The organism is Streptomyces sp. NPDC002588 (genome assembly GCF_040295925.1).
Taxonomy (GTDB): Bacteria; Actinomycetota; Actinomycetes; order Streptomycetales; family Streptomycetaceae; genus Streptomyces.
This window is the reverse complement of record NZ_JBEOWF010000001.1, coordinates 226,888-454,692: the sequence shown is the minus strand read 5'-3', so window position 1 is coordinate 454,692 and position 227,805 is coordinate 226,888. Positions and strand designations below refer to the sequence as shown.

At 72.4% G+C, this 227,805-nt stretch carries 202 protein-coding genes and 7 pseudogenes (1 of these 209 only partly in view); 124 read left to right on the top strand and 85 right to left on the bottom strand.

Annotation, left to right across the window (positions count from 1 at the left end):
- Positions 1 to 890, bottom strand: the beginning of a protein-coding gene (locus tag ABT057_RS02090; RefSeq protein ID WP_352340456.1) for a helix-turn-helix transcriptional regulator. Its footprint begins 2,068 nt before the window's first position; the window shows 890 of its 2,958 coding nt (coding positions 1-890); its start codon is at positions 888 to 890; the stop codon falls past the left edge of the window.
- A 231-nt stretch (positions 891 to 1,121) separates the two neighbouring features.
- Between ABT057_RS02090 and ABT057_RS02085 the strand changes: the two genes are divergently transcribed.
- The 3 genes from ABT057_RS02085 to ABT057_RS02075 all read left to right on the top strand — a co-directional run bounded on the left by ABT057_RS02085 (position 1,122) and on the right by ABT057_RS02075 (position 6,154).
- Positions 1,122 to 4,079, top strand: coding sequence for an AAA family ATPase (locus tag ABT057_RS02085; protein ID WP_352340455.1), 2,958 nt, complete (start codon positions 1,122 to 1,124; stop codon positions 4,077 to 4,079).
- 280 nt (positions 4,080 to 4,359) lie between these two features.
- Positions 4,360 to 4,563 (top strand): cold-shock protein, encoded by a 204-nt coding sequence (locus tag ABT057_RS02080; RefSeq protein WP_020125862.1) that lies wholly within the window; start codon positions 4,360 to 4,362, stop codon positions 4,561 to 4,563.
- A gap of 133 nt (positions 4,564 to 4,696) precedes the next feature.
- Positions 4,697 to 6,154 (top strand): DEAD/DEAH box helicase, encoded by a 1,458-nt coding sequence (locus ABT057_RS02075; RefSeq protein WP_502973750.1) that lies wholly within the window; start codon positions 4,697 to 4,699, stop codon positions 6,152 to 6,154.
- Positions 6,155 to 6,275: 121 nt separating this feature from the next.
- Here the strand turns inward: ABT057_RS02075 and ABT057_RS02070 are convergent, their stop codons facing one another.
- Positions 6,276 to 7,814 (bottom strand): glycoside hydrolase family 3 protein, encoded by a 1,539-nt coding sequence (locus tag ABT057_RS02070; RefSeq protein WP_352340591.1) that lies wholly within the window; start codon positions 7,812 to 7,814, stop codon positions 6,276 to 6,278.
- Positions 7,815 to 8,163: 349 nt separating this feature from the next.
- Here ABT057_RS02070 and ABT057_RS02065 point away from each other — a divergent pair, with 349 nt between their 5' ends.
- The 5 genes from ABT057_RS02065 to ABT057_RS02045 are packed head-to-tail and all read left to right on the top strand — an operon-like array spanning position 8,164 to position 13,411.
- Positions 8,164 to 9,240: a phytanoyl-CoA dioxygenase family protein gene (locus ABT057_RS02065; RefSeq protein WP_352340453.1), complete on the top strand. Its 1,077-nt coding sequence runs from the start codon at positions 8,164 to 8,166 to the stop codon at positions 9,238 to 9,240.
- On the top strand, positions 9,222 to 10,544 hold the full coding sequence (locus tag ABT057_RS02060; protein WP_352340452.1) for a DUF6271 family protein: 1,323 nt from the start codon (positions 9,222 to 9,224) through the stop codon (positions 10,542 to 10,544). Before ABT057_RS02065 ends, ABT057_RS02060 begins: the two co-directional genes overlap by 19 nt.
- Positions 10,541 to 11,737 carry a type III PLP-dependent enzyme gene (locus tag ABT057_RS02055; RefSeq protein ID WP_352340451.1) on the top strand — a complete coding sequence of 399 codons (1,197 nt, stop codon included), beginning with the start codon at positions 10,541 to 10,543 and terminating at the stop codon, positions 11,735 to 11,737. The genes ABT057_RS02060 and ABT057_RS02055 overlap by 4 nt, the downstream gene beginning before the upstream one ends.
- The gene (locus ABT057_RS02050; RefSeq protein ID WP_352340450.1) at positions 11,734 to 12,264 is read left to right on the top strand and encodes a GNAT family N-acetyltransferase; all 531 of its coding nucleotides are present in this window, start codon (positions 11,734 to 11,736) and stop codon (positions 12,262 to 12,264) included. The genes ABT057_RS02055 and ABT057_RS02050 overlap by 4 nt, the downstream gene beginning before the upstream one ends.
- The gene (locus ABT057_RS02045; protein ID WP_352340449.1) at positions 12,248 to 13,411 is read left to right on the top strand and encodes an MFS transporter; all 1,164 of its coding nucleotides are present in this window, start codon (positions 12,248 to 12,250) and stop codon (positions 13,409 to 13,411) included. The genes ABT057_RS02050 and ABT057_RS02045 overlap by 17 nt, the downstream gene beginning before the upstream one ends.
- A 65-nt stretch (positions 13,412 to 13,476) precedes the next feature.
- Here ABT057_RS02045 and ABT057_RS02040 read toward each other — a convergent pair whose 3' ends face one another.
- Positions 13,477 to 14,844 (bottom strand): 6-phospho-beta-glucosidase, encoded by a 1,368-nt coding sequence (locus tag ABT057_RS02040; RefSeq protein WP_352340448.1) that lies wholly within the window; start codon positions 14,842 to 14,844, stop codon positions 13,477 to 13,479.
- Positions 14,841 to 15,593, bottom strand: a complete 753-nt coding sequence (locus ABT057_RS02035) for a DeoR/GlpR family DNA-binding transcription regulator (RefSeq protein WP_352340447.1) — start codon at positions 15,591 to 15,593, stop codon at positions 14,841 to 14,843. The genes ABT057_RS02040 and ABT057_RS02035 overlap by 4 nt, the downstream gene beginning before the upstream one ends.
- Positions 15,594 to 15,954: 361 nt before the next feature.
- Here ABT057_RS02035 and ABT057_RS02030 point away from each other — a divergent pair, with 361 nt between their 5' ends.
- From ABT057_RS02030 to ABT057_RS02020, 3 genes are read left to right on the top strand one after another with little or no spacing between them, the layout of a single operon-like run.
- Entirely contained in the window at positions 15,955 to 17,232 is a 1,278-nt protein-coding gene (locus tag ABT057_RS02030) for an extracellular solute-binding protein (protein ID WP_352340446.1), read from the top strand.
- A gap of 1 nt (position 17,233) precedes the next feature.
- Positions 17,234 to 18,289 (top strand): carbohydrate ABC transporter permease, encoded by a 1,056-nt coding sequence (locus tag ABT057_RS02025; RefSeq protein ID WP_352340445.1) that lies wholly within the window; start codon positions 17,234 to 17,236, stop codon positions 18,287 to 18,289.
- Between the two features lie 50 nt (positions 18,290 to 18,339).
- Positions 18,340 to 19,119 (top strand): carbohydrate ABC transporter permease, encoded by a 780-nt coding sequence (locus ABT057_RS02020; RefSeq protein ID WP_352340590.1) that lies wholly within the window; start codon positions 18,340 to 18,342, stop codon positions 19,117 to 19,119.
- 18 nt (positions 19,120 to 19,137) lie between these two features.
- Here ABT057_RS02020 and ABT057_RS02015 read toward each other — a convergent pair whose 3' ends face one another.
- A complete protein-coding gene (locus ABT057_RS02015) occupies positions 19,138 to 20,040 on the bottom strand; it encodes an amidohydrolase family protein (RefSeq protein ID WP_352340444.1) in 903 nt (300 codons plus the stop codon).
- 374 nt (positions 20,041 to 20,414) lie between these two features.
- On the opposite strand from ABT057_RS02015, the gene ABT057_RS02010 reads away from it, so the two are divergent.
- Entirely contained in the window at positions 20,415 to 21,839 is a 1,425-nt protein-coding gene (locus ABT057_RS02010; protein WP_352340443.1) for a cytochrome P450, read from the top strand.
- Positions 21,840 to 21,903: 64 nt separating this feature from the next.
- Here ABT057_RS02010 and ABT057_RS02005 read toward each other — a convergent pair whose 3' ends face one another.
- From ABT057_RS02005 to ABT057_RS01980, 6 genes are all read right to left on the bottom strand, one after another.
- Entirely contained in the window at positions 21,904 to 23,508 is a 1,605-nt protein-coding gene (locus ABT057_RS02005) for an MFS transporter (protein ID WP_352340442.1), read from the bottom strand.
- Positions 23,509 to 23,730: 222 nt separating this feature from the next.
- Positions 23,731 to 24,573, bottom strand: a complete 843-nt coding sequence (locus ABT057_RS02000) for a PaaX family transcriptional regulator (protein ID WP_352340441.1) — start codon at positions 24,571 to 24,573, stop codon at positions 23,731 to 23,733.
- Positions 24,574 to 24,596: 23 nt separating this feature from the next.
- Positions 24,597 to 25,196 (bottom strand): hypothetical protein, encoded by a 600-nt coding sequence (locus ABT057_RS01995; RefSeq protein WP_352340440.1) that lies wholly within the window; start codon positions 25,194 to 25,196, stop codon positions 24,597 to 24,599.
- A gap of 212 nt (positions 25,197 to 25,408) precedes the next feature.
- The gene (locus ABT057_RS01990; protein ID WP_352340439.1) at positions 25,409 to 26,656 is read right to left on the bottom strand and encodes a vWA domain-containing protein; all 1,248 of its coding nucleotides are present in this window, start codon (positions 26,654 to 26,656) and stop codon (positions 25,409 to 25,411) included.
- The gene (locus tag ABT057_RS01985) at positions 26,653 to 27,891 is read right to left on the bottom strand and encodes an AAA family ATPase (RefSeq protein WP_352340438.1); all 1,239 of its coding nucleotides are present in this window, start codon (positions 27,889 to 27,891) and stop codon (positions 26,653 to 26,655) included. The genes ABT057_RS01990 and ABT057_RS01985 overlap by 4 nt, the downstream gene beginning before the upstream one ends.
- Before the next feature lie 67 nt (positions 27,892 to 27,958).
- A complete protein-coding gene (locus ABT057_RS01980) occupies positions 27,959 to 29,329 on the bottom strand; it encodes a hypothetical protein (protein WP_352340437.1) in 1,371 nt (456 codons plus the stop codon).
- Positions 29,330 to 29,639: 310 nt separating this feature from the next.
- Here ABT057_RS01980 and ABT057_RS01975 point away from each other — a divergent pair, with 310 nt between their 5' ends.
- The gene (locus ABT057_RS01975; protein WP_352340436.1) at positions 29,640 to 31,121 is read left to right on the top strand and encodes an alpha-amylase family protein; all 1,482 of its coding nucleotides are present in this window, start codon (positions 29,640 to 29,642) and stop codon (positions 31,119 to 31,121) included.
- Here the strand turns inward: ABT057_RS01975 and ABT057_RS01970 are convergent.
- From ABT057_RS01970 to ABT057_RS01930, 9 genes and pseudogenes are all read right to left on the bottom strand, one after another.
- Positions 31,081 to 31,620 (bottom strand): DinB family protein, encoded by a 540-nt coding sequence (locus ABT057_RS01970; protein WP_352340435.1) that lies wholly within the window; start codon positions 31,618 to 31,620, stop codon positions 31,081 to 31,083. The two genes, ABT057_RS01975 and ABT057_RS01970, sit on opposite strands and share 41 nt — an antisense overlap.
- Before the next feature lie 84 nt (positions 31,621 to 31,704).
- Positions 31,705 to 33,498, bottom strand: coding sequence for a hypothetical protein (locus tag ABT057_RS01965; RefSeq protein ID WP_352340434.1), 1,794 nt, complete (start codon positions 33,496 to 33,498; stop codon positions 31,705 to 31,707).
- Entirely contained in the window at positions 33,495 to 37,079 is a 3,585-nt protein-coding gene (locus tag ABT057_RS01960; RefSeq protein WP_352340433.1) for a vWA domain-containing protein, read from the bottom strand. The genes ABT057_RS01965 and ABT057_RS01960 overlap by 4 nt, the downstream gene beginning before the upstream one ends.
- 5 nt (positions 37,080 to 37,084) lie before the next feature.
- Positions 37,085 to 38,254, bottom strand: coding sequence for an ATP-binding protein (locus ABT057_RS01955; RefSeq protein WP_352340589.1), 1,170 nt, complete (start codon positions 38,252 to 38,254; stop codon positions 37,085 to 37,087).
- A gap of 35 nt (positions 38,255 to 38,289) precedes the next feature.
- The gene (locus ABT057_RS01950) at positions 38,290 to 43,311 is read right to left on the bottom strand and encodes a hypothetical protein (protein ID WP_352340432.1); all 5,022 of its coding nucleotides are present in this window, start codon (positions 43,309 to 43,311) and stop codon (positions 38,290 to 38,292) included.
- Complete coding sequence (locus ABT057_RS01945) at positions 43,308 to 44,162, bottom strand: DUF4132 domain-containing protein (protein WP_352340431.1); 855 nt, start codon at positions 44,160 to 44,162, stop codon at positions 43,308 to 43,310. The genes ABT057_RS01950 and ABT057_RS01945 overlap by 4 nt, the downstream gene beginning before the upstream one ends.
- A gap of 112 nt (positions 44,163 to 44,274) precedes the next feature.
- Complete coding sequence (locus tag ABT057_RS01940) at positions 44,275 to 44,664, bottom strand: cold-shock protein (RefSeq protein ID WP_352340430.1); 390 nt, start codon at positions 44,662 to 44,664, stop codon at positions 44,275 to 44,277.
- A gap of 95 nt (positions 44,665 to 44,759) precedes the next feature.
- Positions 44,760 to 44,946 (bottom strand): annotated as a pseudogene (locus tag ABT057_RS01935) (LysR family transcriptional regulator); the annotation flags it as partial.
- Between the two features lie 208 nt (positions 44,947 to 45,154).
- Positions 45,155 to 45,550 carry a DUF5997 family protein gene (locus ABT057_RS01930; RefSeq protein ID WP_352340429.1) on the bottom strand — a complete coding sequence of 132 codons (396 nt, stop codon included), beginning with the start codon at positions 45,548 to 45,550 and terminating at the stop codon, positions 45,155 to 45,157.
- A gap of 58 nt (positions 45,551 to 45,608) precedes the next feature.
- On the opposite strand from ABT057_RS01930, the gene ABT057_RS01925 reads away from it, so the two are divergent.
- Positions 45,609 to 46,352 (top strand): LysR family substrate-binding domain-containing protein, encoded by a 744-nt coding sequence (locus tag ABT057_RS01925; protein WP_352340428.1) that lies wholly within the window; start codon positions 45,609 to 45,611, stop codon positions 46,350 to 46,352.
- Between the two features lie 10 nt (positions 46,353 to 46,362).
- Here ABT057_RS01925 and ABT057_RS01920 read toward each other — a convergent pair whose 3' ends face one another.
- Positions 46,363 to 49,149, bottom strand: coding sequence for a beta-L-arabinofuranosidase domain-containing protein (locus tag ABT057_RS01920; RefSeq protein WP_352340427.1), 2,787 nt, complete (start codon positions 49,147 to 49,149; stop codon positions 46,363 to 46,365).
- Positions 49,150 to 49,279: 130 nt separating this feature from the next.
- Positions 49,280 to 49,756 (bottom strand): Lrp/AsnC family transcriptional regulator, encoded by a 477-nt coding sequence (locus ABT057_RS01915; protein WP_352340426.1) that lies wholly within the window; start codon positions 49,754 to 49,756, stop codon positions 49,280 to 49,282.
- A 193-nt stretch (positions 49,757 to 49,949) separates the two neighbouring features.
- Here ABT057_RS01915 and qcrB point away from each other — a divergent pair, with 193 nt between their 5' ends.
- Entirely contained in the window at positions 49,950 to 51,473 is a 1,524-nt protein-coding gene (gene qcrB, locus ABT057_RS01910; RefSeq protein ID WP_352340425.1) for a cytochrome bc1 complex cytochrome b subunit, read from the top strand.
- Here qcrB and ABT057_RS01905 read toward each other — a convergent pair.
- Together ABT057_RS01905 and ctaD are read right to left on the bottom strand one after the other, a co-directional pair.
- Positions 51,391 to 51,795: a cytochrome c oxidase subunit 4 gene (locus ABT057_RS01905; RefSeq protein WP_352340424.1), complete on the bottom strand. Its 405-nt coding sequence runs from the start codon at positions 51,793 to 51,795 to the stop codon at positions 51,391 to 51,393. The genes qcrB and ABT057_RS01905 overlap by 83 nt on opposite strands.
- Entirely contained in the window at positions 51,785 to 53,467 is a 1,683-nt protein-coding gene (gene ctaD / locus ABT057_RS01900) for an aa3-type cytochrome oxidase subunit I (RefSeq protein WP_352340423.1), read from the bottom strand. Before ctaD ends, ABT057_RS01905 begins: the two co-directional genes overlap by 11 nt.
- Before the next feature lie 163 nt (positions 53,468 to 53,630).
- Between ctaD and ABT057_RS01895 the strand changes: the two genes are divergently transcribed.
- The 4 genes from ABT057_RS01895 (at position 53,631) to ABT057_RS01880 (ending at position 57,279) form a co-directional block, all read left to right on the top strand.
- On the top strand, positions 53,631 to 53,969 hold the full coding sequence (locus ABT057_RS01895) for a DUF6479 family protein (protein WP_352340422.1): 339 nt from the start codon (positions 53,631 to 53,633) through the stop codon (positions 53,967 to 53,969).
- Between the two features lie 28 nt (positions 53,970 to 53,997).
- Positions 53,998 to 54,666: a phosphoribosyltransferase gene (locus tag ABT057_RS01890; RefSeq protein WP_352340421.1), complete on the top strand. Its 669-nt coding sequence runs from the start codon at positions 53,998 to 54,000 to the stop codon at positions 54,664 to 54,666.
- Between the two features lie 168 nt (positions 54,667 to 54,834).
- Positions 54,835 to 56,148, top strand: coding sequence for an FUSC family protein (locus ABT057_RS01885; RefSeq protein ID WP_352340420.1), 1,314 nt, complete (start codon positions 54,835 to 54,837; stop codon positions 56,146 to 56,148).
- A 90-nt stretch (positions 56,149 to 56,238) separates the two neighbouring features.
- Positions 56,239 to 57,279 (top strand): lactonase family protein, encoded by a 1,041-nt coding sequence (locus ABT057_RS01880; RefSeq protein ID WP_352340419.1) that lies wholly within the window; start codon positions 56,239 to 56,241, stop codon positions 57,277 to 57,279.
- A 132-nt stretch (positions 57,280 to 57,411) separates the two neighbouring features.
- Here ABT057_RS01880 and ABT057_RS01875 read toward each other — a convergent pair whose 3' ends face one another.
- Positions 57,412 to 58,335 (bottom strand): sirohydrochlorin chelatase, encoded by a 924-nt coding sequence (locus tag ABT057_RS01875; protein ID WP_352340418.1) that lies wholly within the window; start codon positions 58,333 to 58,335, stop codon positions 57,412 to 57,414.
- 188 nt (positions 58,336 to 58,523) lie between these two features.
- Complete coding sequence (locus ABT057_RS01870; RefSeq protein WP_352340417.1) at positions 58,524 to 59,513, bottom strand: N-acetylglucosamine kinase; 990 nt, start codon at positions 59,511 to 59,513, stop codon at positions 58,524 to 58,526.
- Positions 59,514 to 59,798: 285 nt separating this feature from the next.
- On the opposite strand from ABT057_RS01870, the gene ABT057_RS01865 reads away from it, so the two are divergent.
- Positions 59,799 to 60,476 (top strand): uracil-DNA glycosylase, encoded by a 678-nt coding sequence (locus tag ABT057_RS01865; protein ID WP_352340416.1) that lies wholly within the window; start codon positions 59,799 to 59,801, stop codon positions 60,474 to 60,476.
- 155 nt (positions 60,477 to 60,631) lie between these two features.
- Here the strand turns inward: ABT057_RS01865 and ABT057_RS01860 are convergent, their stop codons facing one another.
- Positions 60,632 to 61,783, bottom strand: a complete 1,152-nt coding sequence (locus tag ABT057_RS01860; protein ID WP_352340415.1) for a WD40/YVTN/BNR-like repeat-containing protein — start codon at positions 61,781 to 61,783, stop codon at positions 60,632 to 60,634.
- A gap of 214 nt (positions 61,784 to 61,997) precedes the next feature.
- On the opposite strand from ABT057_RS01860, the gene ABT057_RS01855 reads away from it, so the two are divergent.
- The gene (locus tag ABT057_RS01855) at positions 61,998 to 62,582 is read left to right on the top strand and encodes an Rv1733c family protein (RefSeq protein WP_352340414.1); all 585 of its coding nucleotides are present in this window, start codon (positions 61,998 to 62,000) and stop codon (positions 62,580 to 62,582) included.
- A 219-nt stretch (positions 62,583 to 62,801) separates the two neighbouring features.
- Here the strand turns inward: ABT057_RS01855 and ABT057_RS01850 are convergent, their stop codons facing one another.
- Positions 62,802 to 64,469, bottom strand: coding sequence for an acyl-CoA dehydrogenase family protein (locus ABT057_RS01850; protein ID WP_352340413.1), 1,668 nt, complete (start codon positions 64,467 to 64,469; stop codon positions 62,802 to 62,804).
- A 71-nt stretch (positions 64,470 to 64,540) separates the two neighbouring features.
- On the opposite strand from ABT057_RS01850, the gene ABT057_RS01845 reads away from it, so the two are divergent.
- Positions 64,541 to 65,287 carry a PaaX family transcriptional regulator C-terminal domain-containing protein gene (locus ABT057_RS01845; protein ID WP_352340412.1) on the top strand — a complete coding sequence of 249 codons (747 nt, stop codon included), beginning with the start codon at positions 64,541 to 64,543 and terminating at the stop codon, positions 65,285 to 65,287.
- Positions 65,288 to 65,422: 135 nt separating this feature from the next.
- On the opposite strand, the gene ABT057_RS01840 is transcribed toward ABT057_RS01845, so the two are convergent.
- Positions 65,423 to 66,223: a pectate lyase gene (locus ABT057_RS01840; protein WP_352340411.1), complete on the bottom strand. Its 801-nt coding sequence runs from the start codon at positions 66,221 to 66,223 to the stop codon at positions 65,423 to 65,425.
- 398 nt (positions 66,224 to 66,621) lie between these two features.
- Between ABT057_RS01840 and ABT057_RS01835 the strand changes: the two genes are divergently transcribed.
- On the top strand, positions 66,622 to 66,765 hold the full coding sequence (locus ABT057_RS01835; protein WP_352340410.1) for a hypothetical protein: 144 nt from the start codon (positions 66,622 to 66,624) through the stop codon (positions 66,763 to 66,765).
- A 58-nt stretch (positions 66,766 to 66,823) separates the two neighbouring features.
- Positions 66,824 to 68,125 carry an extracellular catalytic domain type 1 short-chain-length polyhydroxyalkanoate depolymerase gene (locus ABT057_RS01830; RefSeq protein WP_352340409.1) on the top strand — a complete coding sequence of 434 codons (1,302 nt, stop codon included), beginning with the start codon at positions 66,824 to 66,826 and terminating at the stop codon, positions 68,123 to 68,125.
- A 6-nt stretch (positions 68,126 to 68,131) separates the two neighbouring features.
- Here ABT057_RS01830 and ABT057_RS01825 read toward each other — a convergent pair.
- Positions 68,132 to 68,434, bottom strand: a pseudogene (locus ABT057_RS01825) (solute carrier family 23 protein); the annotation flags it as partial.
- Positions 68,435 to 68,460: 26 nt separating this feature from the next.
- On the bottom strand, positions 68,461 to 69,852 hold the full coding sequence (locus tag ABT057_RS01820) for an FAD-dependent oxidoreductase (RefSeq protein WP_352340408.1): 1,392 nt from the start codon (positions 69,850 to 69,852) through the stop codon (positions 68,461 to 68,463).
- Positions 69,853 to 69,967: 115 nt separating this feature from the next.
- Here ABT057_RS01820 and ABT057_RS01815 point away from each other — a divergent pair, with 115 nt between their 5' ends.
- Positions 69,968 to 70,423: a DUF6214 family protein gene (locus ABT057_RS01815; protein WP_352340407.1), complete on the top strand. Its 456-nt coding sequence runs from the start codon at positions 69,968 to 69,970 to the stop codon at positions 70,421 to 70,423.
- Here ABT057_RS01815 and ABT057_RS01810 read toward each other — a convergent pair.
- Positions 70,326 to 70,964 carry a DUF305 domain-containing protein gene (locus ABT057_RS01810; RefSeq protein WP_352340406.1) on the bottom strand — a complete coding sequence of 213 codons (639 nt, stop codon included), beginning with the start codon at positions 70,962 to 70,964 and terminating at the stop codon, positions 70,326 to 70,328. The genes ABT057_RS01815 and ABT057_RS01810 overlap by 98 nt on opposite strands.
- Before the next feature lie 156 nt (positions 70,965 to 71,120).
- Between ABT057_RS01810 and ABT057_RS01805 the strand changes: the two genes are divergently transcribed.
- Positions 71,121 to 72,623 carry an LVIVD repeat-containing protein gene (locus ABT057_RS01805; RefSeq protein WP_352340405.1) on the top strand — a complete coding sequence of 501 codons (1,503 nt, stop codon included), beginning with the start codon at positions 71,121 to 71,123 and terminating at the stop codon, positions 72,621 to 72,623.
- Here the strand turns inward: ABT057_RS01805 and ABT057_RS01800 are convergent.
- The 6 genes from ABT057_RS01800 to ABT057_RS01775 form a co-directional block, all read right to left on the bottom strand.
- Entirely contained in the window at positions 72,611 to 73,285 is a 675-nt protein-coding gene (locus ABT057_RS01800; protein ID WP_352340404.1) for a TetR/AcrR family transcriptional regulator, read from the bottom strand. The two genes, ABT057_RS01805 and ABT057_RS01800, sit on opposite strands and share 13 nt — an antisense overlap.
- A gap of 151 nt (positions 73,286 to 73,436) precedes the next feature.
- A complete protein-coding gene (locus tag ABT057_RS01795) occupies positions 73,437 to 74,150 on the bottom strand; it encodes an HAD family hydrolase (RefSeq protein WP_352340403.1) in 714 nt (237 codons plus the stop codon).
- Between the two features lie 245 nt (positions 74,151 to 74,395).
- Positions 74,396 to 74,614 (bottom strand): hypothetical protein, encoded by a 219-nt coding sequence (locus ABT057_RS01790; RefSeq protein ID WP_352340402.1) that lies wholly within the window; start codon positions 74,612 to 74,614, stop codon positions 74,396 to 74,398.
- A gap of 60 nt (positions 74,615 to 74,674) precedes the next feature.
- A complete protein-coding gene (locus ABT057_RS01785; RefSeq protein WP_352340401.1) occupies positions 74,675 to 75,352 on the bottom strand; it encodes a phosphatase PAP2 family protein in 678 nt (225 codons plus the stop codon).
- Positions 75,353 to 75,475: 123 nt separating this feature from the next.
- Positions 75,476 to 76,411 (bottom strand): M56 family metallopeptidase, encoded by a 936-nt coding sequence (locus ABT057_RS01780; protein ID WP_352340399.1) that lies wholly within the window; start codon positions 76,409 to 76,411, stop codon positions 75,476 to 75,478.
- Between the two features lie 81 nt (positions 76,412 to 76,492).
- The gene (locus ABT057_RS01775; protein WP_352340397.1) at positions 76,493 to 77,056 is read right to left on the bottom strand and encodes a DUF5134 domain-containing protein; all 564 of its coding nucleotides are present in this window, start codon (positions 77,054 to 77,056) and stop codon (positions 76,493 to 76,495) included.
- Positions 77,057 to 77,205: 149 nt separating this feature from the next.
- On the opposite strand from ABT057_RS01775, the gene ABT057_RS01770 reads away from it, so the two are divergent.
- Together ABT057_RS01770 and ABT057_RS01765 are read left to right on the top strand one after the other, a co-directional pair.
- Entirely contained in the window at positions 77,206 to 78,870 is a 1,665-nt protein-coding gene (locus ABT057_RS01770; RefSeq protein ID WP_352340395.1) for an FUSC family protein, read from the top strand.
- A gap of 230 nt (positions 78,871 to 79,100) precedes the next feature.
- Complete coding sequence (locus tag ABT057_RS01765) at positions 79,101 to 79,580, top strand: MarR family winged helix-turn-helix transcriptional regulator (protein ID WP_352340588.1); 480 nt, start codon at positions 79,101 to 79,103, stop codon at positions 79,578 to 79,580.
- Positions 79,581 to 79,824: 244 nt separating this feature from the next.
- Here ABT057_RS01765 and ABT057_RS01760 read toward each other — a convergent pair whose 3' ends face one another.
- On the bottom strand, positions 79,825 to 80,589 hold the full coding sequence (locus tag ABT057_RS01760) for a VOC family protein (protein ID WP_352340393.1): 765 nt from the start codon (positions 80,587 to 80,589) through the stop codon (positions 79,825 to 79,827).
- Between the two features lie 118 nt (positions 80,590 to 80,707).
- A complete protein-coding gene (locus ABT057_RS01755; protein WP_352340391.1) occupies positions 80,708 to 81,100 on the bottom strand; it encodes a VOC family protein in 393 nt (130 codons plus the stop codon).
- Positions 81,101 to 81,205: 105 nt separating this feature from the next.
- On the opposite strand from ABT057_RS01755, the gene ABT057_RS01750 reads away from it, so the two are divergent.
- Positions 81,206 to 81,754: a GNAT family N-acetyltransferase gene (locus ABT057_RS01750; protein WP_352340390.1), complete on the top strand. Its 549-nt coding sequence runs from the start codon at positions 81,206 to 81,208 to the stop codon at positions 81,752 to 81,754.
- Positions 81,755 to 81,764: 10 nt separating this feature from the next.
- Here ABT057_RS01750 and ABT057_RS01745 read toward each other — a convergent pair whose 3' ends face one another.
- Complete coding sequence (locus ABT057_RS01745; protein WP_352340388.1) at positions 81,765 to 82,448, bottom strand: glycerophosphodiester phosphodiesterase; 684 nt, start codon at positions 82,446 to 82,448, stop codon at positions 81,765 to 81,767.
- 255 nt (positions 82,449 to 82,703) lie between these two features.
- On the opposite strand from ABT057_RS01745, the gene ABT057_RS01740 reads away from it, so the two are divergent.
- The 4 genes from ABT057_RS01740 (at position 82,704) to ABT057_RS01725 (ending at position 86,670) form a co-directional block, all read left to right on the top strand.
- Positions 82,704 to 84,101, top strand: coding sequence for a DUF6421 family protein (locus tag ABT057_RS01740; protein WP_352340386.1), 1,398 nt, complete (start codon positions 82,704 to 82,706; stop codon positions 84,099 to 84,101).
- A gap of 71 nt (positions 84,102 to 84,172) precedes the next feature.
- Positions 84,173 to 84,919 (top strand): SDR family NAD(P)-dependent oxidoreductase, encoded by a 747-nt coding sequence (locus ABT057_RS01735; protein WP_352340384.1) that lies wholly within the window; start codon positions 84,173 to 84,175, stop codon positions 84,917 to 84,919.
- Positions 84,916 to 85,986: a threonine aldolase family protein gene (locus tag ABT057_RS01730; RefSeq protein WP_352340382.1), complete on the top strand. Its 1,071-nt coding sequence runs from the start codon at positions 84,916 to 84,918 to the stop codon at positions 85,984 to 85,986. Before ABT057_RS01735 ends, ABT057_RS01730 begins: the two co-directional genes overlap by 4 nt.
- A gap of 87 nt (positions 85,987 to 86,073) precedes the next feature.
- Positions 86,074 to 86,670, top strand: coding sequence for a transglutaminase-like domain-containing protein (locus ABT057_RS01725; RefSeq protein WP_352340380.1), 597 nt, complete (start codon positions 86,074 to 86,076; stop codon positions 86,668 to 86,670).
- Positions 86,671 to 86,691: 21 nt separating this feature from the next.
- On the opposite strand, the gene ABT057_RS01720 is transcribed toward ABT057_RS01725, so the two are convergent.
- On the bottom strand, positions 86,692 to 87,420 hold the full coding sequence (locus ABT057_RS01720) for a lysophospholipid acyltransferase family protein (RefSeq protein ID WP_352340378.1): 729 nt from the start codon (positions 87,418 to 87,420) through the stop codon (positions 86,692 to 86,694).
- Between the two features lie 186 nt (positions 87,421 to 87,606).
- Positions 87,607 to 88,023, bottom strand: a complete 417-nt coding sequence (locus tag ABT057_RS01715) for a DUF4395 domain-containing protein (RefSeq protein ID WP_352340376.1) — start codon at positions 88,021 to 88,023, stop codon at positions 87,607 to 87,609.
- Between the two features lie 75 nt (positions 88,024 to 88,098).
- Between ABT057_RS01715 and ABT057_RS01710 the strand changes: the two genes are divergently transcribed.
- The 4 genes from ABT057_RS01710 to ABT057_RS01695 all read left to right on the top strand — a co-directional run bounded on the left by ABT057_RS01710 (position 88,099) and on the right by ABT057_RS01695 (position 91,267).
- Positions 88,099 to 88,512 (top strand): TlpA family protein disulfide reductase, encoded by a 414-nt coding sequence (locus ABT057_RS01710; RefSeq protein WP_352340374.1) that lies wholly within the window; start codon positions 88,099 to 88,101, stop codon positions 88,510 to 88,512.
- A gap of 223 nt (positions 88,513 to 88,735) precedes the next feature.
- Complete coding sequence (locus ABT057_RS01705) at positions 88,736 to 89,245, top strand: flavin reductase family protein (protein ID WP_352340372.1); 510 nt, start codon at positions 88,736 to 88,738, stop codon at positions 89,243 to 89,245.
- Positions 89,246 to 89,464: 219 nt separating this feature from the next.
- Positions 89,465 to 90,253 carry an electron transfer flavoprotein subunit beta/FixA family protein gene (locus tag ABT057_RS01700; RefSeq protein WP_352340370.1) on the top strand — a complete coding sequence of 263 codons (789 nt, stop codon included), beginning with the start codon at positions 89,465 to 89,467 and terminating at the stop codon, positions 90,251 to 90,253.
- A 51-nt stretch (positions 90,254 to 90,304) separates the two neighbouring features.
- On the top strand, positions 90,305 to 91,267 hold the full coding sequence (locus tag ABT057_RS01695) for an electron transfer flavoprotein subunit alpha/FixB family protein (RefSeq protein ID WP_352340366.1): 963 nt from the start codon (positions 90,305 to 90,307) through the stop codon (positions 91,265 to 91,267).
- A 61-nt stretch (positions 91,268 to 91,328) separates the two neighbouring features.
- Here ABT057_RS01695 and ABT057_RS01690 read toward each other — a convergent pair whose 3' ends face one another.
- A complete protein-coding gene (locus ABT057_RS01690) occupies positions 91,329 to 92,258 on the bottom strand; it encodes an endonuclease/exonuclease/phosphatase family protein (protein ID WP_352340364.1) in 930 nt (309 codons plus the stop codon).
- A gap of 183 nt (positions 92,259 to 92,441) precedes the next feature.
- Between ABT057_RS01690 and ABT057_RS01685 the strand changes: the two genes are divergently transcribed.
- Positions 92,442 to 93,749, top strand: a complete 1,308-nt coding sequence (locus tag ABT057_RS01685; RefSeq protein WP_352340362.1) for a DUF6986 family protein — start codon at positions 92,442 to 92,444, stop codon at positions 93,747 to 93,749.
- A gap of 15 nt (positions 93,750 to 93,764) precedes the next feature.
- Here the strand turns inward: ABT057_RS01685 and ABT057_RS01680 are convergent, their stop codons facing one another.
- Positions 93,765 to 94,499: a hypothetical protein gene (locus tag ABT057_RS01680; RefSeq protein WP_352340360.1), complete on the bottom strand. Its 735-nt coding sequence runs from the start codon at positions 94,497 to 94,499 to the stop codon at positions 93,765 to 93,767.
- Between the two features lie 17 nt (positions 94,500 to 94,516).
- A complete protein-coding gene (locus ABT057_RS01675) occupies positions 94,517 to 95,554 on the bottom strand; it encodes a LacI family DNA-binding transcriptional regulator (protein WP_352340358.1) in 1,038 nt (345 codons plus the stop codon).
- A 245-nt stretch (positions 95,555 to 95,799) separates the two neighbouring features.
- Here ABT057_RS01675 and ABT057_RS01670 point away from each other — a divergent pair, with 245 nt between their 5' ends.
- From ABT057_RS01670 to ABT057_RS01660, 3 genes are all read left to right on the top strand, one after another.
- Positions 95,800 to 96,744 carry an ROK family protein gene (locus ABT057_RS01670; RefSeq protein WP_352340356.1) on the top strand — a complete coding sequence of 315 codons (945 nt, stop codon included), beginning with the start codon at positions 95,800 to 95,802 and terminating at the stop codon, positions 96,742 to 96,744.
- Positions 96,745 to 96,916: 172 nt separating this feature from the next.
- Positions 96,917 to 97,111: a hypothetical protein gene (locus tag ABT057_RS01665; protein WP_352340354.1), complete on the top strand. Its 195-nt coding sequence runs from the start codon at positions 96,917 to 96,919 to the stop codon at positions 97,109 to 97,111.
- A 146-nt stretch (positions 97,112 to 97,257) separates the two neighbouring features.
- Entirely contained in the window at positions 97,258 to 98,301 is a 1,044-nt protein-coding gene (locus ABT057_RS01660; protein ID WP_352340352.1) for an NUDIX hydrolase, read from the top strand.
- Positions 98,302 to 98,472: 171 nt separating this feature from the next.
- On the opposite strand, the gene ABT057_RS01655 is transcribed toward ABT057_RS01660, so the two are convergent.
- Together ABT057_RS01655 and ABT057_RS01650 are read right to left on the bottom strand one after the other, a co-directional pair.
- The gene (locus ABT057_RS01655; protein ID WP_352340350.1) at positions 98,473 to 99,189 is read right to left on the bottom strand and encodes an MBL fold metallo-hydrolase; all 717 of its coding nucleotides are present in this window, start codon (positions 99,187 to 99,189) and stop codon (positions 98,473 to 98,475) included.
- 60 nt (positions 99,190 to 99,249) lie between these two features.
- Positions 99,250 to 100,605 carry a dipeptidase gene (locus tag ABT057_RS01650; protein WP_352340348.1) on the bottom strand — a complete coding sequence of 452 codons (1,356 nt, stop codon included), beginning with the start codon at positions 100,603 to 100,605 and terminating at the stop codon, positions 99,250 to 99,252.
- 203 nt (positions 100,606 to 100,808) lie between these two features.
- Between ABT057_RS01650 and ABT057_RS01645 the strand changes: the two genes are divergently transcribed.
- The 3 genes from ABT057_RS01645 (at position 100,809) to ABT057_RS01635 (ending at position 104,461) form a co-directional block, all read left to right on the top strand.
- Entirely contained in the window at positions 100,809 to 102,047 is a 1,239-nt protein-coding gene (locus ABT057_RS01645) for a geranylgeranyl reductase family protein (protein ID WP_352340346.1), read from the top strand.
- 462 nt (positions 102,048 to 102,509) lie between these two features.
- On the top strand, positions 102,510 to 103,799 hold the full coding sequence (locus tag ABT057_RS01640) for a sensor histidine kinase (RefSeq protein WP_352340344.1): 1,290 nt from the start codon (positions 102,510 to 102,512) through the stop codon (positions 103,797 to 103,799).
- A complete protein-coding gene (locus tag ABT057_RS01635) occupies positions 103,796 to 104,461 on the top strand; it encodes a response regulator transcription factor (protein WP_352340342.1) in 666 nt (221 codons plus the stop codon). The genes ABT057_RS01640 and ABT057_RS01635 overlap by 4 nt, the downstream gene beginning before the upstream one ends.
- Here ABT057_RS01635 and ABT057_RS01630 read toward each other — a convergent pair.
- Together ABT057_RS01630 and ABT057_RS01625 are read right to left on the bottom strand one after the other, a co-directional pair.
- On the bottom strand, positions 104,422 to 104,706 hold the full coding sequence (locus ABT057_RS01630; protein WP_352340340.1) for a DUF6332 family protein: 285 nt from the start codon (positions 104,704 to 104,706) through the stop codon (positions 104,422 to 104,424). The two genes, ABT057_RS01635 and ABT057_RS01630, sit on opposite strands and share 40 nt — an antisense overlap.
- Positions 104,707 to 104,803: 97 nt before the next feature.
- On the bottom strand, positions 104,804 to 106,297 hold the full coding sequence (locus ABT057_RS01625) for an MFS transporter (protein WP_352340338.1): 1,494 nt from the start codon (positions 106,295 to 106,297) through the stop codon (positions 104,804 to 104,806).
- 86 nt (positions 106,298 to 106,383) lie between these two features.
- Between ABT057_RS01625 and ABT057_RS01620 the strand changes: the two genes are divergently transcribed.
- On the top strand, positions 106,384 to 106,806 hold the full coding sequence (locus ABT057_RS01620; protein ID WP_352340336.1) for a MarR family winged helix-turn-helix transcriptional regulator: 423 nt from the start codon (positions 106,384 to 106,386) through the stop codon (positions 106,804 to 106,806).
- On the opposite strand, the gene ABT057_RS01615 is transcribed toward ABT057_RS01620, so the two are convergent.
- From ABT057_RS01615 to ABT057_RS01585, 7 genes are all read right to left on the bottom strand, one after another.
- Positions 106,796 to 107,551: a maleylpyruvate isomerase family mycothiol-dependent enzyme gene (locus tag ABT057_RS01615; RefSeq protein ID WP_352340334.1), complete on the bottom strand. Its 756-nt coding sequence runs from the start codon at positions 107,549 to 107,551 to the stop codon at positions 106,796 to 106,798. The two genes, ABT057_RS01620 and ABT057_RS01615, sit on opposite strands and share 11 nt — an antisense overlap.
- Positions 107,552 to 107,627: 76 nt before the next feature.
- Positions 107,628 to 108,824, bottom strand: a complete 1,197-nt coding sequence (locus tag ABT057_RS01610; RefSeq protein WP_352340332.1) for an MFS transporter — start codon at positions 108,822 to 108,824, stop codon at positions 107,628 to 107,630.
- Positions 108,825 to 108,868: 44 nt separating this feature from the next.
- A complete protein-coding gene (locus ABT057_RS01605; protein WP_352340330.1) occupies positions 108,869 to 110,113 on the bottom strand; it encodes an ABC transporter substrate-binding protein in 1,245 nt (414 codons plus the stop codon).
- An 80-nt stretch (positions 110,114 to 110,193) separates the two neighbouring features.
- Positions 110,194 to 112,728 carry an ATP-binding cassette domain-containing protein gene (locus ABT057_RS01600; RefSeq protein ID WP_352340328.1) on the bottom strand — a complete coding sequence of 845 codons (2,535 nt, stop codon included), beginning with the start codon at positions 112,726 to 112,728 and terminating at the stop codon, positions 110,194 to 110,196.
- A gap of 12 nt (positions 112,729 to 112,740) precedes the next feature.
- Positions 112,741 to 113,610, bottom strand: a complete 870-nt coding sequence (locus ABT057_RS01595) for a branched-chain amino acid ABC transporter permease (RefSeq protein WP_352340326.1) — start codon at positions 113,608 to 113,610, stop codon at positions 112,741 to 112,743.
- Between the two features lie 209 nt (positions 113,611 to 113,819).
- The gene (locus tag ABT057_RS01590; RefSeq protein WP_352340324.1) at positions 113,820 to 115,175 is read right to left on the bottom strand and encodes an FAD-dependent oxidoreductase; all 1,356 of its coding nucleotides are present in this window, start codon (positions 115,173 to 115,175) and stop codon (positions 113,820 to 113,822) included.
- 124 nt (positions 115,176 to 115,299) lie between these two features.
- Entirely contained in the window at positions 115,300 to 116,367 is a 1,068-nt protein-coding gene (locus ABT057_RS01585; protein ID WP_352340322.1) for an NAD(P)-dependent alcohol dehydrogenase, read from the bottom strand.
- A 99-nt stretch (positions 116,368 to 116,466) separates the two neighbouring features.
- Between ABT057_RS01585 and ABT057_RS01580 the strand changes: the two genes are divergently transcribed.
- From ABT057_RS01580 to ABT057_RS01500, 17 genes are all read left to right on the top strand, one after another.
- Entirely contained in the window at positions 116,467 to 117,273 is an 807-nt protein-coding gene (locus tag ABT057_RS01580; RefSeq protein WP_352340320.1) for an SDR family NAD(P)-dependent oxidoreductase, read from the top strand.
- 11 nt (positions 117,274 to 117,284) lie between these two features.
- Positions 117,285 to 118,409, top strand: a complete 1,125-nt coding sequence (locus ABT057_RS01575; RefSeq protein WP_352340318.1) for an acyl-CoA dehydrogenase family protein — start codon at positions 117,285 to 117,287, stop codon at positions 118,407 to 118,409.
- Between the two features lie 106 nt (positions 118,410 to 118,515).
- Positions 118,516 to 119,304 carry an enoyl-CoA hydratase/isomerase family protein gene (locus ABT057_RS01570; RefSeq protein ID WP_352340316.1) on the top strand — a complete coding sequence of 263 codons (789 nt, stop codon included), beginning with the start codon at positions 118,516 to 118,518 and terminating at the stop codon, positions 119,302 to 119,304.
- Positions 119,289 to 119,660: a Zn-ribbon domain-containing OB-fold protein gene (locus tag ABT057_RS01565; protein ID WP_352340314.1), complete on the top strand. Its 372-nt coding sequence runs from the start codon at positions 119,289 to 119,291 to the stop codon at positions 119,658 to 119,660. Before ABT057_RS01570 ends, ABT057_RS01565 begins: the two co-directional genes overlap by 16 nt.
- The gene (locus tag ABT057_RS01560) at positions 119,657 to 120,805 is read left to right on the top strand and encodes a thiolase family protein (RefSeq protein WP_352340312.1); all 1,149 of its coding nucleotides are present in this window, start codon (positions 119,657 to 119,659) and stop codon (positions 120,803 to 120,805) included. The genes ABT057_RS01565 and ABT057_RS01560 overlap by 4 nt, the downstream gene beginning before the upstream one ends.
- 27 nt (positions 120,806 to 120,832) lie before the next feature.
- Positions 120,833 to 122,044, top strand: coding sequence for an acyl-CoA dehydrogenase family protein (locus ABT057_RS01555; protein WP_352340310.1), 1,212 nt, complete (start codon positions 120,833 to 120,835; stop codon positions 122,042 to 122,044).
- On the top strand, positions 122,041 to 123,009 hold the full coding sequence (locus ABT057_RS01550; protein WP_352340308.1) for a phosphotransferase family protein: 969 nt from the start codon (positions 122,041 to 122,043) through the stop codon (positions 123,007 to 123,009). The genes ABT057_RS01555 and ABT057_RS01550 overlap by 4 nt, the downstream gene beginning before the upstream one ends.
- A 21-nt stretch (positions 123,010 to 123,030) precedes the next feature.
- Positions 123,031 to 124,245, top strand: coding sequence for an acyl-CoA dehydrogenase family protein (locus ABT057_RS01545; RefSeq protein WP_352340306.1), 1,215 nt, complete (start codon positions 123,031 to 123,033; stop codon positions 124,243 to 124,245).
- The gene (locus ABT057_RS01540) at positions 124,242 to 125,018 is read left to right on the top strand and encodes an SDR family oxidoreductase (RefSeq protein WP_352340304.1); all 777 of its coding nucleotides are present in this window, start codon (positions 124,242 to 124,244) and stop codon (positions 125,016 to 125,018) included. The genes ABT057_RS01545 and ABT057_RS01540 overlap by 4 nt, the downstream gene beginning before the upstream one ends.
- Positions 125,015 to 125,785 carry an SDR family NAD(P)-dependent oxidoreductase gene (locus ABT057_RS01535; protein WP_352340302.1) on the top strand — a complete coding sequence of 257 codons (771 nt, stop codon included), beginning with the start codon at positions 125,015 to 125,017 and terminating at the stop codon, positions 125,783 to 125,785. The genes ABT057_RS01540 and ABT057_RS01535 overlap by 4 nt, the downstream gene beginning before the upstream one ends.
- The gene (locus ABT057_RS01530; protein WP_352340300.1) at positions 125,782 to 126,618 is read left to right on the top strand and encodes an enoyl-CoA hydratase/isomerase family protein; all 837 of its coding nucleotides are present in this window, start codon (positions 125,782 to 125,784) and stop codon (positions 126,616 to 126,618) included. Before ABT057_RS01535 ends, ABT057_RS01530 begins: the two co-directional genes overlap by 4 nt.
- A 110-nt stretch (positions 126,619 to 126,728) precedes the next feature.
- Entirely contained in the window at positions 126,729 to 127,355 is a 627-nt protein-coding gene (locus ABT057_RS01525) for a TetR/AcrR family transcriptional regulator (RefSeq protein WP_352340298.1), read from the top strand.
- Positions 127,356 to 127,472: 117 nt separating this feature from the next.
- Complete coding sequence (locus ABT057_RS01520; RefSeq protein ID WP_352340296.1) at positions 127,473 to 127,823, top strand: nuclear transport factor 2 family protein; 351 nt, start codon at positions 127,473 to 127,475, stop codon at positions 127,821 to 127,823.
- Positions 127,820 to 128,203, top strand: a complete 384-nt coding sequence (locus tag ABT057_RS01515) for a hypothetical protein (protein ID WP_352340294.1) — start codon at positions 127,820 to 127,822, stop codon at positions 128,201 to 128,203. The genes ABT057_RS01520 and ABT057_RS01515 overlap by 4 nt, the downstream gene beginning before the upstream one ends.
- A gap of 35 nt (positions 128,204 to 128,238) precedes the next feature.
- The gene (locus ABT057_RS01510; RefSeq protein ID WP_352340292.1) at positions 128,239 to 128,559 is read left to right on the top strand and encodes an EthD family reductase; all 321 of its coding nucleotides are present in this window, start codon (positions 128,239 to 128,241) and stop codon (positions 128,557 to 128,559) included.
- A 57-nt stretch (positions 128,560 to 128,616) separates the two neighbouring features.
- Complete coding sequence (locus ABT057_RS01505; protein WP_352340290.1) at positions 128,617 to 130,155, top strand: class I adenylate-forming enzyme family protein; 1,539 nt, start codon at positions 128,617 to 128,619, stop codon at positions 130,153 to 130,155.
- The gene (locus tag ABT057_RS01500; RefSeq protein ID WP_352340288.1) at positions 130,152 to 131,216 is read left to right on the top strand and encodes an MBL fold metallo-hydrolase; all 1,065 of its coding nucleotides are present in this window, start codon (positions 130,152 to 130,154) and stop codon (positions 131,214 to 131,216) included. Before ABT057_RS01505 ends, ABT057_RS01500 begins: the two co-directional genes overlap by 4 nt.
- Here ABT057_RS01500 and ABT057_RS01495 read toward each other — a convergent pair.
- The 3 genes from ABT057_RS01495 to ABT057_RS01485 form a co-directional block, all read right to left on the bottom strand.
- Entirely contained in the window at positions 131,213 to 131,962 is a 750-nt protein-coding gene (locus tag ABT057_RS01495; RefSeq protein WP_352340286.1) for an SDR family NAD(P)-dependent oxidoreductase, read from the bottom strand. The genes ABT057_RS01500 and ABT057_RS01495 overlap by 4 nt on opposite strands.
- Positions 131,963 to 131,978: 16 nt before the next feature.
- On the bottom strand, positions 131,979 to 132,782 hold the full coding sequence (locus ABT057_RS01490) for an SDR family NAD(P)-dependent oxidoreductase (RefSeq protein ID WP_352340284.1): 804 nt from the start codon (positions 132,780 to 132,782) through the stop codon (positions 131,979 to 131,981).
- Positions 132,783 to 132,896: 114 nt separating this feature from the next.
- The gene (locus ABT057_RS01485) at positions 132,897 to 134,075 is read right to left on the bottom strand and encodes a CdaR family transcriptional regulator (RefSeq protein WP_352340282.1); all 1,179 of its coding nucleotides are present in this window, start codon (positions 134,073 to 134,075) and stop codon (positions 132,897 to 132,899) included.
- Positions 134,076 to 134,318: 243 nt separating this feature from the next.
- Here ABT057_RS01485 and ABT057_RS01480 point away from each other — a divergent pair, with 243 nt between their 5' ends.
- Genes ABT057_RS01480 through ABT057_RS01465 form a run of 4 tightly spaced genes read left to right on the top strand, consistent with a single transcriptional unit; the run spans position 134,319 to position 138,041 of the window.
- Positions 134,319 to 135,221 (top strand): substrate-binding periplasmic protein, encoded by a 903-nt coding sequence (locus ABT057_RS01480; RefSeq protein WP_352340280.1) that lies wholly within the window; start codon positions 134,319 to 134,321, stop codon positions 135,219 to 135,221.
- 11 nt (positions 135,222 to 135,232) lie between these two features.
- Complete coding sequence (locus ABT057_RS01475; protein WP_352340278.1) at positions 135,233 to 135,988, top strand: amino acid ABC transporter permease; 756 nt, start codon at positions 135,233 to 135,235, stop codon at positions 135,986 to 135,988.
- On the top strand, positions 135,985 to 136,779 hold the full coding sequence (locus tag ABT057_RS01470) for an amino acid ABC transporter ATP-binding protein (protein WP_352340276.1): 795 nt from the start codon (positions 135,985 to 135,987) through the stop codon (positions 136,777 to 136,779). Before ABT057_RS01475 ends, ABT057_RS01470 begins: the two co-directional genes overlap by 4 nt.
- Positions 136,776 to 138,041 (top strand): NAD(P)/FAD-dependent oxidoreductase, encoded by a 1,266-nt coding sequence (locus ABT057_RS01465; RefSeq protein WP_352340274.1) that lies wholly within the window; start codon positions 136,776 to 136,778, stop codon positions 138,039 to 138,041. Before ABT057_RS01470 ends, ABT057_RS01465 begins: the two co-directional genes overlap by 4 nt.
- Positions 138,042 to 138,143: 102 nt before the next feature.
- Here the strand turns inward: ABT057_RS01465 and ABT057_RS01460 are convergent, their stop codons facing one another.
- Positions 138,144 to 139,469 (bottom strand): hydroxymethylglutaryl-CoA lyase-like TIM-barrel protein, encoded by a 1,326-nt coding sequence (locus ABT057_RS01460; protein WP_352340272.1) that lies wholly within the window; start codon positions 139,467 to 139,469, stop codon positions 138,144 to 138,146.
- Positions 139,470 to 139,596: 127 nt separating this feature from the next.
- Between ABT057_RS01460 and ABT057_RS01455 the strand changes: the two genes are divergently transcribed.
- The 11 genes from ABT057_RS01455 to ABT057_RS01405 all read left to right on the top strand — a co-directional run bounded on the left by ABT057_RS01455 (position 139,597) and on the right by ABT057_RS01405 (position 151,685).
- The gene (locus ABT057_RS01455) at positions 139,597 to 140,433 is read left to right on the top strand and encodes an SDR family NAD(P)-dependent oxidoreductase (RefSeq protein ID WP_352340270.1); all 837 of its coding nucleotides are present in this window, start codon (positions 139,597 to 139,599) and stop codon (positions 140,431 to 140,433) included.
- The gene (locus tag ABT057_RS01450) at positions 140,426 to 141,361 is read left to right on the top strand and encodes an amidohydrolase family protein (protein ID WP_352340268.1); all 936 of its coding nucleotides are present in this window, start codon (positions 140,426 to 140,428) and stop codon (positions 141,359 to 141,361) included. Before ABT057_RS01455 ends, ABT057_RS01450 begins: the two co-directional genes overlap by 8 nt.
- A 100-nt stretch (positions 141,362 to 141,461) precedes the next feature.
- A complete protein-coding gene (locus tag ABT057_RS01445; RefSeq protein ID WP_352340266.1) occupies positions 141,462 to 142,829 on the top strand; it encodes an FAD-binding oxidoreductase in 1,368 nt (455 codons plus the stop codon).
- A 26-nt stretch (positions 142,830 to 142,855) separates the two neighbouring features.
- Entirely contained in the window at positions 142,856 to 143,863 is a 1,008-nt protein-coding gene (locus ABT057_RS01440; protein WP_352340264.1) for an ABC transporter substrate-binding protein, read from the top strand.
- Between the two features lie 2 nt (positions 143,864 to 143,865).
- Complete coding sequence (locus tag ABT057_RS01435) at positions 143,866 to 144,633, top strand: ABC transporter permease (protein ID WP_352340262.1); 768 nt, start codon at positions 143,866 to 143,868, stop codon at positions 144,631 to 144,633.
- A 5-nt stretch (positions 144,634 to 144,638) separates the two neighbouring features.
- A complete protein-coding gene (locus tag ABT057_RS01430) occupies positions 144,639 to 145,451 on the top strand; it encodes an ABC transporter permease (protein WP_352340260.1) in 813 nt (270 codons plus the stop codon).
- Complete coding sequence (locus ABT057_RS01425) at positions 145,448 to 146,245, top strand: ABC transporter ATP-binding protein (RefSeq protein WP_352340258.1); 798 nt, start codon at positions 145,448 to 145,450, stop codon at positions 146,243 to 146,245. The genes ABT057_RS01430 and ABT057_RS01425 overlap by 4 nt, the downstream gene beginning before the upstream one ends.
- 85 nt (positions 146,246 to 146,330) lie before the next feature.
- Positions 146,331 to 148,307 (top strand): autotransporter outer membrane beta-barrel domain-containing protein, encoded by a 1,977-nt coding sequence (locus tag ABT057_RS01420; RefSeq protein WP_352340256.1) that lies wholly within the window; start codon positions 146,331 to 146,333, stop codon positions 148,305 to 148,307.
- 195 nt (positions 148,308 to 148,502) lie between these two features.
- Positions 148,503 to 149,723, top strand: a complete 1,221-nt coding sequence (locus ABT057_RS01415; protein WP_352340254.1) for an amidohydrolase family protein — start codon at positions 148,503 to 148,505, stop codon at positions 149,721 to 149,723.
- Positions 149,720 to 151,183 (top strand): carboxylesterase/lipase family protein, encoded by a 1,464-nt coding sequence (locus ABT057_RS01410; RefSeq protein WP_352340252.1) that lies wholly within the window; start codon positions 149,720 to 149,722, stop codon positions 151,181 to 151,183. The genes ABT057_RS01415 and ABT057_RS01410 overlap by 4 nt, the downstream gene beginning before the upstream one ends.
- A 10-nt stretch (positions 151,184 to 151,193) precedes the next feature.
- Positions 151,194 to 151,685: a carboxymuconolactone decarboxylase family protein gene (locus tag ABT057_RS01405; RefSeq protein WP_352340250.1), complete on the top strand. Its 492-nt coding sequence runs from the start codon at positions 151,194 to 151,196 to the stop codon at positions 151,683 to 151,685.
- Here the strand turns inward: ABT057_RS01405 and ABT057_RS01400 are convergent.
- Entirely contained in the window at positions 151,682 to 152,623 is a 942-nt protein-coding gene (locus tag ABT057_RS01400) for an alpha/beta fold hydrolase (RefSeq protein ID WP_352340249.1), read from the bottom strand. The two genes, ABT057_RS01405 and ABT057_RS01400, sit on opposite strands and share 4 nt — an antisense overlap.
- A gap of 173 nt (positions 152,624 to 152,796) precedes the next feature.
- Here ABT057_RS01400 and ABT057_RS01395 point away from each other — a divergent pair, with 173 nt between their 5' ends.
- Positions 152,797 to 153,540, top strand: coding sequence for a GntR family transcriptional regulator (locus tag ABT057_RS01395; RefSeq protein ID WP_352340247.1), 744 nt, complete (start codon positions 152,797 to 152,799; stop codon positions 153,538 to 153,540).
- 17 nt (positions 153,541 to 153,557) lie between these two features.
- Here the strand turns inward: ABT057_RS01395 and ABT057_RS01390 are convergent, their stop codons facing one another.
- The 3 genes from ABT057_RS01390 to ABT057_RS01380 form a co-directional block, all read right to left on the bottom strand.
- Positions 153,558 to 154,331: an SDR family NAD(P)-dependent oxidoreductase gene (locus tag ABT057_RS01390; RefSeq protein WP_352340245.1), complete on the bottom strand. Its 774-nt coding sequence runs from the start codon at positions 154,329 to 154,331 to the stop codon at positions 153,558 to 153,560.
- Between the two features lie 134 nt (positions 154,332 to 154,465).
- A complete protein-coding gene (locus tag ABT057_RS01385) occupies positions 154,466 to 155,098 on the bottom strand; it encodes a response regulator (protein WP_352340243.1) in 633 nt (210 codons plus the stop codon).
- Complete coding sequence (locus ABT057_RS01380) at positions 155,095 to 156,306, bottom strand: sensor histidine kinase (protein WP_352340241.1); 1,212 nt, start codon at positions 156,304 to 156,306, stop codon at positions 155,095 to 155,097. Before ABT057_RS01380 ends, ABT057_RS01385 begins: the two co-directional genes overlap by 4 nt.
- Positions 156,307 to 156,475: 169 nt before the next feature.
- Between ABT057_RS01380 and ABT057_RS01375 the strand changes: the two genes are divergently transcribed.
- From ABT057_RS01375 to ABT057_RS01355, 5 genes are all read left to right on the top strand, one after another.
- On the top strand, positions 156,476 to 157,267 hold the full coding sequence (locus tag ABT057_RS01375; protein ID WP_352340239.1) for a class I SAM-dependent methyltransferase: 792 nt from the start codon (positions 156,476 to 156,478) through the stop codon (positions 157,265 to 157,267).
- Positions 157,268 to 157,367: 100 nt separating this feature from the next.
- The gene (gene htpG, locus ABT057_RS01370; protein ID WP_352340237.1) at positions 157,368 to 159,275 is read left to right on the top strand and encodes a molecular chaperone HtpG; all 1,908 of its coding nucleotides are present in this window, start codon (positions 157,368 to 157,370) and stop codon (positions 159,273 to 159,275) included.
- 167 nt (positions 159,276 to 159,442) lie between these two features.
- A complete protein-coding gene (locus tag ABT057_RS01365) occupies positions 159,443 to 161,770 on the top strand; it encodes an MFS transporter (RefSeq protein ID WP_352340235.1) in 2,328 nt (775 codons plus the stop codon).
- A gap of 272 nt (positions 161,771 to 162,042) precedes the next feature.
- Positions 162,043 to 162,918 (top strand): SIS domain-containing protein, encoded by an 876-nt coding sequence (locus tag ABT057_RS01360; RefSeq protein WP_352340233.1) that lies wholly within the window; start codon positions 162,043 to 162,045, stop codon positions 162,916 to 162,918.
- Positions 162,919 to 162,938: 20 nt separating this feature from the next.
- Positions 162,939 to 163,775: a class II fructose-bisphosphate aldolase gene (locus tag ABT057_RS01355; RefSeq protein WP_352340231.1), complete on the top strand. Its 837-nt coding sequence runs from the start codon at positions 162,939 to 162,941 to the stop codon at positions 163,773 to 163,775.
- Here ABT057_RS01355 and ABT057_RS01350 read toward each other — a convergent pair.
- Positions 163,762 to 164,898, bottom strand: coding sequence for a methyltransferase (locus ABT057_RS01350; RefSeq protein ID WP_352340587.1), 1,137 nt, complete (start codon positions 164,896 to 164,898; stop codon positions 163,762 to 163,764). The two genes, ABT057_RS01355 and ABT057_RS01350, sit on opposite strands and share 14 nt — an antisense overlap.
- Before the next feature lie 66 nt (positions 164,899 to 164,964).
- Between ABT057_RS01350 and ABT057_RS01345 the strand changes: the two genes are divergently transcribed.
- From ABT057_RS01345 to ABT057_RS01330, 4 genes and pseudogenes are all read left to right on the top strand, one after another.
- Complete coding sequence (locus tag ABT057_RS01345; RefSeq protein ID WP_352340229.1) at positions 164,965 to 165,618, top strand: alpha-ketoglutarate-dependent dioxygenase AlkB family protein; 654 nt, start codon at positions 164,965 to 164,967, stop codon at positions 165,616 to 165,618.
- Positions 165,619 to 165,645: 27 nt separating this feature from the next.
- Positions 165,646 to 166,890, top strand: coding sequence for an ROK family protein (locus tag ABT057_RS01340; protein ID WP_352340227.1), 1,245 nt, complete (start codon positions 165,646 to 165,648; stop codon positions 166,888 to 166,890).
- A 408-nt stretch (positions 166,891 to 167,298) separates the two neighbouring features.
- On the top strand, positions 167,299 to 168,192 hold the full coding sequence (locus tag ABT057_RS01335; protein ID WP_352340225.1) for an NAD(P)-dependent oxidoreductase: 894 nt from the start codon (positions 167,299 to 167,301) through the stop codon (positions 168,190 to 168,192).
- A gap of 77 nt (positions 168,193 to 168,269) precedes the next feature.
- Positions 168,270 to 168,353 (top strand): annotated as a pseudogene (locus ABT057_RS01330) (PPOX class F420-dependent oxidoreductase); the annotation flags it as partial.
- A gap of 186 nt (positions 168,354 to 168,539) precedes the next feature.
- Here the strand turns inward: ABT057_RS01330 and ABT057_RS01325 are convergent.
- The gene (locus ABT057_RS01325; RefSeq protein WP_352340223.1) at positions 168,540 to 169,106 is read right to left on the bottom strand and encodes a TetR/AcrR family transcriptional regulator; all 567 of its coding nucleotides are present in this window, start codon (positions 169,104 to 169,106) and stop codon (positions 168,540 to 168,542) included.
- 150 nt (positions 169,107 to 169,256) lie between these two features.
- On the opposite strand from ABT057_RS01325, the gene ABT057_RS01320 reads away from it, so the two are divergent.
- Genes ABT057_RS01320 through ABT057_RS01310 form a run of 3 tightly spaced genes read left to right on the top strand, consistent with a single transcriptional unit; the run spans position 169,257 to position 172,851 of the window.
- Positions 169,257 to 169,547, top strand: a complete 291-nt coding sequence (locus tag ABT057_RS01320; protein ID WP_352340221.1) for an SHOCT domain-containing protein — start codon at positions 169,257 to 169,259, stop codon at positions 169,545 to 169,547.
- Positions 169,544 to 170,293: an ABC transporter ATP-binding protein gene (locus ABT057_RS01315; protein WP_352340219.1), complete on the top strand. Its 750-nt coding sequence runs from the start codon at positions 169,544 to 169,546 to the stop codon at positions 170,291 to 170,293. Before ABT057_RS01320 ends, ABT057_RS01315 begins: the two co-directional genes overlap by 4 nt.
- Positions 170,290 to 172,851 carry an ABC transporter permease gene (locus tag ABT057_RS01310; protein WP_352340217.1) on the top strand — a complete coding sequence of 854 codons (2,562 nt, stop codon included), beginning with the start codon at positions 170,290 to 170,292 and terminating at the stop codon, positions 172,849 to 172,851. The genes ABT057_RS01315 and ABT057_RS01310 overlap by 4 nt, the downstream gene beginning before the upstream one ends.
- Before the next feature lie 31 nt (positions 172,852 to 172,882).
- Here the strand turns inward: ABT057_RS01310 and ABT057_RS01305 are convergent, their stop codons facing one another.
- Together ABT057_RS01305 and ABT057_RS01300 are read right to left on the bottom strand one after the other, a co-directional pair.
- The gene (locus tag ABT057_RS01305; protein WP_352340215.1) at positions 172,883 to 173,437 is read right to left on the bottom strand and encodes an ATP-binding protein; all 555 of its coding nucleotides are present in this window, start codon (positions 173,435 to 173,437) and stop codon (positions 172,883 to 172,885) included.
- A gap of 195 nt (positions 173,438 to 173,632) precedes the next feature.
- Positions 173,633 to 173,956 (bottom strand): hypothetical protein, encoded by a 324-nt coding sequence (locus ABT057_RS01300; RefSeq protein ID WP_352340213.1) that lies wholly within the window; start codon positions 173,954 to 173,956, stop codon positions 173,633 to 173,635.
- Between the two features lie 601 nt (positions 173,957 to 174,557).
- Here ABT057_RS01300 and ABT057_RS01295 point away from each other — a divergent pair.
- Positions 174,558 to 175,697 carry a PLP-dependent cysteine synthase family protein gene (locus ABT057_RS01295; protein WP_352340211.1) on the top strand — a complete coding sequence of 380 codons (1,140 nt, stop codon included), beginning with the start codon at positions 174,558 to 174,560 and terminating at the stop codon, positions 175,695 to 175,697.
- A gap of 31 nt (positions 175,698 to 175,728) precedes the next feature.
- On the opposite strand, the gene ABT057_RS01290 is transcribed toward ABT057_RS01295, so the two are convergent.
- Positions 175,729 to 176,202: an SRPBCC family protein gene (locus ABT057_RS01290; RefSeq protein WP_352340209.1), complete on the bottom strand. Its 474-nt coding sequence runs from the start codon at positions 176,200 to 176,202 to the stop codon at positions 175,729 to 175,731.
- A gap of 111 nt (positions 176,203 to 176,313) precedes the next feature.
- Entirely contained in the window at positions 176,314 to 177,144 is an 831-nt protein-coding gene (locus ABT057_RS01285) for a DeoR/GlpR family DNA-binding transcription regulator (protein ID WP_352340207.1), read from the bottom strand.
- Positions 177,145 to 177,433: 289 nt separating this feature from the next.
- Here ABT057_RS01285 and ABT057_RS01280 point away from each other — a divergent pair, with 289 nt between their 5' ends.
- The gene (locus ABT057_RS01280) at positions 177,434 to 179,770 is read left to right on the top strand and encodes a hypothetical protein (protein ID WP_352340206.1); all 2,337 of its coding nucleotides are present in this window, start codon (positions 177,434 to 177,436) and stop codon (positions 179,768 to 179,770) included.
- 131 nt (positions 179,771 to 179,901) lie between these two features.
- Here ABT057_RS01280 and ABT057_RS01275 read toward each other — a convergent pair whose 3' ends face one another.
- The 3 genes from ABT057_RS01275 to ABT057_RS01265 form a co-directional block, all read right to left on the bottom strand.
- On the bottom strand, positions 179,902 to 182,340 hold the full coding sequence (locus tag ABT057_RS01275; RefSeq protein ID WP_352340204.1) for a right-handed parallel beta-helix repeat-containing protein: 2,439 nt from the start codon (positions 182,338 to 182,340) through the stop codon (positions 179,902 to 179,904).
- 113 nt (positions 182,341 to 182,453) lie between these two features.
- Entirely contained in the window at positions 182,454 to 183,059 is a 606-nt protein-coding gene (locus tag ABT057_RS01270; protein ID WP_352340202.1) for an Rv1733c family protein, read from the bottom strand.
- Positions 183,060 to 183,608: 549 nt separating this feature from the next.
- The gene (locus ABT057_RS01265; RefSeq protein ID WP_352340200.1) at positions 183,609 to 184,040 is read right to left on the bottom strand and encodes a DUF6643 family protein; all 432 of its coding nucleotides are present in this window, start codon (positions 184,038 to 184,040) and stop codon (positions 183,609 to 183,611) included.
- 273 nt (positions 184,041 to 184,313) lie between these two features.
- Between ABT057_RS01265 and ABT057_RS01260 the strand changes: the two genes are divergently transcribed.
- Positions 184,314 to 185,654, top strand: a complete 1,341-nt coding sequence (locus ABT057_RS01260; RefSeq protein WP_352340586.1) for a TerD family protein — start codon at positions 184,314 to 184,316, stop codon at positions 185,652 to 185,654.
- Between the two features lies 1 nt (position 185,655).
- Here the strand turns inward: ABT057_RS01260 and ABT057_RS01255 are convergent, their stop codons facing one another.
- A complete protein-coding gene (locus ABT057_RS01255; protein ID WP_352340585.1) occupies positions 185,656 to 186,849 on the bottom strand; it encodes a glycosyltransferase in 1,194 nt (397 codons plus the stop codon).
- 39 nt (positions 186,850 to 186,888) lie between these two features.
- On the opposite strand from ABT057_RS01255, the gene ABT057_RS01250 reads away from it, so the two are divergent.
- Both ABT057_RS01250 and ABT057_RS01245 read left to right on the top strand, forming a co-directional pair.
- On the top strand, positions 186,889 to 187,674 hold the full coding sequence (locus ABT057_RS01250; protein ID WP_352340198.1) for a glutamate racemase: 786 nt from the start codon (positions 186,889 to 186,891) through the stop codon (positions 187,672 to 187,674).
- A gap of 85 nt (positions 187,675 to 187,759) precedes the next feature.
- Entirely contained in the window at positions 187,760 to 188,305 is a 546-nt protein-coding gene (locus tag ABT057_RS01245) for a hypothetical protein (RefSeq protein WP_352340196.1), read from the top strand.
- A gap of 34 nt (positions 188,306 to 188,339) precedes the next feature.
- Here ABT057_RS01245 and ABT057_RS01240 read toward each other — a convergent pair whose 3' ends face one another.
- Positions 188,340 to 189,422, bottom strand: coding sequence for an O-antigen ligase family protein (locus ABT057_RS01240; RefSeq protein ID WP_352340194.1), 1,083 nt, complete (start codon positions 189,420 to 189,422; stop codon positions 188,340 to 188,342).
- A gap of 217 nt (positions 189,423 to 189,639) precedes the next feature.
- On the opposite strand from ABT057_RS01240, the gene lnt reads away from it, so the two are divergent.
- The 21 genes from lnt (at position 189,640) to ABT057_RS01140 (ending at position 211,041) form a co-directional block, all read left to right on the top strand.
- Complete coding sequence (gene lnt, locus ABT057_RS01235) at positions 189,640 to 191,244, top strand: apolipoprotein N-acyltransferase (RefSeq protein WP_352340192.1); 1,605 nt, start codon at positions 189,640 to 189,642, stop codon at positions 191,242 to 191,244.
- Positions 191,245 to 191,461: 217 nt separating this feature from the next.
- Positions 191,462 to 191,944 carry an NUDIX hydrolase gene (locus ABT057_RS01230; protein WP_352340190.1) on the top strand — a complete coding sequence of 161 codons (483 nt, stop codon included), beginning with the start codon at positions 191,462 to 191,464 and terminating at the stop codon, positions 191,942 to 191,944.
- Positions 191,945 to 192,076: 132 nt separating this feature from the next.
- Positions 192,077 to 193,183: an NAD(P)/FAD-dependent oxidoreductase gene (locus ABT057_RS01225; RefSeq protein WP_352340188.1), complete on the top strand. Its 1,107-nt coding sequence runs from the start codon at positions 192,077 to 192,079 to the stop codon at positions 193,181 to 193,183.
- A gap of 74 nt (positions 193,184 to 193,257) precedes the next feature.
- Positions 193,258 to 193,539 (top strand): DUF6400 family protein, encoded by a 282-nt coding sequence (locus ABT057_RS01220; RefSeq protein WP_352340186.1) that lies wholly within the window; start codon positions 193,258 to 193,260, stop codon positions 193,537 to 193,539.
- Positions 193,526 to 193,783, top strand: coding sequence for a hypothetical protein (locus ABT057_RS01215; protein WP_352340184.1), 258 nt, complete (start codon positions 193,526 to 193,528; stop codon positions 193,781 to 193,783). Before ABT057_RS01220 ends, ABT057_RS01215 begins: the two co-directional genes overlap by 14 nt.
- Before the next feature lie 139 nt (positions 193,784 to 193,922).
- Positions 193,923 to 195,644: an enoyl-CoA hydratase-related protein gene (locus ABT057_RS01210; RefSeq protein ID WP_352340182.1), complete on the top strand. Its 1,722-nt coding sequence runs from the start codon at positions 193,923 to 193,925 to the stop codon at positions 195,642 to 195,644.
- A gap of 63 nt (positions 195,645 to 195,707) precedes the next feature.
- Positions 195,708 to 196,796, top strand: coding sequence for an NADH-quinone oxidoreductase subunit B family protein (locus ABT057_RS01205; RefSeq protein ID WP_352340180.1), 1,089 nt, complete (start codon positions 195,708 to 195,710; stop codon positions 196,794 to 196,796).
- Between the two features lie 56 nt (positions 196,797 to 196,852).
- A complete protein-coding gene (locus ABT057_RS01200) occupies positions 196,853 to 198,634 on the top strand; it encodes a nickel-dependent hydrogenase large subunit (RefSeq protein ID WP_352340178.1) in 1,782 nt (593 codons plus the stop codon).
- Positions 198,631 to 199,125, top strand: coding sequence for a NifU-related iron-sulfur-binding protein (locus tag ABT057_RS01195; RefSeq protein ID WP_352340176.1), 495 nt, complete (start codon positions 198,631 to 198,633; stop codon positions 199,123 to 199,125). Before ABT057_RS01200 ends, ABT057_RS01195 begins: the two co-directional genes overlap by 4 nt.
- Positions 199,122 to 199,757, top strand: a complete 636-nt coding sequence (locus tag ABT057_RS01190; RefSeq protein WP_352340174.1) for a DUF5947 family protein — start codon at positions 199,122 to 199,124, stop codon at positions 199,755 to 199,757. The genes ABT057_RS01195 and ABT057_RS01190 overlap by 4 nt, the downstream gene beginning before the upstream one ends.
- Entirely contained in the window at positions 199,754 to 200,449 is a 696-nt protein-coding gene (locus tag ABT057_RS01185; RefSeq protein WP_352340172.1) for a DUF6084 family protein, read from the top strand. The genes ABT057_RS01190 and ABT057_RS01185 overlap by 4 nt, the downstream gene beginning before the upstream one ends.
- Positions 200,446 to 201,858 carry a hypothetical protein gene (locus ABT057_RS01180; protein ID WP_352340170.1) on the top strand — a complete coding sequence of 471 codons (1,413 nt, stop codon included), beginning with the start codon at positions 200,446 to 200,448 and terminating at the stop codon, positions 201,856 to 201,858. Before ABT057_RS01185 ends, ABT057_RS01180 begins: the two co-directional genes overlap by 4 nt.
- A complete protein-coding gene (locus tag ABT057_RS01175) occupies positions 201,855 to 202,400 on the top strand; it encodes a hydrogenase maturation protease (protein WP_352340168.1) in 546 nt (181 codons plus the stop codon). The genes ABT057_RS01180 and ABT057_RS01175 overlap by 4 nt, the downstream gene beginning before the upstream one ends.
- Positions 202,397 to 202,501, top strand: coding sequence for a DUF6893 family small protein (locus ABT057_RS49145; RefSeq protein ID WP_502973744.1), 105 nt, complete (start codon positions 202,397 to 202,399; stop codon positions 202,499 to 202,501). Before ABT057_RS01175 ends, ABT057_RS49145 begins: the two co-directional genes overlap by 4 nt.
- A gap of 135 nt (positions 202,502 to 202,636) precedes the next feature.
- Complete coding sequence (locus ABT057_RS01170; RefSeq protein ID WP_352340166.1) at positions 202,637 to 203,035, top strand: hydrogenase maturation nickel metallochaperone HypA/HybF; 399 nt, start codon at positions 202,637 to 202,639, stop codon at positions 203,033 to 203,035.
- A gap of 3 nt (positions 203,036 to 203,038) precedes the next feature.
- The gene (gene hypB, locus ABT057_RS01165; protein WP_352340164.1) at positions 203,039 to 203,788 is read left to right on the top strand and encodes a hydrogenase nickel incorporation protein HypB; all 750 of its coding nucleotides are present in this window, start codon (positions 203,039 to 203,041) and stop codon (positions 203,786 to 203,788) included.
- Positions 203,785 to 206,103 carry a carbamoyltransferase HypF gene (hypF, locus tag ABT057_RS01160; RefSeq protein WP_352340162.1) on the top strand — a complete coding sequence of 773 codons (2,319 nt, stop codon included), beginning with the start codon at positions 203,785 to 203,787 and terminating at the stop codon, positions 206,101 to 206,103. The genes hypB and hypF overlap by 4 nt, the downstream gene beginning before the upstream one ends.
- A 26-nt stretch (positions 206,104 to 206,129) precedes the next feature.
- Positions 206,130 to 206,435 (top strand): HypC/HybG/HupF family hydrogenase formation chaperone, encoded by a 306-nt coding sequence (locus ABT057_RS01155; protein WP_352340160.1) that lies wholly within the window; start codon positions 206,130 to 206,132, stop codon positions 206,433 to 206,435.
- Positions 206,432 to 207,559 carry a hydrogenase formation protein HypD gene (hypD, locus tag ABT057_RS01150; RefSeq protein WP_352340158.1) on the top strand — a complete coding sequence of 376 codons (1,128 nt, stop codon included), beginning with the start codon at positions 206,432 to 206,434 and terminating at the stop codon, positions 207,557 to 207,559. Before ABT057_RS01155 ends, hypD begins: the two co-directional genes overlap by 4 nt.
- Positions 207,552 to 208,631: a hydrogenase expression/formation protein HypE gene (gene hypE / locus ABT057_RS01145; RefSeq protein ID WP_352340156.1), complete on the top strand. Its 1,080-nt coding sequence runs from the start codon at positions 207,552 to 207,554 to the stop codon at positions 208,629 to 208,631. The genes hypD and hypE overlap by 8 nt, the downstream gene beginning before the upstream one ends.
- Before the next feature lie 1,297 nt (positions 208,632 to 209,928).
- Complete coding sequence (locus tag ABT057_RS01140) at positions 209,929 to 211,041, top strand: glycosyltransferase (protein ID WP_352340154.1); 1,113 nt, start codon at positions 209,929 to 209,931, stop codon at positions 211,039 to 211,041.
- A gap of 16 nt (positions 211,042 to 211,057) precedes the next feature.
- Here the strand turns inward: ABT057_RS01140 and ABT057_RS01135 are convergent, their stop codons facing one another.
- The gene (locus ABT057_RS01135) at positions 211,058 to 212,332 is read right to left on the bottom strand and encodes a glycosyltransferase (RefSeq protein ID WP_352340152.1); all 1,275 of its coding nucleotides are present in this window, start codon (positions 212,330 to 212,332) and stop codon (positions 211,058 to 211,060) included.
- A gap of 171 nt (positions 212,333 to 212,503) precedes the next feature.
- Positions 212,504 to 214,321, bottom strand: a complete 1,818-nt coding sequence (locus tag ABT057_RS01130) for a protein kinase domain-containing protein (protein WP_352340150.1) — start codon at positions 214,319 to 214,321, stop codon at positions 212,504 to 212,506.
- 216 nt (positions 214,322 to 214,537) lie between these two features.
- Here ABT057_RS01130 and ABT057_RS01125 point away from each other — a divergent pair, with 216 nt between their 5' ends.
- Positions 214,538 to 215,101 (top strand): hemerythrin domain-containing protein, encoded by a 564-nt coding sequence (locus ABT057_RS01125; protein WP_352340148.1) that lies wholly within the window; start codon positions 214,538 to 214,540, stop codon positions 215,099 to 215,101.
- Between the two features lie 120 nt (positions 215,102 to 215,221).
- On the opposite strand, the gene ABT057_RS01120 is transcribed toward ABT057_RS01125, so the two are convergent.
- Complete coding sequence (locus ABT057_RS01120; protein WP_352340146.1) at positions 215,222 to 215,737, bottom strand: hypothetical protein; 516 nt, start codon at positions 215,735 to 215,737, stop codon at positions 215,222 to 215,224.
- Between the two features lie 180 nt (positions 215,738 to 215,917).
- On the opposite strand from ABT057_RS01120, the gene ABT057_RS01115 reads away from it, so the two are divergent.
- From ABT057_RS01115 to gnd, 4 genes are all read left to right on the top strand, one after another.
- Positions 215,918 to 217,600 (top strand): cellulase family glycosylhydrolase, encoded by a 1,683-nt coding sequence (locus ABT057_RS01115; protein WP_352340144.1) that lies wholly within the window; start codon positions 215,918 to 215,920, stop codon positions 217,598 to 217,600.
- A 288-nt stretch (positions 217,601 to 217,888) separates the two neighbouring features.
- On the top strand, positions 217,889 to 218,740 hold the full coding sequence (locus ABT057_RS01110) for an LLM class flavin-dependent oxidoreductase (RefSeq protein WP_352340142.1): 852 nt from the start codon (positions 217,889 to 217,891) through the stop codon (positions 218,738 to 218,740).
- Between the two features lie 191 nt (positions 218,741 to 218,931).
- Positions 218,932 to 219,438 (top strand): MarR family winged helix-turn-helix transcriptional regulator, encoded by a 507-nt coding sequence (locus ABT057_RS01105; protein WP_352340140.1) that lies wholly within the window; start codon positions 218,932 to 218,934, stop codon positions 219,436 to 219,438.
- A 185-nt stretch (positions 219,439 to 219,623) separates the two neighbouring features.
- A complete protein-coding gene (gene gnd, locus ABT057_RS01100) occupies positions 219,624 to 221,063 on the top strand; it encodes an NADP-dependent phosphogluconate dehydrogenase (RefSeq protein ID WP_352340138.1) in 1,440 nt (479 codons plus the stop codon).
- Between the two features lie 222 nt (positions 221,064 to 221,285).
- Here gnd and ABT057_RS01095 read toward each other — a convergent pair.
- From ABT057_RS01095 to ABT057_RS01075, 5 genes and pseudogenes are all read right to left on the bottom strand, one after another.
- A pseudogene (locus ABT057_RS01095) lies at positions 221,286 to 221,363 on the bottom strand (transposase); the annotation flags it as partial.
- 412 nt (positions 221,364 to 221,775) lie between these two features.
- Positions 221,776 to 223,164 carry a hypothetical protein gene (locus ABT057_RS01090; RefSeq protein WP_352340136.1) on the bottom strand — a complete coding sequence of 463 codons (1,389 nt, stop codon included), beginning with the start codon at positions 223,162 to 223,164 and terminating at the stop codon, positions 221,776 to 221,778.
- A gap of 6 nt (positions 223,165 to 223,170) precedes the next feature.
- A complete protein-coding gene (locus ABT057_RS01085) occupies positions 223,171 to 223,914 on the bottom strand; it encodes a hypothetical protein (RefSeq protein WP_352340134.1) in 744 nt (247 codons plus the stop codon).
- A gap of 43 nt (positions 223,915 to 223,957) precedes the next feature.
- Positions 223,958 to 224,230, bottom strand: a complete 273-nt coding sequence (locus ABT057_RS01080; protein ID WP_352340132.1) for an ABC transporter permease — start codon at positions 224,228 to 224,230, stop codon at positions 223,958 to 223,960.
- Between the two features lie 274 nt (positions 224,231 to 224,504).
- Positions 224,505 to 225,014 (bottom strand): annotated as a pseudogene (locus ABT057_RS01075) (phosphatase PAP2 family protein); the annotation flags it as partial.
- Positions 225,015 to 225,561: 547 nt separating this feature from the next.
- On the opposite strand from ABT057_RS01075, the gene ABT057_RS01070 reads away from it, so the two are divergent.
- The gene (locus ABT057_RS01070) at positions 225,562 to 226,239 is read left to right on the top strand and encodes a DUF4232 domain-containing protein (protein ID WP_352340130.1); all 678 of its coding nucleotides are present in this window, start codon (positions 225,562 to 225,564) and stop codon (positions 226,237 to 226,239) included.
- A gap of 188 nt (positions 226,240 to 226,427) precedes the next feature.
- On the opposite strand, the pseudogene ABT057_RS01065 reads toward ABT057_RS01070, so the two are convergent.
- Positions 226,428 to 226,725 (bottom strand): annotated as a pseudogene (locus tag ABT057_RS01065) (hypothetical protein).
- Between the two features lie 394 nt (positions 226,726 to 227,119).
- On the opposite strand from ABT057_RS01065, the gene ABT057_RS01060 reads away from it, so the two are divergent.
- Together ABT057_RS01060 and ABT057_RS01055 are read left to right on the top strand one after the other, a co-directional pair.
- Entirely contained in the window at positions 227,120 to 227,350 is a 231-nt protein-coding gene (locus tag ABT057_RS01060; protein ID WP_352340128.1) for a hypothetical protein, read from the top strand.
- A gap of 37 nt (positions 227,351 to 227,387) precedes the next feature.
- A pseudogene (locus tag ABT057_RS01055) lies at positions 227,388 to 227,801 on the top strand (IS110 family transposase); the annotation flags it as partial.
- Between the last annotated feature and the right edge of the window lie 4 nt (positions 227,802 to 227,805).

Below are 227,805 nucleotides of genomic sequence, written 5' to 3'. Positions count from 1 at the left end.
TCGAGGTTGCGGGCCACCGCGGCCGCCGCGTCCAGGGCGACGGCGTCCGGTGGCGCGCCCGGCCAGCAGAGCCGGCCCAGTTGCGCCACGTCGGTGCCGAGCCGCAGTGTGTGCTCCGGTTCGGTCAGGCACACATGACCGTCGAGTTCCAGTAGGTCGCCGCGCTCCTCCATCGAGTCGAGCACCGACAGCACGGCCTCGGGGATGCCGGCCATGGGGCCCAGCGCCCGCAGCACCGCCGTCACCAGCGCCGGTTCGACCGGGCGGCCCAGCCGCCGTACGACAAGGGTCTCCACCTCGGCGGGCCGCAGCGGCGGCAGTTCGAGCAGCCGGTCGGCCGCCGCGGTCAGCTGCGGGACGCCGTCGTCTCCCGGGTGCGCCGGCCGTCCGGCCATCACCATCGGTACGCCGGTCGGGCGGAAGACGCGTAACAGCAGGGCGAGGGCGGATGCCGTCGGCGACGGCAGCCGCTCGACGTCGTCGACCACCACCGCGAAGGGGAGACGGCGGGCCGCGTCCGCGAGGATCTCGCTGAGGACGGACAGCAGCGTCAGCTCGCCGGCGCGGCCGGTTGCCTGCAGCCGGATCCGGCGGACGGCACTGGTGCGGACCGCACTCCGGCGGTCGTGGATCCGGGTGAGCACATGGTGGACGCCGTCGGCCAGGGCGGCGGCACCGGTGGCGCTCCCACCGTCGTGACAGCGCAGCCGCAGAACCTCGGCACCTTCCTCGACCGCCGCTCGCCGGGCCTGTTCCAGTACGGCGGTCTTGCCCGAACCGGCTCCGCCGACGATCAGCAGGGTGCGCGCCGAATCACCGGTGGACACCAGCGTCCGAGCCACTTCCAGGATCTCGCCGTCCCTGCCGACGACGGTTCCGTCCTCCCGCACGCCCACCCCTCCCGGTCCGGTACTCCGCGTGTGAACGGCGGTCGGGAGAAGGAACGTCCGCGGCGCGGTGCTTCCGGAGCCCGCTGCCCGACGGAAATGACCATAGGGAAATGACGATAATGGCTGGCGCCGACGGAGGGGTTCGGACGCGGGCCGCCGGCGACCCCCTCGGCGGATCCGGGTCCGGCACCGCCCGTCCGCCCCATGTCAGCGAAGAGAGCACGGTGGCCAGTGACTGCTCCGTCCGAAGGTCCGCGGCCGGTCCCGGGCGGTACGACCGCGCGCCCGGAACCCCCGGCCGACCGCCTGATCGGCCGCGAGCGGGGGCTGGACGCGGTCCACGGCGGCCTGCGGGATCCGGGCGGGCCGCGCCTGCTCCTGGTCCGGGGCGAACGAGGAGCCGGGCGCACCGCGTTCGTGCACGCCGTCGCCGAACGCCTGCGTGCGGAGGGGACGACCGTGCTCGAGGTGGGGTGCGTTCCGGGTGACGGTGCACGGCCGCTCCTGCTCGCGCTGCGGCTGGTCATGGCGCTGCAGGGACACCGGCCCGCCGCGGCCCGCCAGCGGTCGGCGAAGCCGGTCGCGCAGGCGCTGCGGGCGGCCGAGCGGCACGACGGGACGGCGCTGGCCGGACTGCTGCGTGCCGCTCTCGCGCGGTCCGCGCCCATGGTCGTAGTCATGGACGACGTCCAGTACGCCGACACCGGTTCGCTGGCCGTGCTCGGCGCGACCGATTTCGCGCGGGTGCCTTCCGGTGTCCGGCTGATCGCCTCGGCGGTGGGGCGCGGTGAACGGTGCGAGAGCGCGGCCGACGGGGGATCCTCCCGTGGCCCGGCCGATGCGGACGAGGTCCGGACGCCAGGGGCGCACGGCCTCGACGGCACCGTGGAACGGCTGGCGGGCGCCCGGTGGACGCGCACGGTACTTCTGCCCCGTCTCGGCCCGGAGGAGACGACCGAGGCGGTGGCACGACGATTACAGGCGACACCTGACGCGGGCCTGGCCCGGCGGGTGCGGGAGCTGACGGGCGGGGTTCCCGGGGCGGTCGACGCCCTGCTCGCCGGGTGGACGCGGCAGGGGGCGATCAAGGTCGCCGACGGGTACGCCTTCGTCGGCGCGAGGACGCCGACGCCGGTGCTGTCGGACCGCGACCGGTTCATGCGGGCGGTGGACGCGCTGAGCGGGCCCGCTCGCGGGGTGGCCGGGGCCCTGAGCGTCCTGTGGCCGCTCGGCGGGCGGGCCGCGGAACTCGCCGCGACCTCGACCGGACTGTCCGCCGACGCCGTCGCCGCCGGGATCCGTGAGCTGATCGCCGCGGAGATCGTCGAAGCCGTGTCCGGGCCGGGCGGCGACACGGCACGCGGCTGGACGTTCGCCGTTCCGCTGACGGCACACGCCCTGCGGGAGCGACTGGGGCCGCTGGAACGCAGCCGCCTGTCCGCGACCGCGGTCAAGGCGTTGTGGGCGGACGGAGACGCGGGTGGGCCGCCGGCGCCGGCCCTGCTCGCCGGTGCGGACGCGGTGGCCTACCTGGCGGACCGGATCGCGGATGCCGGGACCCTGGTCGACCGCGACCGTGCGGTCGGGGACCTGACGGCCGCCGCCGACAGCCTGCGTCGCGACTGCGAGGGCAGGGGAGTGCTCCGGTGGTGCCGGGCGGCCGGCAACCTCATCGAGCGGCCCGCCGACCGGGTACCGGCCCTGCAGCGGTACGCCAAGGCCGCCTACCACGCGGGCGACTTCCGGGTCGCGCGCATCATCGCCGAGTCGATCCTGCGCAACCCGGCGGACGTCGTCGGCCCGCCGGTGCTGCAGGACACCGCCACCCTCCTCACGGCGGCGACGGCCGACGACGTGGACCGGCGGGCGCTGTCCCGGCTGGCCACGACGCAGTGGTGGGACGAACTGGGGCTGCCCGCCCCGGTCGCCGTGACCGGCCGGGCGCTGGCCCTGTGCCGGCTGGAGCGGTGGCAGGAGGCGCTGGACCTGCTCGCGCGCACCGAACCGGTGTGGAACACCGATGTCCGCACCCGGGTGAAGCCCGCCTACTACCGCGCCGTGGCGGAACTGGCGCTGGGCCGGCCGCGGCGGTTCAGACGCTCGCTGGCCCTTCCGGAGGCGTCGCACCTCGGCGTGGGCCAGGCACAGGCGCTGGCCACCGCCATGTTCGACGAACTGCTCAGTGGCGGAGACCTGCACGCCGCGGAAGCACTGCTGGCCGCCCAGGGCCTGACGGCCGACGCGCTGCCCCCGCGCAGTGTGTTCCTCTGGCGTCATCTCCAGGGCCGGTGGGACGAGGCGCTGGAACCCGCCCGGTGGATGCTGGCGAACGACCGTGTCGGCGCGACCGCCGCGGACAGCTGCCTGGTTCCGGCGCGGACCGCGGCCGTCCTCCTCGCGCGGGGCCGCACCAACGGCGCCCGACGCATCCTCGACGGCGCGCGCGGCCGGGGCCCGCTGGAGTACTCGTTGGACGCCTGCGAAGCGGAGGTGCTGCGGACCCTCGGTGACCTGTCCGGTGCGGAGAGGACACTGCGGCGGGGTCTGGACGCGGCGGCGGTCCACGGGCAGGTGGCCGGGACGGACGAGCTGTGGGCGTCCCTCGCCGAGGTCCTCGCGGAGACCGGACGCACCGGTGAGGCACTGACCTGCCTGGAGCGCCTGGAACGGATCTCCGGCCGGGCGGACGGCGGAAGGACCCGGCTCGGACATCTGCTCGCGTCCGCCCGCGTCCTGCGGCGGCACAGTCCCGGTATCGCCCGGGAGCACCTGAGGGAGGCGGTGGAGCTGGCACGCTCGCGCAGTCAGCCGTTCGAGACGGCGGTGACCCTCGTCGCCGCCGCGGGCGCGGGCGCGGGCCCGCCCGAGCTGCTGTCCGAGGCGTACGAACTCTTCGGGCGGACCGGCGCCGCTCTGTGGCGCTTCCGCACCCGGACGGCCATGCGGGAGGCCGGGATCACCGTCCCCGGGCGCAAGCGGGCCACCGCCGAGAACGAGCAGCTGCTCGCGACCCTGATCGCCGAAGGGCTGACCAACCGCCGGATCGCCGTGCTGCTGCGGCTCAGCGAGGACGCGGTGGCCAACCGTCTGTCGCGGATGTTCGCGCGCTCCGGGCTGCGGTCCCGCACCGAAGTGGTGACGGCCGTGCTCACCGGCCACCGCGTCCGCACGCTCACAGGGGAGCCGTAGGCGTGCACGCGCAGGCGTGGAACCGTGGACGCCGGTCGGCGCGTGGCAGGGACATTGCCGAAACATTTCGGGCCGCTTGGTCGCACCTTGTGCAATCCATGTACCGTGCTAGGCTTCATGCCAGTTGCAGTTGTGGTTCCCGAAACTTCAAGTGCCTCGGCGACAATATGTCGTCGGGCATTTTTTGTATCTCCGGTGCTTATCCGGGCGGGGTTCATTAGTGGCAACGCGAGGGTTCACGCGGTGTGAGCCCTTGGTGTGACCCCGAAGGAGATGTGACATGGCTACTGGCACCGTCAAGTGGTTCAACTCGGAAAAGGGCTTCGGCTTCATCGAGCAGGACGGCGGCGGCCCCGACGTCTTCGCCCACTACTCGAACATCGCCACCCAGGGCTTCCGTGAGCTCCAGGAGGGCCAGAAGGTGAACTTCGACGTCACGCAGGGCCAGAAGGGCCCGCAGGCGGAGAACATCACCCCCGCCTGACCTGAGGCGTACAAGCCGGCTGGTACCCGCATCTGTGCGGGTACCAGCCGGCTGCTTTGTCGTAGTGCGACAAGTTTTTTGTTTTCCCGTCCGACTCCTGGCTCGTTCCTGCAATTCATCCGGCGTTTCATCCATGTCGGGAATTCCTCGATGCGTGCCCCGTCGAGGAAGGTTCTCCTTGAGCCGTTCAGCTCGCACGCGTGACCGTTCCGAGTTCGCCCTGCCGGTCACCGTCACCCCCGCCCTGCCCGCGGTATCGACCTTCGGCGAACTGGATCTGCCCGTCGAGTTGTCGAAGACGCTCACCGGCCTCGGCCTGCGCGAGCCGTTCCCGATCCAGGCCGCCACCCTGCCGAACTCGCTCGCGGGGCGTGACGTCCTGGGACGCGGGCGCACCGGATCGGGCAAGACGCTCGCCTTCGGCCTGGCGCTCCTCGCGCGCACGGCGGGGCAGCGTGCCGAGCCGCGGAAGCCGCTGGCCCTGGTCCTCGTCCCCACCCGGGAGCTGGCCCAGCAGGTCACCGACGCGCTCACCCCGTACGCGCGGTCGGTGAAGCTGCGGCTGGCCACCGTGGTGGGCGGCATGTCGATCGGCCGGCAGGCCGGCGCGCTGCGCGCCGGGGCCGAGGTGGTCGTCGCGACGCCCGGCCGTCTGGCGGATCTCGTCGAACGCAAGGACTGCCGCCTGGACCGGGTGAACATCACCGTCCTCGACGAGGCCGACCAGATGGCCGACATGGGGTTCATGCCCCAGGTCACCGCACTGCTGGACCAGGTGCGCCCCGATGGTCAGCGCATGCTGTTCTCGGCCACGCTCGACCGCAACATCGACCTGCTGGTCCGCCGTTACCTCCACGACCCCGTGGTCCACTCCGTCGACCCGTCCGCGGGCACGGTCACCACGATGGACCATCACGTGCTGCACGTGCACGGCGCCGACAAGTACGCCGCGGCCACCGAGATCGCCGCCCGTGACGGGCGCGTGCTGATGTTCCTCGACACCAAGCACGCCGTCGACCAGTTCACCAGGCATCTGCTGGGCAGCGGTGTCAGGGCCGCGGCGCTGCACGGCGGCAAGTCGCAGCCCCAGCGCACCCGCACCCTGGCCCGGTTCAAGGACGGTGACGTCACGGTCCTGGTGGCCACCAACGTCGCGGCCCGCGGCATCCACGTCGACGACCTCGATCTGGTCGTCAACGTCGACCCGCCCGCCGACCACAAGGACTACCTGCACCGCGGCGGCCGTACCGCGCGCGCCGGCGAGTCCGGCACCGTCGTCACGCTGGTGCTGCCCGGCCAGCGCCGGGACGTGGCCCGGCTCATGTCCGACGCCGGTATCCGGCCGCAGGTCACGCAGGTGCGGTCAGGGGAGGCCGAGCTGAGCCGCATCACCGGCGCCCAGGCTCCGTCCGGAGTGCCCGTCGGCGGCAGCGGGCCGGTCGCGGAGCGCACGAAGCGCGGTGGCGCCCCCTTCCGCGGAATGGGCGCCCGTCCGGGGCGGGCCGGTCGCGGCGGCGAGTCCCGCCGGTCCGCCGAGGCCCGTCAGACGGCCGAGGCCCGCCAAGCGGCCCGGATCCGCCGCGGGGCGTAGAACCCGCGGGCCGCCCCGGGCCGGGTGCGACCGGCACCTCCCCCTGGGGACCGGCTCGTTCCCCCGGCCCGTGCCGCCACTCCACCCCGGGTCAGGGCTCTCCTGCTGGATCCCCGCGGCGTCACGGAGATCCAGCAGCAGGGCCCTGACCGGCGCCCGTCAGGACCTCTGCCGCGGCCACCCCGGAGGCGGCCGTCGCGCCATGGGTGAAGATCTGGGCCACTCCGGGGACCGGGGTGCCCGGCAGACCCATCTCCACGACGATCGCGTCGGGGCGGGCCGTGACGAGGTCGGTGAGGGCGCGGGCCATCCACGCGTGCCGGGAGGCGTCCCGGACGACGACGACCAGGGGGCGTCCCGAGGCGGGCGCCAGGGCGTGCGTCTCCAGGGCACCGGTCCGCGGACGCAGCAGCTCCTGGTGGTGCACCCGTACGGAGGTGGTCCCGGGCAGCCGCTCGCCCAGCGGGACGGCGACCCCCCAGGGGGTCTCCTTGCCGATGGCCAGGTTGGTGGTGGGCACCAGCTCCACCACGTGCGGCGCCGCGGACAGCGGCAGGGCCCGGTGCGCGGCACCGGTCAGCCGGATGGCCCGGCGGGCGGCCGCGAAACCGATGTCCCCGGCGCCGGGACCGACGGGACCGGCCGGGTCCAGGCCCCTCGACCAGGCCGCGAACTCCCGGACACGGCCCGCCGCCTCGTCGAGCCGCTCCTCCGTGAGCTCCCCGGACCGGACGGCGTCGACCAGGGCGCCGGTGAGCTGGGCGACAGTGGCCTCCTCGGCGTTCTCGCCGCCGACGCAGACGGCGTCGGCCCCGGCGGCGACCGCTCCGACCGTGGCCCCGCCGATGCCGTAGCGGTCGGTCACGGCCCCCATCTCGATGGCGTCGGTGACGATCAGGCCGTCGAATCCGAGCTCTCCGCGGAGCAGGTCGCCCAGGATGCGCCGGCTCAGCGTGGCGGGCAGGTCGGGATCGTGGGCGGGCACCAGGAGGTGGCCGGTCATCACCGCGCGGACGCCCGCGTCCACGGCGGCGCGGAACGGCGGCAGGGCCTGGGCGGCGATCTGTTCGCGGTCGGCGGCGTAGACGGGCAGCCCGTGGTGGGAGTCGACGGCGACGTCGCCGTGGCCGGGGAAATGCTTGGCGCAGGCGGCGACCCCGGCGGACTGCAGGCCCCGGACCCACGCGGCGGTGTGCCGGGACACTCGTTCCGGGTCGGTGCCGAACGACCTGACCCCGATGATCGGGTTGTCGGGGTTGGAGTTGACGTCCGCGCTGGGCGCGTAGTCGAGGCTCACCCCCGCGGCGTGCAGCTGGCGGCCCAGATCGGCTGCGACGGCCTCGGTCAGTTCGGTGTCGTCGACCGTGCCGAGCGCGAAGTTGCCCGGCCGGGTGGCACCGGTCGACGACTCGATCCGGGTGACGTCGCCGGCCTCCTCGTCGATCGCGATGATCAACTCCGGGTTCTCCGCGCGAAGTCGGCCGGTGAGGTGGGCAACCTGTGCCGGCGAGACGATGTTGCGGGAGAAGAGCACCACGGAGGCCAGCCCCTCGCCGATCGCGCGCAGCACCCACTCCGGCGCCTCGGTACCCACGAACCCCGGCTGCAGGACGGAGAGCGCCGACCGGCGCAACTCCCCGCTGTGCCTGCTGGAAAGCATCGGGTGCATCGAGTGCCCCTTTCGTCAGAGGGCTCGCGCGGCCGTGCCGACGACGACTCGCATCGACGCCACTCGACCGACTTGGTACAGACCAATGAATCTCCGCCAGGTCGACCCGCCGTGTCAAGTGGTACCGGATCGAGCCGACTTGGCGACGAAACGCGCCCAACGCCCATGATTGACAGGCCGAGTTGGTCTAGTCCAAGTTAGTGAGACGCGAGTTCGAAGAGGGGCTGGTGCGGCACGTGGTGCAGTGACCCGCGGGAACGGCCACCACCCCTCACACGCGCACTGGGTGACGCCCGGCCGGGTGTCACCGGAACGAGATCAAGGCCTGGAGCACACCGCAATGCCGAAGCCTGACCGTCATCTCCATCGAGCTCCCTCGGACGTCCCCTACTTCAGCGCGGACGGCGAGACCTATCTCGCCGAGACGCCCTTACGCGACCTGAAGAAGACCCGCCCCCTGAGAGTCCTCTCCGAGGACGACTTCGCCTTCTGGCAGAGCTACGGATACGTGGTGGTGAAGCAGGCGATCCCCGCCGCGTCGGCCCGCCGCCTGCTGGACTTCGCCCACGACTTCCAGGGGCTCGACCCCGACCGCCCGGACACGTGGTACGAGGAGCGCGAGTACCGCTCCGACCTGGACCGGGAACTGCACATCTACGGCTTCGTCGAGGCCTACCACCACCAGCTCATCTGGGACAGCCGCCAGACACGGCGGGTCTACGACGCCTTCGTCGACGTGTGGGACTGCGAAGAGCTGTGGGTGACCCTCGACCGGCTCAACCTGAACCCGCCCAACGTGAAGAACCGTGACCGCGCCCTGATCCCGCGCGCGGAGGAGGGGTTCGACATCGAACTCCACTGGGATGTCGACACCACCCTCGGTGTGCTGCCGCAGCGCGTACAGGGGATCATCGCCCTCACCGACCACGCCCCGGAGCTCGGCGGATTCCAGTGCTGTCCCGAGCTGTTCCGGCGATTCGACCGGTGGAAGGCGCTCCAGCCCGACGACCGCGACCCGATCCGGCCCGCCGTCGACCGCGCGGAGTTCCCCGTGGTGCGGCCCGAGCTCGAGGCCGGCGACCTGCTGATCTTCAACGGTCTGCTGGCGCACGGCGTGGCGCCCAACACCTCCGACAACGGCGTACGCGCCGTCCAGTACCTGTCGATGATGCCGGCGCTGGAGTCCCACGAAACGCTGCGGCGCTCCCGCGTCGAGTCCTGGCGCACCCTCAGTACACCGGACTGGAACGCCACCCTGCTCGGCGACGCCGAGCGGCACGAATCCCTGAGGTACGGCAGGGCCACCCTCGGCGAACTCGGCGCCAGGCTGCTGGGCCTCGCGTCCTGGAGCGGACCGTCCTTGGACGAGCCGGGTGACGAGCCGGTGGGAGAAGCGGCATGCGCAGAATTTGTCTGACCCTCCCCACCAACAGACCGTGCGCCGCGACGATCGCGGCCATCGGTGAGGAGGCGGCCTACGCCGTCCGGCAGTTCGACGTCGAGGTCCACCTCCTGATCCTCGACTCCTGCGCCGCAGCCGTGTTCGCGGAACACGCCGAGGCCGTGCGCAGGCTTCCCGACGACCCGCGGATCGTCGTACACCACCTGGACGAGGAGCGGCAGCGGGACTTCCTCCAGCGGGTGATCGTCAGATCCGGGGCCGTGAAGCCCGAACTGCTGCTGGATCTGATGCTTCCGGCGGCCCTCTCCTACGGCGCCTGCACCAACCGGGCCTTCCTGATCGGCATCGCCCTCGGCTGCGAGTCCGTCCACCGCAGGGACTCCGACAGCCGCTACCAGACCGTGAACGGCGAGCCGGTCTTCCCCGTCCGGCACGAGCTGGCCTCGCTCGGCAGGCGCGCCGCGGACGTCGCGCACGACGTCACCGAGAACGCGTTGGAACAGCGGTACGCGCACCGGCGCGTCGCCATGGTCGGCGCCTCCTTCGTGGGCGAACTCTCCGTCGACATCGGCGAGATCCTCCGCCTCGACCCCGACGTCTACCACGACCTGGTCAGCCTGTGGGCGCCCCTCGACCGGTCCGCCGAGGAGAAGCGGCAGCTCGTCGAGGAGTCCTTCCGGGGGGCGGGCTCCGAGGCGTTCGACCGGGACCGCTCGACCCTCGCCCTGGTCGACCCCATGCGGGTGGACATGTGCAACATCAGCTTCCACGGGGTGCACGAACGCGTCCCGCTGCCACCCGCGACCGACACGATCGGCAGCGACTACTTCCTGATCCACCTGGTCCACGACACCGCGCTGCCCGGGGTGCTGCACAACCGGAACATCGTCAACTACTACACCGGCGAACGCCGGACCGACTCCGGATTCACGGCGTACCAGCTGCGCTACGTCAAGTTCCTGCTGTCGATGCTCTACTTCAACTTCCTCTACGACGCGATGGCCCGCGCCGGTGCTTCGCTCCTCGACGACCACGGCCGGGTACGCGCGCCCGCCGTCGCCCGGCTGGCGAGGGAGAGCAGCCGGCTCGACCGCGGAGAGAACGTCCGGCGGCTCGACGTCCTCGACGGCGCGTACCGGAAACTCGGCGGCCGGTACGCCGTGTTCGCCGACCTCCTGGCACGGCGCCGAGAACGTCTCCTCGACGAAGCCCGCGGCGACATCGAGGACTTCGCCCTGCTGGTGGAGGCATGGCAGCCGCTCGTGGGGGCTGCCCGGCTCACCCCTGTACGGCACCCGGCGTCAGGACGGTCGGCATGAGCACGGCCATCACGACGGCATCCGAGCCGACCCCCCTGTTCGCCGCGCTGGCCGCCGCCACCGACGACCGGATCGTCTTCGACCTGACCGGGATCGAGGACCGCTACGCGACACTGCGGCGTGAACTGCCCGGAGTGGACATCCGGTTCGCCCTCAAAGCCTGCCCCGTCGACGAGGTGCTGACATGTCTGGCGGGGAAGGGCGCCGGGGTGGACGGGGCGAGCCCCCGCGAACTGGAACAGGCGCTGCGGGTCGGCGTGCCCGCCGCCAGGATGCACTACGGCAACACCGTCAAGTCCGACCGGGACATCGCCGAGGCCCACCGTCTCGGCGTGCGGGACTTCGCGACCGACAGCCTCCAGGACGTGGCGGCGATCGCCGTCCACGCCCCCGGCGCCCGGGTGTTCTGCCGGCTGGCGACCAGCGGGGAAGGGGCGCTCTGGGGCCTCAGCGACAAGTTCGGCTGCTCGCCCGCCGACGCGGTGCGAGTACTGGAATCGGCGCGGGACAAGGGGCTGGTCCCCTCGGGTCTGTCCGTGCACGTCGGCTCCCAGCAGATGACCGCGGACGCCTGGCACAGCGCCGTCGAGTCGCTCGCAGACGTCCTGACCGCACTGGGCCGGCGCGGCACGACCCTGGACCACGTCAACCTCGGCGGCGGCCTTCCTGCCCTCGGGTACCTCGACCGGTACGGAACGCCCCTGGACCCCCCGATGGACAAGATCTTCGCCGTGATCCGGGAGGGCATGCGGTACCTCAGGGAAGTCCACGGCGACCACCTCGCGTTCGTCATGGAGCCGGGGCGCCACCTCGTCGCCGACCACGGAGCCGTCCGGGCCCATGTGGCGCGGCTGTCCGAGCGGCGCGGACCGGACGGCGAGCACCGGTACTGGCTCTATCTGAGCTGCGGCAAGTTCAACGGCCTCTACGAGATGGACGCGCTGCAGTACCCGCTCGTGTTCCCCACCCACCCCGGCGCCGAGTGCCTCCCCGCCGTGGTCGCGGGGCCCACCTGCGACAGCGACGACGCCTACCCCCACGAGCACGGACTCGTCCAGGTGCCCAAGGACCTGGCGTCGGGCGACCCGGTCTGGGTGCTGTCGAGCGGCGCCTACGCGATCAGTTACCTGACCCAGGGCTTCAACGGCTTCGACCCGCTGCCCTGCACCGTGACGGGAGGGCGGCTGCCGTGAACGACGACCTGCGCATACGGCACATCACCGATGCCGACTGGGACGTCATCGTGGCGATGGAGTCCCGCGCCTACGCCGGGCTCGGCCTGTCCGAGGGGCGCGCGGCACTGCGGTCCAGGGCGGACGCCTCGCCGGGCACGTGTTTCGTCCTGGACTTCGGCTCCCGGCCGGCCGGATACCTTCTGGCGCTCCCGTACCAGGCCGGCCGGTATCCGGAACTGGAGCGGACGGAGGACACGGCCGCACCGCCGCCGTCCCCGGGCAATCTGCACCTCCACGACATCGTCGTCACCGAGCGGCTGCGCGGCCGGGGGCTGGCGCAGCACCTCCTGAACCACCTCACCCTGACGGCTCGCACGCGGGGGGACGAACGGATCTCACTGGTCGCCGTCGGCCGCAGCGAGCCGTTCTGGTCCGCGCGCGGGTTCACCGCACACCCGGGCGTACGCCCCGGCGGTTACGGCGCGCACGCCGTCTACATGTCCAAGGCGACGAAGCGAGCTGATCTCCTTGTTCCCTGTCCGTGACCCCTTCCACCGCGCGCAGTCGGCGATCGCCGCGCTGTTCTGCTCCCTCGGCTTCCAGTACGCCACCTGGGCCTCGCGGATCCCCGCCGTCAAGGCGGACCTCGGACTGACGGCGGCCGAGGTGGGGGTGCTGCTGATGGCGGCGGGGATCGGCGCGGTGGCGTCGTTCCCCCTGGTGCCGGTGCTGATGAAGCGGCTGGGCTCCGCGCGTCTCGCCCTGCTGTCGACCCTCTGTCTGACGCTGCTGCTCCTGGCGCTGGCCGCCGCGCCGAACTATCCGGTCGCCCTGCTGGTCCTCCTCGCCGACGGTGTGTTCGTGGGGTGCCTGAACGTCGCCATGAACGCGCAGGGAGCGGCGCTGGAGGCCCGGCACGGGCGCAACGCCATGGCCAGACTGCACGCGACCTTCAGCGCGGGTTCCCTGCTGGCGGCCCTTCTCGCCTCCGGCATGAACGCGGTCACCTCGTCGGTCGCCGGGCACTTCGGTGTGGCGGCGGCCGTCCTCGTCCTGCTGGCCGCCGGCGCCCGACCCGGTCTGCTCGCCGAGGACGCGCCTGCTGAGGAGAAGCGGAAGGAGGACGGCGGCCGCGGCCGGTGGACCCTGCCGTCCCGGGTCACCCTGTGGATGTGCTGCGCCATGGTGTTCGGCACTGTGACCGAGGGCGCCATGAACGACTGGTCCGCCCTCTACATGAGGGAGGTCGCCAAGGCCTCCGCCGAACTGGCGCCCATGGGCATCGCCGTCGTGTCGGGGATGATGGTGGTGGCCCGGCTCTTCGCCGACGGGTGGCGCAGCCGCTGGGGCGACGGGCGGGTCGTGTTCCTCGGCAGCGCGCTGGCCGCCGCCGGGCTCGCCTTCGCACTCGTGGGCGGGGGAGTGGCGACGGCCCTGATCGGTTTCGCCCTCGTCGGACTGGGCTGTGCGGCCGTGACCCCGTGCGTCTATGTGGCCGCGGCGAGACAGGGCTCGGACGCCCTGGCCCTGGTGGCCGCCATGGGAACGACGGGCCTGCTGGCCGGACCGCCGCTCATCGGCTTCGTGGCCAACGCGAGCGGACTGGTGTGGGGCCTGGCCCTGGTCGCGGCAGCGGCGGCCGTGGTCTCCCTGTGCAGCACACGGATCCGATGGACCCCGGCAACCACATGAACAGGCCGCCGCCGGCCCGCCACGGGAGGACGGTGACCGGACTGCCGTAGCCGGTCCGGTTTCCGTCAGTGGCTCGCGGCCAGGTATCCGAGTTCCGGGAAGTGGCGTTGGTAGGCGTCCAGGAGGCGCTTCGCGACGGTGTAGGAGTCGATCAGCGGGTGGATCGTCAGCGCCCTGACCGCGTGGCTGCGGTCGGCGGTCGTCGCGGCCTGGATCACCGCCCGCTCGACGGCCTTGACGGCACACACCAGGCCCTGGCCGTGTTCCGGAAGGGGGGCTCCGGCGATGGGGCGGGCGCCGTTGGCGTCCACATGGCAGGGCACCTCGATGACGGCGTCGTCGTCCAGGACGGGGATGCGCCCGCGGCCCCGGACGTTGAGGACGAGGGTCGTGCGCTCGTCCAGGGCGATGGCCCGCATGAGGGCGAGGGCCACCTGCTCGTACCCGCCCGACTCCAGATCGCAGGAGTCCCGCTCGCCCATGCCGACGGCGTCGCGGTTCTCCGCCATGTAGGTGGTCTCGCGTTCGAGGCGGGTGGCGTCCCAGGCGTTCCAGGCTGCGCGGGGGGCCGGCGGTTCCACGGCCACGGCGCCCATCGCGTCGTAGAAGCGCTGCTGCTGCGAGTGGAGGAAGGCACCGCGGGTCTGTGCGGCGGCGCGCGCCGAACCGAGGGACTCGCGGTGGAAGTAGTAGTAGTGCAGATACTCGTTGGGCAGCGCGCCGAGCGTGCGCAGCAGGTCCGCGCCGAAGAGTTTGCCCTCCTCGAAGGAGGTCAGGGCGGCTTCGTCCGCGAACAGTGACGGCAGCAGGTCCCGGCCGTCGGCGTACAGCCCGCACAGCCAGCCCAGGTGGTTCAGGCCCACGTAGTCCAGGCGGGTGCGGGCCGGGTCGACGCCGAGCGCGCCTGCCACTCGCCGGCCGAGGCCGACCGGTGAGTCGCAGATCCCGATCACCCGGTCGCCCAGCAGAGCGGTCATCGCCTCGGTGACCATGCCGGCCGGGTTGGTGAAGTTGATGACCCAGGCGTCCGGCGCGAGCGCCGCGATGCGGCGGGCGATCCCGAGCGCCACCGGGATGGTGCGCAGTCCGTAGGAGATGCCGCCGGCGCCGACGGTCTCCTGGCCCAGCACCCCCTCCTCCAGGGCGATCCGTTCGTCCGCCGCCCGGCCGGCCAGCCCGCCGACGCGGATGGCGGAGAAGACGAAGTCGGCCCCGGTGACGGCCTCGTCGAGGTCGGTGGTGACCTTGACGGCGGGCGGGTCGGGATGCCCGGCGGCCTGGTCGGCGAGGACCTGGCGGATGGTCGTGAGCCGGGAGGCGTCCAGGTCGTAGAGCGTCACCTCGGTGACACGTCCCTCGCCGCGGTCGCCCAGCAGGGCCCGGTAGACGAGCGGGACCCGGAAGCCGCCACCGCCCAGGATCGTCAGTCTCATACTTCGACCACCTCAACTCCCGCCTCGCGCAGCCGATTACAGGTCTTCTCGTCCCCGGGGGCGTTGGTCACCACGATGTCGAGCTCCTCGGGACCGCACACGCGGGCCATGCCGGTCCCGGGGAACTTGCCCGCGTCCGCCAGCAGGACGACCTGGGCGCTCGCGGCGATCATCGCCCGTTTGACGGGAACCTCCACGGCGGTGGTGTCCAGCACCTGCCCGTCGGGGCGGACCCCGCTGGTGCCGAGGAACAGCCGGTCGGCGTGGACCTGCCGCAGGTTGTCCTCGGTGAGGAAGCCGACGAGTGAGCGGTAGTCGCGCCGGACCACACCGCCCAGCAGGATCAGCTGCACGTCCTTGTCGTCCTGCAACTCCTCGTAGACGGCGAGATTGCTGGTGATCACGGTCAGGGACCGGCCGTGCAGATGCCGGGCCACCCGGTGGGCCGTGGTGCCGATGTCGAGCAGCACCGTCTCGCCGTCCCTGACGAGGTTTGCGCACCAGGCGGCCAGGGCGTCCTTCGCCTCCACGCGCACCCCGGCCACGTCGGCGAAGGGATCGTCCTCGCCCACGACCGGGGCTGCACCGCCGTAGACCCGTTTGAGCAGACCCTCGTCCTCCAGCTGCGCCAGATCCCGGCGGATCGTCGCCTGGCTCGCCCCGACCTTCTCGGCCAGGGCGGCCACCGTGGTGGGCCCGTCCGCACGCAGCGCGCGCAGGATCAGCTGATGTCTTCGGTCAGGGAGCATGCGGCAGACCATACTCGCCAACCCGCCAAACTCAAGCAAAGTCGCGCATGAATGTCTCGATACCTGCTTGACCCTTGTCAAACCCGCGCACCGGGTGCACTCTCTTGCGTAATTCGGAGCCAGGTCCGGACCCCACTCCGGTCGGCCGAAGCGGATGAACGGTGCATAGCGCCGTCGCGGACGCGTCGGCACCGTCTGAGAGGACCAGGTCACACACCCCGGGTGGCTGAAGGGTCAACACCCACGCCGATGCCCTTCAGCCATCCGGCCTCCCGCCGCGCCCCCTCCGCGCGGCCCCCGACTCACAGGCCCTGTCGGACCTGCCGGACGCGCCGAACCCGCCCAGAACTAGGAGAAGATCGTGGACCTTTCCCGCAGACGATTCCTGCAGGCCGCCGTACTCACGGCCGCCGCGGCCGGCGCCACCGCGGCGTGCGGTGGCGGCTCGGGTTCGAGCGGCAGCAAGGACAGCAAGAACCTGACCCTCTGGTACTGGTCCGGTGGCCTGAGTGACAAGGTCGTCGCGGACGCCAAGAAGCACTTCTCCGACATCACCCTCAAGACCTCCGTGGTCGGCGGCGACTTCAAGACCAAGCTGCTCACCGGTCTGCGCTCGGCGCAGGCCGCGCCGGACATCACCGGCATCAAGGGCGAGGACATCGCCTCCTTCCTGCCGAACGCCAGCCGGTTCATCGATCTGAACAGCGTCGGCGCGGACAAGCTGGCGCCGCAGTACTTGTCCTGGAAGCTGAAGCAGGCCACCACCCAGGACGGCAAGCTCATCGGCTTCCCGATCGACATCGGCCCGTGCGCCACCTTCTACCGCGAGGACCTGTTCGAGAAGGCGGGCCTGCCCACCGACCCGGCCAAGGTCTCCGCCGAGCTGTCCACCTGGGACGACTACTTCAAGGCCGGCGTGGAACTGCACAAGGCCATACCGAAGACCTACCTGATCAACAACATCGGCTCGGTGTTCTCGATGATGATCGGGCAGGGCACCCAGCGGTTCATCGACGAGAACAACAAGTTCATCGGCGACCAGGACCACATCCGCACCGCCTGGACCACCGCCGTGAAGCCCTACACCCTCGGCATCGACGCCAAGATCAACGACAACACCTGGAACGCCGCGATCGGCAACGGCTCCCTGGGCACCGAGATCGGCGCCGCCTGGCACGCGCTGGACATCAGCAACGCCGCGCCCGGCACCAAGGGCAAGTGGCGGGTGGCGAGCCTGCCCGGCGGGCCGTCCAACCTCGGCGGGTCCTTCCTGGCCATCCCCGCGACCAGCGGCAACCCCGAGGAAGCCTTCAAGATCATCAGCTGGATCCTGGACCCCGCGAACCAGGCCCGCGGCTTCACCGACGCGGCCCTGTTCCCGACCGCCCCGGCCGCCTACAAGCTGCCGGCGCTGACCGGCGGCGACGCCTTCTTCGGCGGCCAGAAGACCATCGAGATCTTCGGCCCGGCGGCCGAGAAGATCCCCGCGGCCTACGAGGCCCCGGCCGACGCCGCGGTCGCAGCGCCCTACTACAGCGAGCTGACCAGCATCGAGGCCAAGGGCAAGGACCCCGACCAGGCCTGGAAGGACGCGGTCGGCCAGGCCAAGCAGATCGCCCAGCGGCAGGGAGTGAAGTGACATGTCGTCCAGCCCGGTAGCCGGCCCGGCCCCCACCGGACCGACCTCCGGACCCGACACCGGACCCACCGGGCAGCCCGCCCCGGACCGTTCCCGCGGTCCGGGGCGGCACAGCCGCCGGATCCGGCCGGTGTCGGCCGGGGGCAGGCAGGGGCCGCGCCGGCGGGTCGCGAGGTACTGGCCGCAGTACCTGGCCGTCTCGCCGTACTACCTGATCTTCTCGGTCTTCATGTTCTTCCCGGTGATCTACACCGTGTATCTGGCGTTCCAGCGCTGGGACGGCATCGGGGACATGCACTATGTCGGGTTCCAGCAGTTCCGCTTCCTGTGGGACGACCCGGTGTTCTGGCTGTCCATCCGCAACACCCTCGTCATCTGGGTGCTGTCGACCGTGCCGATGCTCTGCCTGGCGCTCGTGCTGGCGGTGCTGGTCAACTCCACCAAACGCCTCACCGCCTTCTACCGGGTCGCCCTCTTCATCCCCAGCATCACCTCGCTGGTGGCGATCGCGATCTTCTTCGGTGCGATCTTCAGCAACAACTTCGGCCTGATCAACGCCGTCCTGAGGGCGGTGCACATGTCGGCCGTGCCCTGGATGAGCAACGAGTGGACGATCAAGGTGGTGATCGCGGCGCTGATGACCTGGCAGTGGACCGGCTACAACGCCATCATCTATCTGGCCGGTCTCCAGGCGGTCCCCTCGGAGCTCTACGAGGCCGCACGGATGGACGGGGCGGGCCCGGTCCGGATCTTCTTCTCCATCACGATCCCGCTGCTGCGGCCCATCATCCTGTTCACCGTGGTGGTCTCCACCGTCACCGGTCTGCAGAGCTTCACCGAACCCCAGGTGCTGTTCAACAGCGACGCCTCCACCAACCCCAACTCCGGCGGTCCGGGCCAGGCGGGCATGACCACACTGCTGTACTTCTACCACCAGGCCTTCGACAACAACGACTTCGGCTACGCGGCCGCGATCGTCTGGGCCTTCTTCCTGCTGATCCTGCTGATCGTCGTCATCAACTGGCGCCTGGTGCAGCGTAAGGAGCGACGGTCGTGAACAGCCAGAGCCGTAAGCGCCTGCGGGGATTCGGTGTCCACGCCGTCCTGATGACCGGCGTCGTCATCTCGGTGTTCCCGTTCTACTGGATCGTCGTCATGGCGACGAACACCTCGCAGGACATCTACCGCTACCCGCCGAAGCTCTGGTTCGGCGACAACCTGCTGACGAACGTCCAGCACCTGTTCGACAAGATGGATTTCTTCGGCTCCCTGTTCAACACGGTGATCGTGGCGGTCTGTACGACCTTCCTGGTGCTGTTCTTCGACTCGCTGGCCGCCTTCGCCTTCGCCAAGTACGACTTCCCCGCGAAGAAGTTCCTGTTCGGCGTCCTGCTGTCGATGTATCTCCTGCCGACCCAGCTGGCGATCATCCCGCAGTACGAGATCATGGTGCAGCTGGGCTGGCTCGGCACCCTGAAGGCGCTCATCGTGCCCGCCGCCGCCAACGCCTTCGGCATCTTCTGGATGCGCCAGTACACCACCAGCAGCGTCCCCGACGAACTGCTGGACGCCGCCCGGATCGAGGGCGCCGGGTTCTTCCGCCAGTACTGGCACGTGGTGCTGCCGTGCGTCCGCCCGGCCCTGGCGTTCCTCGGCATCTACACCTTCATCGCCGCCTGGAACGACTACGTCCTGCCGTTGGTGATGCTGGTCAACCCCGACCGGCTCACCCTCCAGGTGGCGCTGGCCCAGCTGTACGCCGGACATTCCACCGACTACAGCATGGTCATGTCCGGGGTGCTGCTGTCGGTCATCCCGCTGGTGCTGGTGTTCACCTTCTTCGCCCGCGGGTTCATCGCCGACGCGACCAAGGGGGCCTTGCGCTGAATCGGCATCCGGGGCCGGTCACTCCCGTCCCGTGAGCAGGCGTCGTGGATTGGCGACACGGAAGGCGTACGCCGCCGCTCCGCCCAGGCCGAAGCCGGGGTGGCGCGGCGGCTCGGCGTAGGGCCGGTCCGAACCCTGGACCACGGCATCCACCCCCAGGGCATGGACGAGCGAGGTGACGGCGGCCGGACCGTAGGAGGACGTCTCGACGAACACATCCGGGTCGGCCTCCCCTTCAGGACCGCCCCGCGCGGCGAAGCGCTCCCCGTGCAGCGGGGCCAGCCCGGCCAGCAGCGCGAAGCACACCCGCAGCCGTGGATGACGTGGCCGGCCGAAGGCCCGGAAAGCGAACCAGGCGGCGTGCATCTGCTGGACGTAGGGGACCATCGCGGGCCACCACCCGGGCCCGTCGCAGGAGTCGGCCGCCGCCGGCCCGGGGTGGACGAACAACGGCAGGCCCCGCTCCTCGAGCAGCGCGAGCAGTGGGGCGCAGCGCGCGTAGCCGGCCGCATCCGCGAGGGCGTCCGCCGGCAGTTGCAGTCCTACGAAACCCCGGTCGAGCTCCTTGGCCGTCGCGTCCGCGTCGACGTCCCGGACGCAGGCGGCGGCCCAGGCGCCGAACGGCTCGGGCAGCGCGGCCGCGCCGTCGTGGTAGGCGTCGAGCAGCGGCCGGGCCTCGACCGCCGGCAGCCACTCCACGCCGATCGGCGCGGACAGCGAGACCAGCGCCCGGCCGAGGCCGTCGGCGGCCGCGAGCTCCGCACGCAGGGCGACGTCGTGGTCGGCCGGGGATATCTCGTAGGGCGGCTCGCCGTCCAGGTACAGAGTCCAGCCGTCCAGACGCGGCGGCTCGCGGCGGGACCGCAGGGCCTCCACCAGTGAGGGGGTCCACAGATGCTGGTGTACGTCCACGGTGCTCATGAGGCTCCTTCCGCCCAGGCACACCGGGTGCCGCGGACGTCGTCGCTGTCCAGGATGACGCGGTCCACCCGCTCCACGTCCGTCCGCAGGACCGGTGGTCGTCCAGCCCCGGCATGATCTCGCGGATCGCGCGGTGCAGTAAACCAGGCCCCGGCCCGCGGTGGCCGGTACCGCCGGGTCCATCACCGGCGCGGACGCCACGGACCCGACGGCGAGCGTCGTGCGGCCCTCTCATTCGTTGCGGAACGCCCACAGTGGTACAGGACTCCCATCGGTCATGCCCGCCCCCCTTGTTCACCACCCGCATCCCTGGGATAGGTTTTCGGCTACCGGCTGAAGGGGCGTCGGTACGGGGCGTGTCGGAGGGGCGGCGAGTGAAGGAATCCCAGGTGGGCGAGGGTGGGCCGGTGGACGTGGACGGCGCGCGGTTGGAGGCGCTGAGTCCCGAGCCGCTGCTGACCCGTGACTACGAGACGCGCCCCTCGCTCGTGTACGAGAAGCTCAGGCAGCGTCACGGCCCGGTCGCGCCGGTGGATCTCCTCGGCGTCCCCGCCTGGCTGGTTCTCGGCTATCGGGAGGCCCTCGAGGTGCTCCAGGACGACGACGGCTGGCCGAAGGGTCTGGAGAACTGGCGGGCCCGCTCGGAGGGCCGGGTGCCGGCCGACTGGCCGCTCGGCCCGTCCCTGGAGGTCAACCATGTGCTGATCCAGGGCGGCCCCGGCTACCCGCAGCTGCGGATGGCGTGGGACGCGGCCCTCAAGCCGTTCCAGGACCCGCGCCAGGCGCAGGCGAAGCGGCTGAAGGCGGCCGTCACCGCTTACGCCGACGACCTGATCACCCTGGTCGGGCAGGCCGGCGGCACCGGTCTCGCGGACCTGTCCGCCCAGTTCTCCCGGCCGCTGCCGCTGATGGTGGCCAGCCATCTGCTCGGCTTCCCCGGTTCCCAGGGCGACGACGCCCTGATGGACATGTGGCGGGTGCTGGACGCGGGCCCGGACGCCGAGCCCGCCCTCGAACGGCTGCTGGCGGCACTCGCGGAACTCGCGGCCGTGAAACTGAGAACACCCGGCGACGACTTCCCGTCCCATCTGCTGGCCGCCCACCCGGACCTCTCCCTCGACCAGCTGGCCCGGGAACTGTTCATGCTGCTCGGCATGACCTCCGACCACGTCGGCATCCTCATCTCCAACACCGTGGTCGAGGTGCTCTCGGGCGAGGGCGGCGTACGGGCCAGCCTGTCCGCCGGGATGGTCCGGGAGACCATGAACCGGGTGGTGATGCGCAAGCCGCCGCTGGTGAACTTCGTACCGCGCTTCGCGGCCAGGGACACCCGGCTCGGCGACTACACGATCAGGGCGGGCGACCCGGTGTGGGTGTCCTCCGCGGCCGCGCACGCCGATCCGCTCTTCGCCGACCAGCTGACCTCGGGCACCACGGTCAGTTCCCGGGCGCACCTGGCCTGGGGCGCGGGCCGCCGCCAGTGCCCCGCGCGCGAACTCGCCTCGACGGTCGCGATGGTCGGCGTCGGCCGGCTCTTCGAGCGGTTCTCCCACCTGGAACTCGCCCTCCCCGCCGACCAGTTGCCGTGGCGTTCCTCGCCGTTCATGCGGGGCCTGCGTTCCCTGCCCGTACGGTACGAACTCGCCGCGCCCACCGAGGGGCGGCAGCCGCGACGGGACCCGGCCGAGGATCCGGCCCCGGAGTCCGCGTCCGGCGAGGTGACACTGCCCGATCCGTCCGTCCGGCAGCGATCCTCGCTGTGGCGCTATCTGACGGGCCTGATCCGCACCGGCCGCTGACCCTGCGGCGTGGTGCCCGCCCCCGGGAGGGTGCGGGCACCACGCGCACGGGACGGTCGTCGGTTCAGACGGCCGCGGGCTCCTCCTCCTTGGCGAGGCCCACCGTCTCGGTGTCCTCCGCCTTCCCGCGCAGCGCGATCACGCTGAGGAGGCAGCAGGCCAGCGCCGCGACGCCGCAGACCACGTAACCGATCGCGTAACCGTTCCCGAGGGCCTCCAGGGCGATGGGAACCGCGCCTCCCGGCGGGGAGGACGGCGGGACCGAGTTGGAGGCGAGGGGGCCGCCCTCGGCGGCGACCTGCGCCGCCGCGGCCTTGGCCTCGGCGGAGAGGCCGGAGGCGGCGAGGTTGCGGGTGAACTCGTCCGCCGCGCGGCTGAGCGCGATCGCGCCGATGACCGCCGGGCCGAGGGTGAAGCCGAAGTCGCGCAGCAGGCTCGTCGACGCGCTGGCCATACCGGCGTAGTGGACCGGCACCGTGTTGACGGCGGTGGCGGTGATGGAGGAGACCGTCAGTGCGAAGCCCACACCGACCAGCCCGATGGGGAGGATCAGCGAGGTCAGGGCACGGTCCTCCACCGGCAGCGCCGCCGCCAGGAAGTCACCGGACGCCATCAGCGCCAGGCCGAGGCCGAGCACCCAGCGGGCGCTGACCCGCTCCAGCAGCCGGGAGATCACCGGCATCAGCAGCAGTGTCCAGCAGTTGAGCAGGATGAACGCGAACGAGCCGCGCAGCGGGCTCTGGTGCTGGATCGGCCCGAGCCGGATGCTGGTCGCGTAGGCGGTGCCGAGGTAGCTGAACATGCCGACCACCGCGACGAAGGACGCCACCGCGAACGACCGGTTGCGGAACAGGTCGAGGCGCAGCAGAGGGGACGCGGCGCGGCGCTCCGCCACGACGAACAGGCCGATGAACACCGCCGCGACGACGTAGGCGACGACCACCGGGGTAGCCGTCCAGCCGTCCGTCGGACCCTGGATCACCGCGTACAGCAGGGCGAACATGCCGACACCGATGGTGATCTGCCCGGCCAGGTCGAGTGAACGGCCTTCGGGAGCGCTGGAGTTCTGGGCCATCAACTGGCTGAGCAGCGTGCTGATCACGGCCAGGCCGGTGACGACGATGAAGGCCCAGCGCCAGGACCCGTAGTTGCCGGTGATACCGCCGAGGACCGGGGCGATGAAACCGCCGCTGGACAGCGCGGCGGCCCAGATGGTGATGGTGCGGGCCCGGTCCCGGGCCGAGTGGGTGCCCGCGGCGATCATCGCGAGCGAGGTCGGGAACAGCGCGGCCGCGCCCAGACCGGCGATGGCCTGGCCCACCCAGAGCGTGTGGATGCCGGTGCTGGCGGCGGCCAGCGCCTCGCCCACGATGAGCAGCCCGCCGCCGCCGACCAGCAGCCGCTTGCGTCCGAAGAGGTCGCCGAGGACGCCGAAGGTGAGCTCCAGGACGGAGACGGGCAGCAGGAACGCGTCCGAGATCCAGGTCAGCTGCGATCCGACGGGGTGCAGGTCCTCCTGGAAGAGACCGTTCAGGGTGGCCGGCATGGCGAGGGCGATCTGCGCCAGGCAGACCGCGAAACAGCCGGCGACGAGGGTGCCGACTGGCAGACCGCCGGACCGTTGCGAGCCGGTGGTGGAGTCGGGCTGGGTGCGCGTTTCGGTGGACACGAGTGCTCCCCTTTGAGCGGCTTCCGTGCGGAAGGGTCCTGATGGCGAGACATGCCATGGAGGGGGATGGCGGCGCCTTTGGGGATGGGGCGCCGAGAACGCGATGAATGTAGGGCAGATTTTCGTCGACGGTCAATAGATTGCCCTGTAATGATGGACGGACCTCTCCGTCGGCGGTGTCACAGACGGTGAAGTGGCTGCCGACCTGGCCGTTCGTGCAGGTCAGGCGCTGGATCCGGCCACCGGGATCACATCCAGCGCGCTCGCGGCCTCGCGGCGGGCCGGCTCCTCGAAGCGGCGCGCCAACGCGTGGAAGCGTTCCTCGGCGTCGGCCGCCGGCCAGTCCTCGGGCAGGTGTTCGGCCGGCAGATGGGGGTCCTGGCGGACCTGCTCCAGCCAGTCGGTGTGCAGCAGCAGCTGGCGTACGAGCGCGTTCGCCGGGTCCGTCTCCTCTTCGTCCGCGCTCCAGCGGGCCAGGAACGTCTCGTAGCCCTTGGCGATCGACTCGACGGCGAACGCCGTACGCAGCACGGTGCGGGCGTCGGTCGGGCCGGCCGCCGCGGCGCCCTGGAAGACCCGCAGGTGGGCGTCGAGGCCGAGCCCCGCCACCACCTCGGGCACGTCCACCGCGCCGGCGGCCACCCACAGGCCGCTCTGCAGCGGACCGAAGCCGTTCCACACGAGCCGCGAGCGCAGATCGTGCCGCTCCCTTCGCCACGCCTCCGGCAGCGAGAAGCCGACGAGGGTCCAGGTGCCGTCCCAGTCGCGGTTGACCGCCCCGGTGTGCCAGATGCGGTCATGGCCGTCCCGCAGGACGCGAGTGGCCCGCTCGGTGGGCCCGAAGTACGTCTTGCGGCCGCGACGATGCCGTTCGAGCAGGCCCCGTTTCACCATGCGGGTGAGGGTGGAGCGTACGGCGTCCTCGGTGATCCCGGCCTGCCCGAGCACCTCGATCAGGCTCCCGCCCGAGAGGGCGACGTCCCGGCCTAGGGTGTGGACACCGAAGAAGGTCAGCATCAGCGACTGCGGTCGCGGCGCGCTGCCTGCCTGATCGAAGCTGGTCACGGGCCCAGAGTAGGGCCGAGTGGCTACAGCCAGTCGTCCAGTGCGTCGATCAGGCGGTCGAGCGGCGGCTGGTCGGTGGAGCGGTCCGTCACGACCGTACGGCCGGCGAACCGCAGCGTGTACTGGAACAGGTCCGCCGCTCCCCGGTTCACCGAGTACGCGGGTACGCCGTCCAGCGCCGGATCTCCGAGCAGCGTGCGCAGCCTCGTGAACTGGGCCGTCGTCGTGCGGTGCACCTCGGACCGGCCCCGGTCGGTGGTCCGCACGGTTCCGTCACCCCGCAGCACCACCTGCTGGTCGACGCCCGCGAAGCCACCGGTGATGTGCATGGCGGCCAACTGCTGCTCCGGGCCGGTCGCGGGCACGGGAGACGGGCTCGCGGACGCCGCCGCGGAGGGGGGAGTGGCCGGGGAGGCGCTCACGGCAGGGGTGGCCTCAGCCGAAGCCGAGGCCGAGGCCGAAGTGGGTGCCGAGGCCGTGGTGGGTGCCGAAGCCGAGGTGCCGGTGGCCGTTGCTGTCGCCGTCGCGGTGTCCCCGCCCCCGACGGAACAGCCCACCAGAGCCAGCACCCCCGCCACGCACACCTTCGCCGCCGCCGCGGCGGCATTCCTGGCGAGCACCATGTCCCCCCATGTACAGATGGCTGAAGAGCGGTCACATCAGGGTGTCATGTCGGGAGCCGCGGCTCACCTCGGACCGGGGGCTCTCGCCGGGAGTTCACACTTCGCGCGGAGCGAAGAGTTCCAGATGGCCGCACGCGCGGCAGCGGTGGGCGCCGATCCGGGGACGGGGAATGCCCCCGTCGATTCCCTGAACGTGCACGGACCTGCCCGGCTCACCCGATGTCGACCACCCGCGCCCAGGCCGGCGGAGTGTCCGGAGTGTAGTCGGGATCCTGTTCGCGCAACGCGGGCACGCCCTGCCGGGGGAAGAGCCCCACGACCGTACGGCACGCGGGACGGGCGGCGGGCCAGGGGGTCTGACCGTCGGTCAGGACCACGATCACGTCGGGCCGGGGCCGTGTCCGCAGGGCCTTGGCGAAGCCGGTCCGCAGGTCCGTGCCGCCGCCGCCCAGCAGCGGAATGCCCTCGCCCCGGCACAGTGGGTGCACGATCCGGGCCGCCGCGTCGCAGGGCAGCACGGTGACCAGGTCACGGCGGCCGCCCACGGCCCGCGAGATCGCGGCGACCTCGAGGAGCGCACTGCCGAGCTCGGCGTCGCTGACCGAGGCGGACGTGTCGATGACGACGGACACCCGCGGCGGCCGGCGCCGCAGACTCGGCAGCACGACCCCGGGCACACCGGTGGAGCGGCGCGACGGCCGGCCGTACGAGTAGTCCTCGCCCGCACCCGCGCCGGAGGCGGCCGAGCGGACCGCCGCCCCCAGCAACTCCCGCCAGGGCTGCGGCGGATGCAGCGCCTCCTCGGCCCACCGCCGCCAGCGCTCGGGCGTGTGGCCCGGCCGGCCCTTGATGCCCTGCGCCACCCGGAAGCGGACCGCGTCCCGCTCCTGCTCACTCAGACCGTGCGCGCCGTCCGGCCCCAGATCCCAGGCGCGGTCCAGACCGTCGGCACCGCTGCCGCAGTCCAGCCAGGCCAGTTCCTGCGTCTGCAGCGACAGGCTGAAGCCGCCCAGGTACTCCTCCATCAGCCTGCCCTCGGGCAGGCCCAGGGACTGCGGGCCGACGGCGCCCGCGGGCCGCACCAGCCCGTCGCCGTACGCGTCGTCGTTGATCTCGCAGTCCGCCGCGATGTTCATCCGCAGCCGTTCCCCGGGTCCGGTCAGACCGCGCTCGCGGGCCACCCGGTCACCGCGCCCGTGATGGTCACGCAGCAGGTGCGACACCTCGTGCACCCACACCGCCGCCAGCTCCTCCACGGGCATCCGGTCCACGAACGACGGCGAGACGTAGGCCCGCCAGTACCGGTCGACCGCCATCGTGGGCACCTGCCGCGACTCCACGACATGCAGCGCGAACAGCGCAGTCGCGAGGTAGGGCCGGGCCCGCGCGGCGTGCAGCCGGGCGGCGAAGAGCTTCTCGAGGCCCAGTGGCGCCGGTACGGCTGTCGCCCCGGCGCTCATCGGCCGGCCTTCACGGTGTTCGCCGCCCGCTTCGCCGCGTCGTCCGCGCGCCGGGACAGGGAGACCACCCCGGCGAGCCGCTCGATCGACTCCGGTACCTCCCAGTCGGCGCGGCGCAGCGAGGCGAGGGTGGTCGCGGGGACCACCACCAGATCCGGCGCCCCCGTCTCCACCGCACGCACCAGCAGCGCCCATGCCGCGTCCCAGCGGGACTTCTCGGGGCGGGCCCGGACCGCCGCGACCACCCCGTCCAGCACGGCCTGGCGCAGATCCCCGCGGTCGGGCAGCTCGGCGCCCGCGGGGTCGGCGAGCAGTGTCTCCGGGTCGGGGAGGTCCAACCGGTCCAGACTCGCCAGGAGTTCCAGCCCCGGACCGTCCCCGACCGTGCCCCTGACCAGCAGGGAGAGCACGTCTCTCGAGGAACCGGCCGCCGTCGCGAACGCGGTCAGCCGCAGGGTCATCTCCCAGCTCCGGGGCGACGGCCAGGCGCCGCCCCGCCGGGTCTCGCTGCCGGGCAGCTGGTGGACGAGCTTGGGTCGCGCGGTGAGGAACGTGCACACGGCCCGCCGGGCGTACTCCACGGCCTGCGGCAGCTTCCGTGCGTCCAGCCGGGGCAGGGTGGCCCGCGGCCACGTCCCGCCGAGCCCTCGTACGACGACCTCGTGATCGTGGGCCCAGTGGAGGTGGACGAACCGGTTGGCGAGCGGCGGGCTCAGTTCCCAGCCGTCGGCCGCGGAGGACCGGGGGTTGGCGGCGGCCACGATCCGCACCGCCGGCGGCAGCTTCAGAGTGCCGATCCGCCGCTCCAGCACCAGGCGCAGCAGCGCGGCCTGTACGGCGGGAGGAGCGGTGGACAGCTCGTCGAGGAACAGCAGCCCCCGCCCCGCCCGAACCAGACGTACCGCCCAGTCCGGCGGGGCCATCGGGACGCCCTGCTCGGCGGGGTCGTCCCCGACCACGGGCAGCCCCGAGAAGTCGGACGGCTCGTGCACGCTGGCGATCACCGTGGTCAGCGGCAGGCCGAGGGCCGTGGACAGCTGGGTCAGCGCCGCGGTCTTGCCGATCCCCGGCTCTCCCCACAGCAGCACGGGCAGATCGGCCGCCACGGCCAGGGTCAGGGCCTCCAGCTGGACGTCGGGGCGTGGTTCGGTGTCCGCCTCGCGAAGCAGCGCCAACAGGTCTTCGGCGACGTCGAGTCGGGAGGCGGGCGGGGTGAGCGGAGTGCAAGTGGGCATGGTTGATCACCTTTTGGTCGGGGTGAGCCGAGTGAGTGGATGTGAGGGAAGGCGGGAGGAACGATCGTCAGCGTGGCGAGGTGTGGCGGGGGTGCGAGCGGAGAAGGCCGGGACGGCGGTCCTTCGGGCGGACCCGGGTGGGTCCGGGGCCGACCAGCCCCGCCCGGAACAGCCCGTAGGTGATCCGCCGCCGCGCGGCCGCGTCCAGCGCGTCCCGCAGGGCGCCGTCGCGCAGCACCGCCTCGGGACCCAACAGGCCCTCGACGACCGCCAGCGCGCCGGTGATGTCACCGTGGTTCAGGCGTTCACGGACGCCGTCGAGGCATTCGGGACGGCGGTGCGCCCGGTCGATCTCCTGCAGACAAGGCAGCGGCGTGCCGCTCAGTGCGGTCAGCAGCTCCTCCCGCCGGATCTCGTCCGGGTCGTGGTCCAGCGCGGCCAGGACACCGTCGACCAGGGCGATCCGGTGCCGGGCGCCGCGGCACTCGACCAGGCGCGGCTGTCCCGCCGGGTCCGCACCGCGCGCCGGGGCGGCCGGAGGCGGGCCCGGTACCAGCGCGGCGGCGACCAGCGGGTGCAGCCGGTCCGCCTCGAGTGCGCCGGTGCGCAGCAGTTCCAGGTCGGGCAGCACCCAGGTCGCCGCTTCGGGCAGCACCGGCAGCCCGGACACACCGCCGCCCGTGGGCGCCCGCGTGATCCGCATCGCGGGCGGCCCCGCGCCGCCCCCGTCGCCGTCCAGCTCCAGGGCCAGCCGCCGCCGGCCCCCGAGCCGCACCAGGACGGTGCCGGTGGGCCGGGGGCGCCCGGCGGCGTCGAGCACGAGCGCCGCCTCGGCCGCCCATCTGCCCACGGCGCAGCCGGGCTCCGGCGGCACCACCACGGACGCCTCGGGATGCGGTGCTCCCGCCGCCCCCGAACGGACCCGCAGCTCATCCGCCCGGCCCGCGTCCCAGAGATGACGGTGCAGGTCGAGCCGGAACCGCCGGTCGGGACGGGGATGCGGATGATGCCGGGACTCGCCGTCGGAGCGGGACCACACGGCGAGGCTGAGCCGCTGACCCGCGTCCGCCCAGGCCGGCGCGGTACGGACCACGAGATGTACCGGGTGCCGCGCCCCGTCGTACCGGGCCAGGGCAAGGGTCAGCCCCGGTCGCAGCAGCCCGTCGGGAGCGATCCTCGGCATGTGCCAGCGCAGCAGGTCGGGCGCGAGCAGCCGAAGGTCGGCCCGGACTCGCGCCGCCAGCTCCCGGCCATGGGCGCGGGCCACCGCACGCGGAGTGAAATCGAGGTCGAAGCCCGCGGCGGCACACGCCCCCGCCCAGTCCCCGGCAAGCCGACGGGCGGTCGCGGTCTCGATCATGGAGGGCGGTACGGCGAACTCGCGCACGCGCCGCCAGAAGGAAAGCCGGGAGTCCCCGTTCGCGGTGTGAATGAGCATCAGCACTCACCTTGCGCGGACGGGACCCCCAATCTGCTTGCAGACTGAGTGATCATCACGCCGATCGTAGCGAGCCCGATCCGGGGCCGCCACGGATTTTCGAGCGGGTGCCCGCCGTTCGGCGGACCCGGTCGTCGCGACCCCGGCCCGCACATGGTCCATCACGATGTGAGATCCATTGTCGGGAATGGGTCGAATGTTAGGGTGATCGTATGTCCACGGAACGTGTGCAGGAGGGCCTTCCGGTGGACCGGCTGGACCGGCTCGTCGCCGCCCCCGAAGCGATGGGCGACCGCGAGGAGCCCCGGTCATGACCGTGCTCTACGAGATCAACACCGTCGTCTGGCTGGGCGAGTTGAGCCGCCGGTTCGGGCGCCCCGTGACCCTGGGCGAGGTGCCCGCCGAGGTCTGGGACGAGGTCGCCCGGCCGGGTGTCGATACGGTCTGGCTGATGGGCGTCTGGCAGCGCAGCCCGGCGGGCCTGCGGATCGCGCTGGGCGACGAGAACCTGCTGCGGTCGTTCCGGGAGGCACTGCCCGACGTCACGGAGGCGGACATCTCAGGATCTCCCTACTGCGTACGGGACTACGTGGTCGACGACTCGCTGGGCGGACCCGAGGGACTGGCCGTCGCCCGCGTCCAACTGGCCTCCCGGGGGCTGCGGTTGGTCGTGGACTTCGTCCCGAACCACATCGCCCCCGACCATCCCTGGCTCACCGCCCACCCCGGCCACCTGATCCAGGGCACGCCCGACGACCTGGACCGCGCACCGGACGCGTACCTCCGCACCGGCGACCGGATCTACGCCCGCGGCCGCGACCCGTATTTCCCGCCCTGGCCGGACGTGGTCCAACTGAACGCCTTCAGCCCGGCGTTGCGCGAGGCGACCGTCGACACCCTGGTCGCCGTCGGCGACCAGGCGGACGGCGTGCGCTGCGACATGGCGATGCTGCCGATGAACGACGTCTTCGCCAGTACCTGGGGCGACAGGGCCGGACCGGCGCCCGCCGAGGACTTCTGGACCTACGTCGTCCCGCGCGTCCGCGCCCGCCACCCCGACCTCCTGTTCGTCGCGGAGGCCTACTGGGACCTCGAACAGGCCCTCCAGCAGCAGGGCTTCGACCACTGCTACGACAAGCGGCTGTACGACCGCCTGCTCCACGAGGACGCCGCGGCGATCCGCGCCCACCTGGCCGCCGACCCCGCCCACCAGCGGGGACTGGTCCGTTTCCTGGAGAACCACGACGAACCGCGTGCCGCCGCCACCCTGCCGGGGGCACGCGGGCGGGCGGCGGCCGTGGCCGTCGCGACCCTGCCGGGCGCGACCCTCTGGCACGAGGGCCAGTTCGAGGGGCGCCGGGTACGCCCGCCCGTGTTCCTCACGCGCAGACCGGTGGAGCCCGTCGACGAGCCCCTGCGCGCGTTCTACGACCGTCTGCTGCCGGCCGCGGCACGTGTCCGCCGGGGCGAGTGGCGGCAGCTCACCCCGACGGGCCGGCCCGGCAACGACACCCACGGCAATCTGCTGGCCTGGACCTGGACGGCCCCGGACGCCCGACACCTGATCGTCGTCAACGACTCCGACCGGTCGTCCCAGGCGAGGATCCCCCTGCCCTGGGACGACCTGCGCGGGCACCGCTGCCGCCTGGCCGAACTCCTCACCTCGCAGTCGTACGACCGCGACGGCGACGAACTGACCGACCCCGGACTCCACGTGGCCCTGGAACCCTGGCAGGTCCACGTCCTGGAACTCACCCCATCGACTTGGCCCCGTCGAGGGCCTCGCGGATGATGTCGGCGTGACCGGCGTGCTGGGCGGTCTCGGCGACGATGTGCAGCAGCGCCCGGCGGGCCGACCACCGCGCGCCCGGCTCGAACCACGGCGCCGACGGCAGCGGGTGGTCCGCGTCCAGGCTGGGCAGGGTGGCGACCAGTTCGTCCGTCCGGCGGGCCGCCTCGGCGTACGCCTCCAGCACACCGGCCAGGGTCTCGCCGGGCAGCATCCGGAAGTCGTCGGCCCGCCGGGCGAAGTCCTCCTCGGTCATGGAGTCGAAGTCGCCCAGCGCCGACGGGCCCTCGACGATGAAGGACGCCCAGGCCCGCTCCGTGGACGTGACGTGCTTGATCAGGCCGCCGAGACACAGCTCGCTCACCGTCGTGCGCCGCCCGACCTGCTCGTCGGTGAGCTCGCGGGTGGTGAACCGCAGGAAGTGACGGGCGCCAGCCAGCTCCGCCAGCAGGTCGGCGCGCTCGCCGGTGACGGTCTGGGCGAGGGGGGTGGAGTCGCTCATGGTGGGTCTCTTCTTCCGTGAGTTCTGCGCGTTCTGTTCCGCGGTCGAGAACCACGTTAGAAGCCATAGAGGTCAGATCCTGGCCTAAAGGGCCGGGGACACCGCCTTTCCGACGGCACCCCACGCCGCCGAGCACAGCGCCCGCTCGACCTCGCCGGTGTAGACGGCCGAGGCCAGCCAGGCGCGGGCGAAGCGGGCGGTGTCGGCGGGGAGCAGCCGGCCGAAGGCGTCGCGGGTCCGGTCCGCGGCGGAGGCGTGGAGGTCGTCCAGGAGATCGGCCGCCGTGACGAGTCCGACCCTGCGCAGACGCGCGCCGTCCCCCGCCCCGCCGCCCGGGAAGCCGAGCACCCGGCGGCCCCCGGACACGGCCTGGTGCACCCGGCGGCGCAGCAGGTGGAGCGGAGCCTCGTCCACCGCGGCGACGGCGGCGGGCGGGGCGGTCGCCGCGGGCAGGTCCGCGTGCTGGAGGCGGTCCAGACCCAGATCCACCCGGGCGTCGGGGTCGGCGGGGTGCTCGGCGGCGAGCAGCAGGGCACGCGGCAGCGGTCCCGGCACGAGCCGGGCGACGACCCGCAGCCGGCTGCCCCGGGCGGCGGCGAGCAGCCGGAGGTTGTCGCGGTGGGGGAGGGCCGGGTCGTCGTGGGCCGGTGCGAGCCGGAGGGCGAGGCCGTCACAGTCCGCCAGCAGACGGTCCCCGGCCGCCTCGCGGACCGTGCCCATGAGGGTGACGTCGAGGAAGAGCAGGCCGTGGCCGCCGTCCAGGGCGCGGGCCACCTGCTCGGCGACGGGGGGCGCCCACAGCCGGTCCAGTGGCTCGGCGCGCCACGCGACGCCGGACGCGCGGACCGCCCGCACCCCCGCCCCCGCGCCGAGCCGTCCGGTCGGGGAGACGGTGGCACCGGACACGGCGAGCCCCGCACGCGACAGCTCGCGGTGGGTCAGTGCCGTGTCCCCGAGGCGTACGGTCCGGTCGGCGGCGCCCGCCGCGCGGCCGGCGCCGCCCGGGGCCACGTCGGAGACCGTGTAGAGGCGGCCGTCGGCGTCGGCGGTCCAGGTGACCGCGCCCGCGTATCCCGTCGCTGTCAGGACCGGCTCGGAGAACAGTCCGTACAGCCGCAGCGAGCCGTCCGGCGTGTACGGCTGCCGTACCGTGCCGCGCAGACCGGCCAGCTCGGCGCCGGAGGCGTGCGGGACGCGGTGGGCGACACCCAGGGCCGTGCGGAGGGCGTCGGCGAGGTCCGGGAGACGATAGGCGGGGTCGGCGGAGCGGGCCGCGCGCACCCCGGTGACGACGGAGACCGCCGCGGCGGCGGCCCGGGGGAGCGCGGCGAGCCGGGCGGTGTGCGCGGCCCGCAGCAACTCCGCCTGGAGCACGGCACCGGATCCGTCGGTACCGGCCTCGAGCACGGCGGCCGCAGCGTCGAACAGGGCACGGGCGGCGGCGAGCTGACCGGGGGAGGGGGACTCGGCCGCCGGCTCCGGCTCCGGCTGCGGTTCCTTCCCGGGCCGCGTTTCCGGTGCGGCTGTCGGGATGTCCTCGGGGGTGACCTCCGGGGTGTCCTCGGGGGTGTTCTCCGCCACCGGCGCCGCCGAGGCCGCGGCCGCGCGGTGCAGGCAGTCCGGGGCGAGAAGGCAACCGCAGCGGATCGCCGCCGCACTGGTCACCGCGCCACCGGGGGCGTGCAGTTCGAGGTCGGTGTCGTCGTCCACGGCGATGCGCACGGTGTCGCCGTCGCGGACGGTGGGACGCGCCGCCAGCTTGGCGACCCCCGCGTCCAGCCGCTTGCGCAGCCGGGGCGACAGCGCCTCGACGAGTTCCGCGGTCACGGAGGGAGCGACCGGTGGCAGGCCGTGGCTCGCACTCATGCTCGTACTCATGCGATCTTCTCCCCTACCCAGCGGGCGAGTTCGAGCGGACTGAGGGCGGCCACGGGCATGCCCGCGGCGACGAGCTGACCCGCGACCCCCGTGGAGTAGCGCGGCCGGCCGGTGTCGTCGAGGCTCGCGCATCCCAGGACATGGCATCCCGAGCCGACCAGCGCTCGGACCTCGGCGAGCAGCCCGCCGAGCGGATAGCCCTCCTCGAAGTCGCTGACGACCACCACGAGGGTGCGCGACGGCACGGTGACGAGCTCGCGCGCGTGCCGCAGCCCCGCCGCGATGTGCGTGCCGCCGCCGACGCTCACCTCGAGCAGCAGCGACAGCGGGTCCTCGACATGCCCGCTGAGGTCGATGACCTCGGTGGAGAAGGCCAGGAAGTGCGTGGACAGGGTCGGCACCCCGGCCAGCACCGAGGCCGTCAGCGCGGCCCACACCGTGGACGCCTCCATGGACCCCGACACGTCCGTCACCAGGATCAGCCGCCAGTCCGCCGCCCGCCGGGCCCGCGTACGGAACACCGGCCGCTCCGGGATGACCCGGACCGTGCCGTCCGGGCCGCGTCGCGCGGTCGCCAGGTTGGCCCGCAGGGTACGGGGCAGGTCCAGGCCGCCGCCCGGCCGCCGGCTGGGGCGGGGCAGGACCGTGCCGTGCAGGGCCGGCCGCAGCCTCGTCGCCAGCTCCCGGGTCAGCGCCTCCACCAGCCGGCGGACCAGCGGACGCAGCGCGGCCAGCCGGGCCTCGGGCAGTCCGCCCGCGTGCCGCAGCACGGTCCGCAGCAGATCGACCGACGGGCGCACACGATCCGCGTCCAGCTCCGCGAGCACGTCCTTGCGACCCGCCGCCGCGGCCGCCGCGAGCACTTCCTCCCGGATGCCCGGCCCGAACAGCACGGCCAGCTCCTCCGACCACTCCCGCACCCCGGGGTACGGAGCCTCCCGGCCGCCGCCGGCCCCCGCACCGGTGAGATCGCCCCGGCTGCCCTCCCCGCGCCCACTGCCGTACAACTCGTCCAGCGCGGTCGCGAGCGGGGCCGCGGACGGCGGCAGCCGATCGGTACGGCGGCCCAGTACGAGCCGCCAGCGATCAGCCGGACCGAGCAGCCTGCCCTCGGCCGGAGCCACGCCGGTCGTGGCGGCCGTGATGGCGGTGGCGGTGACGCCGGTGGCGTCGGCAGAGTCCGGGTCCGTGGCCTCCGGGCCTGCGGTCTCGGCCGGTGCGGGCAGCAGGCCGAGGGACCGCAGGGCGGTGCGCGCGGTGAGATCCGCCTCGGTCCAGGTGGCCAGCGCGGCCGGGTCGACGCCGCCCGTGTCCGCCACCCGTGTCACGTCGAGGCGCTCCTCCACGGCCGACAGCAGTCGGTCGCGGGCGGCGGGGCTCAGCGTGTCGAAGCCGCCCCGCAGCGCGGGGAGCCGGTCAAGGAACTCCCGGTCGGGCAGCTCCGCCACCCGGTCCAGCAGCGGTTCCAGGGCGGGCGCCGCCGCCTCGAGCAACGGGCCCGCGGCCGTCAGCAGCCCGCTCAGCCGGGCCGCCAGCGCGGACCTCGCGTCGGCGTCCACGGCGCCGTCGACCCACGAGGCGACCCGGTCGCCGAACACCCGGGCATCCTCCTGTCCGAGCAGCACCCGTACCGCCCCGGCGGCCCCGCGCATCAGCGGCGAACCGTCGGCGGCCAGCCGCGCCAGCGCGTCGGTGAGCCGGATGCCGCCCAACAGGTCGGCACGATGGGCGAGTTCGAGCAGGGCATGCGCGTCCGCGGGGTCCTCCGACCCGGTCAGACCGTCCACCTGCCGCACCGCCGCCGCGGTGAGCAGCCCGGCCACCGCGGCCGCCCGCGCCGTACGCTCCCCGTCGGCGCCGAGACCGGCGACATGACCGGACCGTACCCGGTCCAACAGGGCCAGCCCGGCGAGGAGTTCGGGCAGCGTCCCGGCCTGGGGCAGCACCTCCGCCACATCGTCCAGCCGCTCGTCCGCGAGCGCGGGCAGCCCGCACTCCGCCGCCCGCGTGAGCCCTTCCAGCACCTGGGCGCCCGTCGGCCCGCCCTCGTCGCGCTCCGCGCGCCGCCGCTCCCGCAGCACGCCCTCGGCGGCCTGGGCGGCGGTCACCCCGCGCACCCCGGCCGCGGTCAGCATGGCCGCCGTGGCCGGGGTCCAGCGCACCTCCCAACGGGAGGTCAGCGCCTCGGCACCGCCCGCGCCCACGACCTCCCTGGCCTCCCCGTACGGCACCCCGCACACCGCCAGCCGGCGCAGCAGCAGCTCCCGGCGCCGGTCCAGGTCGGACCGCAGCGGGTCGAGCCGCAGGTCCTTCGCCGCGCCGGTGCCGCCACCGGAACCGCCCTCCGGCCCGGGCAGGCCCAGCGCCGTCACCTCCGCCTCCACGGCCGGGACGAGTCCGCTGCGCGGCGCGCCCGGCGCGGGCCGCCCGGTACGCGTGCCGACCAGCACCCGCTCCATGGCCCGCGCCACGGCCCGGCCCCGCCCGTACGGTTCCCCCTGCGCGAGCACCGTCTGCACCGCCTCGACCAGCTCACCCCGGCCGGCCGCGGGCAGTCCCCGCAGCCGGGCCAGGTCGGAGGCCAGCCGGCTGATCTCCCGCGCGTCGGCGGGCCCGGAAGGATGCCCGAGCCCCCGCAACTGTGCGCACACCCGCACCGCGGCCCGGGTCAGCGCCTCCTCCAGCGCCGCCGGATCGCCCGCCGCCCGCATCACCATGTCCTGCCACTCCGGGTCCCGGATCCCGGCCGGATAGCCGGAGCGCTCGTCGAGCAGGGCGTAGGTGTAGGGGATCAACGAGGTCGTCCAAGCGGAGCCGCCCTCGTCGGCGGCCCCGGTGTCCTCCCCTTCGCCCGGTCCGGTCAGCGCCGGGGCGTGGAACGCGCCCACGACCGCCGCCGCCCGCCGGCCCCCCGCGGTCGCCTCGGCGAGCCGCGCCCGCATCCACCGCTCCCGCCGCAGGTCCAGCGCGGGCACCCCGCCGGACGCCGCCGCCTCCTCCCGCAGCACCCAGCCCGTCAGCAGGGCCGCCCGCCGCAGGGCCTCGGGCGGGGAACCCGGGGCGGTGGCCTCGACGAGCCGGTCCCACAGGTCCTCCCCGGCACGACCCGTCAGCCGGGACCGCAGCGCGGTGGTGAGCCCGAGGGACTCGTGCTGCGCCACACTCCCGCGCCCCTCGCCCCACGCCCGGTGCGCGAGCGGCAGATCGCAGGCGACCACCGGCACGCCGTGCCGGGCCGCCCAGCGCACCGCGGCCAGTTCCGGCGAGAAGTCGGCGAACGGATAGAACGCCGGCCCTCCGTGGCCCGGCCCCTCGCCGCCCCGCCCGTCACCGGGTGCGGCGGCGAGTGCGACCGGGGCCCTCGTCTCCTCGTGGCCGAGCCACGGCAGCCACTCCTGCATCTCGGCCGGCAACTCGACGAGCAGCACGTCGGGCTTCGCCGCCGCCAGCAGCGCGGGCACCGCCGCGGCCAGCGAGGGCGCGTGGTGCCGTACCCCGACCAGATACGGTGCGGCCGGGTCGGTAAGGGCGGCGAGGGCCTGTTCCGGAGCGGACACGGCGGTGGATACGGGAAGTGCCACGGGGCTCAGCCCTCCAGGACCGTACGCAGGTCCCACAGGGTCCGCCAGGTGGCGGAGCCCTGTTCGGCGCGGCGCCGGACGGGGCCGTCCCAGTAGCCGCGCAGCCGGGCCGCGTCGGCCGGGTCGTCCTTGCGGACCACGCCGAGCAGATGCCCCGGCAGCAGCCCGAGCACGTCACGGTCCCCCGGGAAGTACGCCGCGGCCAGCCCCAGCGCGCCCGCGACGGACACCGCCTCCGCGGTGCTCATCACGGTGGACGGCCGTTCCACCTCCCAGCCCTCCGCCGACCGCCCCTCCCGCAGGTCCCGGAAGGCGGTGACGAGGGCCTCCAGCACCGCGTCGTCGACCTGGAAGGGCGCCCCGGCCCGCTCCACGGAGGCCCGCGCCTGGCTGCGCACCAGCGCGGTCTCCGCCTCGAGGTCCGGGATCGGGCCGACCGTCTCGAAGTTGAAGCGGCGTTTGAGGGCCGCGGACATCTCGGAGACGCCCTTGTCCCGCAGGTTGGCGGTGGCGATCAGGTTGAAGCCGGGCGCCGAGTGCGCCAACGCGTCTTCGGTGCCCGCCAGTTCGGGCACCGCGATGCGCCGCTCGGACAGCAGCGACACCAGCGAGTCCTGCACCTCGGGCAGACAGCGGGTGACCTCCTCCACCCGGGCGATCCCGCCCCGCCGCATCGCGGTCAGCACCGGCGAGGGCACCAGCGCCTGCCGGCTGGGCCCCTGCGCCAGCAGCAGGGCGTAGTTCCAGCCGTACTTGAGCTGATCCTCGGTCGTGCCCGCCGTGCCCTGCACGACCAGCCCGCTGGTGCCGCACACGGCCGCCGACAGCAGCTCGGACAGCATCGACTTGGCGGTACCGGGCTCACCGACGAGCAGCAGACCGCGCTCCCCGGCGAGCGTGACGACACACCGTTCGACCAGCGCCCGGTCGCCGACGAACTTTTCCTCCACCACCAGCCGGCGCGGCACCCCGTCGGGTACCTCGGCGCCGTCGGGCAGCTTCAGGGCCCGGCCGTCGCTGCCCATGACGAAGGTGACGACCGCGCGCGGGGTCAGCAGCCAGGCGGGCGGCCGCGGACCGTCGTCGTACGCGGCCAGGAAGGCCAGTTCGGCGGCGAACCGGTCCTCGGGCGGCACGATCTGGCGGGTGGGTTCGGGAGAGAGGGTGGTGGTCATCGAGGTGTGCTCTTCCAGGTGCGACGGGACGGCGGTCATCGGCGGCGGCCCTTGCGGGTGGCGCGGGTGGTGAGCTCCTCGTAGGCCGGGGCGTCACCGGCGCGGACGCGGTCCCACGCGCGCGTGAACAGTTCGGGCACCGGCACCAGCGGTACCGGGCGGGAGTAGCCGCGGACCGGGTAGAGGCCCTGCTTCCAGAGCTCCACCGGCAGCGCGGGCGACTTCAGGTCCAGCCAGCCGCACGGCAGGAAGAGGGTGCGACCGGCGCGCGGCCGCCTGGCCTCCACGACCAGGTCGCTCGCCGCGAGCTCGGCGCGGGCCTTCTTCGTCCTGGCGGGCTTCCACCCGGTCCAGCGGGCGCAGTTGCGGTCCGTCGGGTCGGGCAGGGCGAGCAGCATCAGATACAGCGCCGCGGCGTCCTCCCCCAGCCCGTGCTTCCCGGCGACCTCGGTGACCAGCTCGGGCACGGTGAACGTCGGATCCTGCGCGTACCCCGCGGGCCCCTCGCCGCCGGCCGCGGCAGCGCGGGTGAGCTCCGCGTCCAGGAGGGTCCGCAGGGCCCACATGCTCTCGCCCCGTCCCATGCCGACGAGCCCCTCGAGCAGCCCGAACACCGGGTCGTCGGGGCCGGTTATCGCGCCCGTCCGCACCAGGACGGTCTCCTGGTCGCCGTACCAGGGGCGCAGCACCAGCGCCTCGCCCGCGTGGATCAGACCGCTCTCGTCGGCCCCGCCGGCGGCGGGCATGCCGTACGCCTTGCGCAGCTCGACCGCGGTCGAACCGGCCTTCGCCGTCCACGCCACGTCCAGGTCGAGCAGCAGCTCCGGGTCGGCGACCCGGCGGCGCAGCGCGGCGAGGCTCTCCGGCAGCGCGGCCCGCAGCGGATGACCGTACGGCAGGGAGTAGGCGAGCCCGGCGACGGCGGCCACGGCGCGCGTCAGGTCGTACCGCTCGGGCAGGGCCTGCGGGTCCTCCGGGACCAGGTCGCCGTCCTTGTCGGGGCGCTGGACGGTGGTACGGCTGATCCACGGGGTGCGCCGGGGGTTGAGGACGTCCTCGACCGAGCCGGTGGCGAGGCCCGCGAGGGAGAGCTCCCCTGCGAGGTCCTCGGGCAGCCGGCGGACCCCCTCGAACCGCTCCGCCCACACCCGGCCCGCGGCCTGTGTGTCCGGCCCGGCCGTCCACAGGTCGCCGGGGTTTCGGGGCAGCAGCGCGCCGACGAGCGCCGCCAGGGAGTCGTCCCCCACGGAGGCCAGCAGTTCGTCGCCGAGGGCCTTCTGCCGCGGCTTCAGACCGGTCGCGGCGATCACCTCGTCCGTGAGCTGCGCCGGCCGGCCGGCGAGCAGCAGGGCCGACTGCATGAGCCCCAGCCCGTCGCAGGTCGCGGCGGCGAGGGCGGCGGCCGCGTCCGGCTGCCAGGGAGCGGCACCCTTGGCCCGGACCAGCTCGGTGACCGCGCGGAGAGCGTCGGCGGGGAACACCGCCGGGTGAGCGGTCTCCCGCTCCAGGGCGAAGTGCGCGACCGCCCCGAAGGCCCCGGTCGGATCGTGGTCCAGGGCCAGCCACTGCACCACGTCGCGCTGCCGGTCGATGCTCTGGCAGCCGATGACGACGACGGTGCGGCCCTCCCGGCGCAGCACCTGACCGACCCGCTCCCACTTGTGGCCGGGCTCGCTCAGCACCACCTCGCGCAGCGCGCCCCCGGGAGCGGCCAGCGGCCCCTCAGCGACCGCCTCGAACAGCAGCAGCAGCGCCTCCCGGTGCGCCCCGGTCACCGTCGCCGAGGCGGCCCGGTAGGCCAGCGGGCGCAGCACGTCCAGCATGGACGTCCACACCGCGCCGCCCCAGGACACGGTGAACTCGTCGCTGCGCCACCCGTCCGCCGCGCCCGCCTGCCGGGAGGCCTCCACCAGGAGCTTGCCGTCGGCGGGCTTCCCGGACAGCACATGGTTCACGGCGCGGATCTGCCGCAGCGCGCTCCAGTGCACATCGCCGCCCCACCAGCCGTGCAGCCCCGCGAAACCGCTGACGGCCTCCCGCAGCGTCGCGTTGTCGCCGTGCTCGGGGCTGTAGTCCGCGAACATGCCCGCGGCGCGCCGGGGATCCTGCTCGGGCCGCTCGACCGGCGGCGCCACATAGGCGGCCGTCAGCTCGGCGAGCCGCAGCATCGCGCGCACCAGCTCGCCCACTCCGGTGACGAGCCGCGGGTCGCCCAGCGCGGGCAGGGCCGCGGCCACGACCTGACGCAGCACCTCATCGGCGGCCGGTACGACGGCCTGCGCGGCCGGGGTGCCGTCGACCGCCTTGGCCGCCGCCAGCTTCTCCCGCCGCTCCGTCAGCGCCCGCTCCCCGGCGCGCAGCAGCTCGGCCGCCTGCTCGTCGGTCAGCGCGCGCAGCACCGCCGACGCCCCCTCGTCCCGCGGACGCAGCGCGTGCCAGTACTCCACCGGCGGCACGAACCGGGTGCCGCGGGCGAACTCACCGCCCCGCTCCATGGGCGTGACCTGCCCCAGCTCCCCGGCGGAGGACGGGTCGTCCCCCGCGTGCAGCGTGATCTGGCGGCCGCTGCGGACCACGACCGGCTCGGCGCCCCCGGGCAGCCGCAGCGCGCCGAGCGGTACGCGCGAGGCGCGGCCCCGCTCCGCCGGCAGGGCGACGGTACGGCCGTCCGGCGTACCGGTGACCTTGCGCTCCCCGTCGCCCGCGCCCTCGGTGCGCACCCAGCGGCCGAGGACCGTGCCGTCCGTGCCGAACGGGCTGTGCTCCAGACCGGGCTGCAGCGGCAGCACCTCGCAGTGCTGCTGGAGCAGGGTGGCGTCCTCCCGGATGCCGGACCGGAGGAACGCGGGCAGCGAGGCACGCCCGTGCGTACCGGTCGCCGGGTCGTACTCCAGCCACACCGACTGCCGGCCCTGCCTGCCCTCGCGCCAGTGCGAGGTGCCGTCGCCGAGGATGCGCCGGCGGGGCGGCAGCACGGTGTCGCCGGGGTGCAGGGTGCGCCCGCCGGTGGCGCGGCCGCCGCCGGGCAGCGGGAGAGAAGGATCGCCCGCCTCGTTGCCGCCGTACCAGTACTGGGGGATCTGCTCGCCGCCGAGCTGGAACACGTCGGCAGGGCGGGCGGACCAGTAGCCGAACTGCTTGCCGTCCTGACGCCACATCACCAGCAGTTCGCCGTCGGTGTAGCGGAAGGACGGACGGTGCCAGCGGTCGAGCTCGACGGGCAGCCGCAGCTCGTGCTCCAGCAGGAGCTCCGCGGGGCCGACGACGAACACCTTGTGGCCGCGGGAGAGGATCAGCGCGGGCCACGCCTCGTCGACGGTCATCTTGTCGTCGTGGTCGTGCCGGGGCTTGGTCTCGGCCTCGATCCGGCGCACCGCCTCCTCCAGCGCGGGCCAGCCCAGCTCGTCCAGGATGCCCGCGCGCAGGGTGTGTCCGAGCAGCGGCGCCGCCCGGTGCGCGGCGACCTGGGCGACGGCGGCCGGGGCGATGACGGCGGCCACGGTACGGAACGGCCGCAGCCGCTCCAGCGCGGCCCGCGCGGCCGGCAGACCGACCGCGGCGGTCAGCTCCCCGGCGGCGTCCTCGAGCCACTCGCGCAGCACCTCACCCACCACGGGGTGGGCCGTCATACGCTTCAGTACCTCGGCGTCCGGACGCCGACCGCTCTGGGTGCTCTGTGTGCCGATCTCCGTGTACAGCAGGCGCCGCAGGCGCGGGTCGGCCGCCGTCGCCGTCAGATCGCGCGCGCCGGGCCGGTCCTCGGACAGCCAGCGGTGCAGTCCGAGGTACACCACCTGGTCCTCGGCCGGCGGCGTCAGCGGCACGCCCTCCGCCGCGCACAGGTCGAGCAGATCCAGGTCGGCCCCCGCGTGCCAGCGGCCGGTGAACAGGTCGACGGGCCGGGCCTGCGCGCGGAGCCTGGCGGCCATCCTCGCCACGAGCGCGAGGGTGGCCGGGGAACGCTCGCAGATGTTGCCGCCGTGCTTGCGGTGCAGCGCCCAGCGGCTGAGCCAGTCCGCCGTGTCGGCCTCGCCCGCCGCCGCCCCGGCCTCGCCGGTGAGCAGCAGATCCGCCCCGGTCTCCGCGAGCAGCCCCAGCCAGAACTCGTCGTCCTCGACGCCGCGGCCGAGACCGGCCGGCATGATCTCGAGCAGCCGTCCACGCACTTCCGGCCGCCGCTCGGCGAGCACGACCAGCGTGGCCCGGTAGGTGTTCCAGAAGGAGGCCGGGGCGCGGACCGCCGCGGGGGAGTCGAGCAGATCGGCGACCAGCCCGCACTCCTCGGTGACCCGGTCCAGCCCCGCCGCCTTGATCAGCCCGCGGGCGTCCTGCGGCAGCGACGCGTACGGTGGCATGCCCGCCGCGCAGCGCTCCACCGTCAGCTGCCGGAACTGCGCCCAGGCCTCGGCCGGGCTGAGCCGCGCGGCCAGCGCCTTGACATGCTCCTTCAGCGCCTTGACGGTGAGCGCGCCCGCGAAGGCGAACTCCAGGAACACGGCACGCTGCCGCTCCTCGTCCACCGCCAGCGCGTGCACTCGCTCGGCCTCGCGGGCCTTGCCGAAGAACGCGGCGGCGTACGTCGTGTTCTCCTGCTGGAGGAAGGCCCGCGCGGCCTGCTCGTAGAACGTCGGCAGGAAGTGCGGCACCGCGCGGCCGAGCCGCGTACCGAGCTCCTCGAAGCCCTCCTTGGCCGCGCCGGGACGGGACTTGGCCTGCCGTGCCAGCCGCTCGACGTCCTTGACCAGCGCCAGCGCGTGATGGCCGTTCGCCGGGTCGTTGACCAGCGCCCAGGCGGGGAAACCGAGCGTCTCCTTGCGCACCTGCCCGGCCTCGGCCACCTCCGTCTCCCGGGCCAGACCGAGGAAGTCGAGGGCGAGGTCCTCGGCCTCGCCGAGGGTGCCCGGCACCAGCCGGACGATCCGCCGGTCGTCCAGCGCGGGGTGGGTGTACGTGCGGACGGTGAGGGTGTCGGCGTCCTCGCGGGCCGTGCTCCCCGGGGGCAGGACCGCGCCCGCGTCGAGCAGGACGCCGGCGGTGGTCTCGTCGTAGGTCGTCATGCCGCCCGCTCCTCGTCCTCGATGTCGCGGCCCGCGTACAGTGCGGCCGCCATGCGCATGCCCTCCGACCAGGCCACCGGCCCGACCTGACCGAGCTTCAGCGCCCGGCCCGCCGGATCCGTGAACACCAGGGGACCGGTCTCCGCCTCCTCGTAGCCCTCGTAGTCGCCGACCCACACGCGGGCCTCGACCGTGCGGCCGTCCTCCAGGACGGAGAGGACGGCGTTGCCGCCGCGTACGCGGTAGCCGAGCTGGGTCACCCTGCCGTGCAGGAACCGCTGTTCCTTGAACGACCCGCCCGCGTACTCCTCCACCGAGGCGCCCTCGCCGTCCAGCGTGGCGGGCCGGTGCCACACCTCCCGGAAGAGCTGCTGGGCGCGCTGCTCCACCCCGAGTTCGACGGCGAACTCCCGCAGGTCCTCCAGCTCGTCCAGGAGCACCGGGTGCGGCAGCCGGACCAGGTCGGGGGTGATGCGCACGGTGTCGCCGTCGAGGTCGACCAGGCCGAGACCCCGCTCGGGGTCCGCGTCCCGCAGGAATCCGGCCACCTCGCCGTCGGCCCCGGTGACGACCAGGTCGCGCAGCGCGGCCTGCCACGCCGGGTCGGGCCACACCCGGGCCACCACCGCGAACGGCACCGGCAACGAGCGCACCAACCACCGCTCGACATCGGCCAGGCACTGCCGCTCGTGCCGTTCCAGCCACTCGGTGAGCTGACGCAGCCCCACCACCGCCGGATCGTCGGCGATCTTCGGTGGTACGGACTTCAACCGCCGCCCCGCCGCATTGCGGCACACCACCTTGCCTTCGTCGAGGGCGACCTCGTAGTCGCCGGCCGACACCCACCCCATTCGAGCCTCCCGCACCCGCAGCGATCAAGTGCTGGGAACTCTAGAACCAGCCACTGACAACGGGGCCCCGGCCGGAAAAATCGGCCGGGGCCCCGTGGGCGGGCAGGGTTGCTCAGCCCTCGACCCAGCCGTGGTTCTTCGCGAACTGCAAGAGCCCCGCGCGCACCAGGACGATCTGCTCCCCGGTGAGCGAGGGCGCCGCCGTCAGCAGGGACTCGGTGACGTCCCGGACGAACTCGTCGGTGCTGAGCACATCGCACAGCACGTCGTCGTCGGCCGCGAGCGGCTTGCCGTCCGCACCTCGCGCGAGCCGCACCCCGGACGCCTTGGGGCCGCGCTCGCCGTCCTCGATCTCGAACTCCACGACGATGCCCCGCCGCACCTGCGACTCCGGCATCAGCATGTCGTTGACGTGCAGGAAGACATCCTCCCCGCCGTCGTCGGGCGCGATGAATCCGTAGCCCCGCTGACTGTCGAAGCGCACCACACGACCAGCAACCATCCCAACCCCCAGCAACCTCGAAACACCCACTTCGGTGAACCTGCCCAGATCGTAGTCAAAGCCACCACCCGCAGGCGACTCCCGGGGTCCCGCTCCGCCCGGTACAACCCCGTGAGCAGCTCGATCACGGCCCGGGCGGTGGGGGGCGGGGCGTCGCGCCACCACAGGAGACGGACCGCGACGGGCTCCGCGTCGCGCACCGGCCGGTGGACGACATCCGGCCGCGGGTATTGGTGGGCCGCCCGACTCGGCGGTCACCCCGACACCGCGTCCGGCGGCCACAGCCCGGTCGTCCCGGCGCTGCTGTCGCTGCCGGTCGGAGCGGTGCTCGTGCCGCGTCACCCGCCGACCGTCCAGGCGGTCGGCCACGCCGTCGTCGCCGGGATCGCGTCCTGCGCCGTGCCCTGCCTCGCCGACCCGCTCACGCTGCGGCACGTGCCCCCGGCCGCGTTCGCCTGTTCATGAGCAGGCGCCGCGCGGCCGACCGGGATCAGTCCTCGGCGGCGGCCGCGCGCTCGGCGTCGCGCTTCTTGAGGCGGGCGCTCTCCTTGCGCACCTCGGCCTGCGTGGCCCGCTCCTTCTCCAGCCACTCCGGCTTCGCGTCCTTCAGCGCCTCGATCTGCTCGGTGGTCAGGGCCTCCGTCACCCCGCCCCGGGCCAGGCCCGCGATGGACACGCCCAGCTTCGCCGCGACCACCGGACGGGGGTGGGGGCCGTTCTCGCGCAGCGTCCGCAGCCACTCGGGCGGGTTCGCCTGGAGTTCGGTCAGCTCGGCGCGTGAGACGACGCCCTCCTGGAACTCGGCGGGCGTGGCGGGGAGGTACACACCCAGCTTCTTCGCCGCGGTGGCGGGCTTCATCGTCTGGGTGGTGGCTTGCGACTTCATATCGTCCAGACTATCCGCCGCCGACAGGACGTCCGACCACAGCCGGTAACCTGGCGGAATGACCGACCAGGCGGATTCCCCCTCGTTCCGGCTCGCGTACGTTCCCGGGGTGACGCCCGCCAAGTGGGTGCGGATCTGGGAGGAGCGCCTGCCCGACGTCCCCCTCACCCTCCTCCAGGTGCCCCCGGCCGAGGCCTCCGGCGTCCTGCGCGAAGGCGCCGCCGACGCGGCCCTCGTCCGCCTGCCCGTCGACCGTGCGGTGTTCAGCGCGATCCCCCTCTACACCGAGACGAGCGTCGTCGTGGTCCCCAAGGACCATGTGATCACGGCGGCCGAGGAGATCACCCTGGACGACCTCGCCGACGAGGTGGTCCTCCACCCCCTCGACGACGTCCTCGGCTGGGAGCGGCCGCCCGGCGAGCCCGCCTTCGAACGCCCGGCGACCACCGCCGACGCGATCGAACTGGTCGCCGCGAACATCGGCGTCCTGGTCGTCCCCCAGTCCCTGGCCCGCCTCCACCACCGCCGCGACCTCACCTACCGCACGGTCGTGGACGCCCCCCGGTCCGGCGTGGCCCTGTCCTGGCCCGAGGAGGCGACCACCGACCTGGTCGAGGACTTCATCGGCATCGTCCGCGGCCGCACGGTCAACAGCACCCGGGGCCGCGCCCAGCAGCCCGCCCCGGCGAAGGAGCGGCAGCCGCGCAAGGACACCGCCCGCGCCGGCGGGAACGCCGGGAAGAAGAACAGCGGCGGCGGCCGGCGCGCGTCCGGCGGCGGCAGGCCCCGCCGCCGGTCGTGACCGCCCGCGTCTACGGCACGAAGGCCGCCCCGCGTGCCGTGCTCACCACGGTGTCCCCGTCGGCGCGAGCGAGCAGCCCCTGCGCCACCCACCCGTCCACCACGGACCGCACGCGCGCGACCAGCGTCCCCTTGGACGCGAAGGGCGCCGCCGCCCACACTTCGTCGAGCAGGGTGGTCCCGTCCGCCCTCGCCGGGTTGGCCACACCCGAGTCGCTGTTGCCGAACACCACCCGGGGCTCGGCTCGGCGCACGTACGCGTGCGTCGGATCCTCGGTCCCCTCGAAGAACGGGGCGAACTCGGTTCCGTCCAGCGTGAAGTGCAGCGGCTCGCCGTCCACCGGGGTGAGGGAGGGCAGCAGGTCCCCGGAGAGGGCCGTGTTGCGGTACAGCCCGAACTCCAGGTACTCCGTGGCGGGATCGCGGGCGACGAGGTTCACCGGGCCGAGGAACAACGCCTGCAGGGACGGATCGTCGAGCGTCTTCTCCACCCGCAGCCGGAACGGCATCGCCACCCGGACGACGTCCCCGTCCCGCCAGGTCCGGGAGACGGTGAAGTAACTCCCGGGCGTCGGTGTCCCGTCGGCCTTCCGCCCGTTGACCGTCACCCGGAACCCGGCGGTCGCCCAGGCCGGCACCCGCAGCCGCAGCGCGAAGGCGGCGGTGCGCCCCCGGACGGTCAGCGTGCTGCCCTGCTCGTACGGGAACCGGGTGCTCTGCGCGACCGTGACGCCCTTCTCGGACCAGGTCAGCGTGGACGGGCTGTACAGGTTGACGTACAGCGAACTCCCGTCCGAGGCCTGGAAGTACACCGAGTCCTGGTACTTGGTGGCGCTCTCCATGCCGGTGCCCTCGCAGCAGGTCGTGCCCTGCTTGGGCGTGTAGTCGCGCACATGGCCCGGAGTGAGCCCGATGAAGTACGTCACCATCGGCTTCTCCGCGTCGGCGGTGTCCCGCCTGGAGCCGAGGACCTGGTTGTAGAGGGCCCGCTCGTAGTAGTCCATGTAGGCCGGGTCCTGCTCGTGGAAGAACAGGTTCCGGCTCAGCTTCAGCATGTTGTACGCGCAGCAGGTCTCGGCGGTCGTCGCGCCGATCGTGCCCGCGACGACGTCGCGCGCCTTCCAGAACTCGCCCGTGCTGGTGCCGCCGATGCCGTACATGCGGTGCGGTACGACCATGTCCCAGAAGTTGCGCGCGGCGTCGAGGTAGCGCTCCTCGCCCGTGGCGTCGTACAGCCGCAGACAGCCGGTGAAGACCGGGATGTGCTGGTTGGCGTGCAGGCCGTCGAGGACGTCGGTGTTCGCGGCGCACGCGTCGATGAGCCGGTCCAGGTCGAACAGCCGGGCCAGTGCGAGGTGTTCGGACCTGCCGCCGATCGCGTGCAGATCGCAGACCGCCTCCACGATCCCGCCGAACTCGCCGCTCGAGAAGATCCCCCACATCCGCTGGAGCGTGGCCGCGGGCAGCTTCGACAGCCGGGAGTACATCCAGTCACCCATCCCCGACGCCAGGTCCAGGGCACGGGGGTCGTCGGTGGCGAGGTGGGCGTCCAGCAGGCCGCGGAGGATCTTGTGGGCGGTGTAGTAGGGCGCCCACACCTTGGCGTAGTCGCTGCCGGTCATCGACTCCAGCTGGATGAACTGCGTCTCCGGGTAGGCGGCCAGGAACCCCGGATGGCTCGGCCCGCCCCAGGTACGGCGCAGGGTCGCGGTCAGACCGCGCCCGGAGCCGTCCGCGATCGTGGAGCCCGACGTCTCGTCGAAGGCGTACGACGCGAGGTCACCGCTCGCCGGCGCGTCCCGCAGCCCGGCGATCTCCTCGGCGGTCAGGGCGCGCGAGAACACGTCGAACCCGCCGAAGGCGCCCGCGAAGACGGGATCGGAGGCGTAGTGGGACCTGCCGAGCCAGTGGTCGGTCAGCGTGCCGAGGGCCGCCGGCGTGAGGGACATGGCCGTGTTGCGGGCCACGGCCGTGCCGTCGACGTACAGCGTGCCCGTGCCGTCCCCGATGGTCACCGCCAGGTGACTCCACTCGTCCAGGGGCAGCGCGGCGGTGCCGTCCAGTCCCTGTTCCCCGCCCGCGCCGCCGGTGGTGATCGCGAACCGGGGCACCCCGCGCGCGTTCCGCGCCGCCAGGTACAGGTACCGGGTGGTGTCGCTGCCGAAGTCGAGGACACGCGCCCAGGCGCCGTCGTGGGTGGGCCTCACCCAGGCGGCCAGGGTGACCGCCGACGCGCCGCCGAGGACGCCGGCGGGCAGGTCGACGTACTGGTAGGAGCCACGTACGTTGTCCACGGCTGTACCGAATCTCCCGGGCACGCTCAGCACGGCCGGACCGGCCCGCAGCGCCTCGCGCACCTCGGTCAGCGCGCCCACCATGGTCCGGATCCGCTCCGCGAACACCTGCTCGCCGGTGCTCGCGTACGCCTGGGACAGCATCGTCAGGAAGTGGCCGGTGTAGTGCCCGCGCAGATTGCCGTTCGCCTCGCCGTCGAGGCCCTCCCAGCCGCCCGGGGCGACCGCGCCGAGCGTGGCGAGGCCGGCGTTCGCGCGGAAGACCTGGAGCAGCCGGTTCACGTCGTAGCCGCGGGCGTGGTCGAGCATCAGGCGCCGCTTGGCGGCGAAGATCCCGGGGCCGAGGGCGACGTCCTCGAGCGGGAAGGGCCGCAGCGCCCAGATGGCCGGCGGTGGCAGCGTGGCGGCCGAGGCCCCGGGGGCCGCCGCCGCGCCGGCCCCGGGCGCGGCGGCGGCGAGGATCGCGCTCTGCAGAAGGGTGCGTCTGGTGAGGGGCGGTGCCATGGGTGCTGCTCCTCCGGTCTACGGTTCGGAATGTCGAACAATGTGCGAGTGATCGACCGACCAGACGCTAGGAGGGGCACGGAGGGGCGTCAACGGTCCTGACAGGACGGAAAGTTGCGAACGCGGGCCGCTACCTCGCGGCCGCCCGTCCGATCGACTCGACCAGCGGCAGCAGGCGGTGCGGGACGCGTTCCCGCAGAGCCACCTCGGTCCGGGTGCGGACCACGGCGGGGAGGCTGATCAACTTCTGGATCACGTCCTCGAGGTGGGCGTTGTCGCGTGCCACCACCCGGGCCAGGAGATCGCCGCCGCCGGTGATCGAGAAGGCCTCGACGATCTCCGGTACGGCGGCCAGCGCGTCGCCCACCTCGTCCAGGTGGCCCTGGGTGACCTCGATGTGCACGAACGCCAGGACCGGATGGCCGAGCGCGGCGGGCGACAGGGACGGGCCGGTGCCGGTGATCACACCGTCCCGCTCCAGCCGGTCCAGCCGGGCCTGGAGGGTGCCGCGGGCGACGCCGAGGACGCGTGCGTACTCCCGCACGCTGGTGCGCGGCTGTTCGAGCAGCAGCCGCAGGATGCGGGTGTCGAGCTCGTCGACGGCCATGGTGCCCGGCCTCCCTGTACGTACCTCTGGTACCTGGCGGATCGCGGCCGACTGTACCCGCACTCCGACCGCGCTCGGCCGATCAGGTGCCGCGGCCGTGCCGTGCGGGTGTATCGCGCGGCGCGCGCTCTCGCCCCGCGGCCCGCTGGCTAGGGATCCCCTGAACGCAGGTCCGAGAGGGAGGCGGCGGTCCGTGGACGACGAACGCGGCGGATCGGTCCGAGCGGCCGTCGAAGCGGCCGATGCCGCCGACGCACGGCTGCCCGTGTACGACGGCGGGGGGCTGCTCCGCAAGGCGTTCCCGCACCACTGGTCGTTCTTCCTCGGCGAGATCGCGCTCTACAGCCTGATCGTCCTGGTGCTCACCGGGGTCTGGCTGACCTTCTTCTTCCAGCCCGAGATGCGCGAGGTCATCTATGACGGCTCGTACGTGCCCCTGCGCGGCATCCCCATGTCAGCCGCCTTCGACTCCACCCTGCGGATCAGCTTCGACGTGCGCGGCGGTCTGCTGATCCGGCAGGTGCACCACTGGGCGGCGCTGGTCTTCGTCGCCGCGATCGGCGTCCACCTGATGCGGATCTTCTTCACGGGCGCCTTCCGCAGACCGCGTGAGATGAACTGGGTCATCGGCGTCACCCTGCTGGTGCTCGCCCTGGCGGAGGGGTTCGCGGGGTACTCGCTCCCCGACGACCTCCTCTCCGGCACGGGACTGCGCATCGCTCAGGGCATCATGCTGTCCCTGCCCGTGGTCGGCACCTACGTGAGCATGTTCGCGTTCGGGGCCGAGTTCCCCGGACAGGACATCGTGCCCAGGCTGTACAGCCTGCACATCCTGCTGCTGCCGGGCGCGCTGATCGCCCTGGTCACCGTCCACCTCGTCCTCGTGTTCCACCTGAAGCACACCCACTGGAGGGGCCCGGGCAGGACCGGCGCGAACGCCGTCGGCAAACCCGCCTTCCCCCAGTTCACGGCGTCCTCGGGCGGCTTGTTCCTCATGGTCTTCGGTGTGCTGACCGTGCTCGCCGGGCTGGTGCAGATCAACCCGGTGTGGGTGTACGGGCCCTACCGCCCGGACGTCGTGTCGACCGGCGCCCAGCCCGACTTCTACGTCGGCTTCCTGGAGGGCGCGCTCCGACTCGTGCCGCCCTGGGAGACGAACCTCGCCGGCCACACCCTGATGTGGAACGTCCTGCTGCCCGCCGTCGTCCTCCCCGGGGTCCTCTTCCTGGCCCTGTACGTGTATCCGTTCGTCGAACAGCGCCTCACGGGGGAGGAGTGGCACGAGAACCACCTGTGCGACCGCCCGCGCGAACGGCCCGTCCGCACCGGCCTCGGCGCCGCCGGCATCGTGTTCTACGCCGTCCTGCTGCTGGCCGGCGGCAACGACGTCCTCGCGCTGTCCTTCCGAGTCTCCGTGAACGCCCTCACCTGGATCTTCCGTGTCGCCCTAGTCGTCGCCCCGGTGCTGGCGTTCATGGTCACCCGGCGGCTGTGCCACGCCCTGCTGGAGAGGGAGCGGGAACTGCTCACCGAGGGCGTGGCGACCGGAGAGGTCCGCCAGTCCGTCGCCGGGGGCTACGAGAGCGACCACCGGCCGGTGGAGACGTTCCGCCCCGGCATGCCGAGGACACCGCTCAGCCCGCCCGGCCGGAGTCCCGGTCGGCGTACTGGAAGACCATTCCGAACACCCCGGCTCCCAGCACGCCGACGCCGATGAGGAACAGCCACAGCCCGTAGACCACCCCCGTCGCCGTGACCGCGAACCCGGCGGCGGTGACGACCGGCCAGCGGCTGTCCGGCGGGAAGAACTCCAGCGGCCCGGCGCCCTCGGCCACCTCGGCGTCGGGGCGGTCCTGGGGGCGCAGCCCCTTGCGCCGGTGGTTCATCGCGCAGAAGAACGAGATCACCGAGGCCATGAGGAAGGCGACGATCAGTGCCGCCGTACCGGCCGGATCCCAGTGCGCCCAGAAGCCGTAGAACACCGCGGTGCCCGCGAAGAAGGCGGCGACACCGCCGAACAGCAACGACTCAGTCCTCATGGGGCAACCGCTCCCGCTTCCGCTCGGCGATGTCCGGATGGTGCAGGTCGAAGGCCGGCGACTCCGAACGCACCCGGGGCAGCGCCACGAAGTTGTGCCGTGGCGGCGGGCACGAGGTCGCCCACTCGAGGCCCCGGCCGTACCCCCACGGATCGTCCTCGGTCACCCGCCGCCCGTGCCGCGCGGTGTGCCACACGTTGTAGAGGAAGGGCAGAGTGGAGATCCCGAGCAGGAACGCGCCCACCGACGACAGCGTGTTCAGCAGCGTGAAGTTGTCCTCAGGGAGGTAGTCGGCGTACCGGCGGGGCATGCCCTCCTCGCCCAGCCAGTGCTGCACCAGGAAGGTCAGCTGGAAGGCCGGGAACAGCAGCCAGAAGTGCACCTTGCCCAGCCGTTCGTCCAGCATCCGGCCGGTGAACTTGGGCCACCAGAAGTAGAACCCGGCGAACATCGCGAAGACCACCGTGCCGAACAGCACGTAGTGCAGGTGCGCCACGATGAAGTACGAGTCGGTGAGATGGAAGTCCAGCGGCGGCGACGCGATGAGCACCCCGCTCAGCCCGCCGAGCAGGAACGACACCAGGAACCCCGTCGCCCACAGCATCGGCGTCTCGAACGACAGCGACCCCTTGTGCATGGTGCCGATCCACGCGAAGAACTTGATGCCCGTCGGCACCGCGATCAGGAACGACATCAGCGAGAAGAACGGCAGCAGCACCGCACCCGTGGCGAACATGTGGTGCGCCCACACCACCGCCGACAGCATGGTGATCGCGATCGTCGCCCCGATCAGCGACAGATAGCCGAACAGCGGCTTGCGCGCGAACACCGGGATGATCTCCGAGACGATCCCGAAGAACGGCAGCGCCACGATGTACACCTCGGGATGCCCGAAGAACCAGAACAGGTGCTGCCACAGGATCGCGCCGCCGTTCGCCGCGTCGAAGATGTGGCTGCCGAACTTCCGGTCAGACTCCAGCGCGAGCAGCGCCGCCGCCAGCACCGGGAACGCCGGCAGCACCAGGATCGAGGTGAACAGCACGTTCCAGGTGAAGATCGGCATCCGGAACATCGTCAGGCCCGGCGCGCGCAGGCACATGATCGTGGCCACGAAGTTGACCGCGCCCAGCGTGGTCGACACACCGGTCACCACCAGCCCCATCACCCACAGGTCACCGCCCGCGCCGGGGGAGTAGTACTCGCTGTTCAGCGGCGCGTACGCGAACCAGCCGAACGCCGCCGCTCCGCCGGGCACCACGAACCCCGACACGACCATCAGCCCGCCGAACAGGTACATCCAGTACGACAGCGCGTTCAGCCGCGGGAACGCCACGTCCGGCGCCCCGATCTGCAACGGCATCACCGCGTTGGCGAACCCGGCGAACATCGGCGTCGCGAACAGCAGCATCATCACCGTGCCATGGATGGTGAAGAGCTGGTCGTAGCCCTGCTCACTGGTGAACTGCAGCCCCGGACGGGCGAGTTCGGCGCGCATCGCCAGCGCGAGGAGCCCGGCGAAGAGGAAGAAGCAGAACGCCGTGACCATGTACAGGCGCCCGATCACCTTGTGGTCGGTCGTGGTCGCCCAGCGCAGCAGCGTACGGCCGAACGGGCGCGAGGAGGCCGCAGCGGGGCCGGGAGTCTCGTCGACGCGCTCCGACAGCTCGGTCATCGTCCTCCTCCAAGGTTGCCCGGAAGCCGTGCCACCGGGCGCGGACCTGCGCCGACGCTACTGCCGTGGCCGGCCGGAGGAAGCCACGCCACGCCTCCTGTCCGCCGTCAGAGGGGCGGACGGATGAGGGGATGCACCCCGTGGGCCGGGGTACTCGACGCAGATGCAGACCTACACAGCGGTGGTTCACGAAGCGGCGGCGGGGCGGTCCGTGTTCGGAGTGCTGGCCGTGCTCGTCGGAGGCCTCGTGATCACCGGCGCGCTGATCTGGGCCGTACGCCTCGGCATCAAGGTGAGAGGGAGGGAATCGCGGCCTCCAAGGCCCGGAGAGCAGCCCACCCGGCCGCAGTCCGGCTCCACCCACGAGTCCTGGGAGCGGCGGGAAGCGGACGAGGTGCCGCGCGCCGCCGACCGGAGCGAGCGCCTCACACCCCATGAACTCAGGCCATCCGGCACCAAACGCAGCGAGGACCAGACCCGGCCGCGCTGGGACTCACGCTGACCGGTGCAGAGCAGAGGCGGCGATCACCGTGCTCTTCCTCGATCGCGCGCAGGCCGGACGCGAGCTCGCGCGAGCCCTGCGTACCCGGCAGGAGGAGGGCGCCCTGCCCGACCCCGTGGTCCTCGCCCTGCCGAGGGGCGGGGCCGCCGTCGCCGCCGAGGTGGCCCGGGCGCTCGGCGCCCCGCTCGACGTGCTCGTCGTACGGAAGATCGGTGCCCCCTTCCAGGAGGAGATCGGCGTCGGCGCGATCGTCGGCGACGCCCCTCCCCTCCTCGACGAGGACACCCTCGCCCGGCTCGGCCTCGACGCGGGTGACCTCGGCCGGGTGGTGGAGCGCGAACGCGCCGAACTGCACCGCCGCGAACGGCTCTACCGCCACGGCCGTCCCGCCCCCGACCTGCGGCGACGCACCGTGATCGTCGTCGACGACGGGCTGGCGACCGGTGCCACGGCCCGGGCGGCGCTGCGCGCCGTACGGCTCGGGGCGCCCCACAGGGTCGTCCTCGCCGTCCCGGTCGGCGCACCGCAGGCGGTGGACCTGCTGCGCTCCGAGGCCGACGACGTGATCTGCCTCCACCGGCCGCGCGGCTTCATGGCCGTCGGCCTCTGGTACGAGAACTTCGAACAGCTCACGGACGACGACGTGCTGCACGTCCTGCGGGTGGCCGGCGGGGCGAGTGGCCCGTTGGCCCCCTGACGGCGGACGCAGACGGGTCATTCCTGTGCCATTGGCACAGTGTTCTGTACGGCAGTTGAACCATGTGCCCGCGGATGCTGAGATGGACCGGTCGATGGCGCTGCGGAACCCCGCGGCGCCTTTTTCATGCCGGGACGTCGGCCACGAGCCGTCAGGGGGCGGGAAACAGTGCTGAAGAAGGTGTTCACGGCTCCGGACCCGGGGCGGACGCGGCTGCGCTTCGCCGCCCGGGCCGTCCTCGGCATCGGCCTGGCCGCCATGGTGTGCGGCCTGGTCGGCCACTCCCTCGCCGGTGCCGTCACGGGCGGCCTCGCCGCGCTGCTCGCCCTGTTCACCGTCACCGACGCCACCGTGCGCGGCCAGGCCGTCACCACCGCGCTGCTGCCCGCGGCCGGGCTGCCCGTGCTCACCGCGGCCACCGTCCTGCACGCCCACCCCGTGGCCCGCGACCTCGCCTTCCTCGCCGTCATCGGCGCGGGCGTGTACGCCCGCCGCTGGGGGCCGCGCGGGCACAGCCTGGGCGTGTTCGCGTTCATGATGTTCTTCGTCGCCCAGTTCCTGCACACGGGGCCCGGCAGGCTCCCCGAGCTGTACGCGTCCGTCGCGCTGTCCCTGGCGACCGCGGCGGCGGTGCGCTTCGGCGCATGGTGCTACGAGCGCGGGCTGCCCCCGGCACCCGTGCCCGCCCCGCCCGGCGGCCACGGGCTCGCCCGCGTCACCACACGGCAGGCCGTCCAGGCCACGGCCGGCGCGGGCTTCGCCCTGGCCGTGGGCCAGCTGATGTCCGGACAGCGCTGGTACTGGGCCGTCGGCGCCACCTGGTGGATCTTCGTCAACACCGCCTCCCGCGGCGAGACCCTGATCCGCGGCTTCCGCCGTGTCCTCGGCACGGTGATCGGCATCGGACTCGGCCTGCTGGTCGCGCTCCCCGTGCACGGCGCGCCGGTCCCCACGGCCGCCCTGGTCGCCGTCTCCGTCTTCGGCATCTTCTACACGGCGGCGGTCTCCTACACCTGGATGATGCTCTGGGTGACCCTGCTCGCGGCGCTCCTCTACGGCCTCCTCGGCGTCCTCACTCCCGGACTGCTCGCGCTGCGGCTCGCGGAGACCGGCCTGGGCGCACTCGGCGCCGCGCTGGCGGTGCTGTTCGTCCTGCCGGTCACCACCCACACCGTCACCGACGCCTTGATCGAGCGCGCCTGGCACTGCGCGCACGCCTGCACCGCCGAGGCTGCCGCGCACCTCGCGGGCGACCCGGCGGCCGACCCCGCGGCCAGGGTCGCGGAACTGGAGCAGCTGCTCGGCCGGGTCCGGCTCGCCCTCGCCCCGCTCCTGCACCCCCTGAACCCGATGCCCGGCCGCAGGCGGCGCGCCCGCGAGGTGCTGGTCCTGCTCGACGTCTGCGCCCGCGACTGCCGTGACCGGGTCGCCGCCGCGACCTCCCGGCGCGCGTCGGCATCACTCAGCCCGTCGGGTGTCTGAGGGCGAGGCACACCCCCTCCTGGTCTAGACCGGTGCTGATCAACTGCTACCGTCACCCCGGACAGGCGCAGTGACCGAGAGGGGACAGCGGTGGCAGACCTCGGCGTAAGGCCCCGGCGGGCGTTCATCGGCTCGTTCACGGCGGCGGGAGGGCCCGGCATCGTGACGGCCGCCATGGACCCGGGCAGCGGGGCGCTCACCGTACTGAGCAGCCAGAACGGCCTCCCCGATCCCTCCTACCTGGCCCTGTCGCCGGCCGGCGACATGCTCTACGCGGTCAGCGAGACGGCCGAGGGCGCGGTGGCCGCGTACCGCGTCACCGGGGACGTGCCGGAACCGGCCGGGGCGCCGGTGCCGGTCGACGGCAGCGGTCCCACCCACCTCGCCGTCTTCGACGGTCATGTCCTGACCGCCAACTACGGCTCCGGCAGTGTGACCGCCGTCCCCGTCCGCGCGGACGGCAGCCTCGCCCGGACTGCCTCCGGGGTGCTCCGGCACACCGGCTCCGGGCCGCACACCCCGCGCCAGCAGGGCCCGCACGCCCACCAGGTCCAGCCCGACCCCAGCGGCCGCTGGGCGGTCAGCGTCGACCTCGGCACGGACTCGGTGCGGGTGTGCGCTCTGCACGAAGGCCTTCCGGTCCTGCACCACGAGCACGCGCTGCGCCCCGGCTCCGGGCCACGCCACCTCGCCTTCCATCCCGGCGGCTCGTACGCCTACGTCGTCAGCGAACTCACCCCGACCGTCACCGTGTGCCGCTGGGACGCCCTGGACGGCTCCCTGAAGCCCCTGGCGGAGGTCGCGGTGCTCCACGACGCCCCCGCCGGGGACGCCTACCCCTCGGGGATCGCCGTGGCGCCCGACGGCCGGTTCGTGTGGACCGCGACCCGCGGTGAGGACGTGCTGTCCGTGTTCGCCGTGTCGGACGAGGGGGACGCGCTGCGGCTGACGGGCACCGTGCCGTGCGGCGGCCACTGGCCGCGGGCCCTCACCGCCACCGACGGCTTCCTGTACGTCGCGAACGAACGCTCCGGTGACGTCACCTGGTTCATCGTGGACCAGGCCACGGGCCTTCCGCGGCTCGCCGGCTCGATCCCCGTCCCCGCGGCGTCCTGCGTGGTCGTCGGCTGACCCGCCCACCCCCGCCGCACCCGAATCCGCCACGCCGGATCCCGCCTGCCGGATCCCACGCCGAAGGGCCCGCTCCGCACCCGGAGCGGGCCCTTCGTGTCGTACGGCGTCCAGGACCGACCGTCCCGCCGGTCAGCGCACGGGCGCGCCCTGCGGCTGCTGCGGGGCGATGCCCAGGGAGGTCGTGTACTTGGCCAGCGCGAGCTTGCCGATCGCCGGGTACGGGCCGAGCGCCTCGGCTGCGGCGCAGCCCGCCTCCCTGGCCGCCTCCTCGATCAGCGCGGCGTCGATCTCCGGGCCGATCAGGTACGGCGCCAGCGCCAGCTGCTGCGAGCCCGAGGACCGCAGCTGCTCGGCGACGGACGCGATGGAACCCTCCTGGTCCAGCGCGGCGGCCATCACCGGCACGGCGAGCCGCGCGGCGAGCAGCATGCCGGTGATCCCGGCGGCCTGCACGGCCTCCTCGCCGCCCACAGAGGCGAGGATGATGCCGTCCGCGGCCGTCGCCACGGTGAACAGGCGGGCGCGGTCCGCGCGCGCCAGACCCGCCTCGGACAGCCGCACGTGCAGCGCCTCGGCGAGCAACGGGTGCGGGCCCAGCACATCGGTCAGCTCGGCGGCGACCCGGCTCTCCATGACGGCCTGGCGGACCTGGCGCAGCAGCGCGCTGTCCGGACCGGCCAGCAGCGGCACCACGACCGCGACCGGGCCGTCGGGCTCCTTGACGTCCAGACCGGCGGCACGGGCCTGCTCGTAGCGGGCGGTGCGCTCCTCGGCGGCGTGCGCCAGAACGGCCTGCAGGGTGGTGTGCTCGGTGTCGTCCCCGTCCAGGTACCCGATGCGCGCGTCGAGGCCGGGGAGCTCGGAGCGGGCGATGCTCACGATCTCCTCGGCGAGGCCGCGGCCGGCGGCGCTCGACGCGCCCGGGACCGCGAGGACGAGCGCGGGCGCGCCCTCGGGAGCAGCCAACGGCTCGGGTCGGCGGTGCCGCCCGGGCTGGCGAGGTCGCGGCATTCGTACTGGCAGGCCGGACGCGGGCCCAGTGGGGGAGCTCATGGCGACGCATGTTACTGGCTAATTGGGTTCCCCTGTTCGGGGAGGGTGCACGTGAGCGGTATCCGTCCGGTTTTGTCTGATGAGTTACGTACGGATCAGAAGTGATCAGCGTGTTTTCCGGGCGACTTGCCCTCGACAGGAGCAATCCCTCTTTTGGGGGACGGTGTACGAGTTGTTCCGTACGCTCCCTACGCTCCGCGGACCACCGACAGCAGTGCCTCGTCGGCCGGCAGGGGGAGGCGGCCGACGGCCAGTCCGGCGGCGATCCGTACCGCGCCGTGCAGCGGATCCCCTTCGGCGGTCACCCGCCGCGCGTGCGGCATCCTCGTCGCCAACTCCTCCGCCAGCGGTACGAGGAGAGGGTCGCCCAGCCGCGCCAGGCCCCCGGTGAGGGCGAACGGGGGTGTGCCGTCGGGCGGGCAGACGGCGGCCGCCGACTCCGCGATGTGCCGGGCCGCAGCCCGCAGGATGCCCGAGGCCGACGGGTCGTCCGGCGCGCAGCGGGCGACCTCGGGCGCGAAGGAGGCGAGGACGGCCGCCCGGTCCGGCCGCGGATAGAGCAGCCCCGGCAGCCCGGGCACAGGCCCGAACCTCTCCTCGGCGCACCCCAGCAGCCGGGCCGACCCGCCGGGCCGGCCGTCGTACGCGCGCAGCGCGGCCTCGAGGCCTGCCCGCCCGATCCAGGCCCCGCCGCCGCAGTCGCCCAGCAGATGGCCCCAGCCGTCCGCCCGGTGCCACGCCGTCAGATCCGTACCGATCGCGATGAGACCGGTGCCGGCGGCCACCACGGCACCCGGTCTCGGTCCCAGGGCGCCGGTGTACGCGGTGACGGCGTCGGCGGCCAGCGCGGTCGTGCGGACCCCGAACTCCCGTGCCAGGGCGGTCGGCAGCTCGGCCCGAAGGGCCTCGCCGAGGCTGCTCAGTCCCGCCGCGCCCACAACGGCCGTGTCCGGCCGCCCGACTCCCGTCTCGGCTGCCAACGCCCGCACCATCGGCACCAGTTGTTCCAAGAGGTGGCCGGGATCGATCCCCCGCTCACCGGTCCGCACCGGAACCCCGGAGGACCGCTCGGCGAGCGCACCCCGCCCCACGGTCCCGACGGCCACCCGCAGACCGGAGCCGCCGGAGTCCACGGCCAGGATGCCGAGGGCGCCCTCCGGGCCCGCCGGGACGGTCACGGCAGGTGCCGGTGCACCGGGTGCGCGGCGGTCCTGCGTGCGGTCGGGGTGGGCGGTTCCGAGCAGCCGGGAAGGAGGGCCGGCCAGACATGACGATCATGGCGGAGTGGTTCGGTCACTGGATGCGACAAGCTCGTATCTCCTTCCCGGTGGCCGTCGGAGCGGTCCGCTCGACCGGTTCGCGGACCTCGGCGAGGAGGAAGACTAGCGTCCGCGGAACGGTCCCTGTCCGGAGACTTTCCTGCGTATGCGGGGCGTCTGTGTGTGCCAGTAGAGTGACGCGCCGTGGCACCACGACCTTTGCATGAACTTGTTGAAGCGGGCTGGGCGAAGGCTCTCGAGCCTGTGGCCGAACGCATTGCCGCCATGGGGGACTTCCTCCGGGCCGAGATAGCGGCCGGCCGGACCTACCTTCCGGCGGGGGCGAATGTCCTGCGCGCCTTCCAGCAGCCCTTCGACGACGTCCGCGTCCTGATCGTCGGCCAGGATCCCTACCCGACGCCGGGGATGGCGATCGGGTTGAGTTTCGCGGTCTCGCCGGAGGTGCGCCAGCTGCCCGGCAGCCTGGAGAACATCTTCCGGGAGCTCCACACGGACTTGGGGCTGCCCCGGCCGTCGAACGGTGATCTGACGCCGTGGACCGAGCAGGGGGTGCTCTTGCTCAACAGGGCGTTGACGACCGCCCCGCGCAAGCCGGCGGCGCACCGCGGCAAGGGCTGGGAGGAGGTCACCGAGCAGGCGATCCGGGCCCTGGCGGCGCGAGGGAAACCGCTGGTGTCGGTCCTGTGGGGGCGTGACGCGCGTAATCTGAGGCCGCTGCTGGGCGAACTTCCGGCGATCGAGTCGGCTCACCCCTCGCCGATGTCGGCGGACCGTGGCTTCTTCGGTTCGCGGCCGTTCAGCAGGGCCAACGACCTGCTCGTGCGGCAGGGGGGCCGGCCGGTGGACTGGCAACTGCCGTAGCCCGCACTCCCCACCGGGACGCATGCCCCGTTCCCTGGGTGAACGGGGCGTGCACGGTCGGCAGACGAGCGCTTTCCCGCCGGCCGGCGTGCGGTCCGCACCGGGACAGTGGTGATCAACCGATGCCAAGGCCCCGGTGGCCCCTCCTGCCGGACTCAGGCGGTCACCGCGGCCCGCACACACAGCACGTCCGGCAGGTGCGAGGCCAACTGCTGCCAGCTGTCGCCGTCGTCGGCGGAGGCGAAGACCTCGCCGTTGCGGTTGCCGAAGTACACGCCCGCCGGGTCCGCGTCGTCCGTGCACAGCGCGTCGCGCAGCACCGTGCCGTAGTGGTCCTCCTTCGGCAGCCCCGCCGTCAGCGGCTCCCAGCTCCTGCCCGCGTCCGCCGTGCGGAACACCCGGCAGCGGTGGTCGGCCGGCACCCGGTCGGCGTCGGCGTTGATCGGGAAGACGTACGCCGTGTCCCCGCGCCTGGGGTGCGCGGCGACCGCGAAGCCGAACGTGGAGGGCAGGCCCTCGCCGATGTCCGTCCAGCGCCCGCCCGCGTCGTCGCTGCGGTACACGCCCCAGTGGTTCTGCAGATAGAGACGGTCCGCGTTGGCCCCGTCCCGCGCGACCTTGTGCACGCACTGGCCGAACTCCGGGTGCGGATCCGGCAGGAACACCGCGGAGACACCGGAGTTGGACGGCTGCCAGCTCTCGCCGCCGTCCGTCGTACGGAACACGCCCGCCGTCGACACGGCCACCGTCACGGCCCGGGGGTCGCGCCGGTCGGTGAGCACCGTGTGCAGGCCCTCCCCGCCGCCGCCCGGCACCCACCGCGAGCGTGTGGGGTGCTCCCACAGCGGGCGGACCAGCTCGAAACTCTCCCCTCGGTCCTCCGAGCGGTAAAGCGCCGCCGGTTCCGTCCCCGCGTAGACCACGTCCGGCTCGGCGGCCGCCGGGTGCAGCTGCCACACCCGCTCCAACGAGGCCTCCGTGTCCTGCGGGAACTTGACCGCGGGCCTGGCCGGTTCCGTCCAGGTGCGGCCGAGGTCGTCCGAGTGGAACACCGACGGACCCCAGTGCGCGCTGTCACCGCCGGCCAGCAGGCGCGGGCTCTCGCCGCGGGTGTCGATGGCGACCGAATAGATCGCCTGTGCGTTGAAGTAGGGGGATTCGTCGAACTCCCATGTGCCGCCGCGCCGACGCCCGATGAACAGGCCTTTGCGGGTGCCCACGGCGAGCAGTACCTCGGTCATGCCGATCACCTCCGCTGTGTCCCGGACCTCCTTGTCCCAGACACCGGCCAGTCTGCACCCCGCCACTGACAGTCACCTCCGGGCGCGCCGTCATCGCAGGTCACAGAGGTGGTGGCGGGTTCGATCGCATGACGTCGGCCACATTCCGAGGGATGCCTGCGCGGGCGGCGGGTCCGTGCGACCGTCGTGACGGGGGTCTCACCCTGAGCATCAGGACCGCCCGCCGCGTATGGGAGGGCGGTCCGACGATGTTCGTGCGCTCGTGAGGAGGATGCCTTCGATGGCGTTCCGTGGTCCGAAGGTGTGGCTGTGGCGCTGGCGGCGCAACCCGCTGAAGCGTCGCGCCGACGCGGTGGAGGCCTGGGTGGTGCTCGGTGCCTGGGCGCTGACCGTCCTTGCCGGGGTCCTGGCGGGATGGGCGGCCGCAGGGTCCGTCGAGCACGGGCTGGCCCGGGAACGCGTCGAGTGGCGTCCCCTCGAGGCCCGACTGACCGAACCGGCACCCGGCGAGGCCGCCCGGCAGAACGGCTCCGCCGGCACCGACCAGGTCTGGGCGAAGGTCGCCTGGACCGGCCCCGACGGCTCGGCCCACACCGGCCAGGTCCGGGTCGCCGCGGGCAGCCCCGCCGGCACCACGGTCACCGTCTGGACGGACCGCCAGGGCCGCCTGGTCACCAAGCCGGCCACCCCTGCCCAGGCCCGGCTGCGTGCTTCCCTGGTCGGCAGCCTGGCCGGGGTGGGCATGGCCGCCTTCCCCTTCGTCGGCGGCCGCCTCCTGTGCGGCCGTCTGGAACGCCGTCGTGTCGAACAGTGGGACGCCGACTGGGCCCGGTTCGACGCGCTGTGGGGGAGGCCCACGGGCTGATCCCCGGCCGGCGGCGGGGCGGCGGGCCGGTGGGTTCCGCTGCGGGGCCGAGGTCGGACGGGCGCGGCGGTCTCCACGCGCGTGTGCGGGCGCTCGGCCGCGCCGGGGCGTGCGGCATCCCTCCACGCGCGTGTGCGGGCCCCGGGCGCAGCATCGTGGCCACCGCATACCCGGCCGGGCCCTCTCAGGGCCCCAGCCCCGGCATGCGGCTTCCGGCGCTCACTCCCCGCCAGGAAGGTTCCGTTCCAGGATCGCGTCGAGATCGGCCGTGTCGGGGAGGGTGCCGAAGGCGTGGCCCCAGTCGCCGCCGAGCCGGGTCGCGCAGAAGGCGTCCGCGACCGCGGCCGGGGCGTGCCGGACCAGGAGTGAGGCCTGGAGGACGAGGGCCATCCGCTCCACCAGCCGCCGGGCACCGGACGGTGTCGTCCCGCCCAGTTCGGACCTCATCCGTGCGACGGCCGCGTCCAACCGGGGGTCCGCACCTCGCGCCAGGTCGAGTTCGCCGAACAACGCCTGCGCCGTCGCCGGTTCGCGGGTCAGAGCCCGCAGCACGTCGAGGGCGTTGACGTTGCCCGAGCCCTCCCAGATCGACAGCAGCGGGGCCTCGCGGTAGTGCCGGGGCATACCGGAGTCCTCCACGTAACCGTTGCCCCCCAGGCATTCCAGCGCCTCCGCGGCGAAGGCCGGACCCCGCTTGGTCACCCAGTACTTGCCGACGGCGGTGGCGATCCGCCGGAAGGCCCGCTCGCCGGCGTCCCCGCGCACCGCCCGGTCGGCCGCCCCGGCCAGCCGCAGCGTCAGCGTGGTCGCGGCCTCCGACTCCAGCGCAAGGTCGGCCAGGACGTTGCGCATCAGCGGCTGGTCCAGCAGCCGCGCACCGAACGCGCTCCGGTGCCGTACGTGATGACCCGCCTCCACGAGCGTCTTCCGCATCAGCGACGCCGACATCATCACGCAGTCCAGCCGCGTGCAGTTGACCATCTCGATGATCGTCTTCACGCCCTGCCCCTCGGGGCCGACCAGCCAGGACACGGTCCCGTCGAACTCGGGCTCGGAGGACGCGTTGGAGCGGTTGCCCAGCTTGTCCTTCAGCCGCTGGATGCGAAAGGTGTTGCGGCTGCCGTCCGGCAGGACGCGCGGCACGAGGAAACAGGACAGCCCGCCGGGAGCCTGCGCCAGGACCAGGAACACGTCGCACATCGGCGCCGACGTGAACCACTTGTGGCCGCGCAGGGTGTACACCCCGGGCTCCGCCGTGGGCGTGGCCGTGGTGGTGTTCGTACGGACGTCCGAGCCGCCCTGCTTCTCCGTCATCCCCATACCGGCGAGCAGCCCGCTCTTCTGCGTGGGCACCCGCAGCTCCGGGTCGTACTCCCGGGCGGTGAGCAGCGGCTCGTAGATCTTCGCGAGCTCCGGCTCGCGGCGCAGCGCGGGCACGGCCGCGTACGTCATCGAGGTGGGGCAGCCGTGCCCGGCCTCCGTGTGACCCCACACCAGCCCGCCCGCCGTGCGGGCGACATGGGCGCCGGGCCGGTCGTCGGCCCAGGGCGCGCCGGCCAGGCCCTCGGCGACCGCGACCCGCATCAGGTCGTGCCAGCTCGGATGGAAGTCGACCTCGTCGACACGGTGGCCGTACCGGTCGTGCGTACGCAGTACGGGCTCGTGCCGATTGGCCGACTCGCCCCATTCCTGCGCCTGAACGCCTCCCGCCCGCACCCCCAGCCGGCGTACGTCCGGCTCCGCCCACCCGGCGCCCTCCCGGCGCAGCCCCTCCAGCAGGGCGGTGTCCTCGGAGGCGTCGTACGGGGCGAGGAGCGGGGGCTGGTTGGCGACCTCATGCGTGGCGTGGGGCGGCTCTGTCTGCGACTGCGCGAGTGTGAAGACCATACCGTCATGTTGCACTTCAGCTGCGACTGTAGCAATAGTGCAATACCCAGGGCGCCGTACAGTACGTCCTCATGCGGATGAACGTCTCTGCGCAGCCCGGCGGGGTCGACCTGCGACCGCTGTCCGCGCGGTCGGTGGTCCTGAGCCTGCTGCTCGGCACGCACCCGCCCGAGCTGCCCGCGAAGGACCTGGTGCGCGGGGTGGAGCCGTTCGGCGTCGGCGGCTCGACCGTGCGGGCCGCGCTCAGCCGGATGGTGGCCGCCGGTGACCTGCGCCGGACGGACACCGTCTACGGGCTCAGCGACCGGTTGCTGGCCCGCCAGCGCCGCCAGGACGACGCCGTGCACCCGGACACTCGCGCGTGGGACGGCGACTGGGAGATGGCCGCGATCACCGCGACCGGCCGCGGCCCCGCCGAACGCGCCGAGCTGCGCACCCGGCTGACGGCCCTGCGTCTGGCCGAGCTGCGCGAGGGCGTCTGGCTGCGGCCGGCGAATCTGGGCCGCTCCTGGCCCCGGGACCTCGGCGCGGTGCTCCAGCATTTCACCGCCCGCCCCGAGGCCCCCGCCCGCGACCTGGCCGCGAGCCTGTGGCCGCTCGCCCCCTGGGCGGACACGGCCAGGGCCCTGCTGGCCCACGTCGAGCGCTCGCCCCGGCCCGCCGACCGTTTCACGGCGCTCGCCGCGGTCGTACGGCATCTGCTCGCCGACCCCGTGCTGCCCGCCGTGCTCCTGCCCGCCGACTGGCCGGGCCCCGCCCTGCGCACCGCCTACCGGGAACACCAGCGGGAGCTGGTGGCGGTGGCCCTGGGCGCATAGCCGCGACGGCCGTGGCACGCGACGGCCGTGGCGCCTTAAGCCCTGGCGCATGGCGGCGGCGGCCGTGCGAAGCACCGTGCGGGGGGCGCTTCGTACGGCCGCCTTCTCCGTGGGGGGCTGGTGGTGGGGGAGGGGTTACTTGTAGGTGATGTCCGAGGCCGCGTACTTGCAGTAGGTGCCGTCGGCACCCGAGCCGTTCGTGGGCGGCTCCGCGCCGGTGTTGTTGCCGATGTACTTCTGGCACGGGACGATCTTCTTGCTGCTGTCCCCGACGATCGTGATGCCCTTCAGGGTCGCGCTGTCGCCGTAGTTGGTGTTGATGCCGACGAGTTTGTTTCCCGAGTAGGTCGCCTCGATGGTGTTGAGGTTGATCGTCCGCTTGTACTGGGTCGAGCAGTTGCCGCAGGAGCGGACGAAGGTGCCGAAGTTCTGCACGGCGAAGTTGGAGATGTTGAGGGTGCCGGCGCCGTTGAACTGGAACACCTTGTCGCTGGCCGACCGCGCTCCACCGCCCGAGACGGTGTAGACGGTGGACGAAGAGCTGCCGCGGAAGGTCGCCGCGTCCTCGCCGACGTCCTCCCACCAGACGTTCTGCAGGGTGCAGGCGCCCTTGCAGTGGATGCCGTCGGCGGCGGGAGCACCGATGATGACGTTCTTCAGGACGGCTCCGGCGGCCAGCTCCAGGATCGGCCCCTGGTCCTCGTCCTGGCTGCCGCTGCCCAGGTCACCGGTGCCGTAGAGACGGATCATCCCGTAGTCCTTGGTGCCGGAGACCGAGATGGTCGAGGAGACCGCCTGGCTGCCGGTCGCGGTGGGCCAGGTGGCGGCGCTCGCCGGAGTCGGTCCGATAGTCATGATCATGCCAACCGAGACCCCGAGGGCGGCCAATGTCCCGGTCAGGGTGCGCCGTCGGCGCGGAAATGCTGGTGAAGTCATGTCCCGATGCCTTCTTCCAGAGGGGTGTAGGCGGTTTCGGAGCTTCCCGGTGCCCGCGCCGGAGGTGACCGAGGCGACGGCGGACGAGTCGGACCTTTGCGTCCGTGTACATGGGGGGCCTGTACGCATGCGGAGCGTCCCTTCGGGAGGGCGAGATGATCGCATACATGAATTGCATTCGAGATGTTGAACAGATAAATGGTTGCAATGCGGCCATTTAGGGATCTCGCGAGCGGCTCGGTCACACTGCTGAACGGAACGTAGAGGGTAAGCGCTTTCTGGTCAACGCTTTGCGCAGAACAAGACCGCGCTGTGGGAGCGCTTCCATGGTGGCCGTGTGCATGCCACTATGCGATGCGGACGCTCCCCCGCATGCCCCGTGAGAGAGGGGCGAGTCGATGCCGACTCCGCGCACGTATACGTTCACCGCCGGGCCGGTCCTGCTCCTGATCGCCCTCACCGCACCGGACCTGTCACCGGGACCCGCGGCCGCACTTCCCTGGCGACCGGCCCCGTTGACGGAGACGAACACCGTCCGCTGAACGATCCGCCCCCACCACGTACGACGTCCCCCGAGCCGCTACAGAAAGGGACAAGCGCGTGTCCGACTTCCCCCGCGGAGCCCTGCGTTCGTTACTGGGCGCACTGACCCTCCTCCTCGCCGCCGCACTCCTCACGGCACCCGCCGCCTCGGCCCGGCCGCAGGCCGCCGCGCCCGTTCCCGCCGCCACCCTCACCGAGGTCACCGGCTTCGGCACCAACCCCAGCAACCTCCAGATGTACGTGTACGCACCGGCCACCGTCACCGCCCACCCGGCCGTCCTCGTAGCCGTCCACTGGTGCGGAGGCTCGGGCCCGGCGATGTACTCGGGCACCGAGTACGCCCAGCTCGCCGACCAGTACGGGTTCGTGATCGTCTACCCGTCCGTCACTCGCAGCAGCAAGTGCTTCGACGTCTCCTCGCCGCAGGCACTGAAGCGCGGCGGCGGCAGCGACCCGGTCGGCATCAGGTCGATGATCGACTGGGTGAGCGCCGCCTACTCCGCCGACCCCGGCCGCGTCTACGCCACCGGCATCTCCTCCGGCGCCATGATGACCAACGTCCTGCTCGGCGACTACCCCGACGTGTTCGCCGCCGGCTCGGCCTTCTCCGGAGTGCCGTTCGCCTGCTTCGCGACCACCGACGGCTCCGAGTGGAACAGCGCCTGCTCCGGCGGCACCGTGATCCACACCCCGCAGGAGTGGGGCGACCTGGTCCGCGGCGCCCACCCCGGGTACACCGGCACCCGGCCGCGGATGCAACTGTGGCACGGCACCGAGGACGACGTGCTGCGCTACCCCAACTTCGGCGAGGAGATCAAGCAGTGGACCAATGTGCGCGGCCTGGACCAGACTCCCGCCGCCACCGACTCGCCCGCCGCCGGCTGGACCCGCACCCGCTACGGCGCCACCGGTGACCAGGCCCCCGTCGAGGCCATCAGCCTCCAGGGCGTCGGCCACAACCTCTACGCCTGGGGCATGGCCGCCCGAGTGATCACTTTCTTCGGCCTGGACGGCTCCGGGTCCGCCCCGCAGCCCGAGCCCGGCGGTTGCCGGGTGGCGGCGACGACCAACCCGTGGAACACCGGCCTCACCGCCTCCGTGACCCTCACCAACACCGGTACCTCGACCGTCAACGGGTGGCGGCTCGGCTTCACACTGCCCTCAGGGCAGACCATCACCAACGGATGGGGCGCCACGTACGCCCCGGCCACCGGCGTGGTGACGGCGACGAACGCCTCGTACAACGGCACGCTCGCGCCGAACGCGAGCGTCACCATCGGCTACCAGGCGAACCACACGGGCAACAGCGCGGCACCGGGCGCCTTCACTCTCAACGGGACTGTCTGCACAGTGAGCTGACTGTCCCGATTCCGCCGCGAACGTACAGCCCCGCATGATCGGCAAGTGCACGTCGAACCGCCGGAAACCGACGCACCGGATCAGCGTGGCCACCCCGCACACCGGCAGATCGGCGGTGATCGGATACGCAAGGTGGGCGGGCGACAGCTTCATCGCGCCGCCCACGATGAGCGGGACGGCGACCGCGCCCGCGTACATCGCGAGCACATGCTGCGGACCGAAGACGGCGAGTTGACGTACGGGGGGCACCTCGTCGACGCGATGAACGGGTGCGGTCGTGATCCTGGGCACTCCGGAGCGGGGCGACATCCGAACAGCACAAGACGGTACGGCGTTCAAACAGAATGTCGACTGCTCCTGTGGGGCGGCCGCGTGTACCGGTCGGCGGTCCGCTCACGGCCCGCCGCCGCCCACAGCGCGTCCCAGTCCGGCAGCTTCACCGCACCCCGCCCGAGCGAGGCCCCGAGTTCCGCCTCCGCCCGCTCGATCGCCAGCCACCCGTCCCACCCGACCGGCTCGGCCCCGGCGGCCCGCAGCGGCGGCAGCGGATCCTCCGGCACCGGCCTGCGCAGGAGTGCGGGCGCGTCCTCGAGAAGCGACGTCACCGTCTCCTTCGCGCAGCTCCGGTTGGTGCCGATCACCCCGGTCGGGCCCCGCTTGATCCAGCCCGCCACGTACTCGCCCGGTGCGACGGCCCCCGAGCGCAGCACCCGCCCGGCGAGATGCGGCACCGTGCCCCGCTCGGCGTCGAACGGCAGCCCCTCCAGCGGCACCCCGCGATACCCCACGGACCGCAGCACCAGCTGTGCCTCGACCTCCTCGTACCGGCCGGTGCCCGTGACCCCGCCGGACCCGTCGGGCGCGGTCCGCTCGAAGCGCACCGCGCCCACCCGCCCGGCGTCCGCGATCAGTTCGACGGGCCGCAGGAAGAACCGCAGCCGGATCCGGCGCCGTACGCCCAGGGCCGGCGACGCGGCCCAGCCGCGGAGCACCTCCACGTTCCGCCGCTGCGCCGCCGGCAGTCCCGACGGATCGCCGTACGCCGGATCGGGCGCCAGCTCCGCCTCGTCCACCAGCACGTCGGTGTCCGGCAGGGATCCCAGCTCGCGCAGTTCCTTGGTGGTGAACCGGGCCTGGGAGGGGCCGCGCCGGCCCACCATCCCGATGTCGGTGACCCCGCTCGCGGCCAGTGCGGTGAGCGCCGTCTGCGGCATGTCCGTGGGGCTGAGCTCGGCCCGGCCGCGTGCCAGGATCCGGGTGACGTCCACCGCGACGTTCCCCACGCCGATCACCACCGCCGAGCGCACACCCGCCAGGAAGGAGCCCGTCACGGCGTCCGGGTGGGCGCTGTACCAGGACACGAACTCCGTCGCCGACCAGCTGCCGGGCAGTTCCTCGCCGGGGATGCCGAGCCGGCGGTCGGCCGCCGCGCCCACGCAGTACACGACGGCGTGGTACGACTCGGCCAGTCGGGTGACGGGCACTCCGCCCGCGCCGACCTCGATCCCGCCGAGGAAGCGGACCCGCTCGTGCTCCAGGACCGTCCGGAGACTGCCCTGCAGCGACTTGATCTTCTCGTGGTCCGGGGCGACGCCGTAGCGCACCAGGCCGTACGGGCACGGCAGCCGGTCCAGGACGTCGACGCGCACGTCCGGGTCCTGCTGCACAAGGCTCTGGGCGGTGTAGACCCCACTCGGCCCGGAGCCGACGACGGCGACACGCAGCACGGGCGGAACTCCTTACCCCGGCAGCCGGAGGAGATCGCTGGTGTCTCCAGCATCGCACCGCCGGTGCTCCGCTGACAGGGCGCCGTTCGGCCGGACCGTGCGTGTGGTCGTTCGCATGGAAAGTGATCATACGGTTACGTTGCGTGTGTGCTGGAAGCGTCGGTCCTTGATCTTTGTGATCGTTCCGCTGAGGAAGGGACCCTGGGCCGTGTGGCCCGCACGGGGGGTGCGGGAGGGTGACGACGGTGCTGCGACCTGGTTCGACGTCCGCCCGGCCTTCACCGACGGCGCCTGCGTGGAGCTGTTGGCGGTGGTGTCCGGGGGGTCTGTCTCCATCGAGGGCCTCGGCGGGCCCGCCCTGCCTGGCCGCGCGGGGCCGAGGGCTGTAGTCCGGTCGCGCAAGCGCGGAACGCCGGATGTCCGACGCCTCGTCACGTCAGGCGTTGAGAAAGCGCGTCACCGCCGTGGCCGGATCACCGCATGTCCTGCATCCGCGCGATCTCGCTCGTCTGCTGGGCCACCACGTCGTCCGCCATCTCCTCGATGCGCAGGTTGTTGCCCTGCGCCTTGACCTCCGTGGCCATCGTGATCGCACCCTCGTGATGGGTGATCATCAGGGTGAGGAACAGTGTGTCGAACGCCTTGCCGTGCGCCGCGCGCAGTTCCTTCAGCTGTGCCCCGGTCGCCATGCCGGGCATGGTGGCGTGATCGTGCTCTTCGGCGGTCTCCGCCTTGCCGTGCTCCTCGAGCCAGCCCTTCATCGCCTCGATCTCCGGTCCCTGGGCGGCCGAGATGCGCAGGGCGAGACGCTTGACGTCGGCCGACTCGGCCTGCTTCGGGGCCAGTCCGGTCATCTCCAGGGCCTGGGCGTGGTGCACGATCATCATCCGGGCGTACGCCACGTCCGCCGCGTTGGGTGTGTCGTCCTCGGCGCGCTGCCCGGCCGCGTCCTGGGCGGAGAGCGTCCGGTTCGCCTCGCCCGGTCGGCCCGGCACGATCACCGAAGGACCGGTCGCCGTGGCCGACTCGGCCCGCGTGCCGGAGTCACAGCCCGCGAGGGCGAGCGCGAGCAGTGTGGCCGCGATAGCGACGGATGCGCGGCGGTTGGGCACAACTACCTCCTGGGGCACGGGGGTTCGAATGTTCGCACTACCCGGCGGGAAGATTCATTACGTCTGCGTTGCCAGTCTTTGATATGTGCATGATGAAGACGATACTTCAGGGGACTGTGAACCGTTCCACCGCGAACGGCGACGAGGGAGGATGCAGTGACCCTGTTGAACGATCCCCGAACCCGGCGCAGACGGACGGGAGTCGTGGCCGCCTGCACCGGGCTGCTGGCCGCGCTCCTGACCGCGGTCCCGGCGGCCGCCACCCCCGACCCGGGGGACGGGCCCGCCGTGGAGCGCGAGGTCTCCTCGGGCTTACAGGCCGAGGCGGCCGCGGCGATCGCCGACGGCGAGATACCGGGGCAGGACGAGATCGTCCACTCCGGCAACGTCGAGCACCTCACCAACATCCCCAAGGACACGCTGCCAGGCACCAATTCGGACCTGGCCTTCCAGGGCAAGTACGCGTTCGCCGGCAACTACGACGGCTTCCGCATCTTCGACATCAGCAACCCGAAGGCCCCGAAGACCGTCGCGCAGGTACTCTGCCCCGGTTCGCAGAACGACATCTCGGTCTCCGGCGACCTGCTCTTCCTCTCCACCGACTCCTCGCGCAGCGACAACAGTTGCAACAGCACCACGCAGCCCGCGACCGAGAAGTCCTCCTGGGAGGGCATGAAGGTCTTCGACATCAGCGACAAGCAGAACCCGAAGTACGTCGCCGCCGTCGAGACCGCCTGCGGCTCACACACCCACACCCTGGTGCCCGAGCGCAAGAACGTCTACATCTACGTCTCCTCGTACTCGCCCAGCGCCACCTACCCCGACTGCCAGCCCCCGCACGACGGCATCTCCGTCATCAAGGTGCCGCGCAAGGCGCCCGAGCGGGCGGCGGTCGTGAACTTCCCCGTCCTCTTCCCGGGCGAGGGCCCGGACGGCGGCGGCAACCCGGGCTCACCGACCAACCCGGGCGTGTCCAAGACCACCGGCTGCCACGACATCACGGTGCTGCCGGAGAAGGACCTCGCGGCCGGCGCCTGCATGGGCGACGGCATCCTGTTCTCCATCAAGGACCCGGAGAACCCGAAGGTCATCGACCAGGTCGAGGACAACGTGAACTTCGCGTTCTGGCACTCGGCGACCTTCAACCAGAAGGCCGACAAGGTCGTCTTCACCGACGAGCTGGGCGGCGGCGGCGCGGCCACCTGCAATGCGGCGATCGGTCCGAACCGCGGAGCCGACGGCATCTACGACATCGTGGGCAAGGGCGACAAGCGCAAGCTGGTCTTCCGCAGCTACTACAAGATCCCCCGGTACCAGGCGGACACCGAGAACTGCGTCGCCCACAACGGCTCGCTGATCCCGGTCAAGGGCAAGGACATCATGGTCCAGGCCTGGTACCAGGGCGGCGTCTCCGTCTGGGACTTCACCGACTCCTCGAAGCCCAAGGAGATCGCCTACTTCGAGCGCGGCCCGCTCAGCACCACGGCACTGTCGGTCGGCGGGGCCTGGTCGGCGTACTACTACAACGGCTACATCTACTCGAACGACATCACCAAGGGCTTCGACGTGCTGAAGCTCAGCGACCGGCGCACGGATCCGGCGAAGCGGGTCCACCTGCGCGAGCTCAACGTCCAGACCCAGCCGGACTACTTCGACTGATGTCCGGCGGGCGGGTCCGTGGCGAAGAAGCGCGACAGATCCGTCTCACCACTCCCGCCGGACGCCTCGGCGTCCGGCGGGTCCCCCATCGCCCAGTCGAGCCGGTAGCGTGCGAACAGTTCGGCACGCAGGGTCGCGAACGGCAGGGGCACATTGGGCAGCACCAGCGCGTAGACGGCGCCCATGAGCTGTGAGCGCAGCATCGGGTAGTCGTGGTCGACGTCCTGCGAACCGTGCCGCCGCGCGGTGTCCCGCAGCAGTTCGGCCAGCCGCTGCTGCTCGGGGCACTGCACGAACCCCTCGGCCTGCAGCAGCCCGGCCATGTGCTGGCGCATCAGCACCGTACGGTCGCGGGCCAGCCCCAGGATCGCGTCGATGGCCCGCGCCATCCGCTCCCGGCCCTCCTCGGTGCGCGGCTCGCGCTCCAGCGCCTCCTGCAGCGTGCGGTGCATCAGCCGGTGCACCGCCGACTGCACCAGCTGCCGCTTGCCCGGGAAGTAGTACGACACCAGCCCGCGCGCCGATCCGGCCCGGTCCGCGATGTCACCCAGGGTGGTCGCCTCGTACCCGCGCTCGCCGACCAGCTCCAGGGCGGCCTGGAGAAGCCGTTCCCGCGAACGCCGCCGCAATTCTTCATTGACCGAGGCGCTGCGCGGGGACATTCTGTAACTCCTGCGTTGACTGGCTATCAGCCAACTATACTCAGGGCATCCCGGACACTCCCTACGGAGACGGGCCGGGCTGCCGCCTGCTCTGGGCGACGCGGGGGATCGTCCAGAGTGGGCGCGCTTTCTCCCCGATAGTGGCCTCGGGCTACCGATCCGCGGTGTCGGTGCGCCGGCCCACCAGCTCCAGGACCGGCCGCAGCGCGGCCGGCCGCTCGGCCGCCGGCAGATGGTCCACGAAGTGCACCGCGCAGCCCAGCGCCGCCGCCCCGCCGTCCGCCCGCCGGTCGTCCCCGACCATCAGCGTCTCGCGCGGATCGGCCCCCAGTGCCTCGCAGGCCACCGTGAACAGCCGCGGGTCCGGTTTCTGCACCCCGTGTTCGTACGACAGCACGTACACGTCGACGAACCGGTCCAGGCCGTGCTGCCGGAACACCGGCCGCAGATCCCAGCCGATGTTGCTGACCACGCCCACCGCGACACCGCGCTCGCGCAGTCCGCTCAGCACCTCGAGGGTGTCGGGGTACGGCGCCCAGGCCGCCGGTGTCATGTGCCGGTCGTACAGAGCGTCGTAGAGGACCGGATCGGGCAGCGGTACCTGGCGGGCCAGTCCGGTGTACGCCGCCCGGTGCGACGAGGAGCTCGCGTCCCGCACCCCCCACACCTGCGCCATCTCGTCCGGCACCCGCACCGGATTCGCCCCGCCCGGCAGCGCGCCGGCCGTCTCCAGCTCCCGCGCGGTCTCGGTCAGCTCCGCCTCGGGCAGCGTCAGCCCGGCCTCGCCCAGCACGGCGCGCAACCACGACTCGGTGGACTCGATGCGGAAGAGGGTCCCGGAGAAGTCGAACAGAACGGCTGTCATGCGACGATCCTAGAAGCTGGCGGATCTTGCGGGGCACGTTCCACCGGAGGGGAAGATCGCCCTCGCGGAACGCACAGACGAACACCCCCTCACGCACCACGCCGATCTCCCGGCACCGCTCGCAGCGCCGGAACACCAAGGCGTACGTGAACCCGTCGGGCCGTCGGACTCCCGCCCGGTCCAGGGCGGTGACCGCCGGCCCGGCAGTCCGGGTCGGGGCAGTGTCCGGTCGACTGATTGCTGACCTAGTGAACCTCCCAGCCGTCCGGCGTCCGGCGGAACCCGATCTCGCCTGCCCCGAGCACTTCCTGGCCGCCCGCGCAGGCCACATGCTCGCTGCGGCGGTGCGCCGGCCGCAGGAACCCGTCGAGCCCCACGGCACAGGTGTACGGCTCGCCGTCCCGCGGTCCGTACGCGGCCAGGTCGGCGGGGTCGCGGATCACCCGCCCCTCGGTGCCGGGCACGACGGCCCGCCGGACGTCCTCCGGGCCGGCGCAACCGTCGACCGCATGGTCACCGCGCGCTCACGGCCGTCGGCGCAGCTGGACCGCGATCGCCAGGGCCACCAGCAGCGCGCCCAGGAGCCAGCCGCCGAGGACGTCCGAGGGCCAGTGCACTCCCAGCCAGATCCGGGTCAGTCCCACCCCCACCACGGAGACCGCCGCCACCGCCAGCCCCGCACGCCACACCGCCGGACGGACGCCGTGCCGGTGCAGCAGCCACAGCAGCAGTCCGAACACCACCGTCGCGGTCAGCGCGTGGCCCGAGGGATACGCCGCGTAGTGGGCGGAGTCGACCGGGTCGGGCCAGACCGGGCGGGCCCGGCCGACCGCGGACTTCAGACCCTGCTGGATCAGCGTGCCCAGCGCCGAGGTGACGACCAGCCAGCCCGCCGTCCACCAGTCCGCGTGCCGCCACACCAGCCACACCACTGCCGCCGCCCCCAGCAGGCGCATCGTCACCGGGTCCCACACCCAGTCCGTGAGGATCCGGCAGGCGTGGGTGATCCCGGGATCGGCGACGGCCCAGCGGTGGGTGGTGCGGGAGACGTCGTCGTCGGCGGACATCAGGGGCTGCCACTGTGCCGCGACCCCGACCAGCAGGAGGACCGAGCACAGGCCGAGGGCCAGGGCGGCACGGACCGCCGTTCGCAGCGCGGGAGGGCGGGGCGGGGAGGGGGAGTCGAGGGCCGAGGTGCGCATGATGCGATCCTCTCCGACCGGCGGGGTCCGAGGCCAACCCGGGGCGGATCGCGGGTGGCGGTGAGGTGGCCGGGGGTGACTCGCGCGGCCGGCCCGGCCGGTGTCCGTCCGGTGGGAGGGGGCTCAGCCCAGCGCCCGCAGCCCGGGCATCAGCGCCACCAGCACCGGGACCACCGGCACGAGCGAGGCCGCCGCGGTCAGCCGCAGCCGGCGCGCCGCGGTGAGCCGGCCGGGAGGTGTGAGCAACCGGTGCACCCGCTGCGGGACATGAGCCTGCGGGGTGGGGGAGGGGCCGAACACACCCCGGTCCTCGTTGAGCTCGACCAGGGCCAGGGCGGTGGTGAGGCGGCCGAAGCGACGGGAGGCCACGTCGTCCGCGGCCAGCTCCACCAGCCGGTGCATCTCGTCGCGGAACGCCGCGAAGACGGGCACCTGTGGAAACCCGGTGGCCAGCGCCGACGACGAGTGCAGCAGCCAGTGGTGCCGCGCCTGCGCGTGCCCCTGCTCGTGTGCGAGGACGGCGTCCAGCTGACGCCCCTGCAGCCGCCGCAACGCGGCCGTGGTGACCACCAGTTGGGGCGCCGAACCCGGCAGCCACCAGGCGTCGGGCCGCTCGCCCTCCAGTACGACGAGCCGTCCCGTGGCGGCCTCCTCGCCCGGCAACAGCGGTGCCTGCAGCCGCAGTTCGGCCCGCTGCGACCGCCCCTTGGCCCGCGCCCGCACGATCTCCCGGACGAGCATCGCGCCGCTCCACAGCCCGCCGCAGGCCAGCGCCACGGCCGTCGTCGCGGCCCAAGGACCGTCCGAGCCAAGGGCGTAGGCCTCCACGACCCCGTGCGGGGCCGGCGCGAAGACATGTCCGCGCACCGCCTGCCAGGCCGCCGCCGCACTGAGCGTCATCGACAGGGCACAGCACAGCAGGACGGACGCCACCACGCACTGCCACGCCCACAGCGCGACCACCGGTTCACGGTCCGGCCAGTCGGCCCGCGCGATGAGCCGGGGCGCGGCCACGGCGGTCAGCGCGCCGAGCAGCAGCAGGACCGCGGGGACCATCATGGGCAGCACCCTATGAGCGGCGCACCGCTCAGGGGTACGGCTTGTCACGGCAAAGTGACGCAGACCACGGCCGGTTCGGGTTCACATCGTCAGCAGCATCGCCAGCATGCCGATTCCCATCGACAACCGGCACGCCCGGGCCAGTTCGGGACGGTCGCCCCAGGCGAGGGCGCCGCCACCGGAGGTCCCCGCCGCCGGCAGCAGCCGGATCCCCGCGAGGAGGACGTACCCGGTGAAGTAGAGCAGCAGCGCGCCCGTCAGGAGCGGGACCCCCGGGCCCGGGGCCGCGCCGCCGTGCTCGTGGGCGTGCGCGTGGGCCGGGGCGCCGGCCATCACCACCGCCATGTAGACCATGGCCGCCGTCCCCACCAGGTGATGCAGATGGTGAGCGCTCGCGCGGGCCGCCCACAGGGCCCGCAGCGCGGCGGCGCCGAAGACCACCGCGTAGGCCGGCCAGGCCCACGACGGCGGGGTGAACACCGCGGTCGGCACGGCCATCGCCGCCATGCCGAAACCCATGAGCGCCTCCCCGCCCGCGGCCCTGCGCTGCTCCTCGACGGCGCTGCGCATCCGCAGCAGACAGTAGGCCCCGGTCGCCGCACACAGCGCGACCAGCAGCCAGCCGGGCGAAGCCGGTCCGTGCACACGCACCTCCCCGCTCGACGGTCCCGTCGAGGGTTGCGATGCCCACGGCACGCGGCGCGCACGCGAGCGCAAGGGTGTACACGGGGGGCATTCGGGGGAGCATGACAGCGATATGTTTCACGAATAAAATACATGCTAAATTGATGGACATGCCCGGATCCCGTCTCCCGCTCGCCGGTGTGCTGAGCCTCGGCCGCCCCTCCGACATCTGGTTCAAGCCCGCCCTGAGTGCCGTCGTCTCGGTCGCCCCGCCGAACCTGATCCTGCTGGCGCTCGGCCGCCTCGACCTGGCGATGTACACGATGGCCGGATCCCTGTGCGCCCTGTACGCCCACAACCGTCCCTACGCGGCCCGGGCCCGGGTCCTCGCCGGTGTCGTGCTGGGCATGACCGGCGGCCTGGCCGTGGCCCTGCTCGCGGCCTCCCTGACCACCGACCCCGCTGTCCTGGTCGCCGTGGGCGCGCTGCTGGCCGCCGCGCAGAAGTCGGTCTGCGACATGACCCGCCTCGGGCCGCCCGCCAATGTCGTCCTCACCTTCATCAGCTCCGCCGCCCTGTTCGCCCCCCAGACCCCCGCCCAGATCCCCGGCCACCTGGGCCTGGCCCTGGCGGCGGGGGCCTGGGCCTGGCTGATCGGCATGGCTCCCGGACTGGTCCGCCCGCACGGTCCCGAGCGCCGCTCCACGGCCAACGCCCTGCACGCGGCCGCCGCCTTCGCCGCGGCGGCCGAAGCCCCCGAGACCTCCCGAACGCCCCGGCCTGCCGAGGCACGGGCCCGCGCCTCCGCCGCGGCCGCCGTGCACGCCGCCTGGCAGACCCTGTCGGCGGTCCGGGACGTCCGGACCCGACGCGCCCTGGAACGGCTGCTGGTCCGTGCCGAGGTGGCCCTCGCGGCCCCCGCCGACACCGACCCGGAGCGGCTGCGCGCCTGGGCCGGCACTCTGCGCACCACCGGCCCGGTCCCGTACCCCGACGACCTCCCGGACGACGACGAACTCCTCGGTCCCGAAGCCCGACCGGCCGTGGGACAGCCCTCGTTGCGGCACCGGCTGGGCCCCCTCGCCCCGATCGCGCTGCGTACCGCCCTCGGCTGCGCCCTCGCCGGCTACGCCTCGCTCGCGCTGGGCGTCGGCCGCCCCTACTGGGCCCTGGTGACCGCGGCCTCCCTCTACCAGGCGAACATCACCCTGACCTGGAACCGCGCCGTCCAGCGCGTGGTCGGCAACCTCGTCGGCGTGCTCGCGTTCGCCGCGCTGGCCCCGCTGGCCCATCTCCATCCGGCGGCCCTGGTACTGGTCTGCCTCGGCCTCAACTTCGGCGCGGAGGCGTTGATCAGCCGCAACTACTGGCTCGGCAGCGTCTGCGTGACCCCGATGGCCCTGCTCATCACCGAGTTCGCCCGGTACCAGGACTCCGGCCGGCTGATCACCGAACGGCTCGTGGACACACTCGTCGGCGCCGCCGTCGGTTTCGTCGCCGCGGTCGCCGTCACCAACCGCCGTGCCGGGGACCGGCTGGAGCGGGCGCTGTCGGCGGTGGAAGCGGCCCGCGACCACACCGGGCACCTTCTCACCCGCCCGGACATCACCCCCGCGACCCTGGAGTCCGCCCGCCGCGCGCTCGCCGCCGCCCTGGTGGAACTGAGTGCCACGGCCGACGCGGCGTCCGGCGAGTGGTGGCAGCGCGGCCTGCCCGAGGAGCGGGTCGTGGCGGCCGAACAGTCCGGACACCGTACGCTCGCCGCGACGGCAAGGCACCAGGGCCTGCTCCCGGACCGGGACGCGACCACGAGAGCGGAGGACGTACGGCGATGACGGCGACGCACGGACCAGCGGCGACCGAGGACGGCACGAGAGGACGTTCCGCACCGGGAGAGCCGTCGCCGGACCGGCCCACCGCAGCGGACGCGCCCGGCGGGGGGCGGGCGGAAGACCGGACGACGCCGGAGCACTCCCCGGCCGGCGCACCGCCCACGGCCGCCGGTGCTCCCGACGGGGCGGCCGGCGTCGGGGACCGGCCGCGGACCGACACGGTCGCGGCGGTCGTGCGGCAGTGGCGGGCCGTGTGGCCCGATCTCGACACCGGGCCCATGGAGATCATCGGCCGGGTCAACCGTTGCGCCGCCCTGTTCCAGCAGGCCGAGGACGCGCCCCTGCGCCGCGCGGGGCTGAGCCGTCCGGAGTTCGAGCTGTTGGCCGCGCTGCGCCGTACCGGTCATGAACTGACCCCCGGCGAACTGGCCCGTGAGACCTTCTCCTCCGGGGCCGCCGTCACGAAGCGCCTCAAGCAGCTCACCGAACGCGGCCTGGTGGAGCGCCGGGTGGACACCCGCGACCGCCGTGTCGCGCACCTCCGCCTCACGGACACCGGCCGAGACCTCGTCGACGGCATCCTTCCCGACCAACTCGCCTACGAGAGCGCCGTACTGTCCGCCCTGGACGCCGACCGCCAGGGCGAACTGGCCGACCTGCTGGGCGAGTTGCTGACCCGCCTGGAAGGACATGCGGGGGCCGTGCGGATCTGACGCCGCGGGTGCCCGCGACGGCCGTCGCCCGGGCAGCCGGGGCCGCGTCGGGGGGCACGCGAAGCCGGCGGCGCCTGAGCGGGGAAAACCGACGGCGTCGGGCGCGGGTGCGGGCGGGCGGACCCCAGCCGTGTCGCGGGGTGCGGGCACGGGGCCGGGGCACGTCAGCGGTGTCGCGGGCGCGGGTGCCGGCGGAGTCGGTGCCACCGGCCGCGGCAGGCTGTGAACCGCGTCGCCCGGCTGTTCAGTGCTCGTCGCCCGCCCGGTACATCCCGAACACCGCGCCCTGCGGGTCCCGGACCACGGCGATCCGCGGGCCGCCCGGAACCGCGGCGGGTTCCATGAGCGCGCTGCCGCCGGTCCCCGTCGCCGTCGCCGTGGCGGCGTCCACGTCGGCCACCGCGAAGTACGGCAGCCAGTGCGGCGGCACCTCGGGCGGGAACTTCTCGTCCATCGTGACCATGCCGCCGAAGTCCGCCCCGCCGACGCCCCACTGCACGTAGTTCTCCGAGGAGCTCACGGTCCAGCCGAACACCGTCGTGTAGAAGGTCTCCGCCCGGCCGGGTTCGCGGGTCAGCAGTTCCACCCAGCCGAGCGAGCCGGGGGCGTTGAACAGCCCCGCGCCCGGGAAGGCCCGCGCCTGCCACAGCTGGAACGCGGCGCCGCCCGGATCCAGGGCCACCACGAACCGGCCCACGTCGAACACGTCCATCGGGCCGACCAGCACCTTCCCGCCGGCCTCGGTGACCAGCCGCGCGCTGACATCGGCGTCCGTCACGGCGAACGACACGGTCCAGGCGCACGGCTGCGCCTCCTGGTAGAGAGGGGTCAGCGCGGCGACGGCCGCCTCGCCGAGGTGCGCGACCGAGTAGCCGCCCGCCTCCTGCCGTGGATCCGTCCGCGCCTGCCAGCCGAACAGCTCCGCGTAGAACCGCTTCGCCGCCTCCAGATCCCTGGTCCCCAACTCGGCCCAGCAGGGCCCACCGGGCACGGGTGCGTCGAGCTTCATGGCGATCCCTCCGAAAGGATCCCCCTCCAGCACGCTAAGCCCGACCCCCTGCCCCGGCATCCGCTGCCGCGAGGCTCCCGCGGCGCGCCGGGGGAGCCCGGTGGGCCGGGCCGGTCGCTCAGATCCCCGGCCGGTACCGGATCGGATGGTCCGCAGGCACCTCCACCAGGACGATCGGCGTCCCGTCCGGATCCTCGATCCACATCTCGACGAGTCCCCACGGCTCCTTCACCGGCGGCCGCACGACCTCGACCCCCTTCGCCCGCAGTTCGTCGTGCGCCGCCGCCACGTCCGCGACCTGCAGCCACAGCCGTACGGCCGGCTCCGGCGGGGCCTCCGAACGGCCCGAGACCTCCAGGAAACCGCCGCCGAGGAAGTAGACGACCCCGCGCTCCGGCCCCGTACCGAACTCGCGGTACACGGCCAGCCCCAGCTGCTCCCCGTAGAAGGCGCGGGAACGCTCGGGGTCGGCGGGACGGAGAAGGATCCTGCTGCTGAGTACGTGCACCATGCGCACCGAGACTAACCGGCGGATCACGCCCCGGACGCGAGGTCCGGCGACGCAGCGCTACCCTCGTCCCTGCCCGCGCCGCCGCCCCGATCGGAGAGCCGCCTCATGGACAGCGCCGCCCCCGCCTCCCCCGGACTCACCTTCCGTGACGCCACGGCCGCCGACGTGGACGCTCTGGTCGCGCTCGTCGAGTCGGCCTATCGCGGGGACGCCAGCCGGGCCGGGTGGACCACCGAGGCGGACATCCTCGAGGGACAGCGGACCGATCCCGAAGGTGTGCTGGAGGTCGTCGAGTCGCCCGACAGCCGGCTGCTGACCGTCGGGCGGGAAGGCCGGATCGTCGCCTGCTGCCAGCTCGAACACCGCGGTGACCACGCCTACTTCGGCATGTTCGCGGTCAGTCCCCTGGAGCAGGGAGCGGGCCTCGGCAAGGTCGTCATGGCGGAGGCCGAGCGGCAGGCGCGTGCGTCCTGGGGCGTCACCGAGATGCACATGACCGTGATCTCGGTGCGCGAGGACCTCATCGCCTGGTACGAACGCCGTGGCTACCGCCGTACCGGAAGGATGACCCCCTTCCCCTACGGCGACGAGCGCTTCGGCATCCCCCAGCGCCCGGATCTGCAGTTCGAGCTGCTGGTCAAAGTCCTCGGCTGACGAACCCGGCTCACGCCGTGAAGCGGCCCGAGCGTCTGATCTCCGGGTAGTCGGTGGTCGCGCCGTCCAGCTCCAGCGCCCGTACCAGCCGCAGCTGATCCTGCGTGTTGACCACCCAGCCGATGATCCGCAGATCGCGTCGGCGAGCCTCCTCGACGATCTCCAGGGTGAGCCGCCGCAGGTTCAGGCACACGGTGGTGGCCCCGGCGTCCTCGGCCCGGGCGACGATGTCCAGGCCGTAGCGGCTGCCGATCAGCGCCGTGCGTACCCCGGGCACCAGCCGGGCGATCTCGGCGAGCGCCTCGTCGTGGAACGAGGACACCTCCACCCGCTCCGCCAGGTTCCGCTCCCGCATCACCTCCGCCAGCGCCCGCGCGGCCTGCACGTCCTTGATCTCCGCCTGTATCGGCAGCGTCACGGCGTCCAGAATCTCTTCGAACACCGGCACCCGCTCTCCGCGCCCGGCGTCCAGGGTCTTCAGCTCCGCCAGCGTCTGATCGGCGATGGGGCCGGTCCCGTCCGTCGTACGGTCCACATCGGGATCATGCATGACCACCAGGGCGCCGTCCTTGCTCAGATGCAGATCGAGCTCGATCGCATCGAGGCCGGCCTCCTCGGCGGCGACGAAGGAGCGCAGGGTGTTCTCGGGCTCGACACCCATGATTCCGCGGTGACCGATGGTGAGGAAGTTCAAGACGGGACTCGCTTCCGTCGACGGCGCAGGTGGCTCGCAGCCTAATGGCCCCCGCCGGTCATGGACACGTGTAAGGCCGAGCGGTTCGCACACCTACCCCGTCGTAGCGGAACTACTCACTCCTGCGATGTCGTACAGGAAAAAATGCGGTGAAGATGCGGTCGCGCAGGATAATTTCCCGAAGCCGCACTTGCTGGAGGAAACCTCATATGCATACGGTGTCCATACGCGAGGTTCTCCAGTGGAGGATGGGACATGACGGAAATTCTTGTGCAGGCGGCGACGGGGGAGCAGGTTCCTCCCGCGACCAGGGTGGTGGAGCACCCGGCGTGGCCCGTGCTCAAGGATGCGGTGGAGCGGATCCGCCCCTGGCAGTCCAAGGACGGGTCGATCGACTTCACGGCCGAGGGTGCCCCGGAGCGTGCCGAGGCCGGAAGGGCCGTCCGGGACGTGATCGGCGCGGTCGAGGAGCTCTCCGCGCTGCTCCCGCACGACGCCGCCTACCACCGGGCCCTCGCCGGGGATCTGCGCGCCTGGGCCGAGGGCGGCTTCCCGGTGCCGGACTTCCTCGACTCGCTGCTGGCCTTCCAGCCCGCGGCCGGCCGTGCGGACGGTCTCCAGCACCTGGTCGTGTTCCCGATGTACACGCAGAACGGCAACCCCGACCGCAACCTCGAGGCCGTCGTGCTGCGCATGGTCTGGCCGGACTGGCTGGCCGAACTGGAACGCACCCGCTACGACAACCCGCTGTTCTGCGGCATCACCTTCGAGGACTTCACGGCCGGGTACGACACCAACTCGGCCGTCCTCTTCCCGGAGACCATCGCCGTCCGCGAGGCGCCGGAACGTTTCTCCTGGGGTGGCATCTTCTGCGACCGGGAGGCGGCCCGCTTCCGCCGGGTCACGGAGGCCGCCGTCGACATCCTGGGGCTGGAGCTGCCCGAGGACGTCGCCGCCATGGTTCACGACCAGAAGCGCTGCGAGGAGGCCTTCGTCCTGTGGGACATGGTCCACGACCGCACCCACAGCCACGGCGATCTGCCCTTCGACCCGTTCATGATCAAGCAGCGCCAGCCGTTCTGGATGTACGGCCTGGAGGAGCTGCGCTGCGACCTCACCGCCTTCAAGGAGGCCGTGAAGCTGGCGGCCGACGGCGTTCCGCAGGCCCGTGACGTCCAGTACGCGGTGCTCTTCGACCGGATGTTCCGCTTCCCGGTCACGGGCGAGCGCGTGCGCAACTACGACGGTCTCGGCGGCCAGCTCCTCTTCGCCTACCTGCACAAGCACGACGTCGTCCGCTGGACCGACAACAAGCTCCACATCGACTGGGAGCGCGCCCCGCAGGTCACCAACCAGCTCTGCGCCGACATCGAGGAGCTGTACCGGGACGGCATCGACCGTCCGAAACTGGTGCACTGGTTCGCCGGCTACGAGCTGGTCTCCACCTACCTCGCTCCGCACCCGGGCTCCAAGTGGGCCAAGGGCCCGGACGCCCTGGATCTGAGCCAGCCGCCGCGGAAACTCGTCGATGACGTGCTTCCGGACGAGTTTCCGCTGAGCATGTTCTATGAGGCTCTGTCCAAGAAGCTGAAGAACGTGATCGCCTCCACCAAGGGCATCACGGCGGACAGTGCCGAGCGGATCGCCGCGTGAGCGACCTGCGTACCGAGAACACTGCTCCGCGGAACACTGCGGAGCAGAGCACTGCTCAGGAGGCGAAGACCATGGGGAACGGGGCTCTCAGTGGAGCGGTGATCGCGGTGGCCGGTGCGGGCGGACCCGCCGGGCGTGCGACCCTGCTCAGGCTCGCCCGGGCCGGCGCGACCGTCGTCGGTTCGGACAACGACCCGGAGCGGCTCGCGGAGGCCGTCGACCACGCCCGCTACGAGGCGGGCGGAGCCACGGTCACCGGCGACACCGTCGACCTGCTCGAGCTGAACTCGACCCGTGACTGGGCCACCCGCGTCGAGAAGGACTTCGGCCGCGTCGACGGACTGGTCCACCTGGTCGGCGGCTGGCGCGGCAGCGAGACCTTCACCAAGACCAGCCTCGACGACTGGGACTTCCTGGAACTGCTGCTGGTCAAGACCGTGCAGCACACCTCCCTCGCCTTCCACGAGGCGCTGCAGCGCAGCGAGCGCGGCCGCTACGTCCTGATCAGCGCCGCGGGTGCCAGCAAGCCCACCGCGGGCAACGCCGCGTACGCCGCCGCCAAGGCCGCCGCCGAGGCGTGGACGCTGTCGATGGCCGACTTCTTCCGCAAGGCCGGGGGCGCCGACGGACCGAGCTCCGCCGCTGCCATCCTGGTGGTGAAGGCGTTGGTGCACGAGGCGATGCGCGCCGAGCGGCCCAACGCGAAGTTCGCGGGCTTCACCGACGTCGGGGACCTGGCCGAGGCCATCGCCGGAGTCTGGGAGAAGACCGCCCCCGAAGTGAACGGACAGCGTCTGTGGCTCACCGAGAAGCCGTGAACCCCCCGAAGACCGACGCACGCCGCCGTCACGACCCCGAAGTCCGTGGTTTCGCCAGCGACAACTACGCCGGGGCGCACCCGGAGGTGCTGGCCGCCCTGGCCCTGGCCAACGGCGGCCACCAGGTCGCCTACGGCGAGGACGCCTACACCGAGAACCTCCAGCGCGTCATCCGCAGCCACTTCGGGGCCACGGCCGAGGCGTTCCCGGTCTTCAACGGCACCGGCGCCAACGTCGTCGCCCTCCAGGCGGTCACCGACCGCTGGGGAGCGGTGATCTGCGCCGAGAGCGCCCACATCAACGTCGACGAGGGCGGTGCCCCCGAGCGGATGGGCGGCCTCAAGCTGCTCACCGTGCCCACGCCCGACGGCAAGCTCACGCCCGAGCTGATCGACCGGCAGGCGTACGGCTGGGACGACGAGCACCGTGCGATGCCGCAGGTCGTCTCGATCACCCAGAGCACGGAGCTCGGCACCCTCTACACGCCGGACGAGATCCGGGCGATCTGCGACCACGCCCACGCGCGCGGGATGAAGGTCCACCTGGACGGGTCCCGGATAGCCAACGCGGCCGCCTCCCTGAACGTCCCCATGCGGACGTTCACCAACGCGGTCGGCGTGGACATCCTCTCCCTCGGCGGGACGAAGAACGGCGCACTGTTCGGCGAGGCGGTCGTCGTCATCGACCAGGGCGCCGTCCGCCGGATGAAGCACCTGCGCAAGCTGTCCATGCAACTGGCCTCCAAGATGCGTTTCGTCTCGGTGCAGCTGGAGGCGCTGCTCGCCAAGGACCTGTGGCTGCGCAACGCCCGTCACGCCAACGAGATGGCCCAGCGGCTCGCGGAGGGCGTACGGGCCGTGCACGGGGTGGAGATCCTCCACCCGGTCCAGGCCAACGGGGTGTTCGCCAGGCTGCCGCACGACGTGAGTGAGCGCCTGCAGAAGAAGTTCCGGTTCTACTTCTGGGACGAGTCGGCGGGCGTCGTGCGCTGGATGTGCGCGTTCGACACCACCGAGGAGGACGTGGACGCGTTCGTCGCGGCGCTCAAGGAGGAGATGGCCCGCTGACCGAGCCCCGGCCAGTGATTGCATAGATATGCGGTCACCTGAAAAGTCATTGACTCTCGGGTGATCGCTTTTCTATGCTCTGCCTCCATGGAGCTGATCCAGGAGAACCCTGACCTGTCCGCCTACCTGGCCGCTGACGACGTCATCGACCACGATCACCCACGCGTCAGGGACACGGCCGCCAGACTGGCGAGGGCCGCCGCGGACTCGTATGTCTATGCACAACTCGCGTTCGAGTTCGTGCGGGACGAGATTCCCCACTCGCAGGACTCCGCAGACCCGCGCGTCACCTGGCGCGCCTCGGACGTGCTGGAGCAGGGCACGGGCATCTGCTACGCCAAGGCCCACGCTCTGACCGCGCTGCTGCGGGCCGAGGACATCCCGACGGCGCTGTGCTACCAGCGGCTCGCGCACGAAGAGGGCGGCGGGTACGCGGTGCACGGTCTGGTCGCCGTCCGCTTCCGCGGCGCCTGGCACCGCCAGGATCCCCGCGGCAACAAGCCGGGCGTGGACGCCCGGTTCTCCCTGGACGGCGAACAGCTCGCCTTCGCCGCGGACCCCGCGGCGGGCGAGCTGGACTACCCGCTGCTCCACGCCACGCCGCACCCGGCGGTGCTGAGCGCGCTCAGGGCCGCGCCGGACCGTCCCGGTCTCTGGAGGACGCTCCCGGCGGGACTGCCCTGAAGCGCACCCCCGCGGCGGACCTCAGAGCGCCTCGGCCGCCCGCACCTGCTCCGGGGTCGGCGCCGTGCCGCCCAGATGGGCCGGCATCCACCAGGTGTCGTTCGGGTCCTTCGGGCGGACCGGATAGGCGCGCTGGGCGGCCTCCAGAAGCTCCTGGACGCGCTCGCGCAGCTGCCGGGTGATGGCGCCCGCGTACTTGTCCTTCGACGCCTCGATGGCCTCGCCCACCCGGATGGTGATCGGGGTGTGGCTGCGCCTGAAGTTACGCGGATGACCCTTGGTCCACAGCCGCTGCGTGCCCCAGACCGCCATCGGGATCAGCGGCACACCCGCCTCCTGGGCCATCCGTGCCGCACCCGACTTGAAGGTCTTGAGGGTGAACGACTGCGAGATAGTCGCCTCGGGGAACACCCCGACGATCTCACCCGAGCGCAGCGAGTCCAGCGCGTGCTGGTAGGCGGCGTCGCCCTTGTCGCGGTCCACGGGGATGTGCTTCATCCCGCGCATCAGAGGGCCGGAGACCTTGTGGCGGAAGACGGACTCCTTCGCCATGAACCGAACGAGACGTTTCTGCGGGAGGGCCGCCAGGCCGTTGAAGATGAAGTCGAGGTAGCTGATGTGGTTGCTCACCAGCACGGCACCGCCCGAGCGCGGGATGTTCTCCGAGCCCTTGCAGTCGATCTTGAGGTCCCAGGCCTTGAAGAGGGCCTGGGCGAGGCCGACGACGGGACGGTAGACGATCTCTGCCATGGGCGGGGCGGACCCTTCCTTCTGCCCTGAAGGGATTCCCCTCTGGGCAAAGTTACGCAGCCGTAGGTTTACGGCATCTCGCAGATCGTGCCCGAAGAACGGCCGGGGGGCCAGCCCTGGTGCAGCACGGCGACGAGATCCTCGTCACTCGGCCGCCGTGATCCACCTCGGTCTTTTGCGTTGCCTTTACTCCGCTCGTACCGTCAACCGGCGCACGAGCAGGTACATCTCGCAGCCCAGGCAGTACCCGAAAGCAGCATTGAGGAAGGCGGCCGCGAGCGCCGCACCGGTCGCCGCGAGCCCCAGCCAGCCGGGCCCCAGTGTGAGACCGACCAGGCCCACGCCCGCGAACACGAGCCCCACCGCCTGCGCGAACCGCGGAGGTTCCGGGGACTCGAACCCGGTCGGCGGCCCGAGCCGCGGCCGTACCACCCGGCGGAACACCCAGCCGTACGGCGAGCGCGTCACCCCGCCCGCCGCGCCGAGGGCGAACGCCAGCGTCTGCCAGGCCAGCAGCCAGGTGCCGCCCGTGACGAGTACGACCGCGAGCACCGCGGCCGTCACCGAGGCCCCGAAGCGCGGGCCCCTCACATCGATGTCCATGAATCAAGCATTCCGCAGCGGAAACGATTCATTGGGTCGGGAATCTTTGCAGTCTCGTGAACGCTGGAGGAGCTGATGGCCGGACTGGTGGTGTGCGTGGCGGTGCTCGCGGCGGCGAGCGCCTACGGAGTGCTGCAGCGGCGGCGGAGCGGGAGGGTACGCGTGCGCGTGCGTGACGACGGGAAGCGGCTCGGCGCCGACCGGCTGGGCGGCGAGCTGGGGGAGCGGGCCACGCTCGTGCAGTTCTCCAGCGCCTTCTGCGCGCCCTGCCGGGCGACCCGCAGGGTCCTCGGCGAGGTCGCGGGCATGGTCCCGGGGGTCAGCCACATCGAGATCGACGCCGAAGAGCATCTGGACCTGGTCCGGGAACTCGACATCCTCAAGACCCCGACGGTCCTGGTCCTCGACTCGGGCGGCCGGGTGGTGCGGCGCGCCACCGGCCAGCCCCGCAGGGCCGACGTCATCGCGGCCCTGGGGGAGGCGGTGTGACGTGCCGTCGGGGGACGGAGCGGCACCTTTGGGGCGAGGTCCCGGATTCCGGAACGTACTTGACTGCGTGCACCACCTATCGTCAACCTGACCGCATGCCTGAGGAACTCCTTCTCTACGGACGGGTCCACGTCGACCTGGCCCGTACCGCGAGCGCGCGCTGTCCGGGCCGTTGAGCACCCACGGACATTCCCGCCGCTCCCTCCAGAAGGACGACAACTCCATGACGGCCTCGCCCGACCTCGGTACCCCTCAGCTCGCCTCGCCCGACCTCCTGCGTTCCGTCTTCCGGCGGCACGCCGCCGGAGTCGCCGTGATCACCGCCGCCGGTGGGTCCGGCCCGGTCGGCTTCACCGCCACCTCCCTCACCTCCGTCTCCGCGGAGCCCCCGATGCTCTCCTTCGGGATCGGCACGGGCGCCTCCAGCTGGCCCGCGATATCCGGGGCGGAGCATGTCGGCGTGCATCTGCTCGGCGAACACCAGCAGGAGCTGGCCGCCACCTTCGCCCGCAGCGGCGCCGACCGGTTCGGCGCGCCCACCGCGTGGCGCGCGGGACCGGAGGATGTACCCGTGCTCGACGACGTGCTCGCCTGGCTGGTGTGCCGCGTCGTCGCGCGCGTGCCCGCCGGGGACCACCGCATCGTGCTGGCCGAGGTCGTCGCGGGTGATCCCGCGGGCGCGGGCCGGCCGCTCCTCTACCACCAGGGCCGGTTCAACGCTCTGCGGGATTGATCACGGCCCGGCCCTCCTGCGAACCCGTCGAGTTCCGGTTACGCTGCGTTGCAAAGGTCACAGTTCAAAGCGCTTGCTCAGCGGGAACGAACTGGGTGTACTGGCGAGTAATATTTCGTTCGGAGCGCGGGCCTGCCCCCATCGGGATCGGCCGCTTGTGGCGCCTATGCTGCCTGAAAGAAGGCAGCCGAGAACTGACGATGCAGTAGGAGAGCCGGCGTGAGCTTGAGGATCGTTGTCACTGTGAAGTACGTGCCCGACGCCACTGGCGACCGGCACTTCGCCGATGACCTGACCGTCGACCGGGACGACGTGGACGGTCTGCTCTCCGAGCTCGACGAGTACGCCGTCGAGCAGGCGCTGCAGATCTCCGAGAACTCCGACGACGACGTGGAGATCACCGTTCTCACCGTGGGCCCGGAGGACGCCAAGGACGCCCTCCGCAAGGCCCTGTCCATGGGCGCCGACAAGGCGATCCACGTCGAGGACGACGACCTGCACGGCACCGACGCCATCGGCACCTCCCTGGTCCTGGCCAAGGCCATCGAGAAGGCCGGCTACGACCTGGTCGTCTCCGGCATGGCCTCCACCGACGGCACCGCCGGCATCGTCCCGGCCCTGCTCGCCGAGCGCCTGGGTGTCCCGCAGGTCACCCTGCTCTCCGAGGTCTCCGTCGAGGGCGGCACGGTCAAGGGCCGCCGCGACGGCGACGCCGCCTCCGAGCAGCTCGAGGCCTCCCTCCCGGCCGTCGTGTCGGTCACCGACCAGTCGGGTGAGGCCCGTTACCCGTCCTTCAAGGGCATCATGGCGGCCAAGAAGAAGCCGGTTCAGTCCTGGGACCTGTCGGACCTGGACCTGGAGGCCGAGGAGGTCGGCCTCGAGGGCGCCTGGACCAAGGTCGACTCCGCGGCCCAGCGTCCGGCGCGCACCGCGGGCACGATCGTCAAGGACGAGGGCGAGGGCGGCAAGCAGCTCGCCGAGTTCCTCGCGAGCCAGAAGTTCGTCTAAGGCTCGACACGCCGACCGCCCCTCAACTTCGTTTCGCAGGAGAGCAATCCCATGGCTGAAGTCCTCGTCTACGTCGACCACGTGGACGGCGCCGTCCGCAAGCCCACCCTGGAGCTGCTGACGCTGGCCCGCCGCATCGGCGAGCCCGTCGCCGTCGCGCTCGGAGCCGGTGCCGAGAACACCGCCGCCGCGCTCGCCGAGCACGGCGCGGTCAAGGTCCTCACCCACGACGCGTCCGAGTACGCCGACTACCTGGTCGTACCGAAGGTGGACGCGCTCCAGGCCGCCGTCGAGTCGGTTTCTCCGGCCGCCGTGCTCGTCCCGTGCTCCGCCGAGGGCAAGGAGATCGCCGCCCGCCTCGCGCTGCGCATCGGCTCGGGCATCATCACCGACGCCGTCGACCTCGAGGCCGGCGACGAGGGCCCGGTGGCCACCCAGTCGGTGTTCGCCGCGTCCTTCACCACCAAGACCCGCGTCTCCAAGGGCACCCCGGTCATCACGGTCAAGCCCAACAGCGCCGCCGTCGAGGCCGCCCCGGCCGCCGGTACGGTCGAGGCCCTCTCGGTGTCCTTCTCCGCCCAGGCGACCGGCACCAAGGTCACCGGCCGCACGGCCCGCGAGTCGACCGGCCGCCCGGAGCTGACCGAGGCCGCGATCGTCGTCTCCGGCGGCCGTGGCGTCAACGGCGCCGAGAACTTCGCGATCATCGAGGCCCTCGCCGACTCCCTCGGCGCGGCCGTCGGCGCCTCCCGCGCCGCGGTGGACGCCGGCTGGTACCCGCACACCAACCAGGTCGGACAGACCGGCAAGAGCGTCTCCCCGCAGCTCTACATCGCCAACGGCATCTCCGGCGCCATCCAGCACCGGGCCGGCATGCAGACCTCGAAGACCATCGTCGCCGTCAACAAGGACGCCGAGGCCCCGATCTTCGACCTCGTCGACTACGGCGTCGTCGGCGACCTCTTCGACGTCGTCCCGCAGCTCACCGAGGAGATCAAGACCCGCAAGGGCTGATCACCCGATCCCGGCTGTACGAGGCCTCCGTGACCACCCCGGTCGCGGGGGCCTCGCCCGTTCAGCCCAGGCCCACCGAGGCCAGCACCGGCAGGTGGTCGCTCGGGTACTGGCCGTCCACCGTGAACGTGTCGACCCACGCCCGGCGCACGGTCACCCCCGGCGTCGCAAGGATCCAGTCGATGCGCTGGCCGTCCGCCTTCAGCCTCCGGTACCCGTGGAACGTCCCGAACACCGGCCCCCGCTCCCGTGCCGAGTCCCACGTGTCGACCAGACCGGAGTCCAGCAGCGTGTCGTAGGCCGTACTGGCGTGCGCGACCGCGTTGAAGTCACCGGTGAGCAGGACCGGCACGCCCGGGCCGAGCCCCCGGATCCGCTCGGCGATCAGCGCCGCGGCACGCGCGCGTGCGTACTCGCTGCGATGGTCGAGGTGGGTGTTGAGGACATGGAACTCCCGTCCGGAATCCAGCCGGTCACGGAAACGGATCCGGGTCACCAGCCGCGGGAAGGCCGCGCCCCAGGTGTTCGAGCCGGGCACGGTGGGCGTGTCGGAGAGGCGGAAGACGTCGTGCTCCACGGGGGCGAGCCGGCGGACGTCGTAGAAGATCGCCGTCGACTCCTCGTTGCCGCTGCCGGGTGTGCCGATCCAGTCGTAGTGCGGCCCGAGGTCGGTGCCGATGTTCAGCAGCTGCGAGAACTGCCCCTCCTGGGTGCCGATCACATGCGGGGCCGCCCGCTGTAACAGCGTCCGCATCACCGGACGGCGCACCGCCCAGGTGTTGGGGTCGTTGGCCGTGGTGACCCGGAGGTTGAACGTCATGACCTCGAGCGCGGGCACCGGCTTCGGCCGCCGCTTCGGCGTCAGGCGCGGAACGGGACTCTCGTGCCGGGCCTGGGAGGCCCCCATCGTGCCCAGCAGAGGTACGGCGACGACGGCGGCCAGCATCGTGCGCAGCCCCGCCCGCCGGGTCGTCCCTCCGGTGCCCGTCATGTGTTCTCCCTCGCCTCGTGAGCCAGGATGAAGGTGTGCGGCTCTGTGCGGAAGAGGGTGAAGGTGCGTAAGTGATCACAGGGATCCACGGCATGGACAGGGTGTTGACCGGCCGGAAGGTCCACGGATAGCTTCGCTCTACGGATTGTTGATTCCGTGAAGCGGAAAACAGGAGGGTATGACATGGGGCAGGGCCGGCAGGAGACGGTGAAGACCAGCCTCGCGGGCGCCGTCAGCGAGGCGATCAGCGCCTCCCTCGCCCCCGTCGACGCCGAACTCGACCGCCGCTACCCCGGAGACCCCGGCACCCGCCAGCCCGTCCACACCGTCTACGTCCCCGCCGACGCCTTCGCCGCCGACACCGTTCGCTCCTGGGGCGACCGGGCCCTCGCCGCACTCGACGAACACGCCCCCGACGCCGCGTCCTTCGCCGCCTGCCTCGGCCTGCCCGACGACCTCGCCACGCCCGTGTACGCGCGCGTGCGGGCCAAACTCGAGCGCGAACCCATCGAGGACCTGCGGGTCGACTTCGAGGACGGCTACGGCCTCCGCCCGGACGCCGAGGAGGACGAGGCGGCCGCCCGGGCGGCCCGGCTGATCGCCGAGGCGTACGGGAACGGCACCGCGGCCCCCTGCATGGGGATCAGGATGAAGTGCATGGAGGCCGCGGTCCGCGACCGGGGCATCCGCACCCTCGACGTCTTCCTCACCGGCCTGACGGCGTCCGGCGGCCTGCCCGACGGCCTGATGCTGACCCTGCCGAAGGTGACCTACCCCGAGCAGGTCACCGCCATGGTCCGCCTCCTGGAGGCCTTCGAGAAGGCACGCGGGCTCGCACCGGGCCGGCTCGGCTTCGAGATCCAGATCGAGACCAGCCAGGCCGTCCTCGCCGCCGACGGCACCGCGACCGTCGCCCGCATGATCCAGGCCGCCGAGGGCCGCGCCACCGGCCTGCACTACGGCACCTTCGACTACAGCGCCTGCCTCGGTGTCTCCGCCGCCCACCAGGCCAGCGACCACCCGGCCGCCGACCACGCCAAGGCCGTCATGCAGGTCGCCGCCGCCGGCACCGGAGTACGGGTCTCGGACGGCTCCACGAACGTCCTCCCCGTCGGCCCGACCGCCAAGGTCCACGACGCCTGGCGCCTGCACTACGGCCTCACCCGCCGTGCCCTCGCCCGCGCCTACTACCAGGGCTGGGACATGCACCCCGCACATCTGCCCACCCGCTACGCCGCCGTCTTCGCCTTCTACCGCGAGGGCTTCGCCCAGGCCGCCGAACGGCTGTCCCGGTACGCGGCCCGCGCCGGCGGCGACGTCATGGACGAACCGGCCACCGCCAAGGCCCTCAGCGGCTACCTCCTGCGCGGCCTGGACTGCGGCGCCCTCGACCTCGCCGAGGTGACCACCGCGACCGGACTGTCCCGGGCGGCCCTGGAGGGCTTCGCGGCCCCTCGGCGAGGCGACCTGACGGCTTCGGCACAGCGGTAGCCGAGCCGTCGGGGGTCACATCCGAAGATGTTCCAGCCCGGACCGCGTCACCAGCCTCTCGTCCGCGAACAGCCGCGTCCCGCGCTCGCACAGTCGCGCGTCGGCCCGGGCGCGGGCCACGAACTCCTCCGGGCTCCTCCCGAACAGCCGCCGCAACGCCGGTGACCCGAGGAGAAGTTCGCCGATCAGGGCGCGCTGTCCCGGGTGGCTGCGCGGGACACCCCCGCCGTCGTGCAGGACGCCATGGCGATTCACGTACGAGAACACTTCCGGGAGCGCCTCGCCGTCTTCCAGTTCGACGCGGAACCGCGACGCGGGCAGCGACACCCGGTCGAAGTTCGGCTCCGTCGCGTCCACGGCCACGAGTTGTTCGGCATCCAGCCAGATGACGAACAACTCCCGCCTCGCACCGGGCGAGTCGACGGGGGACGCCGACACATAGCCGTGACGGCTTACGTGTCCGGACACGCCGATGCCGATGCCGGTCACCCGGGCGCGGACCATCGGGATGGGCGAGGTGATCCCCAACCCGGCCATCTTGTGCCGCAGTTGGCCGGGAGAGGCATTGGAGCCGACGGCGAGGACCGGGGTGCGGCCGGGGTGCGTGAGACGGTCCAGCGGCAGCAGCGTGCCGCCGTCCAGCAGGCCCGACCCCGCAGGCCACACACCCGGGTAGAGAAGCGGATGATCGCGCGGCGCGAGCGCCAGGCCAAGCGCCTCCAGGGTGCGCCGCTCACGGCGTCCGTCCATGACCGCCTCGGCCCCTCTCAGTCCGCCGGGGGAAACTCGCCCGAGCCGCGCGTGACGAGCCGGGTCGGCAGCTCGATGCGTTCGGGAACCACCAGGGAACCCTCCAACTGCCGGAACAGCCGCTCGGCGGCCGTACGGCCGAGCGCCGCCGCGTCCTGGGCGACCACGGTCACGCCCGGCTGCAGGAGATCGGCCAGCTCCAGGTCGTCGAAGCCCACCAGGGCCACCCGGCGCGACTGCTCCGCGAGTACCCGGATCACGGTGACCGTCACCCGGTTGTTGCCCGAGAACACGGCCGTGACCGGATCCGCCGCGGCCAGCATCTCCTGTGCCGCCCGGCGCACCCGGTCCGGCTCGGTCGTGCCCAGTGACATCCACGCGTCCTCGACCTCTATGCCCGCGTCCTCCATCGCCGTCCGGTAGCCCCGCAGCCGCTCCACGGCGGTGTGGATGCGCGGCATGTCGCCGATGAAGCCGATCCTGCGGTGCCCGTGCGCGATGAGGTGGGCCACGCCCGCGCGGGCTCCGCCGAAGTTGTCGGACAGCACACAGTCGGCGTCGATCTGCCCAGCTGGACGGTCCACGAACACCGTCGCGACGCCCGCCTTGATCTCGGGCTCCAGATAGCGGTGGTCGTCGCCGGCCGGGATCACCACCAGTCCGTCCACCCGGCGTGCGCACAGCGCCAGCGCCAGTTCCTGCTCCCGGTCGGGGTCCTCGGCGCTGGAGCCGTTGATGAGCAGCGCGCCGTGTGCGCGCGCCACCTCCTCCACCGCGCGGCTGAGCGGACCGTAGAAGGGGTCTGCGAGGTCCTCCAGGACCAGACCGATGCTCGCGGTGCGGCCCTTGCGCAGCACGCGCGCGCTGTCGTTGCGGCGGAAGCCGAGCGCGTCGATGGCCTCCTGGACCCGCCGCTCGGTCTCGGGGGTGACTCCCGCCTCGCCGTTGACCACGCGTGAGACGGTCTTGAGTCCGACCCCGGCGCGTGCCGCGACGTCCTTCATGGTGGGACGGTTGCCGTAACGACTCTCGGGGCGGCGCGGCGTCTCGGGCACGATGCGGTGTCCTGTTCCTGTCGTCCACGGGACGTTCTCACGCCATCGTCCACAAAGTGTTGCCGACGGGGTGGCTGGGTCCCTGGGTTTGTATGAGGATGTGGCGTCGAGCATAGAGCCTGGACAACGTTGTCAGATCCGCGAGAGACTGTCCAGCGACAATGTGACGACAACATCCGGCCCACGTCCCCCAGCGCTGGCCGGCCGGGCCCTTTTCCAAGGTTGACGGGGAGACCGAGACTTTGATGCAGACCGACCTCGTGGCCGCGCTGGACATCGGCGGCACCAAGATCGCCGGAGCGCTGGTGGACGGCGACGGCAGGATCCTGGTCCGCGCGCAGCGGCCCACCCCCGCCCAGGAGGGCGGCGACACCGTGATGGGGGCCGTGGAGGAGGTGCTGAAGGAGCTGACCGCGTCGCCGCTGTGGCCGCGCGCCTACGCCCTCGGCATCGGCAGTGCCGGTCCGGTGGACGCCTCCGCCGGCACGGTCAGCCCGGTGAACGTGCCCGGCTGGCGCGACTATCCCCTCGTGGACCGGGTCCGCGCCGCGACCGGCGACCTCCCGGTCGAACTGATCGGCGACGGTGTGGCGATCACCGCGGCCGAGCACTGGCAGGGCGCCGCCCGCGGCCATGACAACGCGCTGTGCATGGTGGTCTCCACCGGCGTCGGCGGCGGCCTCGTCCTGGGCGGCCGGCTGCACCCCGGCCCCACCGGCAACGCGGGCCACATCGGCCACATCAGCGTCGACCTCGACGGCGACCCCTGCCCGTGCGGCGGCCGAGGCTGCGTGGAGCGCATCGCCAGCGGACCCAACATCGCCCGCCGGGCCCTGGACAACGGCTGGCGGCCCGGCCCCGACGGCGACACCTCCGCCGCCGCGGTCGCCGCCGCCGCCCGCGCGGGCGACCCGGTGGCGGTGGCCTCCTTCGAGCGGGCCGCGCGCGCCCTGGCCGCCGGGATCGCGGCCACCGCGACCCTCGTCGAGATCGACATCGCGGTGATCGGCGGGGGTGTGGGCAAGGCGGGCGACGTTCTGCTGGCGCCGCTGCGCGAGGCGCTCGGCGACTACGCGACGCTCTCGTTCGTCCAGCGCCTGACGGTGGTGCCGGCCCAGATGGGGACCGACGCAGGACTGGTGGGAGCGGCCGCGGCGGCGCTGGCGGGGGCGGCGACGATAAGGGTGTGAGCGCCGCTTCGCGGGTCGGCGGGCCGAGGTGGGCGCCGTTCTCCGGGGCAGGTGTGAGCACTGCTCGGCAGGAACGTTCAGGCTGAGCCGGGCGGGGGCAGGGCGAAGGCGGTCGGCGCGGGCCGTGGCCGTGAGGCGTGACCTCCGTCCCGCCCCGGCCGTTGGAGTGGGCATGAAGAAGCGCAGCATGCTCGCCATCGCCTCCCTCGCCACCGGCTTCGTCGTCGCGGCGATCACCCCCTCCCACGGCGCGGGCGCCGAGGACCTCGACGGCCTGAACGTCGGCGACACCATCGGCAGCCTCGACCACACCGTCGCCGACGACAGCCTGGCCGTCGACGACAACGCCCTCGGCCAAGGCGCCTGACACAGCCCAGGAGCCGCACGCCGTGCCGCCGGTGCCCCGCCCCTGGAGCACCGGCTGCACGGCGTTCGCACGCCCTCTCCTGGAACTGGTTTCCGTGGCAGGGTGGAGCGGGCAAGCCTCAGGGGGCCAACAGAAGAGGGGGAACTGTGACCGTCGTCTGGATCAACGGCGCCTTCGGTGCGGGCAAGACCACCACCGCACGGGAGCTGATCGACCTGATCCCGAACAGCACGCTCTTCGACCCCGAGGCCGTCGGCGCGGCGCTCCCGCAACTGCTGCCGCCCAAACGCCTCGCCGAGGTCGGTGACTTCCAGGACCTGCCGATCTGGCGGCGCCTGGTGATCGACACCGCGGCCGCGCTCCTCGGTGAGCTCGGCGGCACGCTCGTCGTCCCCATGACCCTCCTGCGCCAGGAGTACCGCGACGAGATCTTCGGCGGTCTGGCGGCCCGCCGCATTCCGGTACGCCACGTCCTCCTCGCTCCGGCGGAAACGATTTTGCGCGGGCGAATAGCAGGCCGGGAGATCCCGGCCGACCTCCCCGACGGCGAGATGCGCATCCGGCAGTGGTCGTACGACCACATCGAGCCCTACCACGCCGCCCTCGCCTCCTGGCTGACCGCCGACGCCCACCCGGTCGACACCAGCCACCTCACCCCGTACGAGGCCGCCGTCCGCATCGCCGACGCGGTCGGCACCGGCGCCGCGTCCGCCTGCGACATCGTGCAGACCCCCGAACCCACCGCCGAGACGCTGGCCGCCGGGGTGCTGCTCTTCGACGAACAGGACCGGGTGCTGCTCGTCGACCCGACCTACAAGCCCGGCTGGGAGTTCCCCGGCGGGGTCGTGGAGCCCGGCGAGGCGCCCGCGCGCGCGGGCATGCGCGAGGTCGAGGAGGAGACCGGCATCCGCCTCGACGACGTACCCCGGCTGCTCGTCGTCGACTGGGAGCGGCCGCTGCCGCCCGGCTACGGCGGACTGCGCCTCCTCTTCGACGGCGGCAGGCTGGACGCGGCGGCCGTCGACGGGCTGCTGCTGCCCGGCCCGGAACTGCGCGGCTGGCGCTTCGTCACGGAGGAGGAGGCGGCCCATCTGCTGCCCCCGGTCCGCTACGAACGGCTGCGCTGGGCGCTGCGGGCGCGGGAGCGTGGGGCGGCACTGTACCTGGAGGCCGGGATTCCGCTCGGGTGAGCGCCCGGCGCACCTCCTCCGCACCTCCTCCGCGACTCCGGCCGCCGCTGAGAGTCCTCCGCCAGACGCCGGCGGTCACGAGGGCGGTGCTCCGGTCGTCGCTCGGCGGGTCGAGGGAGGCGGCGACGGCGTGCGGGGCGGCGCGGATTCTCGCAGGCGTGATCCCCGTCCTCAGCGCGGTGTGCCGTAGCCGTCCGCCGCCTCCCGCAGAACCGCCGAGGCCCGGGCGGTCACCGGATCGCCGTGGCCGAAGCAGCACACCTCGGTGTCGAGGGCGGCGAGGCGGTGGAAGGAGGCGAGAGCCCGGGGCCGGTCGACGTGGAACACACCGGGGAGGACCCCGCCGTCGACGGGGGAGGAGGCGACGGCGTCACCGGTGAACAGCACGCCGTGCCGTGGCAGATGGAGGGCGATGCTCCCGTGGGTGTGTCCGGGCACATGAATCACCCGGGCGCCGTCACCGAAGCCGAGAAGGTCGCCGTCGGACACTTCGACGACGTCCGGCGGCCGCACGAACCCGTCCCTCGTCAACAGTTGTTGCGCCGCCGCGAGCAAGGGACGTTCCCAGTCCTCCAACACCGGTGGAGGGCCCGGGACTTCGCCGCGCAGTACGGCCGCATCCGCCGTGTGCGCCAGGATCTCCGCCCCGGTCCGGGCCGCCAACTCGGCCGCGCCGCCCGCGTGGTCCTCGTGGAAGTGGGTGAGGACGATCCGCCGTACGGCGTCGAGCGGGAGTCCCAGCGCCGTGACCGTCTCGGCGATCGGTGCGCCGGAGCCCGGCGGACCGGCGTCGACCAGCGTCAACTCGTCGCCGTCGCGCCACAGATAGGCCTGGCCGACCGGGAAGCGCAGGAGGCGGAGGCCGGGGAGGAGCTCGATGACGTCCATCCGACCACCGTAGGCGGGCCCCACCCGGTGGGTGAGGCCCTCTGCCCACGGCAGAGCGGCTCAGCTCGCCGCGTAGTTGCGCAGGAACAGGGCCTCGGTCACGGACAGGCGCTCCAGTTCCTCGGGGGAGACGCTCTCGTCGACCGCGTGGATCTGAGCCTCGGGCTCGCTGAGGCCGATGAGGAGGATCTCCGCGTCCGGGTACAGGGACGCGAGGGTGTTGCACAGCGGGATGGAGCCGCCCTGCCCGGCGAACTGCATCTCCTGGCCCGGGTAGGCCACCGCCATCGCCTCGGCCATCGCGGTGTACGCGGGGCTGCTGGTGTCGGCGCTGAACGGCTCGCCCTGGCCGACCTGCTCGGTGCTCACCCGCGCGCCCCACGGCGTGTGCGCCTCCAGGTGGGCCTGGAGCAGCTTCGTCGCCTCGGCGGCGTCCCCGCCCGGCGGCACCCGCAGGCTGATCAGCGCACGGGCGCTCGCCTGCACCGACGGCGTGGCGCCGACGACCGGCGGGCAGTCGATGCCGAGGACGGTGACCGCCGGCCGCGCCCAGATCCGGTCGGCGACCGTGCCGGAGCCGATCAGCCCGACACCGTCGAGGACCTTGGCGTCCCGGCGGAACTGCTCCTCGTCGTAATCCAGCCCCTGCCACCGGGAGTCGTCCGTCAGCCCGTCCACGGTGGTCGAGCCGTCCTCGGCCCGCAGCGAGTCCAGTACGCGGATCAGCGCGCCCAGCGCGTCCGGCGCCGCGCCGCCGAACTGACCGGAGTGCAGGTTGCCCTCGAGGGTGTCGATCTGCACCCGCACCATCGTCATGCCGCGCAGGGTGGAGGTGACGGTCGGCAGGCCGACGCGGAAGTTGCCCGAGTCGCCGATGACGATGGCGTCCGCGGTGAGCAGTTCCGGGTGTGCCTCGGCATAGCGCTCGAGTCCGCCCGTGCCCTGCTCCTCGGAGCCCTCCACGATCACCTTCACATGGACCGGGACCCCGCCGTCCGCCTTGAGGGCGCGCAGCGCGAGCAGGTGCATGATGAAGCCGCCCTTGCAGTCGGCGGTGCCCCGCCCGTACCAGCGGCCGTCGCGTTCGGTCAGCTCGAAGGGCGGCGTCGTCCAGCCGGCCTCGTCCAGCGGAGGCTGCACGTCGTAGTGGGCGTACAGCAGGACGGTCCTGGCGCCCTCCGGGCCGGGCAGAAGGCCGTAGACCGACTGGGTGCCGTCGGGGGTGTCGAGGACGGCCAGGTCCTGGAAGCCCTCGGCGCGCAGCGCGGCCGTGATCCAGTCGGCGGCGGCCTCGCTCTCGCTCCTGGGGAACTGGTCGAAGTCCGCCACCGACCTGAAGGCCACCAGTTCGGTGAGCTCCGCCCGCGCCCTGGGCATCAGGGAGGCTACGGTCTCGGCGACCGGATTCGACGACATGGGCACGCTCCTTGTGGGTGCGACGTTGTACAGGGTGGGCACGGGTCCGTTCGAGGGACCGTGCGAGCGTACGCGTTGCCGGGATGGGGTCGCGTACCTCGCCGATCCTTCCACAGCGGACCGTCATCGGACCGTGACGATCTCCGCCGTAGGATGCGGGGGACAGTGGCGGCAGGCGGCTTGATCGGGAGCAGTAGACCATCGTGAGCAGCGAGAACTCTTCGGCGGACGACGCGCGGCAGGTGTGGGACGTCGTCGTGGTGGGCGCGGGACCCGCGGGGGCTTCGGCCGCCTACGCGGCGGCGGTCACGGGACGGCGCGTGCTGTTGCTGGAGAAGGCGGAGCTGCCCCGCTACAAGACGTGCGGCGGCGGCATCATCGGCCCTTCCAGGGATGCGTTGCCACCCGGTTTCGAACTGCCCTTCCGTGACCGGGTGCACGCGGTGACCTTCTCCAACAACGGCCGCTTCACCCGCACCCGCCGCTCCCGGCAGATGCTGTTCGGCCTGATCAACCGGCCGGAGTTCGACCAGCAGCTGGTCGAGCACGCCCAGAAGGCGGGCGCCGAGCTGCGCACGGGGGTCACGGTCACCCGGGTCGAGCAGCACGGCTCGGCGGTGCCCGACCGCCGCTCGGTCGCGGTCGTCCTGCAGGGCGGCGAGACCCTGCTGGCGCGCGCGGTCGTCGGTGCGGACGGCAGCGCCAGCCGCATAGGGGCGCACGTCGGCGTGAAGCTCGACCAGGTGGATCTCGGCCTGGAGGCGGAGATCCCGGTGCCGGAGACGGTCGCCGAGGACTGGCGGGGCCGCGTCCTCATCGACTGGGGCCCGATCCCCGGCAGTTACGGCTGGGTGTTCCCCAAGGGCGACACGCTGACGGTCGGCGTGATCTCCGCGCGCGGCGAGGGCGCCGCCACCAAGCGCTACCTCGAGGACTTCATCGGGCGTCTCGGCCTCGCCGGCTTCGAACCCGGCATCTCCTCCGGACACCTCACGCGCTGCCGCGCCGACGACTCGCCGCTGTCGCGCGGACGGGTGCTGGTGTGCGGAGACGCGGCGGGGCTCCTCGAGCCGTGGACCCGTGAGGGCATCTCGTTCGCCCTGCGCTCCGGGCGGCTCGCGGGGGAGTGGGCGGTCCGCATCGCGGAGGCCCACGACGCGGTGGACACCCGTCGCCAGGCCCTGAACTACGCGTTCGCCGTCAAGGCGGGCCTCGGAGTGGAGATGAGCGTCGGCAAGCGGATGCTTGCGCTCTTCGAGCGCCGCCCGGGCCTCTTCCACGCGGCCCTCACCGGCTTCCGCCCCGCCTGGCGGGCGTTCACCGACATCACGCGCGGCCGGACGACCCTCGGTGAACTCGTCCGCACCCACCCCATGGCCCAGCGCGCGCTGACCATGATGGACCGGCGCCAGGAGCCGGTGGCCGAGGAGAGCGAGGCCTGAGGCCTGAGGCCGGAAGGATCAGGCCGGATCACGCCGGGACACGCCGGTCGGCCTTGCGACGCGGCGGCCCGGCGTCGAGTGCCTGAGCGGCGTACCGGCCGACGGGGCCGGTCGGCGGCGCGGGCCGCGGCCGCCCCGGTCACGGTCGGTCAGGGCCTCACCCCGTTCCGCGGCCGACTCGAACGGGCACAGCGGGTCGCGGACGCATGCGGGCGGCCGAGCATGCGCCGGTGCGCTCGCCGCGTCACTCCGAAGGACGCGCCGGGCTCCGGCCGCGTCGCGCCCGACGGCTCACCCCGTCACCCCCCCCGGCGAGTGGATCCTGATCCGTCCCGACGGCGGCCTCCCGACCCGCACGCACGCCGGACGCGTCCCTCCCGCTGCCGTACTTCCAGGGGAGTACGGCTGATCACCTCGCCCGGCGGACGTCCCGCGAGGTGTCCGGCGTCTAGCGTGGCGGACATGGACGTACGGCAGGAGAGCGGGGACGGAGCCCCGGGACGGTGGTGGGGCCAGGGGCCGCCGTGGCTGCGCCGCTGGGCGGACCGGGAGCCGGGACGCGGGGGCGGCCGGTGGCCCTGGCGGTCGACGCTGCTGCTCACCGTGTTCGTCCTCGGCGGCTCGAACTTCGCCGCCCACATGCAGCGGGGCGAGCGGGCCCTCCTGGACCCCTTCGGCCGGGTGCTGCTGATCCTCGCCTGCGGACTGCTGCTCTGGCGGCAGCGGTATCCGGTGGCGGTCGTGTTCGGTACGGCGGTGGTGACCGCGGTCTACCTCGGTGCGGGCTACCCGTACGGCCCGGTCTTCTTCACCGTCGCCGTGGCCTGCTTCGCCGCCGTGATCGCCGGGCACCGCAGGGCCGCCTGGACGGCGCTGGCGCTGCTGTGCGCCGTCCATCTGCTGGTCGCCCACTGGCTGTACCGGTGGCTGCCGCCGTCCGGGGACGCGCCGGCCTCCTTCGGGCAGGAGATCGTGGTCACCGGGTGGGTCGTCGCCATCGTGGCGGTGGCGGAGCTGGCCCGGGCCCGGCGCGAGCAGTGGGCGCGGGAGCGGGCCGAGCGGGCGCAGGCCGCCCGGCGGCGGGCCGACGAGGAGCGGCTGCGGATCGCCCGTGAGCTGCACGACGTCCTCGCACACAGCCTCTCCGTGATCAACGTGCAGGCGGGCGTCGGGCTCGCACTCCTGGACGGCGACCCGGAGCAGGCGCGCACCGCGCTCACCACGATCAAGTCCGCCAGCAAGGAGGCGCTCGGCGAGGTGCGCCAGGTGCTCGACTCGCTCCGCACGCCGGGAGACGCGCCGCGCGCTCCCGCGCCCGGCCTGGACCGGTTGCCCGAGTTGGTGGAGCAGGCGGCCCGCGCGGGTCTCACGGTCGACGTGGCGGGGCAACCTCCCCGGCGGCTGCCCCCCGGCACCGACCTCGCTGCCTTCCGTATCGTGCAGGAGGCCCTCACCAACGTCGTACGCCACTCCGGTTCGCGTCATGCGCGCGTGCGGCTCGGTCAGGACGGCGGCACGCTACGGCTGCGGGTCGACGACGACGGACCGGCGACCGGCGCGGAGGCCGGCGGCAGCGGCAACGGTCTGGCCGGGATGCGGGAGCGGGCGGCGGCGCTGGGTGGCACGATCGAGGCGGGGCCGCGCCTCGACGGCGGGTTCCGGGTGCTGGCCGTGCTGCCGCTGAAAACCGCTACCGGTACCACAGCCGGGACGGCAGACGGGACCGAGACCGAGTCCGGGGAGGACCAGTGATCCGTGTACTGCTCGCCGACGACCAGTCCCTGGTGCGGGCGGGGTTCCGGGCGCTGCTCGACGCGCAGGCCGACATCGAGGTGGCGGGGGAGGCCGCCGACGGCGAGGATGCCGTGCGCAAAGTCCGTGAACTGCGGCCGGACGTCGTCCTGATGGACATCCGTATGCCGTTGCTCGACGGGCTGGCCGCCACCCGCCGTATCACCGGTGACGAGTCCCTCGCGCGGGTGAAGGTGGTCATGCTGACGACCTTCGAACTCGACGAGTACGTCTTCGAGGCGATCCGGTCCGGCGCGTCGGGGTTCCTGGTGAAGGACACCGAGCCCGAGGAACTCCTGCGAGCGGTGCGGGCGGTGGTGGACGGTGACGCGTTGCTCTCGCCGGGGGTGACGCGCCGGCTCATCGCCGAGTTCGCCGCCCGCTCCAAGGAGCCGGCCGCGGCTGATGAGCTGGGCCGGCTCACCGAACGGGAGCGTGAGGTGATGGCGCTGGTCGGCATCGGCCTGTCCAACGAGGAGATCGCCCGTCGGCTGGTCGTCAGCCCGCTCACGGCCAAGACCCACGTCAGCCGCACCATGGTCAAGCTGGGCGCCCGGGACCGGGCCCAACTCGTCGTACTGGCCTACGAGTCGGGACTGGTACGCCCCGGCTGGCTGGGCTGAGCCGGCCGGGAGAACCGCAGCAGCACGCTCACCACCCGCGCCACGAACAGCACGGGTGCGAGCACGAGGCCCACCCGGAGCATCAACCACTCGACGTGGTCCGGGAGTTCGAAGAGAAGCGCCGGGCCGGCGACCGCCCCGAACAGCACCGCCGCCGCGAACACCGCGCTGGACAGCGCATATCCGATCTCCACGGTGATCGCATCCCGCTCGGCCTGCGTCCGCCGCTCCCCGTGACCGCCCATCCCGCGATTCTCACAGCCGTGCGCCCGGCGGGGCAACCACCCCCGCCGGGCGCACACTTGACGGCGTCCCTCCGTCTGTCCGCTGTCCAAACACGCCCTAGTCGCGGACGCCCACAGGCTCGGACTTCTCCACGGAGGAGCCGGCGACCACGACCGAGCCCCGGTCGCGTCGGGTCCGCAGTCCGGGCAGGGTGATGAGGAGGCCGGCGGCGGCGATGGCCGTCACCACGGCGAGGCCGGGCCGGTAGCTGTCCAGGACACCCTGCGGGGTGGGGTCGGCCGGGGCGCCCGCGGTCACCACCGCCGTCACCACGGCGAGGAAGATCGCCCCACCCACCTGCACCGAGGTGTTCAGCAGGCCCGAGACCATGCCCTGTTCGTGATCGGCCACCCCGTTGGTGGCCTGGATGTTGAGCGACGGGAAGACCAGGGCGCAGGCCGCCCCGATCAGCAGCATGGTCGGCAGGATCACGGCCGCGTACCCCGGGTCGAGGTCGACCCGCAGGAACAACGCGTATCCGGCGACCATGAAGGCGAAGCCGGCCGCGATCAGCCTCGGCGTGCCGAACCGGTCCACGATCGAGCCGACCTTGGTCGAGGACACCGCCACCAGCGCACCCGCCGGCAGGAAGGCGAGGGCGGTGTGCAGCGCCGACCAGCCGAGCAGCGACTGCATGTAGAGCGTGGCGAGGAACTGGAAACCGACGTACGACCCGAAGAACGCCATCGCGCCGAGCTGGGCGCGGATCTGGCTGCCGGAGCGCAGCACACCCAGCCGGATCAGGGGGCCGGGCGAGCGCCGCTCGACGAGGACGAAGACGGTCAGCAGGGCGGCGACGGCGAGGAAGGACAGCAGGGTGCGGGCCGACGCCCAGCCGTGTTCCGGCGCCTGGACGACCGTGAACACCAGCAGCAGCATCGAGGCGGTGCCGAGGACGGCGCCGGGGACGTCGTAGCCGTTGTGGTCGCGTTCTCGCTCGCTGCGCGGCAGCAGCCTGAGGCCGGCGACCAGCGCGACGAGGGCGATCGGGGCGGGCAGCAGCATGGTCAGCCGCCAGCTGGCCTCCGTGAGCAGCCCGGAGAGGACGAGGCCCATGGAGAAGCCGGTGGCGGCGCAGGTGGTGTAGATGGACAGGGCGCGGTTGCGCAGCGGGCCCTCCGGGAACGTCGTCGTGATGATCGACAGCCCTGCCGGGGCGGTGAAGGCCGCACTCAGGCCCTTGATGAAGCGGCTGGCTATCAGCAGCGGACCCGAGTCGACCAGCCCGCCGAGCAGCGAGGCGAGCGCGAAGACGCCGAGGGCGACCAGGAAGACCTGGCGGCGGCCCAGGAGGTCGGCGGCGCGGCCGCCGAGGAGCAGCAGACCGCCGTAGCCGAGGATGTAGCCGCTGACGATCCATTGCAGGGTCGAGGTGGACAGGCCGAGGTCGGAGCCGATGGACGGCAGCGCGACGCCGACCATCGACACGTCCAGCGCGTCCAGGAACATCGCGGCGCACAGCACCAGCAGAGTGCCCCACAGCCGGGCGGTCCAGCGGGCCCCGGCCACGCCGGACATGCCGGAGGCGGGGGAGGTGAGCGGAGAGGTCATGACGAAGACAGTACATGCACCTGCATCGAATGCAAGCGCATTAAATTCCGATGCAATAATCTCGTCCCTCTGCTACGGTGCGGGCCATGGCGGCGATGAAGGGCGAGGCGGAGAGAACCGAGCGGGCGCTGGTCGAGCAGTGGCGGGACATGCTCGCGCTGCATGCCCGGACCCAGTGCGAACTCGACCGGGCTCTGCACCGGCACGGGCTGTGCGCCAGTGACTTCGAGGTGCTGGAGGTGCTGGCCGAGCCGGGCGCGCCGGACGGTTCGTGCAGTTACCGCGTCCAGGAGATCGCCGAGCGGGTCCACCTCAGTCAGAGCGCGCTGTCCCGGCTGATCGCCCGCCTCGAGAAGGACGGCCTCGTCGAACGCGGCATGTGTGCCGAGGACCGCCGGGGTGTCCGGGTGGCGCTCACGGGCAAGGGGCGCGCGCTGCACGGCGACGTACTGCCGGTGCAGCGCGCGGTGTTGACGCGCATGCTGGTCCGGTCGGACCTCAGCCCATGACGACGGGGGACTTCTCCCGCCACAGCGTCGCGAGCGCCGTGTCCCCGGTGACGGCGGGGAACGGCAGCCGGTTCCACAACGCCAGGTAGAGCGGCGCGGCGGGTCCGGAGAACTCGCAGTCCGCCTCCCCGTCGGCGTTCCGCTCCGTCACGGGCGGCTCCGCGGACAGCCGTACGGTCCACACGGCGTCCCCCGCCGGATCCGTCGCCCGCACCCGCAGTACCCGGGGCTCCTCGGTGCGTACCCTGCTCTTGGCCCGTTTGTGCATGCCGGTCAGCAGTTCGTCGATGCCGTCCGCCCCGAAGGCGGCGGGCAGATCCTCGGCGAACGCCTCGGGTGACCGCTTCAGCGCCGACTCGGCGTCCACGCGGTGCACGGCCGTCTCGTGCGCCTGCCTCCGCGCCCAGAACGTGAGCGGCGACGGGGCGGGCAGGAACTGCCAGCACTCCAGGTCGGGCGGGGCGGCGCCGAGGGTCTCGACGAGCAGACGGTGTCCCTCGCGGAACCAGTCCAGCAGCTCGGCGCCGTCGAGGTCGGGCAGGCCGTCGACCGGACGGGGCGTCGTACGGCCCTCGGCCACGAACGACCTCGCCCAGCGGTGCACCGTGCCCGTGTGGCGCACCAGGTCCCGGACCCGCCAGTCCGGACAGGTCGGCACCTCGGCGTCGACGCCCGCTGCGGCCGCCGCGTCGGCCAGGGCCCGGCCCTCCCGGTCGAGGATGTGGATGAACTCGGCAATCTCCATGAGGGTGAGTCTGCCGGATGGAGTACGGTCGGGGGCCGCGATTTTCTTCGGGAAGTACGTCGTGACGTTCTTCGTCTCAGGCTGTCCCCCGCGTGCCGAAGCCGATCAGCGCGGCCGCCGCGGCCAGGACGGCCACGCTGGTCAGGGCGGTGGACAGGGAGAGCCACTCGGCCAGGAAGCCGATGGCGGGCGGTCCGAGCAGCATCCCGCCGTAGCCGAACGTGGAGGCGACGGCGACCCCGCTCGGACCGGCCAGGGTGCCCGCGCGCTCCACGGCCACCGGGAAGAGGTTGGCCAGGCCGAGCCCGGTGACCAGGTAGCCCAGCAGCGCCGCCCACAGGGCGGGGGCGAGGGAGCCGAGCAGCATCCCGGCCGCCGCCACGGTGCCGCCGGTCACCACCGTGCGGGTGCGGCCGAGCCGTTCGAGGAGGGTGGTGCCGGTCAGCCGGCCGACGGTCATGGCCAGCGCGAAGCAGGAGTAGCCGAGGGCGGCGGCCCCGGCGGAGGCCTTCAGGTCCTGTCGGAGGTGGAGCGCGCCCCAGTCGGCGAGGGCGCCCTCGCCGTAGGCCGTGCACAGGGCGATGAGGCCGAAGACCACGACTGCACGGCGGGTGCGGGGTGCGAGACGGCGGGAGACCGGATCGGCGGCGGTCGGCGGTGTCCTCACGGTGGCGGGCGGCGGATGCCGAAGCAGCGTCGGTCCCGCGAGCGCGGTCACGGCCAGGCCCACGATCCCGAGACCGAGCAGATGGAGGGTGGGGGAGAGGGATCCCGCGACCAGCCCGCCGAGCCCGGCGCCGATCATGCCGCCCAGGCTGAAGGCCGCGTGGAAGGTGGGCATGATCGGCCTGCGCAGTGCCGCCACCAGGTCGACGGCGGCACTGTTGAAGGCCACGTTGATCCCGCCGTAGGCCGCGCCGAAGAGCAGGAGCACGGCGCCGAGGGCGAGGGGGGAGTGGGTGAGCGGGGGCAGGGTGACGGTGAGGGAGAGCAGGACGGCGCAGACGACCGTGACCGGATGGCTGCCGTGGCGGCGGCAGAGCCGTCCGGTGAGGGTCATGGTGACGACCGCTCCGGCGGAGACACCGAGAAGGGCCAGGCCCAGGGTGCCGGCGGAGGCGTCCGTCTGCTCCTTGATGGCCGGGATGCGCACGACCCAGCCGGCGAAGACGAAGCCGTCGAGGGCGAAGAAGGCGGTCAGGGCGACACGGAGCGGGGTGAGGGGGGTGGCGGCTGGGACGGTGTGCGCTCGGGATTTGTTTATCGACGGCACAAACTCAGGCTAGGTGCGCGCCCCCACCGGAGCAAGGGTGTGACTCAGCGGCGGGCCGGGGGCGTGTAGAAGTCGCCGACGGAGGTCCAGACGCCGTTCTTCACGACGACTCTCTGCACGCTTCTCGTGCCGAGGTGGCTGCTCGCGCTGAAGCTCATCACCGGCGACACCCCCGGATCCACCTTGGACGCCTTCTGGTACGCCGCGGTGAGGGACTGGGCCGTGACGCTGCCCTTGATCGTCTTTGCGATCTCGGCGAACACCTTCGCGTTGCTCCACCCCCACAGGGCCAGGAATCCCGCGTCCTGACCGGGCTCGTACTTCGCCATCGCGGTGCGGTACTCCTTCACCGCGGGGTCCGTGTCCGAGGGCGCCTTCACCAGCTGTACGGCCTTGAGACCCTCGGCGGCATCCTTGGCCAGCGCGATCGTCGACTCGGCGGCGACCGGCGCGTAGGCGTAGGTGGGCAGGGAGAGCCCCTGGAGCTTGGCCTCCTTGAGGAAGGCGGCCGCCTCGGGGGAGGTGAGGATCACGACCACCGCGTCAGGCCCGGCGGCCTTCACCTTGCTGATCACGGGTGTGTAGTCGGTGGTCTGGTACTTGACCGGCAGCCGGTCGACCTCGACCGACGGGTCGACCTTCTTCGCGACGGGCTCCACCTGCTTGGCCACGTTCACGAACGCGGCCGGATCGCTGTGCACGACGAGGATCTTCTTGGCGCCGTCCTGCACCGCCCAGGCGGCGACCGCCGCGGCCTGGTCCTCGTAGAGGGTCTGGGTGCCGAACAGGCCGGGGCGCGGCGGCTGGTACCAGGACTCGGTGCCGCCCACCTCGTTGAGGACCGGCACCTTGGACTGGTTGAGGACGAACGGGAAGGCCGCCTCCGCCTGGGCGGTGCCGTTCGCGTTCACGATGGCCACGACCTTGTCCTGACCGATCAGTTCACGTGCGATCTGTACCGTCTGCTGCGGGTCGGCCGCGTTGTCCTTGACGGTCCACTTGATCTTGCGTCCGTTGATGCCGCCCTGGGCGTTGAGCATCTTGAAGTACGCGTCGGCACCCGCTTTCTCCGGCACTCCGTATGTGGCGGTGGCGCCGGTGAGGGGGAGCCACGCGCCGATGTGGATCTCGGACCCACCGCCCGAGCCGGCCTGCGCGGACTCGCCCGCGCAGGCGGCCGCGGTGAGTGACAGCGCCGCGAGGACCGCGACGGCTCCCGTGGCGCGGCGAAGTCCGCCCGCCCTTCTGGTCGTTCTGACGGTCCTGGTCGTTCTGACTGTCCGGAACACGCTCCACCTCGTTCGTTGCAATGGTTCTTCGGTACGTGGCTCTTCGGTACGTGGCTCTTCAGATCGATCGGTTCGCTGGTTCACTGGTTCACTTGGGAAGTCCGAGCGGTGATCACCGCGGTGTCGACGGCCGTTGTCGGCGTGCCGCCGAAGTAGGCGGCTTCCGCGAGGGCCGCGAACGCCGGGTCGTCCGGCCGCCCCTGAGCGGCCACGACGCCTTCGTGCAGCACCGCCACCTCGTGGCAGACGGACAGGGCCCGGCTGAGCAGCTGCTCCAGGAGGACCACCGTCAGCCCGTCGTGGGTCAGTCCGACGAGGCGGTCGTAGACCTCGTCGACCAGGGCCGGGGCCAGGCCGAGCGCCGGTTCGTCCACGATCAGGACATCCGGCTCGACGATCAGGGCCCGGGCGATGGCGAGCATCTGCTGCTCGCCGCCCGAGAGTCCGGCGGCGGAGGCGGACATCCGGTCGCGCAGCCGCACCGGCAGCCACTCCGTCGTTTCCGCCAGCCGCTCCCGCAGGGCCGCACCGGTGATGCCGGCGGCGTACGCCGCGACCTCGAGGTTCTCCCGCAGGGTCAGCGTCTTGAACAGCGCGCGGCCCTCGGGCGCCAGACTCGTGCGGACGACTCCGGCCGGCTCCCGGTCACCGCGGGCCGGCCGGAGAGTGCCGTGCAGGATGCCGGCCAGCGTGCTCTTGCCCGCGCCGTTGGCACCGGCGACACCCAGCACGGTTCCCTGGCGGACGTCCAGGTCCACGTCCCGCAGGGCGACCACACCGCCGTACGAGTGGCCGATCCCGCGCAGACGGATCATGCTCCGCTCGTTCGCGCGCTCGGGCAGCCGGGCCCGGCCGCCGACCGTCCCCAGGTAGGACGAGCGCACCTTGGGATCGTCGAGAACGGTGTCGGGGGTGCCGTCGCCTATGGTGCGGCCGAAGTCGAACGCGAGGACCCGGTCGGCGACGGAGAAGAGGTCGTCGAGCACATGGTCGATGACCACCACGGCGGTGCCGTCCGCGTGCAGGCGCCTGATGTGCTGGGCCAGCAGCGCCCGTTCACCCGCGTCGAGACCGCCGAACGGCTCGTCCAGGATCAGCAGGCGCGGCTTCTCGGCGATCGCCCGGGCGAGGTCGAGGCGCTTCTGCAGGCCGAACGGCAGCTCCGCGGGGCGGCGGTCCGCCACGTCGGCGAGACCGACGGACCGCAACAGCCCCGCCACGTCGGCCCGGTCCCGGGCCGTTATCCAGCGGCGCGTGCACAACACGTTCTCGGCGACGGTGAGTTCGGAGAACAGCTCCGCGTGCTGGAAGGTACGGCCGATGCCCAGCCGCCGTCGCGCGGTCGCCCTGGCCTTCAGCAGCGGCCGGCCGGCGAAGTCGGCGGTCCCGCTGACCCGGCCGTTTCCGGTCAGCCCCGACAGGGCGTTCAACAGCGTCGTCTTTCCCGCCCCGTTGGGCCCGATGACGGCCAGCACCTCGTCCCGTCGCACGGTCAGCGAGGCATCCTCCAGGGCCTTGAGGCCGCCGTACGCGACGGAGACGTGCTCCAGACGCAGGAGGACGGCACCCCCGGATGCGGATGCGGGCTGTGCCGGCGTGAGGTCCGCCGACGGCTCGGGGGTCGGTACGGGTGCGGCGTCCCGCCGGCCCCGCACACGCCGCAGCAGACTCCGCGCGGGCGCGTCGAGGAAGGGGACGACTCCGCCGGGCAGGAAGAGCAGGATTCCGACCAGCACGATGCCCTGCACCACCGGCTGCTCCAGCCCGACGGCGGACGACAGGGAGGGGCTCCAGGTCAGATAGACGCCGCCGGCCACGGCGCCGAGGATGGTTCCCACCCCGCCGAGCACGCACGCCGCGATCAGCGAGATGCCGAAGGAGAGCGAGAACGGGTCCGGGCTGACGAATCCGGTGATCAGCCCGAGCAGCACGCCCGCGAAGCTCGTGCACGCGCCGCTCACCGCGAACGACAGCGACGACTGGGCCTCCGGCGCGATACCGACCGTACGGGCCGCCATGGGATGCGACTTGGCGGCCACCAGTCGCATCCGCAGTCCCGAGGCGCGGGCCGGCACGGCCAGGGCCAGGACCACGGCGGCGGCCCCCACCGCGAGGTACTGCGGCTCGGTGCCGCCGCCGAAGAAGGTGCCGAGGCCCAGCGCGCTGCGCAACTGGAGGACGGGAACCCCCTGGTCGCCACCGGTCACGCTGCTCCAGCGGTTGACCAGCTCCAGCGTCACCGTGGTGAAGGCGAGCGTCAGCAGGGCGATGTAGAGCACCGAGAACCTGGCGCCCGCGTACCCGAGGAAGGCACCCAGGGCGCCTCCGGCGGCGACGGCCCCGAGGACCACCGCCTCCAGAGTCCAGCCGTGGCCGCTGCCGTACGCGGCGAAGTAGGCGCCGATCGCGAAGAACGCGGGGTGGCCCACCGACCAGATGCCGGACCAGCCGGCGAGCAGGCCGACCGACAGCACGACGATCGTGTACACGGCCGCCAGCGCCACCGAGTACATCTGGTACGCCGGGATCGCGCCTGCCGCCATGAACGTCATGAGCACCGCGCCGGCGGCCGGCCCCAGGGCGGCCCTGGCCAGGAGGGAACGGTTGAAGACCATGAATGCGACCCCTCAGACCCGCTGGAAGGTGCGGGTGCCGAACATGCCCTGCGGGCGGATCAGCAGCACCAGCACGGTGAACGAGAACACGAACGTGTCCCGGAAGCTCGCGGAGACGTAGTTAGCCGCCAGGTTGTCCAGGACACCGATGGCCAGCCCGCCGACGACCGCGCCGTACATGCTGGTCAGACCGCCCAGGAAGATCCCGGCGAAGGCCCGGAACAGCGGTGCGGTGAGCGCTGTCGGCACCAGCCCGGACCGCGGCGCGTAGAGGCAGGAGGCGAGCGCGGCGAGCCCCAGGCCGAGCGCCCAGGAGATCCGGGCGAGACGCTGCGCGCCCAGACCGACGATCCGGGCCGTCTCGGCCGACTCGGCCGCGGCGCGCATCGCGGAGCCCAGCGTGGTGCGCGAGAACAGATAGCCCACCAGCGCCATGGCCACCGCGGCCACGCCGATCGTCACCAGACTCTGCACCGGCACGGCGGCGCCCGACCAGCGCACCGTCCCGTCGACCAGGCTGGGGAAGGCCTTCGGCTGGTCGCCCCAGACCGAACCGGCCAGGCTCTCGGCCACCAGTGAGACGCCCATGGTCACGACGAGCGCGGAGAACAGCTGACCCTGGCCCAGCGGTCTGATCACCGTCTCGCGCACCAGCAGGCCCGCCGCGACGGTCACCGCGACCGCCGCGAGCAGGCCGAGCACCGTCGCCACACCGCGGTCGTGCAGCGAGACCGCCACATAGAGGCCCAGGGTCGCGAGGGACGCCATCGCGAAGTTCACGACGTCCGTGGCCCGGTAGATGATGACCAGCCCGAGACCGATGAGGCCGTAGACGGCTCCACTGGCCACACCGCTGACCAGGACAAGCAGGAACTGACTCACAGTCCCTCCCTCGGGAAGTTCGGTGAAGTTCGGAGAAGTTGGGAGAAGCTCGGAAGCTCGGAGAAGAGCGCGTTCGCGCCACACCTGCGGGCGGCGCGGTCACATCACGCAAGACGGAGTTAAAGTGAACTCAATTCAGTACGCTAGGCACTGCGGCGCCGGGCGGGCAAGACTCGTGCACGGGATTTGTGCCGGGCGTCCGGGTGAGGTCAGCGTCCGAGGGCGGCCGGCCGGGTCCCGGTGAGCGCGGTGCGCGCCGCGGCCAGGCCGAACACCAGCGCCGGGGCGAGGCCGCCCGCGTAGGCGCGCCGGTACAGGCCACCCGCGTCGGCGCCGGCCGCCAGCAGGCCGGGGATCGTGCCACGCCCCTCGGCGGGGACGACGTGGGCCCCGGCGTCGATCAGCAGACCGCCGAAGGTGAAGGTGACGGCCGGGGCGGTCTCGATGACGTAGAAGGGCGGTTCGTCCAGTGGCCGCGAGTCGAGCAGCCGCCCCGGCTCCGTGGTGCCGCCCGCGCCCACGGTCGCGTTGAACTCCTCGATGCGGTCCCGGATCGTGGCGCCGGGGAAGCCCCATTCCTCGGGCATCGATTCGAAGTCCGCCAGACTGTCCGCCACCGCGCTGCGGGCACCCGCGCGATGGCACAGCTGGAACTTGTCGACGCCGGGGATGCCCTCGACGTACGACGCGCTGATCCACTCCCGGTGCACGCGCGCGTCCGCCACCAGCAGGCCGCGGGCGCCGGGCCGTTCCAGCAGGGCCATGGTGGTCAGATGGTCCCCCACGGTCTCGTCGACGAAGCGCTCGCCCGTCGTGTCGAACAGCAGCGCGTGCTCGCTGTAGTAGAGCGCGAGGTCGACGAAGCGCGCAGGGTCGGCCAGGGAGACGCCCGCCGGCATCAGGTGTCCGTAGAACCCCGCGTCCTTCTTGCCGAACGCCCCTCCCGCGGCCCGGCCCAGCGCCAGCCCGTCGCCCCGGCTGTGCGGGTTCGCCCGCAGCCCGACGTGCTCGGCCTGGGGGTGCAGGTGCTCGGCGCGAAGCCGCGGGTCGCCCTGGAAACCGCCGGTGGCGAGCAGCGTCCAGGCGGCCTCGATCCGGCGCGGGGAGCCGTCCGGGAGGAGGCACTCCGCGCCGGTCACCCTGCCGTCCTCCGTCAGGAGGGTACGGGTCCAGGTGCCGGTCAGCACTTCCTGGCCCCGGTCGCGGATCAGCCGCTCGCATGTGTCGAGGTAGTGGTTGGTGTCGACCTGGTGTCCGCGGCCGAAGCCCAGCACCGGTACCGGCGGCCTGCATTCCACGCCGAGCGACCGGATCCACTCCACGCCCTCCGCGAATCCGTCGATCAGGGCCGCGGCCAGCTCCGGTTCGCCGTCCGGGTTGACCCGGCGCAACTCCTCGACGGTCGGGGCGCTCCACACGAAACCGGCGAAGCGGGCGGAACCGCCGGTGCGTTCCGCCTTCTCCACCAGCACCACCGAGCCGCCCTCGGCGGCCACCCGGGCGGCCGCCGAGAGGCCCGCCATGCCGCCGCCTATCACCAGCAGGTCCACTGCGTCCGCACCCATGGCCGGCTCCACCGCCTTCACGTCGTCCAATGGAATCAGAAGCTAATTGAACTCACTTCTGTAGTCGAGGGGTCGGTTGACACGGACTGCGCCCGTACGGTTTCGAGCCTTGCCGGCCGCTCGATCAGTCAGGGACGAGAACCGCCCGGCCCCGTACGGCGCCGGCGCGCAGCCTCTCGATCGCCTCCGGCGCACTCGACAGCGCGAAAGTCTCGGTCTCCACCCGCAGGGCGCCCTCGCGGGCGAGCGCGACGACCCGCTCCAGCTCGGGGAGGGTCCCCCAGAAGGGCAACGAGACCCGCGTCCCCGGCGGGAGCGCGCCGGGCTTGCGGACGGCCACTTCCCCGCCTCCGCTCCCGACGACGGCGAGTTCCCCGCCCGCGCGCAGCACGGCGACCGCGAGCTCCAGGCTGGACGGGCCGCCGACGAAGTCGAGCACGACGTCCGCCCCCGCCCCGTCCGTCCGGCCGCGGAGGACCTCCGCGGTGTCGGGCCGCAGAAGCGTGCCGAAGTGCGCGCCGCACTCCTCGGCGAGGGCGAGCGCCCCCTCCCGCACGTCCACGGCCAGCACCCGCGCGGGCGTCGTGGCCCGCAGGATCCGGACGGCGAGATGCCCCAGCCCGCCCACCCCGAGCACGACCACGTTCGAGCCGTCGGCGAGGGAGCGCGCGGCGGTGTGCACGGCGTGGTGCGCGGTGAGCCCGGCGTCCGTCAGCGGCGCCGCCTGGTCCGCGGCCAGGTCGCCCACCGGTACCAGCAGCCGCCCCGACGGGACGAGCACCACGTCGGCCATCCCGCCGTCGCGTCCGAGTCCCGCTCCCGTGCCGGCCCGGTCCCGGTCGAGGACCGCCCGCCGGTCGCAGTAGTTCTCCGCGCCCGCGCCGCATCTGGCGCACCGCCCGCAGCCCCACGGCCCGTACACCACCACGCGCTCGCCGACCGCCGGCCCCGCGGCCCGCGGGCCGCGCTCCACCACCCGGCCCGCGATCTCGTGACCGAGCGTGAACGGAGTCCGGTAGGGGAGGGCGCCCGGCCGGGCGTCGATGACATGGAGGTCCGAGCGGCACAGTCCGGCCGCCTCCACCTGGACCAGCACTTCCTCGCCCGTCGGCGCGGGCCGGGCCACCTCGGTGAGGACCGGTGGGCCGCCCCAGCGGGTCAGTCGGACCGCTCTCGTCCTGGCTGTTGACATGTGTGGGACGGTAGCAAAAATGAAGTCAGTTCAGTAAGTGTGTTCGGTAGGTCAGGTCGGCAAGTCGGTTCGGTGAGTCGAGTGGGGCGGTGACCCGGCATGGGCGACGAGAAGGACAACGGGCGGGCGGGGCGTTTCGACGGACATGTCGCACTGGTCACCGGCGCCGGTTCCGGCATCGGCGCGGCGGTCGCCCGGCGGTTCGCCGCACAGGGCGCGGAGGTGTTCGCCGCGGACATCGACGGCGCGGCGGTCGCGGCCGTCGCGAAGGAACTGCCCGGCGCGCACGCGCTGACCGTGGATGTCGCGGACCCCGCCCAGGTCGACCGGGCCTTCGACGAGGCCGTGCGGGTACGCGGGCGGCTGGACGTGGTGGTGCACGCGGCCGGGGTCGACGACCCCACGGCCAAGGAGTGGATCGCCGGGGCGGTGCTCGCCGGCCGGCCGGTCGAGGTGACCGGAAGGCTGGGGGACGACGCCTGGCGGCGGGTCCTGCGAGTCAATCTCGACGGCACCTTCCACGTCCTGCGTGCCGCCCTGCGGGTCATGGTTCCCCGTCGTCGGGGCGCCGTCGTCACCGTCGGCTCCTCCTCGGCCTTCGACACCCTGGCCGGTTATCCGCACTACGCGGCGTCGAAGGCGGGGGTGCACGCGCTGAGCCAGGCCGTCGCCAAGGAGGCGATCGCGTTCGGCGTCCGCGTCAACACCGTGGCGCCCGGGCCGACGGAGACGGGCATGGCGGCACGGACGCCCGCGGCGCTGCGGCAGGGGTTCGCCGGTCCGGGGGCACGTCCGTACGCCACACCGGAGGAGATCGCCGACATCGCTCTGTTCCTGGCGAGTGACGAGGCGGCGAATCTGGTGGGGGCGGTGCTGCTCGCGAACGGCGGGCGGTTCACAGTGTGAGGGAGATGCGAATGTTCCGGCTCGACGCCGATCCCGCGCTGCTGCTGGAGACCGAGGAGCAGCGCCAACTACGAGCGGTTCTGAGGGACCTGCTCGCCGAGACATGCGGGCCCGAGGAGGTCCGCGAGCAGGCCGGGAGCCCGCGCGGCCACGACCGGACGCTCTGGGACCGGCTCGCCGCCGAGATCGGCGTGCACGGGCTCGACCTGCCCGAGGAGTACGGCGGGGCCGGATACACCTTCGCCGAACTCGCCGTCGCGCTGGAGGAGACGGGGCGCGCGCTGTGCCCCGCCCCGCTGCTGCCGACCGTCGTACTGGCGGGGCGGACCCTGCTGGGCAGCGGCGACCGGGGGGCCTGCGAGCGCTGGCTGCCCGGTATCGCCTCCGGCGCGCTCACGGCCACCGTCGCCGGGTTCGCGCACCGGGCGGAGGTGACGGCCGAGCGCGGTCCGGACGGCTGGGTGCTGCGGGGCGAGGCCGACTTCGTGCCGGACGGCGCGGGTGCCGGTCTGCTGCTGGTCGCGGCCCGGGCGCCGGACGGGGAGCGGTTGTTCGCCTGCGCGCCGGACGACGCGACCTGCGACCGCGCGGACCGCCGTGTCCTCGACCCGACCCGCCGGCAAGCGCTCGTCCGCTTCAGGGGCGCCGCGGCCGAGCCGGTCGGCGAGGCCGGGCAGGCACCGGTCGTCGTCGCCGCCGTACTCGACGCCGGGCGGGCGGCGCTGGCCGCCGAGCACGTCGGCGGCAGCGCGCACGCCCTGGACGCGACCCTGGAGTATGTTTCTCACCGAACTCAGTTCGGTCGCCCCATCGGGTCGTTCCAGGCGGTGAAGCACCGGCTGGCCGACCTGCTCGTCGAGCTCGAGGGGGCCCGATCGGCTTCGGCGTACGCGAGCGTCTGCCTGGCCGCGGAAACGCCGGACCTGCCGGTCGCCGCGAGCGCCGCGGCCGTCGCGTGCACCGCCGCCTACCGTCTGGCCACCGCGGAATACGTCCAGCTCCATGGCGGAATCGGCTTCACCTGGGAACATCCGGCCCACCTCTACCTGCGTCGGGCGCGGGCGGACGAGGCGCTCTTCGGCACGGGCGACGACCACCGCCTGCGCCTGGCCCGTCTGCTCGGCCTCTCCGGCTGACCGCTTCCCGGCCACCGCTTCCCCGCAACTGCCGCCCGATCCATTGACAGGGGCAACCACCGCCCGCAGAATCGTACTGAATTCAGTTCAGGTTGAAGGAGTTCTCATGGCAGTCGAAGACGAGATCCAGTTCGAGCGGGACGGTCATGTCGCGCGGGTCTGGCTGAACCGCCCGCACAAGAAGAACTGCGTGACCGTGGCGATCCTCGACCGGCTGGACGAGATCATCACCGAGGTCGACGCGGACCCCGAGCTCCGCGTGCTGATCCTGCGCGGACGCGGCAACACCTTCTGCTCCGGGTTCGACCTGGACAGCCTCCAGGCCGAGTTCGTCGGCAGGTCCAACGCCATCGACGTCGCCGTGCTCTCGGCGAAGGTCTGCGACCGGCTCTACTCGATGAAGACCCCGTCGATCGCCGTCCTCGAGGGCCACGTCACCGCGGGCGGCTTCGAGCTGATGATCTCCTGCGACTTCGCGATCGCCGCGGACGACGCCCTGATCGGCGACTTCCACATCCGCCGCGCCCTGTTCGGCGGGGCCGGGCCGATCTACCGCGTCCCGCGCATGATCGGCGTCCGCAAGACCAAGGAGCTGATGCTCACCGGCAAGCTGCTGACCGGCGTCGAGGCCGCCGACTTCGGCCTCATCAATTCCTCGGCGCCCGCCGACAAACTCGACGCCACCGTCGAGGAGTTCGCCGACCAGCTCGTCGACAAGAGCCCGTTCACCATGTGGATCACCAAGATGACCATCGACCGGAGCCTCGACGCCGACATCCAGTCGCTGATGGTCATGGAGCACCTCGCGGTCGGCGTGATGCTGAACTCCGAGGACGCGGCGGAGGGCGTCGCGGCGTTCCTGGAGAAGCGGGAGCCGCAGTGGAAGGGCCGCTGAGCGCCACGGCGGAGACCGGGAGCCCGCTGCGCGGCTCCCGGTGCGCCGACTGCGCGGTGGCCACCTATCCCGCCGGCCCGGCGTGCCCGCGCTGCGGGGGACCGGCCGAACCGGTCGTGCTCTCCGGTACGGGCACGCTGTGGACCTGGACCGTGCAGCGATACGCGCCCAAGTCACCGCCGTACGTCCCGCCCACCGCCGGATTCACGCCGTTCACCGTCGGATACGTCGAACTGCCGGAAGGCGTACGCGTGCTGGCGGCCCTCGACGTCCGGCCCGAGGACGTGGAGATCGGCATGCCGCTCACCGTCACGTCGGGGAACGGTGTGCCGAGGGCGAGGGGAGCCGCCGTATGAGCGGCGAGGACGTACTCGTCTGCGGCGTCGGCATCACCTCCTTCGCCCGGACCGACGCGAGCGGCCGGCAACTCGCAGTACAAGCCGTGCGGGCCGCCCTCGCCGACGCCGGACTGCCGTGGTCGCGGGTACGGGCCGCGTACGGCGGCAGCGACGCCGCCGGCAACGCCGACACCCTGGTCGCCGAACTCGGCCTGACGGGTGTGCCGTTCATCAACGTGCGCAACGGCTGCGCGACCGGTGGCAGCGCGCTGGTGTCGGCCGTCGGCGCGATCCGGTCCGGGGCGGCGGACGTGGCCCTCGCCGTCGGCTTCGACAAGCACCCGCGCGGTGCCTTCGACCCGCGCCCCGCCGACTGGGGGCTCGACGAGGCCTACGGCCGCGACGGGCTCATGGTCACCACGCAGTTCTTCGCCATGAAGATCCAGCGGTACATGCACGAGCACGGCATCAGCCCGCGCACGCTCGCCCAGGTCGCCGAGAAGGCCTACGCGAACGGAGTGCTCACCCCCCACGCCTGGCGCCGCAAACCGCTCGACGCGGCCGAGATCCTGGCATCCGGCATGGTCAACGACCCCCTGACCCGGTACATGTTCTGCTCTCCGGGCCAGGGCGCGGTGGCCCTGGTCCTGTGCAGCCGGGCGGTGGCCCGCGAACTCGGCGGGACGCCGGTCGCACTGCGGGCGGCCGTCGTACGGACCCGGCGGTTCGGTTCCTTCGAGGTGTTCAGCCCCTGGGCGCCGCCCGGGACGCCGACGAGCGTGAGCGCGGACGCCGCGCGGCACGCCTTCGAGGAAGCCGGACTGGGGCCCGGCGACATCGACCTGTGCCAGCTGCAGGACACCGAGAGCGGCGCGGAGGTGATGCACATGGCCGAGTGCGGGTTCTGCGAACACGGCGAACAGGAGTCGCTGATCCCGTCCGGGGCGACCGGAATCGGCGGCTCGCTGCCGGTCAACACCGACGGCGGCTGCATCGCCAACGGTGAGCCCGTCGGAGCCTCGGGTCTGCGTCAAGTCCACGAAGTCGTACAGCAGTTGCGTGGCCGGGCGGGTGAGCGTCAGGTGCCGGGCGAGCCGGCCGCCGGCTTCACCCATGTGTACGGGGCGCCGGGCGTCAGCGCCTGCACCGTGCTGACCCGCTGAGCCGGCCGCGCCCGAGTTGGAGGCACCATGAGCGGCATTCCCGAGCCCGCCGAGTTCCGCGCCGAGGCCCGCGACTGGCTGGCCGGCGTGGCGAAAGAGCGTGCCGCGGACCAGGAATGGGGCCGCGGCGACGACTCGGTGGCCGTCTTCGAGAACTGGACCGAGACCGAGGAACGCGCACACACCGAGCGCATCAGGGACTGGGAACGCACCCGGTACGACCAGGGCTGGGGCGCGCTCGGCTGGCCGCCCGAGTACGGGGGGCGTGAACTGCCCTCGTACTACGAGCAGTTGTACCGCGCCGAAGAGGCCGCCTTCGACGTGCCACGGCGCACCGAGGTCTTCCCGGTCACTCAGCAGCTCGTCGCCCCCGCCGTCCGTATCTGGGGAACCGAGGAGCAGAAGCTCCGCTGGCTGCGCCCCATGCTCCGCACCGACGAACTCGCCTGCCAGCTGTTCTCCGAGACCGAGGCGGGCTCCGACCTCGCCGCCGTCCGCACCCCAGCGGTACGGGAGGACGACGGCTGGCGCCTGCGCGGCCACAAGGTCTGGACGTCCGGCGCCCGCGTCGCCACCTGGGGCGTCGCCGTCTGCCGCACCGACCCGGAAGCCCCCAGGCACGCGGGCATCACCGTCTTCCTGGTCCGCATGGACGCGCCGGGCGTGACCGTACGGCCCATCAGGCAGATGACCGGCGGCTCCAGCTTCAACGAGGTCTATCTGGACGACGTCCTCGTACCGGACACCGACCGGCTCGGGCCCGTCGGCGACGGCTGGCGGGTGACCCTCACCGTGCTCGCCGCAGAACGCCTGGACTCCGGAGGCCTGGGCCTGGACAACGCCGAGCGCGCCCTCGACCTCGCCCGGCGGCTGCCCCGCCCGCTCACCGGCGCGGAGCAACAGCAGGCGGCCGAGCTGTACGTCCGCGCCCTCGTCCAGCGGCTGATCGGACTGCGCGTGACGGCGGCCCTGGCGGCCGGCCGCGAGCCGGGCGCCGAGGCCTCGGTCGGCAAGCTCCACGCCACGGCCACCATGCGCGCCACCACCGACCTCGTGCAGCAGCTTCTCGGGCCGCGCCTGGCCGCCGACACGGGGGAGTGGGGCACGTTCGCCTGGACCGAGCACCTGCTCGGCGCCCCCGGCTACCGCATCGCCGGAGGCAGCGACGAGATCCAGCACAACATCCTCGCGGAGCGCGTGCTCCGGCTGCCCAAGGAACCGAAAGGAGCAGCGAGTTGAGTACGACGACCGAGACGGGAGAACTCACGCGCCGGGTCCGGGAACGGCTCGCCGGGCGACATCCCGGCGAACCCGTCGGTGACCTGCGCACTCTGCCCGGCGGTCATTCGGGCCTCACCTACTCGATCACGGCGGGCCAAGTCTCGTACGTCGTCAAGGCGGTGCCGCCGGGGCAGCGCCCCATCGGCCGCAACGACGTGCTCCGCCAGGCCCGGGTTCTGCGCGCGCTCACCGGCTCACCCGTGCCGGTGCCGGGCCTCGTCACCGTGGACGAAGACGAACCGGCCTGGTTCGCCATGGAGTTCGTGGACGGCGAGGCGATCGAGCCGGTCCTCGACGAGCACCGTCTCGATCCCGTGCTGTGCCGGACCCGGATGCTGGCCCTGGCCGGCGTGCTCCGGGATCTCCATGGGGCGGCGGCAGAGCCCGCCGAACCCCTCGATCCGGCGGGGGAGCTGGACCGATGGACCCGCACCATGCGGGCCGTGCCGACCGAACTCCGCCCCGGGGCCGAGGACCTGCTGAGCGCCCTCGCCGCAGGCCTCCCCGCCAGTGTGCCCCCCACCCTCACCCACGGCGACTTCCGCCTCGGCAACGTCCTCTGCCAGGGCGAGCGGCCGGCCGCCGTCGTCGACTGGGAGATCTGGGCGTACGGCGATCCGCGCATCGACCTCGCGTGGTTCCTCCTCTTCGCCGACCACCGCAACTTCCCCCGGCTGGGCCGTGCCGTCCCCGGCCTGCCCGCCGAGGAGGAACTGCTCGCCGCCTACCTCGACGGGCGGCCCGAACCCCCCGCACTCGACTGGTTCCGCGCACTGGCCCGCACCAAGATGGCCGCGATCATGGGCCACAACCTGCGCCGCCACCGCGAGGGCAGGCATCACGACCCCGACCAGGAGCGGCTGCCGCCGACCATCGCGGCGATGATCCGCACGGCAGGCGACATTCTCGCCCGACGGCCCTGACGGCACTGAAGGAGCGCCACCATGGATTTCGGACTCTCCCCGAGGGCCGACGAACTCCGCACGCGGATGGCCGCGTTCATGGAGGAGTACGTCCTGCCCGCCGAGCCCGTCTACGACCGGCAGCTCGCCGAAGCCGAGAACTCCCACGAACTGCCTCCGGTCCTGCGCGAGTTGAAGGAGAAGGCGCGCGCCGAAGGCCTGTGGAACCTGTTCCTCGCGCACGGCGACCTGGGCGCCGGCCTCACCAACCTCGAATATGCTCCGCTCGCCGAACTGGCCGGACGGTCCGTCTTCGGCCCCGAGGTGTTCAACTGCTCGGCCCCCGACACCGGCAACATGGAACTGCTCGCCCTCTTCGGCACACCGGATCAGCAGGACCGCTGGCTGCGGCCGCTGCTGTCCGCCGAGATCCGCTCGTGCTTCGCCATGACCGAGCCCGAGGTGGCCAGTTCCGACGCCCGCAACATCCGTACCCGGATCACCCGGGACGGCGACGAGTACGTCGTCAACGGTCACAAGTGGTACACGTCGGGGATCCTCGACCCCGACTGCAGGCTGATCATCCTGATGGGCGTCACCGATCCGGAGGCGCCCGCCTACCGGCAGCAGAGCATGCTGCTCGTCCCCCGCGACACACCCGGCATCACGGTCCTGCGCGACCTGCCGATGTTCGGCTACACCGACCGCTGCGGACACGGTGACGTGCTCTTCGAGGACGTCCGCGTGCCGGTCTCCGCGCTGCTCGGCGGCGAGGGAGAGGGATTCGCCCTGGCCCAGGGGCGCTTGGGACCCGGACGTATGCACTACGCCATGCGCGCGGTCGGATTCGCCGAACGGGCCCTTGAGCTGATGTGCCGTCGGACCCTGACCCGTACCGCGTTCGGAGGACCGCTCGCCGAACAGGGCGTCGTCCGTGAGTGGATCGCCCGCAGTCGGATCGAGATCGAGCAACTGCGGCTGCTGGTCCTGAAGTCGGCCTGGCTGATGGACACCTCGGGCAACGCGGCCGCCCGTACCGAAGTCGCCGCGATCAAGGTGGCCGCGCTGGAGGTGGCCCACCGGGTGGTCGACCGGGCGGTCCAGGCGCACGGCGCCGCGGGCGTCAGCGACGACACCGTACTGGCGCGGCTGTACGCGATCACCCGGGCGCTGCGGATCGCGGACGGCCCCGACGAGGTGCATCTGCGGACGGTGGCGCGGCGCGAACTCGCCAAGTACCCGGAGGTGTCGGCGTGAACGGACAGGTGCTGGACGGACGGGTCGCCGTCGTGACCGGCGGCTCGCGGGGCATCGGCCTCGGCATAGCCAGGGCGTACCGGGAGGCGGGCGCCCATGTGGTGATCGCCGCCCGTAAGCCGGACGGACTCACCGCCGCCCGCGAGGAGTTGCTGCGCGTCAAGGGCGACGGCGAGGTCCACGAAGTGGTCGCCCACGCGGGGGAGCCACAAGACGCCGAGCGGTGTGTCGCGGAGACCATGGCCCGGTTCGGCCGGCTCGACGTCCTGGTCAACAACGCCGCCACCAACCCCTACATGGGCCCGCTCCTCGACCTCGACCCGCCGCGCGCGCAGAAGACGGTCCAGGTCAACCAGTACGGCATGATCGTCTGGACGCGGTACGCCTGGCGGGCGTGGATGCGGGAACACGGGGGAGCCGTCGTGAACATCGCCTCCGTCGGCGGGCTGGTCGTCGATCCGAACATCGGCTGGTACAACGCCACGAAGGCGGCCATGCTCCACATGACCCGGCAACTCGCGTACGAACTCGGGCCGCACGCAAGGGTGAACGCCATCGCGCCCGGTCTGATCAAGACCGAACTCGCCAGGGCCGTGTGGGAGCCGAGGGAGCCGATCCTCACCGCGAAGCTCCCGCTGCGCAGGCTGGGCACGGTGGAGGACGTGGCGCACGCGGCGGTGTTCCTGGCGTCCGAGGCCTCCTCGTGGATGACCGGTCAGACGCTCGTCCTGGACGGCGGGGCGACCGCGCTGCCGATCGGGGTGGACGGATGAGCGCCCCGGTCGCGGATCTGTTCTCGCTGCGGGACAGGGTCGCCGTGGTCACCGGGGCCTCGTCCGGTCTCGGCGCCCGGTTCGTCACCGTCCTCGCCGCCGCCGGGGCCACGGTGTTCGCGGCGGCCCGTAGAGCGGACCGGCTGAAGGAACTGGCCGACGGCGACCCGCGCGTCCATCCGGTCGTGTGCGACGTCTCCCGGGAGGAGGACCGGGTGGGGCTGGTCGAGACCGTGGTGGAGCACGGCGGAGGCTTCGACGTGCTGGTCAACAACGCCGGGGCGCCCGGAGCCGTCCGGGCGCAGGACGAGAGCCCGGGTGACTTCGCGGACGTCCTGGCCGTGAACCTGGTGGCGCCCTTCCACCTCGCCCGGCTGCTGGCCGAGACACCGTCCGGTCATGACCGGACGAGATCGGTGGTGAACGTGTCGTCCGTGCTCGGGCTGGTGTCCGGCGCCCCGCTCGGGGGCGCGGCCTACGCCGCCTCCAAGGCCGGGCTCGTCGGGCTGACCCGTGAGCTGGCCGGACAGTGGGGGAGGAGCGGGGTGCGGGTCAACGCCCTCGCCCCCGGGTGGTTCCGCTCCGAGATGACCGACGGACTCTTCGCCGACGAGCGCTCACGGCGCTGGGTGGAGCGCGGCACGATGCTCGGCCGGGGCGGCCGTCCGGACGAGCTGGACGGAGCACTGCTCTACCTGGCCGCGGACGCCTCCTCGTACTGCACGGGCCAGGTGCTCACCGTGGACGGCGGATGGACGGCGCGATGAGGGTCACGGTCGAGGCCGACGGCGACGGCGTCGCCCACGTCGAGCTGTGCCGGGGATCGGGCAACGCGATCGACCTCGCGACGGCCCGGGAGCTGCTGGACGCGGCGCGGGAGTGCGAGCGGGCCGGGGCGCGGGCCGTACTGCTGACCGGGCGGGGGCCGTCCTTCTGCGTGGGCGGTGACCTGAAGGAGTTCGGCGGGCTCTCCGGGGAGTGGCTCGCCGGGCATCTGACCGAGGTCACCGACGCACTGCACGGAGCGCTGAAGATCTTCGCCGGTCTCGACGCGCCGCTCGTGGCCGCCGTGCAGGGCGCGGTGGCGGGGGCCGGACTGGGGCTCGCCATGGCCGCCGACCTCGGCTTCGCCGCCGAGGACGCCGGCTTCACGGCGGCGTACACCGGGATCGGGTACTCGCCGGACGCCGGCGTGAGCTGGCTGCTGCCCCGCCTGGCCGGCCCCAAGCGGGCGCTGGACCTGCTCCTCACCAACCGCCGGGTGACCGCCGCCGAGGCGCTGGAGATCGGGCTCGTGAGCAGGGTCGTGCCGCCGCCGAGGCTCCGGGAGGAGGCCGCGGGGGCCGCGAGGGCGCTGGCGCGCGGGGCGACCGGGGCGTACGGGGCGACCCGGCGGCTGGTCGCCGCGGCGATGTCGGCAGGGCTGCACGAACAGCTCGACGCCGAGGCCCGTCGGCTGGCCGAGGCCGCGGTGTCCGCGGAGGGGCGGGAGGGCGTGGCCGCGTTCCTCGCCGGACGGAGACCCGAGTTCTTCGCGCACCGACGGCCCGAGTCGGTCACTCGCCGACCTCCCGACCTCCGGCAGGCGGCCCGGCCGTGAACCGCGAGGCCGCGCGGGCGGCCCCTGGATTCGGAGCCGACCTGAACTTGGGTCTACTCTCGGACGACCGGCCGGTGATCGGAACCGGCCGTGGAGCAGAGGGAGCGGCGATGGCAAGGGCGCGGATCGTGGATCCGGAGGAGGGGCCCAGGTCGAAGCGGGCGGCCATCCTCGTGGCCGCGGTGGAGCGGTTCGGCGAGGACGGCTACGAGAGCACCAAGTGGTCCGAGGTCGCCGACCGGGTCGGCATCGGGCAGACCGCCCTCTACCACTACTTCGAGTCCAAGGCCCACTGCCTGCTCACCATCATGCGCCTGGAGCTCCAGCGGTCCCACGACATGTTCGTCGAGGCCACGGCCGACGAGACGGATCCGGTCGAGGAAGTCCGCGCGGCGGTCCGCTCGGCCTTCGCGGTCTCCGAGCAGGAGATCCGCCAGATGCGCATCCTGCAGGCCAACATGTCCCTGCTGGCGACCCCCCGCAAGTCCAAGCGGGAGGAGACCGAGCGCGTCGCGGCCCGCCAGCTGGTGCAGATGGTCGAGCGGGACTGGACGAACCTCCTGATGCGCGGCATGTCCAGGGGCTCCTTCCCGGTACGCGACGCCCACACCCTCGGCCTGGCCGTACTCGGCATGATCGTGAGCGTCTGGCGCTGGTACCGGCCGACCGGGGCCATCCCGCTTCCGGAGATCAGCGCGATGATCGAGGGATGCGTGGTGCGCATGGTCGCCGAATAGGACGGGCCCCGTCCGGCCTCTTGTCGGGGGCGGGGCGGCCGTCCTAGAGTCAAACTGAACTGAACTCAGGTTACTTAATGATGTCGAGTTCGTGGTGGCGAGGGAGAGCGATCAGCGATGGTGCTTCGCGAATACATGGCCCGGATGGACGGCCAGGACCCGGAGAAGGCCCTGGAGTTGGTGGAACCCGGTTTCCGTTTCCTCATCGCCCTGCCGGGCGGCCGGCGCAGCGGACAGTCGCGCGAGGAGTTCGCCGCGTACATAGCCGGGCGCCAGGCGGTGGACCGTACGCACGAGATCAAGCGGTACGCGGTCGACGGCGACGTCGAGACGGCGTACGGCTTCGTGGTCGAGAAGGGCGTGACCACGGGGGCGTTCCTGTCCGCGGCGCAGGTCTCGCCCCACGGGCTGATGGCCCGTTACCAGTCCTTCTTCACCACCGACTTCGACCTCGTGGACCGGCCGTGACCGCGCCCGCCCCCTCCGCCACCGCCCCGTTCCTCAGCAACTGGTTCGCAATCCTCGACAGCGACGACGCCGACCGGATCCTCGACCTGATCAGCGACGACTTCTCGTTCTCCATCCTGTTCTCCACCGGCGGCGACGGCGCGACCGACTTCCACGGCGGCCGGGCCGAGATGGAGGGCTATCTCGCCCAGCGCGAGGTGGGCGTGCGCACCCACCACCTGCTCACCGCGTCCGCCGCCGGGCCGGACGAACTGTTCCTCGGCGAAGTGCGCCGCTCCGGCGAACCGGAGGCGACCTTCGTGGCGAGCGCCCGGCTCGACGGCACCGGCCGGGTACGGCGGCTGCTCATCGGACGCTCGCCCGCACTGCTGTTCACCTGAGAAGCCCGAGAGCCCGAGAGCCCGAGGAGGGCGCGATGTACAACCTGGTCCTGCTGGCCGCCCGCCCGCCCGAGTGGACGCACGAGCGGTTCATCGACTGGTGGCGCGGCGAACACGCCGAACTCACGTGCAGACTGCCCGGACTGCGGTCCTGGCGGCACACCGACATCGACACGGCCCTCGAACCGCGCTCCGAGGGCTGGGACGGCGTCTCCGTCCTGGGCTTCGACAGCGCCGAGGACCTGCGGAAGGCGCTGGACAGCCCCGAGTGGGCGGCCGCGGTCGCCCAGGTGGGCGACATGCGGGGGCGGCGGATCGCCGTCATGGGCGGCGAGGCGGAGCTGTACGCCGGCTGACGGAGAAGCGCGCCGGCCGATCCACCGGTCGGTCGCGGTGAGGCGAGGAAGAGGCGGATGCGACAGACAGTGCGGGAGTTCCAGGAACGCGCCGAGAGAGCCGACTTCACGGCCGTCGTCGACGACCACGGCCGGCACGGCGCGCGCGAGCTGCTGGAGAGTGCGGCCGGCCTGGCCGACGCCATGACACCGGACGGGACACCCGGCGGGACCGTCCTGCTCCAGGCCGACAACGGCTGGCGCACCGTCGCCGCGACCCTCGCCGTGGGGATGACCGGCGGCGTCCTGGCGCTGGTCAGCCGGCACACCACCCGGGCGGAGTTCGCGGCGGCGCTGGAGGACATCCGCCCCGACGTGGTGATCGCCGAACCGTCGGCGGTCGAGGAGTGGCGGGCGCCCGAGGGCGTGCCGGACGCTCGGAAGGCCGAGGCCCTCGCCGGCTGGACGGTACTCGCCGGCCCCGGCCCGCGAGACGTCTCCCGCTGGTCCGGCGGCTCGCTCATCGGGCTGACCTCCGGTTCCACCGGGCGGCCCAAGGGCGTCGTCCAGTCCGAGAGCGCACTGCGGTACGCGTGCTCGTGCACCGCCGACGTCAACGGCCTGCGCGAGGGCGACGCGGTGGCCGCGATCGTGCCCCTCTCCTCGACCGCCGCGTACTGCTTCGGCGTCTGCATGGCGCTCATGCTCGGCGGCCCGCTCGTCCTGAGCGGCCGGTGGGACCGCGAGGAGGCGCCGGCGCGGATGTCCGCGCACGACGTGCGGTGGACCATGTGCGTGCCCACCATGGCACTGCAGATGGGCTCGGCGGCGGCCGGATCGCGTGTCCTCGAGGGAGTCCGCTCCATCACCGTCGGCGGCGGGCCCATGGACCGCGGCGCCCTCGCCCGCGCCGAACGCTCCCTCGGCACCCGGATCCTGCGGGTCTTCGGCATGTCCGAGTGCCTCGGGCACACCTCGCCGCGGCCCGACGACCCCGAGGAGATCCGCCTCGGCCGCGACGGACGCCCCTTCCCCGGCACCGAGTTGCGCGCGGTCGCCCCCGACGGCACCGTCCTCGGCGCCGGCCGGACGGGCCGGGCCGAGGTCCGCGGGCCCTCCCTCTTCCTGGGCTACGCCCGTGACGGCAAGGTCGAGCCGCCCGCCCTCACCCCGGACGGCTTCTTCCCCACCGGGGACCTGCTGACGACCGGCGACGACGGCACGGTCACCGTCATGGGCCGGGAGAAGGACGTCATCATCCGTGGCGGCCGCAACCTCGACATCACCGAGATCGAACGCGCCGTCGCCGCCCACCCGGGCATCGCCCGGGCCTGTGTGGTACCCCTGCCGGACCCGCTGCTCGGCGAACGGGCCGCCGTGCTCGTGGTCGCCGAGGACGGACACGACCGGCTCGGTCTCCAGGAGCTCACCGAACACCTCGACCGCACCGGCCTCTCCAAGGCCAAGTGGCCCGAATTCGCCTTCTCCGTCGACGAGTTGCCGCAGACGAGGGTGGGCAAGCTCGACCGCTCCGGAGCCCGCAGGCTCGCCCACGAACTGCACGCCCGGCTCGGCTCGGAGCCGGCCCGGCAACCGCACCGGCAAGGAGACACATGAGCACCCCCACGACCCGCACCCCCCGCTTCGACCGCGGCCGGTGGGCGGACGCGGGCGCGGAGACCGTACGACCCGGTGTCCACCGCATCCCGCTCCCGCTGCCGGACGACGGTCTGCGGGCCGTCAACGTCTACGCGCTGGAAGGCCTGGCGGAGGGGCTGGTGCTGATCGACGGCGGGTGGTCGATCCCCGAGTCGCGCAAGGCGCTGGAGGACGCGCTGGGCGACCTCGGCCACGACCTCGGCGCGATCAGCCACGTCCTGGTCACCCACATCCACCGCGACCACTACACCCAGGCCGTCGAGCTGCGCCGGCTGCTCGGCTCGCGGGTCTACCTCGGCTCGGGCGAACGGCGCGGCCTGGAACTGCTCGGCTCGCTGCGCACGACCCAGCCGGCCGGCTCCCTGGAGATCCTGCTGCGGGCCGGCGCGCACGAACTCGCCGAGCGGGTGGCCGCGATGGACCACGGCGATTTCGACCCGAGCGTGTGGGAGGCCCCCGACCGCTGGCTGAACGCGGAGGAACTCCGCTTCGGCGACGCAGAGTTGACGGTGATCCCGACACCGGGGCACACCCGGGGGCATGTCGTGTACCTGGACCGTGCGCGGGGGCTGCTGTTCTCCGGGGACCACGTCCTGCCGCACATCACCCCGTCCATCGGCTTCGAACTGGGTCCGACCGCACTGCCGTTGGGTGACTACCTGGACTCGCTGCGCCTGATGACGACCCTCTCGGACGCCCGGCTGCTGCCCGCGCACGGCCCGGTCGGCGACAGCGTGCACGCCCGGGTCGGCGAGCTGCTCGCCCACCACGACGACCGGCTCGCCGAGACGCTCGCCGTCCTCGGCGACCGTACGCTCGACGCCCACGCGGTGGCGGGGGAGCTGGGCTGGACCCGGCGCAAGCTGCCCTTCGCCGACCTGAACGCCTTCAACCAGATGCTCGCCGTCAACGAGACCGTCGCTCACCTGGACGTGCTGGTGGCCCGCGGCCGGGCCCGGCGCACCCGGTCGGACGGCGGCGTCGACCTCTACGCCGCCACCACCGCCGCCACCGGCTAGCGCGCCGTCCAGCCTCCGTCGACGTACAGCTCCGAGCCGGTCATGAAGCTCGCGTCGTCGGAGGCGAGGAACGCCACCGCCGCCGCGACCTCCTCGGGCGTCCCCAGCCGGCCGAGCGGAGTGCCCTCGAGCATCGCGGTCAACCGGGGCGTGTCGCGCCACAGTTCACGGGAGCGCGGCGTCTCGATGAATCCGGGATGCAGGGAGTTGACCCGCACGCCGCGCTGCGCCCAGTGCAGCGCGGCGTTCTTCGTCATGAGGCGTACCGCCCCCTTGGCGGCGTGGTAGGAGAACTGGGCGCCGAAGCCGCCGACCGTTCCGAAGATCGACGCCACGTTGACCACCGAGCCGCCGCCGGAGCGCTCGATGGCCGCACCGCCGTGCTTCATACCGAGCCAGACGCCGGTCTGAGTGACCCCGATCACCCGCTCCCAGGTCTCCTGGGTCTCCGTCTCGACGGTGTTCATGGCGGCGATCCCGGCGTTGTTCACCAGCACGTTCAGCGCTCCCGGCCCGGCCGTCACCCGCTCCACGACCGCCTGCCACGCCGACTCGTCGGTGACGTCCAGGGCGAGCCCCAGCGCCCCGCCGCCCACCTCCTCGGCGAGCTTCTCGCAGCGCTCCGCGTCGACGTCGGTCACCACCACCGCGGCGCCCTCGGCTGCGAGCCGCCGTACGACGGCGTCGCCGATGCCTCCGGTGGCGCCGGTCACCAGGGCCACCCGGCCGGTCAGCCTGGCCTGCATCACGCCCACCCCGCCCTCAGCCCTTGACCCCGCGCCAGGCCAGCGCGCCGCCGTCGATCACATACGCGGAGCCCGTGATGAACGCCGCGCTGTCCGAGGCCAGGAAGCAGGCGAGCCGGGCCACCTCCTCCGGCCGCCCGAGCCGGTCCACCAACTGCGGGGCGACGAGCTCCCGTTCCATCGCGGCGCGGTCCTCCGCGGAGGCGAAGAAGTCCTGCGCCAGCGGGGTGTCGATCACGCCGGGGCAGAAGCAGTTGCAGCGCACCGGGGCGAGATCGACGGCGGTGACCTTGGTCAGATGGATGACACCGGCCTTGGTGACGCCGTAGGCCGGGCAGTTGGGGAAGCCGACGAGTCCGGAGACGGAGGCCGCGTTGACGATCGCCGGGCCCCGCGGGGAACGGCGCAGGAACGGTGCCGCGAACCTGGTGGTCAGCCAGACCGCCTTGAGATTGACCTCGTAGACGGTGTCCCATACCTCCTCGCTGAGCGAGTCCACGCCGTGGTCCCGGTCCGTGGTCAGCGCGGAGTCGATCACCCCCGCGTTGTTGACCAGCACATCGAGCCCGTCGAAACGGGTCGCCGCCCGCGTCACCATTTCCTCGATGTCGTCACGCACCCGCAGATCGCAGACGATCGCCTCGGCCTTCGCCCCTGCGCCGCGCACCAGTTCGGCCGTCTCGGTCACGGTGACGCCGTTGCGGTCCGAGACGGCCACCGCCGACGCGCCCTGGCGGGCCGCCTCCACGGCGATCGCCCGGCCTATGCCCTGTCCCGCGCCCGTGATGAGTACGGTCTTGCCCTCGAGGGAACCCACCATCGCGTCCACTCCCGTCCGGATGAGCAGTCGGAGAATATGAACCGACTTCAGTTTGGTTCTGAGTCTAGGTTCGTGCCGGGTGGGCGACAAGGCCCAGGACGGGGGAGCGGAGTGTCAGCCGCCGCCGAGGCGGTCCGCCAGGCAGGCGAGGTAGAGGGCCATGGTGGCACGGTGGTCGCGCAGCGGGCGGCCGGTGATCTGCTCGATCTTGTTCATGCGGTACAGCACGGTGTTGCGGTGGATGTGCAGGGCCGAGGACGCCCGTACGAGGTTGAATCCGTTCTCGCACCACGCGGTGATCGTGTCGCGCAGTGCCGGCCAGTCCGGCTGGGTGCGCAGCCCGGCCGCCGTGACGTCGAGCAGCCGGCCGCGCGCGGACTGGCTCGCCGACGCGAGGACCTGGTGGACGCGTAGATCATCGATGAGATGGACGGGTGAGCCGCCCTCCGGCCGGGCGCCCAGCCGGAGGGCGTCGCAGGCGTCCTGGTAGGAGTCGTGGAGACCGCTCACGGAAGTCGCCGGCTCGCCGATCCCCACGCGGGCGGCGAGGCCGTCCTGCGCGGCGATGACGTCGGTGATCCGTCGGCAGTCGGCGACCAGCTCCGCCATCGGACGGCGGGGCGGCAGCCGGTGCAGGACGCCGATCCAGCCGGGAGCCGTGCCGGCCACGATGTCCTGCGGGTCGGCGAAGACCTCGCGCACGGTGCGCAGCAGTTCCGAGCGGACCAGCGCCATGTCCTGCGGAGGGGCGCCGCGCCGGCGGGCCGCCGCGCCGGGCACGGTCACCTCGACGGCCACCGCGACCCGGCCCAGCCTCAGGTCGAAGCCGAGTTCGGCGGCGCGGAACATCAGGAACTCGCCTTCGACGACCTGGGGATCGTAGGCGGCGATCTCGGCGAGCAGGTTCTCCGTGGCCCGCTCGGCGAGCAGACGGGAGCGCAGCATCACGGACTCCCGCAGCAGGATCTCCGTCTGCCGCTTCACCAGCAGTCCGAAACGCCGCACCTGGGCGGGTGTCCCGGTGATCCCGACCGTGCCCACCGCCCGCCCGTCCGTGACCAGGGGCAGGGTGACCCCGGGGCGCACCCCCCGCAGCAGCTGCGCCTGGGGCGCGCTGTGCGTGGCCGGTTCCTTGGTGCGGACGACCTCGACGGACGCCTCGTGGAAGGTGCCCACCCGGCTTCGGTCGCCGCTGCCGATGACCATGCCCTCCGCGTCGGTGATCAGCACGTTGAAGCCGATGACGGCGGAGGTGTCCCCGGCGATCTCCTGCGCGAGTGACGGGCTCAGCACGGACGCTCCTCCCCTCGCGGGCGGACCGGACTGGACGCACCGTACAGGGGATCGAGCGATTCCAGCCACAATTTCATACGAAGTGAACGGTGACGGGTGGCGGATGGATCCCTAGCGTAGGGCCCCATCGATCCCCGCCGGGGGCACAGTGTGGTGAACGGCGGGTCCCCTCAGCGCCCATCTCCTCAGTGCCGATACGGAAGGCCCGAGCCGATGACCCGTGTGCGTTCACTGGTATCCGCTTTGTCTGCAATACTTCTGCTTTCGTCGGTCGCCGCCTGTGGTTCCGGCGACGACGACGCCCCGAAGAACGTCTCCGCGAAGACCGCGGCCCTCGGCACGCTGACACCCGGCGTCATCAAGGTGGCCGTCGAGCCCTACGCGCCGTACACCACCGTCCAGGGCGGCAGGATCGTCGGCCTGGACGGCGACATCCTCGCCTACGCGGCCGAGAAGCTGGGCCTGAAGGTCGAGCCGCAGACCACCGACTTCGCCGGCATGCTCGCCGGAGTGCAGTCCCACCGGGTGGACATCACCATCGGCGGTGTGGCCTGGACGGCCGACCGGCAGAAGCAGGGGCTGTTCACCGACCCGCCCTACTACTCACCGCCCGCGATGGCCGTGCGCAGCGGCAAGACGTACAAGACGGTCGACGACCTCAAGGGCCTCGACCTGGGCACCGTCGAGGGCTATGTCTGGGTCAAGTCCATCCAGTCCGTGCCCGGCGCCAAGCTGCACGCCTACCCGGACGCCACCGGAGTCTTCGACGACCTCGGCGCGGGCCGGATCGACGTCGGTTTCCTCGACCCGCTGATCATCATCGCGGCGCAGAAGCAGCGTCCCGACCTGAAGATCACCACCGAGTACCTGACCCCGCCGACCGCCCTCGAGGTCAAGGCGAAGCCCGCCTACCAGTACTTCCAGCCGTACCAGACCGGTTTCTACCTCCCCAAGAAGGCCACCAGGCTGGAGAAGGCGATCTCCGCGCAGATCGACGCCATGTACAAGAACGGTGAGATGGCCAAGCTGGTGAAGAAGTACGGCGGCGACCCCGAACAGTTCCTCAAGCCGTCCGCCGACGTCGCCACCACCCGGCGTGGCGTGGACCGGCCCGGCACCTGGACCCCGCCGTCCATCGGACAGTGAGGGGGAACGACATGTCAGGCCTCTTCCAGGTCCCCTGGTCCGACTACCGCTCCGACCTGATCGACGCGCTCGGACGCACCGTCTCCTACACCCTGGTCAGCTTCGTCGGCGCCGTCCTGCTCGGTCTCGCCGTGGCCCTGCTCCGGCTGAGCAGGGCATGGCCCGCACGGGCCGTCGCCGCCGTCTACACCGAGGTGTTCAAGAACGTCCCGCTGCTGGCCATCATCTTCCTCACCTACTTCGGACTGGCCTCGGCCGGGATCCGGCTGGACGTGTTCACGGCCGGCTGTCTCAGCCTCGTCGTCTTCTACGCCGCCTACCTGTCCGAGATCTTCCGCTCCGCGATCAGCGGAGTGCACGCCGGACAGACCGAGGCAGGCGAGGCTCTCGGGCTCGGCCGGGTGGGCATCTTCGCCCATGTCGTCCTGCCCCAGGCCGTCCGGCAGGCCCTGCCCGGCACCAACACCATGCTGGTCGACCTGCTGAAGTCCACGTCCCTGCTCGTCACGGTCTCCGCCGCCGAGCTGATGTCGGAGGGCAGGCTCATCACCTCGTCCACCTTCCGGGCGCTGGAGGTGTACCTGGTCATCTCGGCCATCTACTTCGCCCTGTGCTACCCGCTCTCCCAGCTCCTGCTGCTGCTGGAGCGCAAGGTGCGCGCCGGAGTCCCGCTGTCCCCCTGGCGGCGGCGCCGGGTGCGCGCCGCCCGTGCGCTGCTCGCGGCCGACCTCGGCTCGGCAGCCGTCCGGAAGGAGACGACCGTATGACCGAGCCCGCAGCCATGGCGAAGACCGTCCCACCGGCCGGCGCCGAGGCGGTCGTACGGATCGAGGGGCTCAGCAAGTCCTTCGACGGCCGCCTGGTCCTCGACGATGTGAGCCTGGAGGTCGACCGTGGCCGCATCGTGTCCGTCATCGGGCAGAGCGGCGGCGGCAAGACGACCCTGATGCGCTGCGTCAACCTGCTGGAACGCCCCGACCGGGGCACCGTCGAGGTGGCCGGTGAGGTGGTCCACCGGGGCGGCCGCACGGTCTGCCGCGACCTGCCCCGGCTGCGCCGCACCGTCGGCATGGTCTTCCAGCGGTTCAACCTGTTCCCGCACCTCACGGCCGTGGAGAACGTCGTGCTGGCGCAGCGCAAGGCGGGCGTCCCGGAGGACGAGGCGCTGGAACGCGCCGCGCTGCTGCTGCGCCGGGTCCGGGTGGCCCACCGCGGTCTCGCCCTGCCCGACCAGCTCTCCGGCGGGGAGCAGCAGCGGGTCGCCATCGCACGGGCCCTCGCACTCCGGCCGGAGGTGCTGCTGTTCGACGAGCCCACCTCCTCGCTCGACCCCGAGGCCACCCGGGAAGTGCTGGGCGTGATGCGCGAGTTGGCCGCCGACGGGATGACGATGCTGCTGGTCACCCATGAACTGCCGTTCGCCCGCGAGGTGTCCGACCACGTGGTCTTCGTCGACGGGGGCCGGATCGTGGAGGAGGGCGGACCCGCGGACGTCCTCGACCGGCCCGCCCAGGCCCGCACCCGGGAGTTCCTCGCCGCCTACGGGGCAGCGTCATGAGCGCGCCCGTGGTGGTGGTCGGCGGCGGCGTGGTGGGCCTGTGCACCGCGTACTACCTGGCCGCCGAGGGCCTCGCGGTGGAGGTCGTCGAACGGCGGGCCCTGGGTTCCGGGGCGTCCCGTGGCAACGCCGGCTGGGTGTGCCTCAGCCATTCGACACCGGTCCCCGCTCCGGGGGTCGTACGGTACGCGCTGCGCTCGCTGGGACGGCCGGACTCGCCGTTGTACCTGCGGCCGCTGCCCGACCCGGCGTTCGTCCGGTGGCTGTGGCGGTTCTGGCGCAGCAGCGCACCGGCCGCCTTCCGGCGCGGCTACATGGCGATCGCCGAGCTGAACCGCACCACCTTCGACCTCTTCGACGGTCTGCGCGAGGCCGGGGTCGAGACGACCCTGACCCGGCCCGGCATGGTCCACGCGTTCCTGTCCGCGGCCGAGGCCCGCCACCATCTCGCCGTGCAGCGGCAGATGGCCGACGGCCGCTATCCGATGCCGGACGACGTGGTCACCGGGGACGAGGCCCGGCTGCTGGACCCGGCTCTGTCGCCCGAGGTGCGCGCGGCCTACCTCGTCGAGGGGGAGGGCGTGGTCGACCCGGAGGCCTTCGCCCACGGGCTCGGGGAGGCGCTGGCCGCCGCGGGGGTGAAGGTGCACGAGAACGTCGAGGCCCTCGGGTTCCGTACGTCCGGGGACCGGGTCACCGCGCTGCGCACCGAGCAGGGGGAGATCCCCTGCGAGGCCGTCGTCATCACCTCCGGCATCCGCTCGTCCGATCTGCTGAGCGCACTGGGCCGGCCGCTGCCCCTCCAGGCGGGCAAGGGCTACAGCTTCTCGGTGGACCTGGACACGCCGCCCCGGCACACGCTGTACTTCGGCGAGCGCAGGGCCGTCGCCTCACCGATCGGCGCCACCACCCGGATCGGCGGCACCATGGAGCTCAGCGGCAACAACAACCGGCTCGACTGGCGCCGGGTCGTCGCCGTCGCCCTGGCCAGCCGGCACTATCTGGGCCGCTGGTTCGACGACCCGGACGATCTGATCGGCCTGATCCGCGACCCCTGGGTCGGCGGACGGCCCTTCCTCCCCGACGGCCTGCCGGTCATCGACCGGGTGCCGGGATACGGCAACGCGTTCGCGGCCACGGGCCACGGCATGCTCGGCGTCACCCTGGGGCCGGTCACCGGCCGTATGCTCACCGACTACGTCCGCACCGGCCGCCGCCCCGAGGTCCTCGACCCGTTCCGCTTCGGCCGGCCGGGGTGGTGAGCCGACGGCGCGGCGAGGACACGGAGTCGGAGGGCCGCAGTGCTGTAGCGGCCGGCCGGGGCGGACAGTTCGAAGAGCGTGAGTCCGCCGACCACCGGCCCTTCACCCCATCTCCTCGGCCAGTGCCGCCAGTTCCTCGTCCGTGAGCAGCCGACCCTCGCGCGCCATCAGCGTCCGTGCCGCGTCGAGGACGACGTCCAGCCGGGCGGGGTCGAGTGCGACGCCGTGGGCCGTCAGCTTGTCGGCCAGGGTGTAGGGGCCGCTGTCGGGGGTGAAGGGGACCCGGCGGGTGTTGCCCACCAGGGAGGGCTCCAGGCAGTTGTGGAGCAGGGGGTCGACGTCGGTCTCCTGGGTGATGAAGTCCAGCCCGCCCCAGCAGAAGGCGTGGCTGCCGGTCACCGGATGATTCCACGCCGTGTGATACCCCGTCAGTTCCTCACCCGCCCTGGCGAGTTCGGTGAGGTGCTCGGTCCTGATGCCGGTGCGCACCCCGTACAGCGCCTCGAAGGCGAGGGCCGTCGCCGCGAGGTCGGCGTTGCCCGGCCCGCCGCAGTAGCCGTTGACGGACAGTTCGACGACGGTGGCGCCCGCCCGGACGGCGGCGACCGCGCAGCCGACGGCCAGCCCGAAGGCGTTGTGCGGGTGGAGGCCGACCTCGACGGCCGGGGCGAGCGCACGGGTCAGCCCTACCAGATGCGCGTAGCCTTCCGGGCTCATCCCGCCCGGCCCGTCGAACAGGGTGAGTTCCCCCGCGCCGGCGGCGGCCAGGGCGGTCACCGCCTCCGCGTGGCTCTCCTCGGTCGCGTACGACACCATGAGCAGTGGCACGACCACGTCGAGGCCGCGCTCACGGGCGTACGACACGAGCCGCGCCGCACGCGCCAGTACGGCGGCCCGGTCCCGCGGCGTGCCGTCGGTGCGCCACTCCTCGCCGCGCCAGGACCGCGCGTACGCCGTCGGCTGGTACAGCAGCGAGGTCTCGCCGAACGCCTGCACCCACACCTGTACGGCGTCGTAACCGGCCGCGGCCGCGCGGTCGATGTCGTCCGCGGACCGCATCAGCGGGCACACCACCCGGCATCGCGCGTTCTCGCCCTTGACGAGGTCCACCTCGCCCTTCAGCGCCGCGTCGCCCCGGCCGCCGAGCCCGGCCGTGACGACCTCGGGCACCTCGCTGCGGACGAGCCGCCGCAGGAACGACTCCTTCGCCTCCGCCGAGGCCACGACCCCCGGCAGTGTCTCCACCGAGCGCAGGGTCGCGTCCCGCAGCCGCACCGTCGGCGGCAGTGCACCGACCACGTCCGTACGGCGGTTGAGGGGGCTGACCGACCAGCGGCCGGGCTCGTGGGCGCCGGGAACGCGGCGCGCGGCCAGCTCCGCGCGGAAACGCGCGACCTCTTCGGGGGTGAACACGGGCGGCTTGTCCATGGGTCCATCCAAACGCTGTGTCGACACTAAAGGCAATACGCATGTATCTACAGGCAAGATGTTTACTTTCTGTCGACACATGGCTAGAACTGTCGACAGTTTCGTCACCCGAGCGAGGGAGAGCACCGTGACCCGAGACCTGCCCGACGGCCTGCCCGACCGACGGCGTGGCCGCCTCGCCGGCCGCATCGCCGTCATCGGCGGAGCCGGCAGCGTCGGCCCTGGCTGGGGCAACGGCCGCGCCACCGCCGTGATCTTCGCCCGGGAGGGTGCCACCGTCCTCCTCGCCGACCGGGACGAGGAGTCCCTGGAGGTCACCGCACGGCAGATCCGCGACGAGGGCGGCACCGCGCACGCGTCGGTCCTCGACGTGACCGAACCCGCCGCCGTCCAGGCGTACTTCGCCGAGTGCGAGCGGCGGGCCGGACGCGTCGACATCCTGGTCAACAACGTGGGCGGATCCCGGCCCGGCGGCGCCGTCGACCTCAGCCTGGAGGACTGGGAGAGCCAGCTGCGCACCAACCTCACCAGCGCGTTCCTGGCCTGCAAGCACGCCGTGCCCGTCATGCGGCGCGGCGGCGGGGGCGCGATCGTCAACACCGCCTCGGCGTCCGGACTGCGCTGGACGGGCGCCGCGCAGGTCGGGTACGCGGCCGCGAAGGCCGCGGTCATCCAGCTGTCCCGGGTCAGCGCCGTGGAGTACGCGCCGGACGGCATCCGGGTGAACACCGTGGTGCCCGGCCAGCTCCACACCCCCATGGTCGAGGCCCGTCTCGCCCACCAGCGTGCGGGCGGGGACGTGGCGAAGCTGCTGGCCCAGCGGCAGGCCCGGATCCCCCTCGGCTTCATGGGCGACGGCCGCGACACGGCCTACGCGGCGCTCTTCCTCGCCTCCGACGAGGCTCGCTTCGTCACCGGCACGGAGCTCGTCGTCGACGGCGGAATGACGGCCCGCTGTGACTGAGCCGGCCGTCCACCCGACCGAACCGGCCTTCCACGAGCCCGAGTCGGTGCCCTCCCCTGGCTGCCCGCCCCCGCACCCCGCCCCCCGCACCCCGTCCCTGGCGCTCCCCCGGAACAGCTGTGACGCCCACTGCCACATCCTCGGGCCCGCTCACGCCTTCCCCTACGCCCCGGACCGCACCTTCACCCCCCTCGACGCGCCCAAGGAACAACTGCGGGCCCTGCACGCCCATTTGGGCCTGAGCCGGGCCGTGGTCGTGCAGTCCTCCTGCCACGGCCACGACCACGCCGTCCTGCTCGACGCCCTGGACGCCTCGGGCGGACGGCTGCGCGGCGTGGCCCTGATCGGGGAGAACAGCACCCGGGCCGAGGTCGAGGAACTGCACCGGGCAGGCGTACGCGGCTTCCGCCTCAACTTCCTGCCCCATCTGCGCACCCCGCCCACCCGCGCCGAGATCGACACGGTGCTGGAGCGGGTCGACGGACTCGGCTGGGTCGCCCAACTCCACGTCCGCGGCGAGGAGATCGCTCTCCTCGAGGGCCTGGTGCGCGCGCTGCCCGGCAGGGTGGTCGTCGACCACATCGGACGGGTCGACCTCGCCGCCGGGGACGACGGGCCGGCGCTGCGCAGTCTGCGCGCCCTGCTCGACAGCGGGAACGTCTGGGTGAAGGTCAGCGGCGTGGACCGGGTCTCCCGGCAGGGGCCGCCGTACGCCGACGCGGTGGCGCTGGCCGCCTCGCTGGTGGCGCACGCGCCGGAGCGCGTGGTGTGGGGTACCGACTATCCGCACGTCAACATCACGGGTGAGGCCCCGGACGACGGCCTGCTCGTCGACCTCCTCGAACGCATCGCGCCCGACCCCGCTCACCTCAGGCGGCTGATGGTCGACAACCCGGCAGAGCTCTTCGACTTCCCGGCCACTCCGTAGTGTCGGCAGAAACGCACAGGTTTTTCGCCGTCTCAGCCCTTGAAGGCCAAAAGTGTCGACAGTAGTGTCCCGACTCGAACCCCGTGAGAGGAGGACCGCCATGGCTGGGTCGTCCCCGGACAGCCTGCTGAGGCGAGGCGACGCCGGATACGAGCAGGCTCGGCTCGACGCCGTCTGGAACGAGCGCAAACCCGACCGGTACCCCGAGGTCATCGTGCGCGCCGCCGACGAGCAGGACGTGGTGGCCGCCGTCCGGCTGGCCCGCAGCGAAGGGCTCGCCATCGGGATCCGCTCCGGCGGGCACAGCTGGGTGGGCAACGGGGTGCGGGACGGCGGCATGCTGCTCGACCTCTCCCGGCTGCGGGACGTCACCGTCGACCCGGCGGCGCGCACTGCCGCGGTCCAGCCCGCGGTCAAGGGGCCCGCCCTGCTCGAACGACTCGCTCCACACGGCTTGTTCTTCCCCACCGGACACGCCCCCACCGTCGGTGTCGGAGGTTTCCTCCTCGGCGGCGGATACGGCTGGAACTCACGCCGTCTGGGCCCCGCCTGTCTCAGCATCGAGGCGCTCGACGTCGTCCTCGCCGACGGCACGCTCGTCCACGCCACCGACGCCACCCACCCCGACCTGCTGTGGGCGGCGCGTGGCAGCGGCCCCGGCTTCTTCGGCGTCGTCACCCGCTTCCACCTCGCCCTGCACGACCTGCCGCGCCGTGTACTGCGCACCGTGCACAGCTACCCGCTGGAACTGCGCGACGAGGTGCTGGCGTGGTCGTACGACACCCTTGAACGCCTGCATCCCGGCGTCGAGTTCTCCGCGAAAGTCGGCTTCACGCCGGGATCGGGCCGGCAGACGGTGTCCGTCACCGCCACCGCCTTCTGCGAGAGCGACGACAACCCGCTCGCCCCGCTGGAGGACGCACCCTTCCGCGACCGGGCGGTGCGCGCGCGGGTGGCGGAGGAGACCACCACCGCGGCCCTTTACGACCACGCCGACCGGCTGACACCGCCCGGGATGCGCTGGGCGCTCGACGGTATCTGGACCGACGCGCCGGTGGACGAGGTCCTGGACCAGGCAGGGCCGCTCCTCGACACCGTCCCCGACACCACGAGCCACGTCCTGTGGATGCTCTGGGGCGGCTTCCCGGAGCGCAAGGACGCCTGCTGGTCCAGCCAGGCCAAGCTGTACCTCTCGCCCAACGCGGGCTGGAGCGACCCCGCCGACGACCTGGCCCACGAGCAGTGGGCGCACGGCGGGCTCGCCCGCCTCCAGCACCTGTCGACAGGGCTGCAGTTCTCCGACAACAACCTCGCCGACCGCTTCGACCACGGGCTCAGCCCGGCGAACGCCGCGCGCCTGGAGGAGATCCGGGCCGTGTACGACCCCGAGGGCCGCTTCCACGGCTACATGACCCCCCGGGAATCCACCACCGCCTACGCCGCCGCGGGACACGCGCGGACGCACTAGCCAGAAACAGTCAGGAGAGCCGTTCCATGGAAACCTCGAGAAGCCCGCGGCGCCGCATGCCCGTCGTCCTGTCCGCCCTGGCCACCGCCGGAGCCCTCACCCTCACCGGCTGCGGCGGCGGCTCCGCCGGCGCGACCACCGCCGACGGCAAGGCCAAGGTCACCGTCCTGCGCTCCAACGGAGCCATCTTCGAACCGCTCTACATCGCCGAACAGCAGGGCTACTTCAAGTCCGCGAACCTGGACGTCACCATCAAGGCCGGCGCCCAGGACACCTCACAGAACGCGCCGTCCGTACTCAACGGCGAGGCGCAGTTCGCGATGACGGACAGCTCCGGCTTCCTCAAGGGCGCCGCGCAGGACATGCCGATCCGGATCGTCACCGGACTGCAGTCCGCGACGACGAAGACCGACCCCACCGACGGGCTGCTGGTGAAGAAGGACAGCCCGATCGAGTCGTTCGCCGACCTGGAGGGCAAGACCGTCGGCGTCTCCGCGCTCGGCGGCACCATCCAGTTCATCTGCGAGTATCTGGTGCAGAAGGCCGGCGGTGACCCGGGCAAGGTCAAGTTCGTGGCCCTGCCCACGACTTCGCTCACCGACGCCGCCACATCCGGCAAGACCGACGCGGTGTTCTCCTTCGGCCCCTTCTACTTCGCCGGCAAGGACAGCGGACTGCGCTCCATCGGCAACGGCATGAACGACGTGCCCGGCATGGTCCAGGGCCTGCTGTTCTCCAGCGAGCAATACCTCGGGAAGAACGCGGACACCGCGAAGAAGTTCGTCGACGCCGTCGCCAAGGCCATCACCTACGCCAACGCGCACCCGGAGGCCGTCAAGGCCATCGACAAGAAGTACACCCAGGTGCCGGCGGACTTCATCGACAAGCACGACACCAACCACTACGACAAGAACCTCGACACGACGGTCATGCGCACGGTCATCACCAAGATGCACGAGTTCGACCTGCTCGACAACGAGCCGAAGGACGACGCGCTCTACTGGGACCAGGCCCCGACGTCGGCCGGGGAGTAGCGGTGGCGAAGGTCCGTCTGCTGCAACTCGGCGCGCTCGCCGTCGTGCTGGCGCTGTGGGCGCTGATCGCCGCGGCCGGCCTGGTCAGCGCGACCGCGCTTCCGGGGCCGCGCGCCGTCGCCTTCGCCCTCGGTGACCTCCTCGGCAGCGGAGGCTTCTGGCAGGCGGTCGGCCAGACCCTGCGCGGCGCGGTCACCGGCCTGCTCGTGGCCGTCGCCGTGGGCGTCCCGGTCGGACTGCTCACCGGGGTGTACGAGGCGGCCGAGGAGTCCTCCCGGCTGCTCCTCGAGATCCTCCGCTCCTTCCCGGTGATCGCCCTGCTCCCGGTGTTCCTGCTGGTCCTCGGCTCGACCCCGGGCATGAAGGCCACCGTGGTCTTCCTCGCCTGCGTCTTCCCGGTGCTGCTGCAGGCCCAGTACGGGGCGCGCGGCGTGAGCCGGGCCGTGCACGAGACCGTGCACGCCTACCGCATCCCGCGGCTGCTGAGCCTGCGCCGGGTGGTCCTGCCGGCCGCCGCACCCTCGATCATGACGGGGCTGCGGCTGGCGGCCACCACGTCCGTCCTCGTCGCCATCGGTGTCGAGGTGCTCACCACGCTCCCCGGCATCGGCCACATGATCATGGAGTCACAGGCGGCGGGCGCCTCCGCCCGGGCCTACGCGTACATCCTGACCGCCGGCGCCATCGGGCACACGATCACTCTGCTCGCCCAGTTCGCCGAGCACCGGCTGCTGGCCTGGCGCCCGCCGACCCGGACGGGAGAGGAGTGAGCCGCGTGCCCTGGAAGCCGATCCTGCGTCAACTATGGCTGCCCGCCCTGGTGTTCGTCGTCCTGCTGGTGTCCACCGCGGGCAGCACCAGCTTCTACTTCCCGCCGCTCACCGAGGTCCTCGCCGCCCTGTGGCGGGAGCTCGTGCACGGCGACCTCCTCGGCGACCTGCTCTTCAGCCTCCGCAACATCCTGACCGGCCTCGCCCTCGCCACCGTGGTCGGGGTGGGCGCCGGCCTCGTCATCGGGGAGGTCCGCACCCTGCGCCTGGCGACCGGCCCGCTCCTCGACTTCGCCCGCGCCACCCCCACCGTCGGCTTCGTTCCCGTCATCATCCTCACCCTGGGCATCGGATCCGGACCCAAGATCTTCCTGATCTTCCTCGGCTCGGTCTGGCCGGTCCTGCTCAACACGGTCAGCGGCGTCCGGGCGATCGGCCCGGCCGTCCACGAGACCGCACGCGGCTACCGCATCCCCTGGCCCCTCAGGCTGCGCCGTGTGATCCTCCCCGGCGCCCTGCCCCAGATCCTCGCCGGCATCCGCGTCGCCCTGTCCGTCGCCGTGGTCCTCATGGTCGTCAGCGAGATCTACGGCTCGCCCGTCGGGCTCGGCAACTTCATCCTGCAGAGCGGATCCAGCTTCCATGTCGCCGAGACCTGGGCCGGAACCATCCTGATCGGCGTCCTCGGCTACGGCCTGAGTGTGCTGCTCCTGCTCGTCGAGCACCGCCTCCTGGGCTGGTACCACCAGCGCGCACCCCGCACCCGCGCCGCCCGGCCGGCCGCCGAACGCATCAAGAGCAACGGAGTCGTCGTATGACACGCGGATCGAGCCTGCACGTCGAGGACCTCGGCATGAGCTTCGGCTCGGGGCCGCAGGAACACCGGGTCCTCGACGCGCTGTCCCTGCGGGTGGACCCGGGGGAGTCGGTGTGTCTGGTCGGCCCGTCCGGCGCGGGCAAGACGACCCTCCTGCGCTGCCTCGCCGGACTGACCCGGCCGACCTCCGGCCGGGTCCGGTACGGGGACCGGCCACTGACCGAGCCGCACGCCGACATCGCCGTCGTCTCCCAGGACTACCGCGGCTCCCTGCTGCCCTGGCTGCGCGTCTGGGACAACGTCGCCTTCCCGCTCCAGGGCCGGGGCGTCAAGAAGGCCGTCCGCAGACAGCGGGCGCTGGAGTGCCTGGCCGCGGTCGGCCTCGCGGACGTCGGCGACAAGTACCCCTGGCAGCTCTCCGGCGGTATGCAGCAGCGGGTGGCCATCGCACGCGGCCTCGCCTACGACGCGCCCGTGCTGCTCATGGACGAGCCGTTCGGATCGGTGGACGCCCAGTCCCGCTTCGACCTGGAGGACCTCACCCTCGCCCTGCGCCGCCGGCTGGGCATCACCGTGGTGGTCGTCACGCACGACATCGACGAGGCCGTCTACCTCGGCGACCGGGTCGTCGTCCTCGGCGGCAGACCGACGGGCGTGCTCGAGACGCTCGACATCCCGCTCGGACCCGAACGCGACCAGCTGACCACCCGGTCCGACCCGCGCTTCACCGAACTGCGCACCCGGGTCCTGGCGTTGATCCGCGGCGAGACCGAGCTGACCCACCGCACGGTCTGACACCACTTCCCCCTCCCCCTCGACCGGCCGACGCCACGCGTCGGTCCGGCATGCCCGAAATCCGTTCAGAACAAGGGAGTTCACCGTGACGCACACCACCAGCAGGCCAGGCCCCGAGGTCACCTACCGGGCCCGTCCCCGCGCCCTGCTCGTGGCGGTGGCCGCCGCCCTGGCGCCCACCCTCACCGCCCCGGCCGTCGCCCACGCGGCGACCACCAAGGCCGGCAAGCGGATCACCGTGGCCTCCGGCGAGACCCTGGAACTGACCGAGACCACCAGGGCGAGCGTCCTCACCATCGCGGAGGGCGGCACCATCACCGCCCCCGACGGCTATCGCCTCAGCCTCACCGTGAACGGCGTGGAGACCGGCAGCGAACTGGCCGAACTCACCGACGGCCACGGCGGAGCGGCCACCGCCATAGCCGCAGGCACCTACCGCGGCACCGTGATCCTCACCGTCGCCGAGGCCACCGACGTCGCCTACAGCGACCTCACCTTCCCCTTCCGGCAGGCGATCCACGTGGACGCGGACGGCATCGACGAAGCGAAGTCGGTCCCCTCGGCCGTCCTCGGCGGCACCGTCACCGACACCTCCGCGAGCAACATCCGGCTGCTCTCCGACGGCGAGGCCTTCAACGGGGTCTACGTCACCGGCGGAGGCACCTACACCCTCACCGACGCGAAGATCTCCTACACCGGCAACGGCCGCTGTGACTTCGTCGGTTACGGCGCCTCGGTCGTCGGCACCGGCGAGGGCACCACCCTCGTCGTCGACGGCGCCACCATCGCCAACGAGGGCGTCGTCCGCACCGCGATCATCGCCGACGCCACCGCCAACGTGATCGTCAAGAACTCCACGATCCACTGCGCCAACGGAACCCTGCCCACGGAGTACGTGCCCACCGGCGACACCCGCTACATGATGGACGTCCCCTGGATGCTGGGCCTGTCCGGCAACGTACGCGCCACCAACCTGCTCGGCGCCGGCACCCGGGCCTCGTACATCAACTCCTCGATCTCCTCGGAGACCTGGGGCGCCCTCTCGGTCGACGGCGGCAGCTACTGCACGCTCACCGCCATCAACAGCACCATCGCCAACACCGGCGGGCAGGGCTACGGTTCGTACGCCATCGGCAATGTCACCGAGCACTTCCTCGGCTGCACCTTCGACGTCGGCGACTACGCCCTCATCCACTGGGGCGCGTCGGCGCACTACGGCGACAGTACCGCGGACGCCGTCGCCGACCTCAACGAGTCCCTCGAAATGGGCCTCACCGGCGCCGAGTTGAGCGCTCTGGCGGAGCGGCCGACGGTGGTGAACGCCGGTCGCTTCATGGTCCTGTGGTACGCGGCCGGGTCCGTGACCATCGACGGCGGCACGGAGGTCAACACGGGCGAGACCGCCTTCATGTGCAAGGCCGTCGCGGGCACGGTCACCGTGGACGGCTCCGAGGGTGCCACGGTCAATCCCGGGAACGGCGTCATCTTCCAGCTCATGGACACCGACCGCCCGAGCAGTGTCTCGGTCTCGGGCAAACCGTGGAAGACGGAGACCACCGGCACCTACACCGAACCGGCCGGTTCGCCCACCAGGTCGTCGAGCTGGGTCACCACCAGCAGCCAGTCCACCGACGCGAAGGCGACCTTCACCGACATCGAGCTGAAGGGTGACTTCTACAACGCGGTCCGGGGCGGCGGCAACGCGAGCCTCCAGGGCCAGAACCTGACCGTCTCCCTCACCGGCTCGACGCTCGAGGGCGTCATCTCCGCCAGTACGGCCAAGCACGGCGTCTCCACGATCACCTCGGCCGAGTACCGCGAGATCAGCGAGGTCACCAACACCCCGAGCGCGGTCGTCAACAACGGCGTCCTCGTCACCCTGGGCGCGGGCTCCGTCTGGACGGTCACCGGAACCTCGTACCTGAGCGCCCTCACCCTGGCCGCGGACGCCACGGTGACGGCCCCGTCGGGCAAGACGGTCACCCTGACGGTCGACGGCACGGCCACGGAACTCAGGGCGGGCAGCGCCTACACAGGAGCCCTCACCCTGACGGTGGCCTAGCCGTACGAAGACCGGCCCCGGGATGCGAACCGTGTCCCGGGGCCGGCGCCCAAGCGGGCTACGGCCCACACCTCTCTTTTTATGTCCACACTTTTCGCACCTCTTGACGGTGGAGAGCGTGATCGGCAGGCTGAGTGTCGACAGTTAGGGAGATCCGATGAACCTGGCGACGTTCGACGCGGGCCCGGAGACGGCATGAGACGCACCCTGTTCACCGACGTCCGGGTCTTCGACGGCACCGGTCGCGACCCCTTCCCCTCCCATGTCCTCGTCGAGGGGAACCGGATCACGGAAGTCGCGGCCCGGATCCCGCGCGACCTGCGGACCGGCGCGCGGGTGATCGACGGAGGAGGCGGCACCCTGCTCCCGGGGCTGGTCGACGCCCACGCCCACCTGGGCTTCGGCTCCACCGTCGAACACGTCTCGCGCCGCCGCGACGAGCCGGACGAGGAGAAGGCACTGCTCGTCGCACACGCCGGACGCGTCCTCCTCGATCACGGCATCACCAGCGCCTACTCCGGCGGCAACCGGCTGCCCAGGACCGAGGTCGCCGCCCGCAAGGCCTTCGCCGAGGGCTGGATGCCGGGCCCGCGGCTGATGGCGGCCTCCTGGGAAGGCAGCGCGGGCATGGTCGAACCCGGTGTCTACGACTTCCCGGGTGTCGACGGGCGGGCCTCCGACCCGGGGTCGGTGGCGCGGTTCGTCACCGGCATGGCCGAACTCGGCGTCGACATCGTCAAGTTGTCGCTCTCCGGGGAGAGTGCCGTCGTCCAGGGCACTTCGAGGATCGTGCAGTTCACGGACGAGGAGGTCGCGGCAGCGGCCCACGCGGCCGAGAAGCACGGCGTCCGGCTCACCGCACACGCCCATGCCGCCGAGTCGGTCAAGATGGCCGTACGGCACGGCATCCGGGCCGTCTACCACTGCACCTTCGCCGACGAGGAGGCCCTCGACCTTCTCGAGGCCGCCCGTGACCGGGTGTTCGTCGCCCCGACCCCCGGCATCATCCACGCCAACCTGCACGAGGCGGGCAGCGCACCCGAGCCGGGCATGGAGGTGGAGGCGACCGCCGCGGCCGTACGCGAGGTGGTGCCGGAACTCGTCCGGCGCGGTGTGCGGGTCGTCCCGGGCGGCGACTACGGCTTCGCGTGGAACCCCGTCGGCCGCAACCTGCGTGACCTGGAACTGTTCGTCGACTGGTTCGGCTTCACCCCGGCCGAGGCACTGCGCGCCGCGACCCGGCTCGGCGGGCAGATCATGGGCATGGGGGACGAACTCGGCCTGGTCCGGCCGGGGTTCCTAGCCGACCTCGTCCTCGTGGCCGGCGACCCGCTGGAGGAGATCGCCATCCTCCAGGACCGCGACCGGCTGACGGCGGTCATGAAGGACGGCCGTCTGCACAAGGCGCCCGCATGATCCGGACCCGGACGGCCGGCGGACGGCTCGTGGGGGAGTGGGAGGCCGCGGTCGCCGTCTTCCGGGGCATCCCCTTCGCCGAGCCACCCGTCGGCGACCTGCGCTGGCGGCCCCCGAGGCCCGCCGCCCGCTGGGACGGCGAGCGGCGCGCGTACGACTGCGGTCCCGCGCCCCTCCAGCCGCAGCCGCCGCGCGACTCGATCATGTACCACACCAACTTCGCCGACCGGCGGGCGCTGGTGATGAGCGAGGACTGCCTCTACCTCAACGTGTGGACCCCCGACCCGGCACCCGCCGCGGGACTGCCCGTGATGGTCTGGATCCACGGCGGCGGCAACCGCTACGGCCACGGCGGTCAGGAGATCCACGACGGAGCCGCGATGGCCCGCCGCGGTCTCGTCTTCGTGACCCTGAACCACCGGCTCGGCGCTCTCGGCTTCCTCGCCCACCCCGAACTGGCCGCCGAGGACGACCTCGGCGCGTCCGGCAACTACGGGCTGCTCGACATCGTCGCCGCGTTGACCTGGGTACGGGAGAACATCGCCGCCTTCGGCGGCGACCCCGACCGGGTGACCCTCGCGGGCAACTCCGCCGGGGCCGCCCACATCTGCCACCTCATGGCGTCCCAGGTGGCCCGGCACCTGTTCGCCGCGGCGATCGGGCAGAGCGCCTCGGGCATCGGGCGCGCCGAGGGACCGCTCGCCGACCAGGCCGAGGCACAGAAGCGGGGACTGCGCTGGGCGGAGACGTTCGGAGACCGCGACCTCGCGGGACTGCGGCGGCTCGACGGCGTCGAACTGGTGCTCCGCGGCCACTTCGGACCCGTCGTAGACGGCCGGGCCCTGACCGGGCCCAGCGACGAGGTCTTCGCGGCCGGACGACAGCACGCCGTGCCGCTCCTCGTCGGCAGCAACACCGACGAGGGTTCCGTGTACACGACCCTGGACGTGCTGCGCCGGCTCCCGGTCGAGCCGGGCACGGACGAGCTGTACCCGGTGCGGGACGCGGAGGAAGCCCGCCGCACGGCACGCCGGTTCACGGGCGAGAGCCGCTTCATCTACCCGGTCTGGCGATGGGCCACCGCGCACCGGGAGACGGCACCGACCTGGCTGTACCGCTTCACCCGGGTGCCTCCGCTGCCCGGCGGCATGCTCCTGGCGCCTCCCGGGGACGGCCTCCCGGACTACGGCGTCCATCACACCGCCGAACTCCCTTACGCGCTCGACAACCTGCACCGGCGCCCCTGGCCCTGGACGACGGCCGACCGCGAACTCGCCCGGACCATGGCGGACACCTGGGCCCGCTTCGCCGCCACCGGCGACCCGGGCGGGGGCACTCTGCCCCCCTGGCCGGCCTTCGCCGACGACGAAGTCATGCTCTTCGGCGACCCGGTGACCGCCGGAACGGTCGAACGCCCGGAGGCGATGCGGCTGTTGGCCGCATGCTCCCGCCCGCTCTGAGAGGACCCGGATGGCAAGACTGCCCGACACCGAAGGCACCGGCGAGATCGCCGAGCGCGTCCGCGACCGCCGGGGCGGCACCCTGCGCCCCCTGGACCGCATGCTCCTGCACAGCCCCCAGCTCGCCGACGGCTGGAACAGCCTCCTGGGCGCGATCCGGGGTCGGCTTCATCTCCGCGCTGACATAAGGGAGTTGGTGATTCTGCGGATCGCCGTGCTCAACCGCGCCCCCTATGAGTGGACGGCCCACGAACCCGAGGCCCGGCGGGCCGGACTGGGCGACGCCGAGCTCACCGAGCTGAGCCGGGACGAACCCGGACTCGACGGGGTTCGGGGGCGGGTCATCGCCTTCACCGACGCGATGACCCGCGACATCCGCGTCCCCGACGAACTGTTCGACGCGCTCCGCGCCGACTTCGGCGACGCGGAACTCGTCGAACTGACGGCGACCGTGGCGGCCTACAACATGGTGTCCCGCTTCCTGGTCGCCCTGGAGATCTAGCCGTGCCGCTTGAAGAACCGGATCAGCAGGCGGTTGAAGTCGGCGGGCCGCTCCCAGTGCGGGTTGTGGCCCGCCTCGCGCACGACATGGGTCCCGGCATGCGCCAGGTGCCCCGCGTTGAGCCGCATCACCGAGGGCGGGCTGTACAGGTCGGCGTCCCCGGTGATGAGTTGGACCGGCAGGGTGAGTGTCTCCAGAGCCGACCAGGTGATGGTGTGGGCCAGGGACTGGGGGAAGGCGTCGGAGGTCCTGGCGCGCCCGTGGATCTCCAGCCAGGCCGCCACCCCGTCCCGGTCGCCGGCCCGGTAGGAGGGCCCCAGTTCCTTGACGTCGACGGGCAGGTCGCCGAACGGGTCGGGCTGGAGTGCCGAGGTCAGCTCCAGGTACTCCGGGTCCTGCACCCCCATGACGCTGCCCGAGACGGTGAGGCTCAGCAGCCGGTCCTCGTGCGAGAGCGCGTAGTCGACCGCGACGGGGCCGCCGGCCGCCGACCCGGACAGATGGAAGCGGCCCAGGCCCAACTGGTCGGCGAGGGCTTCGAGGTCGCCCGAGGCGGTGTCCGCCTCCGCCCGGCTGCCCGCCACCGACCCGTACGCCCCGCGCCGTGAGTAGCCGATCACCCGGAAGCCGGCACCCGCCAGTACCGGCTGCTGGTACGGCCAGCTCTCGCCGCTGCCCGACCCGGGGTGCAACAAAACCACGGCCGCGCCGTCGCCACCGGTGTCCCAGCACCACAGACTGCCGCCCCCGGCGACCGGCACCTGATGCTCGGTCACCGGAACCTGCGCGGGCACGGGGACGGGCTCCCACGGCCGGGACGGCTCACCGGCGAACGCCGTACCCTGCGTGACACCGGCCGCAGTGAAGGCGGCCAGTGCCGCGCCGCCCATCACGGCCCGTCGGCCGGGGTTCGCGGCACTCGTAGGGACTCGCTTCATGAATCCTCCATCGATTCCATTGATTCCATGGCTATCGGTCTCTGTCGACAGGAAGCAGGGGGATGCCGGGGGACCCCCGCGGGATCCGGCCAGGTGGTGAGATAGTGTCGACACCGTTGGATTGGCTGTGAGTCGTCGGCCGCAGCCGTGACCAGGCAGGGAGAAGTGGCCGCATGACCGATCAGGACACGCACCTGGTGCTGGAGCGACTCCTGCGGCTGCGGGACCGGCGTGAGCCGCTGGTCGCGCAGATCGCCGAGTGGGTCGGCGCCGGCATCATCGAGGGACGGCTCGAACCCGGTCAGGACCTCAACAGCGTCGACCTGTCACGCCGGTTCGACACCAGCCGCACCCCGGTGCGCGAGGCCCTGATGCTCCTCGAGCAGGAGGGCCTGGTCGAGATGAAGGCGCGCCGCCGGCCACGGGTGGCCGCGCCCTCCCCGCAGGACATCCGGGACATCTACCAGGTGCGCAAGAACCTGCTGTCGATGCTCGCGGGCCTGCTGGTGGAGCGGGCGAGCGACGAGGAGATCGCCGAACTGCGCACCCGGGTCGAGCGGATGCGGAAACTGGCCGACGCCGGTGACGTGGACGCGTACTTCTGGGGTCATGTGACGCTGCAGGAGCGGATGACGGAGATCGTCGGCAACGCCACCCTGAAGCAGATCCTGGACTCGCTCGCCCTGCGCACGCTGATGCTGCGCCATCTGAGCCTGACCAGGGCCGGCCGCCTCGCGTACAGCGTCGACGACCAGGAGCGGCTGCTGCAGGCGGTGGAGGAACGCGACGGTGAGCTGGCCTCCGCCCTGATCGCGGGGGCGACGGTGCGGGCCCAGCGGGCCGTGGAGGAGCAGCTCGAACAGGACGCGGCGGGGCGGGGCCGAGGACCCGCCCGCCGACGTCGTACGGCCTCCTGACGCTCCCGGGGGACCGCTCACTTGGCCAGCACTCCGCCGTCGACGGGGAAGTTCCCGCCGGTCACCCATGCCGCCTCGTCCGACGCCAGGTACACCGCGCACCAGGCGATGTCCTCGGGGGTCCCGACCCGGCCCAGCGGGATCCGGGCGAGCAGGGCCTCTCGGGCGGCGCCCTCGTGGGCTCCGGCGGACTCCGTGGCGGGGGTGCGCACCATGCCCGGCGAGACGGTGTTGGCGCGGATGCCCGACGGGCCGCCCTCCACGGCGAGTTGACGGGTCAGCCCCAGTACCGCCGACTTGCCCGCGCAGTGCGCGACCATCCCGAAGGTCCCGCTGCCCCGGAAGGCGTTCACCGAGGCGAAGTTGACGATGGAGCCGCCGCCCGAGGCCGCCATGTGCGCCCAGACGGCCTGTACGGGCAGGAAGACGACGTCGATCTCGCCACGCAGGGTCGGCGTCCACTGGGCGCCGAAGTCCATCTCGGCGGCGGTCGCCATGTGCGGGGCGATCGCGCCGGCCGTGACCAGGACGTCGATCCGGCCGTGCCGCTCGTGTGCCTCGTCCGCGAAGCGCCGGGCGTCGGCGGGGACGGTCATGTCGAGCGGAGCGAGCACCTCGACGCCCAGCCCCCGGTCGGCGGCCGCCTCGCGGGTGCGTTCGGCCGCCCCGGGGTCGATGTCACAGCCGACGACCGTGGCTCCCTGTTCGGCGAAGAGCAGTGCGCACCCCTGGCCGATGCCGGACCCCGCGCCGGTGACGAGGGCGACTTTCCCGGAGAGTCTGCCGGTCACTTGGACCCCCTTCTCGCAACAGCCGTACGAGACGCGGCGCGGCTCGCCCTCCCTTCTTAGTGTCGACACTACAAGCTGGTCAAGAGGAATGAGTGCTTTAAGAGGTCATTCTGTCGACAGTTTGTCGGGGTCTTCTACGGCAGCAGTCGCCGCTCCTTCGCCACCGCCACCGCCCCGGCCCGGGTCTCCACCCCCAACTTGCCGTAGATCCGCCCCAAGTGGGTCTTGACGGTCGCCTCGCTGATGAACAGCGCCCGGGCGATCTCCCGGTTGCCGAGCCCCAGGGCCAGTTGCCCGAGGATCTCGTGCTCGCGCTCGGACAGCGTGGGCGCCGGGCTGCGCATCCGGGCCAGCAGCCGGTCGGCCACCGGAGGCGAGAGCGCCGTACGGCCCGACGCGGCGCTGCGGATCGCCGCGAAGAGTTCCTCGGGGCGTTCGGCCTTGAGGAGATAGCCGGTGGCGCCCGCCTCGACGGCCCGGGTGATGTCGGCGTCGGTGTCGAACATCGTCAGCACCAGGACCCGCGGGCCCGGCGCCCCCTCGGCCACCAGGCGGCGGATGGCCGTCACTCCGTCCATGCCGTCCCCGAGCTGGAGGTCCATCAGCACGACGTCGGGGCCGAGCCGGGCGGTCAGCGCGAGCGCCTCCTCGCCGCTGCCCGCCTCCCCGACCACCTCGATGCCCTCGGCGCTGGACAGCAGCGCGCGCAGACCGGCCCGTACGACGGCGTGGTCGTCGCACAGCAGAAGACGTACGGGCGTGCTCACGGGACGGGCTCCTTGGGGGTCTCGAGAACGAGGGGGACCGCGACCGACACGACCGTGCCCTCGCCGGGCGCGGACTCCACGGTCAGCGTGCCGCCCGACTGGCGGGCCCGGATGCGCATGGCCGGCAGCCCGTGGCCGCGTGTGCCGTCCGGCGCGGCGGTGGGGGAGCGGACGTCGAAGCCACGGCCGTTGTCCGCGACGTCCAGCGAGATCTGGTCGTCCAGACAGGTCAGGGTCAGCGCCGCCCGGGTCGCGGCGGCGTGCTCGCGCACATTGGCCAGCGCACCCTGCGCGATCCGCAGCAGCGTCGCCTCGACCCGCTCCGGGAGCGGGTCCGAGGCCCCGTCGAGCCGGAAGTCGACCGTCAGACCCGGGCCGCTCTCCCGCTCGGCCAGCGCCGCGAGGGCCGCGGGGAGGGAGTGCCCGTCGAGGTCGGCGGGCGCCAGGTCGTGGACGAACCGGCGGGCCTCGGCGAGGTTGCGGGAGGCGATCCCGGCCGCCTTCCCGACATGTTCCCGGGCCGCCTCCGGGTCCGTCTCCCAGACCCGTTCGGCCGCCTGCAGCAGCATCCGCTGGCTGGACAGGCCCTGCGCCAGGGTGTCGTGGATCTCCGTGGCCAGCCGCTGCCGTTCCGCCAGTACCCCCGCCCGCCGCTCGGTGGCGGCCAGATCCCGCCGGGTGCGCACCAGATCGTCGATCAGCACCCGCTGCCGGGCCCCCTGCCGCTGCAGCCGCACGAGTACGGCGGTGGCGACCGCGGCGACGGCAGGCGGGGCGACGACCATGTTGGGGTTGACCGTGCCCTCGGCCGCCCGCACCTCGGAGACCACGACGAGCGCGGTGAGTACGCCGGCCAGCGGCACCGACAGCCGGGGCGGCAGCGCGTGCAGGCCCGCGAACAGCAGCGGCATCACACACCAGGTGGCGCTCGGCGCGAGCACCAGGAGGACCACCCAGACCGCGGACACCGAGCCCAGCCACACCAGATGGCGCCGGGTGGGCGCGCAGCCGGGACGGGGTGCCGGTGCCAGGAACGCGCCCAGGACGTACAACAGACAGAACACGGCGTACAGCGCCGTGGCCCAGACGGCCCGTGCCCCGTCCTGGTCGCGGGTCAGGAAACGGGCGAACGACGAGCCGAGCAGCAGGAAGAACGCCGCGTGCACGACCGCCGCCAGTCGCCACTCCTCCGATCGGGTGTGTCTCATCCTCCGTGTCTAACGCGGTCCGCCGCCGATCGCATCAACCGATCGGCTGACATCGAGGTCGTCCGGACCGCCCCGGGACCAGCGCCTTCCGGCCGAGCCGCGCACCCCGTCGGCGCCGCGAGGCTGGCATCGACACCGCTTCCCCGTGTTCCTCGAAAGGCGCCGGACCATGCCCGCCAAGAACCTCACCGCCAACCGTGCCTCCCTCGGCCACCGCGTCGGCTACGCCCTGCGCCACCCCGGCCGCGTGCCCCGCCATCTGGCCCGCTCCGCCCGGGACCTGTGGCTGCGTCACCGCCACCCCGACCACATCTCCTACTACCGGGCCGTGATGCGCTCCGACACCCGGGCGAACCCGGACGCGGCGGTCGGCAGCCGCAGCCGTGAACGGTGGCTGGCACTCGGCGCGATGCAGTTCGACTACCTCGTCGGCCACGGGCTCCGCCCGGAACACCGCATGCTGGAGATCGGCTGCGGAAACCTGCGCGGCGGCTGGCGGTTCATCCGGCACCTCGAGCCCGGCCACTACCACGGCGTCGACATCTCGCCCGACATCCTCGTCGCCGCCCAGGACACGATCGTCGAGATGGGCCTGCAGCAACGGCTGCCGTCCCTCACCCCCGTGCGGGACCTGACGCTGCGGTTCCTGCCGGACGCCCACTTCGACGTCGTCCACGCGCACAGCGTCTTCTCGCACTCCCCGCTGCCGGTCGTCGAGGAGTGCCTCGCCAACGTCGGACGGGTGCTGGCGCCGGGCGGCTGGTTCGACTTCACCTTCGACCGCACCGAGGGCGAGGAGCACCACGTCCTGCGGGAGGACTTCTACTACCGCACCGAGACCCTCGTCGCCCTCGCGGAGAAGCACGGGCTGCGGGCCCGCTTCATGGACGACTGGGAGGCGCTCCCGCACGGGCAGTCCAAGCTCCGCGTCACCCGCGCGGACGACCTGGAAGAACGCTGATCCCGACCCGGCCCGGCCTTTGTAAAGTGGCCTCACCGGTGCACCGCCGTGCACCACCACCGTCCACGCGACCACGGAACCTGTGAGGTACACGCGAACCATGCCGACCGAAACGTTTGAGTTCCAGGTAGAGGCCCGTCAGCTGCTCCAGTTGATGATCCACTCGGTCTACTCGAACAAGGACGTCTTCCTGCGCGAACTCGTCTCCAACGCCTCCGACGCGCTGGACAAGCTGCGCCTCGCGAAGCTGAAGGACGACGCGCTCGACGCCGACGTCTCCGACCTGCACATCGAGATCGAGACCGACGACGAGGCCCGTACGCTCACCGTCCGGGACAACGGGATCGGGATGTCGTACGACGAGGTCGGGCGCCTGATCGGCACGATCGCCAACTCGGGGACGGCCCAGTTCGTCAAGGAACTGCGCGAGGCGCAGGACGGGGGCAGTGCCGAGGGGCTCATCGGGCAGTTCGGAGTCGGCTTCTACTCCGGCTTCATGGTGGCGGACGAGATGACCCTCGTGACCCGGCACGCCGGGGAGACCCAGGGCACCCGCTGGTCCTCGCGCGGCGAGGGCACGTACACCCTGGAGAGGGTCGACGACGCGCCGCAGGGCACCTCGGTGACCCTGCACCTGAAGCCCGCCGACGACGAGGACAAGCTGCAGGACTACACCTCCGCCTGGACGATCAGGGAGATCGTCAAGCGGTACTCGGACTTCATCACCTGGCCGATCAGGACGGTCCCGAAGAAGAGCGACGACGACTCGGACGGCTCCGTGCCCGAGCCCGAGACGCTGAACTCGATGAAGGCCCTGTGGGCGCGCTCGCGCGAGGAGGTCACCGACGACGAGTACCACGAGCTGTACAAGCACATCAGCCACGACTGGCGCGAGCCGCTGGAGACCGTCCGGCTCCAGGCGGAGGGCACCTTCGAGTACCAGGCGCTGCTGTTCCTGCCCTCCCAGGCCCCGCACGACCTGCACACCCGGGACCACAAGCGCGGCGTGCAGCTGTATGTGAAGCGTGTCTTCATCATGGACGACTGCGAGGCGCTGCTGCCGTCCTACCTGCGCTTCGTCAAGGGTGTGGTCGACGCGGCGGACCTCTCGCTGAACGTCTCCCGCGAGATCCTCCAGCAGGACCGGCACATCCGGATGATGCAGCGCCGGCTCACCAAGAAGATCCTTTCCACGGTCAAGGACCTGCGGGAGACCGCCCCGGAGAAGTACGCCACGTTCTGGGGTGAGTTCGGCGCCGTCCTGAAGGAGGGGCTGCTCACCGACACCGACAACCGCGACACGATCCTCGGCGCCGCGTCCTTCGCGTCCACGCACGCAGAGGACGAACCGACCACGCTGAAGGCCTATGCGGAGCGGATGCAGGACGGTCAGGAGGACGTCTACTACCTGACCGGCGAGTCCCGGGAGGCCATCGAGAACTCGCCGCACATGGAGGCGTTCCGCGCGAAGGGCATCGAGGTCCTGCTGCTCACCGACCCCGTCGACGAGGTGTGGGTCGACGTGGTGGGGGAGTTCGAGGGCAAGCGGCTGCGCTCCGTCGCCAAGGGCGAGGTCGACCTCGGCGGCGAGGACGGCGAGAGCGCCGACGCCGAGCGGGAGAAGCAGGGCGAGGAGTACGCCGCCCTGCTCGGATGGATGAAGGAGCAGCTCGGCGACGACGTCAAGGAAGTGCGGCTGTCGTCGCGCCTGACCGTCTCCCCGGCCTGCATCGTCTCCGACACCAACGACCTCACCCCGGCGTTGGAGAACATGTACCGCGCGATGGGGCAGGAGGTGCCGAAGGCGCCGCGGATCCTCGAACTGAACCCCGGCCACCTGCTCGTGAAGGGCCTGAACGAGGCCTACAAGGAGCGCGAGGACCGCACCGGTCTCGCCGGGACCGCGGAACTGCTGCATGGTCTGGCGGTGCTCGCCGAGGGCGGCCGGCCGAAGGAGCCGGGCCGGTTCGTGAAGCTGGTGGCGGACCACCTGGAGCGGGCGCTCTAGTCGCTGATGCCTGATGCCTGATGCCTGATTCCGGGCGGGGGACACCGGTTCCCCGCCCGGAATCTTCACGCTCCGAGCACCAAAAATTCTAGTTGCTTGAGTCAATCAACAGGCCTACGATGCTGTCCAGTCGCGCAGACCCGCATCCCCCCACGGAGGCCCGACCCATGACCCAAGCGCACCCCCGGCCCGCGGAGACGGGGGAGCCCCCGGCGCCGAGGGCGAACCCCGTGGTCGCCGTCCTGGCCTTCGGCGGGATCGTGGTCTCCCTGATGCAGACCCTGGTCATCCCGATCGTCCCCGAACTGCCCGAGCTGCTCGACGCCCCGGCCTCCGACACGGTCTGGGCGGTCACCGCCACCCTGCTCGCCGCCGCCGTCGCCACCCCGGTCATGGGGCGGCTCGGCGACATGTACGGCAAGCGGCGGATGCTGCTGGTCAGCCTGGTCATGCTGATCGCCGGATCGGTCACGGCCGCCCTCAGCGACAACCTCGCGCCGATGATCGTCGGCCGGGCCCTGCAGGGGCTCGCCTCCGGGGTCATCCCGCTCGGCATCAGCATCATGCGCGACGAACTTCCCGCCGAACGGCTCGGCTCCGCCACCGCGCTGATGAGCGCCTCCCTCGGCATCGGCGGCGCGCTCGGGCTGCCCGCGGCCGCGCTCATCGCGGACCACTTCGACTGGCACATGCTGTTCTGGACCTCGGCCGCGCTCGGCGCCGTCGCCCTCGTGCTGGTCCCGCTGTTCGTGCCCGAGTCCCAGGTGCGCACCGGCGGCCGCTTCGACCTTGTGGGAGCCCTCGGCATGGCGGCCGGGCTGATCTGTCTGCTCCTCGCCATATCGAAGGGCGCCGACTGGGGCTGGGGCAGCGGCACCACACTCGGGCTGTTCGCCGCCGCGGTCGTCGTGCTGCTGACGTGGGGCCTGTTCGAACTGCGGGTCAGGGAACCGCTGGTGGACCTGCGGACCACCGCCCGCCGTCAGGTGCTGGTGACCAACCTCGCCTCGATGGCCTTCGGCTTCTCCATGTTCGCGATGTCCCTGGTGCTGCCCCAGCTGCTGCAGTTGCCCCAGGCGACGGGCTACGGTCTGGGCAAGTCGCTGCTGGCCGCGGGGCTGGTCATGGCCCCCACGGGCCTGGTCATGATGGCCACCGCGCCGCTCTCCGCGCTGGTGTCGAAGGCGCGGGGCCCGAAGGTGACCCTGATGCTCGGCGCGGTGATCGTGGCCGCCGGGTACGGGACGGGCGTCGTGTTCATGGACGCCGTATGGCAGCTGGTGCTGGTCTCCTGCGTCATCGGGGCCGGCATCGGCTTCGCCTACGGGGCGATGCCCTCGCTCATCATGGGCGCGGTGGCCCCCGCCGAGACGGCCGCCGCGAACAGCCTCAACACCCTGATGCGGTCCATCGGAACCTCCACCGCGAGCGCCGTCGCCGGAGTGATCCTGGCCCAGATGACCACCACGTTCGGCAGCACCGCGCTGCCCTCCGAGAACGGCTTCAAGGTGGTCATGGCGGTGGGTTCCGCGGCGGCGGTGCTGGCACTGCTGGTCGCCGCGTTCATTCCCGGCCGGAAGGGCGCCGCCGGGGAAGAGCCTGCCGGCGAGGTTCCGGAGGCCGCCGAGCCGGACGGGCGGGCCGTGGGGGCGGCCGTCGCCGTGCCGCTGGCCCGTGCGGTCGCCGATCTGGTGGCGACGGTGCCGGGGCTCGCCGACGGGGAGCCGGGCGGCGGCGGGCATCCGGTACGCGGACAGGTGCGGGGCGCCGAGGGCGTGCCGGTGGGCGGGGCCGCGGTGACGCTGATCTCGCCGGGCGGACGGCAGTTGGGCCGCGCGGTCACGGATCCCGAGGGGGCGTTCGCCGTCCAGGCACCGGGAGAGGGCACGTACGTGCTGATCGCCGCCGCCGACGGCCACCAGCCGCAGGCCACGACCGTCGTGGTCGGAGCGACGCCGGTGACCTACGACGTGCTGCTCAGCGGCAGCAGCGGGCTCGCCGGAGTGGTGCGCTCCACCGACAGCGGGGCGCCCGTCGGCGGAGCGGTGGTCATCGTCACGGACGTGCGCGGGGACGTGCTGGCGACCGCGCAGAGCAACGGCATGGGCGAGTTCGCCGTCGTCGACCTCGTACCCGGGCCGGTGACGCTCGCGGTCAGCTCGCCCAAGCACCGGCCGGTGGCGCTGCCCGTCGACGTCGGCACCACCGGCGTCACCCGGGTCGACGTCGAGCTGCGGTCCGGCGCGTACGTCCGGGGCACGGTGCGCGGGGCGGGGGCGCCGCTGGGTGACGCCCGGGTGACCCTGGTGGACGCCGCCGGGAACGTCGTCGCCTCCACGACGACCGGGAGCGACGGCGCGTACGCCTTCTCCGACCTCGACGGCGGCCCGTACACCGTCATCGCGACGGGCTACCCGCCCCGGGCGGCCGGGATCAGCCTCGCCGACGGCGACGTGGACGACCACGACATCGAACTCGCCCACACGGGCCACTAGTTCCGTCTTCGCGGGTCACGCGTTCGGATCTCTGGCCGGCGGGACGTGCGGGTTCCCGGCCGAGGAGGTCGCAGAAGCACCGAGCCGGCGGCGGACGATCGCCGGAACGGCGGCTTCGGGAAACAGGGCCGACATCGGCGGGGCGGCCGAGCTCTGTCCGCGCGACGACGCGATCCCGGCCTCCACGCACCGGCGTACGACAGCCGGAGGTCGCGGCCGACGCGGCCCGGCCCTATGTTACAGGAGGAATCACCGTCGGGGAGAGGTGCGCCATGAGCCACGTCGAGGACGAGCTGACCGGCCAGCCCGAGTGCTGGACCCGCGCGGCGAACGAAGCCGCCCGGTACGGAAAGGAGCTGCCGGCGCCGGGGGAGCGGGTCGCGATCGTCGGCTGCGGGACGTCGTACTTCATGGCCCAGGCCGCCGCCGCGCTGCGCGAGGGCGCGGGACACGGCGAGACGGACGCCTTCGCCGCCTCCGAGTTCCCGCACCACCGCCGCTACGACCGGATCGTCGCCCTGACCCGCTCCGGCACCACCACCGAGGTGCTCGACCTGCTCGCCCTGCTCGGGGGAGCCACCCGCACCACGGCGATCACCGCCGATCCGCACACCCCGGTCGTGCGCGCCGCCGACCAGGTCGTCGTCCTCGACTACGCCGACGAGCGGTCCGTCGTGCAGACCAGGTTCGCCACCACCGCGCTCACCCTGCTGCGCGCCCACCTCGGCCTGCACACCGGTGCCGCCGTCACCGACGCCCGCACCGCGCTCGCCGCGCCCCTGCCCGAAGGCCTCCTGGAATGCGGGCAGTTCACGTTCCTCGGGCGCGGCTGGACCGTGGGCCTGGCGAACGAGGCGGCGCTCAAGATGCGCGAGGCCTCGCTGTCCTGGGCCGAGGCGTACCCCGCCATGGAGTACCGGCACGGCCCCATCAGCGTCAGTGCTCCCGGCGGCGCCACCTGGATGTTCGGTGCGGCGCCCGAGGGACTGGCCGGACAGGTCCGTGGCACCGGCGCGTTGTGGGTGCCGGGCGAACTGGACCCCCTCGCCGAACTCGTCCGCGCCCAGCGCCTCGCCGTGGCCGTCGCCGCCGCCCGGGGGCTCGACCCGGACCGGCCCCGCCACCTCACCCGCTCCGTGATCCTCTGACCGGTCCACCGGGAGCTGCCGTGCCACTCACCACCACCGGCGAACTGGTGACCAGCGCCCGCGCGGCCCGCACCGCCGTCGCAGCCTTCAACATCATCACGTTGGAGCACATCGAGGCGGTGGTCGCGGGCGCCGAGGCCGCAGGAGAGCCCGTCGTGCTCCAAGTCAGCGAGAACGCCGTCAAGTTCCGCCAAGGACGACTGCTCCCGTTGGCCCGCGCCGCCGCCACCGCCGCCGAAACGGCTGCCGTGCCCGTCGCGTTGCACCTCGACCACATCCAGAGCGACCCCCTGCTCCGGCAGGCGGCCGACGCCGGCTTCAGCTCGGTGATGTACGACGCTTCGCGGCTGCCGTACACCGAGAACCTCGCCGCCACCAGGGCCGCCGTCGACTGGGCGCACGCCCAAGGGCTGTGGATCGAGGGGGAGTTGGGGGAGATCGGCGGCAAGGGCGCCCATGTGCCCGGCGCCCGCACCGACCCCGCCGAGGCCCGCGCGTTCGTCGCCGGCTCCGGGGTGGACGCCCTGGCCGTCGCCATCGGCAGCGTCCACGCCATGACCACCCGCACCGCCACCCTCGACCACGGCCTGCTCCGACGGCTCAGCACGGACCTCGACGTACCCCTCGTCCTGCACGGCTCCTCCGGGGTCCCCGACGCCGAACTGACCGCCGCCGTCGCGGGCGGAATCACCAAGGTCAACATCGGCACCGCCCTCAACCAGGCCATGACCGGCGCGATCAGACGGTTCCTCGACGCCGGCCCCGAGACGGTCGACTCCCGCGCCTACCTGAGCGAGGGACGCGCGGCCATGGCGGCGACCGTGGAGCGGCTGGTGCGTCTGCTCACTGGCGTCTGACGGCCCGCAGCACCACGAACTTCGGTTCACCGGCGACGAGTTCGCAGTTCCCGAACAGCCGCCGCAGCTGCACGTGATAGCCCAGATGCCGGTTGCCCACCACCCACAGCTCGCCGCCCGGCCGCAGTACCCGCCGGGCGCCCGTGAACATCCGCCGTGCCGTCGCGTCCGTCGTCGCCTGGTGCGAGTGGAAGGGCGGGTTGTTCAGCACGACGTCCACACTGCCGTCCGGCACCCCGGTCAGCCCGTCCCCGACGCGGAACTCGGCGTGCCCCGGCACCCCGTTCGCCTTGTACGTCGCCTCCGCCGAGGCCACCGCCTGGAACGACTCGTCCGTGAACAGCACCTCGGCCTTCGGATTGGCCAGCGCCACCGCCGTACCGACCACCCCGTTGCCGCAGCCCAGGTCGACCACCCGCCGGACGCCGTCCGTCTCGGGCAGGTGCCGCAGGAAGAACCGGGTGCCGATGTCCAGCCGGTCGGCGCAGAACACCCCCGCGTGGTTGACGACCGGACGGCCGGCGAGCACCCCGACGTCGTCCGGAAGGTCGTAGACGTACGGCCACGGGTTCGCGGGACGGACCTTCTCGGGGTCCGGGGTGCAGAAGATCAGGCGGGCCTTCTGCTGCGCGAGAGAGGTGCGGGTCGGGCCGAGGACCCGCTCGAACAGCCGCAGCGTGGAGGTGTGGATCTCCTTCACCATGCCGGTGCCGACCACCACCGTGTCCGCGTGCACGGCGGGCGCCAGCCGCAGCAGCTGGTCCTCCAGCAGGGCGAGGCTCTTCGGCACCCTCACCAGGAGCACGTCGACGCGCTCGGGCACCGGGTCCCGCGTGGTGAGCAGCCGCACGCTGCCGGTCTCGACGCCGCCGCGCGCGAGGTTCGCCCGGGTCGCCTCCTGGCCCAGCCAGGAGTCGGTGATCTGCACCGGCCGGTGCGCCGCGAGCGCCGTGACCAGCGCGCCCCACCGGTCCCCGAGCACCACGACATCGCCGGACAGCGGGACCTCCCGCTCGGCGAGGTGTCTGAGCAGGTACGCGTCGGAGGCGTCCCAGGCGCGCAGCCGGTCGCGCGGATCCTCGGGGTGGCGGGCCAGCGAGACCTCGCCCCACGGTGTCGTCATGCGGTCGTTCATCGTGCCCCAGGCTAGCCGAGCCGCAGCTCAGGCCCGGTGGGGGAGGATGGACGGATGGACGGTGAGCTGTTCCCCAGAGAGCGGGCGAACATAGCGCCGGGGGCGGTGCACGTGCCCGGCTGGCTGGACGCGGACCGGCAGCGCGAACTGCTCGCGGCATGCCGCGAGTGGGCCCGGCCCCCGGCCGGACTGCGCACGGTCCGCACCCCCGGCGGCGGCACGATGACCGCCCGCCAGGTCTGCCTGGGCTGGCACTGGTATCCGTACGCCTACGCCCGCACGGTCGTCGACGGAGACGGCGCACCGGTGAAGCCCTTCCCGGCCTGGCTGGGCGAACTGGGGCGGCGGGCGGTGACGGACGCGCTCGGGACCGCAGATGCCGCCTACGACATCGCGCTGATCAACTTCTACGACGGCGACGCCCGCATGGGCATGCACCGGGACGCCGACGAGAAGTCCGACGCGCCCGTGGTGTCCCTGAGCCTCGGCGACAGTTGTGTCTTCCGCTTCGGCAACACCGAGAACCGGTCCCGGCCCTGGACCGATGTGGAACTGCGCAGCGGCGACCTGTTCGTGTTCGGCGGACCCTCGCGGCCGGCCTACCACGGGGTGCCGCGCGTCCTGCCGGGCACAGGACCGTACGAACTGGGCCTGACCGGGCGGCTGAACGTGACGCTGCGGGTCAGCGGCCTGCCCGGCACCACCTGACGAACGGATCATGGGAGACTCCCCCTCATGAGCGGCAAGGCGGACCCCCGGCCGGCGGGGGAAGGGACCACCTCGAGGACGCGGCTGGACCGGGGGCGCGGCGCGCTCGGGCCCGCGTTGGAGCTCGTGCACACCGGCCGGGCCCCCACCCGCGCGGTGCTCACCGCGGAACTCGGCGTCACCCGGGCCACGGCCGGCGCGGTCGCCGCCGAACTGGAAGCCCTCGGCCTCATCCGGGTGGACGCGCGGCCCGGCGCCGCCGCCGGGTCGCAGGGCAGGCCCTCGCACCGGCTCCAGGTCGCGGAGGAAGGGCCGGTCGCCCTGGCCGCCCAGGTGCACGCCGACGGGTTCCGGGCGGCGCTGGTCGGCCTCGGCGGGCGGGTCGTCGCCACCACCCCCAGCTGCGAGGCGGTGGACGCCGACCCGGCGAAGGTGCTCGGGGCCGCCGTCGACGCCGGGGCGGAGCTGCTGCGGCGGACCGGCCGCCGCTGTGTGGGCGCCGGACTCGCCGTCCCGTCGGCGCTCGCCGAACCCGAGGGCCTGGCCCTCAATCCCCTCCACCTGGCCTGGCCGGTCGGCGCGCCCGTGCGGGAGATCTTCGCCGAGCGGGTGCACGCAGCGGGGATCACCGGCCCCGCCTTCGCGGGCAACGACGTCAATCTCGCCGCCCTCGCCGAGCACCGGCACGGCGCCGGACGCGGCGCCCGCGACCTGCTGTGCGTGGCCACCGGGCACCGGGGCGTCGGCGGCGCGCTGGTCCTGGACGGCCGTCTGCACACCGGCAGTTCGGGCCTCGCCCTCGAGGTCGGCCACCTCACCGTCAACCCGGAGGGCCGCCCCTGCCACTGTGGCAGCCGCGGCTGCCTGGACGTCGAGGCCGACCCGCTGGCGCTGCTGACGACCGCGGGCCGTGACCCCGGCCCCGAGGGCTCCCTGCTGCAGCAGGCCAACGAACTGCTCCGCACGGAGTACGGCGACCCGGTCGTCCGCACCGCCGCCGAAACCCTGATCGACCGGCTGGGCCTGGGCCTCGCCGGCCTGGTGAACATCCTCAACCCCGACCGCATCATCCTCGGCGGCCTGCACCGCACGCTCCTCGACGCCGACCCCGAACGCCTGCGCGCCGTCGTCGCCGACCGCAGCCTCTGGGGTCGCAGCGGCGGTGTCCCCATCCTCGCCTGCACCCTCGATCACAACAGCCTGGCCGGCGCGGCCGAGCTGGCATGGCAGCCGGTGCTGGACGACCCGCTCGGGGCGCTCGGCGGCGGCTGAGCGCCCGCTCTGCCCTGCTGCCGGGTTACCGGCGCTCGCTCACCAGACGGCCGCGGCGGCCCGCAGCACGTCCGGGTCGGCGCCGGGCCGCTGGACGAGGAACAGGGTGTTGAGCGGCGGCTCCTCGGGGCACGGTGACCGCGGCGCCGACGATGAGCTGCTTGCCGAAGGCGTTGCGCCCGCTCGACGGTGGCCGGGCGGACCGCGCCCGTGCATGTGGCGGGGCCGCCGGAGCCGCTGTGCGTCCGGGTTGCCCGCGCCGGCGCCTGTGTGGGTTCCACTTTCCCGCCCCCGGACGCACGGTGACCGCGGCGGCACCGGCCAGGAGCGCCCCCACCCGATGGTCAACGATCACCAGGCCTGGCTGGACGGCCTCGCGAAAGCGCCGCGTCGAAGTAGGTTGACACCATGACCGACACGATCACTGCGAGTGTCCTCGGCACCGGCATCATGGGCGCCGCGATGGCCCGCAACCTTGCCCGCGCCGGACACACCGTCCGCGCCTGGAACCGCACCCGCGCCAAGGCCGAGCCGCTGACGGCCGACGGGATCACCGTCACCGACACCCCGGCCGAGGCCGTCCGGGACGCGGATGTCGTCCTCACCATGCTGTACGACGGCCCCGCGACCCTGGACGTCATGCGTGAGGCCGCTGCCGGCCTGCGCCCCGGCGCCGCCTGGGTGCAGTCCACGACCGCCGGCATCGACGCCGTCGGCGACCTGGCCGCCTTCGCCCGCGAGCACGGCCTCGTCTTCTTCGACGCGCCGGTGCTGGGCACCCGTCAGCCCGCCGAGGCCGGACAGCTGACGGTCCTCGCGGCCGGCCCGGCCGGCCACCGGGACGCGGTGGCGCCCGTGTTCGACGCCGTCGGCGCGCGCACGGTGTGGACCGGCGAGGACGGCGGCGCGGCCGGCGCGACCCGCCTGAAGCTGGTGGCGAACAGTTGGGTCATCGCCGCGACCGCCGCGGCCGGTGAGGTGCTCGCCCTCGCCCAGTCCCTCGACGTCGACCCGGAGGCGTTCTTCGGCCTCATCGCGGGCGGCCCCCTGGACATGGGCTATCTGCGTGCCAAGACCGCCCTGGTGCTCGAGGGGCGGCTGTCGCCGGCCCAGTTCGCGGTGACGACGGCGGCGAAGGACGCGCGGCTCATCGTCGAGGCGGGCCGCAGCAACGGTGTGCGGCTGGACGTGGCGGCCGCGAGCGCGGAGCGCCTGGAACGCGCGGCCGCTCAGGGACACGGTGACGAGGACATGGTCGCCGCCTACTTCGCGAGCTTCGAGGAGAAGCCACCGACCGACTGACCGCCCGCCCGACTGACCGCCCGACCTCGGGACCGTGCGACCGCCTGGCCGACCGTCGGATCGCCGTACTCGAGAGGAGGCCCCGTGTCAGCGCCTGGATCGAGGTCGAGCGCCAGCACGGCTGGGGCTCGATGAAGGACAGCGACCAGGCGTCGACCTGAGGCCACCACCCGCACCGCGGGCCGGCGATCACCACTGCCGGCCCGCGGGCAGCACGCCGTCCTCCCGGGCCGGCCGCCCGGCCTCCGCCACAGGCGGCCACGCCCTCCTCGTGGGCCGGGCCGGTCAACTGCCGCACCGCCGGGCGGCCGAAGCCGTCGCTCAGCCCGTAAGGCGTTCATGCGGCACTAGCCGACGGAACGCGGTGCGAGAAGGGCGAGCAGGCCGCGGACGGCCGCGTCGAAGCCGCTCGGCGAACCGGAGGCGCGGGCCAGGACGTAGCCGCCCTGCACGGTCGCGACGACGGTCGCGGCGATCTCCTCGCCGTCCAGCCCGGGTGCGAACTGGCCCTGTTCCCGGCCTTCTTCGACGAGATGGGCGAGCCGCTCACGGATCCAGTCGATGGTCTCGTCGACCGGCTCGCGCAGCTCGTCGCTCGCGATGACGTCCGGATCCATCGTCAGCCGGCCGATCGGGCAGCCGCGCAGCACGTCGCGCTCGCGCGTGAGGTACGCCCGGATGCGCTCGTACGGCGTGCCCGGTCCGTCGAGTACTGCCGCCGCGGTGGCCCGCATCTCCTCGGCCGTCCGCCGGATCGCGGCCAGGGCCAGGTCCGGCTTGCCCGTGAAATGGTGGTACATGCTGCCCTGCCCGGCGCCCGCCCGCTCCAGGATCGCCTTGGGGCTGGTGCCCACGTACCCGCGCTCCCAGAGGAGCTCCCGGGTGGACTCGATCAGTCGCTCCGACGTGCTCATGAACGCAGTGTACATACTAGTAGTTACAGAACCCGTACTCCCCAGGAGGTACACGCACTGCCGCTGGCCGTACGACGACCCGGACCCCCTCCCGGCGGGACTCTCGAGGCATCGCAGCACACGAGAACCCCACCGAGGAGATGACCCGAGATGAACACCCTGGCGAACTGGGACGGCGGCGGCCCCGGCCCCTGGATCCTGTTCCTCCCGCTGATCTGGGCGGCCGTCGTCGTCGGCGTCGTCACCCTGCTGCGCCGCACGGCGTGGCGCGGCCGCCGAGGGCCCTGGAACCCGGTGGACCGTCCCACCGGCGACTCGCCCCTCGCCGTCCTCGGCCGGCGCTTCGCCTCCGGCGAGATCGACGAGGACGAGTACTGGCGGCGACTGTCCGTCCTGGACGAGCAGTTCGGCCGGTTCGACCGCAAGGGCGGTGCGGTGTGACGACCGTGACCGACACCCTGACGGCCGCCCGCGTCACCGACGCCGTCAAGGTGTACGGCGTCGGCGACACCGCCGTTCGGGCCCTGGACGGGGTGACCGTGGCCTTCCCGGCCGGACGGTTCACCGCGATCATGGGCCCGTCGGGGTCGGGCAAGTCCACCCTGATGCACTGCGCGGCCGGTCTGGACACGCTCACCTCGGGCACCGCGCACATCGGCGACACCGAACTGGGCACCCTCGACGACCGCAGGCTCACCCTGCTGCGCCGCGACCGCGTCGGCTTCGTGTTCCAGGCGTTCAACCTGGTGCCCACCCTGACCGTCGAGGAGAACATCCGGCTGCCGCTGGACCTCGCGGGCGGGCGTGGCGATGCCGAGTGGACCGACGCGCTGATCGATGTCGTCGGCCTGCGCGACCGGCTCCGCCACCGGCCCTCGGAGCTCTCCGGCGGCCAGCAGCAACGCGTCGCCGTGGCCAGGGCGTTCGCCGGCCGCCCCGACGTGGTCTTCGCCGACGAGCCCACCGGCAACCTCGACTCCCGCTCCGGCGGAGAGGTGCTCGGGCTGCTCGCCCGCACGGTCCGCGAGACCGGCCGCACCGTCGTCATGGTCACCCACGACCCGGTGGCCGCCGCCCACGCCGACGACGTCGTCTTCCTCGCGGACGGACGGCTCGTCGACCGGATGGAGTCCCCGACCGCCGACCGTGTCCTGGACCGTATGAAAGCCTTCGAGGTGCCGTCATGAACGCGTCCCTCCGGCTGAGCCTGTCGTCCCTGCGCGCCCACAAACGGCGGTTCGCCGGCACCTTCCTCGCCGTCTTCCTCGGCGTGGCCTTCCTCGCCGGAACGCTCGTCATGGGCGACACCCTGCGCGCGAGTTTCGACTCGATGTTCGGCAGCGCGGCCGCCGGCACCGACGCCGTCGTCCGCGGCGCCGACGCCATCACCACCCCCGGCGAGAGCCAGGGCGTACGCCGGCCGGTCGACACCTCGCTGGTCTCCGGCATCGAGGCGGTACCCGGCGTGGCGGCCGCCGCCCCCGACATCCAGGGTGCCGGCCAGCTCATCGGCAGCGACGGCAAGCCGATCGGCGGCCAGGGCCCGCCCACCCTCGCCGGAAACTGGATCACCGACGCGCGGCTCAACCCCTACCGGCTCGCCGAGGGCCGTGTCCCGGCCAGGTCCGGGGAGGTCGTCGTCAACCGCGGCACCGCCGACAAGGGCGGCCTGAAGCTCGGCGACACCACCGTCCTGCGCACGCCCGACCCGGTGCGTGTGACGATCGTCGGTCTCGCGACCTTCGGCGGCGAGGACGGCATGGCGCAGGTGACCTACACCGGCATGACCCGTGCCGACGCCGAGAAGTACCTCACCGCCAGGCCCGGACAGGCGGCGAGCATCGTGGTGCGCGCCGACCCCGGCATCAGCCAGTCCGCACTGGTCGACCGGCTGACTCCCGTACTGCCCAAGGGCGTCGAGGCCATCACCGGCCAGGAGGCCGCGCAGGAGAACACCGACATGATCGCCAGTCAGTTCCTGACGGTCTTCACCACGTTCCTCCTGGTCTTCTCCGGGGTCGCCCTGCTCGTCGCGACGTTCTCCATCCACAACACCTTCGCGATCGTCGTCGCCCAACGTACCCGCGAGAACGCCCTGTTGCGGGCCCTCGGTGCCTCCCGTCGCCAGGTCACCGCGGCCACTCTCGCCGAGGCGAGCGCCGTCGCCGTGACCGCCTCCGCGGCCGGACTCGCGGGCGGCGTCGGTATCGCCGCCGGACTTCAGGCCCTGTTCCCGGCCATCGGATTCCCCTTCCCCGAGGGTGACCTGGTCATCAGCGGCCTGTCGCTGGCCCTTCCCCTGGCCGTCGGCGTCCTGGTCTGCCTGGGCTCCGCGCTGCTGCCCGCCGTACGCGCAGGGCGCACCGCCCCGCTGGCCGCCCTGCGCGAGACCGCCGTCGACACCTCCGGCGCCTCCCGTCTGCGCGCCGTCATCGGCGGCGGGCTGATCTCCCTCGCCGTCGCGACGGCCCTCACCGGCGTCCTGGTCTCCCCGTCCGTCTGGCTCGCGGGCCTCGGCGCGGTCCTGGCCCTCGCCGCCTTCGTCGTCCTCGGCCCGGTCGCCGCCGACACCTCCGTGCGCGTCCTCGGCGGCCCGCTCGACCGGCTCCGCGGCATCACCGGCGGCCTCGCCCGGCGCAACGCCCTGCGCAGCCCCAAGCGGACGGCCGCCACCGCGAGCGCCCTGATGATCGGCGTGGCCGTGGTGTCCCTGTTCACCGTCTTCGGGGCCTCCCTGAAGGCCACCATGGACCAGACCGTCTCCCGGTCCTTCGCGGGTGACGTCGCCGTCAGCACGCCGTCCTTCGGCGCGGGCGGCAGCGGACTGAGCCCGAGGCTGGCACCGGCGATCGGCGCACTGCCCGAGGTCGACACGGCCGTGGGGCTCGGCCGTGGCGTGGCCGAAGTGGACGGCAGGGGAAGGGCCCTGACCGTCACCGACCCCACAGCCCTGGCACGGACCTTCGACCTGGGCGCCGTACAAGGAGATCTGCGAGGTCTCGGTACGGACGGCATCGCGATCACCCGGCAGGAGGCCGGCCGGCTGCACCTGACCACCGGCGACCGGGCACAACTCACCTTCACCGACGGCCAGAAGAAGGCGTTCACCGTCCGTGCGGTCTACGGCCGCTCCGAACTCGCCGGCGACTACGTCATCACCCGCGCCGCCTGGGCCCCGCACCGCACCCAGGACGCCGACACCCTGATCGCCGTCTCCTTCAAGAAAGGCGTGAGCACGGACGCCGGCCGGGCGGCGGTGGAGAAGGCCGCCGCGCACTACGGCAACCCCGAGGTCCAGACCCGCGACGAGTACGCGCAGTCCTCGGCCGGCGGCATCGACATGATGCTCACCCTGGTCTACGCCCTGCTCGCCCTCGCGGTCCTCATCGCGCTCCTCGGCATCGCCAACACCCTGACGCTGGCGATCCACGAACGCACTCGCGAACTCGGTCTGCTGCGGGCCGTCGGCCAGACCCGCTCCCAGCTGCGGGCAATGGTCCGCTGGGAGTCGGTCCTGGTCGCCGGCTTCGGCACGGCCGGCGGCCTGGCTCTCGGCGCCTTCCTCGGCTGGGTGCTGGTCCGGGCCTCCGACGGGGCGAGCGACAGCGCGTTCGCCTTCGCCGTGCCACCCGTCCAGCTCGCCGTGGTGGCCCTGGTGGGAGTCGCCGCCGGAGCCCTCGCGGCCCTTCGCCCGGCCCGGAGCGCGGCCCGCATGGACGTGCTGCGGGCCATCGCCACCGAGTGAGGCACGGCCTCAGGGGCAGGTCACCGCCCGGTCAGCCGACGACGGCCGACCGGGCGGGAGCATGGGCGGTCCGCTGCGCGTCGGCGGCCACGACCTCGGCGAACAGGGGCGCGACCGGTTCACGCGGCGTACGGCGCGGCGGCCGCGCCGACCGTTCCGGGGTGGTGACCGGCGCCGGCAGGGTGAACCAGACGATCTTGCCGGACTCGCCGTCCGGCCGTGCGCCCCAGCTCTCGCTGACCGCGGCGACCATCGCGAGCCCGCGCCCGCAGGTGGCCAGTGCGGCGGCCTCCTTCATGTCGCCCACGACCATGTCACCCACGACGGGCAGCCGTGGATCGCGGTCGCGCACGGAGACGGTGAGCCGGTCGAGCAGCAGTTCCAGCTCCACGACGCACGTCTTGTCGGGCTGGGCGTGCAGGTGGACGTTGGTCAACAGCTCCGTCACACCGAGTGCGGCCCGGTCTATGAGCGGATCCAGATGCCAGTAGCGCAACTGCGCCGATACGATTCTGCGGACCTGGCCGATCCGCGACGGCAGGGCTTGGAGCTCCACCGTGCAGTGCCTGCTTGGGTTGCTGATCACGGCTGCGACTCCCCGACTGAGGTCCGGAAGAACACGATGTTCGGATCGATCGAGCAGAGCTGCTGCGCAAGGCGGCCGCCTGCTGTCGTGGCCGGCGGGCTGGTTCGCAGCGTTATCGCCGGTAAACCCAGAGTGACGTGAGAACAGCGTGACTCAGGGGATGCGGTGGCGCAACTCGCGCTGCCCGGCTCCGCTTCAGCGGCCTCGCCCCGCGGCCTTCCGTACTGCCTCGATGAACCGGCTTGCCGCGGGCGGCCCCGGCTCACCCGGGGCCGGGTCGTGGTCGCCGAGGGTCAGCAGGTACCGGTTGCCGTTGAGGTCGGCCAGCGCCCGGTCCTCCGGGGCGAACCAGGGCTTCGAGGCGCGCACCGCCTGCACGGGCGCGCTGTCGATCTCGCTGCCGTAGCTGGTCAGCAACTCCAGTCTGCCGCCGCTGATCCGGACCTGTCCGGCCCGGGTGAGCGAACGCAGCCGTTTCCCGATCCGCACGCCCGACGCCGTGAACTCCGGCTCCGCCATTCCTCCCCGCCCCCTTGCGGTCGAACCTGATGTTCGAACTCGTATCCGTGATCCAGTGTGCTCCCGGCTCCGGGAACTTCGCCCGGCTCCGGGACACGGGGCCGATCCCGGGTGCGTGACTCGTGCGACACGCCCGGGACCCCCACCCCGGGGCCCACGCGCCCCGGCCGGGGCGGGCCCGGTCAGGGGCTCCTGCTCGGTGCCCGTGGCCATGCCCGGCCCACGGCGCGGGCCCTGGGCCGAAGCCAGGTTCCTGCGCCTGCGCCCAGTGCGGTGTCCGTGCGCGGGCCCGGTCGCGTTCCCGGCAGGGTTCGCGGCATTGTCCCCGCCCAGGCCCGCTCGCCACGGTCGGGAGGTCGCCCCGCGCCGTGCAGTCTGCCCGGGCCCGGCGTCGAGCACCAGTGCGCATGGCGCGGAGACGGAGGTTCGGGGGAGCACTCGGCTGAATGCGCCCCCCAGAAGCGCGCACCTGCTCCCCAGCCCTGCCTTTGGGGCCATCAAAGAGGTGTTTATGCAGGTGAGAAGTGGTGCGGAAGGTGCCTATGATCAGAACGTCGGCCGCGCGAGGCGCCGTCGGCGCGAAGCGTGTGAGGAGCCCGCCGTGACCACTCCCCAGCAGACCCGGACCGGTGCCACCCTGGACGTGGACCGTACCGACACCCGCTACCGCGACTGGCTGAAAGAAGCGGTCCGGAAAGTGCAGGCCGACGCCAACCGCTCGGCCGACACCCACCTGCTGCGCTTCCCGCTCCCGGACAGCTGGGGCGTCGACCTCTACCTCAAGGACGAGTCGACCCACCCCACCGGCAGCCTCAAGCACCGCCTCGCCCGCTCCCTGTTCCTCTACGGTCTGTGCAATGGCTGGATCCGGCCGGACCGCCCGGTGATCGAGGCGTCCAGTGGCTCCACCGCCGTCTCCGAGGCGTACTTCGCCAACCTGATCGGCGTGCCCTTCGTCGCCGTCATGCCGCGCACCACCAGCGCGGAGAAGATCCGCCTCATCGAGTTCCATGGCGGCCGGTGCCACTTCGTCGACGACTCCCGCACGATGTACGAGGAGTCCGCCCGCCTCGCGGCGGACACCGGCGGCCACTACATGGACCAGTTCACCTACGCCGAACGCGCCACGGACTGGCGCGGCAACAACAACATCGCCGAATCCATCTTCCGCCAGCTGCAGTCCGAGCGGTTCCCCGAGCCCGCGTGGATCGTCGCCACGGCCGGTACCGGAGGCACCTCCGCGACCCTCGCCCGCTACGTCCACTACACCCAGCGCGACACCCTCATCTGTGTCGCCGACCCCGAGAACTCCTGCTTCTTCGAGGGCTGGACCACCGGCGATCCGGGCGTGACCTGCGACTGCGGTTCACGCATCGAGGGCATCGGCCGCCCGCGCATGGAGCCCAGTTTCGTACCGGGTGCCGTCGACCGGATGATGAAGGTGCCCGACGCGGCGAGCGTCGCCGCCGTTCGCGCCCTGGAACGGGTCATCGGCCGCAAGGCGGGCGGCTCCACCGGTACCGGGCTGTGGAGCGCCCTCAAGATCATTTCCGAGATGGTCGCCGCCGGCCGCCGTGGCAGCGTGGTCACCCTGCTCTGCGACCCCGGTGACCGCTACCTCGACAAGTACTACTCCGACGCCTGGCTGGCCGGACAGGGCCTGGACATCGCCCCGTACACGACCGCGATCGACTCGCTCCTGGAGACGGGCGTCTGGCCCGAGCGACTCCTGCCCGAATGACTCCGGCCCCGGTGACTCCGGCCGTCAACGACTAGCGGGCGGCCAGCCGGCGGTCCAGGGCGGCGACCGCGTCCCGGAAGGACCTGCCGAGGCCCGGCCGGGCCGCCCGCACCACCGCCCGGAACAGGGCCGTCCCGTCCGTGGCGAACGTCCACCGCACCCGTGTCCCCGTGCCGGCCGGCGCGAGCCGCCACTCCTCGACCAGCGCCCGCACCCCCGGCGCGTTGGTGACGTCCACCCGGTAGGCGTACACCTCCGGTTCCTTCGCCGCGAGCACCGTCTCCCGGAACCGTCCGCCGCCCCACAGCCGTACGTCCCGGCCGGCCCCTTCGTCGAGCGGCTCGATGGACGTGACACCCGGGAACCACTCGGCCCAGCCGGAGACGTCCGAGGCGAGGGCGTGGAAGACGCGGTCCGGGGGAGCCGCGGTGTCCCGTTCGAAGACCATCCGGACCGGGGCGGTCGCGACGAAGTCAAGTTCTTCCGGGCGCAGTTGACGGGCCATGGTGAATCGGACCCCCTTGGTCGACAGATCGACGTGGCGTCGGAACGGCGTCGGAACGGCATCGGACGTCGTCAGACGCCGTCGGGTGGCGTCACCCTAACTGGCGGTCCGTCAGATGTCTTCCCCCGGGCCGGAGTCACCGGCCACCACCAGCCGCCGCAGCTGCTCGGAGATCTCCGCGCGGGCCGCGGCCGGCAGCCCCGCGTCCGTCACAAGGGTGTCCACCTGCTCCAGCGCCGCGAACGAACTCAGGCCCACCACACCCCACTTGGTGTGGTCGGCGACCACCACGACCTGGCGCGCCGACTGTACGAGCCGCCGGTTGGTCTCGGCCTCCGCCAGGTTCGGCGTGGACAGGCCCGCCTCGGTGGATATCCCGTGCACACCAAGGAAGAGCAGGTCGAAGTGGAGCGCCGCGATCGCCTGGTCGGCGACCGGACCCACCAGTGAGTCGGACGGGGTGCGCACCCCGCCGGTCAGCACGACCGTCGCCGCCCCCTGCCGCGGGCCAGAGGTGCGCTGCGCGGCATGGAAGACGTCGGCCACCCGCACCGAGTTCGTCACCACGGTCAGATCCGGCACGTCCACCAGCCGGTGCGCCAGTGCGTACGTCGTCGTCCCGCCCGACAGGGCGATCGCGCTGCCCGGCGAGACCAGCTCAGCGGCGGCCCGCGCGATGTCCTCCTTGGCGGTGAGCTCCAGGCCCGACTTCGCCTCGAAGCCCGGCTCGTGGGTGCTCGCCTCCACCACGGGTACGGCGCCGCCGTGCACCTTCTCCAGGACGCCCTGCCGGGCCAGCGCGTCGAGGTCGCGGCGGACCGTCATGTCCGACACGCCGAGCTTGCGTGTCAGCTCGTTCACCCGGACGCCGCCCCGGCGCCGTACCTCGTCCAGGATCAGTGCGCGGCGCTGCTCCGCGAGGAGGTTCTGATTCTCGCTCACGTACGCTCCGGTCCTTTCCTCGAACGGGGCCACGGGCCCGTTCACCTGCTACGAAGGGGGCGCTGCACCCGGCGGCGGTGCGCGGGCGTCCCATCCTCGCACGACCGGACGCACGGTGTGCCACCACCCCGACGCGGGCATGCCATCCCAGCGTCGTGATCTCCACCGACTTCGCTTCCCGCCCCTTGGATCGGGGAGATTCGGTGGCCCGAGGTGTAGGAGGCCTCCGAAGCGGAGATCCTTGTGCCCGCACGGACACACGACGACGTGTCACGGGGGAGAGCGGACAGTGGAAAGTGCCTCTGCGGGCAGAGCGGCCCTGGAGCTTCTGGTCCACGGCGTGGGCGGCACCACGCCGGAAAAGATGCTGGACGACCCGCGCACGGTACGGATCACCGGCGACGACACCGCGGCGGTGTACCGGCGCGCCGAGGACACCGACGCGGACGCCCCGACCGCCGACGCGAGCCGCAGAGCAGGCGACGCGAGTGGCACCGCCGGCGACCACGACGGCCGGCCCGTCCCGGAGGCCTACGTCTGGTCCAATCTCACCTCCGGCAACGGCACCCGCGCCCTGTGGCTGTTGCTGCTGCCGTTCATGGTCGTGAACCTGGCCCACTGGATGCGACCGGCCGCCCGTGAGGGCACCCGCGCGGTCCGCCTCCACGGTCTGCTCGTACGGCTGGCCGGGCTGAGCCTGACCGTGCTGCTCGTCGCCGCGGCCTGCGAGGTCGCCCTCGACCTCACGGCCTGGCAGTGCGCGGGCACACCCGCCTGCGCCGCCCGCCACACCTGGCTCGGCTTTCTGTCCCCGTCCGGCTCGGACAACGGCTGGTGGAGCCTGCCGGGCCGCCGCCTCGCCCTCGCCGCCCTGGTCCCGACCGCCCTGACCGGCCTCCTGTGGTACCTCTCCCACCGCACCTGGCGGGCCTACGAGTCCCAGGAGCCCCTCGAACCCACACCTGAGCCCGAGAACGGCCCCGCCCACACCGCGCTCAGCCGCCCCGGCTTCTGGTACGGCCGCCGCCTGGTGGCCCGGCTGCGCGCGGCACACACCTCGGCCGGCCTGCTGACGGTGGCCGCCGCGGTGGGCACGGCGGCGGCACGCGAGGACCGCAGACCGGGCGGTCCGCCGCTCCTGGACGCGCTCGGCCGACTGCTGGAGGCCTCGCTGACGGCGGGAGCGCTCGCCGTGGTGTGGGTGGTCTGCCGCCGCGGGCGCAGCGAAAACCGCCTGGACCGCCGCGTGGACGCCCACCTCGTGCACCGCCTCCCCCTCACCGCCCTGGCCCTCCTCGTCCTCACCCTCGGCTACGCCGCCTGGAACCGCCCAGGCTGGCAGTCCTCCGGGCGGCTCCCCGGCGACGCCACCTTCGGCGGGATCGCCCTGGCCCAGGGGTCACTGGTGATCGTCCTCGCTGTGGTCGCGCACCGACTGCACCGGCGGCCGGAGACGGACGCCGAGCCCGGCGGGAGCGGCACCGGAGCCGAAGCGGGGCCCGCCCTGCGCGGTCTCGGCGGGCCCGCCGTCGCGATGCTGGCCTGCGCGCTGGGCGGGGTGATGTCAGGGGGTGTGTCCCAGCGTGTCTCGGACTGGCTCGACGGCACGGGCACCTTCCTCGAAGGTCCCCCGGTGCTGCTGACCTGGCAGGCGGCCGTGATCCCCGTGCTCCTCCTCGTCCTCCTCGCGTTCTGCGCGCTGCTCGGCCGACGGACCTGGCTGCTGACCCGGGCCGAGCGTACGGCCGTGGCCCGCGAGTACGACGCCCATCCCGGCGACCCGGCCCGCACCGGCCGGATCGCCCGCACCCGCGCGATGGCCACCCTCACCGACCGAGGCCCCCTCCTCGTCGCCGTCACCGCCACCAGCACCCTGTTCCTCGGCGCGGGCGCCCTCGTCGGAGCCTTCGCCACCGGGAAGACCCCGGTCCGAACCGCGCAGGGGGCCGGACCCTTCGTCCAGGGCGCCGCGCAGACCGCGCAGGCGCTCGGCTCCTGGCTGATCGGCCTGGGCTTCATACTCTTCGTCACCTGGGGCCGGCGCGCCTACAAGGACGCCTCAGCGCGGCGCACCATCGGCATCCTCTGGGACGTCGGCACGTTCTGGCCGCGCGCCGCCCACCCCTTCGCCCCGCCCTGCTACGCGGAGCGCGCGGTGCCGGACCTGACCTGGCGCATGGCCACCTGGACCCGGGCCACCGGCGGCCGCCTGGTCATCTCCGGCCACTCCCAGGGCAGTGTCCTCGCGGCGGCGGCCGCCTGGCAGCTGAAGCCCTCCGACCGCAGCCGGGTCGCCCTGCTCACCTACGGCTCCCCGATCGAGCGTCTCTACGGCCGCTGGTTCCCCGCCCACTTCGGCCGCGCCGCCCTCCTCGCCCTGCACGGGGACATCGACTGCTGGCGCAACCTCTACCGGCTCACCGACCCCATCGGCGGCCCGGTGCGGGTGCCCGGCGTGGACTGCGAGGCCCTCGCGGACCCGCTGGCGTACGGCCGCACGGAGACCCACCCGCTGCCCGCCCCCGTCCTTGGCCACTCCGACTACCAGGCGGATCCGACGTTCGCCCGGGAACGCCGGAAGCTGCTCGCCCGACTGGCCCGGGAGATCCCCGCGCCGCGGCACTAGGTGTATTGATCACGAGCGTTGTTGACACTGGCGGCGTCTGGCACGCGCGCTCGCCGCGTTGTCGGGATCGCACGCACCAGACGCCGCCGGGCCCGCCCTACGGGCGGACGACGCATCTTTCGAAACACGCCCTAGGGCAGTTCGGGCAGGTCGTCCGGGTAGAGCAGGGTCAGGTCGTCCGTGCTGGGCTCCGGCAGTTGGGCGACCCGGCTGGCGTGGTGCTCCACCATCGCCTCGAACGTCTGGCGTGCCGTACGGCCGTTGCCGAAGGCGGGGCCCTTGGGGAGCTCCGTGAAGTACTTCAGCAGGGCTTCCGAGGTGCCCGGCGCGAGCCTGTACTCGTGCTCCTCGGCCTGCTGGTCCACGATCCGCAGCAGTTCCTCGGGGCCGTAGTCGCCGAAGGTGATGGTCCGCGAGAAACGGGACGCCACACCGGGGTTGACGGTGAGGAAGCGCTCCATTTCGGCCGTGTAGCCCGCGACGATCACGACCACCGAGTCCCGGTGGTCCTCCATCAGCTTCACCAGCGTGTCGATGGCCTCCTTGCCGAAGTCCCGGCCCGCGTCCTCCGGTGACAGCGCGTACGCCTCGTCGATGAACAGCACTCCGCCGTGCGCCCGCTGGAACGCCTCCTGGGTGCGGATGGCGGTGGAGCCGATGTGTTCGCCGACCAGGTCGACCCGGGACACCTCGACGAGGTGGCCCTTCTCCAGCACGTCGAGGGCGGCGAGGATCTCGCCGTACAGCCGCGCGACCGTCGTCTTGCCGGTGCCGGGGGAGCCGGTGAAGACCAGGTGCCGCTTGACCGAAGCCGCCTTCAGGCCCGCCTGCTGGCGGCGGCGGCCCACCTCGATCATGTCGGTCAGCGCCCGCACCTCGCGCTTGACGCTCTCCAGGCCGACCAGCGCGTCGAGTTCGCCCAGCACGTCCTTCGACGTCCGCACGGACGTCTCCGTCCCGGCGGTCGCGGCGGCCGGGGACTCCGGCACGGTGATCCGCTGCTCGGGGATCGGTCCGAGCAGGCCGGCCGGCCGGTCGGCCGTCGCCGCGACCGTCTCGCGCGCCGCCGGGGTCCGTGCGCCCGCGCTCTCGTCACTGGAGCAGTCCTCGACCACCGGCCCCGAACCGGGAGCGGCGTCCGCGGCGTCCGCGAACTCGTAACCTCCGCGCGCGCAGCGCTCCGTACGGCATCTGCGCAGCGTCGTGCGGCAACCGTCTATCACGTGGAAGCCGTAGCCGCCGCTGTTCGTCACCCGGCAGCCCAGGAACGTGCCCCGGCCGCCCGCCGATACGTAGAAGCCGGACTCGGTGGGGGAGTCGACAGTGCAGCGCTCGACCGTGGGGTCGGCGCCCTTGGTGACGATCACACCGGTCTGGGTGCCGTCCACCGTGCAGTTGTTGAGCGTGCCACCGCTGCCGTGGTCACGGAACCAGGCGCCGGTCGCCGCGTCCCTGATCCGGCAGTCGTCGAGCTGGGCGGTCGCGCCGTCGCTCACCGACACGGCGGTGTTGCGCACCTGCGACAGGTCGCTGTCGACGACGTCCGCGCGCGAGCCGCGGTCGAGGACGAACAGGGCGTCGGGCACGTCGTGCACACGGCACGAGTCGAGGACGGCGGTGGCGCCGTCGCTGACCCAGACGGCCGGGTAGTCGCCGGTACTGTCGAAGATCTCGCACTGGTTGGCGTCCACCCGGGTGCCCGGGTCCCACACCGACAGTCCGTTGCGCCCGAACTGACGCACCGTCGTACGGGTCAGCGTCAGAACGGAGCGGGAACGCAGGTCGATCGCGTTCTCCGGGATGTCGTGGATACGGCAGTCGGCGAGCGTGAGCACCGCGTCCGTGTCCAGCGTGACGCCGTCGCCCGTGGTGCGGTGCACGTCGCAGTCGGTGAGGTGGGCGGTGGCCCGGGCGGTGATCTGCACCCCGCTGCCCCGCACCTCGTAGATCTCGCAGCCGACCGCCTCCAGCCCGGAGCCCTCACCGGTGGCGCTCAGACCGGTGCCGGAGGCGTGGTGCACCCGGCAGCGCTCCAGCCGGGGATGCCCGCCGCCGCGCACCGCGACCCCCGCCTGGCCGGCGGCGACGATCTCGCACTCCTCGAAGACCCCGCCGCCCCCGTCGACCACCGCGATACCGATGCCCGCCGGGTTGTCGACCGTGCACCGGCGGACCGTCGGACGGGCGCCGCCGCGTACCTCGACACCGGCCGCGGAGCGCGTGACGATCCGCAGGTCCAGCAGTTCCGGCGTGCCCTCCTCGACGAGCACCGCCGGCGCGGCCGCGTCCTGGCCCTCCACGTGCAGGTCCTGCACCACCGCCGACGCGCGCACGGTGAGCGGCACCCCGTCGACGGGCGCGATGCGCACCGACCCGGGGGAGCCCTCCGGGCCGCGCAGGGTCACCGACCGCTGCACGACGAGGTTCTCCCGGTAGGTGCCGGGAGCGATGGTGAGGACGTCGCCCTCGGCCGCGGCCTCCAGGGCGGCGGCGAGCGATGCGTACTCACCCGTGCGGCGCCGCCACCTCGATGTACCGGTGTGCGTCACCTGGACCGTGCCCTGTGCCATGGCGTTGCTGTGCCCCCACCTCGTCGTACGCGGGTTGATGCCGAATCATGAATGGCCGGCCGGACCACCGTAGCGTGCGCACGGGCGATGGGTTGACCAGAGCGCGTAGGCGGTCAGCAGCCTGTACCGGTTCGGCCCCAGTCCGGCCCCGTACGGTCCCATGCCTGGTCGAGGCGGGCATACCTGCGGCGGACCATGCGCCACACGATCAGTCGCCGGGTGCCCTCCACCGCGCCGGCGGTGAGCAGGGCCGCGCCGAACCCGGCCAGCACGGCGTGTGTCGTCGCGGTGGTGGAGTCCAGCGGGCGGGCGACAGGCCGGCCGTGCGTGTCCGTCCATATCTCGAAGTCGTCGCCGCGGTGCGGCGTCTTGAGTTCGGCCAGGAGCGTGCCGTGCCGTGCGGTGCCGTCCGGGGCGGTCCAGTCGGCGACGACACGGCTGCGCGCCTCACGCCCGGAGGCCGCGTCGGGGTCCAGCTCCAGCGTCGTAGCGCCCGCCTTGCGCACCACGGTGGCCGATATCTCGTGGCGGGCCTGCCGCTGCTCGCGGACGGACCGCTGCAGGGCGTCCTGGGCGACGGATCCGGCCAGGGAACCCACGACAGGCGCGACGAGAAGGATCAGCAACAGTGCCGACAGCGCCACCCACGCCTCGGCCAGATCCGTCCCGCGGCGCAGCGGATTGCGCCGCCAGCGCCAGATTCCGGGGATCGCTCGCACGCTCCCGCACCCCCTTCCCGCTCCGTGATAACCCCCGCTGGAGCAGTTCACGCGGGAGCCCGGCCGAAGAGAGAGCGAAGTCACCTGGCGCCGGGGTCCTCTCATGAACTTCTCATCAGAGCCCAACGCCCGGGCACCCGCTGGAGGTTCCCGTACCGAAACACCAAATTACTTGAACTTCGAATTATTTAGGGGGCGGCGGCTGTACCCGGGCCCGTACCGGCCCAGGATGTACAGCGGCTCCTTGCCCGGCGTGTCGCCGGGTCGGCCCTACGCACCGGGCGCACGCCGACGCCGCGATGGGCACCGCACCGGGCGTGCGCGGTGTCGTCGGCGAGGACCCCCTCCACCCTGTCGCGGAAGATCTCCGGCGTCACCGTGCCCACCGGCTCGGGGAACCGCCACGGTCGGCGGCATCCGGTCCGGGCGCGGACGTACGGAGGCCGCCGCCGGACAGCAACTCGGCGGCGGCCGGCGCGAGGCGCGCCTGCTGGTGTTGCGTGACGACCTTTCCCCCGACGTCGGTCAGCGCCCGGCGTCGGTCTCCGGTCAGTACCCGCGGTACTGCTGCTGCTGGTTGTACGGGTCCTGGTACTGGGGCGTGGCCGGCCGGGGTGCGGCGGGACGCATCGCCTCGTACCCGGCCGGAGCCGCGGGGCGCATCTGCTGCGGAGCCTGCGGACCCGGGTAACCGCGCGGCGGGGCGGCCTGCGGCGGGATGTACGCCGCCGGCGCCTGCTGCAGGGGTGAGGGCTGCTGGGCCTGCGGGTAGCCGTAGGGGGCCTGTGAGGGGCCCGACGGCAGCGCGGGCAGTGCCGACGGCAGCGCGGGCAGGTTGCTGCTGCTCGGCGTGTCGTAAGCGGCGGGGACCCGGATCGGGGCGATCTGCGGGGTGCCTCGCTCGGCCACGAGCGAGTCGTAGATCGGGGTGTCCGGGAAGGCGGAGTAGTAGCCGCCATAGGTGGAGCGGGGGGAGGTCATGACACATAAGTTAAGCCCACGATGTGCTGGTTGGGGAGACCGATAAGACGGTTGATTTCCGTGTCGGGGGTGACCTGGGATCCTCAATGCGAGCGAAGTCGGGAAAAAGGGACGGCGATCCGCGTTTTGATCGTGTAAAGGCCTAGTTCCGAGGTGGTTACCGCCGGTTGGACGGACGGCTTTCTGTGGCTTTCATGGGCGTTCGCCGTCTCCCGGAATAGGTTGGCCGGGTAGGAAGAACCGAGAGCTGAGGGGGCGGCCATGGCGAGTCCGATGTCGAAGGGTTCCAACATCCCGGTGCCGACTACGGCACTGCGGGTCGAACTGGGCTGGCGCTCGGGGCCAGGAGTGCCCGACGCGGACGCCTCGGCGCTGCTGCTCGTGGGCGGCAAGGTGCGCTCCGACGCCGACTTCGTCTTCTACAACCAGCCGGCCCACTCCTCCGGCGCGGTCCGCCACGAGGGCAAGCGGGACGCCGGCGGCCGGGTGACCGACAGCCTTCTCGTCGACCTCGCGCGCGTGGAGCCCGCGATCGAGACGATCGTGCTGGCCGCCTCGGCCGACGGCGGTACCTTCGCGCAGGTGCCCGGCCTGTACATCGAGGTGCGGGACGCGGCGGGGGACACGGTCGCCGCCCGGTTCGACAGCGCCGGCGCCACGGTCGAGACGGCCTTCGTGCTCGGCGAGTTCTACCGCCGCCAGGGCGCCTGGAAGTTCCGCGCGGTCGGCCAGGGCTACGGCAGCGGACTCGAGGGCCTCGCCACGGACTTCGGCATCAGCGTGGACGAACCCCAGCACACGGCGCCGTCCCCACAGCCCTCCGCCACCGCGACACCTCCGGCGCCCCCGCAGCCCTCCGCCGCCCCGACACCTCCGCCGCCGTCCGGCCTGCCGACCATGCCCGCCCTGCCCGTCACCGTGCCCCCGCCCGTGGCGCCCGCCCCGCCTCAGCCGCCGGCGCCGCCCGCCGCACCGGTCCGGCTGAGCAAGGTGACCCTCACCAAGGCCGCCCCGTCGGTGTCGCTCACCAAACAGGGCGGCACCTCCGGCGCCATGCGCGTGAACCTCAACTGGGAGGTCCGTAAACAGTTCTCGCGGTGGGGCAGCAAACAAGGCCGCGCGGTCGCCCTGCACAACGACCTCGACCTCGACCTGTGCGCCCTGTTCGAACTCGCCGACGGCCGCAAGGGCGTCGTCCAGGCCCTCGGCAACTCCTTCGGCGCCCTGCACCAGCCGCCGTACATTCATCTCGACGGCGACGACCGTACGGGGGCCGTCACCAGTGGCGAGAACCTCACCGTCAACCTCGACCACAAGAACGACTTCCGGCGCATCCTCGTCTTCGTGACCATCTACGAGGGTGCCCGCTCCTTCGCCGACCTGCACGCCACCGTCACACTGCAGCCCCAGTACGGCGCCGCGATCGACTTCTCCCTGGACGAGTGCACCGTCCCCTCGACCGTGTGCGCCCTCGCGCTGATCACCAACCAGGGCGGCGACCTGATCGTCCAGCGGGAGGCCCGTTACCTCGTGCCCGAACGCGGGGTGAGCCCGCAGCGGACCGTCGACCGTGTCTACGGGTGGGGCATGAACTGGACCCCGGGCCGCAAATAGCTCAGACCTCGTCGGCGACCGTGTCCGGACGGGTGTAGGTGCGGCCCTTCCAGGCCGCACCCCGCCCGCGGTAGTGCTGCACAGCCGAGTCCACCGTCATCAGCAGGTAGAGGAACGCGGTGAACGGCAGCAGGGGAGCGAGCCACAGCGGCTGCCGGTAGTAGCGGAGCATCGGGACGTACGTCCCCGTCATCACCAGCCATGCCAGGCCGCCGAGCACCGCGGTCGCCGCGTGGCCTACGGCGAGCCCGGTGAGCAGGGCGAGGGGCGGGACCAGGTACACCAGCGCCAGGCCCAGCACCGTACCGGCGAGCAGAAGCGGGTTGTGGCGCAGTTGCGCGTAGGCGCTGCGCGAGACCATCCGCCACAGGTCGTGCAGTCTCGGGTACGGCCGCACGCTGTCCACCAGGTCGGCCAGCCCCAGCCAGATGTGACCTCCGGTGCCCTTCACGGCCCGGGCGAGCGCCACGTCGTCGATCACGGCGTGCCGGATGGCGTCCGGGATCCGCGCCCGTTCCGCCGCCTCCGTGCGCAGCAGGACACAGCCGCCCGCCGCGGCCGCCGTCCGGGCCCCGCGCCGCCCGATCCGGCGGAACGGGTACAGCTGCGCGAAGAAGTAGACGAAGGCCGGCACGACCAGTCGCTCCCACAGGCTCTCCACCCGCAGCCGTGCCATCTGGGACACGACGTCGAAGCCGCCGCTGCGCGCCGCGGCCACCAGCTCCCGCAGGCTGCCCGGCGCGTGCGCGATGTCGGCGTCCGTCAGCAGGAGGTATTCGGGCTCACGCGCGCGTGCCAGCGCGATGCCGTGGCGCACCGCCCACAGCTTGCCGGTCCAGCCCGGCGGTGGCTCGCCCGGTGAGCCGACGGTCAGCGGCAGCCCGCCGTGCCGGCGTGCGAGCTCACGGGCCAGGTCGCCGGTGCCGTCGGAGCTGCCGTCGTCGACCAGAAAGACCTCCGCCCGCCCCGGATAGTCCTGGGCGAGCAGCGACGGCAGGCTCGCGGGCAGCATCTCCGCCTCGTCGCGCGCGGGGACGACCACGCAGACCGACGGCCACTCCGTCGGTTCCCGCCGCACCGGAAGCCTCACGTCCGTGCGCCAGAAAGAGCCCTGACAGAGCGACAGCCACACCCAGGCGGCCAGGGAGACGGCGGCGATCCACACGATGGCGCTCACTCGCGCAGTCTGCCCCACCCGGCCCGGCCGCAGGAGCACATCGTCTATGGTTGCCGGGTGAAGATCGCGCTCATGGACTCCGGAATCGGGCTGTTGGCGGCCACCGCCGCGGTACGGCGCCTGCGCCCCGACGCCGATCTCGTCCTCTCCCTCGACCCGGACGGCATGCCCTGGGGGCCGCGCACCCCCCAGGACCTCACCGGACGCGCGGTGGCCGTCGCCGAGGCCGCCGCCGCCCACGGGCCGGACGCCCTCATCATCGGCTGCAACACCGCGACCGTGCACGCCCTGACCACGCTGCGCGCCCTCCTCGAGCCGGGCATCCCGGTGATCGGCACCGTCCCCGCGATCAAGCCGGCCGCGGCCGGCGGCGGACCCGTCGCCATCTGGGCCACCCCCGCCACCACCGGCAGCCCCTACCAGCGCGGCCTCATCGAGGACTTCGCCGACGGGGTCACGGTCACCGAGGTGCCCTGCTGGGGACTGGCCGAGGCCGTGGAGCACGCCGACGAGACGGCGATCGACGCCGCCGTGGCCGCGGCAGCCGTCCTGACCCCGGAGGACGTGACGACCGTCGTCCTGGGCTGCACCCACTACGAACTGGTCGCCGACCGCATCCGGGCCGCCGTGCAGCGCCCCGGCCGGCCGCCGCTCGTCCTGCACGGATCGGCCGACGCCGTCGCCGCACAGGCCCTGCGTCGCATCGGCGCCCCCGCCGAGCCCCAGGAGGCCGCGCTCGGCACCGTCACGGTCCTGCTCGGTGGCCGGGAGGGCGGTCTCCCCGAGCCCGCCCTCGCCTATGCCGAGGGCCGTCTCCTCCAGGCCGTCAGCACCGCCACCTGACCGGGACGCTCCCCGTCGTCCACTCGGCCCAGTCACCCTGTGCGACGCCCTACCCGCGGAGCGAAACCTGAGTAACCTCATGCTTATGAGGGACCACTCCCACGGCGCGGACGCCTCGCACTCCGATGTCTGGACCGGTCGTGCCACCAACCGGTTCCAGTGGTTGCTCGCGCTGGTGGGCGCGGCCTGCATGGCGCTCGGCATCGAGCTCGCCGTCGACTCGGCGTGGACCTCCGGCACCGCACCTCTTGTCATGTCCGTGGTCGGCTGCATCGCCGCCGGACTGCTGGTCCTCTTCGGCACGCTCGCCTTCGTGCACGTCGACCTCAAGCTCGACAAGGAGTCGCTGGAGGTGCGCTGCGGCCACATGGGCGTGCCGCGCCGCCGTATCCCGCTGGCCCATGTCGCGGGCGCCGAGTTCGAACCGCACGTCACCCCGCGCCACTGGGGCGGCTGGGGCTACCGATGGCGCCCGGAGAAGGGCACCGCCGTCGTCGTACGCCGTGGCGAGGGAGTGGTGCTGCGGCTCTGGGACGGCCACACCTTCACGATCACCGTCGACGACGCAGAGTCCGCCGTACAGGCGATCAAGGCCCGCCTGAGGACCGGGACACCCGGACCGGCGCGCTGACCGCACCCGGCCGGGACGCCACACGGCGGGGATGTCACACGGCCGGCCGATCGCGGCCGCGCAGTTCCCGGTCCGGGCGGACCGGCGAACCCGGCAGAGGCGGCGCGCCGGCGAGCGGGCGGGCCGTCGTCAGTCCGGCCAGCAGTCCCGCGCCGACCGACACCGTGGTGAAGCTCAGCGCGTTGCCGACGGCGGCGAGCGTGGCCAGCGCCGTGAGCGTGGCTCCGGCCGTGAGGACGACCGGCGTGGAGCGCCGCGCCCGCCACAGCGCGAGCAGCACCCAGCAGAAGCCCGCCGCGAGGAGCAGCACCCCGACGGCCCCTTGTTCCGCCGCCATCTGCAGCGCCGCCGAGTGCGGCTTGCCGTCGGACAGCGTCGACAGCGCCGCCGTGGGGCTGTGTTCCCCGAAGCGGCCGGGACCCACGCCGACACCAGGGTCGCGGCGCAGCAGGCCCAGGGCGTCGCGCCACAGGCCGACCCGGCGGGGCGTGAGCAGCTCGGTCAGGGAACGGGTGAGCCCGGCGGGCAGCGCCTTCGCGGCGAGGGCCCAGGTCAGGCCGGTCACCAGGGTCGCCGAAAGGGCGAGGACGGCGAGGGCCGGCCCCCGGTGCCGTACATGGCCGGCCGCGAGAGAGCACAGGAGGACGGCACAGCAGGTCACGACCGCCGTGGTCGAGCCGACGACGGCAGCGGTGATGGTGACGGTGACGGCGAGCAGCCGCAGCGCGAGCCGCGGCAGGGGCACCTCGGTCGCCCAGGCGGCGCAGCACGCGGCACCGGCCGACAGTGTCAGCATCGCGGCGGTGGCACCCGCATGGCCCAGCAGTGCGGACAGTTCGGGACCCGGCGCGAGCCGGGGCAGCGTCACCGTCAGGGCGAGCCCGGTCAGCGCGGCGGCAGCGGGCGCGGCCACCGGAAGCAGCACCCCGCAGATCCGGCCCGCCGCGTACCCGGCGGCCACGGCCAGCACCGCGAGCAGTACGCCCTCGGGCCGTCCGTCGTGCACGGTCGCGGTGACCAGGGACCAGCCGGCGCAGGCGGCGAGCACCGCCACGCCCACCGCGTCGGAGACCTCGCGTCTTTCCTCGTCGGCGTCCCTGCCGGCCGCCGACGTCATACCCGTGGAACCCACCCGACCCCCCGAACCCGGTCGCCCCCCGGCCTGTGCCGAGCCCGGACGCATGTGCGAAAGGGCTCTGCCACACCGTAACGGCTGATGGGCGGTTTGTGGATGTGTCGTGCCGGGGTCGGGCGGGCGCTCGGGACGCCCCGCGGGCGGGCGGCGCGGCGGACGGTGCTGTCGGCCGAACGGACGTCCGCCGTACACTCCCCGAGTGACCGTCACCGCAACTTCCGTGGGCCAGCCCGACCGGCTGGAACCCCAGGCCACGCCGGTTTCGCGCCGCGCGCGGCTCCTGCGCCTCCTCCCCGCCGCCGTGGCCGCGCTCTCCGGAGTGCTGCTCTACGTCAGCTTCCCGCCGCGCACGCTGTGGTGGCTGGCCCTGCCGGCCTTCGCCTGCTTCGGCTGGGTGCTGCGCGGCCGCAGCTGGAAGGCCGCCCTCGGTCTCGGTTACCTCTTCGGCCTCGGATTCCTGCTGCCGCTCCTGGTGTGGACGGGCGTGGAGGTGGGCCCCGGGCCCTGGCTCGCCCTGGCGGCCATCGAGGCCGTCTTCATCGCCCTGGTCGGTGTCGGTGTTGCCAAGGTCTCCGAGCTGCCCGCCTGGCCGCTGTGGGCGGCGGCCCTCTGGATCGCGGGCGAGGCGGCACGCGCGCGCGTGCCGTTCCGCGGCTTCCCCTGGGGCAAGATCGCCTTCGGCCAGGCGGACGGCGTCCTCCTGCCGCTCGCCGCGCTGGGTGGCACGCCCGTCCTCGGCTTCGCGGTGGTCCTCGCCGGTTTCGGCCTGTACGAGGCCGTCCGCCTCGTCCTCGAGCGGCGGCGCACCGGCGAGGTCCGGCGGTCGGCGGCCGTGGTGGCCCTGCTCAGCCTGGCCGTGCCCTTCGGGGCCGCCCTCGCCGCCCGCACACTGGTGAGCGACAAGGCGGAGGACGGCACCGCGACGGTCGCCGTCATCCAGGGCAACGTCCCCCGGCTGGGCCTCGAGTTCAACGCCCAGCGCCGGGCCGTCCTCGACTACCACGCGCGCGAGACGGAGCGGCTGGCAGCCGAGGTCAAGGCCGGGAAGGCGGCGCAGCCCGACTTCGTGCTGTGGCCCGAGAACTCCTCCGACATCGACCCCTTCGCGTACGCCGACGCGGCCGCGGTCATCGACAAGGCCGCCAAGGCGATCGGCGCCCCCATCTCGGTCGGCGGGGTCGTCGAGCGGGACGGCAAGCTGTACAACGAGCAGATCCTCTGGGACCCGGTGAAGGGCCCGACGCAGACGTACGACAAGCGACAGATCCAGCCGTTCGGTGAGTACCTTCCGCTGCGCTCCCTCATCGGGGCGATCAACGGCGACTGGACGTCGATGGTCCGCCAGGACTTCAGCCGGGGCACCAAGCCGGGCGTGTTCGACATGGACGACGCCAAGGTCGGCCTGGTCACCTGCTACGAGGCCGCCTTCGACTGGGCCGTGCGCTCCGAGGTCACCGACGGCGCCCAGCTGATCTCCGTGCCCAGCAACAACGCCACCTTCGACCGCAGCGAGATGACCTACCAGCAGCTCGCCATGTCCCGGGTCCGCGCCGTCGAGCACAGCCGCACCGTCACGGTCCCCGTCACCAGCGGCGTCAGCGCGATCATCATGCCGGACGGGAAGATCACCCAGAAGACGGGCATGTTCGTCGCCGACTCCCTGGTGCAGAAGGTGCCGCTGCGCTCCTCGGAGACGCCCGCGACCAGGCTCGGCATCCTCCCGGAGATCGCCCTGGTGCTCGTCGCCGCGGGCGGCCTGGGCTGGGCCGCCGCCGTGGGCGTACGGGCCCGGCGGTCGGTCTAAGGGCTGTCCCGTAATCCGCGGTGGATCAGCGCGGGGCGTCAGATGCGGTGCATCGCAAGGCGGAGGGACGTCCGCACACTGGATGTATGCGGATGTTCCGACAACGTGGCGAGGTGCCGTAGCTGTCGTCGCGCGCCCGCCGGGGATTACGGGGCGGCAGATCTTTCCGGTCACAGCACCAGGCATACGGGAAGCCCGGCCCGGCTAGGGTCGGTGCATGCCGACTCCTGAGTTCATCACCGAGATCCGGGCCGCCGCGGGCCACCAGTTGCTCTGGCTTCCGGGCGTCAGCGCCGTCGTCCTCGACGAGGCGGGCCGGGTGCTGCTGGGCAAGCGCGCCGACAACCACGAGTGGTGCGTGATCTCGGGTATCCCGGACCCGGGGGAGCAGCCCGCGGACTGCGCAGTGCGGGAGGTCCACGAGGAGACGGGCGTGCGCTGCGTCCCCGAGCGTGTCGCGCTCATCCGTTCCGGGAGCCGTATCCAGTACCCCAACGGCGACCGGTGCCAGTTCATGGACGTCACCTTCCGCTGCCGCGCGGTCGGCGGCGAGGCGCGGGTCAACGACGACGAGTCCGTCGAGGTCGGCTGGTTCGCGGTGGACGCCCTGCCGCCGATGCGGGAACGCCAGCTCTTCCGTATCAAGCAGGCGCTGTCCGACGAGCCCACCTGGTTTGAAACCACTGACACGAGCAACTGACGCCGTTTCACAGAACCCTCACACACTCTCACGGGAGCTTTAGACTTCAAGCGTTACGCTCGTCGCCATTCCGAGTGGCCGGTAGCCCACCTGCCGCGCCGCTCGTTCCCCCCACAGGCACAGGAGACGCGCGTGCACGACGGCGACGTAGTGGTGATCGGCGGTGGTTACGCGGGTGTCCGGCTCGCCAAACGACTGGACTCGACGGCGCGGGTGACGCTGGTGGACCGCAAGGAGGTCTTCTTCCACCGCATCGCCTCGCTGCGGGCCGGTGTGCGCCCGGAATGGTCCGTGACCCCCTTCATCCCGTACGACCGGCTGCTGCGCGGCGGCCGGGTCGTCGTGGGCAAGGCGGTCCGTGTCGACACGACCGAGCGGCAGGTCGTCCTGGCGACGGGGGAGCGGCTCCCTTACGACGTGGTGGTGATCGCCACCGGCGCCGACTACCCCGAACCGGCCCGCTTCACCGGTACCACCACCGACGAGGCGATCAAGTCGTTCGCCGGGTACCAGCGGAAGGTCTCCACCGCCGAGCACGTCCTGGTCGTCGGCGGCGGGCCCTCCGGTGTCGAGCTCAGTGCCGAGATACGCCTGGCCCGGCCCGAAGCCAGGGTCACGCTCGCCCACTCCGGGTCCACCCTGCTGCACAGCACGGGCAGCGGGCGGGCCGGACGCAAGGCGCTGAACTGGCTGGAGTCCCACGACGTGGAGGTGCGGCTCGACGCCTTCATGTCCCCCGGCAACGACTACGGCACCTACCGCGACGCCCACGGCAACGTGATCGACGCCGACCTCTCCTTCTGGACGACCGGCACCACGCCCAACACGTTCTGGTTGCGGATGGCCGGGCACGGCGACTGGCTGAACCCCGCGGGGCACGTGAAGGTCGACCGAATGCTCAGGGTCGAGAGCCGGCCGGACGTCTTCGCGGTCGGCGACGTGAACGACGCCGCCGAACTGAAGATCACCCCCGCCGCGCTCGCACAGGCCGACCTCGCCGCCCACAACATCCGGCTCCACCTGCGCAGCCCCGGACGGCACCGCAGGGAGCCCCGCCTGTACCGGCCGATCCACCGCACGCCGATCGTCGTGCCCTTCGGGCCGGCCGACGGAGTGACCGTACTGCCCGTGCCGGGCGGCGAGAGCGCCGTCCTCGGCGGCCGCACCTCGGTGCTGGCCAAGGCCAAGACCCTCATGACCCCTTATATGAGGCGCCAGCTCGGCTACACCGCGGCCTGAGCCCCGCCACCGCCGCTGTGACTTCTCCCACCTGCTCTTGCCGCAGGTGGGAAGGGTTACCTACGTTCGGTCGCATGTCCTCCCAAGGCCCCACCGCTCCCGGCGAACCGGACCGGCCCGGTATGTCCGCACCGGTCGACTTCGGTGTCGACCTGAGCTCGCACGAGATGCTCCGGCGGGCCCATGTCCTCGAGGCGCTCGGCCCGGACTGGGACCCCGTCGCCGCCCTACGGGGCGAGGAGGAGGCCTACACGCTGCTCTACTCCGGTCTCGACGCAAAGCAGCAGCGGCTGTACGACGAGCTGGTGGAGGCCGGTGTGCTCCCGCGGAGAGGGGGCGGGGATGCTGCCGCTTGACCCGCAGGCCGACCGCGGGCGCCGGGCCTGGGTGGCCTGCCCGAACTGCAACGACCACCAGGGCTGCGCCACCTGCGAGGAGGGGCGCACCTGTTCCTCGCACTGGCGGTACCTGCTGTCCAACACGGGCAGCCTGCTGCATCTGCAGTGCCCTTCGTGCACCCACATCTGGGCCCACGAGACCCACTTCGGCGCCACCCGCTCCCGCTGGGAGCGCCTCAGGAGCGGTCTGCGTCCTCAGTGACCGGCTGAGGCCGGACGGCGCAGCGGCGGCCGCTTTCGGATGACCCGGCCGCCTGTCGCCGGGAACAGGCACGCGCGGGTGTCCGACGATCGCTGCCGGCGGTCATCCCTGCCTGCCGTTCGCCCGCCCGGAGGCAGCCGTGCACATCCTGCTCCTTGCCAGCGCGTTCAACAGTCTCACCCAGCGTGTCCACGCCGAGCTGCGCGAGCGCGGCCACCGCGTCGCCGTGGAGCTCGCCCTGCCGGACGGCTCGCTGCCCGAGACCGTACGACGGCACGACCCGCGGCTCGTCCTCGCGCCGATGCTGAAGACGGCGATCCCCGAGGAGGTGTGGCGGGCGTACACGTGTCTCGTCGTCCATCCGGGTCCGGTGGGCGACCGCGGGCCGTCCTCCCTGGACTGGGCGATCCACGAGGGCCACGAGGAGTGGGGCGTCACCGTCCTTCAGGCCGACGGGGACATGGACGCCGGTGACGTGTGGGCCTCGGTTCCCTGCCGGCTTCCCGAACTGCCCAAGAGCGTCCTGTACCGGGGCGAGGTCGCCGACGCCGCGCTCGAGGCCGTCCTGCTCGCGGTGGCGCGCTTCGCCGACGGCACATATGTGCCGTGCAGGCAGGACGGGGCGGTACGGGTGCGGCCGTACCTCGACCAGAGCGTCCGCCGGATCGACTGGGCCCGGGATTCCACCCGGACCGTCCTGCGCAGGCTGCGGGCGGCCGACTCCCAGCCGGGTGTGCTGGACGTGTTCCTCGGCGGTGAGTGGTATCTGCACGGCGGTCACCCCGAGGGTGTGCTGCGCGGCCGCCCGGGCGAGCTGCTGGCCACCCGGGCCGGGGCGATCTGCCGGGCCACGACGGACGGCGCGGTATGGATCCCGGAGCTGCGGCCCCGCCGGCTTCCCGGGGCGCCGCCGACCTGCAAGCTGCCCGCGGTGTCCGCCCTGGGCGACCGGCTGCCGCCGCTGCCCGAGGCCGCGGAGGCCGGCTGGTCGGACATCCGCTACCGCGAGGACAAGGACGTCGGATTCCTCTCCTTCTCCTTTCCCGGGGGGGCCATGAGCACCGAGCAGTGCCGGCGGCTGCTCGACGCCTACCGGGAGGCCTGCGCGCGACCCACCTCCGTCCTGGTGCTGGGCGGGGAGCGGGACTTCTTCTCCAACGGCATCCACCTGGGCGTCATCGAGGCCGCCGCCGACCCGGCCGCCGAGTCCTGGGCCAACATCGAGGCCATCGACGACCTGGTCGAGGCGGTGCTCACGACGACGGACCGGCTGGTGGTGTCCGCCGTCGCGGGCAACGCCGCGGCGGGCGGGGTGATGCTCGCCCTCGCCGCCGATGAGGTGTGGTGCCGCTCGGGGTCCGTGCTGAACCCGCACTACCGGCTGATGGGGCTGTACGGCTCGGAGTACTGGACGTACACCCTGCCGCGCCGGGTCGGTCCGGCGGTCGCCGAACGGCTCGTCCGGGAGGCGCTGCCGATCGGTTCGGCGGGAGCGTTGGAGCTGGGGCTCGTCGACCGGGTGGTGGAGGCCGGTCCCGGTGACTTCGCGGCCGAGGTCGGCCGCCTGGCGGCGCATCTGTCCGCGCTGCCGGCGACGACGGCCCGCATCGCCGCGAAGAAGCCGGAGCTGGAGACCAGGAGCGTGCTGGCCGCCTTCCGGGAGCGGGAGCTGGCCCTGATGCGCCGGACCTTCGACGATCCGGACGCCCCCTACCACGCCCTGCGCCGGGCGTTCGTCCGCAAGGAGCGCCCCCGGCGCACCCCGCGGCACCTCGCCCCGGCCCAAACCCCGCCGAGCCCGTCTGCCGCAGGATTCACCGGAACGGCCCCCCATGACGTCCCCTCCAGGCCGGTCAGCTGATACGAAGAACCTCGGAGTCCGAAATGTAGGGCTTCATCCCTTACCTCCCCAGGAGGCGGTCCCATGACTGAGGCGACGCCGAACACGGTGGGCGCTGCGGACGCCACAGGCGCGCCCGCCGAAGAGACACCCACGATCCACATCCTCTGGATCAACGCGGGTCTGAGCTGCGACGGTGACTCGGTCGCGCTGACCGCGGCCATGCAGCCGAGCATCGAGGAGATCGTCCTCGGTGCGCTGCCGGGCCTGCCGAAGATCGCCGTGCACTGGCCGCTCATCGACTTCGAGTGCGGTCCGGTCGGCGGCGCGGACACGTTCATCGAGTGGTTCTTCAAGGGGGAGCGCGGCGAGATCGACCCGTTCGTGCTGGTCGTGGAGGGCTCCGTCCCCAACGAGGCGATCAAGCCGGAAGGCTACTGGTGCGGCTTCGGCGACAACCCCGAGACGGGACAGCCGATCACCACCAGCGAGTGGATCGACCGGCTCGCGCCGAAGGCCCTGGCCGTGGTCGCCATCGGCACCTGTGCCACGTACGGCGGCATCCACGCGATGGCCGGCAACCCGACCGGCGCGATGGGTGTGCCGGACTACCTCGGCTGGGACTGGAAGTCCCAGGCCGGCATCCCGATCGTGTGCGTCCCCGGCTGCCCGATCCAGCCCGACAACTTCGCCGAGACGCTCACCTACCTGCTCTACCAGGCCACCGGCGCCGCCCCGATGATCCCGCTGGACGACAAGCTGCGCCCGACCTGGCTGTTCGGGGCCACCGTCCACGAGGGCTGCGACCGGGCCGGCTACTACGAGCAGGGCGAGTTCGCGGAGTCGTACGACTCGCCGAAGTGCCTGGTCAAGATCGGCTGCTGGGGCCCGGTCGTCAAGTGCAACGTGCCCAAGCGCGGCTGGATGAACGGCATCGGCGGCTGCCCCAACGTCGGCGGCATCTGCATCGCCTGCACCATGCCCGGCTTCCCGGACAAGTTCATGCCGTTCATGGACGAACCCCCGGGCGCCAAGGTCTCCAGCACGGCCAGCGGCGCCTACGGAGCCGTCGTCCGCAAGCTGCGCTCGATCACGGCGAAGACGGTGGACAAGGAGCCCAAGTGGCGCCGCACCGGAGAGAAGATCACCACCGGCTACCGGCCCCCCTGGTGACGTCCGCTCAGCACACCCCCCACACCCCCCGCGCAACGAAGGGCACGGCAAAGACGATGGCAAGGACGAAGGCGGCCGGAGACGGCAGCGGCCTGGTGGAGATGGCCTGGGACCCGATCACGAGGATCGTGGGCAGCCTGGGCATCCACACGAAGATCGACTTCAAGCAGAAGCGGGTCGCCGAGTGCTACAGCACCTCGTCGGTCTTCCGCGGCTACAGCGTCTTCATGCGCGGCAAGGACCCCCGCGACGCCCACTTCATCACCAGCCGCATCTGCGGAATCTGCGGCGACAACCACGCCACCTGCTCGGTGTACGCGCAGAACATGGCGTACGGCGTGAAGCCCCCGCACCTCGGTGAGTGGATCATCAACCTCGGCGAGTCCGCGGAGTACATGTTCGACCACAACATCTTCCAGGAGAACCTGGTCGGGGTCGACTACTGCGAGAAGATGGTCCGGGAGACCAACCCCGGGGTCCTCGAACTCGCCGAGCGCACCGAGGCCCCGCACGCCGCCGAGCACGGCTACCGCACCATCGCCGACATCATGCGCTCGCTCAACCCGCTGGAGGGGGAGTTCTACCGCGAGGCCCTCCAGGTCAGCCGGTACACGCGCGAGATGTTCTGTCTGATGGAGGGCCGCCATGTGCACCCCTCCACGCTCTACCCGGGCGGCGTCGGCACGGTCGCCTCCGTGCAGCTCTTCACCGACTACCTGAGCCGCCTCATGCGGTACGTCGAGTTCATGAAGCGGGTCGTGCCCCTGCACGACGACCTGTTCGACTTCTTCTACGAGGCCCTGCCCGGGTACGAGGAGGTCGGCCGCAGGCGGGTCCTGCTCGGCTGCTGGGGCGCCCTCAACGACCCGGAGTACTGCGACTTCACCTATGCCAACATGACGGACTGGGGCCGGCGGATGTTCGTCACGCCCGGCATCATCGTCGACGGCAAGCTCGTCACCAACGACCTCACCGAGATCAACCTCGGTATCCGCATCCTGCTGGGCAGCTCCTACTACGAGGACTGGCAGGGCCAGGAGCAGTTCGTCACCCACGACCCGCTCGGCAACCCGGTGGACCCGCGCCACCCGTGGAACCAGCACACCATCCCCGCCCCGCAGAAGCGGGACTTCGACGACAAGTACAGCTGGGTCATGTCCCCGCGCTGGTTCGACGGCAAGGACCACCTCGCCCTGGACACCGGCGGCGGCCCCATCGCCCGCCTGTGGTCCACCGCCCTGTCCGGACTCGTCGACATCGGGTACGTCAAGGCCACCGGCCACAGCGTGGTCATCAACCTGCCCCGCACGATGACCAAGCCGGAGACCACCTTCGAGTGGAAGATCCCGCAGTGGTCCAACGCGCTGGAGCGCAACCGGGCCCGCACCTACTTCCAGGCGTACTCCGCCGCGGTCGCCCTGCACTGCGCGGAGCGGGGCCTCGAGGAGGTCCGCGCCGGACGCACCCAGACCTGGGAGAAGTTCGAGGTCCCCGAGGAGAGCATCGGCGTCGGCTTCACCGAGGCCGTCCGCGGTGTCCTCTCCCACCACATGGTGATCCGCGACGGCAAGATCGCCAACTACCACCCGTACCCGCCCACCCCGTGGAACGCCAGCGTCCGCGACTCCTACGGCACCCCGGGCCCCTACGAGGACGCCGTGCAGAACACCCCGATCTTCGAGGAGAACCCCCCGGAGAACTTCAAGGGCATCGACATCATGCGCGCCGTGCGCAGCTTCGACCCCTGTCTGCCCTGCGGCGTCCACATGTACGTCGGCGGCGGCAAGACGGTGAAGACGATGCACGTGCCCACCGGCCTGAGCGGACTGGGCGGATGAGCCCGGTCATCTCCGCGGAGCGGACCGGGCGCCGGGTCGAGGAGGTCCTCGACCGGCTGGCCGCGGGCGGCGACCCCGCCGCCGCGGCCGCGGCCGAGGAACTGGTCCGCTCCCTGATGGACTTCTACGGCTCCGGCCTCGCCCGCGTCCTCCAGCTGCTGTCCGCCGCCCCCGGTGAACCGGCGGCACGGCTCCTCGGCGACGAACTGGTCGCGAGCCTGCTCGTCCTGCACGATCTGCACCCCGAGGACCGCGACACCAGGATCACCCGGGCCCTCTCCTGCGTCCGCGACCAGGACCTGGAGGTCGCGGGCTTCGACGAGGACAGCGGCACCCTGACCCTGCGGGCCGCGGGGGGCGGCGGCTGCGGTTGCGGCTCCGGTGCCCAGGAAGCCGTGGAAGCGGCGCTGGCCTGCTTCGCGCCGGAGGTCAGGACGGTCGAGGTGAAGCAGGCGCCCGCCCTGCTGCAGATCGGGACGAAGACCCGGTGACCGCGGCCACCGCCGGCGGTCTGCGCCGGTTCCTCACCGACCGTCCGCCCCGGCCCGAGCGGTGCGAACTGTGCGCGGTGACCGTGCCCGAGGCCGACCACCGCCACCTGGTCGACACCGAGCGGCGCGCCCTCGTCTGCGCCTGCACGGCCTGCGCGCTGCTGATGGAGCAGCCGGGCGCCGCCGCGGGCCGCTTCCGCGCGGTCCCGGCCCGCTATCTCACCGACCCGGGCCACCGCCTGGACGAGCGGGCCTGGGAGGCGCTGCAGATCCCCGTCGGCGTCGCCTTCTTCTTCCGCAACGCCGCGCTCGACCGGCTCGTCGCCCTCTACCCGAGCCCGGCCGGCGCCACCGAGAGCGAACTCGAACCGGCCACCTGGACCGAGGTCCTCGGCGGCAGCCCCCTCGCCGAACTCCTCGAACCGGACGTGGAGGCACTGCTCCTGCGCCGCACCGACGGCCGGTGCGAGTGCCATCTCGTACCGATCGACATCTGCTACGAACTCGTCGGCCGGATGCGCCTGCTCTGGCAGGGCTTCGACGGCGGCGCCGAGGCCCGCGCCGCACTGGACGACTTCTTCGCGGAAGTCCGGCGCCAGGCCCGGCCGGTGAACGGGGCGCAGCGCCTTTGACCGAGTTCTCCTTCACCTGCACCGGCGTCCGCGCCGACCGGTACGCCGCCGGCCCGACCCTCGTCTTCCGGCTGCGTGTCACCGCCTCCGGCGACACCCCCGTGCACGCCCTCGCGCTGCGCTGCCAGATCCGCATCGAACCCGCCCGCCGCGGCTACGGACCCGCCGAGGCCGACGGACTGACCGACCTCTTCGGCGAGCGCTCCCGCTGGGGCAGCACACTCCACCCGGTGCAGTTCGCCCAAGTGCCGTTGATGGTCCCGTCGTTCACCGGGCAGACCGAGGCCGACCTCGTCGTCCCCTGCACCTACGACCTGGACATCGCCGCGACCCGCTACCTCGACGCCCTCACCGACGGAGAGGTCCCGCTGCTGATGCTGTTCTCCGGTACGGCGTTCACCGGAGCCGGCGGCTTCCGCGTGGAGCCCGTCCCGTGGGACCGCGAGGCGGCCTACCGGATGCCGGTCACCGCCTGGCGGGAGATGGTCGAGCAGCACTTCCCCGGCTGCGGCTGGATCCGGCTGCCCCGCGACACCATGGACGCCCTCCTCGCCTACCGCTCACGGCACGCCCTGCCCTCCTGGGAGGCGACCGTCAAGGCACTGCTGGACCCGGACCTGGACAGGGCCGGCCCGCCCGCGCACGACCCGCTGCGCGCCCTCACCGCCACCACCGGAAGGACCGATCCGTGACCGTGACCGCGTTCGCCCCCGAGACCGAGGAGCGGTTCGCCCTCGCCCGGCAGGTGGCCGACGCCGTCCTCTTCGAGGGCTATGTCCTCTACCCGTACCGCGCCTCGGCCGCCAAGAACCGGCTGCGCTGGCAGTTCGGTGTCCTCGTGCCGCCCGCGTGGGGCGCCGAGTGCGAGGAGCACGACTTCCAGCACACCGAGTGCCTGATGGAACCGAGGAGGGGCGCGATCCTGTCCGTCGAGGCGCGCTTCCTGCGCGCCCGCCGGCGCACGGTGCAGCGGGCCTGCGCGGACGGCGGCTACGAGACGGTCGCCGAACTCCGCCTGGACGACCGGGTACTGGTGCCCTGGGACGAGGGCGGCGAGGAACGCGTCGAGGTCGTGGCGCCGGTGGACGACCTGCTTGGCGACGGCGTCGTCCGTCCCTTCCGCCTCCCCGCCGGGGAGGACATCGAACCCGTCCTGGACGCGGACGGCCGCGTCGTCGGCCGACTTGTGCGGAGGTGGGCGGAGGCCTGCGGCACACTGCGCCTGTCCGCCCGCGAACTCGACGGGCCCTACCGGGTGTTGCGGCTGACCGCGGTCGTGGAGAACACCAGTGACTGGACGCCGCCCGCGGGCCGCGCCGCCGACCGGGACGCGGCGCTGCCGCACTCCCTGGTGGCCAGCCATCTCCTCATGGCCCTCAGCGCCGGATCGTTCCTGTCGATGACCGACCCTCCCGAGTGGGCGAAGGGCGCGGTCGCCGCCTGCCGCAACCTGCACACCTGGCCCGTGCTGGCCGGCGAACCCGGCCGCGCCGACCTCGTGCTGTCCTCGCCGATCATCCTGGAGGACCACCCCGCTATCGCGCCGGAGAGCCTCGGCGCGCTCTACGACGCCACCGAGATCGACGAGATCCTCGCGCTGCGCACCGCCGCTCTCACCGACGAGGAGAAGCGCGAGGCCCGCGGCACCGACGAGCGGGCGGCCGCGGTGATCGACCTCGCGGACTCGATGCCGGCGGAGGTGCTGGAACGCCTGCACGGGGCCGTACGGGGTTTGCGAGAGGTCACCGGGGAGGGGGACGTCCCCGACGAGTACGGCGTCCAGCGGCCGGACACCCCCTGGTGGGACCCGGCGAGCGACGAGGGCTTCGACCCCGCCCGGGACCGGGTCGTCGTGGACGGCCGGTCCGTGGGGAAGGGCAGCCGCGTCGAGTTGCGCCCCGGGCTGCGGCACACCGACGCCCAGGACCTGTTCCTCCAGGGCCGCACCGCCACGGTCGAGGCGGTCCTGCACGACGTCGACGGAGCGGTCCACCTGGCGGTCACGGTCGACGGCGATCCGGGCGCCGACATCCGCCGTGAGCAGGGCCGGTTCCTGTACTTCCAGCCGGACGAACTCGTGCCCCTGGAGGACCGGTCATGACCCGCACCCTCGTCGCCGGCATCGGCAACATCTTCCTCGGCGACGACGGCTTCGGCGTGGAGACCGTCCGCCGGCTGGCCGAACGGCGGCTGCCGGAACACGTCGAGGTGGTGGACATCGGCGTACGCGGCGTCCACCTCGCCTACCAGCTCCTCGACGGCTACGACACGCTCGTCGTCGTGGACGCCACGGCCCGCGGAGAGGCCCCCGGCACGCTGTACGTCATCGAGCACGAAGGCCCGGACGACGGCGGCACCCACGCGGCCGCGCCCGCGATCGACGGCCACCGGATGACCCCCGACAGCGTCCTGGCGCTGCTGCACACCCTCTGCGCCGGTACCGGCGGCGAGCCGCCCGGGCGCGTCCTGATCGTCGGCTGCGAACCGGCCTCGGTGGAGGAGGGCATCGGCCTCAGCACGCCGGTGTCCGCCGCCGTGCCCGAGGCCGTACGCGTGATCGAAGAGCTGCTGCGGGACGGCGTCCGGCCGCCCGTGGCACAGGCCTCAACCCGTGGGGCCCCGACCCGAGGAGAGACGGCATGAAGAAGATCATCGCTGGTGGGGCGGCGGCCCTGGTGGTGGCCGCCGTGGTCGTCGAGGTGTTCCCCGACGTCCGGCGTTATCTGCGGATCCGACGGATGTGAACCGGGGCCGGGCGGGTGCCCCGGGTGCTTGCGGCGAACGGCGTACCCGCCCGGCCGGTCACGGCGTGCCTGGCCGGGCGACCGACGCCCCTCGCCTCTAATGAAGGCCGGCCCCGGGAGGACGGAGACCGGCCGATGCACGAGATGTCCGTGGCGCTCGCCGTGATCGACCAGGTGGAGACGGCCGCCGCCGAGGCCGGAGACGTCACCGCGGTGCGCTCGGTCCGGCTCCTGGTCGGCGAACTGGCCGGTGTCGTCCCCGACTCGCTCGCCTTCTGCTTCGAACTGGCCTGCGCCGGAACGCTCCTGGAAGGCGCCGAACTGTTCACCGAGGCCGTGCCCGGCCGGGCACGCTGCGCGTCCTGCTCGCACGAGTGGGCCGTCGGCATGCCACCCCGGCTGACCTGCCCCGAGTGCGAGGCGGCGGGCACCGACCTGCTGGCCGGCCGGGAACTGCAGATCGCCGCCGTGCAGTGGGAGACCGGCGGTCCCGCGCACGCCCCCGTCCGCGAACCGATCTCCGAGGAGAGCTGAACCATGTGTCGTGTCGTCGACCTTCGGCAGGCCGTGCTCGCGAAGAACGACGCGAGCGCCCACACGCTGCGCACCAGGCTGGCCGCCCGCGGAACCACGGTCGTCAACCTGCTGTCCAGCCCGGGCAGCGGCAAGACCGCGCTGCTGGAGAGCGAACTGATGCGGGCCCGGGAGCGGTCCGTGCCGGTCGCCGCGCTGACCGCCGATCTCGCCACCGAGAACGACGCGGCACGGCTCGCACGGTCCGGCGTCCCCGTCAAACAGGTGCTGACCGACGGACTGTGCCATCTGGAGGCCGGCATGCTCGCCGGACACCTGGAGGGCTGGCTGCCCGACGACACCCGGCTGCTGTTCGTGGAGAACGTCGGCAACCTGGTCTGCCCGGCCTCCTACGACCTGGGCGAGACCCTCAGGGTCGTCCTCGCCTCGGTGACGGAGGGCGAGGACAAGCCGCTCAAGTACCCCACCGCGTTCGGCCTCGCCCAGCTGGTCGTGATCACCAAGACCGACATCGCCGAGGCCGTGGAGTTCGACGAGCTCGCCTTCCGGACGAACGTGGAGCAGGTGAACCCCGGCGTCGAGGTGATCATGACCTCCGCACGCCGGGGGAACGGCGTGGGCGCACTGCTCGACCGGGCGCTCGCCGCCGCCGAGGGCGCGCCACCGCACGTGCCCGTCATGGCCGGCCACACGCATGCGCATGTGCATGCGGACGAGGCCCGGACCGGCGCCCTGGCACCCACCCGCCCGTGAGCGCTCCACCACTGCGTCGCCGGGTCGTCGTGCGGGGAGTGGTGCAGGGCGTGGGCTTCCGGCCCTACCTGTACGGCCTCGCCACCGAACTCGCCCTCGTCGGACACGTGACCAACACCCCGGAGGGCGTCGTCGCCGAGGTCGAGGGCACCGCCGCGGCCGTGGCCCGGTTCTGCGACCGGATCGCCGTACAGGCACCCCCGCTGGCCCGGGTGGAGTCCGTCCACCACCGGGAACTGCCCGCCACCGGAGGCGAGGCGTTCACCATCCTCGCCTCCCGCACCGACGGCCCGGCCCGCACCCTGGTCTCCCCCGACACGGCCACCTGCGCCGACTGCCTCGCGGAACTGGCCGACCCGGCCGACCGGCGCCACCGCCACCCCTTCGTCAACTGCACCCACTGCGGCCCGCGCTTCACGATCGTCACCGGTGTGCCGTACGACCGCTCGCACACCACGATGGCCGGCTTCGCGATGTGCCCCGACTGCGCCCGCGAGTACGGAGACCCGGCCGACCGGCGCTTCCACGCGCAGCCCGTCGCCTGCCCGCGGTGCGGGCCGACACTGAACCTGATCGCCCCGGAGACGTACGAGGACCCGGTCGCCGGGGCCCGCGCCCTGCTGGCGCGGGGCGCGGTCCTCGCCGTGAAGGGACTGGGCGGCTACCACCTGGCCTGCGACGCCACGAACGAGGCGGCCGTCCTGCTGCTGCGCCGCCGCAAGGCGCGCGGGGACAAGCCGTTCGCGGTGATGGCCCGGAGCGTGGCCGACATCGAACACCTCGTCCTGCTGGGCCCTGAGGAACGGACCCTGCTCGAAAGCGGTGTCCGGCCCGTCCTACTGCTGCGGCGGCGTCCCGGCCCGTCGTGTGCGGCGGGCACCCCGGTGCCCGCCGAGGCGGTGGCACCCGGCAGCCCCGACCTCGGCGTGATGCTGCCGTACACGCCCCTGCACCATCTGCTGCTCGGCCTGCCCGGTGACCCGGACGGCCCCCGGCTGCTCGTCATGACCAGCGGGAACGTCTCCGGTGAGCCGATCGTCACCGACGACACCGAAGCGCTGGAGCGGCTCGCGCACCTGGCGGACGCCTGGCTCACCCACGACCGGCCGATCCACGTCCCCTGCGACGACTCCGTGGTCCGGGTCTGCGACGGCGAGCCGCTGGTGATCCGCCGCTCCCGGGGGTACGCCCCGCTGCCGGTCGCTCTTCCGCTCCCCGTCCGGCCCGCTCTCGCCGTCGGAGGGGACCTGAAGAACGCCTTCTGTCTCGGGGCGGACCGGCGGGCATGGCTGTCGGCACACATCGGCGACATGGACGACCTCGGTACCCAGCGCGCCTTCGAACACGCGGTGACACAGCTGGAGTCCATCACGGGTGTGCGGCCCGGGACCCTGGCGGCCGACCGGCACCCCGGCTACCGCTCCACGCGGTGGGCCGACCGGAACGCGGCGGGCCGGTCGGTCGTGCGCGTGCAGCACCATCACGCGCACATCGCCGCCGCGATGGCCGAACACGGACTGGACGGCACCCGCCCGGTGATCGGCGTCGCCTTCGACGGCACCGGCCACGGCGACGACGGCGCCGTGTGGGGCGGGGAGTTCCTGCTCGCGGACTACGACGGATTCACCCGGTTCGGGCACCTGGCGTACGTACCGCTGCCCGGCGGCGACGCCGCGGTACGCAGGCCGTACCGCATGGCGCTGTCCCATCTGCGCGCGGCCGGCCTCGCCCGGTCCGCCGGCCTCGCCTGTACGGCAGCCTGCCCGCCCCACGAACTCCGCTTGCTGGAAAGGCAGTTGGAGTGCGACCTGAACTGCGTACCGACGTCCAGCATGGGCCGGCTCTTCGACGCCGTGTCCTCGCTCGCCGGTGTGTGCCAGCGGTCGGGGTACGAGGCGCAGGCAGCCGTCGAGCTGGAGGCGGCCGCCCTGCGGGCACCCGGAGCGGACTCCACCGCGTACGCCTTCGAGCTCACGGACGACGACCCGGTGCGGGCCGACCCGGCACCCGTCCTCGCGGCGATCGTCGCCGACCTTCGGGCGGGTGCCGGGCCGGCCCTGGTCGCGGCCCGTTTCCACCGGGCCGTGACCGGCCTGGTGCGCCGGATGTGCGTGCTCGCGCGGGAGCGGCACGGGCTGGACACCGTCGCCCTGACGGGCGGCGTGTTCGCCAACACGCTGCTCTCCTCGGCCTGTGCCGCCGTCCTGCGCGAGGACGGCTTCACGGTCCTGCGGCACCGCCTGGTGCCGCCGAACGACGGCGGGCTGGCGCTGGGCCAGCTGATGGTGGCCGCCCGGGCGAGAACCACCCACTGAGCAGAAACCACAGCGAGGAGAGGCCCATGTGCCTGGCGGTACCCGGCAGAGTGCTGGACATCGAGGACCGGGACGGCACCCGGATGGCCACCGTCGACTTCGGCGGTGTGGTCAAGGAGGTGTGCCTGGAGTATCTGCCCGACCTCCGGGTCGGCGAGTACGCCATCGTCCACGTCGGGTTCGCGCTGCAGCGGCTGGACGAGGAGTCGGCGAAGCAGACGCTCGAACTCTTCGCCGAACTCGGCATGCTGCAGGAGGAGTTCGGCGACGCCTGGGAGATGGCGGCGGCGGAGGCCGGCGCGGAGCCGGTGGAAGAGGTGCGCAACCAGTGAAGTACATCGACGAGTTCCAGGATCCGGAGCTGGCCCGCCGGCTCCTCGACGACATCCACGCCACGGTGACCAGACCGTGGGCGCTGATGGAGGTCTGCGGAGGGCAGACGCACAGCATCATCCGGCACGGCATCGACCAACTCCTCCCGGAGCAGGTCGAGTTGATCCACGGCCCGGGTTGTCCGGTGTGTGTGACACCGCTCGAGGTCATCGACAAGGCACTGGAGATCGCCTCCCGGCCGGAGGTCATCTTCTGCTCCTTCGGCGACATGCTGCGGGTGCCGGGCACCGGACGGGACCTGTTCCAGGTCCGAGGCGAGGGCGGGGACGTACGGGTCGTGTACTCGCCGCTCGACGCCCTGCGGATCGCCCGCCAGAACCCGGACCGGGAGGTGGTGTTCTTCGGGATCGGCTTCGAGACCACCGCTCCCCCCAACGCCATGACGGTCCACCAGGCCCGCAAGCACGGCATCCGGAACTTCAGCATGCTGGTCTCCCACGTCCGAGTGCCGCCCGCCATCGAGGCGATCATGTCCTCGCCCAGCTGCCGCGTGCAGGGCTTCCTGGCGGCAGGGCACGTGTGCAGCGTGATGGGCGTCGAGGAGTACCCGGAGCTGGCCGAGCGTTTCCGGGTGCCGATCGTCGTGACGGGCTTCGAGCCGCTGGACATCCTCGAAGGCGTCCGCCGGACCGTCCGGCAGTTGGAGCGTGGCGAGCACACCGTCGAGAACGCCTACGCCCGCGCCGTCCGCCCGGAGGGCAACCCGGCGGCCCGGGCCATGCTGGAGGACGTCTTCGAGGTCACCGACCGCGCCTGGCGCGGCATCGGGGTGATCCCCGCCAGCGGCTGGCGACTGTCGCCCGAGTACCGCGACCACGACGCCGAGCACCGCTTCCCGGTCGACGGGATCCGGACCGAGGAACCCGCCGAGTGCCGCAGCGGAGAGGTTTTGCAGGGCCTGCTCAAACCGCACGAGTGCGCCGCCTTCGGCACCCTCTGCACTCCGCGTACGCCGCTGGGCGCCACCATGGTCTCCAGCGAGGGCGCCTGCGCGGCGTACTACCTCTACCGGCGGCTGGACATGCCCGCCACCGCGGCCCGGGAGGCGACCTCCGTTGTCTGACACCACCGATCTCCCCCTGCCCGCCCTCGACGTCGAGGGGTGGACCTGTCCGGCGCCCCTGCGCGACCGGCCCCGGGTCGTCATGGGCCACGGCGGTGGTGGAGCCCTCTCCGCCGAACTGGTCCAGCAGATCTTCGCGCCCGCCTTCGGCGGCGAGGTGCTCTCGCAGATGGGCGACGCGGCCGTTCTGTCGCTGGGCGGGGCCCGGCTGGCGTTCTCCACGGACTCCTATGTCGTACGGCCGCTGTTCTTCCCCGGTGGCAGCATCGGTGACCTGGCGGTCAACGGCACGGTCAACGACCTCGCGATGAGCGGGGCCCGCGCCGCCTACCTCTCCTGCGGCTTCATCCTGGAGGAGGGCGTCGAACTGGACACGGTCACGAGGGTCGCCGAGGCGCTCGGCGCCGCCGCGCGCACCGCCGGCGTGGAGGTGGCCACCGGCGACACCAAGGTGGTGGAGGCGGGCCACGGCGACGGGATCTATCTCAACACCGCCGGCATCGGAGTCGTACCGGCCGGCGTGGACCTGCGACCGCAGCGGGTGGTGCCCGGCGACGTCGTGATCGTCAGCGGCGCCATCGGCGTCCACGGGGTGGCGGTCATGAGTGTCCGCGAGGGCCTGGAGTTCGGGGTGGAGGTCGAGAGCGACTGCGCCGCGCTCGGCGGTCTGGTCGACGCCATGCTGGCCGTCACCCCGGATCTGCACGTCCTGCGCGACCCCACCCGCGGCGGCCTCGCGGCCGCGCTCAACGAGATCGCCGCGGCCTCCGGCACCGGGGTGGTGCTGCGGGAACGCGCCGTACCGGTTCCGCCCGCCGTGGCCAACGCCTGCGCCATCCTCGGCCTGGACCCCATGTACATCGCCAACGAGGGCAAGTTGGTCGCCTTCGTCCCGCGCGAGCACGCCGACGCCGTCCTGGAGGCCATGCGGGCCCACCCGCTGGGCGCGGAGTCCGTGATCGTCGGGGAGGCCGTCGAGGCCCACCCCGGCATGGTGGTGGCCCGCACCGGGCTGGGCGGCACCCGCGTGGTCGACCTGCCGATCGGGGAGCAACTGCCACGCATCTGCTGAGGCCAAGACCCACCGGGGATCACGGGACAGTCCTTGGGGCCGCGCCCCGGACGTCTTTCCGAAAAGGGCGGGTGCCGCACCTGGAAACTGAAAAGAGCCTGGAAACGGGCGCCAAAGGCAACCAAGAGAAATCCTCGAAGAAGTGACGCCGCCCGAGTGATCCTCCTAGGCGAGGCGGGTTATTCCTTAATCGTTTTGTCATATCGGGGGAAGGATTACTTCGTTCATGGCCGAAGGAGATATGGCGGCCAAGCGGAAGGAAGCGCACCATGTGCGCACCTTCCGTCTGATCCCTCCCCAACCTGAGGAAGGTTCTCTTGAACCGTAGAACGATCCGAAACTCGCGCCTCAAGTCCGCAACGCTGGTGACAGCGGGCGCGGCCGCGGTGGCGCTCAGCGTTGTCCCGAGTGCGGCGGCCATCGCCGACGCGGTGGAGAAGCCGGGCGCCGGTCGCCTGGTGGTGGAGGCGCGCCCGGAGGGTGTGTCCGAGGCGGCCGTTGCTGACGCGATCCGCAGGGCTGGTACCGACGGTGTGGCGCCGGTGTACGGCGCCGCGAACTCGGCCACGGACCGGGACCTCGACCCGCACCACCACGCTCAGTCGGGCCCGCGCGGTCCGCAGGGTCCCAGGGGTCCCAAGGGCCATGACGGCAGGCCGGGCAAGCCGGGCAAGCCGGGGCCGCAGGGAGCCCAGGGTGCCAAGGGCGCCCAGGGTGCGCAAGGTGCGCAGGGAGCCCAGGGCGCTCAGGGTGCGCAGGGATCCCAGGGAGCCGTTGGGGCGGGCGTTCAAGGTGCTCAGGGTGCGCAGGGAGCCCAGGGCGCTCAGGGTGCGCAGGGATCCCAGGGAGCCGTTGGGGCGGGCGTTCAAGGTGCTCAGGGCGCTCAGGGTGCCCAGGGCGCTCAGGGTGCCCAGGGAGCCCAGGGAGCCCAGGGTGCCCAGGGAGCTCAGGGCGCGGGTCTCAGCACCTACATCGTGGCCGCCTACTCCGGTGGAGGATCCGGTAACACGGCGACTGCCAACTGCCTGTCCGGCGACGTTGCCACTGGCGGCGGGTTCATTCAGTCCACTGGTTCGCCAGTTGCGAGCCAGCCGGTCGGAGCCGTGGGTTCCGCGGCCACTGGGTGGCAGGCCACCGAGACCGGCGGGAGCGGGATCACCGCCTTCGCGATCTGTGCCGATCTGTAACTCTCGTCTGAGGCGGGCGGCAGGGGCCGTCCGCTCCGCCTGCAAATGAGCGACGGTGCCCCGGGGCCTCGGCCTCGCGGGCGCCGTCGCCCGCATTTTCTGGAGGACCTTTGAGACCGACGGTCTGCCTGAACATGATCGTCAAGGACGAGGCCCCGGTCATCCGGCGTTGCCTGGAGTCCGTACGGCCCTTGATCGATACCTGGGTCATCGTGGACACGGGCTCCACCGACGGCACGCAGAACGTCATCCGCGAGGTCTACCGAGACCTGCCCGGCGAGCTGTACGAGCGGCCCTGGAAGGGGTACGACGTGAGCCGCACCGAGGCGATCGAACTCGCCCGTGCCGACGCGGACTACCTCCTCTTCATTGACGCCGACGACGTGATGGAACTGGAGCCCGGGTTCCGTATGCCGGAGCTGACCCAGGACGCCTACCGGGTCGATATCCGCTTCGGCACCTTCCGCTACTGGCGCCCCGTCCTGGTCTCGACCCGGCTGTCCTGGCGCTATGTCGGTGTCCTGCACGAGCACATCGAATGCGGCTCCCGATTCGGCCTCAGTACCCTCGCGGGCGCCGAAATGGTCATCGTGGGCGGCGGGGGACGACTCAGGAGGGAAGGGATGCGGGCGAAGTACCTGCGCGACGTACAGACCCTCGAAGAGGGCCTGGCCAAGGAACCCGGCAACGCCCGGTACGCCTTCTACCTCGGCCAGAGCCTGCGCGACGCGGGTGAGCTGGAGAGGGCGCTCGAAGCCTATGACCGCAGGGCGACCATGGACGGCTCGGCCGAGGAGACGTACTGGGCCCGCCTCTGGGCCGCGCGACTCGCCGAAAGCCTGGAACGGCCGTCGGCCGAGGTGATGGACCTCTATCTCCGGGCGTACGAGATCCGGCCGACTCGCGCCGAAGCCCTCGGTGACCTCGCACGCCTGTGCCGGGGCGGCTCGCGCTGGCCTCTCGCCCACATGTTCGCGCGGCAGGCGGCACGGATCCCGTTCCCGAAGGACGACCTCCTCGTCGAGTACGGCTGGTACGAGTGGCAGGCACTGGACGAACTCGCGGTGTCCGCGTACTGGGTGGGGGAGTACGAGGAGTCGAAGGAGTGCTGCGAACGACTGCTGGAAAGCGGCAGGCTGCCCGCCGAACATCGTGAGCGTGTGCTCCAGAACCTGGAACTGTCGCGGCGCAACCTGGGCCTGAGCGAACTCGTCACGATCTGAGGCCGCACCCGGTGTCCTAGACCAGCAACAGCCCGCCGCACCGTTCGGTGCCGTCCTTCATGGCGATGAGGTTGGCGACCACGTACGAGATGTTCTTCTCGGAGTGCCACTCTGACGGGAAGTAGGTGGCCAGCCGTGAACTCTGGAACCTGGCCTCGAGGTCGGGCACGAACGCGCGGTACTGGTCGTCCGTGTAGTACCAGAACGAGTTCTCGTTGTAGTACGCGACGTGACTCGGGTCCTGGTAGGCGCCTCGACCGTCGGAGCTCGGAGTGCTGACGAGGAGCATGCCGCCGGGGGCGAGCAGCCGGTACAGCTCGTTGATCAGCGGCACCTTCGCGGGCACGTGCTCGAGGAAGTTCACCGCCCGCAGCAGGCCCACGGAGTCGTCGGGCAGGTCCAGCCGGTCGGGCAGGGTGGCGACGATGTCCACACCCTCACCCGGCTGCTTGTCCACCCCCGTGTAGCCGGGCGGCTTGCGGCGCGCCGAGCCGAGGTCCAGCGCGAGCAGTCCCCTGCGATGGGTCCAGGCGAGGGCGTTGGCCTCGATGTACTTGTCGTACAGGGCGACCGTCTCGCGCTGGATGTGCGCGTTGATCTCCGGGTCGCGCTGGGTGTTGGCGGGGTGCATCCGCTGGAGGTAGAGACAGCGGGGGATGTGGTGGAAGTCGCCGACGTGGAACAGCCGGCACATCAGGTCCTGGTCGTCCAGAACCGTACGGGTGGCGTCGTACCCCCCGGCCTTCACATACGCGTCCCGGCGGAACGCCCGCACGTGGTTGGGCGCGTACCAGATGTACGCGACGTTGTGCGGCGTCGGCGCCATCGACCTGACCTGCAGCAGCGTGCGGCCGTCGACGCGCACCTCCTCGTAGTGCCAGCCGTGCGCCTCGTTGAAACGGTCGTCGTCCCGCTTGCCGTCCTCGGTGATCTGCGCGGTGTTGCTGTAGACGAGGACCGCCTCGGGATGCGCGTCGAAGGCCTTGGCGAGCTCCGCCAGGCAGGCCTTCGCCATCAGGTCGTCGTGGTCGAGCTCCACCAGGATCTCGCCGCGCGCCAGTTCACACGCCCTGCGCTTGGCCGCTCCCACCCCGACGACGTCGTCCGCGATCTCCACCCGGATCCGGTCGTCGGGATGCTCCGGCCGCCATCGGGCGCCGTTGTTGAGCACGACGATCCACTCCCAGTCCGCACAGGTCTGTGCCTGCAGGGTCGCCAGGCACTCGTCGAGGTAACGGGGCCGGTGGCTGGGGGTGAAGACGGAGAACCTCGGAGTGGCGGTCGGCGTCATCTGCTGCTCCCTGAGCCATTTATCATTTCCGCCGACGTTACGAGCAGGCCCGGATGTCATCGCCGTCCGGCAGGCGAAGGGAGATACGGACCACCCGAATGCACGTATGAAATTCCGTAATTCGGGTTCCGTGGACACGAGGCTGGGCCTCGCGCTCATTCCCCGGTTCGCTCAGTCGGCGGCTCGCAGCGCGACCCAGGTCTTGCGATTCACCACACCGTTGGCTCTCAGTCCCTTGGCGCTCTGGAAGCTGACGACCGCGCTCTCGGTGCCGGCGTCGAATTCACCGCTCACACCGCCGCTCCCCACGTCGTACCCCCGTTTGGTCAGCATGCACTGGGCCTGCAACACCCTGTTGCCGCTGTCCCCTTGGAGGGTGCGGCCGCTGCCGTTGTAATAGGTGCACTCGGTGTTCCACGGCTGGGCGGCGGGCGCGGACGACGGAGTGGTGGGTGTCGTGCTCGGTTCCGCGGCCGGGGCGGTGCCGGTGCTCGAGGCGGCCGGGTCGCCGTCGTCGTCGGCAGGAGCGGAGACCTCCGGTCCCCCGGTGGCGTGGCCGACGCCGGTGGCGTCGGGGTCGGCGCGTTCGCCGGACGAACCCTCGGCGGAGGCCCCGTCCGCCGCGTCGGACGCCCCCGGCAGGGCGGCGTTGCCGGGCGAGGCCCCGGGCGCTGCGCCGGTCGCCGTGGGAACGTCCCTGGGGGGAGCGGCAGTTGCCGGCCCGTCCGGCCGTACGAGCACGAACACGCCCGCGGCGACGGCGCACAGGGCCGCGCCCGCGCCCACGGCCAGCACCCGCTTTCCGCGCCGCCGGGAACCGGATCCCTTGACGGTTAACGACCCTGACGCCGTGTGGGCGACCGCGTCCGCCGGCTCCGGCTGCACGGCGGCGGCATCGGGCGGCGTGGACCGGCTCACCGAACCGGGTGGGGAAGCGGGAGACTCGGCGGGCGGCCAGCTGGGCGCGCCCGTGGCGCGGTGGTGGGTGGGGCGCAGCCGGGCAGCCCGCTCGACGGGGATCCGGTGCAGCGTCTCGTAGGCCCGTTGGCGGGCCAGTACCTCGGCGTGGAGCGGCTCGGGCCAGGCGGACGTGTCGACGCGCGCGTCGGCGATCTCCGCCAGCTCCCGTGGCGTGGGGCGCCCGCCGGGCTCCTTTGCCAGACATCGGGACAGCAGCGCGGCGAGTTCCGGATCGGCCGCCGAGACCGCGGAGGTCACCTCCGGATACGGCTCCTCGAACGCCACCCGGTGCATCACGTCGACCCCGGTGCCGTCGCCGAACGGGGCCCGGCCGGTGACCGCGTAGACGAGGGTCCCGGCCAGGGAGAACACGTCCGACGCCGTGTCGCAGTTGCCGGTTCTGAGGTACTCCGGCGACATGTAGGCCGGGGTGCCCACCCGGTTTCCCGTGCCGGTGAGTGCGCTCGCGTCCGCGGCCTTGGAGATCCCGAAGTCGATCAGGTGCACGCCGTCGAGGGACAGCAGGACGTTGGACGGCTTGAGGTCCCGGTGCACCACCCCGGCGTCGGACAGCGCGGCGAGCGCCCGCCCCAGCTCGAGCGCCAGCCGCCACACCGTCACCGCCGGCAGGGCGCCGTCCCCGCGTACGGCCACCGTCAGGTCGAGTCCCGGTACGTATTCGGTGGCCATCCACAGCAGCTCGTCCTCGAACCCCGTACCGCACAGCCGGGGCGCGTACGGCGGCCCCAGCCGGGCGTGCACGGCCGCCTCACGCTGGAAGCGGCGCTGGAAGCGCACGTCCTCGGCGTACTCCGGCCGGATCACCTTCACCGCGAACAGTCCGGGCGTGTCGTCGGCGGTCCGGGCCAGGTAGACCCGTCCCATCCCGCCGCTGCCCAGCAGGGCCAGCGGCACATAGGGTCCGACACGGTCCGGATCACCGACGCGCAGGGGCGAGGCCCCGGTCTGCCGCAGCGCGGCGGACTCGTCCGCCGCAGGAGTCGGTGGGGTCGGCCGCTGGTCAGTCACGGATCTCCCGAAGTGATGTTCGCCGTACGTGAGTTCGCCCTTGGTTCGGAAGAACGAGGCTAGCCGAGTCCCGGCGTGTGCTCAGGGTTTCAAACACTTCTACCCTCCGTGTGCGGCGCCCGGCGCGTCGGTCTGAGTTCAAGCCGCCGCGCGTGGGGCACCCGGTGCGGTGGCAGGTCCGTCCGGGGCCGCCGGAGACGGCTGGAGGTGGACGACATGGGCCATGGTGGGAACGTGATCGACGAACTGGTGACCGATCACCGCGAGGTGGAGGAACTGTTCGGACGGATCGAGGCGCTGCCGTCGGGGCACAGGGACCGCAAGACCCATGCGGAGCAGGTCACGATCGAACTGGTCCGGCACTCGGTGGCGGAGGAGGCCTACCTCTATCCCGCGGTGCGCGAGCACATCGCAGGCGGAGACGTGCTCGCCGACAAGGAACTGAAGGACCACGCCGAGGCCGAGCGGATCATGAAGGACCTGGAGGGGCGGGCGGCGGACGACGCGGACTTCGACATGCTCTTGGCGAAACTGATGCGCGAGATCCGGGAGCATGTGGCCGACGAGGAGCAGAACCTCTTCCCGCGCCTGCGTGCCGCCTGTCCGCCGGAGGCGCTGGACAGTCTGGGGGACAAGGTCCGGATGGCCAAGAAGACGGCGCCGACCCGCCCGCACCCGTCCGCCCCGGACAAACCGCCGGCGAACAAGATGCTGGCCCCGGGCGTCGGCCTGGTGGACCGCCTGCGCGACGCGATGACCGGGCGCGGGAAAAAGAGCTGAGCCTCCTGGTCCGCGGCGGGTGCGGGCCCAGGGTCCGGCGCCCGGGCCGATACGGCCGGTGACGCGCTCGGCGCGACCCGACGGCCGGCTTGACCCGGAGGTCCGTTCCGGGCGCCGCCCTCAGGCGATCAGCGCCCGTCCCGGCCCCAACCGCTGCAGAAGCCGGTCCTGGTGGAGGCCTGCCACCGGGGCGACGAGGTCGGGGTGGCGGAGCAGTGCGGCCGCCCGCCGGTCGTGGTCGTCGGGTGCGGTCAGCCGCCGGAACTCCACCGGCGTACCTCTCGTGTGGTCGCCCCCGGCGAGCATGGTCACCGCGCGGGCGGCGAGTTCGGGATCGGTGAGCAGACAGGCCGCCCAGCTCGCCACGACCTCGTCGACCCAACTGCGCCAGGCCGCGTCGTCGGGGTCCGCCTCCGTGCCGTTCAGCGCGTCGAGGCGGTCCGAGCCGCCGGGGCCGGCGATGCCGACCAGCGCCGCGTCGGTCGGCGTCGGATAGCGCAGCCACGCCGCGACGGTGACCGCCTGCCGGGCCTGCGCCTCGCAGAGGGCGGCGGCGAGTGCCCCGTCGGACGCCGGGTAGGCGCGCGTCAGCCACTGGGTGGTCGCGGCGATGAGCGGGGCGAGGTCTGCGAGCACAGGGGACCGTCCGAACTGCCGTGGCGAGGCGAGTGGGTGCGGGGTTCTCGGGCAACGGTAGCGGAGCTCTGCGCGCTCTCTTGACGTGTACTTGGCATGGTGGCATGTATGGGAGCGCTCCCACATTTTGGGAGCGCTCCCATATTCTCTTGCCTTCTTGGCCTCACTCCTGGAGCCGCAGTGAGAACGACAAGAAGCACGACCGGCATTCCGTCCCGCAAAAGCCCCTTGTCCGGCTTCCTGACCAGGCTGGCAGTCATCCTCGGGCTGGTCGCCCTCGGTGTCCTGGCCCCGACCGCCACCGCCCAGGCCCGGCCCACCGCCGACCTCGCCGCGACCGGGCTGCACATCGGCGACGGGCGCCTGCTGGAGGCCAACGGGAACGATTTCGTCATGCGTGGGGTCAACCACGCCCACACCTGGTACCCCGGCAGAACCCAGCAGTCGCTCGCGGACATCAAGGCACTGGGCGCCAACACCGTGCGCGTCGTCCTCGCCGACGGCCACCGCTGGAGCGCCAACAGCGCTTCGGACGTGGCGACCGTCATCTCCCAGTGCAAGGCCAACCGCCTCATCTGTGTCCTGGAGGTGCACGACACCACCGGCTACGGCGAGGACGCCGCGGCCGGCACCCTCGACCAGGCCGCCGACTACTGGATCGGCCTGAAGGACGTCCTGTCCGGCCAGGAGAACTACGTCGTCATCAACATCGGCAACGAGCCCTGGGGCAACACCGATCCCGCGGGCTGGACCGCCCCCACCATCGCCGCCGTCAAGAAGTTGCGCGACGCCGGCTTCCAGCACACGATCATGGTGGACGCACCCAACTGGGGCCAGGACTGGCAGGGCGTGATGCGCGCCAACGCCCAGTCCGTGTACGCCGCCGACACCACCGGCAACCTGATCTTCTCCATCCACATGTACAGCGTCTTCGACACCGCGGCGGAGGTCACCGACTATCTGAACGCCTTCGTCAACGCCGAACTCCCCATCGTGATAGGCGAGTTCGGCGGTCCCGCCGACCAGTGGGGCGATCCCGACGAGGACACCATGATGGCCACCGCCCAGCAGCTGAAGCTGGGCTATCTGGCCTGGTCCTGGAGCGGCAACACCGACCCGGTCCTCGACCTGGCCCTCAACTTCGACCGCACGCAGCTCAGTTCGTGGGGACAGCGGGCCTTCAACGGAGTCAACGGCATCGCCGGGACCGCCAGGGAGGCCACCGTCTTCGGCGGCGGCAGCCCGGGCGACACCCAGGCGCCGACCACTCCCGGCACCCCGACCGCCTCCGCCGTGACGGCCACTTCCGTGACCCTCACCTGGGCCGCCGCGACCGACGACGTGGGCGTCGCGGGATACGACGTCGTCAGCGTCAGCGGGGGCACGGAGACCGCGGTCGCGGCCTCGGCCTCCGACTCGGTCACCGTGACCGGCCTCACCGCCGACACCGCGTACACCTTCGCCGTCTACGCCCGGGACGCCGCCGGCAACCGCTCGGCCCGCTCGGCGACGGTCGGCGTCACGACCACCACCGCGCCCAGCACGCCGTGTTCGGTCGGCTACCGCGTCGTGGGGGAGTGGCCCGGCGGCTTCCAGGGCGAGATCGTCCTGCACAACCCCGGCACCGCGGCGATCAACGGCTGGAAGCTGGTCTTCTCCTTCGCCGACGGCCAGACGGTCACCAGCATGTGGGGCGGGACGCCCACGCAGAGCGGCGGCACGGTGAGCGTCGCCCCCGCCTCCTACACCTCCACCATCCCGGCCGCCGGCTCGGTCACCGTGGGCTTCCTCGGCAACAAGGGCACCAGCAACACCGCACCGACCACCTTCACCCTCAACGGCAGTACCTGCACGAAGAGTTGACAAGCTCGCGGCCGCCGGCCGGCCGGCGGCACAACGCCGGCCGGCCGGCTCGTGCGGCACCTGGTGCCCCGGCCGGTCTCGCCGGCCGGCCGACCTGTCGACCCGGGAGCCGGAGGGTCCACAGAAATCGCCTTGCCCGGCACCGGGCGGCCGCGTTACGTTCCCCCCACTCTTACGCGACACGCTCTCTCGAAGGAACGCCGCAGAACGGGAGCAGGCCCGCGCACCAGCGCGCGGAGCCAGGAGGGGCGGCAGCTCTGTCCGCATGCCCTCCGAAGGACTGCCCGCATGAAGATCGGCCTCGGCCTTCCCATCGACGACCCCGCCCTGCTGCTGAACTGGGCCCGCCGCGCCGACGCGGCCCCCTTCAGCACGCTCGGCCTGCTCGACCGGCTCGTCTTCCACAACCCCGAACCCCTGGTCACCCTCGCGGCTCTCGCCGGCGCCGCGCACCGCATCCGCGTCCAGACCGAGGTGCTCATCGCGCCCCACCACAACACCGCTCTGCTCGCCAAGCAGACGGCGACCCTGGACCGCGTCTCCGGGGGCCGCTTCACCCTCGGCGTCGGCGTCGGCGGCCGCGAGGACGACTGCCTGGCCGCCGGCATCGAACTCCGCACCCGCGGCCGGCGCCTGGACGAACAGCTGACCCGGCTGCGCCGCACCTGGGCCGGAGAACCGTACGGCGAAGGCGTCGGGCCCATCGGACCCGCGCCCGTCACTCCCGGCGGCCCGGAAGTGCTGTTCGGCGGCTTCGCCCCGGCAGCCGTCGAGCGCGTCGGCCGTTTCGGCGACGGCTTCCTCGGGGCCGCGCTGCCCCCGGAGCACCTCGCCGGCCTGTTCCGCGACGTGGAGCAGGTCTGGGAGAAGTACGACCGCCCCGGCCGACCGCGTCTGGTCGCGCAGATCAGTGTCGCCCTCGGACCGCGGGCCACTCTGGACCGGGCCCGGCGCAGTCTCCTCGACTACTACGAGTTCAGCGGCCGCGCCGCCTACATGGCGGACGGGCTGCTCACCACCCCGCGGAAGATCCGCTCCGCCGTCGCCGCCCTCACCGGCATCGGTGCCGACGAGGTCGTCCTCTACTGCTGGGCCCCGGACCCCGACCAGGTGGACCGCCTGGCCGAGGCGGTGTTCTGACCGCGCCCGGCACGGCCCGGTCGGCTCGCGGAGTCCGGGGCGGGCCGCCCGGCGAGCGATCACCTGGGTGAGGGGACGGCGGCGGCCCGCCCGCCGCCGTCCCCCGAGCCCGGCACCCACGGCGACAATGTGTGTGAAAGGTGAAGCCAAGGTGCCCGTGGGTAAAAGGTGCCGGTGGGTAAGGTGTGGCCATGCCCACGACGCCCCGTTGGCTCAACGACGAGGAACGACGAGCCTGGCTGGCCTACGTCGAGTTCTCCACGCTGCTGGCCGACCATCTCAACCGGCAACTGCGGCGCGACGCCGGCATGACGCACGCCGACTACAGCCTGCTCGCCTTCCTATCGAGGGCCCCCGAGGGCTCTCTCGGCATGTCCGAACTGGCCCAGCGTCTGAAGATCACCCGCAGCCGGCTCACCCACGCGGTGAACCGGCTGTGCGAGGACGGTCTCGTGGACCGCCGGGAGGACCCCGCCGACGGCCGCGGACAGCTCGCCGTGCTGACCGAGCAGGGAAAGGCACTGCTGGTGGAGATCGCCCCCGGCCATGTGGAGGCGGTCCGCCGGGCGGTGTTCGACGCGCTCACCCCCGAGCAGGTACGGCAGTTCGGCGAGATCGGCGAGGCCATCAGCGACGCCCTGCACCGGGTCGACAGCGCCCACGCCGACCCGGCGGTGCTGCCCTGGCGCCGGCGCTGAGGCCCGGCGGTTCGCAGGCGGCCGTCAGGAGGCCGGCGGACCGCCTCTGACGGCGTCCACGGACATGTTCACGGACATATGGATGGGCCCGGGATCGAGAAGAACCGCCCCGCGGCCCGTACACCTGGTGGTACGGGGCTGCCCGCCCCCTCAAGCACACGCCAACGATCCAAGGGACGTACCTCGTGAACGCAACCGCCGCCATCGGTGTCACCGGCCTCGGCGTGATGGGCCGAAACCTCGCGCGCAACTTCGCCCGCAACGGGTACACCGTCGCCGTCCACAACCGCAGCGCCGGCCGCACCCGGGCGCTCGTCGAGGAGTTCGGTCACGAGGGCGCGTTCGTCCCCGCCGAGTCGGCCGAGGAGTTCGTGGCCGCGCTCGAGCGCCCCCGCCGCCTGATGATCATGGTCCAGGCGGGCGCCGTCACCGACGCCGTCATCGACGAGTTCGCCCCGCTCCTGGAGCCCGGCGACATGATCATCGACGGTGGCAACGCCCACTTCGCCGACACCCGCCGCCGCGAGGCCGCCCTGCGCGAGATGGGCCTGCACTTCGTCGGCACCGGGGTCTCCGGCGGCGAGGAGGGCGCGCTCAACGGTCCTTCGATCATGGTCGGCGGCTCCGGCGAGTCGTACGACGTCCTCGGCCCGATGTTCGACTCCATCAGCGCGAAGGTGGACGGCGAGTCCTGCGCCACCCACATCGGCACCGACGGCGCCGGACACTTCGTCAAGATGGTCCACAACGGCATCGAGTACGCCGACATGCAGCTCATCGCCGAGGCGTACGACCTGCTGCGCCAGGTCGCCGGGTACACCCCCGCCGAGATCGCCGACGTCTTCCGCACCTGGAACCAGGGCCGGCTGGGCTCCTACCTGATCGAGATCACCGCCGAGGTCCTCGCGCACACCGACGCCCTCACCGGCCTGTCGTTCGTGGACATCGTGACCGACGCCGCCGGCCAGAAGGGAACCGGCCGCTGGACCGTGCAGACCGCCCTGGACCTGGGCTCCCCGGTCACCGCCATCGCCCAGGCCACCTTCGCCCGCGCCGCCTCCGGCCAGCGCGAACTGCGCGCCGCCTACGCCGGACTGCCCGGCGGCACCACGCCCCCGCTCAGCCGCACCGAGGCCGCCCGCTTCACCTCCCAGGTCGAGCACGCCCTGTACGCGTCGAAGGTGATCGCCTACGACCAGGGCTGGAAGATGATCCAGGACGCGGCCGCCGAGTTCGGCTGGAAGATCGACCTCGGCGCGGTCGCCCGGATCTGGCGTGGTGGCTGCATCATCCGCGCCTCCTTCCTCGACCGCATCCGTGCCGCGTACGCCGCCGACCCGGAGCTGGTCAGCCTCCTCGGTGAGATGGAGTTCGCCATGGAGATCACCGACGCGCAGGTGCCCTGGCGGGAAACGGTCGCATCCGCCGCCCGGCGCGGCATCCCCGTCCCGGCGTTCTCCGCCGCGCTCGCCCACTACGACACCCTGCGGGCCGGCCGGCTGCCCGCCGCCCTGCTCCAGGGCCAGCGCGACTACTTCGGCGCCCACACCTACGGCCGCACGGACCGCCCCGGCGCCTTCCACACCCACTGGGCCGAGCCCGGCCGCCCGGAGACGTCGGCCTGACAGCCCACGGGACGGAACCGGAAACAAACCTTACGGTCCGGGCGGCGTCCGCCGCCCGGACCGTAAGGTTTCCTGCCCCTGCGCGAGGCATCCGGTCGAACGGGCCGTGAGTGCCCGTTTCCGAACCGGCTTTCTGGGCCGTTGGGCAGGTCTGGGCTGACAGGGTGGCCAGGGCCGGCGGGCCGCTGATCGAGCGGCGTTGTCCCGGGTGCGGTGTGCCGTGTTCGCGGCCGCCCAGGTGCCGACCCGCTGGCACCTCTTCGTGGTCAGATGCGGGGAAAAGTTGTCGCAGACGATCGCGTGGAGAAGCACGGCGTCTTGCGCTCCGACCCGGAGCACGGCCGCGACCTCCCGGCGTCCGCTCCCTGCTCTCCGCCACGGCGGCGACGGCCCACGCCACGCTCCGCGAGGCGACCCGGATCCTCCGCGAGGCGACCCGGGTCGTCGCCGAACTCCCGGAGGAACAAAGCCCGTTGACCCGCTTAGTGATCCTCCTGCACGCCCATCGCCTGAGCCGGGCGTAGGCGATGGGCGTGGCGGTCACCCGCCGCCCAGTACGGGACAGCCCGCTCACCTGCCTACGCCTGCTGGCCCAGGCGCACCGCCCGGACCTGGAGTTGCACACCCTCGGGGGCCCGGAGCGGTAAGGAACGGCCGGCAGCCGCGCCCGGGACAGCCCCGGACAATCCTGGACCGACCGCGCGGCTCGCGGCTACGCGGCCCGGTGGAAGAAGAACGGGTCGATCGACGGCGGCACCCGCGTGACGTTGTCCAGATCCAGCAACTGGTGGTGTACGAAGTCCGCGTGGCGCTGATACGACACACCGGCCGGGAAGTTGGCGTGGTCGGGGGTGTTGTTCCCCGAGAACACGCCGTAGAAGTCCCGGCCGATTGTGAGCAGCCGCATGTAGTCGCCGAGGAAGGGCAGCCCCTGCCGCTGCGGAACATTGGCGAGCGCCTGGTGCAGCACCTGATGCTCCGCCGGGCTCTGCCAGTCGTCGGCGGTCAGCTCGATCGCCGTCACCCACTGTGCGTGCGTGAACTGCTGGTACGCCAGGCCGGTCAGGGAGTCCGAATTCACCGCCAGCGCCGGGTTCTTGGCATCGGTGATGGTGCGGACGTCGGACGACCAGTGCTGGCCGTGGTCGGTCGAATGCCGTACATGCAGGGTGTAGTCGGTCCCCGTCAGTCCGCCGACGCGGTCGCACCACGCGACCCAGACGCTGCCCGAGTCCGTGGGGTCGACCGCGATCGAGAGATCGCTGCCCAGGCGCTCCTGTCCCATGATCGCGTTGAACTTCACGAACCTCCCGGTCGCCACCCGCTGGCCGACCGTGTGGTCCACCGTGTCCGTCAGATCCTGGAACCGGGACGGCCCTACACCTCCGTTGTCGTCCCGGGTGACCACGACGTCGAAGGTGACGTTCGAGCCGCTGCGGGCCTGCCAGCTCTGGAAGGCCGCGTACACGGTCCCGTCGGGATGCAGGGCGATCCGTACCGGTGGCCCGTCCTGTCCCGAGGTGGGGCGCGCTTCGATCGGGGTGGGTGTGAACCCGGCCGGTGCCGGCGCGGTACGGGCGTCGTCCGAGACGTCCACGGTCGCCGTCCGCGAAGTGCTCTGCCCGAAGTCGTTGTTGCCGACGTAGACGCGGTCGCGGGTGCCGCCGTTCACGCGGACGCTCCCGGCCACCACCCACGGCTGGTCCTCCTGGTCCCGCGAGACGAGAATCGCCATGGGCGCGGTCGAGCCGATGCCCGTCGAGCGCAGGATCTGCATACGGGTGATGCCGTCCACGGCTGCCTGCCCGTTGAGGATGCCCGCGTACAGGGCGCCTCCCGTCGAGGCGAAACCGACCGAGATGTCCCCGGTGCCCAGGCCGTCGGCGCCGCCGGGGACTATGCTTCGCAGCGTCCAGGTGTCGCCGCCGTTGGTCGAGACGTAGACCGGGGCGAGGGGACCGCCCATCGGATCGGGGGTGAACGCGGTCGCGACGATCTCGTTCGGCCGCTCGGGGTTGACCGCGATACTCGGTTCACCGTCCTGGCTGACGTCGCCGCTCAGCGCGACAGGGGTGATGTTGACGACCTCGAGGGTGGACATGTGGGCTCACCTCCGCGCGGACTGCAGGGTTTCGAGCTTCTGCACCGGCTGACGGTCTTCGGGGTGCAGGAGCTGGTACGGCGCCCACTTGCTCAGGTCACCTTCCGTGGCGTGCAGGATCCACATCCCCTCCTGCTGGGCCTTCGGCTTGGGCACCTCGTACCAGCGGAAGTCCAGGCTGTTGGGGTAGAGCACGGAGACCGGTCCCGGGGACAGCTCCCCTTGTTCCACGTACCCCACGTCGAGTTGCGCGCGCCACCAGTCGGGGGCGTGCTCCGTGGACGGCTCGCCGCCCATCTGTTCCAGCGCCACGACGGTGCCGACGACCACCGCGTCCGCTTCGTCGGCATGGGCGACCATGTCGGTGGCCGCGATGTCGCGCTGCACCGCTGAGAACGGCATCGCGTCGGCTGTCCTGGCCGCGAGGGAGACATGCTCCTGGACGGCGTCGGCGGGCAACCGGCCGACTTCCGCGACGGCCAGGCCTTCGCCGTAGACCGTTCCCCGGGTGAAGAAAGCGGCCGCCTCTCCGACGACCGGCGGATCGATCTCGTCCGACAGTTGAACGGTGACCTCACTGCCCGCGAGCCGCCTGAAGGCGTCCGGCGCGTGCAGTACCTCGTCCACCTGGACCACGGCCGTCCGTTCGTCGGCCGGCACGTTCGCCATCCGCGCGTCACCGAGACGGGTGACCGTCCCGAGGAAACTCAGCGGGGCCTTGCGGACCAGTTCGGTGACATCCTCAGGCATGGCGTTCCTCCTTTCCCCTGGGCACCGCTCGCCCACCGCGCGTCTACCGCGCGGTGGAAGCGGTCGCCGGATGAGTTCTGCGCCACTCGATCCGCGCGCCGAGGGCGCACAGGACGGCGATCAGGGCCGTGACGGCCACGATGAGCCATTCGACCACGCCGCTCCCGGCATCCGGATCGAAGCCGAAGACGATCTCGATCCAGTCGCGCCAGATGAGTGTCACCAGGAAGAGCAGCGCGGAAAGGCCGCCCAGGACGGTCTCCACCCAGAAACGCTTGCGCATCGGGCTCGGACGAGGCAGAGCATGGAAAGCCATCTCGTAGCCTCCCCTCTCGGGTTCCGGCGCCCGTCGACACCGCTGCCCTGAGAACAGGAAGGGGGACTGGGCCGCCACGGGGGAACTGCGTGGTGCGCCGACGCCGACTGCGCGAGGCACCGGCCGGGTGCATCAACGTGCACCTACGAGGCATATGCACTACATATACGAGTCTCCGTGCACCCCTGCCTCAGGTCAAACCGGAGCCGTGGCCCGCCCGGCTGCCTCAGGCCGAACCTGAACCGGAGTCAGCCCGGCGCAGCCGCGCCGCCCGTCACCGTGACCGGACGCTGTTCCTCCTTGTCCGTGCCGGTGCGGCGGAGTTCGGCAAGGACCTCGCCCGAGGCCCCATGAAGAGGTACGACAGCCCGAACCCGGCGAGGACCACCGCCGCCCCGCCCAGGGCGTCCAGCACCCAGTGGTTGCCGATGGCGACGATCGCGGAGACGGTGAAGAGCGGATGCAGCAGCCCCAGCGCCTTCATCCACCACTTCGGCGCGACGATCGCGATGACGAGCCCGCACCACAGCGACCACCCGAAGTGCAGCGAGGGCGTCGCCGCGTACTGGTTGGTCAGCGCCGTGAGCGTGCCGTAGTCCGGCTTGGAGAAGTCCTGGACACTGTGCACCGTGCCGATGATGCCGAGGCCCGGCATCAGGCGCGGCGGGGCCAACGGGTAGAGCCAGAAGCCGACGAGGGCGAGCAGCGTGGCGAAACCGAGGGTCGCGCGCGCCCAGCGGCAGTCGACCGGCCGCCGCCAGTGGAGGACACCGAGGACGCTCAGGTCGTTCCGCCACCCAGCCAGGGTGACGGCCACGCGCCGCCCGGCACGGCACCCGGACGGCGCGTCACGTCACAACAGGGCAAACGTTGCCGGCTAAGGCACCAGGTGTATTGACCCGCAGCGTTGTTGACACGGCTGATCGGTGGCCGGCCGCCGAGTGCGGTGTGGGAGCGGTGGTGGTGGAGATGCGAACGGTGGCGGCGAGCTTCACAGGGTCGCCGGTGAGGACGCTGTTGTCGGTGGCATCCAGGTAGCGGCGGGTCCGCGTTGACACGACGTTGGCGTAGCCCGCCGCCGGGATCTGCTCCGGGCCGCCGGCCGTACGCGCGCCCGCGATCGCGCGTCAGCGCGTCGTTGGCCGGCGTGTGTCCCCTTTCGTCCCGCGGTTCGCTGACGTCGTGTCACAGGCGCGTGACAGCGGAGTCCTGGATGTGAGACGCGACGAACCAACCGGGTCCGAGTGATCATCATCATGATCGTAAGAACGCGGTAAACGAGCACAACCACCCAGTGCCCCGCGTCCGTTGCCCTGGAAGGGAACCCCGCCATGAACCGTCGTCTGCGCAACGCCCTCGCCGTCACCGCCGTCCTCGGCGCGAGCCTGCTGATGACCGCGTGCAAGGGCGACATCACGGCGTCGGCGTCGGACGAAGGGTCCTCCGGGGCGTCCGCCTCCGCGAGCGCCTCGGGCGCCTCCGGCCAGTCGACCCCGACCGCGTCCACCGGCAGCACGGGCAGCAGCGGTTCGAGCACCTCGGGCGGTTCCGGTTCCGGCTCCTCAGACTCGGACGACAGCGACACGGGCTGGGACAAGACCGGCGTCGGCCAGTCCTGCGGTTCCAACGACCTCGACTGGAGCTACAACCTCGAGACCCAGGGCGGCGGTTACTACCTGATCAAGGTCAAGGCGAAGTCCGGCATCACCTGCACCCTGCCCCAGTCCCACCCGGTCGTGGCCTTCGGCTCCGACGGCACGGAGGCCTCGGCCGCCGAGCGGTACAGCGACGACCAGATCACCTTGAGCGGCACCACCACCGCCTACGCCGGTGTGGTCACCAAGCCCACCAACACCAACGACGCCCCGCAGTACGACGGCCTCATCGTCTCGGTCTCCGACGACGACGACAACCCGCTGACCCTGGACACCGGCTCGAACGAGGTCGAAGCGCCGATGGTCAGCAACTGGCACACCAAGGCCGCGGACGTCGTCGGCCCCCTCCTCTGAGTCGCCCCGTGCCGTCACTCCCCGGCCCTGCGGCGTACCGGGGATGCCGGTAATGAGCGAAGTCGAGTGGACGCTGCTGTGGATCGAGAACACTGCCAGCCAGCTGACCGAGGGCCGGTCGTAGGTAAGCCGGTGGGGGCGAGCAGTGCTCTGGCCTGCCGTGGTCGGGCTCGTGGTCAGGGCGAGGCTCAGGGCGTGTCGCCGGAGTAGTAGAAGCGGCAGCTCACACCCGCGCCGGGCGTGCGGGGTTCACCGGGGCGCGGGTCGTACAGGGCGCGGCCCCCGGGGAACCGCCCGAGCTCGGTGGCCAGGGCAACCCCGTCGTCGACTTCCACGGTCCGCCATCCGTGGATGTCCAGCAGCAGGCCGTCCAGCGGTCCGCCGACCAGTTCGGCGTAGGTCCGGTGCGGGAGCGGGCCAGGGTTGAGGGCGTCGTGGTCCGCGCCGTAGAACGTGGCCGTTCACCAGCTGCTCGTCTCCGTTCATCCGTCCAGCCGTGCTGGGTCAGCTGCGCCGGCGTCGTGGTCGCCGCGGTGATCCGCCAGTTCGGGCGGGCGCGGTGGTGGAAGGCGGCCTCCCTGGTTGCCGGGGCCGCGCTGCACCAGGGTCCGGAACGCGAAAAGGGCCCGGGTTTCACCGCCGTCGCGGTGAAACCCGGGCCGGGGGTAGGGGGTCTTGTGGCTCCGGTTTCGGGCGCAGGATGCTGGCGCCGGCACTCCCAGAGCTTAGGGAGAAGCGGCCATGGGGGGAGCATGGACCCGATCGAGCGGCGTATACACGTACGTGAGCGCGAGGTTGGGCCACAACTCATCCGCGAGTATCTGGCGCGCCGGGCAGCGGAGGACTACGCGGATGCCGGACGATCGGCTATCAGGACCGTGTGGGCTGGAAGCTCTATTGCGCGGATTTCGGCCCGGACGAGAAGTGCATATGGCTCACGTCTCGCGGCGAGCTGCTAAAGCGCGACCTTGCGATGCCCGAGGTAGGCAACTGGTACTACTACTGGGCCTTCGTGCAGTGGATGGACATCCCGGAACGCCGACGCAAGTCCTTGATCAAGGCACTGACCAAGGACATCACCGTAACCAACTTGACCGACCCATGGGTTTGAGTGGCGGTCGGCACGCTCAGGGGTCGACCACAGCGGATTAGGCGTGGAGGGCACGTCCTCCTACGGAGCCGGCTTCACCCGCGCCGCCCGCACGGCGGGCCTGCAGGTCATCGAGGTCAACCGGCCCGACCGGGCCGAACGCCGCCGCATCGGCAAGTCCGACCCCATCGACGCCTACGCCGCCGCCCGCGCCGCCCTGTCAGGACGGGCCTCCAGTGCCCCCAAGGACGACACCGTCGCCGGCATACGCGCTCTGCACAACGCCGCCCGCTCCGCCGTCAAGGCCCGCACCGCAGCCCTGAACCAGATCGGCCACCTCCTCATCACCGCCCCCGAGGCCATCCGCGCCGCATACGGCCGGCTCAAAGGAACGGACCGCACCCGACACCCTGGCCCGCCACCATCTCCACCCTCGAACGCGGGATCCGCCGAGATCAGGTTGCTGCTCTGAGCCA

What these genes read in the sequence shown, in the direction of transcription:
- ABT057_RS02080 (WP_020125862.1), top strand. Translation starts at nt 4,360, where the DNA reads ATGGCTACTGGCACCGTCAAGTGGTTCAACTCGGAAAAGGGCTTCGGC.
- ABT057_RS02075 (WP_502973750.1), top strand. Translation starts at nt 4,697, where the DNA reads ATGTCGGGAATTCCTCGATGCGTGCCCCGTCGAGGAAGGTTCTCCTTG.
- ABT057_RS02070 (WP_352340591.1), bottom strand. Translation starts at nt 7,814, where the DNA reads ATGCTTTCCAGCAGGCACAGCGGGGAGTTGCGCCGGTCGGCGCTCTCC.
- ABT057_RS02065 (WP_352340453.1), top strand. Translation starts at nt 8,164, where the DNA reads ATGCCGAAGCCTGACCGTCATCTCCATCGAGCTCCCTCGGACGTCCCC.
- ABT057_RS02060 (WP_352340452.1), top strand. Translation starts at nt 9,222, where the DNA reads ATGCGCAGAATTTGTCTGACCCTCCCCACCAACAGACCGTGCGCCGCG.
- ABT057_RS02055 (WP_352340451.1), top strand. Translation starts at nt 10,541, where the DNA reads ATGAGCACGGCCATCACGACGGCATCCGAGCCGACCCCCCTGTTCGCC.
- ABT057_RS02040 (WP_352340448.1), bottom strand. Translation starts at nt 14,844, where the DNA reads ATGAGACTGACGATCCTGGGCGGTGGCGGCTTCCGGGTCCCGCTCGTC.
- ABT057_RS02035 (WP_352340447.1), bottom strand. Translation starts at nt 15,593, where the DNA reads ATGCTCCCTGACCGAAGACATCAGCTGATCCTGCGCGCGCTGCGTGCG.
- ABT057_RS02025 (WP_352340445.1), top strand. Translation starts at nt 17,234, where the DNA reads ATGTCGTCCAGCCCGGTAGCCGGCCCGGCCCCCACCGGACCGACCTCC.
- ABT057_RS02020 (WP_352340590.1), top strand. Translation starts at nt 18,340, where the DNA reads ATGACCGGCGTCGTCATCTCGGTGTTCCCGTTCTACTGGATCGTCGTC.
- ABT057_RS02015 (WP_352340444.1), bottom strand. Translation starts at nt 20,040, where the DNA reads ATGAGCACCGTGGACGTACACCAGCATCTGTGGACCCCCTCACTGGTG.
- ABT057_RS01995 (WP_352340440.1), bottom strand. Translation starts at nt 25,196, where the DNA reads ATGGTGCTCGCCAGGAATGCCGCCGCGGCGGCGGCGAAGGTGTGCGTG.
- ABT057_RS01990 (WP_352340439.1), bottom strand. Translation starts at nt 26,656, where the DNA reads ATGAGCGCCGGGGCGACAGCCGTACCGGCGCCACTGGGCCTCGAGAAG.
- ABT057_RS01985 (WP_352340438.1), bottom strand. Translation starts at nt 27,891, where the DNA reads ATGCCCACTTGCACTCCGCTCACCCCGCCCGCCTCCCGACTCGACGTC.
- ABT057_RS01980 (WP_352340437.1), bottom strand. Translation starts at nt 29,329, where the DNA reads ATGCTCATTCACACCGCGAACGGGGACTCCCGGCTTTCCTTCTGGCGG.
- ABT057_RS01975 (WP_352340436.1), top strand. Translation starts at nt 29,640, where the DNA reads ATGACCGTGCTCTACGAGATCAACACCGTCGTCTGGCTGGGCGAGTTG.
- ABT057_RS01970 (WP_352340435.1), bottom strand. Translation starts at nt 31,620, where the DNA reads ATGAGCGACTCCACCCCCCTCGCCCAGACCGTCACCGGCGAGCGCGCC.
- ABT057_RS01965 (WP_352340434.1), bottom strand. Translation starts at nt 33,498, where the DNA reads ATGAGTACGAGCATGAGTGCGAGCCACGGCCTGCCACCGGTCGCTCCC.
- ABT057_RS01955 (WP_352340589.1), bottom strand. Translation starts at nt 38,254, where the DNA reads ATGACCACCACCCTCTCTCCCGAACCCACCCGCCAGATCGTGCCGCCC.
- ABT057_RS01950 (WP_352340432.1), bottom strand. Translation starts at nt 43,311, where the DNA reads ATGACGACCTACGACGAGACCACCGCCGGCGTCCTGCTCGACGCGGGC.
- ABT057_RS01945 (WP_352340431.1), bottom strand. Translation starts at nt 44,162, where the DNA reads ATGGGGTGGGTGTCGGCCGGCGACTACGAGGTCGCCCTCGACGAAGGC.
- ABT057_RS01940 (WP_352340430.1), bottom strand. Translation starts at nt 44,664, where the DNA reads ATGGTTGCTGGTCGTGTGGTGCGCTTCGACAGTCAGCGGGGCTACGGA.
- ABT057_RS01930 (WP_352340429.1), bottom strand. Translation starts at nt 45,550, where the DNA reads ATGAAGTCGCAAGCCACCACCCAGACGATGAAGCCCGCCACCGCGGCG.
- ABT057_RS01925 (WP_352340428.1), top strand. Translation starts at nt 45,609, where the DNA reads ATGACCGACCAGGCGGATTCCCCCTCGTTCCGGCTCGCGTACGTTCCC.
- ABT057_RS01920 (WP_352340427.1), bottom strand. Translation starts at nt 49,149, where the DNA reads ATGGCACCGCCCCTCACCAGACGCACCCTTCTGCAGAGCGCGATCCTC.
- ABT057_RS01915 (WP_352340426.1), bottom strand. Translation starts at nt 49,756, where the DNA reads ATGGCCGTCGACGAGCTCGACACCCGCATCCTGCGGCTGCTGCTCGAA.
- ABT057_RS01905 (WP_352340424.1), bottom strand. Translation starts at nt 51,795, where the DNA reads ATGAGGACTGAGTCGTTGCTGTTCGGCGGTGTCGCCGCCTTCTTCGCG.
- ctaD (WP_352340423.1), bottom strand. Translation starts at nt 53,467, where the DNA reads ATGACCGAGCTGTCGGAGCGCGTCGACGAGACTCCCGGCCCCGCTGCG.
- ABT057_RS01895 (WP_352340422.1), top strand. Translation starts at nt 53,631, where the DNA reads ATGCAGACCTACACAGCGGTGGTTCACGAAGCGGCGGCGGGGCGGTCC.
- ABT057_RS01875 (WP_352340418.1), bottom strand. Translation starts at nt 58,335, where the DNA reads ATGAGCTCCCCCACTGGGCCCGCGTCCGGCCTGCCAGTACGAATGCCG.
- ABT057_RS01855 (WP_352340414.1), top strand. Translation starts at nt 61,998, where the DNA reads ATGGCGTTCCGTGGTCCGAAGGTGTGGCTGTGGCGCTGGCGGCGCAAC.
- ABT057_RS01850 (WP_352340413.1), bottom strand. Translation starts at nt 64,469, where the DNA reads ATGGTCTTCACACTCGCGCAGTCGCAGACAGAGCCGCCCCACGCCACG.
- ABT057_RS01845 (WP_352340412.1), top strand. Translation starts at nt 64,541, where the DNA reads ATGCGGATGAACGTCTCTGCGCAGCCCGGCGGGGTCGACCTGCGACCG.
- ABT057_RS01840 (WP_352340411.1), bottom strand. Translation starts at nt 66,223, where the DNA reads ATGACTTCACCAGCATTTCCGCGCCGACGGCGCACCCTGACCGGGACA.
- ABT057_RS01835 (WP_352340410.1), top strand. Translation starts at nt 66,622, where the DNA reads ATGCCGACTCCGCGCACGTATACGTTCACCGCCGGGCCGGTCCTGCTC.
- ABT057_RS01815 (WP_352340407.1), top strand. Translation starts at nt 69,968, where the DNA reads ATGGAAAGTGATCATACGGTTACGTTGCGTGTGTGCTGGAAGCGTCGG.
- ABT057_RS01800 (WP_352340404.1), bottom strand. Translation starts at nt 73,285, where the DNA reads ATGTCCCCGCGCAGCGCCTCGGTCAATGAAGAATTGCGGCGGCGTTCG.
- ABT057_RS01795 (WP_352340403.1), bottom strand. Translation starts at nt 74,150, where the DNA reads ATGACAGCCGTTCTGTTCGACTTCTCCGGGACCCTCTTCCGCATCGAG.
- ABT057_RS01785 (WP_352340401.1), bottom strand. Translation starts at nt 75,352, where the DNA reads ATGCGCACCTCGGCCCTCGACTCCCCCTCCCCGCCCCGCCCTCCCGCG.
- ABT057_RS01780 (WP_352340399.1), bottom strand. Translation starts at nt 76,411, where the DNA reads ATGATGGTCCCCGCGGTCCTGCTGCTGCTCGGCGCGCTGACCGCCGTG.
- ABT057_RS01770 (WP_352340395.1), top strand. Translation starts at nt 77,206, where the DNA reads ATGCCCGGATCCCGTCTCCCGCTCGCCGGTGTGCTGAGCCTCGGCCGC.
- ABT057_RS01760 (WP_352340393.1), bottom strand. Translation starts at nt 80,589, where the DNA reads ATGAAGCTCGACGCACCCGTGCCCGGTGGGCCCTGCTGGGCCGAGTTG.
- ABT057_RS01755 (WP_352340391.1), bottom strand. Translation starts at nt 81,100, where the DNA reads ATGGTGCACGTACTCAGCAGCAGGATCCTTCTCCGTCCCGCCGACCCC.
- ABT057_RS01750 (WP_352340390.1), top strand. Translation starts at nt 81,206, where the DNA reads ATGGACAGCGCCGCCCCCGCCTCCCCCGGACTCACCTTCCGTGACGCC.
- ABT057_RS01740 (WP_352340386.1), top strand. Translation starts at nt 82,704, where the DNA reads ATGACGGAAATTCTTGTGCAGGCGGCGACGGGGGAGCAGGTTCCTCCC.
- ABT057_RS01735 (WP_352340384.1), top strand. Translation starts at nt 84,173, where the DNA reads ATGGGGAACGGGGCTCTCAGTGGAGCGGTGATCGCGGTGGCCGGTGCG.
- ABT057_RS01725 (WP_352340380.1), top strand. Translation starts at nt 86,074, where the DNA reads ATGGAGCTGATCCAGGAGAACCCTGACCTGTCCGCCTACCTGGCCGCT.
- ABT057_RS01720 (WP_352340378.1), bottom strand. Translation starts at nt 87,420, where the DNA reads ATGGCAGAGATCGTCTACCGTCCCGTCGTCGGCCTCGCCCAGGCCCTC.
- ABT057_RS01715 (WP_352340376.1), bottom strand. Translation starts at nt 88,023, where the DNA reads ATGGACATCGATGTGAGGGGCCCGCGCTTCGGGGCCTCGGTGACGGCC.
- ABT057_RS01710 (WP_352340374.1), top strand. Translation starts at nt 88,099, where the DNA reads ATGGCCGGACTGGTGGTGTGCGTGGCGGTGCTCGCGGCGGCGAGCGCC.
- ABT057_RS01705 (WP_352340372.1), top strand. Translation starts at nt 88,736, where the DNA reads ATGACGGCCTCGCCCGACCTCGGTACCCCTCAGCTCGCCTCGCCCGAC.
- ABT057_RS01695 (WP_352340366.1), top strand. Translation starts at nt 90,305, where the DNA reads ATGGCTGAAGTCCTCGTCTACGTCGACCACGTGGACGGCGCCGTCCGC.
- ABT057_RS01690 (WP_352340364.1), bottom strand. Translation starts at nt 92,258, where the DNA reads ATGACGGGCACCGGAGGGACGACCCGGCGGGCGGGGCTGCGCACGATG.
- ABT057_RS01685 (WP_352340362.1), top strand. Translation starts at nt 92,442, where the DNA reads ATGGGGCAGGGCCGGCAGGAGACGGTGAAGACCAGCCTCGCGGGCGCC.
- ABT057_RS01680 (WP_352340360.1), bottom strand. Translation starts at nt 94,499, where the DNA reads ATGGACGGACGCCGTGAGCGGCGCACCCTGGAGGCGCTTGGCCTGGCG.
- ABT057_RS01670 (WP_352340356.1), top strand. Translation starts at nt 95,800, where the DNA reads ATGCAGACCGACCTCGTGGCCGCGCTGGACATCGGCGGCACCAAGATC.
- ABT057_RS01665 (WP_352340354.1), top strand. Translation starts at nt 96,917, where the DNA reads ATGAAGAAGCGCAGCATGCTCGCCATCGCCTCCCTCGCCACCGGCTTC.
- ABT057_RS01655 (WP_352340350.1), bottom strand. Translation starts at nt 99,189, where the DNA reads ATGGACGTCATCGAGCTCCTCCCCGGCCTCCGCCTCCTGCGCTTCCCG.
- ABT057_RS01650 (WP_352340348.1), bottom strand. Translation starts at nt 100,605, where the DNA reads ATGTCGTCGAATCCGGTCGCCGAGACCGTAGCCTCCCTGATGCCCAGG.
- ABT057_RS01640 (WP_352340344.1), top strand. Translation starts at nt 102,510, where the DNA reads ATGGACGTACGGCAGGAGAGCGGGGACGGAGCCCCGGGACGGTGGTGG.
- ABT057_RS01630 (WP_352340340.1), bottom strand. Translation starts at nt 104,706, where the DNA reads ATGGGCGGTCACGGGGAGCGGCGGACGCAGGCCGAGCGGGATGCGATC.
- ABT057_RS01625 (WP_352340338.1), bottom strand. Translation starts at nt 106,297, where the DNA reads ATGACCTCTCCGCTCACCTCCCCCGCCTCCGGCATGTCCGGCGTGGCC.
- ABT057_RS01620 (WP_352340336.1), top strand. Translation starts at nt 106,384, where the DNA reads ATGGCGGCGATGAAGGGCGAGGCGGAGAGAACCGAGCGGGCGCTGGTC.
- ABT057_RS01615 (WP_352340334.1), bottom strand. Translation starts at nt 107,551, where the DNA reads ATGGAGATTGCCGAGTTCATCCACATCCTCGACCGGGAGGGCCGGGCC.
- ABT057_RS01600 (WP_352340328.1), bottom strand. Translation starts at nt 112,728, where the DNA reads ATGGTCTTCAACCGTTCCCTCCTGGCCAGGGCCGCCCTGGGGCCGGCC.
- ABT057_RS01590 (WP_352340324.1), bottom strand. Translation starts at nt 115,175, where the DNA reads ATGGGTGCGGACGCAGTGGACCTGCTGGTGATAGGCGGCGGCATGGCG.
- ABT057_RS01585 (WP_352340322.1), bottom strand. Translation starts at nt 116,367, where the DNA reads ATGTCAACAGCCAGGACGAGAGCGGTCCGACTGACCCGCTGGGGCGGC.
- ABT057_RS01580 (WP_352340320.1), top strand. Translation starts at nt 116,467, where the DNA reads ATGGGCGACGAGAAGGACAACGGGCGGGCGGGGCGTTTCGACGGACAT.
- ABT057_RS01575 (WP_352340318.1), top strand. Translation starts at nt 117,285, where the DNA reads ATGTTCCGGCTCGACGCCGATCCCGCGCTGCTGCTGGAGACCGAGGAG.
- ABT057_RS01570 (WP_352340316.1), top strand. Translation starts at nt 118,516, where the DNA reads ATGGCAGTCGAAGACGAGATCCAGTTCGAGCGGGACGGTCATGTCGCG.
- ABT057_RS01560 (WP_352340312.1), top strand. Translation starts at nt 119,657, where the DNA reads ATGAGCGGCGAGGACGTACTCGTCTGCGGCGTCGGCATCACCTCCTTC.
- ABT057_RS01555 (WP_352340310.1), top strand. Translation starts at nt 120,833, where the DNA reads ATGAGCGGCATTCCCGAGCCCGCCGAGTTCCGCGCCGAGGCCCGCGAC.
- ABT057_RS01545 (WP_352340306.1), top strand. Translation starts at nt 123,031, where the DNA reads ATGGATTTCGGACTCTCCCCGAGGGCCGACGAACTCCGCACGCGGATG.
- ABT057_RS01535 (WP_352340302.1), top strand. Translation starts at nt 125,015, where the DNA reads ATGAGCGCCCCGGTCGCGGATCTGTTCTCGCTGCGGGACAGGGTCGCC.
- ABT057_RS01530 (WP_352340300.1), top strand. Translation starts at nt 125,782, where the DNA reads ATGAGGGTCACGGTCGAGGCCGACGGCGACGGCGTCGCCCACGTCGAG.
- ABT057_RS01525 (WP_352340298.1), top strand. Translation starts at nt 126,729, where the DNA reads ATGGCAAGGGCGCGGATCGTGGATCCGGAGGAGGGGCCCAGGTCGAAG.
- ABT057_RS01520 (WP_352340296.1), top strand. Translation starts at nt 127,473, where the DNA reads ATGGTGCTTCGCGAATACATGGCCCGGATGGACGGCCAGGACCCGGAG.
- ABT057_RS01510 (WP_352340292.1), top strand. Translation starts at nt 128,239, where the DNA reads ATGTACAACCTGGTCCTGCTGGCCGCCCGCCCGCCCGAGTGGACGCAC.
- ABT057_RS01505 (WP_352340290.1), top strand. Translation starts at nt 128,617, where the DNA reads ATGCGACAGACAGTGCGGGAGTTCCAGGAACGCGCCGAGAGAGCCGAC.
- ABT057_RS01500 (WP_352340288.1), top strand. Translation starts at nt 130,152, where the DNA reads ATGAGCACCCCCACGACCCGCACCCCCCGCTTCGACCGCGGCCGGTGG.
- ABT057_RS01495 (WP_352340286.1), bottom strand. Translation starts at nt 131,962, where the DNA reads ATGCAGGCCAGGCTGACCGGCCGGGTGGCCCTGGTGACCGGCGCCACC.
- ABT057_RS01490 (WP_352340284.1), bottom strand. Translation starts at nt 132,782, where the DNA reads ATGGTGGGTTCCCTCGAGGGCAAGACCGTACTCATCACGGGCGCGGGA.
- ABT057_RS01475 (WP_352340278.1), top strand. Translation starts at nt 135,233, where the DNA reads ATGTCAGGCCTCTTCCAGGTCCCCTGGTCCGACTACCGCTCCGACCTG.
- ABT057_RS01470 (WP_352340276.1), top strand. Translation starts at nt 135,985, where the DNA reads ATGACCGAGCCCGCAGCCATGGCGAAGACCGTCCCACCGGCCGGCGCC.
- ABT057_RS01465 (WP_352340274.1), top strand. Translation starts at nt 136,776, where the DNA reads ATGAGCGCGCCCGTGGTGGTGGTCGGCGGCGGCGTGGTGGGCCTGTGC.
- ABT057_RS01460 (WP_352340272.1), bottom strand. Translation starts at nt 139,469, where the DNA reads ATGGACAAGCCGCCCGTGTTCACCCCCGAAGAGGTCGCGCGTTTCCGC.
- ABT057_RS01445 (WP_352340266.1), top strand. Translation starts at nt 141,462, where the DNA reads ATGGCTGGGTCGTCCCCGGACAGCCTGCTGAGGCGAGGCGACGCCGGA.
- ABT057_RS01440 (WP_352340264.1), top strand. Translation starts at nt 142,856, where the DNA reads ATGGAAACCTCGAGAAGCCCGCGGCGCCGCATGCCCGTCGTCCTGTCC.
- ABT057_RS01425 (WP_352340258.1), top strand. Translation starts at nt 145,448, where the DNA reads ATGACACGCGGATCGAGCCTGCACGTCGAGGACCTCGGCATGAGCTTC.
- ABT057_RS01415 (WP_352340254.1), top strand. Translation starts at nt 148,503, where the DNA reads ATGAGACGCACCCTGTTCACCGACGTCCGGGTCTTCGACGGCACCGGT.
- ABT057_RS01410 (WP_352340252.1), top strand. Translation starts at nt 149,720, where the DNA reads ATGATCCGGACCCGGACGGCCGGCGGACGGCTCGTGGGGGAGTGGGAG.
- ABT057_RS01405 (WP_352340250.1), top strand. Translation starts at nt 151,194, where the DNA reads ATGGCAAGACTGCCCGACACCGAAGGCACCGGCGAGATCGCCGAGCGC.
- ABT057_RS01400 (WP_352340249.1), bottom strand. Translation starts at nt 152,623, where the DNA reads ATGAAGCGAGTCCCTACGAGTGCCGCGAACCCCGGCCGACGGGCCGTG.
- ABT057_RS01395 (WP_352340247.1), top strand. Translation starts at nt 152,797, where the DNA reads ATGACCGATCAGGACACGCACCTGGTGCTGGAGCGACTCCTGCGGCTG.
- ABT057_RS01380 (WP_352340241.1), bottom strand. Translation starts at nt 156,306, where the DNA reads ATGAGACACACCCGATCGGAGGAGTGGCGACTGGCGGCGGTCGTGCAC.
- ABT057_RS01375 (WP_352340239.1), top strand. Translation starts at nt 156,476, where the DNA reads ATGCCCGCCAAGAACCTCACCGCCAACCGTGCCTCCCTCGGCCACCGC.
- htpG (WP_352340237.1), top strand. Translation starts at nt 157,368, where the DNA reads ATGCCGACCGAAACGTTTGAGTTCCAGGTAGAGGCCCGTCAGCTGCTC.
- ABT057_RS01365 (WP_352340235.1), top strand. Translation starts at nt 159,443, where the DNA reads ATGACCCAAGCGCACCCCCGGCCCGCGGAGACGGGGGAGCCCCCGGCG.
- ABT057_RS01360 (WP_352340233.1), top strand. Translation starts at nt 162,043, where the DNA reads ATGAGCCACGTCGAGGACGAGCTGACCGGCCAGCCCGAGTGCTGGACC.
- ABT057_RS01350 (WP_352340587.1), bottom strand. Translation starts at nt 164,898, where the DNA reads ATGACGACACCGTGGGGCGAGGTCTCGCTGGCCCGCCACCCCGAGGAT.
- ABT057_RS01345 (WP_352340229.1), top strand. Translation starts at nt 164,965, where the DNA reads ATGGACGGTGAGCTGTTCCCCAGAGAGCGGGCGAACATAGCGCCGGGG.
- ABT057_RS01340 (WP_352340227.1), top strand. Translation starts at nt 165,646, where the DNA reads ATGAGCGGCAAGGCGGACCCCCGGCCGGCGGGGGAAGGGACCACCTCG.
- ABT057_RS01335 (WP_352340225.1), top strand. Translation starts at nt 167,299, where the DNA reads ATGACCGACACGATCACTGCGAGTGTCCTCGGCACCGGCATCATGGGC.
- ABT057_RS01325 (WP_352340223.1), bottom strand. Translation starts at nt 169,106, where the DNA reads ATGAGCACGTCGGAGCGACTGATCGAGTCCACCCGGGAGCTCCTCTGG.
- ABT057_RS01320 (WP_352340221.1), top strand. Translation starts at nt 169,257, where the DNA reads ATGAACACCCTGGCGAACTGGGACGGCGGCGGCCCCGGCCCCTGGATC.
- ABT057_RS01310 (WP_352340217.1), top strand. Translation starts at nt 170,290, where the DNA reads ATGAACGCGTCCCTCCGGCTGAGCCTGTCGTCCCTGCGCGCCCACAAA.
- ABT057_RS01300 (WP_352340213.1), bottom strand. Translation starts at nt 173,956, where the DNA reads ATGGCGGAGCCGGAGTTCACGGCGTCGGGCGTGCGGATCGGGAAACGG.
- ABT057_RS01290 (WP_352340209.1), bottom strand. Translation starts at nt 176,202, where the DNA reads ATGGCCCGTCAACTGCGCCCGGAAGAACTTGACTTCGTCGCGACCGCC.
- ABT057_RS01275 (WP_352340204.1), bottom strand. Translation starts at nt 182,340, where the DNA reads ATGGCACAGGGCACGGTCCAGGTGACGCACACCGGTACATCGAGGTGG.
- ABT057_RS01265 (WP_352340200.1), bottom strand. Translation starts at nt 184,040, where the DNA reads ATGACCTCCCCCCGCTCCACCTATGGCGGCTACTACTCCGCCTTCCCG.
- ABT057_RS01260 (WP_352340586.1), top strand. Translation starts at nt 184,314, where the DNA reads ATGTCGAAGGGTTCCAACATCCCGGTGCCGACTACGGCACTGCGGGTC.
- ABT057_RS01245 (WP_352340196.1), top strand. Translation starts at nt 187,760, where the DNA reads ATGAGGGACCACTCCCACGGCGCGGACGCCTCGCACTCCGATGTCTGG.
- ABT057_RS01240 (WP_352340194.1), bottom strand. Translation starts at nt 189,422, where the DNA reads ATGACGTCGGCGGCCGGCAGGGACGCCGACGAGGAAAGACGCGAGGTC.
- ABT057_RS01230 (WP_352340190.1), top strand. Translation starts at nt 191,462, where the DNA reads ATGCCGACTCCTGAGTTCATCACCGAGATCCGGGCCGCCGCGGGCCAC.
- ABT057_RS01220 (WP_352340186.1), top strand. Translation starts at nt 193,258, where the DNA reads ATGTCCTCCCAAGGCCCCACCGCTCCCGGCGAACCGGACCGGCCCGGT.
- ABT057_RS01215 (WP_352340184.1), top strand. Translation starts at nt 193,526, where the DNA reads ATGCTGCCGCTTGACCCGCAGGCCGACCGCGGGCGCCGGGCCTGGGTG.
- ABT057_RS01205 (WP_352340180.1), top strand. Translation starts at nt 195,708, where the DNA reads ATGACTGAGGCGACGCCGAACACGGTGGGCGCTGCGGACGCCACAGGC.
- ABT057_RS01200 (WP_352340178.1), top strand. Translation starts at nt 196,853, where the DNA reads ATGGCAAGGACGAAGGCGGCCGGAGACGGCAGCGGCCTGGTGGAGATG.
- ABT057_RS01195 (WP_352340176.1), top strand. Translation starts at nt 198,631, where the DNA reads ATGAGCCCGGTCATCTCCGCGGAGCGGACCGGGCGCCGGGTCGAGGAG.
- ABT057_RS01175 (WP_352340168.1), top strand. Translation starts at nt 201,855, where the DNA reads ATGACCCGCACCCTCGTCGCCGGCATCGGCAACATCTTCCTCGGCGAC.
- ABT057_RS49145 (WP_502973744.1), top strand. Translation starts at nt 202,397, where the DNA reads ATGAAGAAGATCATCGCTGGTGGGGCGGCGGCCCTGGTGGTGGCCGCC.
- ABT057_RS01170 (WP_352340166.1), top strand. Translation starts at nt 202,637, where the DNA reads ATGCACGAGATGTCCGTGGCGCTCGCCGTGATCGACCAGGTGGAGACG.
- hypB (WP_352340164.1), top strand. Translation starts at nt 203,039, where the DNA reads ATGTGTCGTGTCGTCGACCTTCGGCAGGCCGTGCTCGCGAAGAACGAC.
- ABT057_RS01155 (WP_352340160.1), top strand. Translation starts at nt 206,130, where the DNA reads ATGTGCCTGGCGGTACCCGGCAGAGTGCTGGACATCGAGGACCGGGAC.
- ABT057_RS01135 (WP_352340152.1), bottom strand. Translation starts at nt 212,332, where the DNA reads ATGACGCCGACCGCCACTCCGAGGTTCTCCGTCTTCACCCCCAGCCAC.
- ABT057_RS01125 (WP_352340148.1), top strand. Translation starts at nt 214,538, where the DNA reads ATGGGCCATGGTGGGAACGTGATCGACGAACTGGTGACCGATCACCGC.
- ABT057_RS01110 (WP_352340142.1), top strand. Translation starts at nt 217,889, where the DNA reads ATGAAGATCGGCCTCGGCCTTCCCATCGACGACCCCGCCCTGCTGCTG.
- ABT057_RS01105 (WP_352340140.1), top strand. Translation starts at nt 218,932, where the DNA reads ATGCCCACGACGCCCCGTTGGCTCAACGACGAGGAACGACGAGCCTGG.
- ABT057_RS01090 (WP_352340136.1), bottom strand. Translation starts at nt 223,164, where the DNA reads ATGTCCACCCTCGAGGTCGTCAACATCACCCCTGTCGCGCTGAGCGGC.
- ABT057_RS01085 (WP_352340134.1), bottom strand. Translation starts at nt 223,914, where the DNA reads ATGCCTGAGGATGTCACCGAACTGGTCCGCAAGGCCCCGCTGAGTTTC.
- ABT057_RS01080 (WP_352340132.1), bottom strand. Translation starts at nt 224,230, where the DNA reads ATGGCTTTCCATGCTCTGCCTCGTCCGAGCCCGATGCGCAAGCGTTTC.
- ABT057_RS01070 (WP_352340130.1), top strand. Translation starts at nt 225,562, where the DNA reads ATGAACCGTCGTCTGCGCAACGCCCTCGCCGTCACCGCCGTCCTCGGC.